A 230,686-nucleotide genomic window follows, 5' to 3' on the forward strand; every position below is an offset into this window, starting at 1 on the left:
AAAAGGGGAACTTCAAATCCGGCTATTGCCTGCTCAAAGACACCCGGATTGTGATTATCAATAAGTATTTCCCTTTGGAAGGAAAAATAAATGCCTTGATCGATATCCTTGGAGAGCTTCAATTTGACCCCAAAGATTTTAAAGACAAAAGCAGTCAGGATTTTCTGATTGAACTCCAACAAACTACACTCAAGTTTTGAAAATAACCTTTCTAGGAACAGGCACCTCCCAAGGCGTACCGGTGATTACCTGCGACTGTGCAGTGTGCACTTCCTTGGATTATAGAGATAAGCGTTTCAGAACCTCCCTCCATATTGAGCATCAGGGAACCTCCTTGGTGATCGACACTGGTCCGGATTTTCGGATGCAGATGATTCGGGAGGGGATCAAAAGTCTCGATGCGGTACTTTTCACCCACGAGCACAAGGACCATACGGCAGGATTGGATGATATTCGACCCTATAATTTCCGGCAAAAAAAGAGTATGCCTGTTTTTGGAAGAAAAGCTGTTTTGGAACAAATTCAAAGGGAATATTCCTACATCTTCAGCGCTCAAAAATATCCCGGGGTACCCCAAGTAGATTGTGTAGAAATCGATGAAAATCCTTTTCATTTCAACGGAACAGAAATCACCCCTATCCCCGTACTCCACTACAAATTACCTGTGTTGGGATTCCGCATCGGAGATTTCTCCTACATCACCGATGCGAATTTTATCCCGGAAAGCTCTTTTAAATTGTTGGAAGGCACAGAGATTCTTGTCCTTAATGCTCTCCAAAAAGAGTCACATATTTCCCATTTCACCTTGGATGAAGCCATAATTCACGCTCAAAGAATAGGTGCCAAAAACACCTATTTCACCCACATTTCCCATAAGCTTGGACTTCACGCTGAGATCAACCGGCAGCTACCGGAAGGAATCAAACTAGCATACGATGGATTGACACTAAATCTCTCTTGATGCATCTGAATTATCATTTTCTGAGATTTCTTTGCCCTGCCTTGGAAAAAGAATTCAAGGGAGGAATTATCACTTCCTGCTTTTCCCAAAGCAAGGATGAGCTGATTTTGGAAATATCCAATCAGGACGACATCCGATATGTCCAAGCCCATTTATTGCCACCGGATATTTATTTAAGCTTTCCAGTGCAGTTTCAGCGGGCAAAAAGGAACAGCATTGATCTGTTTTCGGAGTTATTGGGAGACCGGATTGAAGGCGTGAAGGTGATGGATTTCGAGAGAGCCTTTTATTTTCTGTTGGAATCCGGGAAAAAGTTGGTTTTCAAACTCCATGGCAATCGAAGTAATGTGCTTCTATATCATGAAAAAGTCGGCCCTCCCCAGCTTCTGTTCCGGAATGAGATTTCGGAAGACAAGGATTTAAGCTTCGAAGACCTATTCAATCCTTTGGATATCAGCTGGGAGCGATTTAAATCTATTGAAGGAAATGCGAGTCAATTTCTCCCCACTTTAGGCCCTGAGCCAAGAAGATGGCTCAAAGAAAAAGGCTATCCTGAATTGAGTCTGGAAGAAAAATGGAAATGGATGCTGGAAGTTTTGGACCTTTTGGACAGTCCTCTTTTTTGCTTGGTCGAGGAGCAAGACCAAGTCAAACTTACCCTATTGCCCACAGAAAACCCCTTAAAAACCTTCGCTGACCCAATTGAAGCAGTCAATGAGCTCTTTTATCTGGCACTAGTAAGAGGGAATTTCAATAAAGACAAAAATCGAATACTGAAGAATCTTCAGGAACAAATCAAAAGGACTGAAAACTACCTTCAGAAATCCCGTGAGAAACTAAGTGAGCTTGCAGGCTCTCCTCCTCCTTCCCAGCTGGCTGATGTCATCATGGCCAATCTACATCAGTTTTTCTCAGGGCAAACCGAGGCAGAACTGGATAATTTTTATACTGGTGAAAAAGTATGGGTAAAGCTCAAACCCAATCAAAAGCCCCAAGACCTGGCCGAATCACTCTACCGAAAATCGAAAAATCGCCAGCTGGAAATTGATCAAATCGAAAAAACCTTAGCAGCCAAGGAGAAGCAACTGGAGGAATTGACTCAAAAATGGGATGAATTGGAATCTATCGAGGAATTCAAAGGATTGAAATCCTACAAAAAGGAACTGAACAAATCCGAGCAATCCAACCCGAAAAATACCGGGTTTCCCTTCAAAATTTTTGAATTTGAAGGATATACTATTTGGGTGGGAAAATCAGCCAAGGACAATGATGAAATGCTTCGCGGGTACATCCACAAAGATGATTTGTGGCTTCATGCCAGACAAGCAGCAGGGTCCCATGTAATCATTAGAACCAAAGGGATGCCCAAAATCCCAAATCCTGTTTTGGAAAGAGCAGCAGGATTGGCAGCCTACTATTCTAAGCTAAAGAATGAAAGCTTAGCCCCTGTGATATATACTGAGGCCAAATTTGTAAGAAAAGTAAAGGGATCACCAGCGGGTGCTGTCATGGTGGACAAAGAAAAAGTCTTGATGGTAGCACCAAAGGGACCGGATGCAGATGTGGCAAAGGGAAATTGAGCTGAGCAAGACTAATTTCTGAGCAAAGGAGGGCCTAAACTGATTTTTTTGAATCCCTTAAAAAGAATTACAGTTCCGACTATTCCTGTAGCACCGCCAACATACAGTAGAGCTTCTCCTAACTCCGGCTCGGTTCCCAAAAGCTGTCCACCGATAATGGTCACAGTATATCCCAAAGTGGCTACCAAAATCCCTGTTTTAAGCTGACTCTGTGACTGATGTAGATTGAGCTGAACTTGATAGAGCTCTTGATCCATTTTGATCATGGCCTGCTTCAGTGAGTCATACGAGACTTGGTTCAATGTCTGGGAAAAAGTCGGATGGAAAAAAAAGAAACCAAGAATACCGATTAAAAAGAGTCGTTTTTTCATGGGTAATTATTGATTGATCCAGGATTTAAACTCATTCACCCGCTCACGGGCTACTACAATTGCGTCTTCAGACCTTGCTTTGAGAGAAAGGACTAATCTTCCATTTTGGTAAGGTTTCATTTCGATCAGATTGTCAAGGTTGATTATCATGGACCGGTTGATGCGATAGTATTTTTGTGGGTCAAGCAACTCATTTTCAAGCTCATTGAGTGAATAATCGACCACAAATTTTTGGGAAGTACCTGTCTCCACCAAAAATGTAACCCCACCGTCCGCATAGAAATAAGCTACCTCTTCGGAATTAACAAACACCAGCTTACTACGCAACTTGGTCAAGAAACGCTTCTTGTAGGTCTTTGGAGAATAATGCTCAATGAATTTATCAAAAAAGTTAGCGGGCAAGGCATTTGGTTCGCCTGAAATCACAAATTTTTCTGCTTTGTCAAAAGCCCTAAGCAAACGATCCTCCTGAATGGGTTTGAGGACATAATCGATGCAATTATGCTCAAATGACTGAAGCGCATATTCATCGTAGGCAGTGATAAAAATAATTGGAATGGAAATTTCTCTGTTTTGAAATGCAGTAAAACTCAATCCATCAGCTAAATGAATATCACAGAGGATCAAATCAAATTCCAAAGGACCCGCAAGAACCTGTTTAAGCTCCGCTACACTTTGCACAGCTTCTTGTATCTTCCAATCCGGCCTTTCCTTCTGAATTATTGAAACGATCCTAGCTTGGGCTAAGGGTTCGTCTTCTACGAGCAATATCTTTTTTGTCATCGATTAGAGGCAGTTCAACTTGAAAATAATCCGATTCATCCAAAATTTTGATTTCCTGATTTAGAAACCTATATCTGTCGGATATGTTTTGAAGTCCAATGCCTGTAGAGACCTCAACCGCCTTTTTGGGTTGTTTTTTGTTAAAAATTTTAAGAATTCCATCCTCACAAAACACCCTTACTTCCAAAGGCTCCTTTCTGGTAAAGTAATTGTGTTTCACGACGTTCTCTACTAAAAGTTGAAGTACCGCAGGAGGAATCATTGAATCCTTGCATTCTTTTTTGATTTCCAGAGAAAATTTTAGAGAATCTTCAAATCGAATACTTAGCAGCTCGAGATATTTCTCTAAAAATGAAATTTCTTCCTGAAGCGAAACCAATTCGCTGCTCCTATTTTTAAGGATGTATCGGTAGATTTCACTGAGTTTTTGCAAATACTGATCGGCAAGTTTTACATCCTGATGAATCAAAACCGAGAGGGCGCTAAGGTTATTAAAAAAGAAATGAGGATTGAGTTGAGAATTGACCGACTCATATCTTGCCTCCGAGTTTAAGGTCTTTAGCTTTTCGGACTCCACAGCTTTCTCCTTCAACTTTTCGCTGAAAAAATAAATTGCATTGAGGCAATTAAGAAAAAGATTGATCCTTGAACTGTAAGCCGCTGTCAAAAGGAAGTTTTGAAAGGAAAAGGAAAAAGGACCGCCCAGGATCAACCCAGAAATTTCAGAAGAAATCAAGGATAGGGCCAACACCAGCACCAATGAAAACAGAAACTGTACTATCAGCGGGTGTATTTTTTCAAACCGTTCTGAAAATTTACTTTGAACCCACCGATTGATCAACCAAACAGATAGGGTTAACGCAAGGATTAAAAGAAAAAGTGGAAGAGCGTCCAGTTTAGCTGCGTATAGTCGATCACCGTCGAGAAAATATATGTTCAGAAAGGAATAGATTCCTAACAAACTGGCAAACAAATAACTCAATCGGTGACTAAACATGGCTCTATCCCTTCTTTTCCTTGAGCACTTTATTTTTTGAAACAAGGGGACAGCAAACCTGTCCCCTTGTGAATTTATTTATTTATATGGATTTGCCTTACAAAGTTGGCAAGACGACTCCGTCGATCACGTGGACTACCCCGTTTTCGATGGCCACATCAGCTACTACCACATTGTAGGTATTTCCTGCTGCATCAGTTACAGTTACATTATTTCCTGTTCGGGTTACAGTCAGATTTTCACCTGCAAGGGTTGGAACTTGCTGAGCTCCTTGTGCCAAATCAAACGAGAAGGCAGTGGCAGGTACTACATGGAAGCCCAAAACTTTGGTCACAGCATCCGCACCCAATGTATTGATCAATTCCTGAAGTGAATTGAGATTCAATGCATCTAGCAAGTTCAAGAACGCCTGATTGGTTGGAGCAAACACGGTCATTGCTTCTTGACCTAGAAGGGTACCTCCAAGTCCGGCGGCAGTTACAGCATCCAACAATACAGTCAGGTTTGCAGCTTGAGCAGCCTCTACCACATTAGGGAGATCCAATTCAGGAAGCAATACACCATCAATCACATGAACGACTCCATTGGAGATGGCCACATCAGCAGCGACCACATTGACCGTATTGCCTGCTGCATCGGTAACAGTCACACCTGAAGAACCGCTTTCTACAGTCAACTCTTGGCCTGCAAGTGTAGTAAAGGTGTTGGTAGCTGCAAGATCAGTAGAGAAGGCAACAGCAGGTACTACATGGAAGCCCAATACTGTCTGAAGATTTTCGATACCTCCGATTCTTGCAACCAGCTGATTGAGGTCAGCAGCATTGAATGCCTGAAGAGCAGCTACAAAGGCGTCGTTTGTCGGGGCAAACACCGTGATTGCATCAGCGTTCAAAAGCGCTCCACCAAGGTCAGCAGCAGTCACTGCATCCAGAAGGACTGACAATCCAGCAGCTTGTGCGGCCTCTACAATGTTTGGCAACATCAAATCAGGCAGCATTACACCATTGATCACATGAACCACTCCGTTTGCAATTTCGACGTCTGCAGCTACTACTTGTGCAGTTCTTCCCAATTGATCGGTTACTGTTACAGTATTACCAGCACGCTCTACGGTGATTTCCTGTCCAGACAGCGTGGTAAATGTATTTGAAGCTGCGAGATCGCCAGAAAAAGCAACTGCAGGTACTACGTGGAAACCCAGCACTTTTTCCAAATTGTCCACGCCACCGATTTTAACCACCAATTCGTTCAAATCACTAGCTCCGAATACTTGCAATGCTGCAGCAAACGCTTCATTGGTTGGGGCAAATACAGTGATAGCTGGAGCAGAAAGGAGGGCATTGGCCAATCCATCCACTGCAGTGACAGCAGTCAATAAAGTAGTCAAACCAGCTTCAGTTGCAGCTTCTACCAGAGTCGGCTTAGGAAGGTCAATGTTCGGAATCAATACACGGTCGATCACATGGACCACCCCATTCTCGATTTCCACATCAGCCTGAACTACGGTAGCCACATTACCTGCAGCATCCGTTACGGTAACCAAGCCTGGAGTAGACCTTACTCTTAGAGTTTGACCGGCTAGGGTGGTGAAGGTATTATCTTCATTCAAGTTTCTGGAGAATGCCACGGCAGGCACCACATGAAAACCCAGAACGGTCTGAAGATTGGCTGGTCCTCCCAATTTGGCCACTAAATCGTTTAAGTCAGTAGCACCAAAAGCGGTTAAAGCATTGGCAAATGCGTCATTGGTAGGCGCAAATACAGTGATAGCCTGCTGATCTTGAAGAGTCGCTTCCAATCCGGGAATGGCTCGTACAGCAGCTACCAAGGTAGTTAAACCTGCATCATTCGCAGCTTCGATCAAGGTCGGATAAGGAATAGGACCTTGGTAGTCTTCACTACAGGAAAGGATCGTAAAAAAGAAAGATCCTACAAGGAGTAATCGCAAGAGTTTTGTCATAGGTAGTTAATTTTGTTTAGCCTATGAACAAAAAGATTAAACATTTGTCAGCCTGCTTCCTTCGAATTGTATAAAAAAAGGGGTGAATTGAATGATTCACCCCTTGACTTGCAGATTGAGACCCTTAGTCTACGACATGAATTTTTAGCATATTGGTTTTTCCCTTTTGCTTGAGTGGCATACTTGCCGTATTGATTATGAGATCTCCGGATTTTACATGACCGTCCTCTTTTAGGGTATTTTCTATATCCTCAAAAGTAGCGTCGGTAGAAATCTGACTGGTGTAATAGTAGGCCCTTACACCCCAAACCAAGGCCATTTGCGTGAGCAACTTTTCATTTCGAGTGAAAACAAAAATATTGGCATAGGGTCGATGAGATGCGATTTTAAATCCTGTAAAACCCGACGAGGTAATTCCCACGATGGCTTTTGCTTTAACATTACGGGAAAGTCTTGCAGCCATTAGGACCAAATTACTGCTTTGGAAAGTCGGATCTTCTTCCGGGATTTTATAGAGATTGTGATAGATCTCAGCATTCTGCTCCAAATAGGTAATAATACTGGTCATGGCCTTAACAGCATTGACTGGGTATTTCCCGGAGGCAGTCTCTGCAGAAAGCATCACCGCATCCGCTCCGTCCAACACTGCATTGGCCACATCGTTGGTTTCGGCGCGGGTCGGTCTTGGATTTTGGATCATGCTTTCCATCATTTGGGTAGCAATGATGACTGGCTTGCAGGCCAGTTTACATTTTTGAACCATTTTTTTCTGCCAAAGAGGAACAATTTCCATGGGCACTTCCACTCCCAAATCTCCCCTGGCTACCATGATGGCATCGGTAGCTTCGATAATAGCATCGATATTCTCCAGTGCCTCCGGCTTTTCGATTTTCGCCACAATCTTGCAGGATTTGCCTGCTTTTTGGATTCGCTGTCTTAGGTCTAGAATATCATCTGCAGATCGTACAAAGGATAGAGCAATCCAGTCCACATCTTGACCCAGACCAAACTCCATATCTTCGAGATCTTTTTCGGTCAATGAAGGTGCAGAAACTTTGGTATTAGGGAGATTAATGCCCTTTCTTGACTTGAGGATTCCCCCATGAACGACTGTACAATTGACATTTTTCCCGTCCGTACTGTTGACCAATACTTCAAGGTTTCCATCATCGATCAAAATCCGATCTCCGGGTACTACGTCCTGAGGGAGATTTTGGTAGACGGTCGATACTAGGGAAGAAGTACCGACTACAGGATCATTGGTAATGGTAATCTGCTCACCGGGTTTGATCTCTACACCATTGTTTTCAACCTCCCCTACCCGAATTTTGGGTCCTTGAAGATCTTGAAGGATGCCAAGGTGGCAATTGAGTTCTTTATTGACTCGGCGAATGATCTGAACGACCTCCTGATGGACTTCATGGCTTCCGTGAGAGAAATTGAGTCGAAAGACATTGGCACCGGCAGCAGCCAGGCTTTTGATCATTTCGTAATTATTGGAAGCGGGTCCTATGGTGGCTAGAATCTTTGTCTTTTTGAACGGAAGTGGGCTCATTGCGCTTTTTAATAAGTTAATAGGTTCTCTTTCGATTTAAGTTTGGACACATCAAGTTTGACTACACTTTGGATGAATGGGTTATCGGCAAGCTTTTTCAAATAATCTCCCAAATCAATCAGTCCTGTATCGTCCTGAATCAGCAGGAAATAATCCATATTTCTGAGTTCAGGGATCAAATATGCCAATTGCTGGGAAGAATTGAGCGATTTATTTTTCAAAAGTTGAATAAATCCATGAGGCAAAGAAAGAAAAAACTGAGAAATCTCCAGATTGGGATTACTTAAGAATTCTATCAGAAGATCATCAGATCTGACCAGATTGATTTGAAGGGTTCGATTGATCAGCCAGGCTAATTTATAGTCCTTTACAGGAGAGACAATCCCCAGTAAATTGAAGTCAAAAGTGGGTTCTATGAATAATTTGGCCTTCTTCATTCAGAAAAAAAACAGATCAAAGCAAAGTTAGGGATAAAAATCTAGAGCAAAGACCATGCATCAGACCATAAATTAACTTCAATCTTTTCTTTGTCAATTAGGCATTAAATATATTTCTTTGCGGAGTGTTATTAACTAAACTGATCACAAAATGTCTGAAATTGCACAAAAAGTAAAGGCCATCATTGTTGACAAACTTGGCGTAGAAGAGTCTGAAGTGACTATGGAAGCTAGCTTCACCAATGATTTGGGCGCTGATTCTCTGGACACTGTAGAATTGATCATGGAGTTTGAAAAGGAATTCAACATTTCTATTCCAGATGATCAAGCTGAGCAGATTGGCACAGTAGGCCAGGCTATCACTTACCTTGAGGCTAACGTAAAATAATTCAATCCAGTAAATTCAGCACATGAATTTAAGACGAGTTGTTGTAACGGGTATAGGTGCTCTCACACCAATAGGCAATACCAAAGATGAATTTTGGAAAGGCTTGTCTAGTGGTGTGAGTGGCGCTGCGCCTATAACCCGGTTCGACGCTTCACTTTTCAAGACCCAATTTGCCTGCGAAGTAAAAAATCTCAATATAGAGGACTTTATCGACAGGAAAGAGGCCCGAAAAATGGATCCCTTTACCCAATATGCCATGATCACGGTAGATGAAGCCATGGCAGATTCGGGCATCAATTTGGAAAGCATTGATAAAAGCCGTGCAGGCGTGATTTGGGGTTCCGGTATCGGAGGACTTCGAACCTTCCAGGAAGAAGTTACCGAGTTTGCCAAAGGAGACGGTACTCCAAGATTCAATCCCTTCTTTATTCCCAAAATGATCGCTGACATCGCGGCAGGCTTTATTTCCATTAAATATGGATTTAGAGGTCCCAATTTTGTCACGGTATCAGCATGTGCCTCTGCCACGAATGCTCTCATAGACGCTTTCAACTACATCCGGCTAGGAAAAGCCGACTTGTTTATCAGTGGAGGCTCTGAAGCTGCCGTGACAGAAGCTGGAATCGGAGGATTCAATGCCATGAAAGCACTATCTCAAAGAAACGAATCTCCAGAGACGGCTTCTCGTCCTTTTGACAAGGACCGTGATGGTTTTGTCCTAGGTGAAGGTGCAGGGGCATTGATCTTGGAAGAACTGGAGCATGCCAAAGCCAGAGGTGCAAAAATTTATGCAGAATTGGTAGGCGGCGGAATGACTGCTGATGCAAATCATATCACAGCGCCACATCCCGAAGGATTGGGAGCAAGCAGTGTAATGGAAATTGCTCTGGAGGATGCTGGTTTAAAGCCTGAACAGATTGACTACATCAACGTCCACGGCACATCTACTCCTCTTGGAGACGTGAGTGAAACCAAAGCCATTCAAAAGGTATTTGGTGACCATGCGTACAAACTAAACATCAGCAGTACCAAATCCATGACAGGCCACTTGCTCGGAGCTGCAGGTGCTATCGAAGCGATTGCCTCCATATTGGCAATTCAAAATAGCCTCGTACCTCCTACCATCAATCACTTCACTGATGATGAAGTTTTTGATCCAGGATTAAATTTGACTTTCAACAAAGCTCAGAAAAGAGATATCAATTTTGCCTTGAGCAACACCTTTGGATTCGGAGGTCACAACTGTTCTGTCATTTTCAAAAAATATAACTGAGCAGAGTGAAACTCTTTCAGAGACTCGGATTTCATACTCTTTTCTTCAATACTAAAGACAAAAGGCTTGCCTCCTCGATCAAAATGATCACTGGACGCAAGCCTTTGAATTTATCCCTTTTTCGACTTGCACTCACCCCAGCCGGACTCAATGAAGAAAGCTACAAAGGACTGAAGATATCCAATGAACGCCTGGAATTCCTCGGAGATGCAGTCTTGGGTGCAGTGATTGCAGAGTATTTATTTAAAAAATATCCTTTCCGGGATGAGGGCTTTCTTACTGAAACCCGCTCCAAGCTGGTCAATCGGGAAACTCTCAACTCAATCGGCATTAAAATTGGCCTCAAAAACACCTTGAATCTGGTGATCGACAGTCGGCAGTTTACAGGAAATAAATCCCTTTATGGTGACATACTCGAAGCTTTCCTTGGGGCTGTTTATTTGGACAGGGGTTATCGGTTTACCAAAAAGTTGATCCTTACCCGTATCCTTATTCACATGGATTTGGATGAGATGGTCAGTACCATTTACAATTACAAAAGCAAAATCATCGAATGGTCTCAAAAAGAGAACAAACAGGTAGATTTTGTGGTAATTCAAGTGAATGGCAACCAACAGTTCAAAGAGTTTGTTGTAGAACTTAAGGTAGAAAACAGCCAAGTCTTCCAAGGCAAAGGCGCTACAAAAAAGAAAGCCGAACAAGACGCCTCCCGGATAGCCTGTGAACAACTTGATCTGCTCAACCCCTAAATTCCGATTTTTCAAAAACCGAATGAATCCCTTAAAAATCGCCTGCGCCACGGTCAACCAAACCCCATTGGATTGGGAGGGCAACCTCAGTCGTATCCTGAAGGCCATAGCAACTGCCAAAGAACAGCGTGCAGATTTGATATGTTTTCCGGAATTGGCCATTACAGGATATGGCTCGGAGGATCTATTTTTAAGTTACTGGTACCCCCAGAAGGCACTTTCACAATTGGCGAAGTTGATTCCGTACTGTCAGGGAATTACCGCGGCTGTAGGCCTACCGGTGAGGATGGCTGACAAAGTCTATAATACCGTCGCCGTAATTGAAAATGGGATTTTAAAAGGTTTTGTCGCCAAGCAGTTTATGGCGATTGACGGGGTGCATTACGAGTTTCGATGGTTTACCCCTTGGCAAGCTCACGAAGTCATTCAATTGGAGTGGCAGGGAGAAGAAGTTCCTTTTGGAGATCTGACTTTCCATAAAAATGGATTCCATTTTGGCTTTGAAATCTGCGAAGATGCCTGGAGAGGACCTGTGCGTCCGGGTTATCGTCTAAAGGACAGAAAAGTTGACCTCATTTTCAATCCAAGCGCATCCCATTTTGCAATGGGAAAAACCTTGGAGCGAAAAGACTTAATTGAATTCAGCTCAAAGACTTTTGACTGCTATTATGCCTATGTCAATTTATTGGGCAATGAATCCGGCAGGATGATTTTTGATGGGGAAATCCTTCTGGCAAAGGATGGAGATATTCTAGGAAGAAATCAGCTGCTTTCTTTTCAGGACTTTCAGGTCCTGACATTCACCCTGGAAAATAAAGAACAAAATCCAGCCCCTATCCAAGCTAAGGAATGGGAATTTGTCCAGGCATCTTCTTTGGGACTTTTTGATTACCTGAGAAAAAGCAAAAGCAGAGGCTTTGTCCTTTCCCTTTCTGGAGGAGCAGACTCATCCACCATTGCTGTTTTGGTAGCAGAGATGGTCAAAAGAGGGATTGAAGAATTGGGCTTGGATACATTTCTTGAAAAGTTAAATCTCAAGTTTAGTCCAAAAACCTCCGATCCTGAAAAAGAGATTGTTGGAGAACTCCTGATCACTGCATATCAGGGCACCAAAAATTCTTCCGAGGACACTTTCCAATCTGCCAGAAAATTAGCGAAAAGCTTGGGAGCTAAATTCTATTCTTGGACCATTGACGAGGAAGTAAATTCCTATACCCAAAAAATTGAAAAAGCAATTGGAAGAAAACTGACTTGGGAGCAGGATGACATCACCCTGCAAAATATCCAAGCTAGGAGTAGATCCCCGATTATTTGGATGCTTGCCAATTTGAATAATGCTTTGTTATTGAGTACTTCCAACAGAAGTGAGGGTGACGTAGGCTATGCCACCATGGATGGGGATACCAGTGGAAGCATCTCGCCTATTGCGGCAGTGGACAAATATTTCATCATTCACTGGCTCAGATGGGCAGAAAAAGCATTGGACAGACCCGGACTAGCTGCGGTAAACAGCTTAACTCCAACAGCAGAGCTTCGCCCTTTAGAAAGAACCCAAACCGATGAAGAGGATTTGATGCCCTATTCCTTATTGGTCGAAATCGAGCGCATGGCCATACGTGACAGAAGATCTCCTATGGATATTTTCCTCCTCCTGAAAGAAGAAATTGAATTGAAGGAATCGGTTTTAAAAGAATACATTAAAAAATTCTTCCGACTTTGGGCCCGCAATCAATGGAAAAGAGAGAGATTGGCTCCGTCATTTCATTTGGATGAGTTCAATGTTGATCCCAAAACTTGGTATAGATTCCCGATTTTATCCGGTGGGTTTGAGGAAGAACTCCGTCAATTAGACCAACTTTAATAAAAATCTTATGCTTTCATTTATTCTTAGCTACATTGTATGGGACCCCAATCCGGCCGTTTTTTCAGGGTTTGAGAGGCTCAGATGGTATAGCCTTCTCTTTGCTTTGGGATTTATTATCTCGCAGCAATTCATGGTTTACTTTTTTAGAAAAGAAGGACAGGATGAAAGATTAGTCGACAAATTGACCATTTACATGGTTTTGGCAACTATCATTGGAGCTCGGTTGGGTCATGTGCTGTTCTATGAGCCAGACAAATATCTCAGCAATCCTCTTTCCATTCTGAAAGTTTGGGAAGGCGGTCTAGCCTCCCACGGAGCTGCTGTGGCCATTTTATTTGCCCTTTGGCTTTATGCCAAACGTACTCCCGGTCAAAGCTACCTGTGGGTAGTAGATCGAATTGTCATCGTGACGGCTATGACCGGTGCATTGATCCGAGTTGGAAATCTGATGAATTCGGAAATAGTAGGAAAAGACTCAGGCACCGATTCAGGATTTGTATTTGCAAGGGACACAGAGGAGATTCTGCAAAACCTCAAAGTGCCCATTGAATCGATTGATGCTTATAAACCCACTGATCGGGACTCCGAACTGACTGGAAACGGTATCGTACCTGTGAATTTTGACTTAGTGATTTCCAAAGGAAATTTCTCCCGAGAAGAGCTCAGTCAGATTCTGGAGCAAGACATCAAATATGCACTCACCCGCTTCAATTCCTCTCAGGAGTTTTTGGCGGAGCCTGCAGAAACTCCTCTGGATTATGAGATCAAAGAACAACCCGGAAATTATCTGGTGACCGTCCATACCTTCGGAAAGGCAAAATATCCAACCCAAATCTATGAGGCTGCATCCTATTTCCTGATTTTCCTCGTACTTCTTGCCATGTGGATCAAATACAAATCCAATCTTCCGGACGGCCTTTTGTTGGGTCTATTCCTGATTTCGGTGTTCGGCATGCGCTTCATCTGGGAGTTTTTCAAAGAAGTTCAAGTAGATTTCGAAAGCGGAATGCAGTTCAATATGGGCCAAATTCTAAGTGTACCTCTGGTTCTTTTGGGCTTTTTCCTGATTTTCAGAGCATTGAGATCCGGATTTAAAAAAGAGAAAATCTAGGGCACCGGATCGTGACCATGGCCTCCCCAAGGATGGCATCGTCCGATTCTTTTGAAACCCATCCAGCCTCCCTTAATAGGACCGTGCTTTAGAATAGCCTCTTTCATGTATTGGCTGCAGGTAGGAGTATAGCGGCAAGAGGCAGGAAAAAGTGGAGAAATAACATACTGATACACCAGCACTGGAAATATCGCTATCTTTCTGATGTAGGTTTTGATCATTTTCTCGCTGGCCTTTTATCTAACAGAAGGAAAACCAAAATTAAAGAAAGAGAATTCCATTGTCCGCTTTAGTAAAATATTTATTCATTCTCCTGGTATTGACTGGTAGTGGGATTCTAACTCCCATTTTGGCTCAGGATACTGCCTACGCCCCTGTCAATCCCGGAGCACCGGAGCGAGTCAAGGTGAATAATATTTTCATTATCGGAAATCAGAAAACCCAGAAAAGTATCATTCTCCGGGAGCTCGATTTTACCACGGATTACTATTACGACTGGGAGACTTTTGTAGGAATCATCCAAGCTGATCAGCAGAAAATCTATAACCTCAGACTATTTACTGAAGTAGAAATTACCCCCCTGTTTACCGGAGAAGAAGAAGTAGAAATCCTCATTTCAGTCAAAGAGCGTTGGTATATTCTTCCCTCCATCATCTTCCAACTCGCAGATCGAAACTTTGCAGAATGGTGGACCAACCAAGGTAGGGATTGGTCAAGGGTTAACTACGGATTGAGAGTCAGTCATTCGAATGTAGGTGGACGAAATGAAAAACTCCGGTTTTCTGGACAGTTAGGGTTTACCAAAGCATTGGATTTGCTGTATTCCAAACCTTACATTGATAAAAATCAAAAGCATGGACTCGCCTTTCAGTTGACCTATGCTGACCAAAAAACGATCCCCATCAAATCAGAATTTAACCGGCAGGTATTCTATACCAACGAAATGGAAGAGGTACTGAGGAAAAACTTCTCCACCGCCCTCAGATATACTTACAGAAGAACTTTCTATAATTTTCATTTTGTGACCCTCGGATACAACTATACTTGGATCAATCCCGAAGTGCTGACTGAAAATCCAAACTATTTTCAGCATGGCGAAAACAGACTTCGCTATGCCTATTTGCAATACTCTTTTCGGCATGATAAGCGGGATAATGTCGCCTATGCCACGGATGGGGAGTTATTGCAGATTTCGGCTACGAAATACGGAATATTCAATACCGAGGACATTGATGAAATAGAAATCAATATCAATGCGAATATTTACAAGCCGCTCACCGACAGAATACACTTTGCTGCTGGCCTTACAGGCGTTTGGTTTTTGAGTGATCAGCAGCCCTATACCCTAGTCAGAGGAATAGGATACAATCCCAATTTCATCCGAGGTTATGAATTGAATGTGATTGAAGGACAGCAGCTTTATGTCCAAAAAAACAGCTTGAGATATAAGTTTTTGGACTTTTCGATAGACATCTCTAGGTACCTTCCTGGGGATCAGTTCAATACCCTCCCCTTCAAAATGTATTTGAGCGGAAACTTTGACCATGGTTATGTCACTGACCGCAATGAAATTCCCGAAAATGCACGTCTGACCAATCAATACCTTTTTGGCTATGGAGCAGGAATTGATATTGTAGGCTTTTACGATGCAGTACTCCGCCTGGAATATTCTGTCAATAATCAGGGAGAGGGTAATATTTTCTTCAATTTTAGGGCACCATTCTAGGTCATCGACTTAATCCATTTATAGCCAAAGAATTACTCCCTGATTTCGGTTAAAATTTTTTTCTAGATAAAGAATACTTCCATTTACTTAATTAGTAAATTGAACCTATACTTTTATTCCTTCCATGAGGCAATTGATACTTTTATGCTTCTTGGGTCTTTTTACACATTTCGCTTTTTGTCAAACAGACCCACTTACCCAATCCTATGGTTCTAGAAGCCAAGGAATGGGTCAGCTTCGTTTGTTTACCAGAGATGCCTGGACCTTTTTCAATAATGTAGGAAATCTGGACCGGCTGGAAGAAAGTGAATTGGTGGCAGGATATGATTCCAGGTTTGGATTGAAAGAGCTGAGCACTTACAGCCTTGCCGGAGGAATTAAAAGCAAGGTGGGGACTTTTGGCTTGGGAGTCAGCAGTTTTGGGGATCAATTCTTCAATCAGCAAATTCTGGGAATTGGATTTTCCAATACCCTGGGCATTGTCTCCCTTGGGGTCAAGTTGGATTGGTTTCAAACCCAGATAGAAGGTTTTGGCAGCTCCCATTCATTTCTGATTTCACTCGGTGGTGTGGCAGAATTGGGGCCGAAGACATTTTTGGGTGCTTATTTTTCCAACCTCAATCAAGCTAAGTACAGTAAAAATTCCGAACAGCTTCTGCCTACCTTGATTCAGATGGGTATTTCCTATCTAGCCTCAACCAATTTGTCCCTTTCAGCTGAAATAGAAAAAGAAGTGGAAACGAACCCCATTTTTCGGGCTGGATTAGAATATAAGTTACAGGAATGGATCTATTTGAGGACAGGAGTAAGCAGTAATCCCTCAAGAATCAGCTTTGGATTAGGCTTGAGAAAAGACCGATTTGGTTTTGATTATGCCTTTGGAGAAAACACTGCTTTGGGAGTTTCGCATCATCTGAGTTTGGGATTTAAAGTGGGGAAATAATGAAACAGCTTTTCTGTCTGTTTTTTTTCTTGATCGGGAGCTTCTGTCTAGCCCAACAGAGGGGAAATCCAGCTGTAGATCTGGAAAGCTTCATCGAGAGGCTATTCCCTGTTCAGGATGAGGATATTGACTACGAAGCCATTTATGAAGCACTTTTCCAGCTTTATCAAAATCCCATTAATCTCAATCAGGCCAATTCTGAAGCGCTTCAGGCGAGCTATTTGCTTTCCCCTTTGCAGGTTGGGAATTTTCTACTTTATCGAGAAAGATTCGGACCTCTTATCTCTCTTTATGAACTCCAAGCCATTCCTGAATTTGACCTGCCCCTGATTGAAGCATTGATTCCATTTGTCACTTTAGGAGAATCAAACCGACGTTCGGTTCCGTTTTTGCAAAGATTAAAGCAGGAAGAAAACGCCTACTTGCTATTCAGGCACAGGAGAACCTGGGAAACTCGGAAAGGTTTCACTCCTGCAGATACGCTTTCCAATGGGAGGCTCAGCACTAGATATTTGGGCGATCCCAATGAACTCTACCTGCGATTCAGAATCCAGCATCCCCGGGATTTCAGTTTGGGGGTCACTTTGGAAAAAGATGCCGGAGAGCAGTTCACTTGGGATGGTCAGACTGCCCGCTATGGGTTTAACTTTTTCTCCTTTCACTTTACCCGGTATCAAGTCGGCAAATGGAGAACCATTGCTTTAGGGGATTTTCAGGCCAGTTTTGGACAAGGTTTGGTTTTTGGTGCAGGGTATACTTTAGGCAAAGGAGCAGAAACGGTCCCAACAGTGAGAAGAAGCAGTATTGGACTTTTACCCTACACAGCAGCTTTGGAGTTTGGATTTTTCAGAGGCTTGGGATTGACCCGACAATGGAAAAACTGGACAGTGACCGCCATTGCTTCCCATGCACCAAGAGATGGAAGAATCGCATCCGCTATCGACACTTTGGAAAATGTCGTGGAAACCATAAGCTCCCTTTCCCAAACCGGACTACATCGAACACTAAGTGAGATCAGTACCAAAAATCAAATCCGGGAATCCAATCTGGGTGGGAATATCCAATACGCCCACTCTTCAGGCCGATGGCAAGTAGGCGCCAATGCCTTGGCCTCTAGATTTGACAGACCTTGGGTCAGAAGTCCACGAATCTACAACAGCCGGGAATTTTCTGGCCAAACCAATGGGGTGACAAGCCTTTATTTTAACTACAATTGGAAAAATTTCTTCCTATTTGGAGAATCAGCCATTTCCCAAAGTAAAGGCACAGGGACTGTCCTGGGATTAGTCAGTAGCTTGAGCAAGGAGATTGACTTTTCGCTTCTTTGGAGGAGATATGATCCGGATTTTCATAGCTTTTATTCCTCGGGCTTTGCAGAAAGCACCCGGCCTATCAATGAACAGGGGCTTTACATGGGAATTCAAATCCGCCCTTCAAAGATTTGGAAAATCAACGCTTACTACGACTATTTCAAGTTTCCCTGGCTGAGGTATCGGGTGTATGCCCCGTCCAAGGGATATGAGTGGCTGGCTAGAGTCAGCTATCAACCTTCAAGAAACCTGATTGCTTTTGTACAACTCCGTCAGGAACAAAAGGACAGAAATTTGGCCAATTCAGGTGAAAATCAACTGCCTTATCTAGTTGAGCCAGTGATCAAGCAAAATGGGATGCTAAGCTTGGAAACCCACCTGAGCAAAGACTTATTTATCCGCTCAAGGGTACTTTGGAGTCAAGTGACTATCCAAGGTGAAAAAACGCAAGGATTTATGGCGCTGCAGGATATTCAGTATGGAAAAAGGGCTTGGAGACTGACCGGAAGGTGGGCAATTTTCGATGCAGAAACCTATGACAACAGGTTATACGCCTTCGAAAACAATGTGCTTTGGACCTTTTCTATTCCAGCCTTCTCCGGAAGAGGAATCCGATACTACCTTTTGGGTCAATATCAAATCAACCCCAAACTCACTGCCTATCTCAGAATATCCCAAACCCGCTTTTCGGACCGGGACGTGATCAGTTCAGGTCTGCAAACTATCGAGGGAGCAAGGCAAACTGATTCTGCCTTGATGATTCGCTACTTTTTGAAATGATTTTTCCATTGATGGTACAAAAAGTAAGGCAGTATTTGATAATTTGTCACAAAAGCAAAAAACACCCATGAAATCGACACGATTAAAATTATCATTAGCTTCATATGGCAATGATGATTTTAATCGTCAAAGATTCCATCTGACCAATAAAAATCAAAAAATATACAGATGAAAAAACTATACAGCCTAGTCGGATTTTTGACTCTCTTTTGGGTTTCCGGGTTTGGACAAAGTCCGGACTTTTCCAAAATGGTGAAAAAAGAAGGGTTTGTGTCCTTCTATCTCGATGAAGAAAAAGGAAAAATCTATCTGGAAGTCAAGTCCCTTGACACCGAGTTTCTCTATGTCAATTCCCTCACAGCCGGAATCGGATCCAATGATATCGGGCTGGATCGAGGTCAGCTAGGTGATACCCGGGTAGTAGAGTTTAGAAAATCCGGTAACAAACTCTTTCTGGTTCATAAAAATTACGGGTTCCGAGCCTACACTGACAATCCATCTGAAGCCAAATCAATTAAAGATGCCTTTGCGGAATCTACGCTTTGGGGATTTGAAATTACCAAGTCAGAGGGAGGGTCTCACTATGTGGAAGCCACCAAATTTTACCTCCAGGATGCCCATGGAGTCAGTGAGCGACTCAGCAGAGGCCGTCAGGGAAACTATCGGGTAGATGAAAGCCGCTCAGCTTTGTATTATCCCATGACAAAAAACTTCCCGAAAAATACAGAAGTCGAAGCTACGATTACCCTTACAGGAACAGGTGCTGGAGCTTACCTGCGATCAGTTACCCCCAGTCCTGAAGCAGTTACTGTCCGCATGAGGCATTCCTTTATCGAGCTTCCTGAGCCTTATGCTATGCGGAAGTTTGACCCCAGAGCTGGATTTTTCTTCATCAGCTATCAGGATTACACCACTCCGATCGATGAACCTCTCGTCAAACGGTTCATTTCCAGACACAGACTGGAGAAAAAAGACCCAACTGCGGCGGTGTCTGAAGTTGTAGAACCCATCGTGTATTATTTAGATAGAGGTACTCCAGAGCCTGTGGCTTCAGCCTTGATTGAAGGAGGAAATTGGTGGGCTCAAGCTTTTGAAGCGGCAGGTTTTAAAAATGCTTTTCGTGTGGAATTGGCTCCCGAGGGATTGGATTTGCTCGATGTTAGATACAATGTCATCCAATGGGTACATAGATCTACCAGAGGCTGGTCCTATGGATCAAGTGTGAGAGATCCACGCACCGGGGAAATCTTAAAAGGACATGTCTCCTTGGGTTCCCTTCGGGTCCGACAAGATTACCTCATAGCTCAAGGCTTGATCCAACCTTTTGAAGATGGGAAACCTGTGGATCCGAGAATGATGGAAATGGCCCTGACTCGACTTAAGCAGCTTTCGGCTCATGAAATTGGTCACACCATCGGACTGGCCCACAGCTACGCTACTTCATCTGAAGGAAGATCCTCTGTAATGGACTACCCCTATCCACTGATAAAAGAAAATGCCAATGGCGAGTTGGATTTTTCGGATTCCTACGATCTGAAAATCGGAGAATGGGACAAGTGGGCCATTACTTATGGATATGGCACACCGGCTTCCGGACAGTCTGAAGAGGAGTTTTTGAATAAAACACTATTGGACACCTACTCGGCAGGATTTGAATTCATCACGGACTCCGACTCCCGAGACCCAAGTGGGGCCCATCCCCGATCTCATCTTTGGGACAATGGATCCTCTGCTCCTGCAGAATACATGCGCTTACTCAAAGTGAGGGAAAACCGGATGAAAACCTTTGGCCTGAATGCTATCCGCAACGGAGAACCTTTAGCTACTTTGGAAGAGGTCTTCGTGCCAGTTTATCTTATGCATCGCTATCAGTTAGAAGCGACGAGCAAGTTGATTGGAGGCATGGATTACAATTATCAGGTGAAAGGCGACAATCAGCCCAATCAGAAGTGGATTCCGGCTTCTCTTCAAAAAGAAGCCTTGGATGCCTTGTTGACTGGGATTTCTCCAACCCAATTGGAGGTACCTGCTCATATTCTGGCTTTGATTCCTCCCCGTCCTTATGGATATGGTAAAAACAGAGAAACTTTCCCATCACGAACCGGGCCTGTATTTGACCCAATCGCTCCGGCAGAGAATGTAGTCGATGCGACATTTACCTTCCTCTTTGAGTCCGGACGGGCTAATCGAATTTACCTTCAAAACTTAGTCGACCCGAATCTACCCGGACTGGAAACTGTCTTGAATCAGGTTACTACTCAGGTATTCTCCAACTCCAATCCAGGAGGACTACAAAATGAGATCAAGTGGATGACCGAGTCAAAACTGGTCGATCACCTGATTAATCTTTCAAAAAATCCTGATGCCACACAAACTGTCCGGGCAATTGCGAGAATGCAGTTGGAAAAAATTGCGGATATGGAAGCTAGCAACGGGATTGCAAAAGCCCACCGGGAATTTCTCTCGGATAAAATTGAAACGTATCTGGAGCTTCCCGTAGAATTTCCAGCACAAGATATCTTGAGCATACCAGATGGAGCTCCAATCGGGATGGAAGAAATGAGTTGTGACTTTTAACCAAAAAAACCGGGCTTGACCCGGTTTTTTTGGTTTTCAAGAAAACTAGTTGACCGATTTCCCTTTGCCCGAAGTTCTGCTCCAAAAAGCCCGCTTGTCCAAATCAAGAAGGATTGCTTGATATTTTTCAAAGGAACCATCCATTTCCCAGTTTTTCTTTGCCATCCCTCCTACCAATGCCCCAAGCCCAGCCCCTACTCCTGCTCCAAATATTATGGATACCATTACTGAAGATGGCTGATCAATCATTTCAGAAAAAACCGGACCGACTATAGGGGCAGATTCTACTGAATTGCTCGTAGCGGCATTCATCGCTATTCCCATGGGGACTCCCAATATCCCTCCTATCAAAGCACCTTGCTTCCCAGGTGAGTTTCGCAGGGTCACCAAAGACTTGACATGAGAATAGTGGATGCTTTTGATTTCAGTTGGAATTGACTCAGAAGTCAGTTTTTTAGTTAAAGTCTCCACAAAAAACAGGGAATCTTTGGAAACTTTATACAACAAGGCCCGAGGATACTCTTTTCCCTGCATATCCATAATCCAAACCTGCCTACCTGCCGGATTGAAATACAGTCCATCTTTGACCAAGACTTGGGAAAATGCCGTGATCGCCCAAATCAACATTCCTATCAAAAGTCCGATTGTCTTTTTCATAGCTCTTCATTTTCCAAAAGTTAGCTTGAATTCGTTTGGAGCTTGAATTGAAAAATGCTGAACCGGAAAATTAAAAACGCATTTTCTGCCAGTTTTTAGCTAATCACTTCAAGACCTACCACTGATGAAAATGCTTGTGATAAGGTGACAGGGATAAAACAATTGGGTAAATTGCAAGTCATATCACCAGCAAGAAAAATAATATCTTATTGTCCAATGAATAACCCACTTTTGGCAGATTTTGCCACCCCTTTTGACACCCCTCCATTCCATCTGATCAATAACGAGCACTTCCTAGAGGCCATCAAAGAGTCCATAGTCCAAGCCAAAAAAGAAATCGATCAAATCAAAATTGAACCTGAAAGCACCTTTGAAAATACGATTGAGGCTCTTGACCGTTCAGGGAAAAAGCTTGGTGTGGTCTCAGCTATCTTTTTCAACCTCAATTCGGCAGAAACTAACGATGAAATCCAGCGATTGGCCCGTGAGATTTCTCCTTTGCTGACTGAGCATGCCAATGATATTCTTTTGGACCAAGACCTTTTCGGACGTGTGGCCAAGGTCTATGCCGATAAAGGGTCCTTAGATCTAAATCCTGAGCAAAACACCCTTCTCGAAAAGACATATAAATCTTTTGTCCGAAATGGGGCCAAGCTTAACACTGAAGAAGCTCAGAAACTCAGAAAAATCGACCAAGAGCTTTCCCAACTCAGCCTGAAATTTGGTGAGCATGTCTTGGCGGAGACCAATCGCTTTGTTCATTTTGTAGATCAGGAAGAAGATCTCGAAGGACTTCCGGAAGGAATCAAAGAAGCGGCTGCGCAGATAGCCGAAGAAAAAGGAAAAACCGGCACCTGGGCTTTCACCCTGGATTACCCAAGTTACATTCCGGCTATGACCTATGCCAAAAACAGGGGTTTGAGGCAAACTCTATTTTTGGCCTTCAATACCAAAGCTTCAAAAGGCGACGAGCTGGACAATCAACAAATCATCAAGGATATTCTTAGGCTACGCCACGACCGAGCCACACTTTTGGGGTATGCCAGTCATGCGGATTTTGTCTTGGAAGAAAGAATGGCAAAAAGCCCTCAAAAGGTGATGGGATTTTTGGAAAATCTTCTGGAAAAAGCCAAACCAAAAGCTGAAGCTGAAGTACAGGAGGTTTTGGAATTTGCCAAAAAGAAAGATGGGCTGATCGATTTGAAAAAGTGGGATTTTGCCTACTATTCCGAGCAGCTTAAAAAAGAGAAGTATTCTTTGGATGACGAGATTCTACGACCCTACTTTCAGCTGGAAAATGTAATTGAGGGTGTATTTCAGACTGCAAAGCGATTGTATGGATTGGACTTTGTGGAAAATAAAGAAATACCCGTTTATCACCCGGATGTGACCGCCTATGAGGTAAAGGACGAAAGCGGAAATCATGTCTCCGTTTTTTATGCAGACTTTTTCCCAAGGACCGGCAAGAGAAACGGTGCTTGGATGACCTCTTTCAAAGGCCAATATCAAACTGATGGGGTTGAAAGCAGGCCACATGTTTCCATCGTTTGCAATTTTACCAAACCAACCAAAAGCAAACCCAGTCTGCTTACTTTCAATGAGTTGACAACCCTTTTCCATGAGTTTGGGCACGCTCTCCATGGCATGCTGGCAAAAGGAACCTATGAAAGCCTTTCCGGTACGAGCGTGTATTGGGATTTTGTGGAATTGCCATCCCAAATCTTTGAAAACTGGTGCTATGAAAAAGAATGTTTGGACCTTTTTGCAAGGCACTACCAGACTGGTGAGGCTATACCTGAAGATTTGATCGAGCGAATTAAAAAAGCGGCTAATTTCCAGCAAGGATATCAGACATTGAGGCAATTGAGTTTCGGTCTTTTGGATATGGCCTACCACGGACAGTCACCTGAAGAGATTAAGGACATTCGGGCGTTTGAAGAAAAAATCATGAAAAAGACAGACCTACTTCCTAAAGTGAAAGGAACTATGGTCAGCACCAGCTTCTCACACATTTTCCAAGGAGGATATAGCTCGGGGTATTACAGCTATAAGTGGGCAGAAGTACTGGATGCGGATGCCTTTGAGCTCTTTCAGGAAAAAGGAGTATTCGATCCGGAGACGTCCCGGTCTTTCGCCAAAAACATACTCAGTGCCGGAGGGAGTGAGCACCCATCGATTCTTTACCGCAGATTTAGAGGAAGAGATCCGAAACCGGATGCATTAATGAAACGATCAGGATTAATTGCTGTCAAATAGGATTTCCAAATTGGATCAGCTAAATTTTCTCTTTCGATTTAAATCTCCACTTTTTACTTAAACAGTGGGAATTCTAAATTGGACTTGAACAAAGAAGAAATGCAAAAAAAACCTTTCCACCTACCTGCTTATTTGAAAGCACTATCAGTAATGGCTTTCATTATTGTTCTTGTCTTTTTTCTGATTGTAGGCAAGAGCCTATTGATTCCTTTATTTATGGGCGGGTTTTTTGCGATTCTTTTTACCCCTTTGAGTAATCTGATGGAAAAATATAAAATACCCAGAACGCTCTCTTGCGTCCTATCCTTGCTCATCATGGTAGCATTTGTAGCTGGTCTATTGGGTTTTATCATTGGTAATGTGGTCAGCTTTACCAAAGACTTTTCCAACACTTCAGATAGACTGGTGACAGTCGCCGAAGAGATTGATCAATGGACAAGCTCAACATTTGGCATACAGGAGAATTTATCTGAAAAAGTACAATCTGATGCCTTGATGCAATATGTCAATGAACATAGTAGCAGTATCACTTCGTTTGCATTGAATGCCATTGGCTCCATGTCAGGATTGATTTTGATCCCTGTTTTCATGTTTTTCTTTTTGCTATACAGGGAGCATCTGACCAAAATGATGGTGATGATTTATCGAAACCATGATCCAGCCTTGGTCAAAATGAGAATCACCAACCTCAGGAAAGTGATCCAAGGCTACATTGTGGGTGTAGGCAAAGTAATGCTGATTTTGGCAGTGCTGAATATCACGGCCTATTCTATCATCGGAGTGAAACATGCTATCTTTTTTGGCATTCTTGGAGCTTTTCTGAATATTATTCCTTATATCGGTCCGCTTATCGGGGTAACTCTTCCCATGGCCTATTCCTTTTTGACCATGGACGGCTTGATATATCCGGTTTTGGTCTTTGGAGCCTATCAGGTAATCCAATTAGTAGAAGGAAATTTCCTGACCCCAAAAATTGTCGGTGGAAATGTTAATTTGAATGCCTTTATCACATTCTTGGGTTTATTGGTAGGCGGATCAATTTGGGGGATTGCCGGAATGATCTTGGTGATTCCGACTTTGGCTATCCTTAGAGAAATATTTTCTTTATCTGAGGAAACCAAACCCTTTGCTTTACTATTAGGAGAAGAAAAAGACGATGACAATTACTTTACCGACAAAGAAGAAAGCTCCGAATAGACTTACTTTTCTTTTTGTTCTATTGATTCTCCTAGGTTCCTGTGATAGCCTGGAGGATAAGAAAGGTAGATTTCTGCTTAAGGGAAATGAAAAATTGGAGGAGAACGATCCCAAATCTGCGATTGGATTTTATAAGGAAGCTATTGCCTTGGACTCCACTTATTCGGATGCCTATTTCAATAAAGCCCTAGCTCACCTAAGGCTCAATCAGCTAGATGAGGCTATTCACGACTTCAGCAGCTCCATTGCTTACCAGTCGGATAATTTTGAGGCATTTTTTCAGCGGGGCTTGACCTATCTGGACAATGGAGAATTCTACAAAGCCCGTGAAGACGCCAACCGACTGATCTCCCTGAATGACAAGGATTGGAGGTCATATTTTCTGGAAGGACTTACCCAAGAAAAACTCAAAAACTTCCCAACCTCCTTGGAGGCATTTCAAAAAGCAACACAGCTGAACCCAGAAAATTCAGATCTATGGGTGAATCAGGCTACCATATTTTATTATCAGAAAGATTACTCAGAAGCCAAAAAAAAGCTTAATCAAGCAGAACAAATCAATCCCTCCGAATCCAATCTTCATAACCTTCGGTCTATGATTCTCTTTGATGAGAAAAGCTATGAACAAGCTTTGGAGTCTGTAGAAAAAGCCATCACTCTGGATAATCGACAGGCTTATTTCTACAATAATAAAGGGTTGTATTTATTGTTTTTGGATAGAAAAGAGGAGGGTCTGGACTGGATCAATCAAAGCATTCAGATGGACCCCAAAAATCCATTTGCTCTCAGAAATAAAGGGATCTATTATGTAATGAAAGGAGACAAAATTTCCGCTTTGCAATATCTTTCAGATCTGGAAAAAAGCTATCCGGAAATGGATATGGTTCAGGAATATTTCCAAAAAGCTCAAGCTCTCTGAGAGCTTACCAAAATCACTTCTTTTATTTTCTTAAGCAGTTCAGCTGCATCAATTGGTTTGGCTACGAATCCATCAAAACCGATTTCCTCAATTTTGCTCATGATTTCAAGCTTTGCTGCTGCGGTCAAAGCAATCACAGGTACTGTGGAAAAGGCTTTGATCTTCGCCGTAGCTTCAAAACCATCCATTTCCGGCATTTGAATATCCATCAAAATGCAATCGTAGGTTTCCTTTTGGGCAAATTCAACTGCTTCTAATCCATGGATAGCCCTATCATAGGTATAACCCCACTTTTTTATGATTTTCCCTAGTACCAAGGCATTGACATCATTATCTTCTGCCATCAAAAGATGAAGTTTGTCAAAACTTCTGGAATCACTCTTCGGAACTAGGTTATTGATGGATTCCTCCACAGCTTTTTCTAATTCCAATTCAAAGTAAAAGCGGCTCCCCTTCCCGACTTCAGATTCTAATTGAATCTTTCCTCCCATAAGGGTTAAAAGTTTCCGTGTAATGGAAAGGCCCAAGCCTGTACCACCATATTTGGTACTGAAGGTGGGCTTCACTTGGTCAAAGTCATTGAATATTTTCTCTTGGTTTTCTGGAGCAATCCCAATCCCGGTATCTTTTACTTCAAAGTAAACTCTCACCTTATTTCTAAGGGTTCCGACCAAATCAACATTGACATCAACCTTACCTTCATTGGTAAACTTCAATGCGTTGGTAATCAGATTATTAAGAACCTGAGAAAGTCTAGTTTTATCTCCTTTGACCTGAATGTCCAAACCATCCGAAAGATGAAGCTGAAGTTGGTTACTGCTGTCTCTAGCATGGAAAGTGAGGCCTTTGATTACCTGCTCCAAAAGGTCTTTGAGATGGAACGGATTGGACTCAATGGATAATTTCCCAGCTTCGATCTTCTGGAAATCCAAGAGATCATTGATCATGATAATCAGATTATCCACTGCAAAATTGATCGTATTCAGCGCATTTTTCTGGGACTCACTCGGATTCTCCTGGAACAAGGAATAGACCGATCCGGATATCGCGTTGAGTGGAGTTCTGAGCTCATGGGAAATCATCGAAAGGAAATCCGACTTAATCTGATTGGCTTTTTCTGCTGCTTTTCTAGCCTCATCCAATTTAGTTTCAAATTCCTTTTGCTTGGTAATATCAGTCAAATAGCCATACCAAACCATGTCTCCATTTGCCAAAGACTGTGGCCTTGCGGCTCCAAGTACCCATCGATAAGAGTCTGACTGAGGCTGTGTACGCACTCTGAACTGACATTGCCAAGGCTCCATTTTTCTAGCAGAAGCGACGGAACTCATGATTACCTGAGGCAAATCCTCGGGATGAACTTTGGTAATAGCTTTGGAAATATCTTTGAATTCCCCTAGTTCCTGACTTGACAATCCTAATACCGTGTGAATTCCTTTGGACAGAAATGAAAAATTCATCTGACCTTCACCATCGAGTACCAGTTGATATAATCCACCGGGTACCTGTTCGGTCAGATTCATCAAGAAATCACTACTTTCCTCCAGGGATTTCTCCAATTTGATTTTTTCAGAGATGTTTCTGAAGGAAATTAAAACATAAGACTGATCTCCTACTTCTGTTGGTTTAGTCGCTACTTCCAGTGTCAGCTGTTTACCTAGCTCATCAATCCATAGGGTAGAAAAACGATTCACAAATTGCCCATCAAAAGGCAATTTGATCCAATCCATCCAATTCTCTCCTTTTTCGAAAAATACATTCAGGTCCGACAAATGACTAGGAGCTTGGTTTTCCTTTCCCAAAAGTTTTTTTGCCTCCTCATTTAGAGAAATAATATTCCCCTCCGGATTGACTAGCATAATAGCCTCAGGGCTATCCTGCCATAAGGTTTGATGTAAAGCAAGGTCTAGCTTGAGCTTTTCCAGTTTGGAATTATCCCATATCACTCCTCGAATTACTTCCCTATCAAAGCTGGATCGGAAAAACCTCAATTCCAGAAGTTTGTCTCCCAATTTGATTTTTCCTTTTCCTTCCTGTTGATCTGGATTGGAAAGAACCACTCCTCCCTCTTTCTCCAGGGCCAGAATTAAATTCTCCTTTTCCGAAGAGGTCAAATTCAACACATTGGCAAAATCATCAAGAGATTTGCTTGATTCAATTCCGGATAGAGCCTTATATGACCATTTGGCAGAGATTCCGCTTTCATCCAAGGACAGAAGTTCTTCTTGTTTTTCTTGATCCTGTTGAATTGCTTTTATATCTGTAACATCTCTGGCAATGACAAAAAAGAGGTCAGGATCCATTTGAATAGAACATTCTAGCCAACGATAATCTCCGCTCTTTTTTTTGAAACGAAGGGTCTGGAAAGAATTACCAGGATTTTGTCGCAGTGTTTTCCAAAGTTTTTGGAGTTCGGATAAATCATCCGGATGGATCCACGGACATAAATTCGTGTTCAACAATTCCTCCGGTTGATAACCCAAGGCGGTAATTACGGATGGATTGACGAATGTCAAGTGATCATTTTTTCCCAGAGCTATTAGATCCAAAGAAGTTTTAAAAAACTGATAGGCTTCTTTTTTGGAAGGCAAACCATGGGTTTTAATTTCTTTTCCCTTGTAAAAGAGGTAGTAATTTGAACCTGTTTCGTGTGGAAGCTCTAACTGGAAGGAGTAGTCCTTTTCTTCAAAAGTAAGAACCAACTCTTCTTTGAAAATATAGGAGGTAATATCCAATCCAAGGCCTACTAAAGAGCGATCGGAAAGCCCTTCCCCTATCAGATTTTCAAAGGCCTCATTTCCATAAAATATGGAATACGGGTAAGTATCATCTGCCAGAAACACCATTTCGGAAGACTCATAAATAATCTTTTTGAATGTACTGTTGATGCCCCTTTCCTGCATTTACCTTGGACCGAAAATGGATATTGACTTGAGGTGATTGAATTCCAATGTTTCAGCGGTAAACATACATCAATTTGCATTTCATAGCAAATATTTTACATTTCAAAAAAATAAATTTCCATTAAAAATTATAGAAATAGCTGATTTTTGCCCACAATCGGGTGCGGAAGCCGTCCTGAAGGTATCCGTCTGTTCTATAATCTACTCCCCACTCCAGTTTTTCCTTGCTACTAAAAAATTTTCCAAGGGATACTGCAAGCCGATTTTCTATTTCAAATTCTCCTCCCTTATGGCTAAATATCGATTCAGCAGAACTCAACAAATAATGTTCTCCATGGTCCACCTCAGCTCCTTGAAGGGGTATCTCAACAGACATTCGATACCTAAACCTCAGCTCCAAAGCCTGATTTCGGGTAAAGGTCTGATCCGTTCTGAATCGATGATTGATCCGATAGCTTCGCGCTTTTTGCTGAATGGCCAGCTGTTGGATGATCCGATTTGCATCCTCTCCTTCCTGAAACCGATGAAAAACCCCTATAGCTACACTTACCCGATGTCTTAGTGACTGGTCGAAAAAAGCCATAACATCCGTTCTGTAATGTGAAAATTGAGGGTTTTCCGATGATGAGTCTCGATTATCAAAAACAATATGCTGATTCTCTACTTTGAAATTGAGTTTTTGAGTCTGAGAAAGCCGCTTGGTAAGGGAGGCCTCAGGGAAAAATCCCGTAAAGAAAGTCTGCTTTGTCTGTGATAACGCCTGTCCCACCAGCATACTACAAAAAAGAAAAATCCAAATCCGAAACATCAAAAAATCAGATTATCAACCGGTTTTACTTGAATGCGTACCAAAGTCAAAAAAGCACCTGACTCGTCAAACAATGCCTCCCAAAGCTGCCAATTTTCCTTTTTTCCTTCGAAAACTATTTCATACCTGATTTTAACTCCTTCGGTCTCATTCTCATCAAAATAATCCTCCACATCCCCTTCCTCCCCAATCAATTGTCTTTGGATTTTTTGAACAGCGAATTCCTCAAACTCCGATTCCAGATAGCTTTCAATAGCAAGCCACGATTCTTCTGGCATTTCTTTTTTCGTAATCTCGATTTCCACATCCACGAGGCGACCTAGTGAATCAAATTTCACACTATGAAAGTGCTTTTCCCTCCAAAACTTGGCTTCAAACGCCTTCCCTTCCAATGAAAATTCCAAATACCACTTTGGTCTTTTGATTTCTTCAAATGCGTCTTTCAGCCAGTCTTTGGCCGAAGAGGGAACTTCGGAAGCTTTCACTCTGACCTCTCGCTCTGATTTTTCCTGGGCAAAGGAAAATACAGAGGAAAAGGAAGAGAAAAGAAATAGTATAAGAAACCGGCTCATCATGATACAGAAATAAAAAAGCCGCGGACGAAAAGACCGCGGCTTGAATTGAATTGGAAATTTAATTGGCGGCAGCTTTTATTAGGTTCAATGCAGAGCCTGCTTTGAACCATTCGATCTGGCCTTCATTGTACGTATGATTGGCAAGAATGGTGTGGCTACTTCCATCTGCATGGTTCAAAACCAATTCCAATGGTTTACCAGGAGCAAATGAAGTTAAGCCATTGATATCAATTGAATCATCCTCCTGAACCAAATCATAATCTGAAGGATTCGCAAACGTAAGGGCTAGCATGCCTTGCTTTTTCAGGTTGGTTTCGTGGATTCTGGCGAAAGACTTCACCAAAATAGCTCTTACTCCCAAAAATCTCGGCTCCATCGCCGCATGCTCTCTGGAAGACCCTTCACCGTAATTTTCATCGCCTACCACGATTGATCCGATTCCTTTGGCCTTATATTGACGTTGAGTAGCAGGAACTTCTCCATATTCTCCCGTCAGTTGATTCTTAACCCGGTTTGTGGAGTCATTATAAGCGTTCACTGCACCAATTAGCATGTTGTTGGAAATATTATCCAAATGACCTCGGTATTTCAACCATGGGCCAGCCATGGAGATATGGTCCGTGGTACATTTGCCTTTGGCTTTGATAAGGAGCTTTAGTCCTTTCAGATCGGTACCTTCCCATGCCGGGAATGACTCCAATAGCTGTAGACGATCAGATTTAGGATCCACAATTACTTCCACCTTAGAACCATCCTCCGCAGGTGCCTGGTATCCGGCATCTTCTACAGCGAAGCCTTTGGTTGGAAGCTCTAATCCTCTAGGCTCTTCCAATTTCACCTGTTGTCCTTCAGAATTAGTCAAGGTGTCAGTTAAAGGATTGAAAGTCAAATCTCCTGCAATAGCTAGGGCAGTAACAATCTCAGGTGAAGCTACGAAAGCATGCGTATTAGGATTACCATCAGCGCGCTTTGCAAAATTCCGATTGAAAGAGGTTATGATTGAGTTTTTCTCTTGCTTCTCAGCCCCATGTCTAGCCCATTGACCGATACAAGGTCCGCAGGCATTTGCTAGAACTACTCCTCCCATCTTTCCGAAAGTATCCAAGAATCCGTCTCTCTCTACAGTAAATCGAACTTGTTCAGAACCTGGAGTGATCGTATACTCTGACTTGGCTGTCAACTTTTTATCGACTGCCTGCTGTGCCAAGGAAGCTGCACGGGAAATGTCCTCGTAGGAGGAATTGGTACAAGAACCAATTAATCCAACTTCCAATTTTGCAGGCCATCCGTTTTCTTTTACTGCGCTAGCAAACTTTGAAATAGGCCAAGCCAAATCCGGAGTGAACGGCCCGTTGACATGCGGTTCAAGCTCGGAAAGATTTATTTCAATTACTTGATCAAAATACTTTTCTGGATTTGCATAGACTTCATCATCGCCTGTCAAGTGCTCAGCTATTGAATTGGCCATTTCGGCAATGTCTGCTCTTCCGGTACCTTTGAGGTAAGCGGCAGATTTCTCGTCATAGCCAAAAATAGATGTAGTGGCTCCGATCTCCGCTCCCATGTTACAGATGGTTCCTTTTCCTGTAGCAGAAAGAGATCTTGCTCCTTCACCGAAGTATTCTACAATAGCTCCGGTCCCTCCTTTTACAGTGAGAATACCAGCCACTTTCAGAATGACATCTTTGGCAGCAGTCCAACCTGACATTTTACCGGAGAGCTTGACACCGATCAGCTTCGGGAATTTAAGCTCCCAAGGAAGGCCTGCCATTACATCGCAGGCATCTGCACCACCTACACCGATAGCTACCATTCCCAAACCACCTGCATTTGGAGTGTGAGAGTCAGTTCCTATCATCATACCTCCAGGGAAGGCATAGTTTTCCAAAACTACTTGGTGTATAATTCCTGCTCCCGGCTTCCAGAATCCGATTCCATATTTATTAGAAACAGAGGCAAGAAAATCATATACCTCACGGTTTTTGTCTTTGGCTTTATTAAGATCTTTTTCTGCACCCACTTCTGCCTGAATCAGGTGATCACAATGGACAGTCGAAGGTACTGCCACTTGGTCCTTACCCGCTTGCATAAATTGCAATAAAGCCATCTGAGCAGTGGCATCTTGCATGGCTACTCGGTCAGGCTGGAAGTCCACATAGGATTTGCCCCTTTCATAGGCCTGAGAAGCAGGTCCTTCAGTCAGGTGAGCATAAAGAATTTTTTCTGTCAATGTCAACGGTTTGCCTACAGCTTTTCGGGCTGCAGCTATCCGATCGGGAAATCGATCATAAACCGCTTTGATCATGTCTATATCAAAAGCCATTATTTAGGATATTTAGGTGGATAAAAGGTTCGAATTTTCGAATGCGAATATAGGTAAAACCCTTAAAATCTAACCTCAGATTTTGTCTAATGGTTTCCTGAATACCTATTTATTGGGATCAAATAGTCCACTTTCTAGACGATGAACCAGATCATGGCAAACAAATAGGCAAACCCGAAAACAAAAAACACAAGACAATACGGAAGGAGTTTTTTAACGGAAACTCCGGTGATTGACAATAATGGTAATGCCCAAAAAGGTTGTAACAGATTGCTAATTTCATCACCATAGGCAAATACTAGTGCCATTTTATTGAAGCCCACATCTAAAAATCTCGCAGACTCCATGATTAAAGGCCCCTGAATGGCCCACTGTCCTCCACCCGAAGGCACGAAAAAATTTACAATGGCCGCAGATACAAAAGTAAAGGCAGCCAAAGTCCTTGCTCCGGAAAGTGATGAAGTCCAAAGTGAAATTTCCATAAGAAGACCAGAGGCGGTAATCAATCCCATTATTCCACCATAAAAGGGGAATTGAATAAAAATATCCAAAGCACTGCCCAGACCTCGACTCACCGCTAGGTTAAATTTTTCCCAACTTCTATAGGCTAGCAGAACCAAGGCAAACAACAGAAAAATCACCCAATTGAGTGAAATAGAAGAAAGTCCTTGAAATTGACCGGAGATAATACCAAGGGCAAATGAAGAAACCAAAAGTATACCTGCTATCCAGGCCAAAGGATTTTGATGGCCTCTACTGATTGATTCCAAATTGCGTCCTGGTATGGTTTCCAGAGTTCCTTTTGACACCTTGGCCAAGAAAAAAGCAAGTATCAAAAAAAGAAAGACAAGCCCTCCGCTAATCATCAGGTTTAAAGAGGAAAATATTGTTTGCGAAGCAGGTATTATACCAATTGAATCTTCTAAAACATGACCAGACTCTGCTATGGCCAATAATGCAGAACCTGACAATCCACCATGCCATACCGAAGAGCTTAAATACCCACAGGCCGCGAGAAGTTCAAGCCGGGAAGGAATTCCTTTCTTCAACAAAGCTTCATGAACCATTTTGGAAAAAATTGCACCTAAAACCAGCCCAAACCCCCAATTGAGCAAACCCGCTCCCATAGTCAAGCCAGCTACCAGCAAGGAAGCCTTAGGAAGTGAACTGGGTATTTGGGCCCATCGAGATAGAAAAGCATGGATAGGCTGAAATATAGCCAAGGCATATCCAAATACTAAAACCATCATCATCTGCATGGTAAAGGCCAGGAGACTAAAAAATCCAGATTGCCAAAATTCAAATGATTTAGAAAAAGCAGAAATCCAACCTGACTCATTAGAAAGATTGTTATTAATTACTAAAAGAAATGTGAAAAATGTCAGCAAAAGAACCAAGCCAAAAGGCGAAGCCAAAAACGAATAGTCATTTTTTGTTTTTCTTTTTTCCAATCTTTTTTTAGTTAAACTTATTTCCTTAAACTAGAATCGTAAATCACCTTCTATCTGGATGAAGATTTCAAATTATGGAATTCCTTTCTAACCCTTTCGCAAGCTTTCTTCTTTTTTTTGGATTGGCTGGAGGAATATTGTCCTTGATTTTGGTCAAAAAACTTCAAGGCTCCATTCAATGGATGGCCTTGACTCTATTTGCGTTTTCATTTTGGGGTTTTTTTTACGGTATCGAACTGACTTGTAAAACAGTAGATGAAATGCTCATTTGGAGCAAAGTGCAATACTTGGGTCTTTTGCTTGCGCCTACTTTCTGGTTGATCTTTTCTCTCAAATACACTGATTTTGATCCTAAAAAGCTGAAATGGATAGTGCCTGCCTTATTTGTTATTCCCGGTATCACCTATCTCATAGTACTGACTAATTCTCTCCATCAATTACACTATAAATCCAATTGGTTAATCCAGTCGGGGGATTATTTTTTCCTAGGGATCGAAAAAGGTCCTTGGTATTATTTTCAGACAGTCTACGCATACCTGACCTACCTGCTTGGGACAGTAATTCTTTGGAAAAGATATCGATTTGCCAATAGGAGATTTAAACTTCAAACCAAGATTTTGATTGCGGGCGGAGTAATTCCCATTCTGGTAAATATCCTTTATCAAACCTCCGTTTTCAAACCTTATGAAGGGCTGGACCTCACTCCATTTGCTTTTTTGACCTGTTATTTGATTTTGGGATATTTTATTGCCCGATTCAATCTCCTCAGTGTACAGCCAATCGCGAGAGATCAGATTTTGGAGTTGGTCACTAGGGGCTTAATCGTCTTGGATTCCAATCAAAGAGTGGTGGATTTTAACAGCGCTGCTAAAATGCTTTGTACCCGACCTGAGGTATTCAAACTTGGTGCAAACGCCAATGAATTATTCTGGAATAGACCTGAAATTCTAAACCTAATCGAGGAGAATGAGCCCAAATCCATAGAAAGCAGTATGGAAATGGAAGGAAAAAAAATCATTCTTAAAATCGAATCTGTTCCCTTAAAAAACAAAAATCAACTTTACTCCGGTAACCTGCTTCTCTTTGAAGATATCACCGATTCTATACTGACAAAAGAAAAACTGGAAACTCAAGCAAGGGAACTCCAGCAGCTGAACGATTTGAAAGACAAATTCTTCGGAATTATTTCTCATGACCTGAAGGGACCCATTTTTGGCGTGAAAGAGCTTATTCATTTGACGCAAAACGGGCTGATTTCAGAAGAGGAGTTTATCGAAATGCTTCCTGAGGTTTCCAAAAACATGGAACATGTGGCAATACTTCTGGAGAATCTCCTAGCGTGGACCAGTTCCCAGTTGAGAGGAGAATACATAGAACCTCAAACTTTAAATATTTCTACTCTGGTAAAAAATCAGGCAAACCTGCTAAGCCGGATAGCAAAAGAAAAGAGAATAACCTTAGATCTGGACTTGGAAGATGAGGTTTTGGTCCATGCCGACAAAAATATGATGGAATTGATCCTCAGAAATCTCATTTCCAATGCTATAAAATTTTCGAACCAAGGAAATGAAGTAAAAATTTCTACCCAGCTAGAGGGAAGTTGGGTGACTATTTGCATACAGGACTATGGCATTGGTATTCCCAAGGAAAATTTGGAAAAATTAAATTCCGGTATTTCGTTTACTACACGTGGACAAAGCAATGAAAGTGGAACCGGCCTTGGGATGATTCTGGTCAAAGAATATGTGTTGAAAAACAAGGGACAACTTCAAATCGAATCGGAGTTGGGCAAAGGTTCTAAGTTCTGTTTTTCACTACCAATTGCTAAAATACCTCAACCTAAGGATTGATTCAATCCCAATAAAAACTGCAGGGTGTCCATGTGGTCTGCATATTCCCAAGGTTTCGGTTCTTGGGCCTTCCCAAAAGCAATACGATCCGGATGATTTGCCCGATCTCCCACCACACATTGGATTTTTTCTTTGATCTCTACCAACTTTTCATTCAACTCCTCCTCGCTGGAATAGATCTCATAGAAGAGTACAGCAATCGGAGAAACCAAAGCATCACTTGGTTTTACAAGTAGGAATCCATTATCCAAGTGGTCTTCTTTATTGACTAGGTAGATTGCTTTGGTGTATTCGTAATTATTCAAGTATTTGTGGTTTTCCATCACATACCGATAGCTTTCCAAATTATCCAGCAAGCGATGAAGGACCTGTTCATTAGGCACAAATACTTTGGAGACATTTCGACATCCTAAGCCAAAAAAAGAAAAGATATCCTTACCCAGTTCGGATAAATCCTGATCAGATTCTTTACCGGTTAGGACTGCTAAAGAAGTTCTATTAGCCCGGATGATATGGGGGTATTTTCCAAAGTAATAATGGAAATACCGGGAGGAGTTGTCACTTCCTGTAGCGATATAAGCATCCTTTCCTTTCAGCATTTCTTCGATTTGGATTTGGCTGGAAAATGCAGGTTCGATGGATACAAGCTGATCAATTAACCATTTTGAAAAAAAGGAATCTCCCGAACTCAATTTGACAGAAGCCTTATGCCCAGCAAGCAATACACATATCAGGTCATGAAATCCCACACCAGGAATATTTCCGGCCATAAGCAAGCCAATGGATTTAGGAGATTGAGGATTCGTCAATTTATAGCCGGCAAGCCAATTTCTCATGTTTGATTCCTCCAGCAAAACGTACAAACCATCTAAGGCCTGACGGATTGATCTTTCATCAAACCAATTGTTTTGGTTGTAGGCTCTTCTGAAAATTTCTGATTTTTCCTCCTCACGTAAATTGGACAATCGCTTGCCCAATTTTACAAAGCCGCTTATTCTGTCCGAGAAAGTCAATGTTTCCTTCATGGGACAAAGGTACCCAAAAGGAAAAAAAGGATGGAATAATTTTAAATTAATTAGTATGACAACTTTTTTGTTGCCTGTATGTTATACACATAGTATTTTTGAAAAGAAATAATTGAACCGACCATGGCAATAATGATTACAGACGAATGCATCAACTGCGGTGCATGCGAACCTGAATGTCCAAATACAGCAATTTATGAAGGTGGAGTCGAGTGGACTTGGGGAGGAGGAACTTCCCTAAAAGAAGTCACTTTAGAAGACGGATCAACAGTAAGCGGAACTGAGAAGCAAACCCCTGTCTCTGACGAATTCTATTACATTGTCACTGCTAAGTGTACTGAGTGCAATGGCTTTCATGAAGAACCTCAGTGCGCAGCGGTTTGTCCTGTAGATTGCTGTGTAGATGATCCTGATCACAGAGAAACTGAAGAAGAATTATTGGCCAAAAAGGCCTATCTCCATGGGGAATAAATCCTCATTAGGATTCAATAATCAAGACAGCAAACCCAAAACGTTTGCTGTTTTTTTTTAGGATTCAATGGTCAAAATGAGCAGATGACACCAAAATAAAGAAGTATTCAATCAGATAGCAATTCGATATTTATTTCTGATTTTTAACACTTTATACTCATTTTTTTACAGATTCTCAAAAAAAAACGAAGAGCTGGTTTGAAATCTAAATTGGTTTTCTTTTATCTTAGAACCTTAATTTAGAATGTTTTAAAACCCCAAAAGAAAGCACTGTGGAAGATAATAGAGGTTACGACAGAGAAGAAATATTCTCAAAAAAAGTAAAAGCAGGTAAACGTACTTACTTTTTTGACATCAAATCTACAAGAGGAAACGACTACTACCTAACCATTACTGAGAGTAAAAGACGAATGAATGGGGATAGCTTCAGCTATGAAAAACACAAGATCTTCCTTTACAAAGAAGACTTCTTCAAGTTTGTCAATGCATTGAACGAAGCTGTAGATCATGTTAAAAACGACCTTCTGCCCGACTTTGATTTTGAGCAGTATGAAAATGAAGATTCGGAAAGCGAAATGAATGACGAACTCAGATGGGAATGAGTCTATATCTGAAAGTTTTTCATTTCAAGTATATTTGAGGAGGCAATGCCTCCTTTTATTTTGCCCTTATGCAGCGATTTTTCCTTTACCTCATCTTATTCATAGCAGCCTTTTTGGTATTCGGCTGGTACTTTTCCAATATCACTTCCTATCTGGTGATATCCTTGATACTGGCAGCTCTAATGAGGCCAATGACCAATAGACTGCATGACATCCATCTTTTGGGCCAACATATTGCTCGATGGATGGCCATCCTTTTTTCATTTGCGGCCATTTTTCTATTGATGTTTTTGCTCAGCCTTTTATTTTTCCCTTTGATCAATGACCAGATTGGCATTTTGGTCAATCTGGATTTGGAGACGATCTATTCAAAAATTCAAGATCCTTTGGATAAAATTGAAAGATTTCTTCAAAGAAATAAGCTAATGGAAAACCAACCTGGCTACCTGCTAAATGAAATTAAAGTTGGAGTAATTGAAGCTGTAAAAAACATTGACCTAGGAGGATTCATCAGAGATTTTATTGGGTTGACTAGCGGAATATTTATAGGAATTATGGCAGTATTTTTCATTACTTTTTTCCTTTTGCTGGAAAACGGACTTCTCAGACGAAACTTGCTAAATCTAATTCCCAATTCTTACTTTGAGATCTCAGTGGCTACCTTTACCAAGGTCGAAAAACTCTTGTCTAATTATTTAACCGGACTTTTCATTCAGCTTTTATCGATCTTTTTTATAGCAAGTCTTGGACTATCCATTGTTGGAGTGGAGTACGCGCTTACTATTGCTCTTTTTGCAGCTGTAGCCAACCTGATTCCATACGCTGGCCCCCTACTCGGAACAGCATTTGGAATCATAGTTGGGCTTTCTACCGGCTTTTTCCCTACTGAACAGGACTACACCTACTTTTTCATCAAGATCATTTCGGTATTTGCTATAGTGCAAATCACTGATAATGTGCTTCTTCAACCCATGATCTTCTCCAAATCAGTAAAAGCTCATCCCCTTGAAATTTTTGTTGTTATCTTTGCCGGGGCAAAAATCGCCGGCATCCTTGGGATGATCTTTGCCATACCGGTTTATACCATTTTCAGAGTATCTGTGATGGAACTGTACTCCGGATACAAATCGTACCGAATTTTCAAAATCAAAGCATAAAATTAATGGCTTTACAATGTGGCATCGTAGGACTTCCAAATGTGGGCAAGTCCACCTTGTTTAATGCGCTTTCCAGTGCAAAAGCAGAAGCAGCAAACTTCCCTTTTTGTACCATAGAACCCAATGTGGGAGTAGTAACCGTTCCCGACCGAAGACTTCAGATTCTTGAGGGATTGGTAAACCCTCAACGGGTGGTTCCGACCATCATCGAATTTGTAGACATCGCCGGTCTGGTGAAGGGAGCTTCCAAGGGAGAAGGCCTTGGGAATAAGTTTTTGGCCAACATTCGGGAAGTAGATGCCATCATTCACGTAATCCGATGCTTTGAAGATGACAACATCGTTCATGTGGCCGGGAGTGTTGACCCTATTTTTGACAAGGAGGTCATTGATACAGAACTCCAGTTAAAAGATCTTGAATCAGTGGAGAAAAAAATCCAACGGATAGAAAAGATTGCCAAATCTGGGGATGCAAAAGCAAAGAAGGAGTTGGAGACGCTAAACCAATTCAAATCCGGCCTTCAGTCTGGGCTCAATGCGAGAGCCATTGAGGTAGAAAAAGAAGATTTGGAAGCGGTCAGAGATCTTCAACTTTTGACGATCAAGCCTGTGTTGTATGTAGCCAATGTGGACGAGGGAAGTATTCTCACCGGAAATAAATACGTGGATGCTCTTCGGGACAAGGTGAGAGAAGAGCATGCGGATGTAATTGTCCTCTGTGCTGCCATAGAATCTCAAATCGCGGAATTTGAAGACGCTGAAGAAAAAGCAATGTTTCTTTCCGAATATGGCTTGGAAGAAAGTGGACTTAATCGACTTATTTCAGGAGCATATGCCTTGCTGAATCTCATCACTTATTTCACTGCTGGAGTTCAAGAAGTAAGAGCTTGGACTATTCGCAAAGGCTGGAAAGCTCCACAGGCGGCTGGGGTAATTCACACGGATTTTGAGCGTGGATTTATCAAAGCAGAAGTAATCAAGCTTACGGATTATCAGCAGTACAAGACAGAAGCAGGATGTCGGGAGAACGGCAAAATATCAATTGAAGGCAAAGAATATGTCGTCCAAGACGGTGATATCATGCATTTTCGATTCAATGTTTGACTTTTTTTCAAATTTATTTGTACTTTTGGCATTGCTTATCCACCCAAAAAAATAAGTATTTTAATAACAATTGTCTCATTTTATTTTTAATACCCCGTGAGAGTTAGACTAATATTTTCACTAAAAAACAAGGGATCCTACCTTCCCTTTCATCACCAGTATATCCTGGCACAGTTCCTAAAGGGATTGATTGTAAAAGGTGGGCGCGAAGAGTTCTTCAATTACAATTACTTTAACTTTTCTGGCTTGAAAGGTCAGACAAAAGTAAGTAGAAGTGGCCTTCATTATTATTCAAGTTTGGTAACCTTAGTTCTCTCTTCACAAAGTGAAGAATTCATGGATTACCTTCTTGAGCAAGTGTTTGCTACTTCAAAGATTGAGTTGGGAAATCTGATTCTTTCTCCTGAATACACAGAGATAGAAACAGAACCAGAATTGGAAACCTCCAATAAGTTCGTCTGCATTTCTCCTCTTGTATTGATCACCCCTGCATTCAATGAGGAAGCTGGAAAGAGATTCATCAATCCTGACAGCGATGAATTTTCCGATCTTCTGTATGAGTCTACCTTGACAAGAATGGAAAGATCAGGATGGTACACTCCTGAACAAATGGAGTCTTTCTACAAATTCCAGGTAGTTCCTGACATGGTCTATGTAAACAAGCTGAAAGAACAGCAGAAGAAATTTGCTAGAATCTATGCAGTGTATGACATGGATGTGAAGTATGAGGTAAGAGGATATACCCTTCCTTTCACCCTTTACGCTGCTCCTGAAGTGCAAGATTTCGTTTTCAAATGCGGTCTAGGGGCATTTACCCACAAAGGATTTGGGATGCTGGATTTGGCCAACCATCCTTCAGGAAATCGCACTACTCCGTACAAATTCAAAAGAGAAGGTTTTGTTCCTTACAAACCAACAGAGAGAGTAAGGCAAAATGTAGCTCCAACGGATACAGAGGATGAATCCTCAGACGAAAATCAAGATTCTTAAACATCAAAATCCCCTTCTCCAAAGGGGATTTTTTTATAGCCTTCTTCGATTAGGTTGAAGGTAAACATACCCAACCAGCTGATCGTATCGGGAGCCTAAGCCCCTATAGTAGACCAGTACCTCATATTCATTTTCCGTTTCAAAATGACTTCCCTCCATTGGATCAGTATCTAAGCCTTCGGAAGTCATTTGTCCAAACTGATAATCATACCAACCTTGCTTCAAAAGCAAGGAGGTGGAATACACATTATTTTTGGGATCGTACTTCATGGCTGCTTCCGGAGAATTCCCCCATTGGGTGAGGGCTCCCAACATTTTGATCTCCCTTGCAGGATCAGCCTGGAAATAAAAAGTGGTATAGATGTACTCACTCTCCACTTCTGGATTTCCACCAGGTCTATCATTGGTAGCTACTACGTATTGTCCATTCAAATCCAAGTACTGCGAATATACTCCACCTGGACGGGGGGTACTCAACAAAGTCTCCGCAAAAACAATGGTCTCCTCCACTTGAACCGAGGCCACATTGACCCCTGTAGCTCTGATAAATCTCAAATCAACAAATCTAAATTCATTACCAGACCGGAAAGTGCTTGAGCCATCAAAAGGCTCGAACCGCATAGTTTTTGCACTCTGGTTTAAAAAAGTCGGCTTTGAAAGGTATTTCGCATTATCCCAACGCTGATTTTGGCGAATCAAAACCTTAATCTGCGTAGTAGGATCTACCACATCTACTTTTGAATAATTGACTACTGCATTGATCTGCTGCAAAGCTCTTCGGTCCTCAGTCTGTGTGGGTGGTACCACGGCCGCACCCACCGTGAAAAGCTCTTCAAACACCATGAATCTCCGGGTAAGAATCACTTCTTCCTCATTTCTGTTTCTATAGACTTGCAAAATGTAATTTCCGGACTTGGTTACTCTCGGAACCTCAAACCGATAATGAATGTAGGGAATTCTTGTATTGACTGAATATTCATAGTCATCGACATTAAACTGATTGAAATTGGGTGAAAAGTCCGTATCCCGTAATGAAGACTTCTGCCAGTCGGCATTGCAATGAATCAATTTTGCGGTATAAAGCTCTGGGTCATACGCCAAATCATCAAAGAACAAAACCAAAGGCCTCGAATCATTGATGCTCACTACAGGTGCATCCAGCATACTTTCCTGATTTAACCCCAAAGGAAAAAGACGAACAGACTGGATATGCTCAGAATAAACCCTATCCTCAATTACCTGTGAAAGAGAAGCTACGGGAAGAAGACAGATAAAAAGAATGAATATGTTTTTGTTCATCTCTAAAATTAAGATTTCTGGCCATAGACCTTTGGCTTAGCCAAGTTTTTCCTGCAAAGTAGAGACATGTTCTACAAGTTCCTCCCATTTAGAATTGGCTTCAGCCAGGTTTTTTTGGATATTTTCATAGCTCGCCTGGATTTTACGTGCCTTTTCTTCATCTGAATAGATTTCCGGATCGGCCAAGGATTCTTCCGTTTCAGCCTTCAACAGTTCCAAAGACTCGATTTCCTTCTCGATTTTTTCCACCTGCTCCTCCAGTTTTTTCAATTCACGCTTGGCCTGTTGCGTTTCCGGATCTTTCAGATTGGGAGTCGGCGAGTTAGCTTTGGTAGGTTTGGATTTGGTCTCTTGAGCAGGACTTTCTGTCTGCTGACTTCTCCAAAACTCATATTCTTCATACGTACCGGGATATTCCTTGATTTCGTGATTCTCTATATACCAAATTTTATTAGCTACCCCTTTGATAAAATGACGATCGTGGGACACGGTAATGAAAGTCCCCTCATACTGCTGGAGGGCCTGAATCAAAATATTAACTGACTGAAAATCAAGATGGTTAGTAGGCTCATCCAAAAGCAGAAAATTAGCCTCAGAAATCAGGGTTTTGGCTAAAGCCACTCTCGACTTTTCCCCTCCTGAGAGTACCTTGATTTTCTTAAATACCTCATCATTGGTGAAAAGAAAACATCCCAAGACGTTTCTAAGCTCAGTTTCGGTTTTTCCACTTCCAGCTTGGGACATCTCTTGGATAATTTCATTATCTAAGGTAAGGGCCTCCAACTGATGCTGAGCAAAAAAAGATTTGATCACATTGTGCCCCTCGGTACGTGTCCCCTCTATCTTTTCAGACCCGTCTATGATTCGAAGTAAAGTGGATTTTCCTTTTCCATTGGCTCCGATCAGCGCAATCTTATCCCCTCTTTCTATCCGAGCTGTGGTGTTTTTCAGGATTTGAAGGTCTCCATAAGCTTTGGAAACATGGTCCAAAACCACCACATCTCTGCCGGATTTCTGAGAAAATTTAAACTTGAAATTCACAAAAGCTTCATCATCCACCACCTCATGGACTCTATCCATTCTTTCCAGCGCTTTGATTCTGGACTGGACCTGATTGGATTTGGTAGCTTTAGCCCGAAACCTCTCAATAAACCGCTCCGTCTGCTTGATCATCTGCTGTTGATTCTCATAAGCGTTTTGCTGGAGCTCCATTCTGAGCTTTTTTTCTTCCTTATAAAAAGAATAATTGCCCGGATAGGTGGTCAGAGTCTGATTGGCCACTTCTACGGTTGTGCTGATGCAATTGTCCAAAAAGGTCTGATCGTGAGAGACCACTACCACAGCACCTTCATAATTCTTGAGGTAATTCTCCACCCATTGAATGGATGGTAAATCCAAGTGGTTGGTGGGTTCATCAAGCATCAAAAGAGAAGGCTTTTCCAAAAGCAGTTTGGCAAGCATGACCCGCATTCTCCAACCTCCTGAAAACTGACGTAATGGCTTGGAGAGATCGGCTGTCTTGAAACCGATACCTTCCAGTACTTCTTCTGCTTTAGCTTTGATGGTATATCCTTCGTTGCTTTCAAACCTGTCTTGAAGCTGGGCTAGCTTATTGATGATTTCATCCGAATAATCGGTCTCCATCTGCTTAAGGACCCGGTCGATTTCCTCCTGAAGTGCCAAAGTCTCTTTGAAAGCTTCCAAAGCCACATTGAGAATCGAGTCGTCTGACTGATAGGAAAGCAAATCCTGATTCAGAAAGCCAATCGTACAGTCTTTTGCTTTTTGTACCTCACCCGTGGTTGCTTGATAGTCTCCATTGATTATTTTGAGCAAAGTAGACTTACCGGTACCGTTTTGCCCTACAAGGCCTATTTTATCTTTGGGTTTGATATGTAAATTGGCATTTTCATAAAGCGCACGCCCGCCAATGAAATAGGAAAGATTACTAATCGATAACATGCCTCAAAAATAACCAAAGGCCCGTTTATACCGCTTTTCTGGGAAAACAATCTGAAAGGTTTTAGCTTAAATGCTGTAAATAATATCACCGATGAGACTACTTCGAATTTCAATCCTACTCTTTACCCTCACTCTAACTTCGCTTTCCGGAAGTTGCCAGGGAAAGCTTTCTGAGGTCAAAACCGCCAATAGCAGCAACAAAAGGGATATCCGATCAGCAAAAGCTGATGTCAAACTGGATCAAATCCGATTACTTCCCGGATTCAAAATTGAAGTTTGGGCTGCAGATGTCCCCAATGCCCGCTCCATGGCCATGTCCGAGGAGGGAATTGTTTTTGTCGGCAACAGACAAGGAGATAGCGTATTTGCACTGGTGGATGAGAATGCAGACGGAAAAGCGGATTCTAAATTCATTCTTGCAGAAGGACTGAGAATGCCCAATGGGGTAGCTTACAAAGACGGAGATCTCTATGTAGCCGAAGTCAGCAGAATCCTAAGATTCAAAGACATCAAAAACAACCTAAACAATCCAAAATACGAAGTCATTTACGATGGATACCCCACAGAAAGACATCATGGATGGAAGTTCATTGCCTTTGGTCCAGACGGGATGCTTTACGTGCCGGTGGGTGCTCCCTGCAATATCTGCAAATCAGACGATGAAATTTTTGCCAGTATTACCCGATTGGACGTTACCAAACCCGGAAGCAAACCGGAGGTATTTGCACACGGGGTGAGAAATACCGTCGGATTTGATTGGCATCCGGTAACCAAAGAACTTTGGTTTACCGATAATGGGCGAGATATGATGGGAGATGATATTCCCGACTGTGAATTGAACAGGGCCACGCAAAAAGGACAACATTTCGGCTATCCGTATTGGCATGCTGGAAATGTGAAAGATCCTGAATTTGGAGAAAAAGGAAAGGATGCCTCTGCCTACGTGGCACCTGTTGCCAAATTGGGTGCTCATACCGCCCCGCTTGGAATGCGGTTCTATGTGGGAGGTATGTTCCCAACGACATTTAAAAACAACGCAATTATTGCCAAGCACGGAAGCTGGAATCGCAGTAAAAAATCAGGATACGAAGTGGATTGGGTTCAGGTAAATAGCAACGGTCATGTTACGGAAAGAAAAACTTTTGCCTCGGGTTGGCTTGATGAGGCAAGTCAGGAAGTATGGGGACGCCCTGTAGATGTTCAGGAACTACCAGACGGAAGTATTCTGATCTCCGACGACATGGCAAATTGCATTTATAGAATCACTTACACCAAGCCATAAAAAAAAGGGAGAATCTATCTCCCTTTTTTATTTATTTCAGCCATTCCGGTTTCGTAGTAATTACCTCTGCTTGTAGCTGATTTAGTAAGTTGTACAAGCCAAAATAGGTTCTGTTGATATACAATCCGTGGCGAGAACCTCTCGCCTGCCGTGATTTCTTAAACATCTTGTCATTGGAAATACGATCTCCAAGCTGGAAGATTTGCTCAAAGTAGCTATCGTCTGAGAAATCGAATCGATCCACATGGAAAGGCTTACCCAAAAGAGAAATCATTTCCTTAAATACACCTTTGAAATAGGTCTTTTCTTCAGGGGTGTCCTTATCTGAGATAAAATCCAATGAATAGAATATCTTATTCAGTTCCTCTTCTTTGACAGCTAAGTCTTTCTTTATCAAAGAAAAATATCCTTGGTAGAAGTCTTCTGGTATGACTTTTACGCAACCAAAATCAATGATTCCCAGGACTCCATCCTCCTGTACAATGAAGTTACCGGGATGAGGATCAGCATGGACTTGCTTTAGATTATGAACCTGGTGATGATAAAAGTCCCACAAAGCTTGTCCGATTTGATTCTTTAATTCTTGAGAAGGATTGGTTTCCATCCACTCCTTTATATGCTTTCCGGCAATCCAATCCATGGTAATCACGCGCTCCGCACTGAACTCATGATAATATTTGGGAAATCGGAGATTGGGGATATGTGCACAGGCGGCAGAAATCTCCTGAGAACGCTCCACTTCCAAATGATAATCCGTCTCCTCCACTAATCGCTCCTCCACTTCCTCCATGTAGTGATCCAGCTCCTTCTCATTCATATTGAGCAGTCTCAGCGCAAACGGACGAACCAACTTAAGATCTGAACTTACCGAATCTGCCACTCCCGGGTATTGGATTTTTACTGCTAGGGTTTTTCCATTAAGGGTAGCCTGATGTACCTGCCCAATTGAAGCAGCATTTACTGCTGAGCGGGTAAACGTATCAAACATTTGCTCGGGAGTCTTTCCAAAATATCGCTGGAAAGTTTTCACCACCAAAGGATAAGATAAAGGAGGCGCAGAATACTGAGCCATAGTAAACTTATCCTGATAGGCTCTGGGCAACAGATTTTTGTCCATGGACATCATCTGAGCTACTTTGAGAGCAGACCCTTTAAGCTGACTTAGCGAATTGTAGATATCTTCTGCGTTACTTTGATGAAGCACTTCCTTGTCCAAAGATGGATTGACCATTTTCTTGGCGTAGTGCTTGACATAATTTCCACCGACTTTTGCTCCTGTGGAGATAAATTTGGCCGCCCGCTGCACCTTGGAAACCGGGATTGCTTCCTGCTCTTTTACTTTTCCAGCCATGATTTATTTGTTTTGATAGAGAAATTTGGCAAAATCCAAGAAGCTGTCTAGTGCACTCTTGCCCATCAGGTCAAAAGCCAAATTGACGGATTTTTCAATTGCAGCATCAGTCTTCTCGAATCGTGGACTTCGGTCATCCAGCCAGTATCTGAACACGAATAATACTTGAAGCCAAAGGGCTTCGTCATATTTGTCAGAAATAATCGGACGGCTGGCTATCTCCTGAGTTTCCTTTCCTTCCAAGACGATCTCGCCTGCAAAATCCTTAAACTTCTCTTTGAATTCACGGGCATCAGCAGGCAATCCTTTGAATGACTTGGACTTATCTTCGTACAAGCTGAGGAGATACGATCTGTTTTTCTTCAGTTCTTCAATCCAGGTGAAAAGGAAGGAAAGAAACTTCTCTCTGGCGCTGTATTCTTTAAATACTTCCTGACTCTCTACAGCCTGAAGGGTGGAATCATAAATCGAAACCCAAATAGCAGATTTTACAGACTCAAAAGAAGTGAAAAAGGTATAGAACTCTTCCTCTTTCATTTTGAGGTCTTTGGTAAACTTGAAGATGGATTTAGGCTCAGCCCCATGCTCTAAAACATAGGTTTTGAATCCATCCAAAATCAATTGCTTAGTGTCTTTCTTTGAAGTTTTTTTGACAGGTGTCTTTTCCATGAACTTATTGGTATTCTTGTCTATAACATGCAGTCCAGCCAACTGGTTTAGGGAAAAAGAAAAAAAGCCGGAAAAGAATTCCGGCTTCTGATTTACTTGAACTTGGAAAGTCAGGATTTTACTTTCTCTACGACCAAATTGTGATTGGTGTAAATGCAGACATCAGCTGCTATATGAAGACTCTCCCTGACCATTTCTTCCGCGCTTAGCTGAGGTGCAAATTTCTTCAAAGCTCGGGCAGCTGACTGCGCAAACATACTTCCGGAACCTATTGTAGCGATCTCCATATCCGGCTCAATCACATCTCCTGTACCGGAAATAATCAGGATATCGTCTTTGTCGGCCACAATCATCATGGCTTCGAGTCTGCTGAGCATCCGGTCCATTCTCCATTCTTTGGCCAATTCTACCGCGGCCCTTTTCATATTGTTGCCAAAGGAGTTGAGCTTTTCTTCAAATTTTTCCAAAAGGGTAAAAGCATCTGCTGTAGAACCGGCAAATCCGGTAATGATTTTTCCTCCTTGAAGTACACGAATCTTCTTTACTGAACTTTTGGCAACTGTATTTCCCAAAGTAGCCTGACCATCTGCTCCGATGACTACTTCACCGTTGTGCCGAATAGCCACTACTGTTGTTGATTTGATTTTTTCCATGAGGTAAAAGTTTTTGGATATTGGTTATTGAGTGATTGGCTATCAAAAATAAGACAAGGTCGATATTGATTACTCAATCAGAATTTTAAGAATTTACTTACCAATAACCGTTCTAAATGCAAAAAGTCCTGCAAAACCAGGACTTTTTGACAGCTATATTTATTATATCAATATTCTGACTGGATCTTCAAGCAAACTTTTCAGGGTCTGCAGGAATGCAGAACCTACCGCACCATCCACTACTCTATGATCGCAGGAAAGAGTCACTTTCATCACATTTCCAATCTTCATCTGACCGTCTTTGACTATGACGGTTTCTTTGATTCCGCCCACTGCCAAAATACAGGCATCCGGTGGATTGATGATCGCTGTGAATTCTTCGATTCCAAACATACCCAAATTGGAAATAGTGAACGTGTTTCCTTCCCAATCTTTAGGCTGCAATTCCTTGTTCTTTGCTTTTGCTCCCAGCGTCTTCGCCTGATTGGAGATTTGAGAAAGAGAAAGATTGTCAGCAAATCGAATCACAGGCACAAGAAGACCTTCTTCTACTGCTACCGCCATACCGATATGGATATGGTCGTTGTATCGGATTTTATCACCCAACCAGCTTGAATTCACTTTTGGATGCTGTCTCAATGCCGCAGCGGCAGCTTTGATGACCATATCATTAAAGGAAATCTTCACAGGAGAAATCTCGTTCATGCTCTTTCTCGCTTCCATGGCCTTATCCATATTGATTTCCATGGTCAGGTAGAAGTGAGGAGCGCCAAACTTGCTCTCAGCCAATCGCTTCGCAATGGTTTTTCTCATCTGAGAAACTTTCTCCTCTCTGTAGCTTTCTTGGCCGATTGCTGGTACAGAGGATGCTCCAGGTGCTTGGATCGCAGAAGGAGTTGCAGCCGTAGGAACAAAGTTTTCTACATCTTTTTTAACAATTCTTCCGCCTTCTCCGGATCCTGGAACTTGGCGTATATCAAAACCTTTTTCTTCAGCGATTTTTTTAGCCAATGGAGAGGCTTTTACACGTTCTCCCGAAGCGGTATGAACTGGTTGTGATGGAGTTGTAGCCTCCGCTTTGACCTCTTTCTTTGGTTCTTCTTTAGCCTCAGTCTTTGGCTCTTCTGAAGCTTCCTCAGCAGAACCACTCGCTTCATGGGCTTTGAGTAATGTTTGAAAATCTGCACCTTTTTCTCCGATGACTGCAATGACCCCGTCTACTGGGACGCTATTGCCAGCTTCCACCCCAATATATAATAGAACCCCATCTTCATAAGATTCAAGTTCCATGGTCGCTTTGTCGGTCTCTACTTCTGCGATGATTTCACCGGCCTTGACCGCATCACCCACCTTTTTCAACCAAGATGCAATCGTGCCTTCCTGCATGGTATCACTCATTTTAGGCATGGTGATTACGGTAGCATTGATATTGGAGGTATCGATTTTTTCGGCAGCTTTTTCAGATTTCTTAGGAGCCTCAGCTTTGGGTTCTTCTTTTTCCTCCTTTTTGGCAGGAGTCTCAGTAGATCCGTTTAGAAGATGTTGATAATCTTCCCCCTTTTCACCGATAATTGCGATAATCCCGTTGACAGGGACAGAATCTTTTTCTTTTACTCCTATAAATAAAAGTACACCTTCCTCATAGGATTCCAGCTCCATGGTTGCTTTGTCGGTCTCGACCTCAGCAAGGATATCTCCAGGTTTTACAGAATCTCCTACTTTTTTCAACCAAGAAGCGATCACCCCTTCTTCCATGGTGTCACTCATTTTTGGCATTCTGATTATTTCGGCCATAGGTAATTTTCGAGCTTGTTCGTTAATAAAGTGTCCAAAAATAGTTTTTAAAAACGCTTTATTCAAATTTATATCTTCTATTTTGAGCATGGTTTTTGGGTAGAAGGAGCAATGCCTGTCATCAGCAATTCACAGTTCGTGCGCCCTAAGTGGCTCTTCAATGGACACTTGGAGACCATTTATCCCGCATTTTTTAGAAAAGTCATCCCTCAAAAAGCCACGAAGGAAAAAATTAAAACTTCTGATGGAGACTTTCTGGAGCTGGATTGGTATTCACAGGGAAGTGAGCGATTGGTAATTGTCAGCCATGGATTGGAGGGCAACAGTACTCGTCCCTATATGTTGGGAATGGTTCGTGAGTTTACTCAAAAAGGGTTTGACGTACTCGCTTGGAATTACAGAGGATGCGGAACAGAGATGAATCAAAAGCCTATTTTTTACCACAGTGGCGCCACCTATGATCTGGATACAGTAATCGATCACGCAAGTAAAAAATATCAGGAAATCAACTTGATCGGCTTCAGCTTGGGGGGAAATTTGACATTAAAATATTTGGGAGAAAAAAGAACCAGAAGTAAAAAAATCAAAAAAGCAGTTGCGATTTCTGTTCCTGTAGATCTTGCTAAATCCTGTGATAAAATCTCTTCAGGAGAAAATATCATTTATTCCAAGCGGTTTCTATCTACGCTGAAAGAAAAGGTGCTTAGGAAATCCCAGTTGTTTCCCGGAGAGTTGCCAATCCAGAATTTATCCAAAGTGAAGACGCTCAGAGATTTTGACGATTATTTTACCGGCCCTTTGCATGGATTTCAAGACGCGGCAGAATATTATGAAGTCAATTCATCGCTTCAGTTTTTGACCGAAATCGAAGTCCCTACCCTTCTTCTTAATGCTCAAAATGATCCTTTTTTAAGTGAAACCTGCTTTCCCGTCAGAATATGTAGAAAATCCGAAACGGTACATCTTGAAATCCCAAAACATGGGGGGCATGTGGGCTTTACTCCAAGGCATGTGGAAAAAAGCCACTATTCAGAGCAGAGAGCTGTTGAATTTATTGCAAGTGATCTCTAACTTCCCCAAAATAACCAAGACACCCCGATCATGTGTGGAAGATATTCACTTAGCAAAAGCAAAATAGACCTCGAGGAAAGATTTCAAGCGGAAATGCTCTCCGACTTCAAGCCTAGGTATAATATTGCTCCCACTCAGCTAGTACCAGTTATCACTTCGGACAGCCCTAAAGGATTTTCCTTCTTTTACTGGGGAATCACACCTGACTTTGGCCAAAATAAACCCGTGGCCCAAAAACTGATTAATGCAAAAGCTGAAACAGTCCACGAAAAAGTTTCTTTTAAGTCGTCCTTTCAAAGTAGAAGATGTCTTGTTCCCGCCGACGGATTTTTTGAATGGAAAAGACTGGGCAAAAAAACCAAAATCCCCTATCGATTTACCCTTCGGGACGAATCTCTTTTTTCCTTTGCAGGAATCTGGGAGGAATACGAAGGACTCAATGGAGAAATTCAACATACTTTCTTGATTTTGACTACCACACCAAATTCGGTAGTAGAAGAAGTGCATGACCGGATGCCTGTGATTTTGTCTAGAGAGAATGAGAAAAAGTGGCTGGATAAATACAGCAATGAAACTGAGCTTTTGGCTTTACTGAAGCCAGCATCACCCGACCTGATGCAAAGCTACACCGTATCCCCATTAGTGAATTCAGTTCAAAATGATTCTCCTGGAATTATCCGAAGAACTTCTCCCATGGATCAACATGGGAATTATACGCTGTTTGGGTAAGTTCAATCCAATTTCATGTGGCTTTCATTTTTGCCGGAATGGCATCTAGTTCCGATATTGCCGGTCCTTTTTAATGTATTGGAAAAAATAAACCCAAATACCCATGAAAAAATCCAGAATCCTCGGAGCCGGACATTATGTGCCTGAGCGAATTGTGACCAATGAGGAACTTTCCCAAATGATGAATACCAGCAATGATTGGATTGTGGAAAGGACCGGGATTCAGGAACGTCGCTGGTTTACTCCTGGAGTAGACACCGTCACCAATATGTCTGCCAAAGCTGCAAAAATGGCTATGGACCGGGCTAAAGTGGACCCAAAAGAAATTGATTTTCTGGTATTTGCAACCATTACCTCAGACTACTTTCTTCCAGGCAATGGAGTCTTGCTTCAGCGAGAACTGGGCTTGAAAACCATCGGAGCATTGGATGTAAGAAATGCCTGCTCGGGCTTTATTTATGCCCTTTCCGTTGCAGACCAGTTTATCAAGACAGGGATGTATAAAAAGGTCCTGGTAGTTGGGGCAGAAATACAATCCTCTGCTTTGGACAAAAGTGATGAAGGCAGGTCCAGCGCGGTCATATTTGCAGATGGTGCAGGTGCCGTAGTATTGGGTGCTGTAGAAGAGGACCAGCCGGGAATCCTGAGTACGCACCTTCATTCGGACGGGAGTTTTGCAGAAGAACTCTATTGTATTGCACCAAGCTCCAGCGGAAAAGTAAGGATCTCACAGGAAATGATAGACCGGGGAGATTTTTTCCTGAAAATGAACGGTAATGCTGTATTCAAACACGCAGTGGTCCGTTTTGCAGAGGTAATTGAAGAAGCCTTGAACCACAATCAAATCAGTAAAGAAGAGATTGACCTACTCGTACCTCACCAAGCAAACCTCCGTATCAGCCAATACATCCAAAAGAAGCTTGAGCTTCCTGATGAGAAGGTTTTCAACAATATCATGTATTTGGGAAATACCACTGCAGGCACCATTCCTATTGCCCTTTCTCAGGCTTGGGAACAAGGTAGACTGAAAGAGAATGATTTGGTGTGTCTGGCTGCATTTGGGTCTGGCTTTGCCTGGGCCTCAGCACTTTTGAGATGGTAAAAGAAAACAACGAAATGCCCCAGCTTGATCTTGACCTTTGGTTGAATCAAGATCTTATCAAAAGACAAAACAGGCTTAAATCTGAGTTTTTATTTTTTCTGGAATCAATCGGGAATCACTTCGAAAATGAGTATTTAAAATCTGCACATCCTCTCTCCAAAGGAAAAAAAATATCCAAAGGAAATGATCTACTGGGTTTTCCCTATCAGGTCTTGGATCTGATAAGGGACTTTTCACCTGAATCAGGAGTAAATATTCGATGTCTGAATTGGTTTGGTCACGGATTTTTTCTTTTTCTGATCATTGGAAACAATTCCCCCCAAATAGATGAAAGCCTGATTGAAACAGGGTTTTCATTTTCCCTTTCCGAATCTCCTTGGGACTATCCAGAAATGATTCTGGAAAAAAAGAATACCAGAAAATTGGCAGAAATTCATTCCTCAGGATACAGTTCGAAAGTTTGGTTTAAGTCAATTCCTATAGAGAGGGACTTTCTGGTCAATTTGAATAATGTTAAATTGGAAATAAAAAAACTGGTAGAAATTCTGCTTTCTCTTCAAAAAACACAAAAGGAATAACTTAATTTCAAACAGGAATGAGTTTCCTCCGTTGAACGTGAAAGAGAAATAAGATTACGTTTTCCTTTAGTCCAACTACCCTTACAGAACCCTAGATAAATGAGACATTTCCTTTTGGTAGTTCTAATCCTGATCAGTTTTTCATCCTTTGCTCAAGAACCCCAGCTTGTGAGACAATACAACAGCGACTCTACTCTTATGGGTACAGGGGTAATTGACGGTAACCTCAGATCGGGTCTTTGGAAATTTTATAATCCCAAAACCAACACATTGCTTGTAGAAGGGACATTCAAGTCAGGACAGAGAGATGGCAGTTGGACTTCCTACTATCCCAATGGAAAAAGAAAGGAAAGCCTTGTCTACAGAGACGGAAAACCCTTTGGTCCGGGGAAATATTACGATGAAGAAGGTGCGCTCAAAAAAGAAGTTATTTTTCAGGATAGTGTTTTGGTAGGCAAATACACTGAATACTGGGGAAAAGCAAACATGCCGGATTACGTAAATCCCAAGCAAGTCCGAGTAGAAGGCCAATATGAAAATGGATTGAAAACAGGCCAATGGGTCACCTACTATGAATTTGGAGAATTGGCAATCAGCGAATTTTATGTCAATGGTTTTAAAGAAGGCCCATATCTGGAATATGACCCGGATGGAAATCTGATCACCGAAGCATTCAATGTCAAAGGAGAGTTTGATGGAGCTTTCAAGACTTATTCTTTGCCAAGGGTAATTCTGGAAGCTGGCACCTACAAAACCGGGAAGAAGATAGGAGAATGGAAGCGGTATTTTCCTGGAACAAAAACTTTGGAGGCTTTGGAGATTTATGATGAAAACGGAAACAGGAACGGTACTTGGACTTATTATTACCCAAGCGGAAGAATCGCCCGCATCGAAATCTACGAAAACAACATTGCCGTCGGGACTTGGGAGGAATATTTTGAAAATAAAAATCTGGCAAAAAGACAGACCTTTGAATTGGGAGTCCCTGTAGGAAAATACATCGAAAACCATGAATCCGGAGACGTTTCCGTTCAGGGTCAATACGAAAACGGAGCTAAAAACGGACTTTGGAAAAGCTATTTCCCTGACGGTGGACTATATTCTGTAGGAGAGTATAAAAATGATCTGAAAACCGGACTTTGGAAATATTTCAACAAAATCGGAATCCTAATAGCCGAGGGTGAATACATGCTCGGAATGGAAAACGGACAATGGTTTTACTATTACGATGGAGGGCAACTCAAATCCGTAGGAGCTTATAAGTTAGGATTTGAAGATGGAACTTGGGGACTCTTCTATGACAACAAAACCCTGACCCAAGAAGAGTTTTGGGAAAATGGAAGACTGATGAATGTAGGCCCTTACTTTTCCTACACTGGAGATAAAGAATATGATAAAGGAACTCTTTCTAACGGTAACGGAACAAGAATCACCTATTACGTATCAGGTCAAAAAGAGTCCCAAGGAACATACAAGTCTGGTAAGGCTGACGGCATTTGGATTTTTTATCATGAAAACGGAAGAAAAGCTTCAGAGGGGGCAATGCTAGATGGAAAAAAGGAGGGTCCTTGGAGGTACTACAATACTTCCGGCAGGCTGGAAGACCTGATTAATTTTAAACAGGATGAGATTGTAGTAAACAGTTCTGCCCCTCTGATTAGAAACTAAACAAAACTGCATCCTTGGGGTTAGAAAAAGAAAAAACCATGTTTGGACTGTTCAAAAAGAAAACCGAAAAAGAAAAACTGCAGGAAGCCTACAAAAAGCTTTTGAGTGATGCCCACAAACTGTCCCACTCCAACAGAACCGCCGCTGATAAAATGATGGCTGAAGCGGAGGAGATCGCAAAGAAAATTGAAAAACTATGAAAAATGTATTTCAGATATTGAAAACATATTTTTAAAGCTAAAAATTTGGATTTCAAAAAAATAGATGTAAATTTAAATACTGTTTAACCTCGTCCGCTAGACGAAATAGACGTAAAAGTTTATTTAAGGGTGATTGAGCTACGGACTCTATAACAATTTTTGAAAACCCGGGAATATGGATGACATCTCCCGGGTTTTTTTATGCTTTTAAATCAAACGTATCAAGGCCCAATAAGGCAGTCTCGTTGAATCAGGTAGTTGAAAAATATTCTTTTTCACAAATTATTCTCTTTACACCAACCTCAAAAATCATTTCTTCGACTAATCAAGCTTACATGATTTAATTAATTTGAATATTTCTATACAAAAAAGGTTTATTCTTTGATTTTTTAAAAAAAGTACTTTCAGGAAACATAAAATTTCGCTTATTTGAGTCAATTCTTTGACCTTATGAACCTAATCAATCCTAAAGAAACCATCTCCAAGATGGAAGGTGTGGTAGAAATCAAAAGCTACCTCAACAAAATCAAGATAATCAAGAATCTCTATACCAAGGGAGCGAATACAGCAAGCGAAATCTGCAATGAAGTTGGCATTTCTCTTCCTACTGTAAATGCCCTGCTCAACGACTTGATGAATTCCGGAGAGGTAATCAAGCAAGGTCGAGCTGAGTCCCAAGGAGGAAGAAAACCCGATCTCTATCGTTTGGCAGCTGATGCCTTTTATGTCTTGTCGGTAGACCTTTCTAAGTTTAATGTTTGCCTTGCTCTATATTCTTGCCAGCACGAACTAGCCCACGAAAAAGAATCTTTCAAAATCACCCTGAACAACGAAAAAGAGACCTTCGATGATTTGAGTGATAAAATCGAACATTACCTTTCCAAATCAGGAATTGATTCTCAAAAAATCATTGCAATTGGGGTCTCTATGCCGGGCTTGGTGGATTCAGTAGCTGGAATCAATTATACCTATCTCCGTTTTGGAAAAAAGACATTATTGGAAAACTTGGAATCAAGATTTCAGAAAAAAGTCTTTTTGGAAAATGACGCCCGTGCCATGACTTTGGCAGAGTTTAAATTCGGAGCAGAAAGTTCTCACAAAAATGTACTAGGCCTGTTCATTGGCTGGGGAATTGGATTGGGAATCATTATAGACGGTAAGATTTATCAAGGCTCCTCCGGCTTTGCAGGAGAATTTTCCCATTCTCCCATCTTCGAATCCCGGGATGTGATCTGTACTTGCGGGAAAAGAGGTTGCTTGGAGGCAGTGGCATCCGGTACTGCAATCGTGAGAATGGCAGAAGAAGCCCTTAAACTCGACAAAGACAGCATTTTGGCAAGAATTGTCAGAGACCATAGCGGAGAAATGGAGCCTGTATTAGTAGTAGAGGCTGCTTTGGCTGGGGATCAAAGGGCTATTACCATCCTTTCCGAAGCGGGTTTGGATCTGGGACGGGGAATATCCATCCTTATCCAACTACTCAATCCCGAACTGATCATTATCGGAGGCTCAGTTGCCGAAGCTGACCAATACTTGATTACCCCGATCCAACAGGCCCTCAATGTCTACAGCATGGCCAAATCCCGGGAAAAAACCCAACTTTCCCTTTATAAATTAGGAAAAGATGTAGGGCTTCTCGGAGGCGTTGCCGTGGTAAATGAGAAGCTGTTTGAAGATATTTTGAATTAAAAAAATGCTCTTCAATAGAGCATCTCATCATGAGTACCTTCTCAACATTCTCTCAATTAGGGTTTACCTTTTTCTTTCTTTTGTGCTTGGGAAGATCAGAAGGGTTCGCCCAGAAAACTCCCTCCAGATTTGAAAAAGTAAATCCCAAATCATCCGGAGTGACTTTTAAAAATCAACTCAAGGAAGATAGGGAAAACAACATCCTACGCTATGAGTATTTTTATAACGGGGCAGGTGTTGCTATTGGGGATTTAAACAATGATGGATTGGACGACCTGTTCTTCACAGGAAACATGGTCTCCAACCGCCTTTACAGGAATTTGGGTAAACTCAAATTTGAAGATGTCAGCAAGTCTTCAGGTACTCAGGGAAAGAGTTCATGGACAACGGGCGTATCCATGGCTGATGTAAATGGAGACGGATTGCTGGATATCTATGTGTGCTACTCCGGTAAAGGCCCAGACTCTTCCAGAAAAAATGAGCTTTGGATCAATAAGGGAAATTTCAAATTTGAAGAAAAAGCTGAAGAGTTTGGGATAGCTGATCCGTCAAATAGCACCCAAGCCTTGTTTTTTGATTATGACCTAGACGGAGATTTGGACCTTTTTCTTCTGAATCACAATATTCAGGTCATTAACGAAATGGAATTTGACGCGGCAAGAAGTGGAAGACACCCCACGGCCGGAGATAAACTCTACCGAAATGACGAAGGCAAATTCATCGATGTAAGCGAAGAAGCTGGAATTAAAGGGTATGCCTTAGGCTTTGGATTAGGAGTGGTAAGCTCAGATATCAATCAGGACGGTTGGCCAGACTTACTGGTGACGAATGATTACATCGAGCAGGACTATCTCTACATTAATCAGAGGGACGGAACCTTCAAAGATCTTCTTACCGACTACCTATCCCATATCTCCCATTTTTCCATGGGGGCAGATATCGCGGATATCACTAATGACGGGAGACAGGAAATCTTCACTCTGGATATGCTTCCGGAGGATAATGAGCGGCAAAAACTGCTCTACGGACCTGAGAACTACGAGCAGTACGATTTGATGATCCGACGCAAATTCCATCATCAACTGATGCGAAATATGCTTCATCTCAATTTGGGCGAGGGAAAGTTTGCCGAAGTAGGGCAATTGGCCGGGATCTCCAATACCGACTGGAGCTGGTCAGCCTTGTTTTTTGATGCAAATAATGACAGCAGAAAAGACTTGTTTGTGACTAATGGATATTATCGGGACTATACCAACCGAGACTTTTTAAAATACAAAGGGGATTATTACTTCAAACAAGCTGTAGCTAAAGAGAACGCAGATACGCTACACTTAGTCACTTCCATGACCTCTACCCCTATTCATAATTATTTCTTCGAAAATCAGGGAGATGTAACATTTTCAAACTTGTCCCTAGCCTCAGGATTAGGGGAAAAAGGCTTCTCTTCGGGAGCTGCATATGCCGATTTGGACGGAGATGGAGACTTGGACTTGGTAGTAAATCATATCAACGAAACCGCATCTATTTACGAAAACAAATCAAACGGTGGAAACTGGATCAAAATTTCCCTGAAAGGTCCTGAAAAGAATACCTTCGCCCTAGGCGCGCAAGTTTTGGCCTATGCATCAGGTAACACCTTCTTTTTGGAACAAAGCCCGGTCAGAGGATTCCAATCCTCGGTAAGTCCAGTTTTGCATTTAGGATTGGGAGAGATAGGGACTCTTGACAGTTTGAAAGTAATCTGGCCCAATAGCTCGGAAAGCGAATATTTCGACCTGGAAACCAACAAACTTTACACTTTTGGCTTGGATGAAACAAAGCAATTCTCCAAGACAAAAACAAAAAGTCCATTCGTAGAAGAGATACCTCAAACCCTGGATTTCAACCCATCTCTTTCCACCCTCAATGATTTCAAAAGGCAACCTCTGCTGCTGACTATGCCTAGTCATTTAGGCCCCATTTTAGCCTCAGGTGATTTGAATCAGGATGGGATTCCTGAGGTATTTATTGGGGGAAATAAAGGATCTGCAGGAAGGATTTTTTCTTTCATTCAGGGAAAATGGGAAGCCTATCGGGGCTTTCGGTCCTCGTCCGGCTTTGTAGACGGGGCAGTGCTAATGGAAGACTTCAATGGAGATGGATATTTAGACTTGTTCTTGGGTAGTGGCGGGTACCATGATTTCTTAAAAGAAGATGAAGGACTTAAAGACCGGCTTTTTCTCAATGATGGTCAGGGAGTATTGGTTCCCAGTGCTGACTTTCCATCCTATGCAATAAGTACAGGAGCAGCAACCACCCTCGATGCGAATCAGGATGGCATGCCGGACCTATTTGTTGGCGGTAGAATCGTACCGGGAAGATATCCGGAAATCCCCGAATCCAAGATTTTGGTCAATGACGGGAAAGGAGGCTTTTCTGACCAAAGCTCCAGCTATCTATCCGATTCCAAACTTGGGATGATCACCGGAGTGGCTGTTCAGGATCTGAATGGAGATGGCAAAGAGGACTTGATTTTGGTCGGGGAATGGATGTCTCCCAAGGCCTTGATCCAGGAAAACGGAGCATTCTCAGATCAAAGTGATGCTTTCTTCCCTCCGCACCTATCCGGGTGGTGGCATTCCTTGCACCAAGTGGATTGGGATGGAGACGGAGACTTGGATTTGATCTTGGGTAATTTTGGACTCAATTCACCACTGAAAGCCAATCCGGAGGCTCCTATGACCCTACACGCTCATGATTTTGATCAAAATGGAAGCATAGACCCCATCATTGAATGCCTAATTGGCGAGGGTTTTTATCCATTTCCAAGCCGGGACGAACTGCTGGATCAGATGGTAAGTATGCGTAGCAAATTCACCGATTATGCTTCCTACTCCAAAGCCGAAATGAAGGATTTGTTTTCACAGGAGCAATTGGATCAGGCACAAAAACTCCAAATTGAAACCTTGGAAACCCTTCTTTTGGAAAACACCCCCAATGGTTTTATCCCTAAGAAATTACCCAAATTAGCCCAATCCTTTCCGGTATTCGCTATTCACAGCATAGATATCAACAAGGATGGTCATTTGGACTTGATCTTAGGAGGAAATCAAAACCAAAGCAGAATCCGAATCGGAAGAATTGATGCAGGACATGGTTTGGTACTATTGGGCAATAGCAAAGGTGAATTTACATCTGCACTTCCAGAGGAGACTGGAATCGCCATCAGGGGAGATATCAGATCCATCCTTGAGGTCAAATCAGGAGAATCCAGCTATCTAATCTTTGGAATCAATCAACAGCCTGTCAAATCCTTTATTTTGAAATGAAAACCAGATTCGTTTTTCTGATCCTCTTTTTTATAACTTTGACCTCCTCAGCTCAGAAAAAAGCATTGGATTGGCCAAAAATCTATGCGGATCAACTTTTTAAAATTACCGAGGTCATGGTTACTGACGTGGCAAGCCCTCCCGTCGCTGCCCGAATTTACGCATATTCTACTTTGGCAAGTTATCTGGCTATCCGACAGTCGGATGCCGAATTTTCCAAACCTGACTTTCTTCCTTCCTCTCCCATTCAAACAGCTGGATTTAAACCCTCCACCTCCGGAATCAACAATTTTGAATTCCCGGCTATTTATGCAATGCTTTTGGTAGGAGAAAAAGTCATGCCCTCTGGCTACTTATTGAAAAAAGCACAGGAAGACTGGATTTCATGGGGCTTAAAAAACAAGGTGATTTCCAAAAAAGACCAGACAACGAATCTCGCCTTCGCTCAGGAAATTGCAGATTTTGTACTCTCTTATGCCCAAAAAGACGGGTACATCCAACTCACCGCTCTTCCCAGATATACCCCAAAAGAGGGCGAGGGCTACTGGTATCCAACTCCTCCAGCCTACATGGCTCCAGTGGAACCGGAATGGAAAACGATGAAGACTTTTTTCATCAAGAATCTTGAGGAGTTTGACCCAAAACCCATGGCTCCATTTGACCTGACGAAGGGAAGTTCCTTTCAGGTTCAATTGGAAGAAGTATACACCGTCACCCAAAATCTAACCGAAGAGCAAAAACTCATTGCCAACTTCTGGGATTGCAATCCATTCAAGGTAGAGTTTTCCGGACATATGGCTATTGGAGTTAAAAAAATATCTCCGGGAGGTCATTGGATCGGAATCACAGGAATAGCTGCTCAAATAGCCCAATTAAGCTTTGCTGAGACGGCCTACATCCACGCCTTGGTTGGGATGACCCTGCATGATGCTTTTGTCTCCTGTTGGAAAGCGAAATACGACACCAATCGGATCCGGCCTGAAACTGCCATCAACCAGAAAGTTGATCAGTCTTGGAGACCTTTGCTTCAGACTCCTCCTTTTCCTGAATACACCTCAGGACATTCAGTGATTTCCACAGCTTCGGCTGTGGTATTGACAGCATATTTTGGAGATAATTTCTCCTTTTTGGATACTTCTGAGGTTTACTTTGGCCTGCCGGAAAGACCCTTTGATTCTTTTCTCCAAGCATCTCAGGAAGCGGCCATCTCCAGGCTTTACGGAGGAATTCATTATCGGGATGCTATAGAATATGGAGTCGAGCAAGGAGACCGAATTGCGAAATACATTATTCAACAGACCCATCTGGAAAAATAAGGTAATAATTTTTTGAAAGTAGATCTTATCCTTCGGGGAAAATGATCACCACGTAAGACAAAAAACCTCGATTTTCGGCCAAGCCTTACCCTCGATTCATGTAACAAACTGAATTAATGAGAAAGCATAAAGTGGCTTAATCTCATTTAAAATCTCCTGACCAAGTCACTTCCTTTTCAAAAAACTTCAGGGTAGCATCCAAAAGCACCGAGGTTTCCAATCGAGTCAGAGGCTTTTCAGGGAGTAAACTATCCTTAAGGCCTGAGGATTGCCAAGCACTGCTCAGGTCACTTTCGGATAAGTTGGCATTGATCAATTTAAGGAAAACCAAAAGCCTGGAACCTGTGAGATAGTCACCGGATGCTCCCCAAAAATCTTTCAGTTGAGGATACAAAGGTCGCAGCCCATCCACAACTTCAAACTCAGTGGCCAATCGCTCAGGATAAAACCAGGTCTGATTTGCCCAAAGATAAGGCACTCCTTCCCCTTTGAAGATTCCGGCAGCTCCGGCTTTTTGCATGGAAGAAAAATGCGGCTGACTTGGATTCATATCCAAAAATGGCATAATAAAGGCCCCTTGTGCCAAAAGCTTTTGCTGAACACTACGGATTGAAACTTCCTGTAGGGGCTTTTTTTCCTGCAAGGCAACAGTCGCTAAAATCCCGGCAGCATGACCGATTCCCAAAACGACCGGCTGAAGACGGGAAGCCCCATTCACAATATTGGAAACAGAAATGCTTTTCTCCGCCAGAATCAAAGCAGGATGGTCTTTAGGTACCAAAGCGCCTAGAGGAACATTGTATGAAGGTACTCTGATTTTGATAAAATCAATTGCTGGAGCATCCAAGTTCTTTTTGTGATGATGGTCGATCGTATAGTCTCCCACTGCCACTCCTGTACGATAAAGTGGAGTCGGGGCAGAATAAGGAGTCCTGACATAAGGGAGGGTAAAGTCAACCATCCCCCGATATCGTCTTGACTCCCGATGATAGGGAATCATGGGAAGATCATCCTGAGTTGGATATTCCTCTTCCGCCAAGCCTAAATGGGAAAAGCCTAATTCATGCTGAATGAAATAGACAAATCGAAGGGTAGTTTGCTTGGCCTTTTCGATTTCAGCAGCCCTTTCTTCCGGGCTCAATTCAACCAGATTGACGTAGTGATCATTGCCGCAGTTGGGCCAGTTGATCATGTATTTCCCATTGGGAAGCTTGCCATAATCAAGCATTTTTCCGCAATCCAATGTAGGCGCATTGTCTGTAATCGGGTCTGCATGAGCGCAGGCACAGGCAAATTCCTGTGGGTCATAATTATCAGGCCGGGGAATAGTTTTATCTACTCCAGGCCCATAATCCTGAAGAGTAGCCACTAGGGTCAGGTCCTGCACAATGTCGTTTGCCATCTCAGGAGCAAACTCCTCTCCTATTTCAGCCCGAGCATCCATTCCTAGACGGTAAGGCAGGTTCTGTGATGCAGCCACATCACCCAATTCTGTCGCATCGATCAGCATGGGTGCAGTCACGGTGAATTTTTGACCATTCTGAGAAAAAACCACGGTCCAAATACCCTTCTCATAGTTGGCACTTTCCCATTCCGAATCAAAGGAAATTTTTAGCGCAGGTACTTCTGCGGTCATTTTCTGTAAGATTTCATTTCCTACTTTGGGTTCAAAAAGCGTATTGCTCACCCAGCCAGTGGAGAGTTTGTCCGGGCCACCATAATAGGCTTCCAGTCGGGATCTAAATTCGCCCCAGATTCCAGCAGGCAGCCGGTGATTTCCATCAATAGCTGAGACTCCTGCCGAAGTCAGCATCCCCCCCAGCCAGGGAGTAGATTCGATAATTAGCGTTTGGGTACCCAATCGGCCGGCGGCAATTCCTGCCGCAGTACCACTTGCTCCTCCTCCTACAATAATCAAATCGTAGCGCTGCTGCCCAAAAGAAATCCCTGCTGAAAGCAGGAAAAAGGCAAAGACAAAATATTTCTTCATTGGATTGGAATTTTTAGGAGGAATACTTGGATTTCCTTACTATCCTCAAATATTATTTAATTTCTCTCAAGAGCCAGATACAGGAGGTTGGTCTGCGACTGCAAAGTCTTTTCCTGGGTTCAAATTTTCATAAAGGGATTGGATCAAAAGCCAGGTATTGTCTTCTGAAAGCTCCCAAAACATGGCTCCTTTCAGCCCTTTTTTCCGGATGTATTCAGCTTTTTTGGCAATGGATTCAGGGTCTTCATAAGTGATCCAAGTAGAGTCCTGAGCTGAATGCAGATAGGGAGCCTGTGCTTTGTCATCCCAATACCGCTTGAATTTGGAATTCATGCCCAAAGCATAAATTTGATGAAAAGGCAGTCCCATCTTGAATTCTCCCTGTTGAAATAAACCGTTTTCCACAGGATTGACTTTTCCCCACATTCTCCCATAAAAAGGAACACCTAAGACCAGTTTTTCGGCTGGAACTCCAAATTCAATATGCTCCTCAACTGCAGTGGAAGCAGACCTTCCCTTTGCCCCATTGGGAAAAAGATTGGCATGGTGGCCAGTGGTCTTATCTCCTGCTGTGTAAAAATCATAAGCCATAATATTGATAAAGTCCAGGTACTTTTGAGCTTCTGCCAGATTATTTACCTCCAAGTATCTCCTGAATCCTCCAGAAGCGATGGTGCTCAAATAGTGCGTTTGATTTACTGCGCCCAATGAATCCAATGCCTCTCTAAAGCTTTTGAGCATCAGGACAAAATTCTCTCTGTCCTCAGGTCTCACAGGATTATTATCACCCTGCAAAGCCGGATATTCCCAGTCAAAATCCAATCCGTCGAGCTTGTGCTTGATGAGGTAATCAATACCGGATTGAGTAAGTTTTTTTCTCCCCTCTTCGGTCAAAACAGCATCAGAAAACCCCTTGCTATGGGTCCAGCCGCCTATTGAGACCAGAATTTTTAGATCAGGATTACGGCTTTTGAGAGAATGGAGTGCACGAAAATTAAGGCTATCCCGCGCTCCGTGCCCCTCTTCCATAGGTGCAATTAATCCTAGGCTGTCTACATGGGCAAAGGCATAATTGATATGGGTAACCCGCTCAGCTGGGATTCGCTTAGGGTCGACCTTCTTCCAGCCGGCCACATAGGCTACAATTACAGGCGAAGATGGTTCGGTTTTACATCCAAGTACTGTCACAAGTAGTGCTAAAGCAATAAGGCAGGTTCTTTTCATAGAATTTCTTTTGGCACAAAGTAAAAAAAGACAGAGGCCTTGGTCCAAGCCAAAACCTCTGTCCAATATAAGTTTAACTGAAAATTAATTTCCTCCGTCCCACCACATTTTGGTGGCAAAAAGGTCGCCTCCCATTCGGGAAATGGCAGCTTGGTAATTTTCAGGATTGGAGCCGATCTCTGACTCCCAGTATCTCAATCTTCTAGGAATGAAGTTACCTTCCTCAGCGTTTGGATCTTGTGTAGGAGTCAGAACAGGATATCCAGTTCTTCTCCAGTTGGCCCAAGACTCGATATCATTCAGATAGGTAGCTGCCCAATATTCCTCACCGATCAACCTCATCTTGTCTTCCGCAGATGCAGTCGCAAAACCACGACCCGCAATGTAATCGGAGATTTCTTCAGAAGTCACCGCAAATGAAGGATCAAAATAAGTCCAAGCATTGATAGCTGCTGCCACACCTGCATTGAAAAAACCTTCTGCGCTTCCGGAAATCCAGCCTTTCATGGCGGCCTCAGCCTTCATCAGTTCAACTTCAGCATAGGAGATCAGGAAATAAGGATCTTCCCAATCCAAATACTTAAGGTTGAGCATGGAGAAGTTTTGTTGAACGATAGTGAATCCATCCAGAGTACCTGGAGGTACCACTTCTCTGATATTGGTAGAATTGTATCCATTAGGCATTCCGATTTGCTTTTCGGGATCAGTGATCCAGGTAGAAGCATCCTCAGGATTACCCACTCCGCCAGTCACGATCATCTTTCTTGGGTCGTTATTGGTAGTCATCCAGTTCATGAACGTCTCAGAAATCTTGCAGTCTCTGGAGTATTTGTAGGTATTCCAATAACCGTCATTCAATCCGTTTCGGTTTACGCCCTGAGGTCCTGGGGAATAGTGGATAAATGCCACATCATCATTGCTTGTGAAGGCACCGCTATTGAAAGCTTCAGTGAATACTTCCTGCGCTTTGCCTGGATCAACATTGGAGATTCTCATTGCCAATCTCATCAAGAGCGAATTGGCAAATTTCTTCCATTTGGCAATATCTCCACCATACACAAAATCCTGCACTCCCAATGGTCTTGCAGATGCAGAGAATTTATCTCTTGCCGCCTTGAGGTCGTCAATCATTTTGTAGTAAACTTCCTTTTGAGGCTCATAGGCAGGGAACCAGTTTTGCTCCCCTTCCAACCCGTAGCCCGCCTGAGTATAAGGAATGTCCCCATACATATCAGTCATCCGGTGAAGATCGAATACCCGAAGAATAGTCGCTGCGGCATTCACATTAGCCTCCGCAGGATTGTCATTTGTTTTTCGGATTACTTCAGAAAACAAGCGAATGACATCTGTGAAGTGTCTTTCCATGTAGGCACCTGAATACTGTGCATTATAGAAATATTTGTCTCCGCTAAAGTATCCTGCAGTCGACGCAGTGTGCTGAATCATGGTCGCTGCATAGAGCATATTTGCCCGGGTATTTTCATACTCCCCACCGATTCTCAAGGTACCTAGGGAAAATAGGTACTGCATGTCGATATCTTCGACTGCGTTCTCGTTGATATTCAGGTCAAGTAGGTCTTGCTCGCTACAAGAAGTAGCAAAAAGCAAGGCAGCCAGCATCAAACCTGATATTTTATTGATAATTCTCATTTTCAAATAGTTTTAGGGTTAGACCTTCTTAGAAGTTGGCAGAAAGATTAAATCCAAAGCTTCTGTTTGCAGGAACCGAGAAAAACTCCAATCCTTGAGCATTTCCGGAAGTAGTATAGGCCGCTTCTGGATCGATATTTGGAGTTTTTGACCAAAGGATAGCCAGGTTACGACCAACCAAAGACAAAGAAAGAGACTGGAATGGCGTCTTTTGGATGAAAGAATTCGGGAAAGTATATCCGAAAGAGAATTCTCTCAATTTACCAAAGGAAGCATCGTAAACCACATATTCAGTCACTTGTGAATAGCGCTGCCAGTAGTTGTCGATTCTGTATTCGGTAGGATCTGCCGGGTTAGCTGGAATATTCCAAGTGTTTGGCGTTCCTTCCGGAGTCACACCAGATACAGTAAGACCTCCATCTCTGCCATTCAGTGTATTTTCATGCAATCCGAGCTGATAAGCGAAATAGTTAGTACCTGACATGACAGAACCACCTTGTCTAAAGTCGATCAAGGCCATCAATCGGAATCCTTTGTAGGAGAAGGTATTGGTCAGACCACCGGAAATCGGGTGACGTCCCTCAGCGATGGTTTCATATCCCGCAGTTGTCACGGGATAACCATTGGCATCATATACCTTTTGACCGTTGATTTGCTGATGCTTAAATCCTGCAATCATACCCAGTGGCTGTCCCACGATGTGTCTGATTCGCTCTCTTCTGGTTCTTGCTTCATCCAAGTTGATGAATTCAATAGGATCACCTGCAGCATTGGTACCTAAGCTCAACACTTCTGATTGATTATTGGCAAAGTTGAAGGAGATATCCCATCTAAATTCTCCTGCTAATGGAGTAGCATTGATCAATAATTCAATACCTCTGTTTTGCAATTCCCCGATATTGATGGTTGTGGCACCAAATCCAGAAGTGGCAGAAATACTTGTATTCAAGATATCGTCTGTAGTGGTTCTGTTATAGTAAGCCACATCAAATCCCAATCTGTTTTGGAAGAAGCGGATATCAGCACCGATTTCATACTCAGTTGATAAATACGGAGAAAGAGTAGAGTTAGGAATCGCCCCATTGTTGATTTGGCCTAGATTTCCTCCCAAGTGACCTGCTCCCACCAATCCATAAGTCAGGTTCAGAGCATAAGGATTTGGCGCTCCACCGCCTACTTGACCCCAGTTACCTCTAAGCTTGGCAAAAGTCACAAATTCAGGCATCTTGATCATATCAGAGATGACAGCAGAAAGACCCACGGATGGATAGAATAATTTGCTGTTTTCTGGCGCAAGGGTAGAGAACTGATCTTGTCTGCCCGTGAGGTTAAGAAAGATCATGTTTTTGTAGCCTACGTTCGCAGCTGCGAAATAGGAATTGATCCCCAATTCAGAGAATCCATATCCGAAGGTAGGTGCAGCCACATTGGTCACAGAGTGGAAGAAAGGTACAACCAAGTCGTTTCCTCCTCCTCTTTTTGATTCGATAGTTCTTCTCATGATGTTGGAACCCACGAATCCATCCACATCAAAATCTCCAAAAGTCTTCTCAAAGCCCAGCATGAAATCTGCATTGTTTTCCCTGATACTCTGAGTAGTTGTGTTGAAGCTTCCCCGTGGCTTGAAGGCTGTTCCATAAGCTTCAAAGGCATCATCAGTTCTTACTTGATAGTCCGTACCAAATCTACCTTGAGCATACAACCAATCCGTGAAATCATATCTCAAAGACATATTTCCCAGAATTCGGTCTGTCACGTCAGTTCTTCCCCACTGATATACCGCCCAATAAGGGTTGGTCTGAAACACGTTGGACTGATAGCGAAGCTCAGTTCCATCAGGTAATGCACCTGGCTTATTGGGATCGCCCTTGATCACATCCAAAGGAATATTTCCCGGCTTTACTACCATGGAGAAATTGGCATTGCCTGGAGAGTCAGAAAGTCTTGGTCTGTTGGTAGCTTCTTGCTTCGAATATTGGCCAGTTACCGCAAGGGTAAATTTACCCTGCTTACTGTTTACGCTGATATTGGCCACATTTCTGTCAAAACCAGCATTAGGCACTACATCTTCGTTTGTCAGATTGGAGAAAGAGAATCTGTAGTTGGTACTTTCATTTCCTCCAAAAAGGGCAATGGAATTATTCCAGGTATGTCCGGCGCTGTAGAAATCAGAAAAGTCTTCACCAAGATAAGAGTAAGGTCTTTGCTGTCCATCAAATTGGATAGCCGCGGCTCCGTCATAGCGAGCACCCCAACCATTGATGGCTGTATTAATTGCTTCATCCTGAGTTAAAGGTCTTCTTCCATCCTGACCTGGGCCGTAGATTCTCTGGAAATTGGTCTCATCTACCACATTTTCTACAGTAAAGTTAGAATTGAAAGAAACTCCAATTCCTTTTCGAGCCGATCCTCCTTTGGTGGTAATGATGATTACCCCATTAGCTGCACGAGCTCCATAGAGAGCCGCAGCGGTATTTCCTTTCAATACGGAAAGGGATTCAATGTCATCCGGGTTGATCGCAGAAAGCCCGTCACCGGCATCATTTCCACCCCAGAGTCCCGCAGAACCTAGGTTTCCGGATTCAATTGGAACACCGTTTACTACATACAAAGGCTGATCATTTCCGGTAAGTGAGGAACCTCCCCGAATGACCACACGGGTAGAACCGGCAGCACCAGTGGAAGGAGGGGTCACATTCACCCCAGCTACTTTACCTGTAAGGGCATTTCCCAAGTTGATTGCTCTGGATTCGGTAAACTTATCTCCGGAAAGCTGGGTCACAGAATATCCAAGGGACTTCTGATCTCTCTGCATACCGAAGGAAGTCACAACCACCTCCTGCAATTCGCTGGCATCTTCATCCAAAACTACATAGAGTTCGGACTGATTTCCGACAGTAAATTCTTTGGAGGTAAATCCGATAAAAGAAAATACCAAAACGGACTGATCCGTCACCGAAATGGAGTATTCCCCGTCCACATTGGTCGTGGTACCCCGCTGATTACTTTTGTCCAGGATCGTGACCCCGGGCATGGGAAGACCATCTGTCGAAGCAGTGACCACTCCCTTCAACACCCTCTCTTGGCTTTGCGCTGAGAATACCACCCCCAGCGTAAAAACCAACAGAAAAGCACTTGCTAGAAACTTTCTCATAGCTGGTAATTATAGGTTATAAATGATTGGATTGACTCTATCCGGTGATCCGGATGCTTTTTGGAGAAAAGATCAAGTAAACTGTTCACCATATATTTTATTTTAAAATGAAAACCAAACGGATAAAAAGTGTGACAAAATGAGATTCAGCCAAACATTCTGACAATGACCCAATTCACCACCATATTTTATTTATTAGCCTTAAAGCTAAATATTTCAAGCATTCAGACAAAAGAATTTCTAATTTTTTTTACACTTTCTCTGAATTCTTTTTTAATTTTTTTTTAAAAGTTGGAGTTGTGATATTTTTTTTTATTGAAAAGGAGGCTTTTTTTATCAATTAATCGACTTTTCTACGGACTTATCTTAAAAATGATCGTTTCGTCTAAATACTTTTAGAAATAATCCAATTTTCTATACAAAAATCAAAGCTTAGTCAAGAATAGTCTAAAAAAAAAGCCATCCCCTGAATCAAGGGATGGCTTCTATATTAAAGTATTTGCTCAGAATTATCTGATGAAAAGCATCTCGCGATACTTCACCAAAGGCCAGCTTTCATCATCTACCAAAAGCTCCAACTTATCTACTGCATATCTGATTTTGTCAAAATAAGCCTCTTTCACTTGCTTCTGATATCCTTTAGCACGCTTGATGATGTCATCTTCCTTATTCAACTGCTTTCTTGCTTCTACCATTTCGGTGACAGCAGTCTTGAGGTTGGCAATATGCTTGGAGACTTCTTTGATAGTCTCTACAGCAGCTGCATTATCCAGTCCCAAACCTTTCAGACCGTTCGCGTTTTCAATCAGCTTATTTTGATAAAGAATTGCAGTAGGAATGATATGATTTAGGGCCAAATCACCCATCACTCGGCTTTCGATCTGCACCTTTTTAATGAAGGCCTCCAATTCAATCTCATGACGGGCGTGGATTTCCACTCCATTAAGCACATTGTGACGCTCAAAAAGCTCCTTAGTCGCCTTCTTGGTGTACACATCCAATGCTTCAGGAGTAGACTTCAGATTGGACAAGCCTCTCTTCTCAGCCTCTTGTGCCCATTCGTCAGAGTATCCGTCTCCCTCAAATCTGATTTTCTTAGACTCCTTGATGTACTTTCTGAGCACATTGACGATGGCAATTTTCTTCTCTTTGCCTGCATTCATTTCCTTTTCGATGTCCTTGTAGAGTTGTTTCAAAACATCAGCTACAATCACATTCAAGGTAGTCATAGGACCGCCCACGTTGGCAGAAGAACCAACAGCTCGGAATTCAAACTTGTTTCCAGTGAAGGCAAATGGAGAAGTTCTGTTTCGGTCGGTATTATCCAGGATGATTTCTGGGATCTTGGAGATACCCAACTTCATGTACATGTTGTCTCCCTTCTCGATCTTCACGTTTCCGTTTTTCTCCAATTCATCCAACAATTCAGTCAGAGTAGCACCCAAGAAAACAGACATGATAGCAGGAGGTGCCTCATTGGCTCCCAAACGGAAATCATTGGAGGCAGAAGCAATACTTGCTCTCAGAAGGTCTGCATGATCATAAACAGCTTTCACAGTTGCCACCAAAAATGCAAGGAACTGCAAATTTTCTCTAGCTGAGTTGCTAGGCTGGAATAAGTTTACACCGGTATCTGTAATCAAAGACCAGTTGTTGTGCTTTCCGCTTCCGTTTACATTGGCAAAAGGCTTCTCGTGGAAAAGCACCTTGAAGCCATGCTTCTCCGCTACTTTGTCCATGATATCCATCAGCAACTGATTGTGGTCAGTAGCCTTATTGATTTCTTCAAATACCGGAGCTACCTCAAACTGACCAGGAGCCACCTCATTGTGACGGGTAGAAACCGGAATACCCAACTTGTGTGCTTCAATTTCGAAATCCATCATAAAGTCCTTCACCCGAGTAGGAATAGAACCAAAATAATGGTCTTCCAATTGCTGACCTCTTGCCGGAGTATGTCCGTAGACGGTTCTTCCAGCCATCACCAAGTCAGGTCTGGCAGCAAAAAGGGCTTTGTCCACGACAAAATATTCCTGCTCCACACCCAAGGATGGAGTCACTTTGCGTACGTTTCTGTCAAAAAGCTGGCAGATGGCTACTGCGGCATCGTTGACAGCCTCCATGGACTTCAACAAAGGTGTCTTGTAATCCAAAGCCTCTCCGGTGTAAGAAACGAAGATGGTAGGAATACAAAGAGTCTTTTCAAAAATGAAAATCGGAGAGGATGGATCCCAAGCAGTATAGCCACGGGCTTCAAAAGTAGATCGGATACCTCCATTCGGGAATGAAGAGGCATCAGGCTCCTGCTGCACCAAAGCAGAACCTTTGAATTTCTCCAAGCCGGCATGCGCGTCATAGAAGGAGTCGTGCTTCTCGGCAGTGGCGCCGGTCAAAGGCTGAAACCAGTGAGTGTAATGAGTCACTCCCTTGGACATAGCCCACACTTTGACAGCAGATGCGATTTCCTCAGCGGTAGCCGGATCGATTTTGGATCCTTTGTCGATCGCTTCCATCACCTTTTTGAAAACAGATGGAGCCAAAGACTGCTTCATCTGAGCTATTCCAAATACATTGGTGCCGAAGTAGTCTGAAATTTTAGAGGAGGGCGGGGTTACTGCTACCCGCTGTCTGGCCTGAACCATGGCCAAGGCTGATTGTCTTAGTGTTGCCATATCTACAAATTGTGGTTTAAGAATACACCCACAAAAATAGAAAAATATGCACTCGAAAATGAGATCGGCTATTTTTTGAGGTACTTTTTCAAAAAATTTCCACTTTTTTCAAAAAATATAGCTCAAAATAAGACCAAACCCCTGAAAAAAGTGTGTTTTGGACGGAGAATTAGGAAAATTGTAAAAAGCTGGGGATTACTTACCTTTGCGCATTCATTATCCAAAGGAGAAAATTGAAAAAAGTCGCCTTCTATACGCTCGGTTGCAAGCTGAATTTCTCAGAAACGTCTACTATTTCCAGACAATTTGAGGAAAAAGGCTTCCTGAAAGTCGATTTTCAGGAAAATCCCGACATTTTCATCATCAACACCTGCTCGGTCACCGAAAATGCCGACAAGAAGTGTAAAAAGATCGTAAAGGAGGCTAAAAAAATATCTCCTGATTCCTATGTGGCGATCATTGGCTGTTACGCTCAACTCAAACCTACCGAAATCTCCGAAATCGAGGGGGTAGACGCTGTTTTGGGAGCTGCAGAGAAATTCCGATTGCATGAGCTTTTGGGCGACTTCGCAAAAGAGCAGGAAGCCAAAGTCCTCGCCAGCGAGATTACCGAAGCACGCTCCTTTAATAATGCATACTCAATTAATGACCGTACCCGGACTTTCCTCAAAGTGCAGGATGGCTGCAATTATGGCTGTGCGTTTTGCACTATTCCCTTGGCGAGGGGAAAAAGCCGCAGCAATACCATCGAGTCAGTTTTGGCTTCTGCGCGGGAGATTGCCGCTACCGATGTAAAAGAAATCGTCCTTACCGGTGTCAATATTGGTGACTTTGGGATTGTAGACGGAAAAAGAAATGAGCGCTTTGCCGACTTGGTCTTTGCCTTGGACGAAGTGGAAGGGATTGATCGGTTTCGGATTTCCTCCATCGAGCCCAACCTACTGACCAACGAGATTATCGAATTTGCTTCTCAATCCAAGCGATTTGTCCCTCACTTTCATATTCCTCTACAGTCAGGTTCCAACACCATTTTAAGAAAGATGGGCCGTCGCTACCTCCGGGAGCTATATGAAGACCGGGTAAGCAAAATCAAAACCCTCATGCCTCATGCCTGCATCGGAGTGGACGTAATCGTGGGATTCCCCGGAGAGACGGACGAGTTATTTTTAGAGACCTACAATTTCCTCAACGAGCTAAACATCTCCTATCTCCACGTATTCACCTATTCAGAGCGGGCTAATACCCGGGCCGCCGAAATGGATGGCGTGGTTCCCATGAAAAAGAGAAACGAACGCTCCAAAATGCTTCGGATTCTCTCTGAGAAAAAGAGAAGGAAGTTTTACGAGGAAAATCTGGGCAAGACCTTCACGGTACTTTTCGAAGAGGATGTGGAAAATGGAAAAATGCACGGATTCACAGAAAACTACATCCGCGTAGCCGCAAAATATGACCCGATGCTAATCAATGAGCTGAAAGTCGTTCAGCTGGATCAAATCAACGAGGCCGGTAATGTGGAAGTGCTGGAGCCGGAGATGGTGTATGAGCGGCACTAAGTCAATTTAAAAAAACGAAAATCACCCCTGCGGGGCTCTAGGTAGTTTTTATATCCTTCAGACCCCGGCTCCCTACGGTCACCGAGGGTCTCGAAAAGTAACGATCCTTCGGATCTGATTTAGAAATTTCATGTTTTGAGCTTTTAAGAATACTCTTGTTATTAAACCCAGCTCCGAAGGAGCAAGACTCTTCATGACCGAGGGCGGCCGCCCGTGGAAACGAAAGACAGTTCATTTTTGAGCCCTGAAAGGGTGAAGCTTGTTTTTATTTTCATCCAACACTTTTAAATTCAACTCTATCAAAATCAATTTTTATGACCTCCTATCGCCAATTATTCTATCACATCGTTTTTCATACAAAAGGATCTGAAAAAACTATCAATGACTCCCATTGTAAAGACCTTTACAACTACATCTGGGGAATAGTTAAAAATAAAAACTCAAAGCTCTACCAAATCAACGGAATAGAAGATCACATTCATATGCTGGTCGACATCCATCCCACAATTCCTGTTTCTGATTTTGTTCGTGATGTTAAATCTTTTTCCAGTGGATGGATGAAACAGACGGGACATTTCCAAAATTCAAAGGCTGGGCTGATGGATATGGTGTTTTTTCAGTGTCGTATAGAGAAAAGGATATGATAATTGGATATATCAAAAAACAGAAAGAACATCACGAGAGGATTTCGTTTGAAAATGAGTATAGAAAATTACTCATTGAGGAAGGAGTCACCATTGATGAAAGGTATTTTTTAAAATAAAAACATCACCCCTTTGGGGCTCTTACCATCTTCAGTAAATTCTTTACCCTCGGCTCCCTGCGGTCACCCGAGGTCAAGAAAAGTCACGATCCTGCGGATCTTGTACAAAACCAAAGTGTAAATTCTTGAAGGTTTAATTTTGCAAAAGTCAGCTCTGAAGGAGCAAGACTCTTTATAACCGCAGGCGGCAGCCCGTGGTAGGGAAGTAATCATTTATTTGAGCCCCAAAGGGGTGAAACTCCTTTTCTTTCTTAAGAAAATCACCCCTGCAGGGCTCTAGGTAGTTTTTAAATCCTTCAGACCCCGGCTCCTTACAGTCACCGAGGGTCATGAAAAGTAACAATCCTTCGGATCTGATTTTCAGAGGTCAGAGCTACCTTTTTAAAAGTCTATTTTTTTGGAAAAGACAGCTCCGAAGGAGCCTAACCATTCATGACCGCGGGCGACAGCCCGTAGCAAGTAAACAACTTTTTATTTGAGCCCCGAAGGAGTGAAACTTTTTCCACCACACTTCCATTCCTCATTATTTTTCCTAATTTCATCTCAATCAAAATTCCTACTTTTTCGTGAGCCAAAAACCCTTACAAATCCTTACCGACGAAGCCTGGCTGGAACCTTTTGCCCAAGTCATCCAAAGCCGATACGAGCGCTATCAATCCGCCATTCAGGCCATCAATGACTTCTCCGGCAGCATTCTCGAATTTGCCCGGATGCATGAGTACTATGGCATACACTTCGACAAGTTCAGAAACGGATGGATCTACCGGGAATGGGCCCCTGCGGCCAAAGCCCTCTTTTTGATAGGAGACTTCAACTGGTGGGATCGCAATTCCCATCCCCTACGTCAAAATCATCGGGGCGACTGGGAGATTTTCCTCCCTTTTGAGCAATACCAGCATACCTTCGTTCACCAAAGCCGGATCAAAGTCCGCGTCATCGGTGCCAATGAAACTGATCTGGACCGCATTCCCGCCTACATCACCCGGGTGGTGCAGGATGAAAAAACCCATGACTTTGCAGGCCAACTGTGGTTTCCCGAGGAAAAATTCACCTGGACCGATCAGGATTTTTCCCTGAAACCGATCGCAGCCATGCCTTTGATCTACGAATGCCATGTGGGCATGGCTCAGGAAAAGCTCGGGGTCGGAACCTACCAAGAATTCGAGGAACTCATCCTCCCCCGCATCCAAGCCGGAGGCTACAATGCCATTCAGATGATGGCCGTGATGGAACACCCCTACTACGGTTCCTTTGGCTATCACGTCTCCAACTTCTTTGCCGCTTCTTCCCGATTTGGGACACCCGAAGAACTCAAGTCCCTGATCAATACTGCCCACAGGATGGGCATCGCCGTGATCATGGACATTGTCCATTCCCATGCTGTCAAAAACGTCAACGAAGGCCTCAATGAATTTGACGGGTCGGATGCACAGTACTTCCACCCCGGAGAGCGGGGCTATCACGAGGGCTGGGATTCCAAGCTTTTCGACTATGGCAAGTGGGAAGTGCAGCAGTTCCTCCTATCCAATATCCGCTATTGGCTGGAGGAGTTTCACTTTGACGGGTTCCGCTTCGATGGGGCTACCTCCATGCTTTACCATCACCATGGGCATACGTCCTTCGACTCCGCAGAGAAGTACTTCGATGCCGGAGTGGATGAGGATGCCCTGCTCTATTTTCAGCTCGCAAACACCCTGATTCATGGACTCAAGCCCCATGCCCTCTCCATAGCTGAAGAGGTCAGCGGGATGCCGGGCCTTTCCCGAAAAGTGGCCGATGGAGGAATCGGCTTCGACTTCCGACTCGCCATGGGAATCCCTGACTACTGGATCAAAACGCTAAAGCACAAACTCGACGAGCAGTGGGATCTCTTTGAGCTGTGGCATGAACTGACCAACCGGCCCCTGCGGGAAAAGTCCATCGCCTATGCCGAGAGCCACGATCAGGCGCTGGTCGGGGACAAAAGCATCGCCTTCTGGCTGATGGACAAGGAAATGTACTTCTCCATGTCTGTGCTGGAGCAAAACCTCGTCGTGGACCGAGGCATCGCCCTGCACAAGTTGATCCGTATGATTACAATCTCCCTCGGGGGAGAAGGTTATCTCAACTTTATCGGCAACGAGTTTGGGCATCCGGAGTGGGTGGACTTCCCCCGACTGGGCAACGACTGGAGCTATCAATACGCCCGCCGGCAGTGGTCACTCGTGGATACACCCCACCTGCGCTACCGGCAACTCGACGCATGGGATAAGGCCATGATCCAATTGGTCAAAGACCATAAGCTCCTCTCGGCCCCTCCTGCTGAGCAACTCTTCCTCGAACCCAACAAAAAAGTCCTCGCCTATGAGCGGGGAGGGCTGATTTTTGTGTTTTCCTTCCATCCTACCGAGTCCTTTTTCGGATTTCCAATCCGGATGAAAAAGAAAGGGACCTACCACATCCTGCTTAACTCCGACGACAAGGAATACGGCGGCTTCGAGCGACTCGATCAATCGATCACCTACCCCACGGACAAAGACCAACAGGTGCATTTGTATGTGCCGAATCGGGTGGTGATGGTGATGGGGAGGAAAAAATAAAGTATATAATAAGTACATATACACACCAATAATTTGGAAAATATGTGGACCAAAAATGTATCAATAAATAAGTTGGGCCCCCACTCGGCGTAGTCTCTTCTCAGCACCTTTGAAGTCCAATTTGGCGCTGGGTGAAGTTTTCCCACCCTGCAATCCGACCCAAGGCTAAAATCTTCTATAGGGAAGATTTCTTGACGCCTTGTCCTACCCTACTATCCTTTTGAATTTGCAATTCAACCCATTTCCAGTCCAAATCCCTACACCCCCCACTTCCGAACCGACTTGGCTCAGTTTGAAGCCTTCTCGAGTCATCTTTTTACTAAACCAGTTCAGTTCCGAACTAAGTCAGTTCACCTATTAACCAAACCTGTCTGATTCCGAGCTCAATAAGTTTACCTTTTAACCAAACCATTTCGATTCAGAATCGAATGAGTTTATCTTTTAGCTAAAAAAGTTTGATTCAGAATCGACTGAATTCATCTTTTAACCGAACTAATTCGATCCAGAAACGAGTATGTTCATCTTTTAAATGAACCAGTTTGATTTCGAGCTCAATAAGTTCAACTTTTAACTAAACCAGTTCGATTCGGAACTCACACGATTCATTTTAGAGTTGGGGAGGGGTACTTCCGAAGTACCCCCTCCCACTTCAGAGGTCCAAGCGAGGACCAAAAAGGTCCGACGTTCCACCTCTGAGGTCCAAGCGCAGAGCAAAAAGGTGCAAAGTTCCGCCTCTGAGGTCCAAACATCGAGTAAAAAGGTTCAACGATCCGCCTCTGAAGTCCAAGCGCCGAGCAAAAAGGTCCGACGTTCCGCCTCCGAGGTTCAAGCGTCGAGTAAAAAGGTTCAACGTTGCACCTCATCGGTCCAAGCGCCGAGCAAAAAGGTCCGACGTTCCACCTCTGAAGTCCAAGCGCTACTCTGAGCGCTGGGTGGGATTTGCAATTCAACCCAAATATCCTTTCGAATTTGCAATTCGGATAAACCTAAAATGAGAAACCTATTCAATAAATTTTTCCGTAAATTCAAATCAAACTTCACAGGCCATGACTACCCTAGACCTTAAAAAGCATCTGATTCAGCGAATCTCAGAAATCGAGGATATGGCCTTCTTGGAAGCCATCAAGACGATCTTGGACAGCAAATCAGAAAAACTCCACCTGACTGCTGAACAACGATCCGAAATCAAGCTATCGCAAGATCAGATCAACAAAGGGCTTTTTACCAGTCAGGAGCAATTGGATGAAGAATTTGAAAAATGGGCAAGCGAAAACTGATTTGGTCTCACTTAGCCAAAATCAAACTTTTTGAAGTTCTTGATTTTTATACCAATTCAAAATCCCCGAAAAATTAAAAATCAAGCGAACAGGAATTGAATAGATTTTAATTACTCCTATCCCCCCTCTGATTCCTTACACGACATGCTAAAACTCCTGCGCACCACTTCAGAAAATCCCGACTTCCGAATTCTGGTCTCCAAATTGGATCACTATCTAGCCATCCGAAATGGGGAAAGCAATGAATTTTATGCCCAGTTCAATAAAATTGACCTAATCCAACATGTAGTCGTCGCCTATAGGGATGAAATAGCCGTTGGCTGTGGCGCAATTAAGAAATTTGACGAATCCACCATGGAAGTCAAACGCATGTTTGTCCTTCCCGAAGTCCGGGGAAAAGGAGTAGCCGGAGCAGTTTTGCAGGAATTAGAAAACTGGGCTAAGGATTTGGGAATGGGAAAATGTGTCTTGGAAACAGGGGATGACATGACCGATGCGATCGGGCTTTATCAAAAATTCGGTTACACACCGACTCCGAAATACGGGCAATACCAAGGGGTAGAAGGAAGTGTATGCTTTGAAAAAGTCTTGGTTAAAAGTCCTTGAGATCTGCCAAAAGTGTAAAAAAGGGACCAGCCAAAACTCTACTTTCCCACCTAAGGTTTATCCAATTGGATAATAAGGGGATAGGATAAAATGACCACCGATTTAAAAAAGTCGTAACTTTAAGAAAGTTCTTAAAAAATGGAAACGATTAAAATTGACATATTGAATCCTAAAGCCAAGGACCTGTTGAAAGACCTGGCGAATTTGGATTTGATACGGATCAGGAAAGAGAACTCGGAGGAAACTTTTGCCGAGGTATTAAAAAAATTCAGGAGCAAGTCAGAAAAAGCCCCGAGTCTGGAAGAAATCACAAACGAGGTCGAAGCAGTCCGCAAAGCCCGGTATGAAAAATAGGAGGGTTATTCTGGATACCAACCTGTGGATAAGTTTTTTAATCTCTAATAGACTAAACGAATTGGATGTACTTCTTGAATCTGGAGCTGTGACACTGATTTTTTCTCAGGAATTACTAGAAGAGTTTTTAGAAGTTTCTGAAAGACCCAAATTCAAAAGATTTTTTAAAAAAACTGATATCAAAGCACTCCTTACCCTAATTGAAGATTTTGGAGAAATGATTGAAGTGAAATCAAAAATCAATGAATGCAGGGATCCAAAAGACAATTTCCTGTTAAGTCTATCGGTTGACGGGAAAGCAGATTTCTTAGTAACAGGAGATTCTGATTTATTAGAATTAAAGAAAATACAGAATACTAAAATCGTTTCTTGGGCTGAATTCATTTCCCAAGAATAGAAAATCCCCACACTCGGCGTAGTCTCTTCTCAGTACCTTTGAAATTCGATTTCAAAAAGGTAATTCCACTACTTACCCCCCCCTCTGGGTGTAGATTCTAACATGTGTCTTTGAAGTTCAAATCTGGGCTGAGCGTAGTTTGCAACTACGCTCTTCAATTACAAGCAATTTGTAATTGGGACATCAAAACCATCCACCATACAAATAATCAAATTTCAAATTTGTAGGTATATAAAGGTGTAGTTGCAAACTACACCTAGTCCCAACTATTTCCTCGTTCCAATTACGGCCGGTGCCTCTCTCGGAGTAGTCTCTATTTAGCACCTTTGAAGTTCAATTGGAGGCTGGGTGGAATTAGCAATTCGATCCAATTCCATGTCTAAATCCTATATTTACCATTTTCCAATCCGAACCCCCAAACCATGATTTTTCCCTATATTCAGATCCGTTTCCAAACTTTTCCCTTCTAATTACCGGCCTTTTTCAGCCCAAAAAAGAATTCATGAATAAATCTCTTTTTCTTCTCCTTTTTTCTCTGGCTTGGTTTCCCTCGGAGATTTTCGCTCAAACGCATTCCTTTTCCAGCAATCCACCCCAAACGGTCACGAAAGAAGTCAAAAACGCAGCAGGGCTAGCCTATGAACTGATCATCACCTTACCGCCCGACTATCAAGCCGAAAAGGAATACCCCGTCTTGTACTACCTGGATGCCTGGTGGCTGAGCGGGTTGGTTACCGGATGCTACCGCTTAAGCAGCTTGTCTAATAAAGCCCTGGCCAACAACATGCTTGATATCATCCTGGTCGGAATCTCTTCGGTGGGAAATGAGAAGGATTGGAACAGGCAGCGAAATTGGGACTACACCCCTACCAGGTACAATCAGAACATCGTTTTTAACAACGGGGCCGTCCCCTTAGACCAAACGACCACCGGTGGGGCAGAGGATTTTATCCGGTTTTTGCGGACGGTAGTATTCCCATCTGTTGAAGCAGAGTACAAGACAGACCCCACATCCCGAGGGATATTGGGGCATTCTTTAGGCGGATTGTTTGGAGCCTACGCCTATTTGCAGCATCCCGATCTGTTTTCGAATTATATTTTGCTTGCTCCATCCGTTTGGTGGAACAATTCTGAATTGCTGGTGGATAAGGAATTCTTTATCAGCGCCTCTCCGGCCAAAATGTACGTGGGGATGGGTTCCGATGAAATAAAAATGATGAAAGCACCGATGCCTACTTTTATTGAATACCTCAATCAGGAAGGAAACTCGAAGCTGAAAATGACTTTCCGGGAATTTGAAAATGAAAATCATCAGTCTGTATTGCCCAGAGGCATTTACGAGGCTTTAGTGTTTATTTATACCCAGGCTGATACGAATTGATAGCACAGGGATGACGGACGCGAAACAACTACTCAAAAAAATCGGATTGCCCCTACTTTCTCTGGTATTCCTACACAATATCTACAAGGTCTTGGTGCTTTTGCTAAAGATTCATCCCGAAGACCTCTCTTCCCTAGCCAGCTTCGTGGCTGCCTTTGCCTTAAACTTATTGACCACAGGAATGGTCGCTTTTGTGGGTTTTGCTTACCCGACAAGCCGACTTCTTCCCAATTCTTACTACCAAATCAAAAACGCCAAAAGGCTTAATCGCATTTATTCCCTGCTTGGTGTTCCCTTATTTCGGATATTTTTATTGAAAACATTTTACCGTACTGCCGATAACAAAAAGTATTTCAACGGGACCAAAACCGGGTTGAAACAGTTTGATTACCATACCAAGCAATCCGAATTCGGTCATTTGGTGGCATTTATTTTACTGTTTGGCATTTCCCTACTCTTAGGAATAAAAGGACATATTACGCTGTCACTGTGGACCTTGGGCATCAATATTTTATTCAATTTCTACCCCATAGTCCTCCAAAGAAAACACAGGATTGTGGTTCAGCGCTTGGTGAAATAAAAAATTCATTGAGTTCTTCTAAGCAAAGTCTCTACTCATGAGCTTTGAGGTACTATCTGCCCCGGGCTGTAATTTGCCCCTATTACCCTTTCGAATTTGGATTTCGATCCATTTAAATCCCCTGAGATCAGACCAATAAAAGGCAGAACTTAATCCTCCCTTTCCACCACCAATACCATCGAGGAGGACATATTGGGAAAGACTTTCCAGGAATTCTGCGCTCCATATTTGTAATAGTGGGTCTGAAATACTGCGGGCATGGAAATATTGAGTCCAAACGCGTTCCCTCGTTTGCTGGCCCCTACCCACTCGATACTGGCCACGATAGTACCGCTAAGCACCAGATTTTCATCTTCCAAGTCAAAAGTCACCCAGCCATTCTTATGGTTGGCTACTAGTCTCAGAATCGGCTTTGTGTTCAGCACATTAGTAGGTTTGCCGGATTCGAGTTCGTAGAAATTCACCCGGATCATCAGCGAATCAAAATTGTTGAATGCCACAAAGAATTTAAGGCTTGAGACATAGTTTGGCCCATCGCCCAGTCGGAATTTTCGACCGATCTCCGAACCAAGATTCATCCCGGGCTGGGTGCTGATCGCTAAATTGGTCTTTATAGCAGTTTTTTCATCCTCGTTTCCGTACGTTTTGGTATGCAGAGCGCCTGATTTGACCACCGCCTCCTGCAGCTGAATGAGGTTTTCCTTTAGCTGGAAGTGCATGAGCTCCCCAATACTTTCCTCGGTAAGCATCACCTCTATGGGCTCAAATCCCATACTGGAAATCCGCAGGGGAATGCTAAGATTAGGCATTTCGACAAAGTAGAGCCTAAACTCACCCTCCATCGATGACACCGTCCCAATAGAAGTACCCACAAAACCTACATTCACAAATGGAATCGGGCGATCCTGCTGGTCTGTTACTTTTCCGTAGATTAGATATTCAGCATGGACGAGAAAGGGAAGAAGGATGAGGCAGCAAGTAGGAAAGATTTTTTTCATGGCAAATAGAATCAGGGAGTTGAAAAACCAAAGTACCATTGAGTAAAGAGCCTAGATGATTGATTGGGGAATTGAAGCGACTTACGAATGGATTTTCAGTTTCTTCCTCCAATCTCTGGAAGCTTTGGAGATCAGAATGGAGCCTACCAAAGTAGGAGTAAGCCATACCACCCAACCCGGATTGATAGTTACATTCGTTACCAAAAAGGCAGTCAAGGTGGCGATGTAAGCTCCGCCGATCATCCCGATGTGCTTGATCAGCCAAGTCTTGTCATTGGGTAGAAATATCCGACTGTGCAAAATCTTACTTAGGTCCCGAAGCGCGGATATCAACAGAATAAGTCCAAAAACCCCCATCACAGAGACATAAAATGCTCCTTCATCAAGCATGGTTTTGATAGGCTGAATCACCATCCCGGCAGACACAATCAGAGCGATGCTGATCGGTAGTATATCCTTCCACCCGGTGGTGTAGTTTTCTTTGAGTCGAAAGTAAAAGATCGAGCGCTGACCGGTGTAGGTCAGATAGAGTGTGAAAACACCAACGGTGAAAAGGAAAGGATTGGATTTGAGTCCAGTCATCAGGATCGCAGAAAGCCCGACGACATACATCATGTACACGTACCACTTTCCGGATTTTAGGTGATTCTTTTGGCCTTTGGCAGAGCTCATGGCCATCGCTCCGGTGAGTAATGCCAAAAAGCCTGAGATGATGTGAAGGATAAGTAAGGATTGATAAAGCATAAGTCTTGTCGTTTTTTTGTCAAACTTATGCGCTCCCTCGGCCAGTAAAAAATAGTTGGGATACAGGGAAAGGTTTTGGGATAAATAGCACGAATTGGGCTGAAATGCACGATTTCTGGGCTAAAGAACACGATTTATTCCAGCAGCTTTTTGATTTTGGCCACCATATTCCGTGAAACAGGAATCTCATTTTGGCTGTGTTTCAGCCTGAGTTGCAGGCCTTGGGCATTGCCACGGAAGCTTTCCAAATAATCCAAATTGACCAAAAACGCCCTATGGCAACGGATAAGCCTAGGATAGCCTTCCACGTCATTTTCCAGTCTTCCCAAGGTACTTCTCACGAGTGATTTTTGGAGTTTGCCTTCGAGCAAATGATAGACTGCCACATAATTGTCAGCAGTCTCCGCATAGACTAGATCCGATGCGTAGATTTCCAAGTCATCTTTTTTGAGTTCAGAATGGATTTGGATTTTAGCATCTGAGGGTGAATTAGTGGTTTCCTTTGCTCTAGAAATACTACCTGAAAGATCGCTTGCGGATCGGGTATTTGCCCGAAGCAAATGGGTGTATTTGAGCATCATGAAAAAGAGGATAGGGAAAAACCCTACGCCCAAGGTATACAATTGGAAGTAAAGGAATCCCCTGAGCGTAAGCCCGATAGAAAACATGTAATCGGAATAGAGTGTGTTGAATACTCCAATAAGGAAAAAGTTTAGAAGGGTAATGAGGAGTTCCCTGCCAAAGACCCAATGATTCTCCTGAAAATACCCGGGAAATAGTCTCCGTATAGCAATCGTGCCAAGCACAATGGTAGCAAAAGTGATCAAGCCATACGAAGCGGTCACCTTCAGCAGTCCGTCCAGTGTCTCTGCTCCAAGGCCGAAAGGTTGGAAAAAGGACAAAAACAGAAAAACAAAAATTGCTACCAAGGCCCCAAACCAAGTCATCTTTCGGATCGAATTCAAAGGGTAGGGTTCTTTCAGCAATTGGATGACCCACATGGCAAAACAGTCATTTAGTACGTTCGAAATATACCCAAATGCATGGAATGAAAAGTATCATTGGCCTTGTCAACCTCTAAATGCCGAGCAAAAAGACCCGAAATTCAATCTCCCCCACTCGGCGTAGTCTCTTCTCAGTACCTTTGAAATTCGATTTCAAAAAGGTAATTCCACTACTTAACCCCAATCACTCCCAACCCAATTAATTTCTTTTTTTTGACTTTATCCATTGGAATTGATTTTCAAAGCTAGCGCCGAATCTCTATTTTGAAGGGGTAATCCAAACTTCGAATAGCTTGATCAAGAGCTTAACTTTTATTTAGAATTATTTTATGGATTGGTTAGCAACTCCGGGTTCTCTTACTTTTCTATTGATAGGGGCCTTTTTCCTTAGAAAACTTTGGCTTGGCGCCATATTGGCACTCGTCTTTCTGATTGGGCTAAAACTATTCTCCGGAGTAGACTTTGGCTATTTTATCAACCCCGCCATCAATGGTACAATGATCAGTATCGAGCTGGCCCTGTTACTTTTTGGGGCCTATCTCCTATTCCAACTTCTGCAATCAAACGATCACTTCAGCACCCTCAACCGAATTACTTCCGGATTTTCTTCCAAGCTGACGGTGATCATTCTTTTCAGCTACTTTTTGGGAAGCTTCATGGAGGGAGTCGCGGGTTTTGGCATTCCGGCTATGCTGATTACCCCGATGCTGCTGACCTTGGGATTTCGCCCGCAGACTTGCATTATCATTCCACTTGCAGCCAATACAACGGCAGTCACTTTTGGAGCTTTGGGCACTCCTTTGAAAATCGGACTGGGTATTTTTGAACCTGACGCAGCAGTCAGATTCACCGTTTTACTCAACGTTATTCCGGCGATTTTGCTTCCCTTTTTCCTCGCATTTCTCTTTGAAAAGATTGAGCAAGTCAAATTAAACTGGCCAAAAAATTTCAAAATGCTTTTAGGTGCTGGGGTGATTTATGGCGCTCTTTACCTTGCTTCCGGAATGTTGACGATCGAATACGCCTCGGTCATTTCGGGTATTGTAGGAATGTTACTGTACACATTCTTTTTTGTTTCCAAGGAAGAAAATCCCTCATTGCGATCCTGGCTTGATACCTTTTACCCCTATCTGATTTTCATCGTATTGCTTTTGATTGCCAAGTTTCTCCTTTCCGGGATATCTTGGACCATTGGCTCAGACACCCGTCCCATATCGCTCTATCAGCCTGGGGCGATTTTTATCCTGACTGGTCTGGTGTACCATCTAGATATCAAAACCAAAGTCAATACTGCTTTTTCCTTTAGCCATCACATGGAGCAGACCGGCAGTATTGTATCCAAAACTGTCCTGACCATCTTTCTTTTGGTCTGCTATGCCCAACTGATCCGAATCGACATCGCTTTACTTACCCAAACTAAGCTTTCGGATTTGAGCGATACTGCCAAATTGATCGTCAGTCCCGTATTGGGGATTTTGGGCAGTTTTTTGAGTGGCAGCGCTACGATGAGCAACCTTATTTTCGGAAACACCATACAATCGGCTGCATTTGCAGCTGCCCATGTGTTTGTCCTCTCTGCACTACTCAATACCGGAAGTGCGATCGGCAACTGCATATCCTTGCAAAATATCCTGATGGTCAAGTCAGTCATCAACGCACCCGAGGTAAGCTACTCGAAGATTATGAAATTAAATCTCATCTGGATTGTGTTTTACCTGTCGATTGTAATCGGAGTTTCTTTTGCACTGGTGGCTTGGACTTGATTTTCACAAGTACCTTGATCCCTTGAAATACAGTTTCTTAACATAAATTGTACTCAGTAAGGGTATTGTCTATTCAAACCACCAACAATCAAAGAATTTGGAAGTTACTTTTTCATCGGTTTTGCGATAAATTAATATCTTGACTTTCCGATGGCTAACCTTTTCTACTCCATGAAAAACGCGCTTTTGACTTGGGTCCTGTTTTTTGTTCTCAGTTCACTTCAGGCACAGAATTACAGCCTTTACTCCAATGAGCAGATTATCCTCGACTCCAAACACCTTCAGGAGACTATCACGGTCAATCTCCACCTACCCGAAACCCAACCTTACAGCGCCCCATCTACCAGCTATCCGATTACGGTAATTTTCGATAGTCAGCATGAGCGGACTTACCCTTTGATCATCAGTTCCATAGACCTGCTGACCAGCGAGACACAGATGCCAGAATCCATTATTCTCGGCATTCCTTTCAACTTCCAAAACCGTCGCTACTTTACTTCCAGCCAGAAAAAGATCAACGATACCCTCTCAGGCATAGAGCGGATGGAGCTTTTCCTTTTTGAAGAGCTCTTGCCCATGATCAAAACCCAGTACAAGGGCAATGACTACCTGACCCTCGTCGGCCACTCTCGGACGGGCTTTTTGGTTAACTATTTAGCCTTCCAAAGACCCAATCAAGTCAATAATGCAATCTCTCTGAGTGGTTTTTTTGACGATAAACCGCTCACAATCGACACCTTCTCCGGCCTGTTGACCGATGGAAGCAAGTTTCCTCATCGGTTCAACTACTACTTCACAGCGGGAACTACGCTGGAGGAATCCACCTATTTGACCGAGATGAAAAGCCTGGACAGCTTGCTGAAAACCCGCTCAATTCCTGATCATATCAAAATCGACCTACAGGAAACCCCCAATGCCAATCACATTTCCAACTATTGGGTATCCCTACCTTCTATTTTGATGGATGCTTTTTCCCCTTACAATTCCATTTTGGACCGGTGGTTTCATGAAGAAGGAAAGGCAGAAAATGCAAAACAGCCTATTCAGGAATTCAAGTTGGATTTGGCCAAAGCAGGTGCTGAAGTGGGCTTGGGCCTGAATCCCAGCGTCACCCATATCTTCTCCCTCGCCTCCCAGTTTGCAGGGGATCAGGATTACAAGACAGCAATGGATTTCTTTGAAATGGGTTTGGATTTCTATCCGGACTATCTGGATTTCCATATCGAACTGATCAGCTATGCCCAGGAGATCGGGGATCAGGAAAAGTTAGCCAGGTACAAGGCAGAACTTATGGAAAAGACCCAAGGCAGCACCCGACTAAGCGAAGCCGAAAAAGAGGAGATCTACAAGTACCTCAACGGAGACAGGGACTAAACTTCCTCACGTCACATTAATCTACTACAGACCTTACGATCCAGAATCGAAAAATCCACACCATCATGACCAGAGAAGAACTTAATGTACTGAGCAACGAAGAACTTTTGGCCGAGAAAAAGAAGCTGAAAAACTCCAAAATCTTCCATGCGACGCTGATCGGTTTTCTTATCGGAATTCTCCTATTTGGATTTGGGGCTTGGATCCTTTCTCCTGAGAAGCAAGCAGGATTCCTTATTCCTATGATTTTTCCGATTTGGTTTGTTTACAAAATGCTGAAAAATCCAAAAAAGGATTCGGATCTGGAGGAGGTACTCAAGGAACGGGGATTGGATTGAGTTTTGCCTCGTTTAGCAATTACTCAATCCTTGCCATTCATTTTAGATTTCGAATGAAATCGGGCAATACTAGAAACAGCATTAAGTTCTTATTATTTAACTCTGTCAAAATAATCTAATTTGGACTATGTTTTATTCAAGTCATCGATTTGATCAATCGTTCATTTAACCTAAATTTAACTTATGACGGACACTAAATTGAAATTGGAAATCAATTCTTTACCCAAGAAAATGAGGGAGGAAGTCGCTGATTTTGTAGAGTTCCTAAAAGCAAAATCCAAAACAAAACCCTACCCTAAAGAGCGTGAGTTTGGGTTTGCCAAAGGGAAAATCAAGCATAAACCTGATTTTGACGAACCTCTGAACGAATTCAAAGAATACATGTGATGGCCTATTTTCTGGATACTCATACCTTGCTTTGGTTCGTATCAGGTGATAAACTCTTACCGGAATCATCCAAAAAAATCATAAAAAACATCAATGAATCCTGCTTTTTAAGTGCAGTAAGTCTCTGGGAAATCACTATTAAACATCAATTAAAAAAACTTGAACTAGGTCTATCCCTTGAAGAGCTTTTTGAATATGTAGATAGAAATCAGATTGAAATCATTCCTATAAACTACCTTCACCTTATTCAACTTTCTAAATTACCTTCTCATCATGGGGATCCTTTTGACCGATTGATTATTTCTCAGGCCATCTCTGAAAATCTCACATTGACCTCTAAGGACAGTATTTTCAAAGAATACGAGGTTAAGGTAATTTGGGACTAAGGTCCACCAATTGATCAAAAACTAAGCCCTACATAGTAAAATATACTAGGTTTTTGAAATAAGGGTATCCACTAAGTTTACTTGTGATATCAGCACCTTTGATTTTCTTGATTTCCAAAAGATATTTTCACAAAATCCACCAATCAATATTACCTAACTCTTTTTCGCTATGTCCAATATCCAATTGATCATCGAAGAGCGAGCTGCCGATATCGGCAAGTTTCTCGTAGGCAGGCTTCTCCCCTTTCGTCAAAAGCGCATGATCGGCCCCTTCATCTACCTAGATCATATGGGTCCGGTGAAGCTCAATGCCCGGGAGCAGATGGATATCCTTCCCCATCCACACATTGGGCTTTCTACCTTGACTTTTCTTTTCGAAGGAAGCATTATGCATCGGGATACCTTGGGAAATGCCGTGGAAATCCGCCCCGGAGCGGTCAATTGGATGACGGCAGGCAAAGGAATCGTGCACTCCGAACGTACGCCTGACCACCTGAGAGATTCGGAATTGACCATGCATGGGCTTCAGATTTGGGTGGCTTTGCCCAAGGAGTTGGAGCAGATGAAACCCGAATTTTTCCATATCGAAGCCCACCAACTTCCGGCTTGGGAAGAGGAAGGACTCCAATGGAAGCTGGTCGCTGGAGAAGTATTAGGCCATCGCTCTCCAGTGCCGGTGTATAGCCCGCTGTATATGCTGGAGATCAAAAGCTCCAAAAGGCAAACTATAAATCTGGAAGGAAAGCTATTCGGAGAAAGCGGCCTATATATTCTGAAAGGAGGGATAGAAAGTGAAGGAAACCGGTTTGGTCCCAAGCAGATTTTGGTCGCCAAAGAGGCTTCCTTGTGTGAATTCATCATCGAAGCAGACAGTACGATTTATATTTTTGGAGGAGAGCCTTTTCCTGAAGAAAGATTTATTGACTGGAATTTTGTGGCTACAGATAAGGAATTGATCCAAAAAGCCAAGGAAAAATGGGCAGCTCAGGAATTTGAAAAAATACCCGGCGACGAAGAGGAGTATGTGCCTTATCCCAGTTTTAGGAAAAAGTGATTTTGGTTAAAAGTCAAAGCTAAAGCTGATTTTGGCCACTGGAAGGTTATTGAATAGGGATATTCTCTTTATTGTCGGTCAAAGAATAACCTATAGAAATAAACTCAATAGGGAGTACTTAAGACTTTTGTCTTTGGCTCTTAGACTATTATCCTTAACAATTACACCTAGAATTTTCCCTACTGATATGTCTTCGGATTATCACAAAATATTAAATTCAATAATATTTCAAACATGTAAAAATGGAACCTATTCTAGATCCATCTCAATACATTAAAAACAGGCTAGATCAATACCAAGGATGGTATGATAAAAAAGCTGTACTTATGAAGAAGAGTTACCTTAGAGGTAGAGTTTTGTCTGCAATTGGAGCTGTTCTAGTTCCGATCATTACCAATGTTTCTCTTCCTGAATTAAAAATCACTAACGATTTAATCCTGGATTTTCCAAAAATAATTGCAACAATTCTTTCTACAGCAGTTGCTCTTTTTATTGCTTTGGAAGGGGTTCTTCATTATAGAGAGCAATGGAAAAATTATAGGACTACGGAGCAATATTTGACTGCTCAAAAAAATCTCTTTTTAAATAAGGTGGGAGATTATTCAAATCTTAGTGAAAATGAAGCATTCAGACTTCTGGTAAACAGAGTTGAAACTGCCATTTCCGAAGAAAATTCGATTACCTTAAACGTCCTAACAAAAATCGATAATGGAAAAAATCCTTCTTAAATAAACTACAAAAGAAAATCATATTCCTCCCTATGAAACTCTTCCTCCTGATAAATGGCGGGAATTCTCCCAAAGGTAAATTGATCCAAGACCTTACCATCGCCTTTTCTTCCTATGATTTGGAAAGGGTCTCACCCCATTTGGTAGATGACATCACCTGGACTCTTGTGGGAGAGCAACCGGTAAAAGGAAAGGCTAATTTTCTGGCCGCACTGGGAGAAATGATGGGTAATCCTGCCTCTGAGCTGCATATTTCCCAAATCCTGACCCATGGAAAAGAAGCGGCGGTGCATGGAGAAATGGTCATGGAAAATGGAGATCGATTCGCATTTGCAGACTTTTATGTGTTTAGCAGTGCAGGTTCTGAAAAAGTAAAATCCATCACCAGTTTTGTCATCCAGAAATAGATGTGGAAATCAATGGCATTGCCCTGAAGGCAGAGGAAAATATCTTTTTCTTTTGGTGATTGGCAAAAAGTGAAAGAGGAAGACTCCCGAAAAGAATATTTTTTTTATTTTTATTGAATTTCAAAATTTTAAATAGGATAAATGCAGCTATGAAAAAATATCAATTGTTTTTGACTCTTTCACTTTTCCTTGTATGGGTTGGTTGTGAAAGCCCAATTACTGAGCCTAATACCACCATGTATTTTGGAGGGGATATCTTAACCATGGTAGGTGACGCTCCGGAATATGCAGAGGCATTGGTGGAAAAGGAAGGGAAGATTCTCTTTGTCGGCTCCATGGAAGAGGCTATGGCAAAAGCCGGAAAAGGACATCAAATGATAGACTTACAAGGCAAAACCTTGGTTCCCGGATTTATCGATGGACATGCACATTTTGGAGCTTTTGGAGCGCAAGCGATAACAGCCAATTTATTGGCTGCCCCAGATGGGAATTGTAATAGTATAGACGAACTCATTGCTGAACTTAAGAGGTGGCATAATGAAAATGGCATTGAAAAGACTCAAGGCTGGATTATTGGGATGGGCTTTGATGATGCCGTTTTGGCTGAAAAGAGATTTCCGACCCGACACGATTTGGATCAAGTATCTACAGAGGTTCCTGTGATGACGGTCCATATTTCAGGGCATTTCACATCAGTCAATACCAAAGGCCTTGAAGTTTTGGGAATTACTGCTGATACTCCTAATCCAAATGGAGGCCTAATCCGTCGAGAACAAGACGGAAAAACTCCTAACGGGGTCTTGGAAGAATTAGCAGCAATTCCCGGAATGATCAAGGCAATCACTCCTGGCACTCCTGAATTAAATGACTTGTATTTGGACGCCGGCCAAAAAATGGCAGCTTCTTTCGGCTACACCACTGCACAAGAAGGTCGAGCTATGACAAATCATGAGCAATTGGCGGATTATGCTGAGAGAGGCAAATTTTATCTTGATGTCAATTCTTATATCGATTATTCTTTTCCTCAATATCTCAGAAGCAAATGGTATAGCCGACAATACACCAATCATTATCGGATTGCAGGATTGAAATTAACCCTTGACGGCTCACCTCAAGGAAGGACAGCTTGGAGAACCACTCCTTATCTTTTACCTCCTGATGGACAAGAAAAAGGATATAGCGGATATCCTGCTATTGCTGATGATGAAGAGGTGAGAAGTATCGTAGATAGTGCTTTTGCCAATAACTGGCAACTTCTCACGCACTGCAACGGGGATGCCGCCGCTGATCAATTATTTCGTGCTCTCAATTCTGCAGCAGAAAAGTACGGGAATGAGGATAGGAGAAACGTTCTGATCCATGGTCAGTTGATTCGAATGGATCAATTGGATAGTCTCAAAAAATATGAAGTAGTAGCCTCGCTATTCCCGATGCATACTTTCTATTGGGGTGATTGGTACAAGGAAATCATCGGACCCGAAAAAGCAAACCAAATAAGCCCAATCAAATCGGCTTTAAGTAAAGGGATTCATGTCACTAGCCATACCGATGCTCCTGTTGCCTTCCCTAATCTGATGATGATTCTTCACACTTCTGTAAATCGGGTCAGCCGAAGTGGTTCAGTTATGGGCGAATCAGAAAGGCTCACCCCATATGAAGCAATGAAAGCCATCACCATCTGGGGAGCTTGGCAACATTTTGAAGAGGATTCTAAAGGCACGCTCGAGGAAGGAAAACTTGCGGATTTGGTTATACTGGAGAGAAATCCGTTAAAGGTAGACCCAATGACCTTGAAGGATATCCGAGTCTTAGAAACAATCAAAGAGGGTAAATCTATCTATAAGCGGGAATAGAAATTTTGTTTACTTTTCTACAAAATTGCTTCTATGCCAGTATGCGCTTTTCTCTCCATTTCGAATACCGAGGGTTGGTTTATCGATGATGATTTGGTTCACCCTTATTTGGAAGAATTTGGCTGGACGGTTCAAAATATTCCATGGGATCAGGAGACCGATTGGAACCGATTTGATCTAGTAGTCATCCGTAGCCCTTGGGACTATCAAGATCACCTCACGGAGTTTCTGCGAGTGCTTTACAAAATCAATCAATCCAAGGCCATCCTGTTAAACTCCCTGGAATTGGTGCATTGGAATGTTAACAAAAGCTACCTTTTCGAATTGGAGTCCAAGGGCGTGGAATTGGTCCCCACGATCAAACCCACCATACTCCAGCTGGCAGATATTCGGAATGCTTTTGAAGTTTTTCAAACTGATGAGTTAATCGTAAAGCCTCAGATTGGTGCCAATGCAGATGATACTTTTAGGCTAAAAAAATCCGATGAAGCATCTTGGAATACAGTCCTTCCCTATTTCAAGAATAAGGTAGGCATGCTCCAACCCTTCATGAACAGTGTCATTGAGGAAGGTGAGTTTTCTCTGATGTATTTTAAGGGAAAACTCAGTCATACCATTCTAAAAACGGTTGGAAAAGGAGATTTCAGGGTTCAGGAGGAGCATGGAGGAGGAGTCATTCCTATCTCATCTCCTGAGACCAAACTCATAGAAGCAGCTCAAAAAGCTTTAGCAGCACTTCCATTGGAACCATTTTATGCCCGTGTGGACTTGGTCAGAACCCCTGAGAACACCTTTGCGCTGATGGAATTGGAGCTGATTGAACCTTGCCTTTATTTTCGGTTTGACCCCAATTCTCCTCGGGTTTTTGCAGAACTTTTGGATGAGTTTTGGAAGAATTCCCAAGTGATTACTACCTCCACCACTTCCTAAAACCATGCTTGCAGAAATCCATCCTAAACTTCCCATGAGGGACAAAGCCAAAACTGAAAAATTCTATTTGGATTTGTTAGGCTTTAAACTCCTTGGAAGCACCTCCTTTCCTGAATACCTGATGGTAAAAAAGGATAAAATCGAACTGCATTTTTTTCTTTTTCCCGGGCTAAATCCTCTGGAAAACTACGGGCAAGTCTACATCCGTGTGGAAAATATAGAAAAAGTATATCAGGATTTCTTGGAGAGAAAAGTGCCTTTTCATCCCAACGGCCCTCTTCAGAGCAAGCCTTGGGGGCAGATCGAGTTTTCCATTTTGGATCCGGATCACAACTTGCTGACTTTCGGACAAAGCCTCTGATCAAAATCCAAAACTGAGGTTACCACCCTTTCGAAATGCTTTCAGATTAAACTCAGGCAAGGTTTTGCCTTGGAAATATTTCTTTTTGGAATGTTTATAGAGCTGATGGATACTTTCCGCAAGAACTCCCTCCCCTTTCATTCGCCGGCCAAACTGATTGTCCTGGACTTTTCCTCCATGAAGTCCCGCGATTTGGTTCATCACTTTGTGAAATCGATCGGGAAAGTTTTTGTGCAACCAATCAGAGAAGATCTCCTCCAACTTACCATTGAGCCGGACTACAGTCATTCCAGCTCCTTTAGCACCATGGTCAGCAGCAGCTTTTAAAATTGCAGGGATTTCATGGTGATTCAGACCGGGAATGATCGGTGCACTCATCACGGCAGCCGGAATGCCCGCCTTGTCCAAATCCTCCAATATTTTCAGCCTTTTGATCGCACTGGCAGTTCTGGGCTCCATTTTTCTCCTGAGATCTTCATTCAAAGTAGTGATTGATATATAGACCTGTACCAAATTATCATAAGCCAAATCCTGCAGCAAATCCAAATCCCGAAGGATCAGATTGTTTTTGGTAATCAGTCCGACGGGATGCCGATAGTGCACAAAAACCTTGAGCAATTCACGGGTGATTTTCATCTCCTTTTCCAAAGGCTGGTAGCAATCCGTATTTCCTGAAAGAGAAATGGGGGTTACTTTCCAGTTTTTCGAAAGGAGTTTTTTCTCTAAAAGCCGGGGTGCATCCGGCTTGGCCATCAGCTTGGTCTCAAAGTCCAAACCTGCCGTGTAGCCATAGTATTCGTGGGAATTTCGGGCATAGCAATAGATGCATCCATGCTCGCAACCTTGGTAGGGATTGAGGGAAAAACTCAATCCAATGTCAGGACTGGAAATGGGATTGACAATGGTCTTGGGATGCTCGATTCTTACTTCTGTCTTGGGAGAAAGCAAAAGCGGCTCGTCGATGCCCTCCATGTGCTCTGCTACTATTCTATTGGCTAAAAATCGGTTGCCCGACTGAATCTGTGCCCCTCTTCCTTTGAAATATTCGCTTTCTCTGTCAATCATTTTGTCAAAATCAGGTAGCTTATTTTAACCCTATTTTGAGAAAAGAAAAGAGAATTGACTGGAAATGTCGGCTAATTTGGGATTTACGAATTACGATTTACGAGGGTATGGATAGGATTCCGGCTTTGGATTCTAGGAAACCTTACAACGTTAAAACCTTACAACCTTTCAACTCTAATCTTCCAATCTTTCAATTTTTAAAAAGGAAAAATCAAAAGGGCATGCTGACTCACAGTATTAAAATCCCTCCAAACCCGATTCAATTCAGTGTGGGTTTTGGCAGCTTCCAGTCCTGCAAAAGGGTACATTTTGGAATTGAGTTCGCGGCAGGTAGCTGTTAGTTTACGGCTGATTTTGCTTACCGATTTCAGGTTCTTTTTGGATATCTTCCCTTCATTTTGAAGTTCTTTCCAGGATTCTGATACTTGAGCATAAAAGTCATTCCTGACTTTGTCCAGTTTTTCCTGGGTCTTCTTTTCCTGCTTGCGAAAGTACTTGAGATGCTTAGAATCATACTTTCGGATTTCATTTCTTTTCCAAAAAGTCTTAGAAATCAATTCCAATAAATGGCTAGAAATCCCAAGGATGTTAACTGCCAAAGTAGCCTCGGCAAATTGCAAAAAGGGATATTGATAAATGGGACTCTTCAGCTTGGTATGCGAGGGAAGAATTTCAAAGCATCGATTGAAAGGAACTTTGATATTTTCAGCTTTGAAGGCGTGACTTCCGGTAGCAATCATCCCCATGTAACTCCAACCATCCAGTATTTCCACCTCTTCTTTTTTCAGAATAAAGGCCCTGACCACAGGATTTCCCTTTTTATCCAAAAGCGGTTTGCCGTTTTCCAGAATCTCACAATTTGCCGTAAAATGGCTGGCATGCAAAGCTCCTGAAGCGTAAGTCCATTGACCGGAAATCAGGTACTCTTCCCCTATCAGGTCTGCTTTTCCACCCACAAATCCGCTTCCGGCCAGACAGACCTTGGGATCTGCAAAAACCTCTCGTGCCAACTCTTGATCCAAAAATCCCACAAACCAAGTCGCTCCTGCACATAAGGTCACTGTCCATCCCAAACTGCCGTCCTGTCTGGCAAGCTTTTCTTCAATTTTTAAGCCTTCAATCAAATCCAAACCCAAACCACCTAATTCCTTTGGAACAAATAGTTTGAACCATTTTTCTTGGTAAATCAAATCAAGCATTTCTGTAGTCAGGCAACCCTGGTTTTCGGCTTTCGATGCCCAATCAGTGTTGATCAATGCGGGTAAATTCATAAGGCAAGTTTACGAATAAATAGACCTAAAGGCTGTCCTCCTTCTCCAGAGGCAGAGCAAAAACAAAAAATGAATCAAAAAAAATCCTGCTTTTGGGAAAGCAGGATATCAAAGTATAAAATCCAACTTTTCCAAAGTTTAGAACTTTGGAAAAGTTATTTTGAATCGGATTACTTCTTCTTCCGCTGGGCAGCCACCCACTCCATAATGGTAACCGGCTTTCCATCCACCATCACAGGCTTACCGTCCAGATCCAACCTGGCGGTATTGGCATGGGAATAGACCCAAGACCAATGCCCATTATATCGGAAATCCTCCCCTCCATATAAGCCAGTCACATCTGTGACATTGTCATAATAGGAGAAATGCACATTCTTTGCGCCCGCTTTCTTCAATCGATCAAAAAGCGGGACTACGGTCTCATCAGGTTTGGTAGTCATGTCATCCTTGGCATGGACAAACCAAATTGGTACATTCTTGATCTTTTGGACCATCTGATCGGTGACAAATTCATTGTTGAAAGCCAGAGCACTGATATAACCAGCAGCAAAGTAATCCGGATGCTCAAAGATCAATTTCAAAGAAATATAGCCTCCATTGGAGCAGCCCCCCACGTAAATTCTTGTGGGATCGATACCCGGATTCTTAGCAACAAAATCCTGAATTAAGGCAAAAACAGCTTCATTATAAATATCATTCACCTGACCTCTAGTCATTCCCTGTCCTGAGTCCATCCAGAAAGTAGGAGTCTGTGGAACCAAGACATAAGCTCCGCCAAAAAGCACCTGAATTTCAGGAGAAGCATAGTTGAAAGCCTTATTTCCCAAAAGGGCTATACTTGGGTCAGTACCTCCCTCTCCTCCACCATGTAGCCAAATGATCAAGGGAGCTTTGCCGGCCACATTTTTTGGAGCAAAAGCGCCGTAGGTTAAAGTGGTATTCTGATGGGTAAACTTTCCGCTAAGGTCAAATTCCTTTAAGTCTTCCTGCAAAATCCCATTGGATTGGTTCCAGACCAGTCCTGATTTGGCATGAAGCACCGTGACTTGATAGTCAATCCAGACATTGGAGGCCCGATTGCCCATTCTGAGGTATTGCATGGAGGACATGATGGGATTATTAGGACTGACAGCCAAAACCAAGGTTAAAAACTTGCCTTCTTCGGATCTGTTTCCTTCTGCATCCGAAGGATAGGTGGTCACTACAGAGCGCTTGCCGTTTCTTGCCGGTTCGGGGATTTCGCCTAGAGATGAAGATCTGGAAATGAAGATTTCAAAATCCGCCGCCTTTGGATCTTCTAAGGGCTGTTCCATGCTCAGCACCAGCCTACTGACTGCAGGACCCCAGTCAAAGCCCTCGACGATGAGTTTATAGGTACCGGGATTGGGGTTTGTTTGGTTTTTTGCACACACCATTAATGGCAAGGCAAAAAGCACCAAAAGAAATGATAGATTTTTTTTCATGAATTGGATGATTTTGGGTTTGAAAGGTTAGGCAAGGAAATTCTGCAATAGTTGAGAAAGACCCAATAAAAATTACTCAAAAGGCGAGGAAATTGGGAGGTATGGGAGTAAAGGGATTAGGATTTTATGAAACATTAGGGCTTGGAGGTAAGGATGCGAGGGGTTACTTCCTCGCGTCCCTGCTCCTCAACTTCCTTGCTCTCTTACTTAATATTCCCCTTCTTCAATTCTTTTACTGCATAATCTACCGCCCGGGCGGTGAGGGCCATATAGGTGATGGATGGATTTTGGGTACCGGTAGAGGTCATGGCTGCTCCATCAGTCACAAAGACATTGGGGGCCAAGTGCATTTGGTTGAATCCATTCAAAAGGGAGGTTTTGGGATCTCTTCCCATGCGCACACCGCCCATTTCATGAATATCCAATCCCGGAGACTGCTTACTATCCGATTTTCTGATATTAATGCAGCCTGCTTTGGTCAGCATTTCTTCTCCCTGCTGGAGAAAATCTGCCAAGAGCTTTTCGTCATTTTCATCGTAGGCCACATCAATTTCCAGCTGAGGAATCCCCCAAGCATCTTTTTGGTCAGCACTCAATCGGACTTGGTTGCTTTCCTTGGGGATGGTCTCCCCCTGCATCATCATAAATACCGACCAAGGTCCGGGAACGGAATTCGCTTCCTTGAATTCTGCCCCAAAAGGCAAGTCTCTAGCTCCTCCCCATCCCGACCTTCCGGCCGAATAAAAGGTCATATACCCCCTTAAAAAATCAGTATCCTGCTTTTTCACATTTCTAAAATTGGGAAGCATGACAGCGGTAGGTCTCCGGCCATAGTAGTATCCGTCCTCAAAACCTTCGAAACCAGCACTCAAAGTGCCCCGATAATTATGGAAAGCAATGTATTTCCCAAGTAAACCGGAATCATTCCCGAGTCCATTGGGAAAGCGATTGGACTGAGAATTCATCAGAATCAAGTTGGTATTCAAGCAGGCTGCGTTGAGAAAAATTACATTGGCAAAGTACTCTTTGGCCTCCTGAGTCACCCGATCGATGACACGTACTCCGGTGACCTTGTTTTTTTCTTCATCCCAAATCAAGGAATGAACGACTGAGTCTGGCCTCAGAGTCAGATTGCCTGTTTTGGCTGCTGTGGGCAAAGTGGAAGAATTGCTGCTAAAATATCCACCAAAAGGACATCCCCTATAGCACTGATTCCTCGCCATGCATTGTCCTCTGCCCTGAGCGAGATGAACTTCCTTAGGCTGCGTCAGATGGGCACATCGCCCGATGACAAACTTTCGATCTCCATAGGCATCCAAGATCCGCTTTTGAATTTCTTTTTCCACACAGTTCATCTCCCATGCAGGCAAAAACTCCCCATCAGGCAAGGTATCCAAGCCATCGTAGTTCCCGCTGATACCTACAAACCGCTCCACATAACTGTACCAAGGTGCTATGTCCTCATAGCGAATCGGCCAATCTACGGCGAATCCATCCCTGGCAGGTCCTTCAAAATCGTATTTGCTCCAACGCTGTGTCTGTCGTGCCCAAATCAGGGATTTGCCTCCGACCTGATAGCCCCGCACCCAATCGAAAGGCTTGGTCTGCACATAAGGATGCTCGGAATCCTTAACAAAAAAATGCTGGGTATCTTCCTTGTAAGCATAGCAGCGGTTGACTACAGGATTCTCCCTTTTGTCTTCCAAAGGAATCTGATTGCGATGAGGCATGTCCCAGGGGGCTGAGGTCATGGTGGGATAGTCTTTTAGGTGCTCCACCTGCCGACCTCTTTCCAAGACCAGGGTTTTCAGTCCTTTTTCGCATAGCTCCTTGGCTGCCCAACCTCCGGAGATCCCCGAGCCGACTACAATTGCATCAAATTGATTGGAATTCATTTGGGAAAAATAAAAGAAAAGAAGAATACTTTTTTAAAAAATTTAAAAAAGTTTAGAGTTAAGTCTCCTTTCCTCTTACTACCAAATACCAGTCATTTTCCAGTTCCAGATACCCATAATCGTAGCAATAATGATAAAGATTGCCTTTTTTGTTTTGATAAGTATGGGTAAAAAAGCGGAAATTAAATCCTTGTATTTGGAGCTTTTCTTTAGGCACTTTTGCCAGAACTTCTCCTGAAGGAATACAACTTTCCAAAATATTGCGGTTTTTCTTCAGCGAATGATTGATATTCCGGATTAGATTGGTGGAAATTGCATTTTGTGAATAATTGTAAGTATTGCGGCAAGAATCATCGCAAAATTTCTTATCCAATCGACCCTGAATGGGTTTCCCGCAGTGTAAACATTGTTTTTGTTCAGCAAGCATAACCAAAAAGTTTTTTGAATTTAGGGAATTAGTTTAAAAAAACAACTGACAGGGCATCATCTCTTTTTTGCAATTATTCTTACCACTGCAGACTGACCAGAATGAAATTCCCCTTCCTCCAATTCTGTCTCCAGCTCCTCATAAATAAGAAAATCCATTCCTTCAAAGTCCTTTTTCAATTCCTCCAAACTGAATAGCATGGATTCGTCTTTTGGACCTCCGGCCTTTTCATTGACCATATTGAATGATAGGTGAGCTTTGGAAAAGCCCTCCAAAATCAAAATTCCACCCGGCTGAAGAAACTGTATGAGTTTTTGATGGAAGCTTCTTCTTTTTCCCTCAGGGAAATGGGCAAAAATCAAGACCAAAAGATCGAAGGATTCTGACTGTGAGGAAAACTCCTCCAATGAAGCTACTTGATAATCCAAAATTACCTTTGCTTCCTTAGCCAGCCTTTCGGCCTTTTTCTTTGCCTCTTCGGAAAAATCAAATGCCGTGACTTGCCATCCCAGTTTGGCAGCAAAAACCGCATTTCTCCCCTCTCCCTCAGCAGCAAAGAGAGCCTTACCGGGAATCAGCTTTGGCAACTCCTGAGCAAGAAATCGATTGGGCTCTTTTCCATAGGCATAGACATCGGCCTGATATCGTGTATTCCAAAATTCTTTCATCAATAAGCAGTAAAACCTTGGCGAAATAAAGGATAAAAACTTCTGAAAGCTGTAAATTATATCACATAATCCAGCACCCTATGTCTCTCCACGTCCTCCTCGGCGCCAATGGCAACATTGGCAATGCGATTTCCCAAGAGTTATTTTCCAAGGGAATTCCTGTTCGTCAAGTCAGCCGAAACCCCAAAAAGGTGAATGAAAACGATCAACTGGCACAAGCTGATCTGCTTAATGCCCAGCAGGTAGCCCAAGCCGTAAAAGGGGCTGAAGTAGTCTACCTCTGTGCCGGCATCACCTATTCGGCCAAAATATGGGAAAGAGACTGGCCGGTTATCATGAGAAATACGTTGGATGCCTGCATCTCAGAAAAATGCCGATTCATCTTTTTTGACAACATGTATGCCTTGGATCCCAATCAAGTGGGCCACCTTACAGAAGAGACTCCGATGAATCCACAAAGCAGGAAGGGAAAAGTCCGAAAGCAAATTCTTGAAATGCTCTGGAAAGAAGTGGGGGAAAAAAGGCTCCAAGCGATGGTGGTTCGAGCAGGAGACTTTTATGGTCCAGAGGCCAAAAACAGCTTTTTGCACGAACTGGTCATCAATCGGGTGAAAGCCGGGAAAAATCCCCAATGGACCTATGCGGGAGACAAAAGGCATGCATTCACCTACATCCCAGATGCCGGAAAAGCCACTGCATTTCTTGCCCAACAGGAAAGTGCATGGAATCAAACTTGGAATCTCCCAACCGACCCCAGCTACCCAAGTGCCCAAGAAGTCACCCAAATGCTCAACGACAGATTGGGAAAAAACACCAAACTTAGCGTCATGCCCGGATTTTTGGTCTGGTTGCTGGGTTGGTTTATCCCTCCTCTTAAAGAAGTGCGTGAGCTCAAATACCAAACGGCTGAGGATTACCGTCTGGACTCCTCCAAACTGGAAAAAGCTTTTGGAATCAAACCAACCCCCTTTGCTGAGGGGCTGGAGTCCTGTCTTTAATCCACTTTTAATTTCATTCGGTAAAGGACCAAACCCTCCTCTTCTGTGGAAGAGAGACTGGGATTTTTCATACCCACAAGCTGTCCCTGTTTATTGACCACCAATTGGCCATTTACTCCTTTGGGCAGCTCGATTCCTTTAGTCAGTACTTTTAAATTCTGATCCAACACAGCCAGCAAGGGTGGGTTGAGCTGGTAGATTTTTTCGGGATCCATTCTTCCGGATTCGTTTTTTGCTTGAGGAAAAACATCCTCAGCAATCCCATTTTGATATTGAACCAAAAAATACTCTCCTATCGAAATAAAATCTCTCACCGTTCCGGGCATTTTCTTTCCATAGCTTTCGTAAAAAGAGGAGGCCTGATTCATTGGGACAGGATCATATCCTACCCAGCTTTCCAAAGGCAGATTAATGGTGCGCTGATAGACAAACTCCCCTTCTTCATCCTTGTAGTGCAAAATCTCCGGCCTAATCCAGTCCAGAAGATAAAAATCATTCCCATTTAGATAAGGGACCAGAACCAGGCTTCCATGGAATTGTCCGTCGAGAAACTGAGCCTCTTTCGGAAGAGACACCATAAACCGAATGGAGTCTCCCTCCTTTTGGAAGGCGAAAAGAGGATCTGAATAAGTTTTGCTGTAAAACTCCTCGGTAAAACCTCCTTCAAGCTCACTTTCCGCCATAAAGCGGGGATAGAGATAACCTCCATTCCAAGGCAGAAGAGATAATTTGGGAAGAAAATTAAAGGAAGTGTAGGGATAAGGAATGGTCAATTGATCGACTGGATTCCCATTTTCATAAAATAAAAATCCTTTGGAATCAGTAGCCAAAGCCACTTTCCCTTTGGCATAGCCCATTCCCAAAATCATCGAAACCGCATTAGGACCATCCCAAGGAATACTGTCCCTTCCGAGGATTTTGCCTGATTCATCCACTTCCAAATAATGGAAATACGAATCACTAGTCAGCAAATATTTTTCTTTTGCCGGATCATAATCCACCAAGTATCGGGGCTCCAATTGGTCAATCATCAGGGAGTCTTCCAATTCCAGGGAAAATGAAATAGGTTTTTCAGTAGAAGCCTTGTCACAGGAGTAAAGAAAAAAAGCAAAGGCCAATAGGCTTAGAAAATGTTTTTTCATAAAGAGGTAAAGTAAGAAAATGAATTTCTTAAAATTAGAATAAAAACCGATGAATCAAATCCTGAAGTTCGGGAATTACCCTTTCTTCAAACCAAGGATTTCTCCTCATCCAAAGGCGGTTTCTTGGAGAAGGATGCACCAATGGAAAAAATTCGGGCAAATACTCCTCAAAAGCTCTGACCGTCTCTGTTAAATTGTTTTTCCTCCGATCTTTTAAATAGTAGGCTTGAGCATAGCTACCAATCAAAAGTGTAAGTCGAATTTCTGGCATTTGCTGTTTTAGACCTTGATGCCAATTTGGGGCACATTCCGGCCTTGGTGGAAGATCTCCTCCTTTTCCCCTACCCGGATAACAAAATCCCATAGGCATAATCCCGAAAATTTCCGGATTGTAGAACGTGTCCCTGTCCACATTGAGCCAGCGACGAAGTTCTTCCCCACTTGGATCATTCCAAGGAATTCCGGTCGCATGGACCTTGGTTCCAGGAGCCTGACCGATAATCAAAATTTTACTACTTGGGTGAATGCTAAAAACAGGACGGGGTCCTAAAGGTAGCTTTCCCTCGCAAATGCGACAGGATTTGACTTGATCTAAAATAGATGATTTGAAAACTGAAGTCATGCTGAATCTTAAGCTTGGAAATTAATCTAGGTCCCATTCATTTCCTTGTGGTTTCCAAATTTTTCATGGCTTGAGGAAGGTAATTCAAGTCTTTCAGCTTACAATTCACCTGTTTTTTCCATGTCCGGAAGAAAATAAATAGACTTTTCCGTAAGAATTATTTAAATTTTCATAGTTGCTACTGTACTGATTGAGAGTCATTTGACAAACAAAAAGTTGGGCATCAAGTTATTTAGCCAAAGAATTTTCCAATCAGCCAACCTTAGATAGATCAATATGAATTACCGAACTCTACTCTCCGTTTTGATCCTTACTTTTTGTGCTTCCTGCTTTTCTTCCAAAGACTACGTGACGGATTATGATTATAACTATACCGGCTCTTTCAAAAAGTATAAAACCTTTGCTTTCGTTCAGGCAGAGGACATCGATACCACAGTGATTGCCCCAGTGCTTAATGCTACTATCGGAGCGAGATTGGGTTCCCAAGGCTTCCGGGAGGAAGATTCCAAGGCGGATATGCTGGTGAGCTATAAGATTTTCACTGATTCGGTAAGATACAGAGGCTATGTGCAGCCTGAGTTTGACTATTGGCTCAACCGGACCGGGATGACCTACCGAAACGATGAAGGGGAAATCGAAAGAGAACAGGAAAAAGACGAGACCTATAACATGGTCAAATATGCCGAAAACAACGGAATGCTCGTCATCTATGTGATCGACAGCAAAAAAGGCAATACCATTTGGCAGGGCTATACCGCGGCAAATTTCGACTTTGAATCTCCCACTTTTGCGTCGGATATCACCAGGGCAGCTTATCGTGTGATGAATGAATTTAAGATTTTGAAAAGAGGGGATTGACCCCTCTTTTTTTATATCTCAAAGTTTAGCGTGCCCAAGGCATACCGCATCAATACATCCTGAAAAAACATCGTGTACATAGCTTGAGCCTGATCGGCCTGTGCCCTGACCAGTTGCTGATTGGCCGTAGCCAAATCCACAAAAGTGGATAATCCCAGCCTAAATCGCTCCTGAACGGCCTTGTACGCCTCCTCGGCGGCCTGTACTTGTACTTGTGTATTTCTTTCTTTCCGGACCGCTGCCTGATAGTTTTGATGGGAAAGCTTCACATCCTGATAGATTTTGCGATCGGTGGCTTTTTCTCTCAAGACCTGATTTTGGTAGGCTACTTTACTTCTGGCGACATCCAGTCTGCTTTGGAAATTTGAGAAAATTGGGATGATGAGGTTGAAGCCCAGAGTGTTTTGGGGATAGATTTTCAGGAATTGTTCCTGAAGAGATCGGCCATCCAGAGAAGTAAAGAATGTGTTGTAATTGTAAAAAGCATTGATCCTTGGGTAATACATAGCTTTGGTGGCCTTTAGATCTTTTTGAAAGGAATCTTTAAGCAAGCTCTGCTGTGCCTTGTCAGCGCGATTTTGAACAGCCAAATCATACAATTCCTTTACTCCATATTCCTGAAATTCCCTCAAGGCCTGAGCGGGATCCACTGCTTCCAAAGACGGCACCACTCCTGGTTCCAATTGCAAATATTCTGTAAATGCCCAAAGGTCATTTTCCAGAGCAATCTCTGCATCCACCTCGACAGATTCTACCCTAGCAACTTCGGATTGCTGATTATACAAGTCAGAAACCGTGCGAAGACCTGCATCCACAAAGCCCTCAATCTGCCTGAGAATTTCCTTTTGGTTGGCGGTATTCTGTCGGGCAATTCTCAACAACTCCAAGTCCAACAAGACCTGCAGATACCGTCCCGCCACATCAAAGGTAATCTGCTGCTTGGCCCGCTCCAGCCCTTTTTCACCGGCTTCATAGGCAAGTTTGGCTGATTGGGTATCCAAAATTCTCCTGCCAGAATTGAATACGGGAAGGTTTGCATTGAGATTGCCGCTGATAATATCGTTGGTCACATTGGTCACGACAATTTCTCCTTCTACTTGCTGAAACTGCTGACCCGATTGACGAAGGAAATTGGTATTGACACCCACTGAGGGCAAATGCGAAAGCGCAGCCACTTGCTTCTCTTTTTGGAGCACCTCCATCTGATTGACCTGAATCTGATAGTCCAAGTTTTTTTCCAAAGCCAAAATCACTGCATCCCGAAAATTAAGCTGCAGTGTATCTTGTGCATTAACCTGAGAAAAGCTGCCCAAGGCAAACAGGATTGGGAGTATATTTTTAGCTAATTTTTTCATCACTCTCTATTCTTCCATCTACTAAATGAATCAATCGGGTACCAAAATCAGCATTTTCCCGGGCATGGGTAGCCTGAATGATCGTGGTCCCTTCCTTGTGCAAATCCTGAAATACCTCCATGATTTCTTTGGCCTGAGCCGAGTGAAGATTCCCGGTGGGTTCGTCTGCCAAAAGAACTCTAGGCCGGCCTGCTATAGCTCGGGCTATGCCGACCAACTGCTGCTGACCTCCGGAAAGCTGGGCTGGAAAAAGATCCTTTTTTGCTACCATATTGAAGCGGTCCAAGAGTTCCGCAATGATGCTTTTCCGCTCAGATGAAGATACTTTTCTGTAGAGTAGCGGAGTCTCAATGTTTTCGTATACAGTGAGTTCATCGATTAGGTGATAGGCTTGAAAGATGTAGCCAAACTCGCTCTTGTGAAGACTGGAGCGCTCCTTTTCCTTCATTTGACGGATGTTTTTTTCTCCGAAAAGAAAATCTCCGCTGTAGTCCTCGTCCAAAAGTCCAAGGATATTTAGTAATGTGGATTTTCCTGCTCCGGATGGTCCCATCAGGGTGACAAATTCTCCTTCCTGAATGGTCAGATTGATTCCTTTCAGGAGAAAAATCCGCTGGAATCGGGATTCTATGAATTTGTCTATGTTTTTTAGTTCGATCATGAATTATGAAATAAGTCTATTCGGATTTTAAAGTATTTGAGGGGTTTAAGCGATATACTTCCCAGGTTCTATAGAAAATAGTAAGCAGAGCTAGAGCAAAGACTAGAGCGATGGAAAATACATAAGGCATCCAACCGACAGTCGTTTGATTAGCGAAGTCCTGAAGCCAGTTTTTGGAAAACCAAAGACCAAATGTGATGGCCAAAAGAGAAGAAATCCCCAAAAGCTTCATGAAATCCACGGCCAAAACACTGAGCACATCTACCGGAGTGGCACCCAATACTTTCCGGATACTGATCTCCCGGGTACGACGCAGCGCCACATAGGACACCAAGCCAAATAAGCCGATGCAAGCAATAAAGACTGCAATTCCCGCAAAAAGGGTAAATACCATGCTTGCTCGCTCCTCTGAAGCATACAAATTGGCGTAGGCTTGATCCACAAACTGAGGATTGAAGGGGCGATCAGGTACTTGGTCTTTCCAGATTTTCTCCAAAGCTGCCAAATGGTTAGCAGGATCTCCGGCAGGAAGCTTGATCAAAAGGACATTGGCCTCCATTGGGTCATGAAAAATGACTAACGGACCTACTTTCTGATGCAGTGAATTGAAATAAAAGTCCCCGACAACACCTTTGATCACCGAATTGCTCATGTAGCCCAAGTTGATTCGCTTACCCACAGCCTCTTCTGCTGTCCAACCCATTTCCCTCACAGCCGACTCATTGAGCAAAACGGAAAATTCTTCACTTCCATCTTCCAGTTGATTCCTCTGAATATCAAACTCAGTGAAATTCTCTCCAGCAAGGAGTTGAAGATCTAACGTATTTACCAAATCTGGATCCACCGCATAACCGGTGATCATCAACTCTCGCTGATTGTCTCCTCCTGGGAAGATTTTGTACCCTGCCTTGATATGAATCGGCATATCAGCCGCTTGGGCAATAGAAACTGCCGCTCCAGTTCGTTTCATTTCTTCCTTGATGGTCGGCATCTTGGCTCTCGCCTGATAGGGATAGCTTAGGGAAATAAGCTGTTCCTTCTCATAGCCCAAAGTCACCTCACGCATGAAATCCAATTGGCTTTTGACTACGAAGGTGGAAATCAATAGCCCCATGGACACGAAAAACTGGAATACAACCAGAGATTTTCTGACCCAGGCACCTCCGCCCAACTTTATTTTGTTTCCTAAAGCCCGAATTGGTTCCATTTTGGCCAAAATCAAAGAAGGGTAAGCCCCCGAAAAAAACCCTACTGCCAATAAAACCCCGCCAAGAAAAATCAGTCCAAAAGGAGAAACAAGCAAGTCAAGCTGTAGAGGAACTTGCACCCAATCCGATAAAACGGGAACAAGAATGTAAAGAACGAGTAGACTGATCAGAAGTCCTCCAAAAGTCAAAATCATGGACTCAGATACAAACTGTCCAAAAAGTTGGGATTGAGTGGCTCCCATGACTTTTCTGAGTCCAACTTCCTTATTCCGCTCAGTAGCCTCTGCCGTCGCAAGATTGACGTAATTGATCACACCGATAATCATCAAAAGAAGAGCAACTATTGCGAAGATGTACAGGTATTTAAGATTGACTCCCGGTTTAATGGAGGATAAATTGGGGTCTCCAGTATGGATAGCAGTGACAGGTTGGGTATAAAAATCCGTCTGAAAACCATACTCTTCCTGATCACTTCCCAAGTATCGATCCACCATTTGAGCAAGATTTTTCTCAAAATCGGAAACCTTGACTCCGGGTTTCAATTTCACATAATTGTAGTAATTGCTTGGAGACCATTGGGGTTCTTTTCCATGACGATGGGTCTTGAATGAAGCCAAAAAATCAAATTCCAAATGAGAATTGCTTGGGAAGTCTTCCATGACTCCTTTAATCTCATATTCTTGTCCATCTACTTTCAGAGATTTCCCTTGGGCACTTTGTACGTTCCCAAAGAGTCGCTCGGCAGTGCTTTGAGTCAAGACCATTTCATTGGGATTTTGCAAAAGATTTGACTTTTGTCCCGACAAAAGCGAAAAATCAAATACCTCAAAGAAAAACTCGTCTACAAAGGCAAATTTGGATTCCTCCTGATTTCCTGCCCCTGCATCGACCATAACAGTGGAAAAAATCCCCAAATCAAACACCAAGGTGGCCTTTTCAACCTCCGAAAATTCCTCTCTTAATACTACAGGAAGCATGGATGGTGACGTTCCTACCAATTGCTTCTCGCCTCCTGAAATAAACTCTTGATTTAATTTAAGGATACGGTCTGCATCTTTATACATCCGATCGTAGCTCCACTCATGGTAGATATAGAGGGAAATGGCAAAAAAGCTCACCAAGGCAATAGTCAGCCCAAGCAAATTGATCCCGGTATACAGCTTCCTTTTTTGAAGGTTCCGAAAAGATATTTTAAAGTAGTTTTTCCACATAGAGTCGGAAGAATTTAAAATGGAAACATGGAAAGATTCAGCCCTATCAATGATTAATCCTTAGTCTAGTTGGTTTTCCGGCAATAGGTCTATACTTATTTTCTGGAAAATGCAACTGAACATATTCACCTTTTCCACTACTATGCCATAAAAAAAGCCCCTGAATTCCCTTCAGAGGCTGTTTTTTGTAAATTAGAACTCAATTATCTCGAACATTTTTGTCCGCCAGCGAACAAATCAGTAGGCAGTTTGCAGTAGGCAGTGTATTGAGGAAAGTTCACAGAATTTTCGCCGTCTCCATTTACAGATGTTTTATTAACTATCTGCTGTGCTCTTGCTTCTTGCGTCTTGAATCTAGATACTAGGTACTAATTACTTCCTTAAAACTTCCTATACTTTCCACCCAAAAACTTATTGGCTTCTTTTTCGGCAAATTTGGCCTTTTTACTGTCCCAATGTAGGGTTTGGTTAGGGAATCGACCGGCAATCACGCCCAGCAAAATAGTCTCGGTTAATCGTGCAGAGTATTCGAAAGGAGCCGAACATTCGCCTTTGCCAAGGCAAGCATCTACAAACTGATGGTAGTGCTTCTTGCTTTCCCCTGCATAGTCCTTGACAGGTGCACCCAAATTGAATGGAGTCACGTCAAATTCCTTGTATTGCCCATCCACGATCAGACGGGGAAGTTGCTGGAAATGAGGAAGGAGCAATCGGCCCTTTTCGCCCATAAACATTGCGCCTTGATCCGGCAGCTCATCTCCGTTTGGAAGTTTCAAATCCTCATGATCTGCAGGTGCTCCCGGGCCATCATACCATACCCACTTCAGGGTCTCTGCTGTATAAGGAGTGGCTGGAAATTCATAAGTCACGATGTTATTTTCCGGAAATCCATATCCGGTGGGCTGACGACATTCATTGGTGATGGTCATCGGCACATCGAGCTGAAGGGCATTGTATGGCGTGTCAAAAATATGTACGCCCATATCACCCAATGTCCCACAGCCAAAATCCAACACTTTTCTCCAATTGCCGGGATGGTATTCATTTTCCTTAAAAGGTCGCTCAGGAGCTGTTCCTAGCCAAAGATTCCAGTCCAGATTTGCCGGAATAGGATCGCTGCCTGTTGGGGTAGGCTGATCAGTACCCCAGTTTTTGGGTGACCAAGCCCTCACAGTGTGGACCTTTCCGATGATTCCCGATTGGATCAGTAGCGTAGCCAACTTGTAGTCGTAGAAGGAATGAACCTGAATCCCCATCTGAGTGACCAGATTTTTCTTTTCGGCCAATTTCTTCATCGCCCGGGCCTCTGTGACATGGTGGGTCAAAGGCTTTTGGCAATAGACCGGCTTGTCCATTTTCATAGCCATCAAGGAGGCAGGTGCATGGGTATGGTCAGGAGTAGAGACAATCACTGCATCGATCTCATCTTCCATTTCCTTGAGCAAAATGCGGTAGTCCGCATAGGTTTTGGCATTAGGATAAAGAGAAGTTGCATTTACGAGGGCATTTTTATCCACATCGCACAGGGCTACTACCTCCACCAGCTCGTGAGAAGCGATAGCTTTCAGGTCTTCCATTCCCATGGCTCCCAGTCCGATATGTGCGGTTCTCAGTTTACCTGCCTCTTGAGCTTTGGCCAATAGGCTGGGAGCCAATGCCAAACCCATTGCACCAAGGGCGGATCTTTTGAGGAAGTCACGCCGATCGATTACTTGGAATTTCTTAGTCATTTGTTAAGGTTTATGCTAAAGGTTAATTCAATTCTTTGATTCTGATATTTCGAAAGTGAACCACATCACCATGGCCCAAAAAGCCGATATGTCCTGAAGATCTTTGCAATCCGGGATGATCCCTACCATCCAAAGTTCCGTTTTTGCTGGCTTCCAGATAATCCCCTTCCAGGATGGTTTCTCCGTTGAGGATGATTTTAATCTTAGGATGCTCCACGATGACCTCCTGCTGATTCCATTCTCCCACTGGCTTTAAAAAGCCCTTTTTCCCAGGAATTACTCCATAGACCGATCCATGAAACTGATACTCTTTCAAGTTTTCGTATTTCTTGGCTGTATTGTCCAAAATCTGGAGCTCTTTACCTACATAGGCCGCATCCCCTTCCAAAGGAGCATGAATCCCAAGACCATTATTCGCTCCCGGAGTAAGTTGAAATTCGAAACGGAGAATAAAATTCCCATATTCTTTTTCAGTGAATAAATTACCTCCTCCTCCGCCTTTCGGATCGATGATAATCATACCGTTTTCGGCTCGGTAGGAAGTTTTATTTCCCACCCATCCGTCCAGATTTTGACCATTGAAAAGAGACACAAACTCAGGCTCTGAAATCTGCTGGGCTATACCTTCAGCATAACCAAAGTGTAAAATCAGAATTAGACCAAGGAGGATTTTTTTCATAGGAAAAGCAGGGATATCCCAAAGAAGTGGAAAGTCCTGTAAGATAATCGACTGCTTCCGTTTTTTGCAACCCGACTAAATAAAAAAAAGAGAAAGTAGGGAAAACTTATTTAAAATTTTCAAAAAAGATCAAAACAGACCTGCCTCAACAGATCGGAGAGGCAGGTATTTAGCTTTATTCATCTTTGAGAACTTGGGCTGGGTTGGTTTGGGCAGCGAGATAGGAATGGATGCCGACAATCATCAGGCATAGGGATAGCAAAGCCAATCCTCCCAAGCCAAATTGAAGGTAAGGCATATCAATTCTGTAGGTGTAGCTTTGTAAAAACGTCTTTGCGAGCCAATACGTAGGAAATGCCGCCAATCCAATGGAAATTAAGATAAGAACGAGATAATCACGGCTGATCAATGCCAAAATTTGAGTAACGCTGGCTCCTAGAATTTTACGAAGGGAGATTTCTTTCATTCGCTGAGAAATCGTAAAGGACGAAAGCCCAAAAAGTCCCATCCCGGAAATCAGCATGGCAATAACACTGGCAAAACCCAAAATATTTCTGATCCTCAGATCCTCTTCATAAAAGCGCTCGATCTCCTCATCCAGAAATTTAAAATCAATTTCTTCGTAAGGATAAACCTCCGAAAAAGCTTCTTTAAGACTCGTCAATCCATTCGACAGGTTAATTCCTTTTCCTAGTTTTATGGAAATTACATTGTAATAATCAGGAGCCTGAAAAAAGATCATCGGCATGATTTCCTCCTTCAAAGACCTGGAGTTGAAGTCTTTCATCACTCCAACAATAATGCTGGACTCCTGACGGAAAGCGATTGAACTGCCCAAAGCCTCTTGGGGGCTTTTATAGCCGGCATCTCTCAAGAATTGCTCATTGACCAAGACTTCATTTGGATTTTGTCTCAAATTCCTACCTGCAAGCAAAGTCACTCCATTCACCTGAACAAATGAAGAATCCACATTTTTGACTTGGGTGAAAAACTCCACCTCAGCCGAATCTATCGGCACCCTGACATCATATGTCCAAATTCCTGCGGAAGAAATTGCATCTCCACCCAAACTCGCCCCCTCCACAAAACTCATTTGGCTGCTTCTTTCCCGAAACAAGGAAGCCTTCTCTATCCCTGCCATAAAAGGAAGATGGGCGTAGACTACTGCATCTTTTTCAAAACCTACCGGCTGACTGCTTACATATTTCATCTGGGAAGAAATCACCATAACCATGACCAAGAAAACCATCGAAGCAGTAAACTGTAAAACGGTCAGGTTTTTTCGTAAGAATACCCCAAAGGAAAACTTTCCGGAACCTTGCTTTTCGCCTTTCAATGCCCGCTGAGGCTGATAGTTAGCTAAAATCAAGGCCGGGTAGATTCCAGAAACCAAGGTCAATACCAAGCTGAAAACGATGAGAAAAGCCAGATTCACCGCAGAAAAATAAGTGATCGTGAAGCCCTCAGGAAGGTAGGACTGGAAAGCTTTGAGAATCAAGTCGGAAAAAATCAATCCAACCAAGGAGGCAAACAGTACCATCAGGTGGGTCTCGGATAGAAATTGAAAAACAAGTTGGTTTTTTCCACCGCCCAAGGTTTTTCTGATTCCCACCTCTTTTGCCCTTCCTATAGCCTGCGCTGTTTCTAAATTGATAAAATTGAGACAAGCCAAAATAAGAATGATTCCCCCAATGATCAAAAGACCTTGAATGAGCGTCTTGGAAGCGCCTTCATTGTCAAAAGGATAGGAGAAATGCAGTTCGGACAATGATTCAAACCCAAAAGTGGTTTTCCCATCTTCTTCATCTGCATAGTATTTTTGAGTGATTTTGTCCAAACCACTTTGGATTTCCTCCAGCCTGTAGTTTGATTGAGTCTTAAAAAAGAGCTGATTACTGGAATTTATATTGGTCCAGGAATGCACTCCATACCAATCTTCTTTCTCATTTTCCTTGATTGTAGAATAGGAGATAAAATCCTGAAAAATAAAGTCTGAATTCTCCTTATAATCTTCTACCACACCCACTATCGTGGTAAAAATGGAGTCAGTATCCACATACAAAATCTCCTTTCCCAAAATTCCATCCAAAGACTCTCCAGGAAAATAGGTCTCTGCACTCTTTTGGGAAATAATCACCTGATTGGGGGCAGTTAAAGCAGTATTCGGATTACCTGCCAACCATTTTCTCTGGAAAAGTCTAAAAAAACCTGGATCAGCAAAGGTGATATAGTCTTTTCTGCCAAAGTTCTTTTGAAGAGCTGGTAAGCTTGCATGAGTATTAGGAATAGTGTACAACTTTCCGGCTACTTCCACTCCTGAAAGCTCTTGCGAAAGCACATCTCCCAAGGGTCCCGGAGCGGCCGGATAGCTGTATTTCATTTCTCCATGATCGTTCTCCGTGACAATTCGATAGATCCGATCACCATCCGGGTGGAAATTATCAAAACTGTAAGCATACCAAACGATATTGAAGATCAAAAAACAAATGGCGATCCCCAATGAAAGCCCAAGGATATGAATTCCCGTTCTCACCTTGTTCCGGAGTAGATTTCTCCAGGCGATTTTAAAGTAGTTTTTCAGCATTTCTTTGGAATTGAAAGATTGAAATATTTTAAAATTGGAAGATTAGAGTTGAAAGGTTGTAAAGTTTTAAGGTTGTAAGGTTGTTAGGTTTCCTGGAATCTGAGGCCGGAATCCTATCCACACCCTCGTAAATCGTAATTCGTAAATCCTTTTTTCTTTAAGCCCTATTCATCCTTTAAGGTATTTACCGGATTAGAAGTGGCCGCATTCCAGGACTGCCAGGTTACAGTAATCCAAGCCACCAACAAAGAAATCAGAGCTGTACCGAAGAAAAACGAGCCTGAGATTGTTACTTTGGCTGCAAACTGCTCGAGCCATTGATTCATAAAATAAAACCCAAGAGGAAATGCAATCAACAAGGCCAAAATCACAGGGTATAAGAATTCCTTAGACAACTGCGAAATAATCCCTGCAACCGAAGCCCCCAATACCTTTCGGATACCGATCTCTTTTCGTTTGGATTCCGCGGTGAAGATCGAAAGCCCTAATAGGCCAAGACAAGAAATCAACAAAGTTAAAATGGCAAATACTCCAAGTAAATTGCCCACGCGCGCTTCTTGCGCATAACTTTGGACAATTCGATCATCCAAAAAGGCATAGTCGAATGGGATACCGGGGATGATTTGATTCCAGGCTGTTTTTAGTTGTAGTAGTTGAGATTCTCCAAAACCCTCTCCCGTACGAATAAGCAAAATCGAACTTCCATCGAATGCTGCATTTTTGGCAGGCAAAAACACAGTCGGCTTGATGGTCGTTTTCAAATCCTGTGTATGGTAGTCCCTGACTACGCCGATGATCCTGCCATTGTAATCGGAAAATAAATTCCCATTTTCCTCGGTGTATACGCGCACCCCATTTCCCAATTCGGGTTGTCCTGACTGTGCTAAGATTTTTGCAGCAGATTCATTGACAACAATGCCGAGGTTTTCCATTTTGGGAAATTGTCCCCTCATCATTTCTGTCACCTCTCCCCCATCTTGAAATTCCGAAGAAAACTCCCTTCCACTTACTAAGTCCACACCCAAATTTTTGAAATAATCGGCATCTACATACTGAACATAAGTAGCGAATTCCTCAGCATTCTGAACCCCTTCAAACGAAACCGGTGGATTCCACCCACCTTCCAATCCAGGAGCATTGGAAATGGCATTGACAGACTGAATTCCCGATTGTTGCTCCAAAGCAGCTATAATCGGACTAAGTTGGGCTTTGGCTGCATTTCCGAGTTTTACAGTCATCAGCCCACGATGATCAAAGCCCATGTCGGATGTTCGAAGAAATGTGTGCTGCATGTAGGCCACTCCGGCACAAAAAACCAATAAAGAAGAAAGCGCAAATTGAAATACAACCAAGGACTTTCTAAGCCAAGCCTTTCCTCCAGTGAGAGGAGAATTTTTAAGGATAACCTCCGGTTTGAGCCCACTGAGATAAAAGGCCGGAAAAACACCCGCCAATAGGGAAGAAATCACCCAAACTCCTAGAATAATTCCAAGAAGTATGGAATCAGAAAATAAGCTGAATTCCAATGAAAGCCCCAATAATTCAGCAAAGAATGGCTGAGCAAGACCGACCATTAGCAAGCCAAAAATCAGCGCAATTCCATTAATCAAAAAGGCCTCTGCCAAAAACTGCAGCATTAATTCCCCTCGTCTGGCACCGTTTACTTTCCGGACTCCGATTTCTTTCATTCGTCGAATCGCTCGGGCTGTTGCCAAATTGATAAAATTGATGCAGGCGAGTAAAAGGACAAATCCTCCAATTGATAAGAAAATCAACAGGGTTTTTTGGTTCACCCCTGCGGTCCATTCCCCACCAAAACCGGGCTGCAAATGAATAGATTGAATGGGTTGCAAGAAGTATCGGTAATTTTTTGCTTCCTCCGGATTTCGGTAATTCCCGTTGATTTCAGGGATTCGGTTGCTGATCGCTTCGGCATTTCGTCCTTCTTTGACTTTCACATAGGTAAATGTCTGAGGCCACCAAAAGCTTCCAAAATCAGCACTTTCAGGGAAATTATTTAGATTTTTGAAGGTGGCTACGGAGGACAAAAAGTCAAATTTCATGTGCGTATTGGCCGGAAGATCCTCAATGACGGCTTTCACTTCAAAAGCCACATCTCCGGTAGCCAAAAGAACTTTTCCAAGTGGATTTTCATCACCGAAATAGTGCTTGGCCTTGGATTGAGTCAATACCAACGAAAAAGGTTCGTCAAAAACTCCTTTCAAACTTCCCTTAATTACTTTTAGTCCGGCTATTTTTTCAAAGCCCGGCTCTGCGTAAAAGAAAAAATCTTCCCGGAAACTTTCCTCAGGACTAATCCCATCAGGTGATTTGAGGTAAGTATTGATCTGAATGATACTGGTAATTTCTTCAAGCTGATCTCCAAACTCTTTCCGAAGCATAGGTGCCACAGCTCCACCGGCCCAAGCGGAATTTCCAGATTCCCGAACTTCTTGGGATACTCTGAAAATTCGTTCTGAGTCCTCTTGAAAGGTATCATAGGATCGCTCAAATTTCACATAAGAAACCAACAGTAGAAAACAGGCAAGTCCAATCGACAAACCCAAAACATTGATTAGGGAAAAAACCCGCTGACGAATCAGGTTTCTCCAGGCAATTTTAAAATAGTTTTTGAGCATGGTTTGAGTTAGTTTAAGGATGGTTTGAAGCGTACTGAGCCATTAACTGAATGATTCCTTCCCGAAGATTTTCTGGATCTCCAAATGAATCTGGATTGAATTGGTCATTATTGCTCAGAATGATGAGGGTTTGATTGCTGTCTAAAAAGCGCACCAAAACACTATTTGAACCTAAAATCCCACCTCTTCGCTCCATAATAAGAGGGTTTCCTTTTGCATAGGGGTAGGAGTATGTCCAAACTCCATATCCTGTATAATTATATTCTGGATAGGAGGTATAAAACTTTTTCTTAGACTCATCAGACAAAAGTTTCGCTCCATAAAGCGCCTGATCCAACTTAAGTAAATCAGATACAGTAGAATACATTGAGCCTGCTGCATAGAAGTTTTCGATGTAGAAATCCGGATCAGCAATCCGCTTCCCGCCTTTAGCTATCGAAAAAGTATGAGCAAAATTCTCTGGCAAGTCTCCCTTTTTCAAAAATCCAGTCTCATTCATTCCCAAGGGTTTCAAAACCCTTTCATCCACTAATTTTTGCCAAGTTTGTCCTTCAATTTTTTCAGCAATCAAGCCCAGCAGTACAAAATCAAGGTTGGCATAATTAAACTTTTCAAAACCGCGGGATTTGCTGCCATTTTTCAAAGTTTCTGCGACAAATTCATTCGGAGACAAAACCCGATTGTAAGCTTGATCTTTTTCGTTCGGTAAACCTGATATATGGAGCAAAAGGTGATGGACCGTGATATTTTTTGCACCCGGAATTTCCATCTCCGGCAATAACTCATTCAGACTTTGATCCAATTGAAGTTTCCCTTCCTGATTCAGCTGCAAAATCAAAATAGAGGTAATCATTTTGGTGATAGAGGCTATCCCAAACCTGGTTTCAGAATCAATAGGTTGAGATTGTGCTTCGTCTTTGAAACCATGGCTTTTTTGATAAATAATCTCCCCCTGTTCGGCAACGCATACTGTTCCTTCAAAAGATTTTAATTCTACATGGAATCCGATCAAGCTATCCAATTCCATGGTTATATTTTGTCCAAAAGTCAACAGATGAATTCCTGACAAACAAATACATAGCGCAATATTTTGAATCCAAGTCCTCATTTCATTCGGATTTTAGGATTTTCGCAGGATTGACAAAAACGGTTCGAATCGTCAAAACCAGCGCAGTACTAAAGAAAATGAGCAAAATAGACAGTACCGGCAGGGTGTAAAACCACCAGCCTAATTCGATTCTTACCGGAAACTCCTGCAACCATTCTGAGAAAAGGAAATAGGATAACGGAATACCTCCCACGAAACAGGCACCTAACCAATAAACGTAGTCCTTTGAGATCATCACTAAAATGGAGGAAGAGGATGCTCCCAGAATTTTTCGGATACTGACCTCCTTCAGCCGGCTTAGCAAAACCTGAGAAGTCACTCCGAATATTCCCATGACAGCAATGAAAATGGCTACCAAGGAGGCTAAAGCAAAGAGTTTCTGAAACTGAATTTCTGCCTTGTATTGCTTGTCAAAGAACTCATCAAGAAAAAAGTACTCAAAAGGCGATTGAGGGAAGTTTTTCTCAAAGGAGTTCTCTATTTTTTGTAAAAGACTTCCGATTTCAGTTAGGGAGCTAAGCTTGAGAACATAGTAATTCAGATCTCCAGGAGAATAATTAAGTACTATTGGATCCAAAGGGGAATTGACGGCCTCCTGATAGAAATCCTCCACCACTCCCACGATTCTTGCGTCGCCTCTACCGGAAATCAACTTTTTTCCCAATGCCTCTTCCGGCTTAGAAAGCCCTAAACCAGCGAGTGCCCTTTGATTGATAATCGCTTCCTCTCCCTCACCTACCGGATTAAACTGTCTGCCTGCTAGGATATCTAGGTCAAAGAGTTCGAAATATTCTTCTCCCACACTCAACATGCTAAACATGACCCCACTTTTTTCCTTTCCCTCCAAATGAAAGTCCTCTGTCTTCCAGTAGATTTCATTTCCGGGAATCTCGTTTGCTGCCGCAATAGATTGGACTTCTGACAAGGCTCCTAAGGTGGCTTTCATTTTTTCCTGATAGTTGCCACTTCCATCCACAAACAGCATGGGGGATCGAACGACAATTCGACCTTTCAGCTCCAAGCCCAAATCTCTGCTTCGCATGAATTCTATCTGCTTGTAGGTAGTCAGAATCCCTGCTAAAATAACCAAGCAAAAGATCAATTGAACGACCAAAAGTGGACTACCGAATGCCTGTCGGAAAGTCAGAATACTATCTCCTTTGATGGCTTTTTGTGGAGAAAAAGAGGTCAAAAGCAAAGCAGGATAAATTCCTGAAATGAAAGAACCCAGAATCCAAAAGGAAGCTATCCAGCCCAAATAACGACTTAGCTGAAGGTTTTCGGTAGGTAAACCCAATCCCAAAACCTGATTGATCCAATCTCCAAAGCCAAAAATCAAAAAACAGGCAATTCCAATGGCGATAAAATGTGTCAAGAAAGACTCCGTGAGAAACAGTCTAATCAATTGAATCCTAGAACTACCCGATACTTTTCTGACTCCTATTTCTTTACTTCTATTTTGACCTTTGGAAGTAGCTATATTGATGGAATTCAAATAAACCATCATCAGTACAAAAAAGCCTATCCAAACAAAATATGTAAGCTTTTTCCCATCCACCCCTTGGTTGTACTCCCCGGAATAGGCAAGACTGTTATGGATATCCCCTACGGAAATTAAATCAACATCCCATTCCGAACCGCTGGCTTGTAACTGTTCCCCATGGTGGGTCTGAAGACTTGCATTTAATTGATCAGTAAGACTCTCCACGTTCGCCCCCGGTGCCAACTTCAAATAGGTATACTGATTGAGCCAGTCATAAGAGTTGTCGATGCCGGGACCCAGAAAGTGATGAAGTGTGGCATAGGATATCAAAACCTCCGGTCTGAGGTGCCGGTTGGCAGGTAAATCCTGGTAAACCCCGGCTACCTCAAATTCAACTGTCCCATCGAAATTTGTACTATTGATGTCTAAATTTTGCCCCAAAGGATCTTTATCCCCAAAGATCTTCTCGGATATACTCTTGGAGAGATAGACTTGCAATGGCTGAGTAATCTCTTCTTTACTTCCTTGGGTCAGTTGTATATCGAAAAAATCAAAATATGCTTCATCAGCTATAAAAACCTGATCCTCCCTCACAAAGGAATCAGCTTGCCCAGCGATCACTTCTCCCATGATAATTACCCTGGAAAACTCCTCCACTTCTGCCAAATCTTCTTTGAAAATCATCCCCATTACTGGAGCCGTACGAGCGCTTTTATCCATCTCCTTTCCAGAAACCTGTGAGTTTAAATTGACTCGAAATAATTGGTCTGTCAGGGTCAGGTCTTTATCATAACTCCTTGAGAAATTTACATACAGAGCAATCAAGAACACCGCAAAAAAACCGATCGTTAGCCCTCCTACATTTATCAGAGAATCCAACCTGTTTTTCAACAGATTTCTCCAGGCAATTTTTATATCATTTTTCCACATAGTTTTTGAATTTGAAGAATTCAGAAAGGAAAGTGTGAAAGTAACAAGGGGATCAAGTCACCTGATCTCTGCTGCATTTCCTTCTAGCCTTTTATTTTTTGGCTCTTGTTTCTTACTTCTCGATACTAGAACTATATACTAGCATCCTGCTTCTCTATTCATCCTTCAGGGTATTTACCGGATTACTCAGACTGGCCTTCAGCGATTGGGCATAGACTAATGCCAGCGTAAATGCTATTCCTCCAATTGCCAGCATTGCAAAGCTGATCCAGGAAGGCCATCCTTTTACGGCAAATTGATCCAGCCAGCCTTGCATCAGATAGATGCTCAATGGAAGCGCTACGACTACTCCGATGAGGGTGGTGACCATAAACTCTTTTCCAAAAAGCCAGGAAATACTCCAGCTGGAGGCTCCCAGTACTTTTCGGATTCCGATTTCTTTGGTACGGCCGGCTATCGACAAGGCCACCATGGCAAACAATCCCATGGCTGCGATCAAAATAGCCAGAGATGCAGCGATAAACACCATTTTACCCAATCTACGGTCAGATTGATACTGGGCTTCCACTGTTTCATCCAAGAAAGAAATATCCAAGGGAAGACCCGCAAACTGCTTTTCCCATTCGGCTTCAATCACACTTCGAACCTGATTGACATCCCCGCCTGCAGCTCTGACCAACAGCTTGGGATTGGTACTTGAGTTGATCATCAGATTGGTAATCCCGCTGAACACAGCCATGGGAGATTTGGCAATCATTACTGGCTCTATGGGTTGATATAGAGAGGCATGATGGAAATCCTTCACGACTCCAACAATCTGATGGGGTTCAAAATCAGTTCTTGGAAGCAACTCTCCGGTGGGATCCTCCCAGTCAAATGCGCGGGCAAATGCCTCATTGATCATCAAAGCACTGCTGTCGGATCCTACTGCAGGATTTATACTTCTTCCCTCTAGGACTTCCATGCCCAAGGTCTGCAGATAATCTCCTGCCACGAAATTGACTTTAAACGAAAACATCGTCCCATCCTCTAAAGGGAAAGCAACCTGCCAAAAGGCATCATCCCCATAGGTGGCCACAGTCAACGCCGTCGAGGCAATTTCAGTCCGTGAGGCCAAAGTCTGCCGAAAGCTTTCCGCAGTTCTGAAGCTTTCTTTCAAAGAGGTGACAAAATTCTGGGAAGGATAATCCGGCATATCCACGATCAAAATTTGATCTTGATCAAAGCCCAGATCATAATCCCGAATCGCATTCATCTGATTGACCATGATCAAGGTCGAAGCAATGAGTAGGAAAGAGATGAAAAACTGAAAAGTAATCAACCCTTTCCTGAGGCCCTGCTTCCCAAAATGGATGGAAAGATTGCCTTTTAATACCTTGATAGGTCGAAGTCCGGATAGAAAAAAGGCAGGATAGGCTCCGGCCAAACCTGAAATTATCACAATCAGTCCGACCAAAATCCCAAACTGTGCAGGACCATAGACGATATCCAGTTCCTTTTGAAATAGATCATTGAATGTGGGCAATAATAACTCCGCGAGCACCACACCCAGCACGGAGGCCATCAAAGTCGTCAAAAAGGCCTCAGTCATAAATTGATTGATCAACTGACTGAAGCTGGCTCCCATGGTCTTTCGCACCCCGACTTCTTTGGCCCTGGAGGTGGCCCTCCCGATAGCCATGGTGGTGAAATTGATACAGGCAATCAGCAAAACCAGGAAGGCGATTCCGGACAAAATCCAAAGCAGTGATTTCTGCGTAGTCTCCACTGCCCCATTTCCTGCACCTTCATCAAAGTGCATATCTGCCAAAGGAGTAAGCGTAAAATATAGACCACCTTCTTCGTAATCCTCTCCCAAGGACTTTTTCATAAAGGCCTCCATACTTTGATGAATAGATGCGACTTGCTCCGGGGAATTCAGCTTGACCAGATTAAATCCCCAGACATTATACCAAGAAGCTAAGCTCTCTTCATCTGCAAAGAAATCCATGTTTGCGATAGGCATCAGGACTTCAAAAGGGATGGAATTATTCGCAGGAGGGTTTTTCAATAATCCTGTAACCCGGTAATCCACAAAGTCCTCTCCCATTTTCAGCTGGAGGGATTGTCCGATTGGGTCAGTAGCGCCAAAGTATCGATTGGCCGCTTCTTCGGTGATTACCACTGAATATTTGTCTACTAGCTGGGTAGAGAGATCACCTTTGATCAAAGGAAAATTAAGCATTTTCAAAAAGTCGGAGTGCACCAGACGAATCCGTTGATTTTGTGTACTCTGATCCGGCAAGGTGGCCTGCACGTCTGCATTGGTGACTCCGGAAATGGCTTCGATCTGAGGGAATTCCGCTCGAAAAGCGGACTCCAGAACTACCGGAGAAGAGTAGGATTCCTTGAGTTCCCCGTCGATACGTTCATAGGTTTTGACTCGGTAGATCCGATCCAGATCCTGATGAAAAGCATCAAAGCTCAGTTCAAACTGAACAAAGAAAAAAATCAATATGCTAACTCCCAGCCCCAAGGACAAACCGATCAGGTTGATCCCGGTATGGAGCTTGTGCTTGAGTAGGTTTCTGACTGCTATTTTAAAGTAGTTCTTCCACATGATATTCTAGGTAATTATACTATTCCTTTTTCCACTTCTATGCCAGAACCAATCCAGCAAAAACGCCTTAAAATGGCGCATTTTAGGTATTTTTCGCTTTCTGCTCGGACGTTTTTGTCCGCTAACGGGCAATGATGTTAAAAGAGATTTTATTCACTTTTCAGCGTTTTGGCCGGATTGACCAGTGCTGCTTTGATCGCCTGAGAACTGACGGTCAGCAAAGCAATCAGCAATGTCAAACCACCTGTCCAAATAAAGATACTCCAGTCCAAAACCGTCCGGTAATTGAATGTTTCCAGCCAATCACTCATGACATACCAGGTTATTGGCACACCGATCAAGATGGCTATACCGACCAAGCGGGCGAATTCAGATGAAATAAGCCCAATCAAGCTGCTCACGGTAGCTCCCAGTACTTTTCGTACCGAAATTTCTTTTTTCTTCCGCTCTACAATAAATGCTGCCAGCCCAAACAAGCCCATGCAGGATATGAAAATGGACAAAGCCGTGAAAATGGAGGTAAGCTTGGCTGTCCTTTCTTGTGAAATGAATTTTTGATCATTTTCCTGGTCTACAAATCGATATTCAAATGGGGCATCTGGATTGAATTTCCCAATGGTATTTTGGATCTGAGCCATAGCCTCGGACAAATTGACTTGCTCATTCAACCTCAAATGGATAAAATTCAACTCCCGGAAAGGTCCAAAAACCGCAATAGGCTTTACCTCATCAAATGGGGACTCCATGATGAAGTCTTTAACCACCCCTACAATCGTGTAGTCTTTTTCGTCATCTCTGATCACCTGACCCAAGGGATCTTCAAAACCCAGCAGCGCAGCCAATTTCTCATTGATCATCATAGAGCTACTGTCACTGGGGAAGGTATAGACATCAATCTCTCGTCCTGAAATCAATTCCTTCCCAGCCGTAGCAATTAAGCCGGCATCAGTCCCCATTCTACTGATGTTGGGCTTGAAATCGGGATCTTTTCCCTGCCACTGCATCGCATCTGTGTCGCTGTAGATATCGGTCAATGGAGAAAAGGTATAGCTCACCGAAGAAATCCCCGGAAGACTGCTCAGTTCATTTCTCAGTGCTGATTTGTTTTCCCTCATTTTGGAGGTTACGGGATGAAAAATCAGCCGGTCTTCATTGATGCCGAGGTCTCTGTTTTGGACAAATCTCATCTGATCCCGGACTATCCAAGTGGAGGAAATCAGAATGACCACTACCGCAAACTGGAAAATCACCAATACCTCCCGGGGCTTGATCCCCAGGTTTTTTCGCTGATCCATTTTCGATTTCAAAGCCAAAATCGGCCTATAAGAACTCATCAAAAAAGCAGGATAGCTACCCGCCAAAAGCCCGATGATCAATACATAAGCTGCAGAAATGATCCAGAAAAACGGCTGACTCAAAGGTGATTGCAACTCCTGACCGATCAAATCCCTAAATGAAGAAAACGTGAGCGAGACCAAAACCAAGGCGATGAGGTATGCCGAAAGAGCCACCATAGTAGATTCAGCCAAAAACTGCCCGATCAGCATTTCTTTTTGGGCACCGGATATCTTCCGGATTCCTACTTCTTTGGATCTTCGGTCACTTTGAGCTGTACTTAGATTGACAAAATTGATTCCGGCTATGATCAGGACAATAAAAGACACAATGGAAAACATCCTGATCAGTTCGATTTTTCCTCCTACAGATTGTCCATTTTCAAACTTGGACTTGAGATGCAAATCCCTGAAAGGAAAAAGAAAATCAGAAATATCATCGTACTCTGTGTTGTCAGCAGTAAAGGACTTGAATTTTGCATTGAATGATTCCAAAGAGGTGCCGGCCCGTAGCATAGCAAAACTTCGGTAGGAATTATTACCCCAAAAATCATCCACCCAGCCCATTTGCTCCAGTTTGCCGAAAGGCAAAAAGCCGGTGAATTGCAAAGTGGAATTTCCCGGAAAATCGGCTACCACAGCCCGAACTTCAAAATCAAGCTGTTTTTCTATAGTTACTGTTTTCCCCAGGACAGAGGTAGTCCCGAAAAGCTTTTGCGCCAAAGACTCCGTCAAAACAATACTTTCAGGCTGCTCCATAGCAGCTATCGGGTCTCCTTCCAAGACCTCAAACCTGAACATCTTGAAAAATCCCGGCTCAGTAAAAGTAAGCTTCTCATAAAAACTATTTGCCTCGAAGCTGATCAGCATAGGATCCCACTCAGTGATTCGTGTGGCTTCTTCCACTTCGGGATATTGCTCCTTCAAGGCTGGCACATAGGGGGCCGGAGTGTAATCCCAAGAATTGACTTCCCCATTCGCATGGTTGTTTCTCCAAACTGCATAAATCCGATCAGAATGCTCATGATATCGATCCACTGAGAGTTCAAACTGCACCCAAATCAGAATAAGGATAGAGGCCGCCATTCCTATACCCAAACCTACCACAGTGATAAAAGTGTAGCCCTTATTTCTTTGGATATTTCTCCATGCGATTTTTAAATAATTTTTAAGCATGATTCGAATAATCTAAGGGTTTGGACCAGTGAGAAAAGCCAAAAAATAATTTTGACCACATCGAATTATTCATGGATTATGCCAAGCAAAACCTGCATTACGTGTCTAATTTGACACATTTTTGACTTTTGGATTTTTTGCTTCGAACAAAATTGTCCGTCAGCGATCAATTCTGATTTTTTTGGGAAAAGGGATTTTGAATAGAAATCTGTAGCTTAAAAAAAATCTCAGCCCATGTACGTCAAAAGAAACTATAGCCTCTGGATGACCGTCCGCTGGTCCAAAAAATCCCTGATCAATGGATTGATCTATTCTGCAGTGATTGTCATTTTGTATGAGATTTCTCATATCCCCTTTTCTCTCCCCTGGCAGCCTATTTCGGTCATTGGCGTAGCGGTAGCTTTCTTTCTGGGTTTCAAAAACAACTCTTCCTATGACAGAGCTTGGGAGGCAAGGAAAATCTGGGGAGCTATTGTCAATGACAGCAGGACTTTTGCCACAGCTATTCTTTCCTTACCTGGGAGTGAAGTGACTTTTTCCTGGAAAAAGGAGATGATTTTTAGGCATCTAGCTTGGCTGGTAGCACTGAAACATGCGCTCAGAAAAGGAAAATCCTGGGAGCATAATTTACCGATAGAAAACATGGTTTTTACCCCTTCATTCAAAGAAGAAATCAAAGAGGGCCTGAATCCCGAAATCAAAAAATACCTCTCCACCGAAGAATGGGAACAGCTTCAGACCTTTTCTAACTTTCCAACCCACCTGCTGAAGAGGCAAAGTCTGGAATTGGAAAAAATTCATCAGACCGGAAATCTGGACTCCTACAAACAGGTGTGGTTGCACCAATTGATCAGCCGATTTTACGATACGCAAGGAATGAGCGAACGAATCAAAAATTTTCCATTTCCGCGACAATATGCCTCCACAGGACTTTGGATTACCTATATTTTTTGTGCACTGATCCCTTTTGGACTTTTGGATATTTTTGAACAATCCCCCGCCATGCATTACTGGTTGACAGTCCCCTTCTCAGGAATTATTATTTGGATATTTTTCCTGGTAGATCGTATTGGGGATTATTCCGAAAATCCCTTTGAGGCCGGATACAATGATGTTCCTATTTCCTCCATCACCAGAGTAATAGAAATCGATTTGCTGGAAATGCTGGGCGAAAAGGATATTCCAGAATCTTATCCGGTCGAAAATGGATTTTTGATGTAAGAAAAGCTGGAAGATGGGAGCAGGAAGACCGAAGTATGTTTCCGTCTTCGGTCTTCCTACTTAATAACTCCCCTACTCATTCTTGATACTCTTCACCGGATTGGCCCAGGCGGCTTTGATCGTTTGAGAGACCACTGTGGCTGCGGCAATCACTCCTGCTCCCAATCCCGCCCAAAGAAACACCGTCCAATGTACGCCTATGCTGTAAGCAAAATCTTCCAGCCAGCTGTTCATTCCAAACCAGGAAATCGGAATTGCAATCAAAAAACCAATTCCCACCAGTTTCAAAAAGTCTTTTCCAAGAAGCAAGAGAATATTACCTGTCTCAGCTCCCATCACTTTTCGGATGCCAATTTCCCGTGTTCTCTGCTCGGTAGCGAAGGTCACCAATCCCAAGAGACCCAAAATGGAAATCAAGACTGCCAAAGCAGAAAAGAAGGTGAAAATGGTTTTTACCCGATCTTCGGCCTCATACTGTCTGTTGAAGCCCTCATCCACAAAGGTCGGCTCAAAAGGAAAATCAGGACGCAACTGAGCCCATTCTGCTTCCAGATAAGCCAATACCTGCTCCCGCTGATCGGTTTGAATCTTGAAGCTGACCGGATTTTTCCGGTCTGTAGCGATCAAAAACACAATCGGAACTATCGGCTGATGCAAGCTTTCAAAGTGGAAATCCTGCATCACTCCGGTAACAAAACCCCGTCGTCCACCATAAAGAAATTGTTTTCCCACGGCTTCCTCCGGACTGGACCAGCCGATCTCCCGGACAGCCGTCTCGTTGAGAATAAAGGCTTCCGTCGAATCACTCGCCAAATCGTAATTAAAGTTTCTTCCGGCAACCGTGTTGATACCGTACGTGTCCAGAAAATTGTGCGCCACATGAATGTCTGCAATCCGGATATTCAACTGGCTCATTTCTCCGTTGACCTCGGCTGTGGCCCCTTGGGAATCCAACAGTCTTCCGGAGGGCACACGGCTGGAAATAGTCACAGACTGGATTCCGGGATGATTTTCCCATCGGTCTTTGAGAATGAGGTAGTTATTCTGAATCTCATCATTGGAAGGCAGGTAGACCACATCTTCTTTTTCAAAGCCCAAATCCTTGCCTACCATAAAGTTTAACTGCCCTACGACCACCAAAACGGCAACGATCAATACCACGGATATCGCAAACTGACCTACCACCAAGACGGACCGAAAACGCTCATGTATTTTACCTGCCTTGAAGGCTCCTTTGAGTACTCTGGCAGGCATAAAGCCCGATAAAAACAAAGCGGGATAACTTCCTGAAATCAAGCCCACAAAGACCATGATTCCCAAAATACCCAATAGATAGAGCGGATTTTGGAAAAAATTCAAGTTTAAAGGCCGCTCAGAGAAGTCTGCAAAGCTGGGCAAAAACAAAAACACTAAGATCAAAGCTAACATCATAGCCATGGCAGTCATGACGAAAGATTCCCCCAAAAACTGTCTCACCAGCAAGCCTCGGTCCGCACCCATGACTTTGCGAAGCCCCACTTCCATGGACCGCAGAGAAGAACGTGCCGTAGAAAGGTTCATGAAATTGATACAGGCAATGAGTAGAATAAAAAAGGCAACGGCTAAGTAGATGTAGACATAGTCAATATTCCCGTTTGCCTCTATCTCGGAATCTAGATTGCTGTACAAATGGATATCCTGAATGGGCCAAAGAAACAATTGTGTCCCTTTGGACATGGGGATTCCGGATTGGGTCTCTCCCATATGCCGATCGATCAAACTGGGAAGTTTGGCTTCAAAGTCCTTGTAATCGAGTCCTTCCCGAAGCTTGATGTAGGTAGAGAAATTATTCGAGCCAAAATTGGACATGAAAGGCTCCAAGCCTCCGTAAAACTGCACCACAGGCACCATGGAAGCCAAAAAGTCTACATGAAAATGGGAATTTTCAGGCATGTCTTTCATCACCCCGCGGACTTGGAAGGTCACTTCCTGTCCATTAAGCAAGGCTAAAAGCTCTTTTCCTACCGCCGGAGAATCCCCAAAATAGCGCTTGGCGGTGGATTCGGTCAGCACCAAGCCATCCGCTTGGTCCAAGGCTGTCTTCCCCTCTCCTGCCACTACTTCCCAACCAAAGACATCAAAAGCTTCTTGGTCAGCAAAGAAAAACCGCTCTTCTTCAAAGGCATTCCCTCCGGATTTGATCAAAGGATTAAAATTGAAAAGCCGGGCAGAAACCTCCACGTCTTCCGGAAAATCGGATTTAATCAAAGGACCAAACGGAGGGGCCGTATGCCCCAAATGAAGGCTGATTTGTCCGTCGGGATTGAACCATGCACGGGAAACCCGATACAGTCGATCCCCATCAGGATGGTAATTATCATAACTCAGCTCAAACTGCACATAGAGCAAAATGATAATACTCACCGCCATCCCAATCGCCAACCCGATCAAGTTGATCAGCACATACATGGGATGCTTTTTGGCGTTACGGAAGACGATTTTGAAGTAGTTTTTAAACATATCTTTTCTTGTTTAGGAAGAAAAAATGCCGATAAAGCAGCACTCTACCGGCATTTTATTCATTATTGGGCTGGGTGGTTATTATTTCTTGATCACACGGGATGAACCGGACACTCCGATGCTTTGCTTCTCCGGATTTCCTCGGTAGTATACATTGCCGGAGCCGGAAGACCCAACGATTAAGGAATCATTGACTCCAATGGAGGTATTTCCAGAACCGGACTTTCCGATATCTACCACATCGGCAGTAAAGTCCAACGCATCCAAGTCTCCGGAACCAGACTGTCCCACAGAAGCTTTTTCTGCAGAGCCTCCCTGAATTTCAATTCTTCCGGATCCGCTCATTCCGATGTTGATTTTTCCCACATTCAGGTTTTTGGCTAGGATATTTCCGGAACCTGAAAGACCCATGTTGAATGAATCAGAACCAAAGTCAGATTCCAGATACATATTTCCAGAGCCGCCATTTCCGACCGAGGTCAATTCCCGGACCGTCACGTAGACGGTCAAATCCACATTTCTCCAGTTGCCTTTTTCCAATCGGATTTTCAATTGCCCATTTTCAACCTTGGTAATGACTTTACTCAGATCAAAGGACCTGGATTCCAGGCGGACCTCATCCTTTGAGCCTTCTGTGATGTAAATATCCCAGCTGCCCGAGTTTTCCACTTGGGTAAATGGTCCTGGAGTCCTGGTTTCAGAATTTTGGGCAAGGGTAAGTACACTCCCCATCAGGAAGAATACAAAAGCGAGCAGTGATTTTTGAAGATTCATAGTTTTTAAGATTTGGGTTGGTTTAGTGATAATTTATTTTTCAGGAATTATGCCAAGGCAGATTTTGTCTTTAGCTGCTTTAAAGCCACTTTTTTTAAAATCTCTTGTCCGTTGCCAACACTTTTTGCCCGTGAGCGGACGATTTGACTTGACTTAGATTTTAAGGAAAAACTGAGGTCATTCATTCTTCAAATAATCAACCGGGTTAGAAGCTGCCGTTTTGAAACTCTGGTAACTGACCGTCAGCCAAGCTATGAAAATCGATATCAGACCGGCCCCCAAAATCATCCACCAGCCGATCTCGGTCCGATAGGCAAAGTTTTGCAGCCAGTATTTTTCCAGAAAATAATAGCTGATCGGTCCTCCGAGTACAAAAGCAATCAAGACCAATAGCGTAAAATCCTTGCTCAATATCGTCACCAGATTGAGCATGGAAGCGCCCAAAGCTCCGGATGCTGATTTCTTTGGATCGTTGCTCAGTAGTGTATGCTGCCAGTCCAAACAAGCCCAAACAGGCGATTCCAATCGCCAAAACTGTGAAGATGAGGATGATATTACCCATCTTTTGCTCCTTTTGAAAGAGCAGATTAAAGTCTGCATCCAGAAAGGAGTACTCGAACGGAGCACCTCCGGAGTGCTTTTTCCAAATTTCTTCCAAGAGCTTGATCTGATCTGCATAATTACCGGGACTTAAGCGAATTGCCATTTCATTGAAATCATTTCGGCTTCCCAGCATCATCACCAAGGGGCGGACATTTTGCCTTAAGCTCTCGTAATTGTAATCTTCCAGTACGCCTACCACTTTTCGGTAAGTGACTGAGCCATCCTCACTCCAAAACCCACCGACTTCCTGTGTGCCATCCAATTCGGTCCAGCCCATTTGAGCCATGGCAGCCTGATTGATTAGGATTGAGCCAGTGTCTGCGGTAATTTCTCTGGAGAAAAACCGACCTGAAGCCAACTTGAGTCCTAATGTCTCCAAGTGATCTTCGTCTACCACATTGATATTGCACAGGATATCCTGCTGTTTGTCTTTGGTTCGCATTACAGAATTCCAGTCCAGCATAGGAGGTAAACTATTGGCAAAACTCGCCTCCAAAAAGCCTGACTGATTGAGTAAATCCCGCTTGAAGGCCTCCTGATTAGTTCCCAAAGCGCGAACATGAAGAAGCGAAAGCACATTTTCCTTGTCAAAGCCCAAGTTTTTGGCCTGCATAAATCCCAGCTGCTTATAGACTACCATGCTGGAGATGATCAAAATGGTGGAGATAAAAAACTGAAAAACCACCAATCCACTTCTCAGCCCGGAGCGCTTGACTCCGCTTCTCAATTTCCCTTTTAATACGGTAACAGGAGAAAAAGAGGTCAGGTAAAATGCTGGGTAGGAGCCTGCAATCAAGCCTACCACCAAAAGGGACAAAATAAAGGCCAGCAAAAATTGAGGCTGAATCAAAAACCCGAACCCGAGCTCTTTTCCTGCCAAGGCATTGAAAGGTTTTAGCAAAACCAAGATGATAGCCAAAGCCAAGAATCCTGCAAAAACACAGTACATAAATGATTCAGCCAGGAATTGACCGACCAATCGTCCTTTGTTTGCCCCAATGGATTTTCGGACACCGACTTCTTTGGCCCGGTTGGCAGAGCGGGCTGTGGCTAGATTCATGAAATTGATACAGGCAATCAATAGGATGAAAATGGCAATAGCAGTAAAAAGAATCAGATATTGCTCATTGCCAGGAGCTTTGATTTCGTCATTGGTGGCAGACTTGAGGTAGATATCCTGCAGCGCCATGGTTTGAATTCCATAATCATTGCCCTGCTCCTGGAAAGTTTTCAGAGGAATCCCCAAAAATGCCAATATTTCCTCTCCCACGTATTTTTCCACAAATCCATTGATCGCTTGCTGGATTTGCTGGGGATCGGTACCCTCCACCAATCGATAATAGGTGTAGATGTTATTGCTGGTCCAGTTTTCTTGCTCGAAGTACCAAAAGTTTTCTCCGGAAATTACCGCATCAAAAGCCAAATGAGAATTGACAGGAAAGTCAGCAACCACTCCGGTCACTTCCAGTGGTTTATTTTCAGAGCCACTGAAAATGGATTTCCCAAGAGGATCTTCCGTACCAAAATATTTTTCGGCTACACTTTGAGTCAGCACAACCCGATCGGGACCCACCAAAGCTGTTTTTGGATCTCCCTTGAGCATTTGCAAACCAAAGAAATCAATGAAATTAGGGTCAGCAGCCAAGACGATAGGCTCTGTAAAAGCTTTTTCCTCCAGGCGGAAAGGAAAGGTGCGCATCAATCCAAAACGAACTGCATCCTCCACTTGGGGAAGTTCATTGAGCATGGTGGGAGCCATGGGAGTAGCTGAGGTAGAGGAAGTGAACTCATTTCCGTTCATTTTCCCGCTGACATTGGCCCGGTAGATTCGGTGTCCATTAGGAATAAACTGATCGTAGCTCAGCTCATCAAGCACAAAGAGCGCGATCAAGATACTGGCGGCCATGCCCAGACCCAGTCCGATGATGTTGATAGCGGAGTAGATTTTGTTGCGTTTTAAATTACGCAGGGCTACAGTGAAGTAATTTTTCCACATGGCTTGATATACTAGTTGGTTTAGTTTTCAGAAAAAGTGTTGGTTTAGTTTTCAATTAATCAGATGCAGCTTTTGAGTTAAAGGTTGCAAAGAGAGTTCATGAAATATTCCAAAAAGAAAAAGGCCTTTCTGATTATCAGAAAGGCCTTTTTGGAAATAAAACTGTTCGTAGAGTATCCAATTTGTCCGCTCTAGGGCAAACTCATTCATTTCGGATAGACTCAACTGGATTGGACCAAGCTGCTTTAAAAGCTACTATAGAAACCAAAGTAAATAACAAACAAAAGACAAATGCCCCCACCGAAGCGAAAAGTCCCCAAGGCATAGAAATTTTAAAAGCAAAACCTTCCAGCCAATTGGAAGACAAGTAAAATGCAGGTAAAAGGGCTATCAAAAAAGCAATAAAAATCATGCTATAATATTCCTCGAAAGAGGAATGGATAATAGAGGAAATATTTGCTCCCAAAATTTTTCGAATTCCAAATTCCTTTTTCCTGGATTGAGTAAGAAAAACTGTAAGCCCAATTATCCCAAGCGAAGCCAAAAAGATCGCCACTCCTGTGAAATAACTCAATAAACTTGCAATCCTTTCATCAGACTCATAAAGCGAGTCAATCTGATTTTCGAGAAATTGATAGTCAATAGGTCGAATTGGGTCAATTTTCGCATACGCTTTTTTTACCTCATCTAAAATTTCCCCATCATCTTTTCCCTCAAAAGCGACAATACTTCTTCCTTCCATGGTTACTCTTGGACTTACTGTCAAAAAATAGGGTTCTACTTTTTCATGAAGGGAAAAGAGGTTTATGTCTTCAAATATCTCCGCTATGGTAAAGGGAAACCCAATTTGCCCAGTCTCTTCATTTTGATATTCGGGCTCTGTCACAATAGTCTTCCCGATCAATTCTTCAGGAGCTATAGACAGGATTTGCGCAAATCGATTAGCTGCAGTTCGATTGATAAAGGTTTGATTCCCTTCTTCCACTAGTGGTGAGGCAAATTGAAGCCCATAAGCCTTTACTCCTTCATAATCCAAATAGAGCTGATTGGCATCATCATACACCTGCTCGGTTCCTTCGATCGAATAGGTCGTTTGATTGTAAGGATTGATGGCAAAGGAAGAACCGTTGCCTACGTGCTTGACTCCTGGGATACTTTTCAAGCTTTCCTGAAACACCTTGAGATTTTCCTCATCCGTGTAGGTGAATAGGATTTGATCTTTGGTGTAGCCCAGATCCTTTTTTGAGACAAAATCCAGTTGTTTTTGTACAACCAAGGCAACACAGGCAATGATGATCAAAACTACCAATTGGCTGATGACCAGGTATTTTCTTACGGGAAAAGCTTGTCTTGGGGAGTGTTGGATCTTATTTTTAAACAAACCCAGAATACTTTTTGGAATCAGTAAGGCAGAGGGAAAAATTGCAGCCACAAAAGCTATCAACCCAAAACTGAGAAGAATTAAGCCGATTTTGGAGCCTTCAAATAAATAGCTAAGCGGAATCTCAACTCCCATCAGTTGATTGAAAAAGGGGGTTAAAACCTGAAAGAGCACCAAAAATATGGGAAGCAATACAATCAAAGGTAGAAAAGCTTCCAGCATGAATTGACCTAATAAATGGGTGGAACTAGCCCCCATAGTTTTTTTAATAGCCAGAGAAATTCCTTGCTTCGATTTGATTGCCAGGTTGAGGTTGGTGTAGTTAAACAGGATAATCAGCAAAATGAAAAACCCAAAAAATCCTACCAGAAAAAGGTAAAGCTTATTTCCCGGAGCCTTGGATTCATATAGCACATTGGAGTCCAAATGGATGGATGGGATAGGCTGAAGATAATGGGCTTGATACAATTCATCCTGGGCTAATCTCGGATTTGATAGCTTGATGGATTCATTAATCGCGTCGGTCAGCTCTTGTTGATCTGTTCCCTCTTTTCGCTGAACGTAGGTTCTACTTCCCCAATAGTCGATTCTATCTTTTGAAAAAACTACTTCAAAGTCAAAATGTGAGTTGGAAGGAACATCCTGAATGATTGCGGAAATTGCATAGTCCACCCCTCCCAGCTCCACCGGCTCTCCAATTAATTTTCCCAAACTTTCGCCTTCTTGCAAAAGCTGCTTGGCAAACCTCTCAGTGATCATCACTTTGCCATTTCCGATGGCAAAATCATTCAAACTGCCGGCGACCGCCTTCCAGGTAAAAATAGAGCTAAACGCTTCAGGTGAATTCGTTTCAATTGCTTTGTCGGTTTTAAGGAGCTTAGATTGAAAAGTAATCCCTTGTCCATTGGGCAATTCCATAAACTGAACCACTTCTTGGACTCCATTAGCATTTTTCAAACTTTGAATTTGTACCTGCTGGACCTCAGAACCACTATCATTCCAAGAAGGAAATCCTATGACAGAATAGTCTTGAGAACGATAGGTTTGGATAAGCCTGAAAACACTCTCCTTGTTTTCATGGAAACTCTCATAAGTAGTCTCAAATGAAATGTAAACCAGTGCAAAGCCAATCACCAAAAAACCGATCAAAAGGCTGAGTAAATTTAAAAGTGTATAAAAAGGATTGCTTACTGCAGTTCGGTAGGCAATCTTAAGGTTAGTTTTTATCATCATCATATGATCTTATTCATTTCGGATAGACTCAACTGGATTGGACCAAGCTGCTTTTAAAGCCTGGAATCCCACTGTCAACATAGCAATTCCCATTGAGCCTAGTCCAGCCCAAACAAATGTCATCCAAGAAAGCCCAGCCCTATATGGAAAATCCGCTTGCCAGCTTTGCATGGCATACCAAGCTAGCGGGAATGCAAACACCATCGCAATCCCAACTAGGATCAGAAAATCCTTACTGATCAGGTTCAGTAAACTTTGGGTACTTGCACCAAGCACTTTTCGGATGCCTATTTCCTTTGTTCTCTGCTGAACAGAATAGGCCGCCAATCCAAACAATCCCAGACAAGAAATCAAAATCGCCAATGCTCCGGCAATGCTAAATGCCCTGCTGAGTTGCTGTTCAGCTTGGTATTGCCTTCCGTAGATTTCATCTAGGAAGGAATAGGTGAATGGATTTCCCGGAAAAATCTCCTGATAAATAGATTGAACCTGGGCAAGATTCCCTTGCATCTCTTGGGTATCCATGATCAAAGTAAAATAACCGGAAGCTTGTGCTGCCAGAAGTATCATGGGGCTGATTTCCTCCCGAAGAGACATGTGGTGGTAATCAGCAATCACACCAACCACCTCATAAGGCTTACCCCAAAGGATGGATTGCCCAACGGCCGATTCGGGATTTTCAAAGCCCAATTGACGAGCTGCTTTTGCATTGAGCATGACTTTGGGAAGATTATTCCAATTGGCATCCGCCTCCTCAAAGGTGAAATTTCTTCCGGCCACCACATCTATTCCAAAAGTTGGAATAAACTCATTGTCGATGATAAACATGGAGTAGCTGTAATCCTTATCCTCAGGCCTTGGAACCAAAGGAGTAATTCCTCCTGCGGAAAAATTATAACTATACCCCGGCAAAGAATTTGAACCGGCAGTTCCTTGAATAAAGCTTTGGGAGGAAAGCTTCTCTTTAAAGGCATTCATTTTCCCCTTTCTGTCTCCTTTGAAATCTTCAGGCCCTTCTACCACAACACGCTGGTTCAAATTCATCCCCAAAGGCTGCTGCTGCATAAAAGATAGCTGATCCCGAATGACCAAAGTACAAACGATGATTCCGATAGAAATCACAAATTGAAAAACAACCAGAGCCTTTCTTCCCCATTGCCCCTCAGAAGCGATAAATTTAAGCTTGGATTTTTTCTCAAATTGACCGGAAAGGAAAACCACATAAAGCCCAGAGAATAAAGCAGCAAATCCCAAAATTCCACAAATCACGAAAACTGTGATTGGCTCCAGCAATACGCCAGCCCAAACTGGCTTCCCTAAAATCTCAAAAAATAGAGGATCCAATAAATTGAATAAGCCTAGGGCTAAAATCAATGCAAGTCCCATCAGCAAGAAAGTCTCCACCATAAATTGCTGAGCCAATTGCCAGGAATAGGCTCCCAATACCTTCCTCATTCGGATTTCCTTTATTCGAGTCAAAAGGTTTGCAGAGGAAAGATTGACGTAATTGACAAAGGCAATAAATAGAATTAATACGGCCATGGCTAAAAACACCAAAACGCTTCCCATTGAACTCACCTTAGGCATAGGGTCTGCAATGGAACTGCCCAAATGAATTTCATCCAAGGGTTGAAGCAATACATTCGCTACTTTAGAATCAGGGTCTTGGTTGACAAAATCAGTCAGCAAACCGGGAAGCTCACTCACATCTTCTCCTTCTTTGGCGACCAAAAACAAATTCACAAAGCCTGACTCCAATCCATTGGGATCAGCCCAACCGTTATCCCTTCGATATTCAGGTCTTTCCAAAGTGTGGATGGATAGAAAAATATCAGATTGAAGATCTGAAAGTTCAGGTATTGGTTGCAATACACCTGTTATCGTAAAATCCGCCTTTCCAAATTGATTGCTCAGAGAAATGCTTTTCCCAATTGCATCAGCCTCACCAAAATACTTTTCAGCCAATTGCTCGGTAATCACAACTGAATATGGCTTCGAAAGGTCAGCGGTACCACGCTCAATCGGAAAAGAGAAGTTTTGAAAAAAATCTCCTTCCACAAATCCGACTTCGTTTTCCTTAAACGCCAAATCGGTATCAGGAATCGCAACCAAGCCACTTCCAATATAACCTGCAACTCTTTCTACGGATTGTACCGAGGAAAAATTACTGGTAATAATGCCTGCATATCCCGGAGGAAGGTAGGTTTCATAGGTGCCATTTCTCTCTTCAATTACCACCCGAAAAATTCGGTCCTTATTTGCATGAAAATCATTGTAGGAAAACTCAGTGATCACAAAAGCATACAAAACCAAAAAAGTCAGTAATCCCAAAACGAGTCCCAGAATATTGATCAAGGAGAAAAGCCTTCTTTTGAAGAGGCTACGAAGGGCGATTTTGAAGTAATTCTTGAGCATAGGTTAGAGAAGCTAAGAATATGATCAGATAGGCCAGTTTTTGTGCCATAAAAAAACTCCCCAAAAACCTGAATTTCAGTCTTTTTTAGGGAGTCAATTCTAAAACAGCGAACAAAAACGCCCGATTTCGACCAGAATTTATTCCGTCTTAATGGCCTGAACGGGATTACTTCTTACAGCCCGAATGGATTGAAGGCTGACCGTAATCAGCGCGATTCCCAGAATCAGAACCCCAGCCAGTGGGATAAACCACCATTCAAAATCAATCCGATAAGCATAGCCCTCCAGCCAATCCTTCATAAACCAATAGGCCAATGCCGATCCAATCAAAATCGAAACCATGACCACTAGGATAAACTCTCTGTTGATCACCTGCAAAATGTGGAACGTGGAAGCCCCTAATACCTTTCGGATGCCGATCTCCTTGGTCTTTTGCTCAGCAACGTGGGCTGAAAGGCCCAACAATCCCAGGCAGGAAATCAGAATAGTCAAGATGCTGAAATACTGAGCCAAATCTCTCAAGCGTACATCGTCCTGATACATCCGGGCGTAATTTTCATCCATAAACTGATAGGAAAATGGAAATACCGGATTCAACTCCTCAGCTAGGGATTGTATCGCGGCCAGAGTTTCCTCCATTTCACCTGCTTTAATGCGGATGAACGCATTGGAGGCATAGCTTGGGTCCAGAATAATAAAAGCGGGCTCCATGACCTGATGAAAACTCTGGAAGTGGAAATTTTCCACTACCCCACCTACCTGCCTGGTTTCCCCATTGATGGTGAGCATCCTGGTTTCCGGATTATTTTGGGTAATCAGCTCAAATGCTTTTCTATTGAGAATGACCGATTGGGTAGAATCTGACCCCTTTTCTCTGGAAAAGTCCTCCCCATCAATCAGCTTCATTCCCATCGTACTCAAGAAGTCATAATCCACCAAAATCCGCTCAAAAAGCGCGGTAAAATCCGGGTCTTTTCCTTCCCATTCTACCCCGCCGGTATTTGAACTTCTACCCATCAAGGAATGAGTGGTCCGGGTGACGGATTCGATGTTGGGGTTATTTTCCAATTGGGTTTTGAAGATCTCATACTTTCCGAAAAGTTCTCCCTCCAAAGGCACTAGGACTAGCTGATCCTTTTCATATCCGATACTTTGCTTTAGCGCATAATTGATCTGCTGAAAAACCACCACCGTGGATACAATGAGTGCGGTTGCCAAAATAAACTGAAAGAGAACCAGCCCTTTTCGTGCCCAAACTACCCGCTTGCTTCCTTGAATATGATTTTTGAAAACGGACACCACCTTGGTAGCAGAAAGGTAAAAGGCCGGATAACTCCCCGAAACCAATCCTGTAACCAAAAGAATTGCCCCAAACTGAACCCAGAATAGACCTTCGCCTAATGGTAAATGCATGTCTTTTCCGGTAAGAATATTGAAGATCGGAAGAGCAATCTGAACCAAAAGCAAAGCCAGAATTCCTGAAAAAAGAGTAATTAGGATAGATTCACTAAGGAATTGATAGACCAATGATGCTTTGTCCGCCCCGGAGACTTTTCTCACTCCCACTTCTTTCGCACGTTTTTGGGATTTGGCAGTGGACAGATTCATGAAATTGATGCAAGCGATCAGCAGGATGAACACTCCGATCATCGCAAACAGCTTAACGGTTTTGATTCTTCCTTCTTGAAGCTTGCCGTCTTTCCAGGAACCATGGAGGTAAAGATCCGATTGGGGATAGGCGAAAAGCTTGACGTTGCTGCCCTCGTTGCGCTCCGCGATGAAGTTTTCGATGGAATTGGAGAATTTTTCACCATCTGTACCGGCACGCAATTTCAAAATGGTACTTGGACCATTATTTCCCCAGTAGGTAAGCCATTCATTGTAGGGCTTATCAAACATGACCTGATAAGGCAGGATATACTCAAATCTTGAACTCGCCTTATTGCCCAAGCTTTGCAATACTCCCTGTACCACATAGAGTTCCTCCCCTTCATTGCTCACCAGCTGTACGGATTCTCCGATAACATCAGAAGTACCAAAAAGCTTGACAGCGGCCTCTTCCGTCAGTACAATGTGGGACTTATCCGTCAGTGCTAGCTGTTTGTTTCCATGGAGAAAAGGATACTGCATGATATGGAGGTATTCCTTTCCGGCAAAAAATCCGGTGAGTTTGACCCGATTTTCTCCGTTGACAAAGAGATGCTCCTCATTCCAAGAGTAAGTGGCTGCCTTTTCCACTTCGGCAAGATTTTCCTTCATCGCTTCCGCCAAAATCCCCGGTGTGGATGTAGTGGTGAAGATGTCAGCACCATAAGACTGATGCTCCATGACCCGATAGACCTGATCGGATTCGGCAAGTCCTTTTCCCACTTCATATTCACTCTTGATCCACAAGCCGATCAGAATAGCCGCCCAAAGACCAAGGGAAAGTCCGAGGGTATTGATGAAGAAGGTAAGCTTGTGCTTGGCAAAGCCGCGCAAAGCGATTTTTAGGTAGTTGGATAGCATGGGAGTTAGGACGTTTAGGGGTATGGGAGTTGGGAAGTATAGGAGTCGGGAAGTTTGTTGAACAGAATTTGGGAGAGATGTTTTAAAATACTTCTCTTTTCAATAATTTGATTTTCAATCTTTTAACCTCATTTAATCCAGTCAATCATGGAAACTTTCAAATTTGAAAAACTAAGAATCTGGCACACAGCGATGGATTTTGGGGAGTTGATTTTTGATGCCTCAGGCCAATTTCCGATCGAGGAGAAATACAATTTGATATCCCAAATTCGCAGAGCAGCTGATTCCATAGCTCTAAATATCGCCGAAGGTTCCACAGGCCAATCGAACAAGGAATTCCGAAAATTCATAGGTTATTCGTTACGATCATTAGCTGAGGTGGTCACCTGTTTGTACAAGGCAAGAAGAAGGAAGTACCTATCTGAAACTGATTTTTCCAACTTTTATACTCAAGCCTATGCTTTGATGAACAGTATGGGGGCTTTTCGGGCTACTTTGAAAACCAAAAAGCCAACTGATCGCGGAAGTGCAAACTCAGGAGGAAAATGACCTCCTGACTTCCTTACTCCCATTCTTCCCTGCATCATACATGAAACTGCTCCCGGATATTCTCGGTCACCACTTTTCCGTCAAAGAGATTGATCACACGGTGAGCGTAGTTGGCATCGTGAGGAGAGTGAGTTACCATGACGATAGTGGTTCCCTCATTATTCAGTTCTTCCAAAAGTCTCATAACCTCTTCCCCGTTTTTGGAATCCAAGTTACCGGTAGGTTCATCGGCGAGTATTACGGATGGTTTGGCTACAATTGCACGCGCAATCGCCACACGCTGCTGCTGACCACCGGAAAGCTGCTGAGGGAAGTGATTCCTTCTGTGCATGATATTCATCCGGGTCAAGACCTCTTCTACCCTTTTCTTTCGCTCATCGGCTGGGGTTTTCAGGTAAAGCAAAGGCAGCTCCACATTTTCAAAAACCGTCAATTCATCAATCAAATTGAAGCTTTGGAATACGAACCCAATATTCCCTTTTCTCAAAGAAGATCGCTGTCTCTCCGAAAATTTGGCTACTTCCTGATCGAGGAAATGATACTCGCCGCTGTCCGGATTGTCCAGAAGGCCGATGATATTTAGTAAAGTGGATTTACCGCATCCGGAAGGCCCCATAATTGCGACAAACTCTCCTTTTTTGATTTCGATTTGGATTCCATCCAATGCAGTAGTTTCTACTTCCTCCGTGGTGTAAAGTTTTCGGAGATTGACGGTTTTGATTACGTTTTCCATAGTGATGATTTTTGACCGATGTCCGATGTCGGGTGTCCGATGTAGCCGAACTGGTGGTTTTGATTAATTATTTAATTTTTGATTTAAATGACTGAAGCATATTCATTAGATGAAAAGCTTCTTGATATAGTTGCTTGAAAACTTCAGAATTGATGTAATTTCTTCTTCTTGCTTTATACAAACAGGTTACTACTTCAGCTAATGACCTTATAGCATAATTGATGAATTTGATAAACTCAGGATTAGACTGAGAGATTGACCCTTCAGCAATATTCAGAGCTATCGAGTCGGCGGCTCTTCTGGCTTGAGAAATTAGATTATAGGTCTCTTCTTTTGGGAAATTTCTTGATTCATCAAAAATCATTTCTCCAAAATCCATTGCCTTTTGCCAAATCTTAAGGTTTTCAAATTTGAAATGCGGTTGATATTCTTCCATGACAAGTGTTATTTAACTATTGAAAGTCAATTATTCGCAGTTCAAAATAATTTGAATATCATAAGACTCAAATACGCATCGGGCATCCGACATCCAACATCGGACTTTCATACTATTTCAACTCAAGCACCTCATTATCCCCAAAATTCTCGTATCCGCTGATGATGACTTTTTCACCTTCAACCAGGCCTTCCAGAACTTCATAGAATTCGGGATTTTTTCTACCCAATCGGATATTCCGCTTTTCTGCATTGCCCGTTGAGTTCAGTACAAAAACCCAGTTGCCTCCCGTGTCTTTGAAGAATCCACCGGTTGGCAAAAGCAGACTTTGTTCACTTTGTCCAAGCTCAAGCCGGATTCTCACACTTTGACCTCGACGAATTCCCTCCGGTCTTTCTCCCGTGAAAATCATATCCACCTCAAATCGCCCATTGGTGATCGTAGGATAGATTTTGTTGATTTCAAGTTCGTATTCGCTTCCGCTTAGGGAAAATTTCCCTCTCAGTCCAGTGCTGATTCTGGGAAGGTAAAGCTCATCCACTGGCACTCGCACCTTGAATTCATCCAAAATATCAATCTGTCCATACCGCTGTCCAGGATTGATCGCCTGTCCGATCTCCAACTGCTGCGGGGTAGCTAATTGTCCGGCAATAGGCGCGGTAATGATCAGGTTGTCCAGGATGTTACCCACACCTGTCAAGGAAGCTTGCATCCGATTTTCGGACATCCTCAGCTGATTGAGCTGAATGGATCGGGCGACGGAATCGTTTCGGTAAGAGGCATAAGTGAGTTTGCGACGCTTGACGTTGTATTCGTACTGCTCCTTGACCTCTTCAAACTCCCGGTCGGAGACCAGCTTTTTTTCATGAAGCTCTTTGAATCGCTGATACTGAGGCTCAAGCAGGCTGATTTGGTAATCGATTTCGGCCAATTGTCCCTGCTGATTGAGGTCGTTTTGATCCAGAAGAAGCCGGGTTTGACGAAGATTGTTGATTTGCTCGTAGAGCATGGTTTCCCGCTGCATCACATCAAGCTGCAGATTGGAGTTGTTCAGGATCAAAATGGTATCTCCTCTTTTGACTAGGGCACCGGACTCTCGGATTACCCGATTGACCACCCCTCCTTCGATTGCATCGAGGAAGACGGTTCTTGCCGGCTCGATTTGTCCGGAGACTAAAATATAATCGGTGAATTCCCCTGTTCGGACCGTCCCGATACTCAGTCGGTCTTTCTCCACATTCATAGTAGAGCGGTGGTCGGCAAATCCAATCTGATAAATAATTCCCGCCAATAGAACCACGCCACCTAATACGGCTGCAATTCTTCGGGGGGTCCATGTCTTTTTTTCCAGTTTTCTGTCCATGTATTCGAGTGCCTTTTCTTGGCTGTATTCCTTTTGCCAATTGCTGTGCCATCCAAAAAGGGCTATTTCAGGCTGATAATGGACTTTTTTTTGAAAGGCCTGAGCACTGACTCGAACATTTTCGTCCGCCAGCGAACAAAACCCGCTTCAGGACTTTTCTTTTTCAGAAGGAAAATCGGGAATCTTATTCTTTAAAAACGGCCAAAATTGTCCGGAAATGGCACTTTTTGAAAAAAAACTTGCGTAATTGATTTTCGGCAGACTTTTAGAATACTTGGTACACACCTTTATTACCAAACAGAAAGCACCGTAGGATATGAATGAGCAAAGAATAGGTAAAATCCTGATCGTGGATGACAACGAGGACCTGCTGAAGGCCGCAAAAATTTTTCTCAAAAGGCATTTTGCCCAAGTGGATACCGAGACCAATCCCGACCTCTTGCCCATTTTGACGCACAATGAAAACTATGATGTGATCCTCCTTGACATGAACTTCACCAAAGATGTCAGTTCCGGTCAGGAGGGATTTTATTGGCTGGACCGGATCTTGGAACTTGATCCATCGGCTGTGGTCGTGTTAATCACCGCCTATGGAGATGTCAACTTGGCCGTCAGGGCGATCAAAGAAGGCGCCACGGACTTCGTACTCAAGCCTTGGGAAAACGAGCGACTTCTGGCCACACTCAATTCTGCTCTCCAACTCCGTCAGAAAAAACTGGAAGTCAATCTGCTCAAAGACCAAAAACAAACCCTTCAGCAGGACATCGACAATAAATTCAAGGACATCATCGGTCAAAGCCCGGCTATGCAAAAGGTCTTTGAAACCATCGAACGGGTAGCTGCCACCGATGCCAATGTGTTGATTTTGGGTGAAAACGGGACAGGAAAAGAACTGATCGCAAGGGCCATTCACCGAAATTCCAGAAGAAGCAGAGAGGCTTTCGTGGGGGTGGATTTAGGCTCAATCACCAACACGCTATTCGAATCCGAACTCTTTGGCCATAAAAAAGGATCTTTTACCGATGCCAAAGAAGACCGAGCAGGCCGATTTGAGCAAGCCCACAAGGGAACGCTCTTTCTGGACGAAATCGGAAACCTTCCGTTACCCTTGCAAGCCAAGCTTTTGGCAGCCCTACAAAATCGCCAAGTCACCCGAGTAGGTGCCAACCGGCCCGTTGATGTCAATATCCGATTGATCTCTGCGACCAATATGCCGGTGTACAACATGGTCTATGACAATACCTTCCGACAGGATTTGCTCTACAGAATCAATACCATTGAGATCACTCTGCCCCCACTTCGCGAACGGGTAGAGGATATTCCGCTACTTGCGGACCATTTTATCGGATACTATTCCAAAAAATACAACAAGGATATCCGAAAGGCATCTGAGCCACTAATCAAACGCATGACCAAGTACCATTGGCCCGGAAATATCCGCGAGCTGCAGCACAGTATCGAGCGGGCGGTGATCATGAGCAATCACAATGTCCTGCAGCCGGAGGATCTTTTCCTGCAAAAGATGGGGCAACCTGAAAAATCAGAGGAAAATGTCAGCTTGGAACACCTCAATATCGAGGACGTAGAGCGCATTTTGATCCGAAAAGCACTCCAAAAGCACAATGGCCACATCACCCGGGCAGCGGAGGAACTGGGGCTTACCCGTTCTTCGCTCTACAGAAGGCTGGAAAAATATGGTTTATAAGAAATTTTCTTTTGGCATCTCTATCCGAATCGTTGGGATAGTTTTGGCTTTATTTCTGGCCATTTGGCTGTATTTGAGTCAAAACTTACTCTTGGCTCCTTTTCTTTTGGTTTTGGTAGCGGCTCTGCTGACCGGAGAGATGGTCTATTTTGTCAATTCCATCAACCAAAAGCTAGCAAGATTCCTTGACTCAATCCGCTTTGCTGATTTTTCCTCTTCTTTCACCACTGACAGCAAGATGGGAGCTTCCTTTCGGGAGGTGAATACGGCATTTAATGAGGTCATGGAGGTTTTTAAGCAGACCCGGGCCGAAAAGGAGGAGCAGATGCTTTTTCTTCAAGTGATAATTCAGCATATCAACACCGGGATCATTTCCTTCAATGCAGAAGGCAATATCGGCGTGATCAACAATGCCGCCAAGCACCTGCTTCAAATCCCCCAATTTCGAAATATCAGTGACTTGGGAAGACTTTCTCCACAGCTTCTCGATGAGGTCATGGGGATCAAACCCGGGCAACGGCTTTCTTTTCGGGTCAATCCGTCCATTCATCTCATCATTCAGTCTACCTCGATCAAGATGGGAGGTCAAAGCTGGACTTTGCTTTCCTTCCAAAACATCAATGCCGAACTCCAATCCAATGAACTGGAAGCCTGGCAAAACCTCACCAAGGTACTTCGGCATGAAATCATGAATTCGATCACGCCGATTTCCAGTCTGGTCGAATCCCTCCGAACCATCCTCGACGAGGACAGCTATGTGCAAAAGGAAGGCATGCTGATCAAAAAAGACGGTTTTCAGGACATTCAGGAAGGATTGGACACGATCGCCAACCGAAGCAAGGGCTTGGTCAACTTTGTCAATGCGTACCGTGACTACACCAATATTCCTGCTCCCAAAAAGGAACAAGTCTCGGTCAAAGGACTATTTGAAACGGTGTTGGGACTGATGAAGGAAGATCTCAAAGGTCTGCATGTGGAGGTCCAAACCCAAGTAATTCCCGAGGATTTGACGGTGCTCTGCGATCCTGATTTGATCTCGATGATTTTGATCAATTTGGTAAAAAATGCAGCCGAATCCCTTCAGACTCAAGCCGACCGTCAGGTATGTTTGAGAGCGGTAGGTCAGGGAGATTTGGGAATTCAGATCCAGGTGGAAGATCATGGCCCGGGCATCGTTCCCGAAGCTTTGGAGCGGATTTTTGTCCCTTTCTACACTACCAAAAAAACCGGTTCGGGGATCGGATTGGCCATTTCCAGACAGATAATGAACCTGCATCGAGGCAGCTTATCGGTAGAATCTATTCCGGGAGAAAAGACGGTATTTAGTTTGAATTTTAGGTGAAATTCAGGTTCCCAACCTGATTTCAAGATATCAAAGCCCCCTTCAATCGCTCCACATCCTTCTCCTCATTGAAGACATTGACCGAAACCCGAAGGGAAGTTCCCCGCACGGAGACATAGACCTTGGCCTGTTCCAATTGCCTTTTTACTTCCTGAGGGTCAGTCCCATGAGGAAGAGTCAAAGCAAATAAATGATCCGCATGGTAGCGATCCATTGACAAATGGAGTCCCCGCTCCTGCTGGAATTCTGCCAGCCTTTTCTTGAGTTCACGGGCATAGACTACCATGGCTTCCGGAGTCCATTCCAAAATCTGAAGCAGTGACTGCTCCAAGATCGGGAGGGTGAGGAAATGGCTCGTCTCCCCCACGTCATATCTAGCAGCACCGGGAAGATAGGTTTCCTGATAGTCAGTCAGGCCTGAAAAATTACGGGAGTTGGTTCGGTTCATCCAAGATTCCTCGAGTGGTTTTCCCGAATTGAGGCGCTCCCCAAAATAGGCTAAAGCCAAGGAATAAGGACCCAAGAGCCATTTGTAGGTCGCACAAATCAAGGCATCGATCCCGAAACGCTTCACATCCATGGGCAGAATTCCTACCGATTGGGTACCGTCCACGATGAATACAGTTCCTGTTTCTTTACACTTTTTCCCTATCGATTCCATATCAAAAGCTACCCCATTCATCCAATGAACCGATGAAATCAAGACCACGGCAGTGTCCTCATCTATGGATTGTAGGACTCGTTCATTCCAGTCTACACCAAGGGTTTCGGCATTGGAATCCGGATGGATTACGACCAGTTCCCCTTTGTTTTCTTCGGTCCATTTTTTCAGGGAAAAATACCCGCTTGGAAACTCGTCGCTGACGGCGATGGCTTTTTTGCGGGAGCAATTATCCAGATTGTTCAAGGCCACGGCAAAACCATAGGAAGTACTAGGGACGATCGCAACCTGTTGCCTTTGCCCATGGATTAGGTTTGCAAAAAGACCTTTGACTCGATCTACACCCGAAAAAAAATCCTCAGGCTGAACCAGATAGGGCTTTCTCATCCCTTCCAAGTCTCGAAGCGCAGCCTCTTCTGACTTTTTCAAGATCGGGCCGCGATAGGCATTATTGAGATAGGAAACTTCTGAATCGAGGGAGAAAAGGCTTTTCTGGCAGGGAAGAGTCATCGGGGAGCAATTGAACGGTTTGGTTGAGTGAAAACTTAAATCCACCTAACCACTTAATGGAAAGAGGATTTTCATTTAATCCAAATTTAATTTAAAAATTCCCGCAAAGGGCCTTATCTTAAGTAGTGATTTATTTTTCAATACAAACCCAAAACCCATGAACCTGAACGACAAAGAAACCCAAAAAGCAGCTTATCAACTGGCAGGACTGATCTATGGCGTTTCCCTCGATGGAGTAGTCAACAAAAATGAGTACGAGGCCCTAAAAAACTGGTGCAGCACCAATGAGCCTCTTTGCGAAAACGAGAACTTCCAGAGTCTATATGAAAAAATCCGTCCTATCGTGGAAGATGGAAAAGTCAATAATGAAGAACTGGAAGAAATGAAAAATATCCTTCGGGAGTTTGTAGGAGATGTAGGCTCGGAGAAACTGGAAAAACCCAATCTCTACTTCCTCAGCGGGATTTTTCAGGGTATTTTGGCAAGCGGAGATGTCAATACTTATGAAATCTACCGGCTCAACCAATGGATGGAGAAAAACACCCACCTGCAGGAACACGCTCCTTTCGACGAGCTTTTCCCTTTAGTCAAATCCGTATTGGAGGACAAAAAGGTGGACAATGAGGAGGCAATGCGGCTCAAAGAATTCTTTGCTTCACATTTGGAATAAGGAAAAGAAAGATTAAAAACCCCAATCATAAAAAGATCTCAGCCTTTATGGACTGAGATCTTTTTTTGATTTCTATCACCTAACAAACCTGATTGTATTCATATTGAAGGTATTCCAAATGGAGACATCTCCCTCAGGAACAAACACGAAATAGAGGTCATGGAATCCCTCCTTTTTCTTCAGCGAAACGCTGACCGGAAAGAAAGGATTTTCTTGGCCTTTTGGTCGGTCTTCTCTGGAGAGCATACTGGTTTCTCCCAAAAGCTCTCCGGATGGACCTCCTATTTTGACTTGGATTTTTCCTCTGGTATTCCCTGGGTTCAGGGTCAGCTCCAGAGAAGAGATTTCTGTTAAGTCAATTTGTTCGTACTTGATCCAAGCCTCAGCAGCGGTGTAGCGCACAAACTGGTATTGAGGTCCATTGGCTTTGGCTACTCCTTCCAGTTGATCAGCCAGTGCCGCTCGTTGAAGGGAGTTTCGAAGGATAATCTGATCGGTGGATTGCAAAGGAGGAATCCCATTGGCTCCCCTATCCTGATAGCTAGCTTGAACGATATAGTAGCCCTCCTGGAGATCTACCCTGTCTATTTGATACGATCCAGCAAGAGGAAGCTTTCTTTGACCTGCATTGGGATCGGCTAATGCCAAAATGTAATCCACCATGACCTCTACCTGCTCGGCTGGAAGATGGGTATGACCGGGCATCACCCGCTCGCCCCATACTCCTCCTCCTCCATTGACAATCCTGCCGATAAGGTATTCCTTGGCGTCCGGCTGATTCAGATATTTCTTTGAAACTGAAGTATAATCCGGTCCGATGGACTTGTCCTCGATCGCATGGCAAGCCTTGCAGCCGGATTGGGTAATGTAATTTTCTCCCGGACTAAAGACCTCCTCCTGATGTCCCACCTCTACCCGGTCAAATCCTCCCTCGAGGTAATCAATGGAAAAAGCAATTTTTGAGGAAACCACAGCCCCATCTTCCCTGTCTGTCACCGATACCTGATAAGGAATCGACTCCTTGCCAAAGTAGAAACTTCTGTTTCCCGACCAATCCAACTTGACTTGTGGGGCCTCATTCCCAGCCAAAATCATCACTTGGGCTTGCGACTCAGCTCCCATTTTATCTTTGACAGTAAGAGTAACTGCATACTCCCCAGCTTTTTCAAAAGTGAAATTTGGGTTTGCTTCAGTAGAAGTCTGTCCATTTCCAAAATCCCAAATAAAATCCAAAGCATCCCCTTCATCTGCATCTCGGCTTCCAGCTGATGAAAATTGCACCTGAAGAGGCAGAGCACCGGTCAGTTGGTCGGCAGTGGCATTGGCCTCGGGTTTCCGGTTGCCGGAGGCAAATTCAATCCGGTAAATCCCCGAATCGTCATTTTGTGCACTCCAGAAGGTGCCGTATTCCAAAATGTAAAGTGAGCCATCTTTGGCAAACTGCATATCCACCGGCTTGTCAAAAACTGTGGAAGGCATAAATCGCTCCATGGTATCATACTCGAAATTTTCCGTCAGCTTCACCGTGAAAATCCAATTTCTCATCCAGTCATAGAAGAATACCTTCCCGTCAAAGTATCCCGGAAACCGTACCTCAGACTTTTCGTAATCTTCCCGGTAATACACCGGTCCGGCCATGGCATTTCTTCCGCCTGTTCCCACCATGGGAAACTCTTCCGATTCATCGTAGGGATACCAAATCAAAGCCGGTGTAGCCGGAGGAAGAATCTCAATTCCCGTAGAATTAGGTGAGGTGTTTTTGGGTGCTTGAGGGTCAAACTCAAAGAGACTTTCCTGCTTTGCAAAATCATATTTCCAATAGGGCTTATTATTTCCCACAAAATACGGCCAGCCAAAAAAACCGGGCTTGGTCGCCAAATTAAACTCATCATGCCCTTTAGGGCCACGCTTCAGGCTGTCAACGGAAGCGTCGGGACCCACCTCTCCCCAAAACAGGTTTCCGTTTCGCTGATCTACCGAAATGCGGAAGGGGTTTCGGTTGCCCATCACGTAGATTTCAGGTCGGGTGTTGGGGGTACCGGGAGGAAAAAGGTTTCCTTCAGGTATGGTATACGAACCATCCGGCTGAGGGGTGATTCGAATTATCGAGCCCCGCAGGTCGTTGCTGTTTCCGGAAGTTTTTTGGGCATCGACATTGCTTGGGCGACCAGACCTTTCATCGATAGGGTTGTAATTATCCGACTCAAAAGGAGTGGTATCATCTCCCATGCTCAAAAACAAATTGCCTTTGGAATCAAATTCAAGTGATCCACCGGAATGGCAACAACCTCTGAAGACAGGCACCTCAAGCATGATTTTTTCGGTAGACTTATCCAGCAGACCTTCGGCCAATGTAAATCGGGAAAGGCGATTGATTTCCGCCTCTCCTGCCGGGGCGTAATACAGATAAATCCATTGGTTTTTGTCAAAGTTTGGGTCTTTGGCCAAACCCAATAGGCCATCCTCCCCATTGATATTGACTGCAAGTTCTCCGATTTCCTGGATCGTACCTTGTGCTGCCACATACTTGCGGAGTTTCCCACCCCGCTCGATAAACAGGACGTCCAGATTGTCCAAAACCTCCAGTTCCATCGGTTCATTGAGCCGCTCCACCAAGGTGATTTTGGTAAATCGGCTTTCCTCCGGCTGGACGGTAGCAAAAGGATCTTCCTCTTTTTTGGCACATCCCCACACGATCCATCCCAGCATGACCCATGCCATTAGTCTTTTTTCCATTTCCAAGCATTTTTAGGTTGCTGAAAATAAGGAAATCAAAAAGCAAAACAGAGGAAAATTTAAGGAGTGGATTTATTTTGAGTTTTTGGTAGGAATCATAAAGGACAAACCAAGAATTAGCTGTTGATTTTTAAATTCTTCTTTGCCCAATACATTGTCCAAAGTGTATCGGCGTTCATTGAGCTCCCGCTCAAATCTCAAATCAAGTCCCACCGGGCCAATGTTAACGCCTAGGCCCAATTGAAAGCCCAGTGAAAATGGATCGGTCGCTTCAAATAACTCCGGTGCAGAAAACTCCTCATCGAAGGTGTAGTGAAAAGATGGTCCAATGGAAAAACCGATAATCTGAAACAACCTTAGCTTCACTAAAACCGGCATATCAATTTTTTGATATTGAGCCAATCCCAAATCCGTGTTGAATTCGGTTTTGGTATAGATCAACTCTGGTCGAAGAGAAATGTCGTAACTGGTCAGCTGATAAAATACCCCTAAATGATAGCCCATGTTCTGGCTGGGTTGGGAAAAAATATCTCCTGCATCCTTGAAATACTTCCCGCTGGTATTAAAGTTGAGACCTCCTTTGACCCCAAATCCGCTTCCCTGCTGAGCAATAAGCGGAGCTTGGATAAGAATAAAACCGAATAGACAAAGAATAATGGATTTGCTCATAGCTTTTTTCTTTTAGTCCCAATCAAGTCTCATTTTGTAATCCAGGCGACCATCCAAATGCTGTTCAATTCCGTATTTGAGACCTTGGACATTAACATTAATTTGGAAGCTCCGCGAAACACAAAAGCGATTGGATTGGTTTTCTTTCAAAAACCGACCCAATTTTAACCTTAAGGAAAAGTAAATTCACCCATGAACAAATCATTTCAATTGCACCTTCCCATGTTGGGGCTTTTTCTATCCCTATTTATGGCCTGCGGCAACTCTCCCGCTGTAAAGGAAGAAATCAGTGAAGCCCAGAATTCAGAAACCGAAGAAGAAGTAACCGTCGTCTCCTCAAAAACCCAGCTTGCCACCTTTGCAGGTGGTTGTTTCTGGTGTGTTGAGGCTCCTTTCGAAGGATTGGACGGAGTGATATCAGTAGTATCAGGCTATTCGGGAGGAAAAGAGAAGAATCCCACTTACGGAGAAGTCTCTTCAGGTAAAACCTCCCATCGGGAATCTGTACAAATCACCTTTGACCCGGAGGTAATCAGCTATTCTGAGCTGGTGGATATTTTTTGGCAAACCTTTGACCCTACCGATGTCGGCGGATCATTCTATGACAGAGGAACTCAATATGAATCTGCCATCTTTTTCCATGATGCAGAACAGAAGAAGGTAGCCGAAGAATCCAAAGCCAGATTAGACAAGTCAGGCAGATTTCAGAAGCCCATCGCCACCCCGATCATCAAATACACCAATTTCTATGCAGCTGAGGACTACCATCAGGACTACTACAAAAAGAACCCCAAGGAATACTATGCCTACCGAAACGGCTCGGGAAGAGATGCCTTTATCAAGGCACATTGGCCTGAGTTAAGTGAAAAGAAATATCAGGCAACCCCTAAGTCTGAGCTTAAAAAAACCCTGACTCCACTCCAATACGAAGTGACTATGGAAGATGCCACAGAGTATGCATTCCAAAACGAATACAATGGCAATAAAGAGGAAGGGATCTACGTGTGCATTGTCTCCGGCGCTCCCCTCTTCAGCTCCAAAGACAAGTACGAATCAGGATCAGGATGGCCAAGTTTCACCAAACCTATTGATGCCAGAATCATCGAAAAGCCGATCGACACCGCCTATGGTTGGAACCGTGTAGAGGTAAGAAGCAAGCTTGGCGGAAGTCATCTTGGCCATGTATTCTATGACGGGCCAGAACCTACCAATTTGAGATATTGCATGAATTCGGCAGCCATGAAGTTTATTCCCAAGTCAGAGATGGAAGCTCAGGGCTATGGAGAATTCCTTTGGCTGGTAGATTGATACGATACTTACCTGAATCACTTACAACATCAGCTTTCTAAACGTTAGGTTGATCCTAGATTGATTGACTCTTTTCGTTTTGGGAAGCTGATGTTCCCAATAATGCTGACTTGCTCCCCTCATTACAAGTAGGCTACCATGCGTAAGCTGAATGTCAATTTTTGGCTTTTTTTCGGTATAAGGCCTAGTTTGAAAAACTCTTTCAGCACCAAAGGTTACAGAGGCAATTGTTGGATTTTCCCCCAATACTTTTTCATTGTCCCGGTGCCAGCCCATACTGTCATTACCATCTCGGTAGTAATTACAAAGCACATGAGTGAATTCCGCTTGGGTAAAGTCCTGAATTGAATCCAAAATCTTTCTTAATTCCGGCGTCCATTCGGAAGGAATCATCTGAATCCCGGAATAGCCATAGGGTTTACCTCTGTCCCCATAAAGAGCTGTCAAGCGGGGCTGCATTACTTTTTTTCCAAACATCCAGATTGGTTCTTGTCTCCACTCCAAACCAGCTTTGAGTTGAGCAAAAAAGTGATCAGCCTTTACTTTTGAAAAGAACTCAGGGAAAAAGTAGGTTTCTCCCCGAAATGGAAGGAGATTTTCAGTTTGATTAGGGAAAAGGGAAGCTTGCATATAGGATAAACCCTAGATTTTTTTCGAAGTTTAAAAATTCCAGCCTCTAGTGAATTTTAAAATCCTGAGTATATTTCGAAAACTTCATTTAGCCTTACTATGAAAAAATTTGCTTGGATTTCAGGTTTGATTCTGATTTTCGTACTCGGAATCTTTTTTTGGTGGAAATTTTATTTTGTTTTCGGCGAAGGAGTAAAAGCCGGTAGCCTCAACTACTTTGTGAAAAAAGGAGTCGTTTTTAAAACCTATGAAGGTAGAATGGTGCAGGAAGGCTTCCAAAGCCCTACTTCAGGAGCGCTTCAGAGCAATGAATTCAGATTCAGCGTGACGGATCCTGAAGTGGCTGCACAATTGGAGAGAAACTCCGGCAAGCATCTCGAGTTGCGATACAAGGAATATAACGGAATGCTGCCCTGGAGAGGCACCAGTGTATATGTAGTGACCGAGGTGATCAATACTCAGGAGAGTGCCAAAACTGATGGTGGCACCCTCCCGGTAGACCGATAATCAAGGCTTAGTCCAATAATCGAGCACCGTCACTTTTTCCAAATGAGGTCCTAATACGGCGCCAAATTCCTTATGTGCAGGATGAGGAAGATAGGCATCTCGGTCTGCATCTGAATAGAAAGTCAGGGTAAAAGCATGGGTTAATCCCTGATTCAAACCCTCCGGACTGGAATTGATTCCCCATTCGAAACCTTTGATTTCAGAAATTTGAGAAGGTAGGGCTTTGAATGCATCAATGACAGTCTGGATATCCTCCTCACTGGATGTCTGCTTGAATCCAAAAAGAACTACATGACGGAGAACTGAATCTGGCATGGGGATTTCTACGATTTTTGTTTCTGGTGGCATAGAATCTTCTACGATAGGTTGTTTTTCGGCAGGTCCGCATGCTAGTGCGGTCAAAAGGAAAAGGAAAATCAGGTAAAATGGCTTTTTCATCGGGTTTCGGTTATTTTTAAGCTGACTTGATACTTATACAATACTAAATCAAACTCCTGTGAAAATCGCTTTTTTCAGTACCAAATCCTATGACCGGGAAAGCTTTTTAAAGCATGCAACAGATTTCGGTCATGAATTCAGCTTCCTAGAACCTCAGCTCAACCGACAAACTGTTGCTCTCGCCGAGGGGCATCAGGCCATTTGTTCTTTTGTGAATGATCCTCTGGATGCACCAAACTTGAAGAAACTTGGGGAAATGGGCATCCAACTGATTGCCCTCAGATGTGCCGGATACAACCAAGTGGATTTGGAAGCGGCTAAAAAATTGGGAATCCGAATCGTACGTGTACCCGCATACAGCCCAGAGGCTGTTGCAGAGCATGCTTTTGCTTTGATTTTGACGCTTTCCCGCAAAACCCACAAAGCCTACAACCGTGTTCGGGAAAACAACTTCTCTCTGGAGGGGCTGACAGGGGTGAACATATTCGGGAAAATGATTGGAGTAATCGGTACAGGAGCCATTGGGAGAGCATTTTGCCGGATTGCGTTGGGATTCGGGTGCAAGGTACTCGCCTACGACGTGGTCGAAAATGAAGAAATGAAACAGTTGGGTGTAAATTACATTTCCCTGCAGGAAGTACTCTCCCAGAGTCACATTATTTCCCTGCACTGCCCACTTACTCCAGAAACAAAGCATATCATCAACAAGGAAACCCTATCCCAAATGCAGGATGGGATAGCCTTAATCAATACCAGTAGGGGTGCACTGATCGATACTAAAGCTGTAATCAAGGCCTTAAAAACAAAAAAACTAGGATACTTGGGTATTGATGTATACGAACAAGAAGAGCATATTTTTTTCAAAAACCTATCTGAAGAAATTCTTGAAGATGAGCAAATTTCTAGGCTGATGACTTTTCCCAACGTGTTGATCACAGGACATCAGGCATTTCTGACACGGGAAGCTCTCGATCAGATTGCACTTACCACCCTCAGAAATATTACTGAATTCGAAAAGAGAAAGCCCCTCAGCAACGAGGTTGCCTTTTCATAAAAAAAAGCCCGACTTGGAATAAACCAAGCCGGGCCTTTAGATCAAATCCAAGATTTGGATTATCGGACTACTTTTACGTTGACCGCGTTGACACCTTTTTTACCTTGTACTTTGTCAAAAGTAACACGGTCGTTTTCACGGATTTCGTGTACCAAACCGCTGTGATGTACGAATACATCTTCAGTATTGTCAGCTGGTGTGATAAATCCAAAACCTTTGGTGGTGTTAAAGAATTTTACTGTTCCTTCATTCATGATTTCTGTAATTTTGATTTGTTTTTACTCTGTTTTGATTGGATTGATTTGAATTTGTTTTTTTCTCGATCGGCGGAGCCGGAGGAGTATCTGAGATGTTTCCGAACTCGTCCACGTAAGCGATCATGTTGTCCAGACTACCGTCTTTGGGCTGTGCTTTTCGCTCCATTTTCTTTTCGAATTTCTCTTTTTGCTTTCTCCTTTTGAGCTCAGCTTTTTGTTTTTTGATGAATGTGTTTTGATTTTTTGACATGCAGTGGGGTTAGTTTACAAATGTGATGGCATGGCCAACCTTGCCGGCCCTGCCCGTCCTGCCTATACGATGGATATATGCATCCATGGTCATCGGGCGCTGATAATTGATCACATGACTCACATCAGCGACATCGATCCCTCTGGCGGCCACGTCAGTAGCAACCAGCACTCGGATAGCCCCGGACTTGAATTCGTCAATCATTCGATTCCGGAAATTCTGGGACTTATCCCCATGAATCTGTCCGGCTTGAATTCCAGACTGATTCAGTTTTTTTGCCAGCCTGTCGGCCAGCCTTTTTGTTTCTGTAAATAGAATTACCTTTTCCATTTCTGGATTGAGGAAAAGCTCAGCCAAAACCTCAAACTTATCCTTGCCTTCAGGGACTCGGATGGTTTGTTGTTCGATATTTTCATTGGTTCCGGATCCGCTATCGACTTTGACTTCCACCGGATTGTTGAGCAGTCCATCGATGAGTTTTTTCTGGTTGGGCTCCAAAGTGGCGGAAAAAAGCAGGGTTTGGTCACGAGAACCTATCCGATTGACCAGCTTGTTGACATCATTGACAAATCCCATATCAAGCATTCGGTCAAATTCATCCAGCACCAGGGTATTGACTTTTCTCAGATCCAATACTTTTCGGTCGCTTAGGTCAAGAAGTCTTCCGGGAGTTCCCACGATGACCTGCAGCTTTCGGCTCAGTTTGGCTGGATCTGAGTTGATATTTGTACCCCCGATAAAGGTGGCCGAATATAACTGAAGGCCGGGAGTCAAGCTTTTGAACTCCTCTTCAATCTGTAAAGCAAGCTCTCGGGTAGGCGTCACTACCAAGGCTGTATAATTTCTTGGGTCTTTTAGTGCATGCTCAATGATAGGAATCAAAAAAGCAGCTGTTTTACCTGAACCTGTTTTGGAAATGGCCATCATATCTCTTCCTTCCAAAAGAGGCAAAATGGACTGCTCCTGAATCGTGGTCAAGGTCTGATATCCTTTTTCCTGAATATTGTTAAGTACTTTTGGACTTAAGGGAAGATCCTCAAAGGACTTTTCAGTCCGAAACCCTTCTTGTCCACTTGGCTTGGCTTTTTTCTCAAAAAGCTTAGGATCCAAAGTAGATTCTTTCTTCTTTTTTTCCCGACGATCTACATTCCCTCCACGGGGTGCAGCTGTAGGTTTGTTAGTATTTCTTTTTCTTGTGTTCATGAGTTTTGAATTAAGCCTTGACAGGTTCCAGCTTAGCATTACCTAAGAAGTAAAGCATCTGGAAATGGGCCTTCAAGGCATCAAAAAATGTCTTTTTTGAATAATAAGGAATATTAAACTCGGCAGCGGTAGCCTTTACGATCGGTGCGATTTCCCTATAGTGTACATGACAGATATCCGGAAAAAGATGATGCTCCACCTGATAATTCAACCCGCCAATCATCCAGGAGAAAATCCTGCTTTTTTCTGAGTAGTTTGAAGTGGTGGCCAATTGATGAAGCATTCTCTCCCCTTCTACCATTCCATGTTCATCCGCTTGCGGAAAAGCCATATCCGGCATCACATGGGCTGTTTGAAAAACCAAGGTGATACTCAAACCGGTCACGAAATGTTGGAGTAGAAAAGCCAGAAAAATTTCTCCAGGACCAAATGGTGAAATCAGAATAGGTAATCCTAAAGCAAGGCAAAGATATACCACTTTCCAGGCAGCCACTTTCAGAATTGACAAGTGATAATTTTTCTTTGACTTCAACAGACCAAGACTGTAATACCTCTTCAATCGGATAAAATCCTTGGAAACTACCCAAGAAAGTGTGGAAAGCCCGTAGAAAAACCAAGCGTACCAATGCTGATAGGCATGCAGTCCGTTTTGTTCTGCATTGGGAGAAAATCTCAGGAAAAACGGAGCATTGATATCATCATCTCCTTCATGGATATTGGTATAGGAATGATGCAACACATTGTGCTGGATTCTCCATACTGTCGCATTGGCCCCAACAAGATTCAATGTATAGCCAAGCAGCTTATTGATGAGTGGGTTTTTGGAGTAGGACCCATGGATCGCATCATGCATGACACCCATCCCTATTCCTGCCATTCCGAGCCCACTGATAACAAAACATACAAACAGCTGCCAAGTCTGGTCTACCGCGCTTGCAATTACAAGAATCAGAGGTACAAAATAGACCAACATCATCACAATGGTTTTAAAAACCATCTCGCGATTAGCATACTTGGTCTTTTGTGCGGTCTTGAAATAGGTATTTACGCGATTGCGCAAAGTAACTGAGAAATCAGAAAGAGCTGATTCCGAAAATCGAATGGTCTTAATTGGAAATCGAAATTTTGATGATAAATGGTACTCTAGGTTCTCGTAATGATTGTAAACTGCAGGTTTTAATTCTGAAAAAGATCTGGATCCATTTCGAATCAAAAAAGTAGAAGAAGAAGAATAAAACCTGTGTTGGAGAACTCTTGATTTGCTACTTGTGGCAGGTGAATCGCCGATGCTATAACTTGTTGCCAAGTGCCGAAAACATCTTTTCGACATTACAAAGGTGAGGCGAACATTCGGCAATTCCTAATTTCCTAGGAAAATATCCGAATATCTCTCCAAAATAGTCCCCTACACTGTTTTAAGATTTTGGTCAATTCCACCTCCAGTTGATAATACCGTTTAAATGAAGCAACTCCACTTTATTGTATATCTGATTATTGGTCAACCCAACGGACTCCAAGGGCTGCTTGGTCATCATAATCAGGTGAAAATCTAGGTTTTTAGCCTTTTTTGCTTGGTATTTCAATCCCAAATTCATTTGGAAATAGCTTGGGAAATTATACTTATTTCCTGCCGTATCCTTCACATCTTCCAGCCAATGAATACCTGCATGAGCATAAATCTGCAGGGGAATTTTCTCCATTCTATATTCTCCGTACCCCACCAAAGCTTGGACTGAAGAAAATCCCTCATTCCGCTCTCTGGGAATAAAGGTATACCAAGCATCCTTTCCCCATTCCCTGGGACTGAGCCATCTGCCTTTGCCTCCTACTTGAGTGAGGCTGAGATGGGTCAACCACCGGGAGGTACTCCAACCCAATCTTCCGGAAAGGGCATAATTCAGATCCTCAGGATTCTTGTAGCTTAATTCGAGGTCAGGATTCCCTCCATTTCCCAAGCCATGCTGTAGGCCTGCCTGGACTCCGTAAAAAAGATTTCCTTTCTCCTTTTTTAGGTTCTTTTCGAAAGCCAGCCAATACGTGGAAAACAGATTTTGAGCCACTGTGGTAGAAAAATGAAGTTTTGATCCCGCCTTCTGGATATGGTCCGCTTCCAGAATCATCACAGTTCCACTATTCGTATTTTGGAAATAATCGGCTGGCCTTCCACTTTCAGTTCTTCCCTGTGGAAAAATCCCTAAAGTTCCCCCTGGATTCAGCCAGTCCTTACTTCCACGGATATTCATTCTCCCGATCCCCCAAATTCCGAATTTCCAACGCTTATCGGGTTGAAACCAAGCATATCCTCCCTCCACAGCTGTTGGGGCAAGTCTGCCATCCTGAGCATTCACCCAATCCGAATTGATTCCCATTCGGCCGATTTTAAGGCCAAATTTTTCTTGAGAATATTCCAGAGAGAGTGTTTCCAGACGGCCAAAAAAACGGTCATTTGGATTCAAAAGATCAAATAAGCCTGTCTCGTAGCGATTACTCTGGGAAGAAATAGGATCCGGATCCCATATCTGTGAACTCCAAACATTGGCAAACATCCGATAGCCTGCATGGAAAGTCCAATTTTCTTTGTATTTGATTTTTCCTCCCAAATTAAGACTCATTCCGAGGGCATAATCCTCCTTAAAATCCAATCCGGGGTAGGAAGTACTCATCCAAAAAGTTCGAAAGTGAAGGTCTGGACTCATTTCGAGCTTTTTTTTCTCTTCCTGAGCCCATACCATACCCACCCCTATCAAAAGGAGAAGGATTAAAAGAAATGAAAATCTCATTACTTGCTTGCTTTTTGTTTGGCCTCCTGAATGGGCTTGAAGGGACCAAACTTATGCTGCTCCTCTGTGAAGTCATCAGAGAAGGGACCAAATGGATGGTCCATCGGTTTTTTGGAGATATCCGGCCAATCACCTGCAAGATCTTTTGAGGGTCTTTCCAGACTGTTGACATATGCTGCCACATCCCAGGCTTCCTCGTCTGTGAGCATGGGATTCTGGTAAGTTGCGCCAAGAGGCATATTGGCTTTGACATAACCTGCAAACCGAGACAATCGGAAAAGTCCTGCACCTTGATTGTAGCTATGCTCACCCCACAGAGGTGGATAAATATAGCCCAAACCATCCTGTCGAGGCATTCCCTGTCCATCTGCTTGATGACAACTTGCACATTGATTATCGTAGACTAATTTTCCTTTGAGCGGATCAGCAGCTCTATCCAACAAGGGAACCTCATATATTCCAACTCCCTTAGGTTTTTCGCCCTTTGGTACTTCTTTTCCGAGCCACTCCATATAGGCTACCATGGCAATCATTTCTTTAGAATCTCTAGCCAAAGGCTTACCGTTAAGGCTTCGCTCAAAGCAGTCATTAATCCGCTTGGGAATATCCTCAGATTGTCCGGAGCGAGCACGAACTTTAGGATAGGTGGATGCAACTGCTCCATAGTTATTTCCCAGAGGAGCTGTTCCAGCCTGAAGGTGACAGTTTTGACAATTCAGACCATTGGAAATCGCTCTTACTTTCCCGTTTGGTCCAAGATACTCAGCAGTATTGGCAATAAGATCGCGTCCGTATTTGATTTTCTCTGCCTCAGGGTCTCCATCCAAAGTAGACAGGTCTGGGGCTATCCACATCCCTTCAGGTTCCATCAGTGCCTTCACAGCCGGAATTTCTGCAGCTGCCTGAGCCACAGATACAGGGCTTGAAGAAAGAGGAGGAAGCTGTACACCTGAAAAGGAAAGGAACACCACAAACCCAACCACTCCTACCAAAGCTGTAGCCAAGCCCAGCAAGGCTACCAAAAGGGTGATCAACTTGACAAATGGCTGCATCATAGTAATCTGAGTAAGTTTCTAAGATACAAAAATGGAAAGGATTGAGGCAGGAATGATGTGATCAACATCACAAAAGCCAAAGGCATAGGCTATCTAATTTTCCAAAAGACCCACAATAAAAAATAAAATCAAAAAACGATCCGACGGGTCTTTTGACTTCTTTTATCAGAGGTCAAAAGGATGTTTTATACCTGTGCCAGAAATACAATTTTCTCAGACGAGGTACCCGAGATCAAATATCTGTCACCGAACTGAAATAAACTTAAATTCACCAAGTCACCTGCCAAACATTCGGATAGGTAGTTGATTTTGATCTGCTTAGGGAAAAAGGAAAGCTCGGCCAGGAGATTTTCTACCCAGCGGATGTAGCTCGTATTATTGACGTGCTGGTATAAGTCCAAATCTGAATTTTGAACCCGTATGGTTTCCTCATTAATTTTTTCTCCTGCCAGCTCCAGTTTCTGAGGTATCCAAGTAGGCTTTTTGTTTGGATCGAAGAGTTCAGCAGGCAAAACCGATTCAGGACGCTGAATCCGTTTGGTTTCGGAATTCAGTAAAAGCCAAGATGACATAGCCCGGGCTATCGGTCTTTGGTTTTTATCCCAAACCAAAAACTCCCTAAAAGCAAACAGCTTCTCAGCCCCTCTTCCTCCAGTAAAAATCTGTAGCTGATCTCCCCACTTGGGAGGTTCAATCATGTTGATTTCCAGTCGGGAAAGCACCCACATTTGTTGATTGGCCAGAAGATTTCTTCCGAAATCTCCGGAATCCGCGTGTCTCCAAGCAATCTCCTGAAGCAAATCCGCCAAAGAGCTCAGTCGTATAGCCCCATGTGGATGGACTTGGTAGGAACCGACTTCAAAATTTTTTGCAAACTGAAAATCTTCGGGATAGCTCATGCCTGGGCTGGTTTTTGGTCAGTGAAAAAGACCTGCTTCCGAATACTGCTTAGCAGGACAATCCCCAAACCATTGACAGCAATAAGCGCAAAAGAAAACTTCAAATTGAATAAATCTGCCACAAAACCAATCAAGGGCGGACCCAATAAAAAGCCAAAGAAGGAAATCGTGGATACAAGTGCCAAGGCTACACTAGGCGGATACAACTTGGATCTACCTGCAATCCCATAAGATACAGGAATGATCGATGCTACTCCAAAGCCCACCAAAAGAAACCCGACAGCTGCTACCCAAAGCATCGGGAAAGCAACAGAAAGTAACAATCCGATGAATATCATCAATCCGCTCAACCTTAAAACGGGCACTCTTCCAAATCGGGCAGTAGCCTTGTCAGTCAAAAACCTTCCGGATGCCATGGCCCCCATAAAGCAAACATATCCCAAAGCCACCCACTCCGGCTGAGCAAGTACAATCTTTTTAAAATAAACGCCGCTCCAGTCAAACATGCACCCCTCAGTCATCATTCCCAAGAATGCGATAAGTCCTATTCTGAGCAAAAGGTTGTCAGGACGCTTAAGCACCAACCCACTCCCGTCTTCCGAGTCGGTTTTGTCATTGAGAACAAATTTCTGAGCGAAAAGAACAATAACGATGGAGATCAAAGTCACTATAGCATAGTGAGCTGCAGGACTAAATTTTAAAAAAATCATCGCAGCACCAATACCTGCCCCGGTAAATCCGGCCAGACTCCACAATCCGTGAAAAGAAGCCAGAATGCTTTTCCCAATCTGATCTTCCAAACCCAATGCCTGAGTATTCAGTGAAATATTCATGATATTTCCCAGCATCCCAAAAATAATCAACACCGGTACGATCACCCAAGTGGTAGTTGCTAGACCTATCAAGGGAAGTGTAAGGGCGTAAATAAAGCTCCCGATTAGAATCACAATTCGGCTTCCATATCGATGCACTGACCAGCCGGCAATAGGAAGGCCTATCATCGAGCCCATGGGTAAGCAGAGTAAAATGGTACCCAACTGTCCTTCTGACAACTGAAATTTTGTTTGAATATCGGGAATCCTTGCCGCCCAAGAGGCAAAACATAACCCAATGAAAAAGAACATCGACCCAAGGGCAATTCTTCTTTTTGAAAGGTAATTCATGAAGATAGGTAAGGTAGAAAGCACACAAAGTTAATCAGATTGCCTGTAATTCCTTTCTATTCAGATATTCGGAAAGTTTGCACTGGATTACCTTTGGATTTCGAAAGAAGCTTTGAACACTAAGAAAAAAGCCTGCCTAAAGTTCTTTTTAATTTTGCCCAAAATGAATAAAGGAAGAAGATCTTTCAACGAAACAAAAAACCATTCTTCTTCACAGAGAGTTTTCAAAAAAAAACACCGCCATGGAATTTGTCATCGTAGGAGGGATTGTCCTCACCATCATTTTTCTGATCCGCTTTATTATCAAAAAAGTATTTCAATAAAAAAAGCCGTCCATTTTGTGGGACGGCTCTTCATTTGTAGTATTTCTATCAGTTAGGAAGCTTATTTGCAAACTTTCCATAGACCCAAGTACCAGCCAATGCTGATATCAATGTCACCAAAACTACAGTGTAGCCACTACCGATTTGAGCAAAAAGCGGTCCTGGACAAGCGCCTGTAATCGCCCAACCCAAACCAAAGATAAACCCTCCGATCACCTGACCTTTTCTGAATTCCTTATTTGGTATGACAATGTCTTCTCCATGAATGGTCTTCAAATTGAATCGTTTGATCACCTGAATAGAGATGATTCCTGTCACTACAGCCGAACCAATTACCCCATACATGTGGAAAGACTGAAGTCTGAACATTTCCTGAATTCTAAACCAAGAGATGATTTCAGCTTTGACAAATACGATCCCGAATACAACTCCGATAATCAGGTATTTCAGAAGCTCAAGACCTTTATCATGATCTTGTCGGAGATTTGGCGCTGCACAATGTGGATCACCGGTTTGTTTTTTCTTTTCAAGTACTTTTGACATGATTATTTATTTTTAGAATCCGACAAGTTTCATCAAAGGCCCCAAGAGCACATGGGTCATGAAAAATCCTCCAATCATGAAGAATATTGTGGCTACTACTGACTGCCACTGCAGTGAGCTTATACCCATGATGGCATGACCTGAAGTACAACCTCCGGCATATCGGGTACCAAATCCCACCAAAAAGCCTCCAAACACAAAGAACAAAAGTCCCTTTGCTGTGAAGATGGTCTCCCAGCTAAAGATATCTGAGGGCATTAGATCTGAGAAATTGGTGATTCCCAAAGCCGCCAAGTCTGCCTGAGTGGCTTCGGAGATTACGATAGTGTTAGGATTTGCTAAGAAATTGGTTGCCAAAAAGCCACCAATTGCTACCCCAAGCACAAAGAGGAGATTCCAAACTTCTTTTTTCCAGTTGTAAGTGAAAAAAGGAATTCCAGCCGGCACGCAAGCCGCACAGATATGACGCAGAGAGGAAGAAATTCCAAACGTCTTATTTCCCACAATCAACAAGGCCGGGACAGTAAGCCCGATCATTGGTCCTGCTACATACCAGGGCCAAGGTTGACTAATCCATTCAATAAATTGATCCATTTTTTTTGTTATTAATTAAAATCTATAGTCCAGAATAATATTCATGTTGGTCATATTGACCCGATTGATCACATACTCCTGACCCAGCTTCTGATCGGTATCCTCTCTTTTGTGAGCCACCAAAAACTGCAAGTCTAAGCCTTTGAAGAATCCATCAAATCGATAATCAATCAAACCGGTGAAGTGATAATAATGCGGGAGTCCATACTTATTAAGTTGGATTTCCTCCAGATTGGGAGTAGTCACATGTCCGGCCCCCAAAGACACTTTCAGCTTGTCATGGATGAAGGTTTTATCATAGAGCAAAGTAATTGCATTCACTCCACCCATTCCTTCAAAACGCTCCCTCCTCAAGGTGACAAAGAACTGCTCTCTTCCCCATTCTCTTGGAAACAGGAACCTTCCCTGATCCGAAATTCCGAGATAGTTTAGGCTTAACATATTATGCCCCCATTGAATTCCCGATCTGAGCCCAACCCCGTGAGTTTTTTCTCCCGGAAGAGTGTAAGCCTTATTCGGGTCCGGATTCCCTCCGTCACCCAAAGCAGATTGGTAAAAGCCCTGCACTCCATAATGGAATTGGCCTGATTTTCCCAGCTCTGTTGACCCTGTCACTTCTCCGAATGTCGTGGCAAATACTCCCTCTGCCCAATAATTCCAGGATCGGATTTTTCCTTTGGGAAGGAAATACTCGACACCTAAGACCCCCACTCCTTTTGAGTGTACATGATGCTTGTACGAATCCTCCGATCCCGTCGGATTTCTTCCTGTGGAATAAAAGCCAAAAGACTCGTCAATGGACACCCATTCCAAAGACCCTCTGGATATGACATGATTAAACCAAGCTCCTGTAAGATTAAATCTTCCCGGCAGGTAGTTTACCGTCACTCCACTGAATAGGTTGGGCCTCATTCTGTTGTCAGATCCATTAAGCAAGGGACTTTCGAAATGATGACGTCCAAACCAGGTAGAGAATTTATCCTTCTCGTAAGAGATATAAAATTCCTCCAGACGATCCATATCATGGTAGTTTTCGGGATGATGGACATCGTACAAGGTAAGCTCATATCGATTGGCCAAGCCCGTAGCAGGATCCAACTTGGTAATGTTGTTTTCAAAAAATCTGAAAACAAAAAAACCACTAAATCCCACACCAAACCCTTTCCATCTTGGACTGAAATAACCCAATCCCGCACCGGTTCCCCAAGTGGAGTAGTCGAGCAAGCCTGGCTGATTTTCAGTATGCATGAAATAGGACCTCAGGTGAAATTCAAACTGTCCAGTTTTCAATTTTTCCCCAAACAACTTTTCGTTTGAGCTTGTATCCCTACTTGCTTCATGATGCTGGGCATTAGCCTTTGGCATCAACACCAAGGAAACTACCAAGGCACAGAGGAAAACAACTGACGCAAATTTCTTCATAAAAGGACTTGGAAATTGGTGACTTTGATCACATCTCCTATCATTAAACTAAAAATGGCAGACACTCAGGTCTGCCATTTAGGTGATGCAACTTCTCTTGCGTATTCTTATAATAGGGTAGTAGGACACACATAGTCCGAAACTTTGAATTTGCCAGACTCTTTGATAGCCTTGAATCCACCTGCAATATCGATCAGGTTGTCATACCCTCTAGCTCTGAGAATGGAATTGAATACCATAGATCGGTATCCACCTGCACAATGCACGTAGTAGGTTTGATCCTTTTTCACCTTGAGCATGCTCTCATTGATGTAGTCAAGAGGAGCATTTTCTGCATCGATTACATGCTCGGACATGAACTCGGAGTTTTTCCTTACATCAAGAATATGAATGGAAGAATCTCCCTCTTTGATTTTCGCCAATTCATCAACAGTGATGGAAGTAATGGAATCCACTTCGTGACCGGAATCTTTCCAAGCCTTAAAGCCACCTTTCAGGTAACCTATGGCAAAATCATATCCCACTCTGGCTAATCTGGTGATGACTTCCTCTTCTCTTCCTTCGTCTGCCACTACCAGAATTTCCTGCTTCAAGTCCGGAATCATAGCTCCAACCCATACGGCAAAGCTTCCGTCAATCCCGATATTGATAGAATTAGGAATGAATCCTTTGGTAAAGGTCTGAGCCTCCCGGGTGTCCAAAATCAAGGCTCCGGTTTCGTTGGCAGCAGCTTCAAATTCGGCAGGGCTCAAAGGTCTGATACCTCTCTCCAATACCTCATCGATGCTGTCATATCCTTGGATATTCATCAGCACGTTTTGTGGGAAATAAGCCGGAGGAGGAGTCAAGCCTGTCAACACTTCCTTGACAAACTCTTCTCTGCTCATAGGCTGAAGAGCGTAATTGGTCTTTTTCTGATTGCCCAGGGTATCGGAAGTTTCCTTGCTCATGTTTTTGCCGCAGGCAGAACCTGCACCATGAGCCGGATAGACGATCAAATCGTCAGAAAGAGGCATAATCTTGTTTCTCAGCGAATCATAAAGATGACTGGCGAGCTTTTCCTGAGTCAGGTCTTTGATTACTTTTTGTGCCAAATCAGGTCGCCCAACGTCTCCGATGAATAATGTATCCCCGGTAAACAAGGCTTCTTCTTTTCCTTCCTCGTTGATCAAAAGGTAACAAACTGACTCCATGGTATGACCTGGAGTATGGATTACTCTGATTTTGGCTTTGCCTAGAGTAAATTCCTGATTGTCTTCTGCTACGATGGCATCAAAGCCCATTTTCATACCGGTAGGTCCGTAGACAATCTTGGCTCCTGTCTTGGCAGCCAAATCTTTGTGCCCAGACACGAAATCAGCATGAAAGTGAGTCTCAAATACGTATTTGATCTTGGCGTTTCTTCGCTCAGCCTTTTCGATGTAAGGCTGCACCTCTCTGAGAGGGTCAATGACTGCTGCTTCTCCTTCTGATTCGATGTAGTAGGCACCTTGTGCCAGACATCCGGTATAAATCTGTTCTATTTTCATAGCCTTGCTGTGTTTGTTTTTTCTAAAAGGTAGTGTAAAGTTATTTTTCTGATTCTAGGGCTAAAATGACTTTTGTCACATGGACATCAAGCATTTGCCAGCAAATTGGTCTCGAGGATTTGGACTAACTGATGGGCAGGGACTACCCCAGATTGTCTCCAAACGACTTTCCCCTTATGGAATAAGATCAAAGTCGGCACCCCTCTAACCTGAAACTTGCTCGCTGCAAGAGGATTCCTGTCCACGTCTACTTTGACTATTTTCACCTTATCTCCCAACTGTCGGGCTGTATCTTCAAGAATGGGTTGCATCATTTTGCAAGGACCACACCATACGGCAAAGAAATCTACCAATACCGGAGTATCTCCATCGATCAGTTCCTGAAATGTCTTAGGTTGTGTACTCATAATTACTAGTGTTTGAAATGATGAAACAAAACTACATCCAAAAGTCCCGCTCCGACAGTAATTTTTGTCACATCCAAATTCTAACTGCCACCCTACCCCTTAAAAAGTCCTAAAATCCCCTGAATTGGAGTAAAATTTTATATTTTCGCCCGTCTAATTTTCCGATTTAATGCTCAATTACAAGCAGACCAATAATCTAACCGGGTGGATCATTTTTGCTGTTTCCACTTTGGTCTATATCCTCACTGTCGAACAAACCGCCAGTTTCTGGGATCCGGGAGAGTTTATCGCAGTTTCCTATAAGCTTCAGGTCCCTCATCCTCCAGGGGCTCCTTTCATGCTTTTGGTTTATCGCATGTTTGGCTTTTTGGCTATGGGAGACGGACTTCAAGTAGCCTATTGGATGAATATTGGAAGTGCCCTGTTCTCAGGATTTACTATTTTATTCCTGTTTTGGTCAATCACCCTATTCGGCAGAAAAATCTTTGGAATCCAAGACGGACAGGAGTCCAAAGGACAGGTCATCGCCTTGATGGGAGCAGGAATCGTAGGTTCTTTGATTTACACCTTTTCCGATTCTTTCTGGTTTTCTGCGGTGGAATCAGAGGTATATGCCATGTCTTCCTTTTTTACGGCTATTGTAATTTGGGCCTTTTTGAAGTGGGATGTGATCAAAGATCCAAAAGAAGAAAACCGCTGGTTGATTTTCATTGCCTACCTAGTCGGTCTTTCTATAGGCGTACACTTGCTCAATTTGGTCACGCTACCGGCATTGGCGCTGATATATTATTTCAAAAAATACCCCAGCCCGACTCTCAAAGGAGCGTTTTATGCCATGTTTTTGGGAGGAGTAGCGCTGATTATAATCAATAATCTGATCATTCCCGGCCTTCCCTCCTTGGCTGGATCGATGGAGATTTTCTTTGTCAACAGTCTGGGATTGCCTTTTGGGTCTGGAATCGTAGTTTTCATCGCTTTATTTTTGGGGGCTTTGATTTTTGGGATTCGATATTCGATCCAAAAGGCCAAAGTCACCCTGAATACTATTTTACTTTCCTTGGTCTTTATTCTTATCGGATACGGGAGCTACACCTTGATCATCGTGCGGGCCAATCAGGATCCCATCATCAATGAAAACGCTCCCAAAGACATCATCAGCTTTGTCTCTTATCTGAAGCGTGAACAGTATGGGTATCGTCCCCTGCTTCATGGACAATATTTTACTGCTCAGTTGATTGCTCAGGAAGAAGGTGCTCCTATCTACATGAAAGGAAAAGACAAGTATGAGATCGTGGATTATGAACTGAAAAACACCTACGATCCAGAAAAGACGACCATCCTTCCCCGAATCTATTCCACACAGGAAAACCACAAGCGAATCTATCGCTCCAAGCTGGGACTAAGAGAGGGACAAGAACCGACTTTTGGAGACAATATCTATTTCATGCTCAGCCATCAGCTAGGGCATATGTATTGGAGGTATTTCATGTGGAATTTCTCCGGACGAGAAAGCGACTTCACCGATGCTCCCTGGATCAGTCTTTCAGATTCTTTCTCTGACAAATACCCAGATTATATTACCGAAAACAAAGGACACAACAACTATTTCATGCTGCCTCTGATCCTGGGACTGATCGGTCTCTTTTTTCAAGCCAAAAAAGACCCGAGGTTCTTCTACGTAAACCTAATGCTCTTCCTGATGATGGGAGTGGTATTGGTCCTTTACCTGAATTCCCCACCTGTGGAGCCTCGAGAGCGGGATTACATCTACGTTGGTAGCTTCTATGCCTTCGCCATTTGGGCAGGCTTAGGCGTGCTTGGTCTGGCTCATACTTTTGCCAAAATGACCAAAAATCTGGGAATAGGTGGAATCATTGCTACACTACTCACACTACCGGTAGCAGGACTGATGGGTGCCCAAAACTGGGATGATCACAACAGAAAAGGACGTTATTTCTCAGTCGATTCAGCCAGAAATTTCCTTGCCTCCTGCGCACCGAATGCCATCCTCTTCACCGGTGGAGACAATGACACCTTCCCGCTTTGGTATGTGCAGGAAGTAGAAGGATTCCGAACCGATGTTAGGGTGATTGTATTGAGCTATTTTGATACGGACTGGTATGTGGAGCAGATGACCAAAAAAGCCGATGAGTCAGCACCCTTACCATTCTCTCTTTCTCCTGAGCGCTATCAGAAAGGCACCAATGATGTCCTGTATGTCATGGAGCGGGAAAATCTAAATGCCATCTCAGCCCGAGAATATTTGAAGTTGCTGAATTCAGGTTCGGATCTCCTTAAAATGCAAACTGGAGGCAAAAGTGTGGTCAATATGGTTCCTTCCAGAAATCTGATTATGGAAGTGGACAGCAGTTTCTTATGGAACGACGAAATCGTACCGCCTCAGTTCAAGGAACTGTTTGCTCCGCAAATCAACCTTCAAGTCAAAGGCAACTACCTCACCAAGGGAAATATGATGCTGATCGATCTTATCGTCAGCAACAACTGGGAAAGGCCGATTTACTTCAACAATACCTCTCTTTCTACTATCTCGCTGAATATTTCAGATCATGTAGTCATGGAAGGAATGGCATATCGTCTTCTCCCTGTAAGAAAGCCAGAGTACATTAGGGAGGAGTTGGTCAACACGGACATCGCCTATGAGAATTTCATGGAAAAATTCGCTTTCCGAGGCATGAACGACCCCAATGCCTATCTTGATGAAGAATACCGACGATTCGCTTCCAATCACAGAAGTGTAGCGAATAGCATTGCCATGGCTTTACTTGATGAGGACAAGATGGAGGAAGCCGCAGAGGTTCTCAATCGCAATTTGGAGGTCATGCCAAACGAAGCCATTCCATACGATCTGAGTAGCGGACAATCAGTTCCCCTTTTCTTTGAAGTGGGTGAAGACGAAAAGGCTTTGGATATCGTGGAAAAAATATCCAAAAAATCTCTGGACATGATCGAGTTCTACACCACAGAAGATAGGACTTATGATCGGGAAATGATGATCTCCATCGAAATGGTCAAATACTTTATTCCATTGCTTGAGGAAAGAGGCTACCAAGAAGAAGCTCAGAATCTCAAGCTGAGACTGGAAAGCCTGATCGGCACTGAAAGCTCACAACCGGGAATTTTGGAAAGAAGGTAAACAAAAAAGAGTCGGGGTTTTCCCGACTCTTTTTGCTTTTATCATTCTTCTTTTTTCCAGAGGATATAAAACAAGTCCAACCCTTTTTCCGGATTGTCTACAAGTGGATAGTCCTCGTGGGAAATACTCACTACAGAATCCCCTTGCTGCCGATGCAATCTATTTCTATTGAAACGATTAAGAATCTCATACGGCATTCTCAATACCCATGCAGGGAGTCGATGCTGTAAATCCAATACGTCAAAGCGCATGATTTTTTGAACGGATTTTCGATTGGCTTCATGATAATCCCACACTTTTTGATTTCCCCCTATCCCATTGGCCTCTACCCGGTCAAATACTCCGGAAGATAAATCGATTAGTTCCTGAGGTAGATACTCTCTCACATGCCAGGGATTTCGCGAAAGCGTATGGGTATTGTTTGGGGTAGAAATAATCGCCTTTCCTCCCGGTTTCAGCATCCGGTAGATTTCTTCAAGAAAAAGCCGGTCATCCTCAATGTGCTCGATGACCTGAAAACTCACAATAGTATCATAGCTTTCGTCCTTAAATCCTTTGAAAGGCGGAATCACTGCCTGCCTGAAGTCCACCCCGGGATATTTGCCCTGCAGCATGGTGATCACTTCTCCGATTTTGTCCAGACCCAAATAGCTTTTGGCCAGTGGAAGTAATTCATCCACGCCCCTGCCCTCTCCGCAGCCGATTTCCAGCAAGTCCCCACTGATCCATGGCTTGGCTGCAAGGTAGGCTTTCAATAAGCGTTGATGAATAGGGTTATCGCTTATCAACTTATCCGATGCTATTTCCGTTGTGTAGGTAGCCATTTGAAAATTTAGTATTTTGGCAAAAGTAAGGCTAATTTTTAAAACCTGAACTTGTACCCAATGAATCGAAAACCCCTCTTATTCATCCTTATCCTATTTATTTTTTCACCGTTTATAGCTACAGCACAGAAAACCCTATCGACTCTTGACCAGTCCTTGAGGTATTCTCTTTATTCCCGATTGGGCCTGAAGATCCTTCCAGTCCAAGTCTCCGACACCACGTTTAAGGTTCAGTTTGTAATCGAAAAGATTGAGGAAAATCCGGATTTCAATGCTTTCAGCTTCAGCTACTCCCTTTTGAACTCCTACGATGAAGAAATCACTCCTGAAAAAATCAACCTGCTTACCGACGGGGATTTGGTGACAGATACGGATAGGCATTGGTTCTTTGAAAAAACAGTAACCATCAACCCCTCCTCTCAGGTAGCTGTAGTGCTGCTATCTGCTTTGGACACCCGGCAAGGAGATGAATATGTGTACCATACCGATCTGAAAAGTCCATTTGTATCGTCAATTCCTGACTTTGGAATTTACTTTTCCAATGAAGTCCCCTTCGACCAGAATTACATCAATGTGAATGAATCCATTCTGTTCAAATCAGTGAGACGCCCAAGCATTCACAGCTTTTACTATCCGATCAAATTTGATGTACCTTTTCCTCCCATGGAAACCCGTCCTGCGGATGTACCCAAAGAACTGGAAGTGATCAATCAGGGTGATTTTTTTGCCAACACTCCGAGAGAAATCAGGGAAGAAGGCTACTTCTTCTTCCAGACAGATACTCTGGCGCCTACCGGCATTCTTATGAAATCCTCCCACGATGCCTTCCCGAAAGTCAAAGACTGGGACGAAATGATCCAGATGGTCACCTATATTTCCACCCGAAAAGAACATGAAACCCTTCTCCTTGCATCAGATAAGAAAAAAGCATTGGATGAATATTGGATCACGCTTACCCGAAATCCGGAAACAGCCAAGGAGCTGATTCGCAATTACTTCCGAATGGTCGAGTTTGCAAATATTCTGTTTACCGATTTTAAGGAAGGCTGGAAAACCGACCGAGGAATGGTTTATATCGTCATGGGACCACCACAAGAAGTCAACTTTTCCATAGATAGGGAGGTTTGGACATACGCCGGCATGGATGCTTCCTCGAAAATTAAGTTTACTTTTGTCCGGTCAAAAACTCTTTTGACCCCACATTTCTACACCTTGAACCGATCCAGAGCTTACCAGCCGATTTGGTTCAAAAACATTTCCCAATGGAGAAGCGGAAGGATGGCTTTCTGATAGACAAAGGAGCCCACGACAAGGATTTTATTTTTGGAACCCGAGCCGTCATGGAGGCCATCCATGCAGGTAAGGAAATCGATAAGGCGCTTGTCCAAAAAGAACTCAACAACGATCTGATCAAGGAATTGCTTCAGCTCTGTAAAAGCGCAGGCATTCCTGTGGTCCGTGTGCCTGAAGCCAAGCTGAACCGTATCACCCGCAAAAATCATCAGGGGGTCATAGCCCAGATGTCTGCCATCGAATATGCTTCCTTGGATCATGTCATCGACTCATGCTATGCTGAAGGTAAAGCACCTTTCATTCTGGTTTTGGATCATATCACTGACGTGAGAAACTTCGGAGCCATTGCTAGAACAGCCGAGTGTGCCGGAGTAGATGCGATTGTGATTCCAGAGAGAGGAAGTGCCCAGATCAACTCCGATGCAGTGAAGACATCTGCGGGAGCACTGAATTTCCTGCCAGTCGCCAGAGTAAAAAACCTGTTTTATGCTTGTCGGGATCTTCAGAAAATGGGATTGGCCTTGGTCGCGGTCACAGAGAAAACTGATCAAATCATGTATGAAGCCGACTTGTCCTCCCCTGTTGCCCTAGTCTTGGGATCCGAGGAAGATGGTATCTCCCAAGAAATCATGGGAATTGTGGACCAAAAAGTAAAGATTCCTATGGCGGGAAAAATAGAAAGCCTCAATGTCTCTGTTTCGGCTGGAGTGGCGATCTATGAAGTCATCCGGCAGAGAAAAAAGTAATTGGCTCAAAGCCATTTGGAAAGCAAATCCTAATTTTTCCAACTTCCTAATCCTGAATCAATCCTGTCTTTTTACGTAGACCTATCAAAAGAGAGGATTTGTCTATATTTTTTGTTTTTCAGCTGGGTTTATTCTTCTGGTATTATTTCAAGTAAAACTTGTTCTGCTTTCAATTTTGGCTATTTTTCGGGGATAATAACTGCTCTAAACCATGTTGACTACCCTATTTTGGATTGTTTTCACTTTTCTCCAACAACCCCTAGAAAAAGCGAAAGAACTCTATCAACAGCGAAAATATGATAGCGTAATCCAGGTAGCCAGCTCCATTCGGGAAGATTCATATGATAAGCTCAATCTTATCGGAAGCAGCCATTTTATTTTGGGACAGTATGATAGTTCCATTTATTATTTCCAGGAAGTATTAAATATGGAAGACATTTCCATACCCGACCAGGTTAACTCTCTAAATCGACTGGGGCAATCTTACCAACGCTTGGGGGAATTCGATGTATGCCTTGAATATCTTTTCGAAGCCTTGAGAATTCAGGAAGCTGAAGTCTCAAAGGAAAAAAATGAAGACAACCTAATCCTCCTGTCCAGAATTCAGCTTTCGATCGGAACCGTATTGGACGAAATCGGTGACTCTGACCGTGCAATCAGCTATTACAAAAACACCCTTGCAACCCGAAAAGAACTTCAGGATTCCTTGGGCATGGCAAGGGTTTTCAATAATCTCGGGATCGTTTACAAAAATGCCCTGAAGTATGACTCCGCCCTGATCCACTATAAGCAAGGGCTGGAATTACTCCCCAATTCCAATCCCAACCTGACTGTACAGTGGCAACTGATCACCAATTTGGGAAATCTGTATAAGCGGATGGAGAAAAACGAAGATGCCAAAACCGCCCTCACTCAGGCAGTAAGGCTCTCCGAAAAACTGAATAACTCCACCATTCAAAGTGACAGTCACTTGAATTTGGCATCTTTTTGGCAATCGGTTGGCAATTTCAGAGAATCAGAAAAAAACCTCTTGCAGGCTTTGGATCTCTCTTCCGAAACAGGAAATACCTATGAGCTCTATGATATCAGGAAAAATTTAGCCGATTTGTATGAAAGCTGGGACAAAAAGGCCCTAGCATACGATCAGTTGGTTCTAGCCAATCAGTATCGGGACAGCCTATTTCAGGAGGAAAAAGAAAAAGCTATTGCAGAAACATTGATCCAATACGAAACCGAAAAAAAGGAACAGCAAATCGCCTTGCAAAACGCCCAACTTGCCCAGCAAGAGGTGATCAATCAGCGAAATTACCTGATCATCTTTGCCTTGGTAATTTTTGTATTGCTGCTCGTTTACTTAGGCATTTTGATCCGCAACAGAGCGACAAAGCAGCAGGAGATCTTAAAGAAAGAAGCTGAAATTCAGCTGCAAGAAGCCGAATTGAAGGCCACAGTTCAGTCTCAGGAGCAGGAAAGGAAGCGCTTTGCGCAGGATCTTCACGATGGGCTCGGACAGATGATCACCGTGCTCCTGCTCAATATCAAGTCGTTGGAAGCGAGAATATTGGACGAAAACAATATTTTCCAGTCCTCGACTCAAATCTTAGAGGGAATGTATGATGAGTTGAAGGCGATATGTTTCAATCTAATGCCGGACACCCTGATTCGATTTGGGATAGAAGCAGGAATCCGTGAATTTGCCCAGAAAATCAATGATACAGGAAAAGTCAGCATTCAAGTCAAAACAGCCGGCTTAAGCGAAAGATTGGGCGATATTCAAGAGGTTTCTCTCTACCGATTGGCTCAGGAGTGGATCAATAATATCATCAAATATTCTGATGCAGACCAAATCGAGGTGGTGTTGGAAAAAGACTGGGACAGGCTACTGTTCCAAATCAGGGATAACGGATCAGGATTTGACCTGAATCAACTCAAAAAAGGAAAAGGCAACGGGTGGAGAAACATGAATTCCAGAGCGAAAATTCTAAAAGGAGATTTACAAATTTTCAGCTCACCTAATAAGCGGGGCACCGTCTTGAAACTAGAATCAATCCTGGAAGATAACTTGATATTGGAACCTCAGTATTAGGTCAGTAATCTACTTATAGCCCAAAATAATCAGACGAAATCCTCTCCCCTTTTGCGGGCATTACTGACAAACTCCCTGAACTTTTTCTCAGAATCAAGTTTGCAGATCAAAAGCACGTTCTCCGTATCATTGATGAGGTAGTTTTCCAAGCCTTGGACAACCACCAATTTTTCCGAATCGGATTTGATATAGGAATGATGGGTGTCAAAGAGCATTCCATTGGCTTCCACGACATTGTCGTGTTCATCTTTCTCCCGGATCTCATGGAGACTTCTCCAGGAGCCCAAATCAGACCAGCCAAAATCCCCCAAGACCACATAGACCTGATTTGATTTTTCGAGGATTCCATAGTCAATAGAGATGTTTTTTACCAGAGTGTATGCACGATTCAAAAATTCCTCTTCCGAAGCTTTACCAAAGTGATCCATCCCTTCTTCAAAAACCTCAGCCACATCAGGCATATGAACTTTGAAGGCATCAATGAGACTTTTCACCTTCCAGACAAACATCCCTGAGTTCCAGACAAAATCCCCACTTTCAAAAAAGGCTTTGGCAAGCTTGGAATTAGGCTTCTCGGTGAAAGTTTTCACCTTCTGAGCTGGGCCTTGCTGAATATCCTCATGGTATTGAATGTAGCCATACCCCGTTTCAGGCCGATTGGGCTTTATGCCGATCGTAATTAAATGCCCCTCTTCCTGTGCGGCATCAAGGGCTTTTTTGATGGATTCCAGAAATCTGTTTTCTCGAAGAATCAAGTGATCTGCAGGAGTCACAATCAAAGTAGCCTCAGGATCCAAGGCATGGATTTTATAGGCAGAATAGGCGATGCAATTCGCCGTGTTTTTCTGAAGAGGTTCACACAGGATTTGATCCGATTTCAATTCAGGAAGTTGGTCAAGGACTAAATTGAAGTAGTTTTTGTGTGTCACAATCAGAAATCGCTCTGGATCCGCTACTTCGCGGAAGCGATCATAGGTCATTTGCAAAAGCGTCCTACCCGTGCCGAGGATATCCAAAAACTGCTTGGGTTTGCTTTTTCTACTGTAAGGCCAAAATCGGGTCCCGATTCCCCCGGCCATGATTACGATATAGGGCTTTTGCTTCATGCTTGGATTAAACAATTCCTTCTTTCATAAGATCATGAATATGGATAAATCCTGCGATTTTACCCTGATCCAAAGCAACCAATTGCGTGATATTGTGATTACGCATCAAATTAAGCGCTCGAATGGCAAACTCATCCGCATCAATGGTTTTTGGGTTGACGGTCATGATATCCCGGGCTTTAAGATTGGCAATGTCCAGACTTTTCTGAAGCATTCTCCTCAAATCTCCGTCAGTGATTATGCCTTTGAGATTTCCCGCAATATCCAATACGGCAGTGGCGCCTAAACGTTTACCGGATATTTCGACAATCACTTTGGCAAGTCCGGCATCTTCAGATACAACGGGTATTTGGGCTTTGGACAAAAGATCGCTCACTTTGAGGTAAAGCTGCTTGCCCAAAGATCCTCCGGGATGATATTTGGCAAAATCATCTGAGGTAAACCCTCTGGCTTCCAATAAGCATACAGCCAAGGCATCGCCTAAGGCTAAATGAACAGTAGTACTCGTAGTCGGAGCCAGGTTGTGCGGACAAGCCTCCTCTCCTATGGTGGCATTAAGTACAAAATCCGCCTGATCTGCCAGATAAGAATCTATATTGGAGACCAAAGCAACCAGAACAGAACCCAATTTCTTGAGTAAGGGAACAAGTACTTTTATTTCTGGTGTATTTCCGGATTTGGAGATACAAATGACCACGTCATCCTGCTGCACCATCCCCAAATCACCATGGATGGCATCGGCAGCATGCATAAAAAGGGCAGGTGTGCCGGTTGAGTTTAGCGTAGCCACAATTTTATTGGCAATGATGGCACTTTTACCTACACCGGTCACCACTACGCGTCCTTTTGTGGCTAAAATCCGCTCCACGCATGCTTCAAAATCACCATTCAAAAAATCTACTACACCCAAAATCGCATTTGCCTCATTTTGCAAAACCCGGGAGGCAGTATTTCTAATATTTTTAGCTAAATTCAATTTTACCTGCGTTTATCATTAATTTTGTACAAAGGTAAAAAACTAATCAATCAATCCTGTTTACTGGGATTATAACCTTACTAGCCCTTTCTTCAAGTGGAGGAAAAAGTCAAAGCAGACCTTAAGAAAATCTTCGGATTCAGTCAGTTTCGTGGGAATCAAGAGCCCATTGTGGACAATCTCCTGAATCGGAGAAACACCTTTGTCATAATGCCTACCGGGGCAGGAAAGTCCCTTTGCTACCAGCTTCCTGCAGTGGTCAATGAGGGTACGGCCATCGTGATTTCTCCTTTGATTGCCTTGATGAAAAATCAGGTGGATCAATTGAATGCAGTAGGGGTAAATGCCCACTTTCTCAACTCCACGCTGACCAAAGCTGAGGCGACTAAAGTCAAAAACGAGGTATTGAAAGGGAAAACCAAGCTGCTCTATGTGGCTCCAGAATCCCTGACCAAAGAAGAAAATATTGCCTTTCTGAAGTCAGCAAAGCTGAGCTTTGTAGCCATTGATGAGGCTCATTGTATTTCTGAATGGGGCCATGATTTCAGACCGGAATACCGAAAGATCAAATCGATCGTAGCGCAGATTGCTCCCAATCTTCCGATTATCGCACTCACTGCCACAGCCACTCCAAAGGTACAGCAGGATATTCAGAGGAATCTTCAGATGGAAGAGGCGGATGTATTCAAGTCTTCCTTCAATCGGACCAATCTCTTCTATGAGGTTCGCCCCAAAGTGAAGAATGAAAGCAAAAAGGCGCTGATCAAATTCATCAAGCAGCACAAGGGGAAATCCGGAATCATTTATTGCCTCAGTAGAAAAAAAGTAGAGGAAATTGCTGAGCTACTGAAAGTCAACCAAGTCAATGCTGCACCTTACCATGCGGGGCTTGACTCAGCTGTCCGGATCAAAACTCAGGATGATTTCCTAAACGAAGAACTCGATGTCATCGTAGCCACCATCGCTTTTGGGATGGGGATTGATAAGCCTGACGTCCGATACGTGATCCACTACGATGTTCCAAAATCTCTCGAAGGCTATTATCAGGAGACTGGAAGAGCAGGTCGTGACGGGCTTGAAGGACACTGTCTGATGTTTTACCGCTTTGAGGACATCATCAAGCTGGACAAATTCAATAAAGACAAAGCAGTAACCGAACGGGAAAACGCCAAATTGCTCCTTCAGGAGATGGCTGCTTATGCAGAGACAGGCGTCTGCAGAAGAAAATTTATTCTCAATTATTTCGGGGAAATGATGGAGGAAGATTGCGGATTCTGTGACAACTGCAAAAGAGAAAGAGAAACCTTCGAGGGAATGGAGTTTTTGCTTAAAGCCCTTCAAGCAGTGCAGCAGACCAAGGAGCGATTTAACCTTACCCATTTGGTTAAAGTCATTCGTGGAGAAATGGACGAATATGTGTCCAGCTATAAGCATGACCTCCTGCCTGTTTTTGGTCAGGGCAAGGAAGAAGAGGAAAAACATTGGATATCCATTATCAGACAGGCCATGATTTTGGCTTTCTTGGAAAAAGATATTGAAAACTATGGTGTCCTCAAATTAACCCAAAAGGGTCAGGAATACATGGATTCTCCGTTTTCGGTGGACCTCTACAAGGATCATGATTTTGAAAAGCTAACTGAGGAAGAAACTCAGGAAGTCACCGTATCTACGGGTCCGGCGTACGATGAAAAGCTTTTCGAATTGCTCAAAGCAGAGCGAAAAAAAGTAGCCCGGGCAAAAGGGCTTCCTCCATACGTCATCTTTCAGGACCCCTCTTTGGAAGAAATGGCAACTGTCTACCCCACCACACGTGAGGAACTCGCCCAGATCAATGGAGTGGGCATGGGAAAAGTGGCAAAATTTGGAGCATCTTTCCTCAAAGTAATTGCAAACTATGTAGAGGAAAACGAGATCGAAACCGCATCTGATGTCGTAGTAAAAACATCCGGCAATAGATCCAAAGTAAAAATCTCCATTATCCAGCAGATTGACCGCAAAATCGACCTGGATGAGATTGCCGAAAATCTCAATATTTCCATGGATGAACTACTCCAAGAAGTGGAGCAGATTATCTACAGCGGTACCAAACTCAACATCGATTACTACATTCACCACATCATGGATGAGGAGCGAGAGGAGATTCTCCATGACTACTTTATGAATGCAGAAACCGATCACATCAAAACGGCACTGGAAGAACTGAGTGACGAAGACTTCGCTGAAGACGAGTTGAGAGTCTATCGGATCAAGTTTATTTCCCAGCATGCAAATTAAATAACCGAAACGATTAAATGAATATACTCTTATTGGGTAGCGGAGGACGAGAGCATGCCTTCGCTTGGAAAATGGCACAAAGTCCCCAATGCTCCAGACTTTTTGTGGCACCAGGCAATGCAGGTACAGCAGAGATTGCTGAAAATGTAGCTATTTCTGCCACAGACTTCCCAGCCTTGCACCAATTCATATTAAATGAAAAGATAGACCTTGTTGTCGTAGGCCCGGAAGAGCCTTTGGTCAAAGGATTGGTGGACTATCTTCGATCACAGCCCGATACGTCTAAGCTTCCAGTGGTCGGTCCCTGCAGCTTGGGAGCGACATTGGAGGGCAGTAAAGACTTCTCCAAGCGATTCATGCTCAGAAACGGTGTCCCCACGGCCGCCTATGAAACTTTCACCCCAGACCAAATCGAAAGCGGTCTTGCCTATCTGGAAAATCAATCTCTTCCTATTGTACTCAAAGCCGATGGATTGGCAGCTGGAAAAGGGGTGTTGATCTGTCAGACTCTGGAAGAAGCCAAATCTTCCCTGAAGGAAATGCTTTTGGAGGCGAAGTTTGGTGAGGCCTCTTCCAAAGTGGTCGTTGAAGAATTTCTGACAGGAATAGAACTATCCGTATTTGTTGCCACCGATGGCAAAAGCTATAAAATTCTGCCGGAAGCCAAGGATTACAAAAGAATCGGTGAGGGGGATACTGGATTGAATACCGGAGGAATGGGTGCAGTGAGTCCTGTGATTTTTGCGGACGAAGCCTTCATGAAAAAAGTAGAAGAGCGCATCGTAAAACCGACCATCGACGGATTAGCCAAGGAAAATATCGATTACAAAGGCTTTCTTTTCATCGGTTTGATGAATAAAAACGGAGATCCTTATGTGATTGAATACAACGTGAGAATGGGAGACCCCGAAACCGAAGCTGTTCTTCCCAGAATCGAGAGCGATTTCCTTGAAATGCTCCATGCAATGGGCCAAGGAAATCTTGATCAATACCAATTGGAAATTTCTCCGGATTATTCCACCACAGTGGTCATGGTCTCCGGAGGTTACCCCGGTTCATATTCAAAAGGATTCCCCATTTCTATTCCAGAGGGAGAGACAAAAGGGATTATTTTCCATGCAGGTACAGCAAGGAATTCGGAAGGAAAGCTTACCAATCAAGGTGGCCGTGTCCTTGCTGTGACGGGAAAAGGCAATACCTTGGAAGAGGCTTTAAATAATGCCTACTCCACCACCCAATCCATTTCCTGGAACCAAGTCTACTTCAGAAAAGACATCGGTCAGGATATTTTGAAATTGATAAAATAAACCCAAAACTAAACGAGGCAAAAGCCCTGAATATAAATTATGTCTGGATGCAGTACTTGCTCTACCTCATCAGGAGGGACTGGAGGATGCCAAAACAATGGCACCTGCGGCACAAGCGATTGTAATAAAATGAATTCTTTCGACTGGCTTTCCCATCTGGGAATACCCCAGGTCGATAATTTTGATATTGTTGAGGTGAAATTCAAAGGAGGAAGAAAGGAATACTTCCGAAACGTAGATTACCTCTCTCTCAATACCGGTGACCCGGTTGTAGTGGATGTGCCAAGCGGTCATCATATTGGCTATGTATCCCTTCAGGGAGAATTGGTCCGCCTACAGATGCAAAAAAGGAAAATTCGAAATGATGACAACATCACAAGGATTTACCGGTTGGCCAATGAAAAAGACATCGAAAAATGGGAAGAAGCCAAAAACCGGGAAATTCCCACACTCTATCGATGCAAGCAAATCGTAGATGAGCTTGGTTTGCAAATGAAAATGTCTGATGTGGAGTACCAAGCCGACAATTCAAAGGCTACTTTTTACTATTCCGCAGAAGACCGGGTGGATTTCAGAGAATTGATCAAAGTATTGGCCGGAGAGTTTAAGATCCGTGTAGAAATGAGACAAATCAGTCTCAGACAAGAGGCCGGGAGACTTGGAGGAATCGGTGTCTGCGGACGGGAACTTTGCTGTTCCACCTGGCTGGTCGATTTCAAAAATGTCACTACTTCCGCTGCCCGATATCAAAACCTGTCCTTAAACCCAAGCAAGCTAAGCGGACAATGCGGAAGATTGAAATGCTGCCTCAACTATGAGCTGGACACCTACATGGATGCGATCAAAGATATTCCATCCATTGATCGTCCTCTACAGACTGAACAGGGCCCTGCCAAACTCCAAAAAACAGACATCTTCAGAAAATTGATGTGGTTTAGCTACAATAATGACAACGATTGGCACAGCATCACCTGTGAACGGGTTAAGGAGATTCAGGCAATCAACGAAAAGGGGTTGAAGGTATTCAACCTGCAAGTAGACAAGGCAGATGAATTGGAAGACCTTGCTGCCCAGTCTACTCGGGAATTGGAATTGTTGGACAAAAAATTCGCAAAAAAGAAAAAGAAGAAAAAGAAACGGAGCAAGGACACCCGACCTTCAGAAGCAGAACAAAAACCCGTTTCTCAACAGGGACAAGGATCCAAATCCAATCGTCCTAATGAAGAATCGAATCCTTCTGATATTTCAAGACGCCCTAGGGCAGATTTTCAGGAGAAAAACCCATCTTCAAATCCACAGCCTAACAGGGAAAACCGTAGGAAAAAGAAGCCCAGAAGCAGGCCCAATCCCAATCAAAAGCCTAATAACTTCAACCAGCAGGGGGCAGAACCAAAAAACACTCCTTCCGCTCAAGGGGAGAATCCTCAGGAGCAGAAAAAAAGGAAATTTCCCCCAAGGAGAAACCAAAATCCAAATAAAGGTAGTAATGAATAAGTATTTGTGGTCAGGTTTGATTTCCTTGACTATTCTGCTTTCCTCTTGTGGAGGAGATCGCCTATATGAAGAATTTCAATCTATTGAAGGAAGTTCTTGGCAAGTCACCGATACGCTTTCCTATGAGATTGGCTCACTAGGTACCGAGAAAAGAACTGATTTGATTGCAGTCAGATATTCTGATTCCTATCCATTCTCTAATCTTTATGTTCGTCTTCTCATGGAGGACTCCTCCATGAGCATTCTAACAAACAAACTGATCAATATCCCTCTTTTTGACAGCAAAAGCGGCAAACCTTTGGGGAGAGGCTTTGGGAATACCTACACTAAATATGACACGCTTCCACTTTCGTTTCCCGAAGAAACTGTTCGGGTGAAACTTGTCCAATACATGAGAAAAGAAGACGTGAAAGGAATCGAAGCTTTAGGAATTAAGATTTTAAAAAATTAAGCCCACCAAAATTTAAAGATTACTGGTCTTTTTTGCGTGCTCCCTGATTTTTTGGTCCAAATCCTCAGCCAATGGCTTTAAATAGCTAATCAATTTCTTATTCTCCTCATTGAGGGACTGAAAATCAATTAAATCCAATATTCCAAGCATGCTCGATAGAGGCCCTCGAAGTATGTGAGAGGGCTGCAAAGCAAGTTTTCTTAATTTTTCATTTTCCTGATTAAGTCTCAAAACCTGATTTTGGAAGGTGGAATTATTCCAAATGTGAATAAATACCCCTTGAATCTCCCCATCAGTTTCAAAAACCGGGTTGACCGTCACATCCCAAAACAACGCTTCGTTCTTGGATGAAAATCTCCTTATTTCAAATAAAGAAGGTTTTCCCGCTAAAGATTCTTTGATCGCACGCTTGAGCTTTAATCCATCACTTGAACTGCCCAGCCATCCAAAATCTCCTTCTTCAATCCAAGAATTGCCAAAAAGGAGCTCAGACAATTCCGAAGCAGAGCGATTTTGTTGGATCAATGAGGAATCCTTATCTAAAATAAAGACTGCTCCTGGAATCAAATTAATTTCCTTTTCTGAAAAGACACGTTTAGAAAAACCCTCAACAGGTTTCTTTTCTTTTGGTCCCATGAAAAAGTGAAACTCCGAACCTGATTTGGATAGTAATCCTGCAAATTCTTTCTGGTTCCCAATAAAGGTAAAGAAGACTGGGTTTTCTCCTTCAAGCAATTTTTGAAGGCTACAGAACAAATTTGGATCATCTCCAAATTCCATAGTTTGCAAAATATCTTTATTCCTCCAGTTCATTCCAGCCTTGCAAAACCAAGTTTCTACTCTAGCATCCCAAGATGTAATTCTAAGCCTACTATCCAAAACTACTTTCCCGAATCCCAAAACATCCACCAAATTGTCCCAAGGCATTTCATCTTCCAAAAGCTGAAGACCAACTCCAATCCCAATAACTGATGAAATATCACCTTCCGGAGTCGTCACAACTGAAAATTCCCACCAGATTTGGGAAAAGGAGTTTTGATTTCCATGGGGATGTTCAAGCATTAGGTGACGTCGGATTTTTGGAGCCCCTAGCATTAGCTCCAGAGAATAGCAAAATTCTTCGGCTGTGTCTAAGGACAAAAAATTCCAAAACTCCTTATTTGTAGAATTTGGAGCTATTTTTTCATAAAGCCCATTCGATTTCAAGACTTTTCCCTCTACGTCCATAATGACGAAAAAGAAATGTCCGGAATTCATAAGGGATTCAGGAATGAGATTTTCTATGTTCTCAGTACAAATCAAGGCAATAAATCAGGGTGACGGACGAAATATGGCTAAAAAAATTTTAATAATAAAAAGCAATTATTCTAAAAATATTATATCATTTTTTGCCTCAAATCAAAATTATATTTTACAATCGAAAAAAAGTCGTTTTGTAGATGAAAAATGTTTTTGATCAAAAACAAGGGATAAAAACGCGGAAAAATAATTTTTTGAGAAAATCGAAAATTTACGAGAGGTGTGTGACTGCCTGAAGATTATCTGGTGTCAGAGGAAAATTGGAATAGTCTACTTCCTTAACCAAGAGGATCAAAGTGTGGGCAAAATCCTGCTTGCAGGTTTTAGTCAAAAAGGGCATATCACTGAAAGTCAGAGAATGGTGCACGGATGAGCCGAAGAGACGTTGAAGCTGCTCGGCATTGTCAGAGTAAACCATAAGACATCCATCACAATCTGATGAAGATTCAATTAAAAATTTGGCACTCAAAGTTTGAATAATCATAATAAAACTGGTTTATGCAATAAAAGTAGAACAGATAGCGGATAAAAAAATACCCACTACTGGGTATTTTAATTTTTTCAAAAAAATTTCTCTTGATTTTCAAGGCTTTAAACTTGCCATGGGTAAAGATATCTCCAATTTTTTAGAGCTCTTGTTTAAATCTTCTCAATTGGCTTATATTTGCATCACTTTGGCGAAAGGCCAATGGGAAAGAGAGTTGGGTGAGTGGCTTAAACCAGCAGTTTGCTAAACTGTCGTACGGGTCAAACCGTACCGGGGGTTCGAATCCCCCACTCTCTGCAATGAATTTGGATTCCAAAACGATTCCGAAAAAATTACCGCCTGAGGCATATGGCCTTAATCCAAAAGATTTATTAAAGTTCGGGGTGTAGCGTAGCCCGGTATCGCGCCACATTTGGGATGTGGAGGTCGTAGGTTCGAATCCTGCCACCCCGACTTAGTTTTATTTACACTTGCGCATGTGGCGAAATTGGTAGACGCACTGTCTTCAGGCGGCAGCGCCTTCGGGTGTGGAAGTTCGAATCTTCTCATGCGCACGTAACACCTCTCAGGAACTCTGGGAGGTTTTTTTATGCCCAAATCCGATTTTTATCAGTTACTTGATTTTACGTCCAATTTTAATTTCACTTTTGACGTCTGAGCTTCCTTGAAAGAATTTTCACAAAGTTCTCGCTTTCTTCTGTGACTGGAATCTCATCCCCAAGTAGATAGGCAAACGGTCGAAGATTCTCACTTCGGCTTAAGGTAATTTTCAAAACCCCTACCAAGGGAATAAACAAAACCATTCCGGATACTCCCCAAAGCCACCCACCTAAAAGAATAGCCAAAATCACCGCCAGTGCATTTACTTGAACCTTTGCCCCGACCACCAGAGGGGTGATTATATTGTTTTCAAATAGCTGAATTCCCCAAAGCACAAAAAAGGTAATCAGGGGATAAAAAAGCGTATCACTGTTTAAAAACACATACAGAATCGCAAAAAAGGAAGAAACCACCACTCCCACATAGGGAATAAGATTCATGATTGCAATGAATGCAGCGAACAGTAAAAAGTATTGGACACCGATCAAATAGAAGAATATTCCGGAAAGAAATGCCACAATAAATGTAACCCGGATCATCCCGATAAGATAGGATTGGATGACTATACCGGAATCCCGTATCCATGCCATCACTTCCTCTTTTCTATCCTTGGAAATCCTCACCAAAAACTCAGCAAAAAAATCCTTGTAGTACAATAGCAGGAAAATATAGAGAGGAATAATACCTGCAAGTGTCAACGACTTACCGGTTGTAAACAGCGTTTGATTGAAGTTTTCAGGCTTAAGGATCGACCAAAACTCGGATTTATGGTCAGGATCATTAAATCCCTCTCCCAGAATCAATGAAATTTCATCCGAGTATCGCTCTATTTTTAGCTGAAGATTCTCCCCTATCTCGGGGATTTCACGAATTAGTCCGATCATTTGATTGAGCAAAAGGTAAAAAACACCCAGCACCACAGCGCTGATCAGCAAAATCGCCAAAAGAATTGCCATCCCTCTGGGAATGGACTTTTTCTCAAACCATACTGCCAAGGGATTGAGTGAAAAAGCAAAAAAAACACCCCAAACCAAAGGAACGAGAATAAATGAACCCTCTTTCAACAATAAAGCTCCGAATACAACGATGATCAGGACATAGGCTACTGCCTGGAGATTTCTCATATTTCCTACGTTTCGTGCGAGAAGATACAAAACCACCCAAGTTTGATTCCTGATTTAGGTCAGGTTTGGAATCAAAATCTCAAATCTTTTCAAAAAATCCTCAAGATATTCAATAAATACAATCATGAAGCCCTTCTCTTTAGGCTTACCTTTTAACTAAATACATTTCGAGAATTGCCCAAAATTCTGCTTTTTGCAGATCGATTTTCACCCCACCTATGTCAAAGTTCGATCCAATAAGGCCTTTTTACGATGCAGAAGTCAATAAAGCCATCCGAGAGATCATCGATGATCCCATGCTGGAGGCTATCATGAATTTTGCTTTTCCAGATCAGCCTACCTCCTATTGGAAAAGCATGATGCTTCAGACCTATTCGCTGAGGGACTTCCAGATCAAGTTCATTTACCCAGCCTTGATGAAGGTCCTGGAAAAAAGTTCAGATGGACTAAGTACCTCAGGTTTTGAAAATCTCAGCCCCAATACCTCTTATTTGTTTATTTCCAATCACCGAGACATCATTTTAGACACCTCCCTGCTCAACGCATGTCTATATGAAAACGGACTGGTCATGACCACTTCGGCTATCGGAGACAATCTGATCAAAAAACCTTTCTTACATACCCTCTCACGCTTAAATCGGAATTTCGCAATCCAACGTGGCTTGAGCGGAAAAGCTCTTTTTGAAAGTTCAGTCTTGGTCTCTGAGTTCATCAAGAAATCTCTATTGACTGAAAATAGGTCAGTTTGGACAGCCCAAAGGGAAGGTAGAACCAAAGACGGCAACGATATTACCCAGAAAAGTGTACTCAAAATGCTAACCTTGGCTGAGGAAAGCTCCGACTCTTTTTCCTATTTCCAAAAAATTCGTTTGGTACCCGTTTCTATCTCTTACGAATATGATCCTACAGATGTCCTGAAAATGCCCGAGCTCTTGGCTAAATCAAGGCAGGAAAAGTACATTAAAAGTGAAAATGAGGACTTTGTCAATCTGCTGAGAGGATTGATCGGAACAAAAAAAAGAATTCACATATCGGTCAATGGAGAACTCAATGAAGAAATCAAGGAGATTGCAGCCATGGGCATTTCTCAAAATGACAAACTGATGCATCTGGCAGGATTGATCGATGAAAAGATCTGGAAAGGGTATAAACTCTGGCCCAGCAACTACATCGCTCATGATCTTTTGAATCAGACCGACATCTATCAAAACGAGTATACTCCAAAAGAGAAAGAAGACTTCGAAAAGAGATTAAAGGAAAAAGTAAAGCTGGAAAACGAGTTTATGGTTAAAAGTTTTTTGTCCATGTACGCACACCCTGTGGAGAATTCGATTAAAAACAAATCACTTATAACACCTTAAAGTAAACTTTGATTGAGGTACCAATTCCTGGTTTGCTGGTAATGGACATTTTTCCTTCCTGCTGCTCTAACAAAGACTGGACTAGCATCAGACCTAAACCAAACCCTTCCTCTCCCTGCGAACCCAATTCGCTTTTTGTTCGCATTTGTTCTATTACGAGAATCTTATCAGGAGACATACCCAGTCCGGTATCTGTGACTACAGCTTGAAGGACCAATTCCTCCTCTTCTTTCTGCAAGTCCATATCCACTGTTACTTTTCCATCCTTGGGTGTAAACTTTATCGCATTTGAAATCAGATTTCCCAAAACCTGCAATGCATGGATTTTCGGGAATGATAATTGGGTCTCCACATCCACAGACACCTATATAGAAATCTCCTTAACTAGAGCCTGAGGCTGAAAAAGCTGGATCAATCTTTCCTTCAGACTTACCAAACTCGTCATTTCAGAAGATTCCGAAATACCTTTGTCCACAGCCAAGGTAGACTTTAGAAGACTACCGACAAGATCAAGGAGCTCTTGACCACCCTTAACCATCAGACCTAAATATTCCTGGTCTTCTTCTGGAGAGTTTTCACCAGATTGAATCAGCTCTCCAAGTCCAACTATACCAATTAAAGGCCCTCTGATATCATGCGCCAACTTATGGTTCGTTTTTTTGCTTCCGACAAGCTTTTGATTCAATTCCAAAATCAAACGGTTGATTCTAAGCCGGTCTACAATCTGACTTGCAATTTTTCGAAGTAATTCTTCTTGGTTGGGAGAAAGCTCCTTGGTTTCTTTATCTAAAACGCAGAGTGCTCCTATCGAAAACCCTTCATTGGTTTTGAGAGGGATTCCCCAGTAATATTTAAGCTGGAGACTTCCGGACACATAATTTTTATCCTTGAATCGGTTGTCTCGGCTCAAATCTTTGATTTCAAAGTTATCACCTAAGTCCACATCCATGGTGTATTGGCAAACCGAATCTTCCTTAGCCATTTGTCCCCGGTCAATCCCTACTGAGGCTACCGTCCATTGGGTATAGGAGTCAATCAGGTTGATCATAGACACATTCATACCAGAAACCTTGGCGGCAATTTCCACCAGATTATCCAATCCTTTATTGGGCTCAAAATAATCTATCCCCAAATTGCTTAGGGCCAGTACTCGGTTAAGTTCAGATTTGTTGATTTTATTCACGATTCGGGAAAGTTGCTTGTATGAGTCACGGGTAAAGAAAGAGCATAATTTTTAATTCATGAAGGATTTTAAGGGAGATTTGATAAGAGGAGAAATCATGTAAATTCAAAAATCGATTTTCCCGGAAAGCCTATCCGGGGCATTTCCTTTATCTTAGAAATCAAGTATCTCACAAAACCATGCTCCAATTTATTTTCACCTTGTTTTCCGTTATTCTGATGATTGGGACACCCAATTTGGATAAAATTCCGGTTGGAAAAATTAGTACTTCCTTGGGGGAAATCTACCTCCAACTGGACGACAGGACTCCCAAGCATCAACAAAGTTTTATTCAATTGGCAGAAGCCGGGTATTGGGATAGCCTAAGCTTCAACCGGGTGATTCCCAATTTTGTAGCCCAAGGTGGATGCCCGGATACTCCGGAGGGGTTTAGTGACGCGGAATACCTGCTCGAGCCTGAATTTCATCCTGAACTTACCCATACCTATGGGGCCTTGGGAGCCGGCCGGGATGACAATCCCGGAAAGCTTTCAGCCCGCTGTCAGTTTTATATAGTTCAAAATAAGGAAGGGTTAAGTAGACTGGATGGGAATTATACCATTTTCGGAAAAGTGATAAAAGGAATGGAAATCGTTGATCAAATTGTCTCAGTCAAACGAGATGAAAATGACCAACCACTAAACACAATCACTTTGGATATTGACATCATTTATCTTTCAAAAAAGGAATTTAATAAGCTTATTGAGGAATAAACCCAACCCAGCCTAATGAACCAAAAAATCAAAATCCTGGTAGTCGGATGCGGAAATATGGGAGCCTCCCATGCTACAGCCTACCACCACATGCCAGAATTTGAAATCTGTGGATTAGTAGCCCGAGGAGAGAGCAAAGTCCGGCTAAACCAAAAGCTAAACACTGACTATCCCCTTTTCGAAGACTACGAGCAGGCTCTGCAGCAGACCAATCCCGACGCAGTGTGTATTTCGACCTACCCAGATACTCACGAGGAATTTGCCTTGAGGGCTTTGGAGGCAGGATGTCATATTTTCATCGAAAAACCACTAGCTGATACTGTTTTAGGCTGCGAAAGGATCATTGCCAAAGCCAAGGAAAAAAATAAAAAAGTAGTTGTAGGCTATATTTTGAGGCATCATCCCTCTTGGATTCGCTTTATCGAAGAGGCTCAAAAGTTGGGAAAACCTCTGGTCATGCGAATGAATCTCAATCAGCAAAGTCATGGATTCATGTGGGACGTACATCGAAATTTGATGAAATCCCTAAGTCCAATCGTAGACTGTGGAGTCCACTACATCGATGTCATGTGTCAGATGACCCGTTCAAAACCCGTTTGGGTATCTGCAATTGGTGCTAGGTTGACTGAAGACATCGCTGAGGATAATTACAATTACGGTCAACTTCAAATTCGTTTTGAAGATGGCTCAGTTGGCTGGTATGAGGCCGGTTGGGGACCGATGGTTTCTGAAACTGCCTTTTTTGTCAAAGATGTTTTCGGCCCCAAAGGAGCTGTATCCATTGTGGCAAAGGAGGCTGGAAAATCAGGTAAATCCGATGACGTGGATTCCCATACCAAAACTGAATCCATCCGTGTTCACCATGCGGATTTAGATGATAAAAACCATTTCACTAAATCTGATGAATGGATCGACATGAAAGATGAGCCCAACCATCAGGAACTTTGTAACCGGGAGCAGGCCTATTTTCTCAAGGCTATACAAGAAAACCTCGATTTAACCGACCACTTAGACGATGCGCTGAACAGTCTGAAGATTGCCTTTGCCTGTGATGAATCTGTGAAAACAGGGGAAGTGGTTCGTTTATAAGCTTATTAACCTATGAAACACCAAACTGTCGTAATTACTGGAGGTGCAAGCGGAATTGGCCTCGCCATGGTCAAAAAGTTCGCCTCCGAAGGAGCTAACGTTTTCTTCATCGATACCAACCATCAAGAAGGGACCAAACTTCAGCTGGAGGAACATGAAAAAGGCTACCCGGTAAAATTCCTAGAAATCAATCTAACCGATTACGAAGCCGTAAGACATGGGATCAATTCCATTCCGGGAAAAATAGATGTCTTAATCAATAATGCCGGGATTTCCCATATCGGAAAGGTAGAAAACACCACCGACGAAGACTTTGACAGATTATATTCGGTCAATATCAAAGGAGTATTTCACTCGATAAAAGCCGCTTTGCCCAAATTGATTGAAAATGGAGGAGGATCCATTCTCAACCTTTGCTCTGTGGCAGCCACAATTGGGATTCCGGACCGTTTTGCCTACAGCATGACCAAAGGAGCCGTGCTCTCCATGACACTAAGCGTTGCGAGGGACTACGTGGATCAGGGGATACGCTGCAACTGCCTATCCCCCGGAAGGGTACACACCCCTTTTGTGGATGGATTTTTGGCCAAAAACTACCCGGGTCAGGAAAAAGAAATGTATGCCAAGCTCGCTGCAACACAGCCCATAGGAAGAATGGGGACTCCGGAAGAAATCGCTGAATTGGCGTATTTCATCAGTTCGGACGCAGGTGGGTTCATCACAGGAGCTAATTTTAATATTGACGGAGGATTTATGGGCCTCAAAATGTAGCCTTACCTCTATTCTCAAACCAATAAACCTAAACTTATCTCATGAAACTCATACGATTTGGAGAAAAAGGGAAAGAGCTTCCCGGCATTCAGACTTCAGAAGGAAAATATTTGGACTGCTCAGGATTTGGGGAAGACTGGAACGAAGCTTTTTTTGATTCCAATGGATTGGATCGGCTCTCCGATTGGCTTAAGTCAAACCAAGACAAACTAAAGGAAATCCTAACGGGTGCGAGATTGGGTTCACCGATCGCCCGCCCCTCCAAGATCATCTGCATCGGTCTCAATTACCGCAAGCATGCAGAGGAAGCAGGAATGGCCGTACCCGAAGTGCCAATCATTTTCATGAAAGCCACCTCTTCCCTTTGCGGTCCTTTTGATCCTATCCTTATTCCCAAAAACTCTGTAAAAACTGACTGGGAAGTGGAGTTAGCGGTAGTGATCGGAAAAAAAGCCAAATACGTAAAAAAAGAGAACGCATACGATTACATCGCAGGCTACTGCCTTCACAATGACGTCAGCGAACGGGATTTTCAGTTGCACCACGGAGGCCAATGGGTCAAAGGAAAAAGTGCCGATCACTTTGCTCCCTTGGGACCTGTATTGGTTACCCGAGACGAAATCAAAGATCCTCATAACTTGCGACTTTGGCTCAAACTCAACGGAAAAACGCTGCAGCACAGCTCCACTTCAGACCTGATATTTGACATTCCCACACTCATTGCCCACCTATCTCAATACATGACTTTACTCCCTGGGGATGTCATCTCTACAGGAACCCCAGCAGGAGTAGGAATGGGACTAAAACCCGAACCCCAATACCTAAAGGAAGGAGATGTGGTAGAGTTGGGTATTGAGGGACTCGGTATTTCTAAACAGGTGGCCATCAACGACCCGGAAGCATGAAAGTCGACTCCCATCAGCATTTTTGGGAGTATGATCCCAATAGACAGGACTGGATCACTGATGACATGAAAAGGATCCGGAGAAATTTCCTTCCCGGTGATCTATTTCCTTTGCTCCAAGACGCTAAAATCGATGGATGCATTGCCGTGCAGGCAGAGGAAAGCCTACGCGAAACGGATTTTCTCATTGACCTTGCTCAGCAGCACGAGTGGATTCTGGGAGTGGTAGGCTGGGCAGATTTGGGAAGTGACGGATTGGAAGAAGTGCTGGAAAACTACTCGGAAAATGAGCATCTAGTCGGTTTTCGGGAAGTATTGCAGAGTAAAGATCCCCGATACATGCTCCGGGAAGAGTTTATCCGAGGTATCCATAAACTAGGCGAAAAAGGCTATTGCTACGATCTCCTGACGTTTCCCCAGCATCTTGAGGCAACTTTGGAATTGGTAAAAAAATGCCCCGATCAGCGATTTGTGATTGATCATCTCTCAAAGCCGGGGATCAAATCAGGAGCCTGGAAGGAATGGAAAAAACTCATCTCTCCTTTGGCTGAGCGGGAGTTGGTTTGGTGCAAACTTTCCGGCATGGTCACCGAGGCAGATTGGCAAAAATGGACCTATGAGGACCTCTTTCCTTTTTTGGAAATCAGCATGGAATTATTCGGCCCTAAGCGGTTGATGTTTGGATCAGATTGGCCTGTCTGTTTGGTGGCTGGAGAGTACGAGCAGGTTTTCCGGGTGATTGAGGAATTCAGTTCACAGCTATCCACCTCCGAGCAGGACAGAATTTGGGGAGAAACTGCTTTGGAATTTTACCAAATATCCTGAGCCATGAATCTAAATTTAGAAAGTAAAGTCATTCTTGTTTCGGGAGGTGCCAAAGGTATCGGAGGAGCTATTTCCAGAGGGCTCATAGAGGAAGGAGCCTGCCCAGTGATCATTGATCCTTCGGAAAAAGAAGGAAAAGATTTAGTTGATTTTGCTGGGGGGAATGCATTACATCTTCCCATTAGACTTTTTTCAGCCGATCAGGCAAAAGAGGTATTGTCCCAGGCTATTGAGAGATTTGGGAGAATCGACGGCTTGGTCAACAATGCAGGAGCCAATGACGGAGTTGGTTTGGAAAATGGAAGCCCGGAAGCATTTGCTCAATCCCTCTCCAACAACCTATTTCATTACTACCATTTGGCACATTATTCACTTCCCTATCTGAAAAAAAGTAAAGGTTCTATCGTGAATATTTCTTCCAAAACTGCCGTCACTGGTCAGGGTGGGACCTCAGGCTATGTAGCTGCCAAAGGTGCACAATTGGCGCTCACCCGGGAATGGGCCGTAGAACTCCTTCCCTACCAAATCCGAGTCAATGCCATATTACCCGCTGAGGTTTACACTCCGATGTATGATTCCTGGATTCAGTCCTTCTCCAACCCTCAAAAAAAACTGGAGGAAATCAACCAAAAAATCCCTTTGGGCAGGCGAATGACCACTCCGGAAGAAATTGCTGCGATGGCTATTTTCCTTCTTTCTGAAAAAGCCTCACACATCACTGGACAGCATCTCTATGTGGACGGGGGTTATACCCATCTTGACCGATCTTTATGAACCGAAAATCTCCTGTAGTACCAAAAGAACTCCTTCTCCCCTTCATTCTGATCACCTCCCTTTTTGCTCTTTGGGGATTTGCAAATGACATCACCAATCCCATGGTGGCAGCATTTAAGCGGGTTTTGGAACTGAACAATACCCAAGCCTCATGGGTACAACTCGCCTTTTATGGAGGATACTTTACCATGGCTTTACCAGCCGCATTTTTTATCAAAAAGTATAGCTACAAAACTGGCGTTCTTTTGGGTTTGGGCCTTTATGCCTTGGGGGCACTTTTGTTTTATCCGGCAGCATCTTGGGAAAGCTATGGCTTCTTTTTGGCTGCCTTGTACATTTTGACTTTTGGTTTGGCCTTTTTGGAAACTACTGCTAACCCTTACATCCTCTCCATGGGGCCCGAAGCTACTGCCACTCAGCGGCTGAATTTAGCTCAAGCTTTCAACCCTATGGGGGCTTTGGCAGGGCTTTTTGTAGCCAAAACATTCATCCTCAACTCCCTCCAATCCAACAATCTGGATGAAAATGGTAATCTGATTTATGACACTTTGGACGCTGCATCAAAGGCAGTAGTAAGGACCAATGATCTTCTGGTCATCCGAGATCCTTATGTGATGTTGGGCTTGGTAGTATTAGGAATTTTGGTCGTGATTGCCTTGGCCAAAATGCCCGAAAACAAGGATTCTCATGGGAAAATCAACTTTGGGCCTACCATGAAAAGGTTGTTGAAAAACAGAAACTTTGTGGAAGGAACCTTGGCCCAGATGTTTTATGTGGGAGCCCAAATCATGGTCTGGACGTATATCTACCAGTATGCAGAATCGATCGGCATTTCTACCTATGATGCAGTCAATTATGCCTACGCTTCTTTGGGAGTATTTTTGGTAGGACGATGGATTTGCACCGCTTTGCTCCGCATCATTTCCCCTCCAAAATTATTGGCTTCCTTTTCCATTCTGGCCATGATTTTCACCTTAGGCGCTATTTTTCTGGAAGGAATGAGTGGGCTTTATTCTCTGGTAGGAATCAGCTTTGCCATGTCATTGATGTTTCCCACGATTTATGGAATCGCTTTGGAAGGATTGGGAGAGGATTCCAAGTTTGCAGCGGCTTATTTGGTCATGGCGATTGTCGGGGGTGCGATCATGCCAACCTTGCAGGGGATGATTTTGGATTTGGGAGGAAAGGGCTACACGGATACCCAAATTTTGGGAGTTCCTGAGGTAAACTTTTCTTTCTTCCTTCCCTTTGCCTGTTTCCTGATGGTTTGGCTGTTTAGTGTTCGGGTAAGAAAAGGCTGATTCAGACTGATTTCCAATTACCTCATTTAAAAAATTAAGGAATCCAAAGATAAGGAAGCAAGAATTACACTTTTTGAAGCAAATCTGGTTCACTATTTATAAAGGCTTTAGCTATGGAGATGGGCATCATTTCCAAGATTTTATACGTACATTAGAGCATTCATGCGTATACGATGAAAAAGAAACTCAACCTTACAATTGACGAAAATCTCCTAGAAAAAATAAAGGCCTACGCCGAGTCAAAAGACAGGAGTGTCTCAGACTTAGTTCAGGAGCATTTTGAAACCTTAGTCAAGCCTCGCCCAACATTGCCTAATGGGATGACTTTGGTAGAATACATGAAGTCCTTACCGAAATCTAAGATCGAATTTCCTGAAGGAATGGATTGGAAAGATGAATACTACCGGGCAAAGGCAAAGAAATGGGGCTATGAAGATCTTCTTTGATGTAAATGTGATCTTGGATTTTTTTCTGGAAAGAAGTCCCAATCAAGATCTGTTGAACGAACTATTTCAAAAACTCGAAGAAGGAAAAATTCAAGGTTTTATTTCCATTTCAGTTCTACAGACCTGTTGCAATTACCTCGAGCTTGCAAAAGGCTTGAAAGTAACCAAACAAATCGCCGGGGTAATTGCCAGAAGGTTTGATTTCTTGGATGGTTCCAAATACGAAGTTTTGAGTGCTATTGAATCAGAATTTGAGGATATCGAGGATGCTATACACTATTTTATTTGCAGTAATTCTGATATGGAAGGAATCGTGACCAACGATCAGAAATTTTTAAAACATTCCAAGCCGCATCTTCCCATTTTGACACCCATTCAGCTTTTGGAAAGGCTGTAAAAGCAAAAATCCTGCTTCCGGAGAAGCAGGATAGCGAGGGCTACAAAACCTTCGATCCCGAAGGTTCGGGATCAAAGGTTAAGCGCCTCCCAAAGAATCTCCACCGGATGCTTGGCTTTTCGACCAGTACCATCCGCAATTTGGTGACGACAGGAGGTTCCAGGGGCTGCAATCAGTGTTTCAGAATCAGCTTTCCTTACAGCAGGAAATAAAACCAATTCCCCAACTTGTTGGGAAATCTCGTAGTGCTCTGCCTCATAGCCAAAGCTTCCTGCCATCCCACAGCAACCACTTGGGATGATTTCTACAGAATAGTTTCCAGGAAGGGAAAGTATCTTCTGCGTCCAGGTCATCGAAGAAAGTGCTTTCTGATGGCAATGCCCATGTAGCTTGATCTTTTGGGATTTGGAGGTGAATGACTCCGGTTTGATGTTTCCGGCAGCCACTTCCTGTCCGAGAAACTCGTCGATCAACTTGACATGAAACTTGAGCTTCTTTGCCGCAGGCACCAACTCAGGGCTTACAATCCGTGGATATTCATCCCGGAAACTTAAAATAGCCGATGGCTCTAAACCGATCAACGGGGTATTTCCATCAATCAAATCTGCAAAAATCCTCACATTGGCCTCTGCATGTTTTTTGGCTTTGAGCAACAATCCTTTGGAAAGTGCGGAACGACCGCTTTCCTCATGATCGATCACCTTGACTTCGTAGCCCAGTTTTTTCAAAAGGTAAATCGCCTTTATCCCGATTTGGGTATCGTTGTGATTGGTAAACTCATCGACGAAAAAGTACACGGACTTGATCGGCTTTGCAGGTCCAGCAAGGGAAGCATAATTCTTTTTGTACCACTTTCGGAGACTGATTGAACTAATCTCCGGCAAATTTCTCTCAGGAGCCACTCCTAAGACCGATTTCATCAATCCCCCGGTTAGAGAATTACTCAAGAAGAAATTGGCAATTCCTGGCACGATAGAGCCCAGTCCATTCAGTTCATTGATATAGGCAAAAGCCTTGGATCGAAGCGGTACTCCGTTCGTTTTTTGGTATTGGTAGAGAAATTCAGCCTTCATGCTCGCCATGTCCACATTGGAGGGACACTCGGCGGTACAGCCTTTGCAGCTTAAGCATAGGTCTAGGGCCTCTTTGATCTCGGGATGGTCGAAGGCATTTTCCTTTTTGTCTAAAGTCAAAAACTCACGCAAAGTATTAGCCCGACCACGGACCGTGTCACGTTCATTTCGGGTAGCCATATAAGATGGGCACATCGTACCCCCAGAACCCGGAAGTTTTCGACAGTCGCCCGACCCATTGCACTTTTCGGCCAGACGAAGAATTCCCCCCACATTGGAAAAATCCATGACCGTCTGATGCTCCGGAGTTTTCATTCCGGGTTCGTAACGGAGAAATTGATTCATGGGAGCCGCATCCACGATTTTGCCTGGATTGAAAATGTTTTTCGGATCCCAGGTGTATTTGATTCGACGGAAAAGCTCATAGTTCTTTTCTCCTACCATCAGCGGAATAAAAGCCGCTCGCACCCGCCCGTCTCCATGTTCACCGGAAAGCGAACCTTGGTATTTTTTAACCAATTTGGCTGAGGCCAAGGAAATCTGGTAAAACTCCTCCACGTCCTCAGCTTTCTTCAAATCCAAAATCGGCCGAAGGTGAATCTCACCTGCACCCGCATGGGCATAGTGAACCGGCTTTTGGTTAAAACCTTCCATCATCGCATCGACTTCATCGATGTAGTCCGCCAAGTCTTCAATATCTACGGCCGTGTCTTCAATACAAGCTACGGCTTTAGGATCTCCAGGAATATTCCCCAAAAGTCCCAAGCCAGCTGCCCGAAGTGCCCAAGCAGACGAGACTTTGGTTGGTTCTATAATTGGATAGGCATACCCATAGCCACCTGCTTTCAGATCAGCCACGAGTGACTCTCCTTTGGCCATGGCCTCATCAAGTGTTTTTCCGCGAAACTCAATCATCAAAATCGCCTCGGGATCGCCCTCCACGAAGTATCTGTTTTTGGAATATTCAATGCTTTCCTTGGTGCAGTCCAAGATGATTTTATCCATCAGTTCCACAGCAGTTGCCGGATGCTTCATGGCCACCTGAGCAGATTTCATACTCTGATGTATGCTTTCAAAATGGGCTGCAACTACTATTTCCACCGGGTCAGGAAGTGGGTCTAGGCTGATTTTAATTTCAGTGGTAAAAGCCAAAGTCCCCTCCGAACCTGTCAACAATTTACAGAAGTTGAATTTTTCCTGGCCTTCGAAAAGCTCAGCCTTTAGCAGTTCATCGACCGCATATCCCGTATTTCGTCTGTGAATAGACTTTTTGGGGAATTGGGCATGGATTTCCTCCCTGATTTCAGGGTTATTGAGTTCGTCGAAAATCTGCCTGTAAATAGTTCCTTCCAAGTCTTTTTGTCCACACTTTCTATCAAAGTCGTCCTGCGAAATCTCTCCGAAAACCACCTTTTTTCCATCACTGAGAATGGTATTCAGGGAAATCACCTTGTCCCGAGTCACCCCATACACAATCGAAGTGGTCCCTGATGAATTATTCCCAACCATTCCTCCAATCATCGCCCTGTTGGCAGTGGAAGTGATCGGGCTGAAAAATAGACCGTGTGGCTTTAGGAAGCGGTTAAGTTCGTCGCGAACGACGCCGGGTTGAACCCGTACCCAACGTTCTTCTTTGTTGAATTCCAGGATTTGGGTAAAATGCTTGGACACATCGACCACGATGCCATTTCCAACGCATTGTCCAGCGAGGGAAGTACCCGCAGTTCGAGGAATCAACGACGTGCCATGCTCGGTAGCAAATTGAATCAATTTTTGGATATCCGACTCAGACTTGGGAAATGCCACTGCCAAAGGCATCTCCCGATAGACAGAAGCATCGGTGGCATACAAGGTCCGGGTGAGTCGGTCAAACTGCAAACTACCCTCCAATTGGGTAGCTAGTTTTTCTAAATGAGGTACTAGGTTAGGTTGGTCTGAAAGCATGGAGTAAAAATACAGATCGGAAATAAATTAATTGCGGAAAAAATAGATTAGTGAAAAACTTGTTATTAAATGCTCTTCAACTATTTTAATGGACAATTAAACATACACCCGTAACCGCGCAAACCATGGGAGCAATAATCTCTGGAGTCATTTTTTTGGCAGTCGGACTTACTGTTCGAGTTTATCCGAATATCCTTGCCGGATACAATAGTCTATCTCAAAAAGAGCAAGAAAATGCTGAGAAAAATAGGCTGCCATTTTTCGGCTTTATCTTATTTACAGCTATGGGGGCAATTTGCTTGGTTTCTTCAATTCTGTCTATTTTGCTTGAGGACCCAAAATTGGGTTCAAACATTACCCTAATTCTCACTTTTACAGGATTAATTATTGCTGTGGTTGGGGGAATTTTTTGATAAATCATAAAATAAACTAAGCTAAATCTTGATTTTCTGCTGAGAGGCAGAATAAAGCATCTTTCCAACTCTTTGAATGTGTTCTTTAAGGTTTTCATTTTTGATATCCTTCCAAACCTGAAGATCGACTGTCAAGGGAAAATCACTCGAATTGACCTCCATCCAGATTTCACCCAAGGTCTTTCGATCTATCTCATCAAGAATCACCAAATCCAAATCACTGCGCTCGGTGTAGGTTCCTTTGGCACGCGAACCATAGACTTTTACCTCAGAAACAGCAGGGTAATTCCTAAAAATATCGAGAAGGATTTGGAGGGATTTATTGTTTAGGCCAAAGGTTTCCATTAGTGAATTTCTGAAAGTTTTTTTGCCAGTGAGGCTAACAAAGGTGTATAAATAGTCTGAATATCAGGAATAACCGATTCAAAGGTTTCCAAATCATAACTATGACTGAGCAAGTTCCGATCATTGATCATTTCCAGCCAAACCTCAATTTGATCGATGTACTTAGCTTGAAAGGCTTCCTTTACGACCACTTTGGGAGAAATACGATCCAAAATCAAGCCATCAGACTCCATTTTATCTTTCAGCGTCTTCCAACCTAACTCTAACGTATATTCAAACCGCTGAACAATCCCTTCCTTTTCTAATTGAGAAAGTACGTCCAAATCCAAAGATTCTATTTCCACAAGGAGATTTACCGCCCTGAGAAAATTATCCAAACGCTGAATCCAACGAATATCCTTTTCCATAAACTCTTGAATTGATTGTTCAATTTACCACAATTACTTTGAGAGAAAAATCGATGACCAAACGGCCAACGCTATTAAGGAATGACCAATTATCAATGACCAAACGGCCAACGCTATTAAGGAATGACCAATTATCAATGACCAAACTCAATGAACAATTATCAAGTATTCCAAACCCTTGATAATTGATCATTGAAAATTGAGTTTGAAAATTGATCATTTAACACCTTTTTTGTCGATAAAACAAACCAACTTCATGTTCTTCTACCTCTCCCAGTTTTTGAGTTTTTTGGCGATGCCGCTCACGATTGTATTGATCCTTATTCTATCAGGGACAATTTTTTTAAAGCGAAAATGGGGTAAAAAGTTGCTGTGGGCAGGAGTTGGACTTCTATTTTTTTTCACCAATCCATTTCTTTCCAATTTGGCTTTATTGGCTTGGGAACCTGATTTCAAGTCTTTCGAAGAAATAGAAAATCATGAAATCGGAATTGTTCTCACTGGAGTTACCAACCTGAGCAAAACCGCCTATGACCGCACCTTTTTCAACAAAGGAGCAGACCGCATCACCCATGCCCTCCAACTTTATCGGATGGGTAAAATCAAAAAAATTCTAATCACAGGAGGTACAGGTTTAAATCCGGTCAATCCCCAATCGGAAGCGGAATTACTCAAGCGATTTTTAATCATGACCGGGATGCCCGAATCGGACATCCTAATCGAGGATCAAAGTAAAAACACAGCCCAAAACGCACAGTTTACCAAAGCTTTTTTAGAGAAAAACGGAATATCCACCGATCAGGAATTTGTGCTTATTACCTCTGCTTTTCATATGACTCGGGCCAAAGGATGCTTTGATAAAGTGGGGTTGAAAACAGTTACTTTTCCCGTAGATTATTATTCCCATGAGGTCAAATACGATATTCCAGCCTTGATTTTCCCGGATGCAGATTCTATTTCTTATTGGCATAAACTAGTCAAAGAATGGATTGGAATTACGGTGTATAGCTTGGTGGGATACATGTAGTTTTAGCGGGTTTTTACAGATACTTTTCACTTTCTACCCCTAGATAGGAGAAAAGTAAACAATGATGAACCGAGCCATTATTAGCCTGATTTTCCTTCTGACTTTTCAGTTTGCTCAAGCACAGGTACCCCAAGGCCTTAAAGAGAAGTCCGATAAAGACAAGTTTCAATTATTGGAAACTTCGCTTAAGTCGCCTTTTACCTTGGATCAGGAGTTTTTCTTCAATAAAAAGTTCTACTTCACAGCCAAATCATCTGAAGTACAGATCAATTCCTACTTTTTCTTAAATACTAAAAACGGGCAATTTGCGGTGGATAAGGATGTGGCAGAGCATTTGAAGCGACAAAAAGGATCTGAGATTTTCAATGAATTGGATTTTTCAATCCACTTGGAATCGGGCGAATATTTCACCTACACCACCCGTCAGCGCACTGGAGACAAAATCGCCTCAATCACCCAAGAGTTGTTTTCTTTTTTGCCTGATTATTTGGAGGATGTGGAGGCACCGGAATTTTTCAAAGACTTCATGGAGCGGGATGGAAACAAAACCTATGTGGGTGATAAGTCACAGTTTCCCTCGGAAAGTTTTCAGGGGGTGGATTTGGAAGGAGGAGGTCATACGCTGGCTTGGTTTTCGAAAAACACCGACTTCCAAATGAATCCTGCTAATCGAAAACTAATCATAAGTCCCTTTGGAATTGGCTATGTCTTTTTCGAAAATCAAACGTACCTCGTCACCGGCTGGGAAAGCGAGGATTATGTCACCCGTCTGGAGAAAATTGAAGATGTAAATGTCACCTTCAACGGCAAAGAGTATACCCCACTGCAGCAAAAAATCGAAGAAAAAATAGTCGAAACCGGTGAAAAAATGGACGCTTCGCGAGCAAAAGAAGCCGATGCGCTTGCCCGACAGGAAGCCGCCGCAAGGCAGCGACTCGAGACAGCTTCACCGGAAGGAAACAGTGTCCGAAGAGCCCAAATCGACGTGGAGATCGTGGAGATTAAAAAGCAGATTCTGGAGAAACGAAAAATAATGGAGTCCAAAGCAATCAGCAAAGCCAAAGAATTCAGCAAAAAACAAGGCTCTTTAGAATCGGCAAAGGAATCCATGGAAGCTATGTTTGAAGGAAATGAATTTGTGGAGCTTCAAAAACTGGAGCTTAAAGAGGATATTCTCAAAAATGAAAAGGCCCTGCTAAGCAATTCCCTGGACGCGAAAGAAAGAGATACCAAGCAAAAAGCTATGGATTGCCAAAAGCGCTTACTGACCATTTTTGAGGGTATTTATGATAAATTCACTGAAATTGACCGACAGTATGGAGCTGATCAACAGCAGGTTTTTCTCAAAAAAATGAATGTTTACAATCAGGAATTGACTCCGATTATGGCCAATCCCTGCGGAAACTAAATTCCGGTCCATTTTTTAGATTTTTATTCAACAACCTATTGATTTTCAAAGGTATATTGTGTAAATACGATTGGATATTGTTTTGATTTTTCATTTTAAAACTCAGACTTATGGATTTTGCCTCCATTTTAAATCTCGTCATTGGCCTTATCTTTATTTACTTTCTGATTGCCTTAGCCTGCTCGACTATTCAGGAGCTGATTGCTCACTACTTGGATTTAAGGGCGGAGAACTTGGAAAAATGGCTTAAGGACACCTTTAGAGAAAATAATCTGGGGGAAAAGTTTCTTAACCACCGATTGATTGACGGGCTTACAGCTCAGGGAAGACGAGCAAGCTACATTCCCTCCAAGGTCTTTTCGGGAGTTTTACTTGATTTGGTGAATAAATCGGATATGCCTTATGATTTGTCTTCTCTCAAGGAATCATTAAAGACTTCTGACCTGCCGGAGGATTTAAAAAGAAGACTCCTCCAAAGTATTTCTGAAGCAAAAAACGGTTTGGAAGATGTCAAAAGGGATATTGAAGGCTGGTTCAATGACTGCATGGATCGAATATCCGGTACTTACAAGAAGAAAGCCCAATACTTCATCGTCATCATTTCTACGGCGGTGGTCATTTTTCTCAATGTGGACACCATAAATATCATTCAATACCTCTACAACCACCCTGCAGAATCAGCGGCATTGGCAGATAAGATCAGTGAAAACATTCAAACCCTCGATATTGAAAAACAAGCCGTGCTCCCCGACACCTTAGGAACAGAAGCCAAAATTGACCTCAAAATCAAAGAACTAAAACAGATTCAGGCTTCTTTGGATGCGACAAAGCTTCCCTTTGGATGGCAAAAAGTAGATGGGGAATTCAGTTTTAGAGAGTTGACCAATAAACTCCTTGGATTGATCTTCTCCATTATTGCAGGGATAGTGGGAGCCCCTTTCTGGTTCCAAACCCTTAACAAACTGGTCAATCTCAGAGGAGCGGGGGCAAAACCTCAAGATTAGGCAAGCATAGTTTCCTGTATTGAATCCCTGAGTTTGGGCTCCACCTGGACTTCCTCTGCAAATTCATTCCATCGCAAGACTGATTTCCGTACTCGATCGATCTTTTCTTCCGGCTTTTTGATATTCATCTTACGGGCTACTTCTAAAAAATCGGCATCAGAGATTCGTTCTCGCTTTCCATTCACCTGAAGGGATTGACTGCTTACCCAAAGACTACCTGGTCGGTAGGCATGGCAAATGTCATAGGCAGGCGAAAGCCTCCACTTTCCACTTTGATCCATCAGAAAGGCAAAGTTTTTGGTATGATCATCACAATTACGGGCAAGCACATTGAAGACCATTCGGATAAACATTTGTTCCGCTTCCGGATACGATAATCTCAACATCCGCATTGTCTCAAACACTTGCTCGTAACTATATACGCCTACCTGATTGAAATCAAAATGACGCATTCCGCAGAGACTTTGCATGTGGATTTTGTCACCGGCATCTGTACGGTCAAAGCGCTTAGTCATAAAGTGCGCCCGGCCATTTTCCTCCAAAATCCGGGATTCATTCATCTCAATCCCCGCCTCAAGTGCCATCAGGTAATAGGCCATTTCCACCCGGCCGTAGCCCGCAGTCGCTCCAAACTGAGCATCATGAACCCCGTCAAACTTGATCAGCCAGTAAGAAAAACCTGTAGGAGCCTTGACCTGACCGCTTTTTACTTCTCCGGTTTCGGGGTTAAAAGCGATCACTGCTTTAGCCCGAGCACCACCTGCGGAAGTTCCGATCTTAAGAATGTCGGCCAAGGCCTCTTCCTCCTCCTGAGAAAGTTTGGATTGAAAACTTTCACGACTGTTTAGGATTTTGTTGGCGATGGATACGAGACTATCCAGTTCCAGATTACTCGAAGCACTTCTTTCTGATCGAAGTGAAGGCTTGATCTCAAGTGCCCCTACTCCCCGCTTTCCAATAAAACAAAGCAATTCCACAGGGTTGAGACTGTCGGTTGGCCGGCCGTTTTGCACCAGCCAGGCATTGATGAGCTGATTGCCGTATTTGTCGGGAAGCATATCGGCTAAAAGTCCTGGAAGGCCTTTGAAGGTGTCAAAAGCATCATTTCGCCCTCGCCTGATTTCCGGAAAAGAATACAACCGCTTCCCTTGTCTCAGCGGCATTGTGACTGGCGCTATATCCCATCCCAACCGCAAAAAGCCCTGATCAAACTCAAAGCTTGCCAACTGCTGTGCCTCATCCCACAAGATCGCTCCAGCCAGTCGATCCCAAAGCCAAACTTCTGCTGCTACTACCATTCTGAAGGACGATCCTCCTCAGCAGCGATACCCGAATGCCTTACCCGTTGCCGCTGATATTTCTTTTGGAGCTTGATGTACTCTAAGGGACTGATCTGCTGATGGGCCTCAAAAGCCTCCAACAGCTGCAGCTCGTCCAAAACACGAAGCGCCTGAATCAAGGTGAGCAAATGGACCTTTTCGCCACGCTCAAGCAGACTGAGGGTAGATCGGCTCATCCCCGCCTCCGTGGCCAACTCGTCCTGAGTCTTATTGAGGGCCATCCGCTTCTTTTTGATGAAGTCACCGATCATCCGGAGAATGGCCATATCTGAAAGCTGTGCGATATCCATGCATTAAATATCATACATAAAAATCATTTTTACAAGTTAATAAATGAAAAATCAATCAAAAATATGAATAAAGATGATAGACGTAAGACGCTAGACATAAGCGAGACTTCTAGAATTTCAAAATTATTTTATAAATCAATATTCATTCATTAAATCAAAAAATATATTATAGGGCATGATAAATCACTCTCTATAAAATAATCAGTAAAAGATAGTCGCGATTTGCTTTATGCTTTTTCAATGGTTAATCCAGCCCCTTAATAATTTAAACTTCTCTCTCGACATAAATTCAGAACTTCGAAACTGCTTATTCTTATCAGTTTTCTAATTTAAGCCATCAGCCTTCCAAAATCTGCCTACTGAGACTGCCTCCTGCTAACTTTCTTCAGATTTCTGACTTCATCTTTCTGCCTTCCAGAATCTGCTCCAAATCCACTCCCATTTCCAGCCTTTTTTTTCCAGTAAAATCGGATGGTACGCCATCGCAGCTTTGGCTGAAGGTGCATCAAAAAATCGCTGATCATCAGTCAAAATCGCCATCTGATTCCCTTTCTGATCAGTCCAGGTCAAATCCATCACCGCAGAAGGAATCTCTTTGGAATAACCTTTTTCAGACTTCAAAAGCTGATTTTTTAGACTCCAATCCAACTCAAAACCAAGCACTTTTACTTCGGGCGAGGGAATTTCCCCGGCTTTACTCTGCGCTTTTACCCAAGCCAAAAACTCCCGAAGCAAAACCAAACCCGGATTACCAAGCTGACCGGGGCGGAAGTCCTCCGGTTCGAAGGAAGAAATCACATGCAGCATTTTTCTGGCCCGGGTGATCGCCACATTCAGCCGGTTTTCGGATCCGGATTTACCCAAAAGACCAAAATTCGTCACCAATTTCCCTTCCCGATTTGGAGCATAGCCCAAGGACAAAATCACCTGATCAAACTCATCTCCCTGCACATTTTCAATATTCCGGACTTTGATCGAAGCATCTTGAAAGCCAGCTTTCCAAAGCAATTCCCTGATCAACTCCATTTGAAAATAATTGCCTGTCACTATCCCGATGGAATCCTGAGGAGCTTCTTTTAGAATGCGCTGAACCCGATTTAAGACCGACTCTGCCTCCATTCGGTTGATCTGATTTTCCCAAATTCCTTCGACTTTTTCCCAAGAAAAAGGAGTTTTTCCGGCTTTGACCGTCGAATAATCCGGCAAAGTTTCCAGTCGATTTCCATAAAAATGCGAATTGGAAAAATGGATTAATCCCGGATCAGCGGAACGGTAATGTCCTCTCAATTGGAGGTTTTCAAAAAAATGTGCCACCAACTCTAACAGCGATTTGGCTTCGTATTCCATTCCCTCTTCCTCACTTTCCCATCTCACCTGATAAAAATCCGAAGGCCGAAGTTGCTTGGAATCTCCGGCTATCACCACCTGCTTTCCTCTGAGCATGGCAGGCAAACCCCGCTCCACAGGACATTGGGAAGCCTCATCAAAAATCACCAAATCAAACACCTGATCCGTCGGAAAAACTGCCGAAACCGTCTCCGGACTACCCAACCAGCAGGGAAGAACACGAAAAACTTCCTCACCCAATTCCTCGACCAACTTCCGAATGGACCATTTTTGGCGCTTTTTGCTCACCTGATGAAGCAAATCCCGATAGGTCAGGCGATTGCCCAAGCGATTATATTCCAAATGTTCAGCCACCTGCTCACGAAGCCTGAGCAAGGCAAGATGCCGAGCATTTTTTCGTTTCCCCAAAATAGCATTTTTAAGTTCCTCCATTTCATGATGAAGTCGCAAAGACCCGATTTCAGGCAACAATGGATTCTGTCGCTCGATCTCCCCGATCCAGGCCAATCTCCAACCATTCCAAAAAGCTTCAATAAGTTGATTCAAATTCAATTCGGAAAAATCCTCAAATAAACGTTCGCCCAAATCCCGGAATTTCCACCCCTCCAGAAACTGATCAAATCCCTTCAACTCGGTAAAAACGGAAGGCCAGTTGAGTGGATTTTCCGGAAAAATGCTTTCCAATCCTTTCTCCATCAGTTCAAAAAACTGCGCTTCACTTAACCAAATTCGAAAGGAAACCAAATCGGAAGACAATCCTTCAATCCAAACTTGAATCTGATCCAGCGTCTCCACAAATTCCGAATAGGAAAGCTTTTTCCAGTCTACTAATTCCTGAATTTCCGGAACTGCCTCCCACCTTTCTTTCCAAGTCAAAAACTTATCGACTTGGATTAATTCATCGGCAAATTGTCCGCTAATCTTGAAACAGGAAGAAGCTGGTAATTGCTCCAATTCTGCCTGAAGTTGAAGTTTTGACCTACATTCTAGCTGAAGATCAAGCAGATTTTGGGTAGAAAAAGCCAAGCCATTTTGACCCAAAGCCTGAAAGGCCATGGGAAATTTGGAATTGGAAAACTTGGCCTGAATCTTTCCAAAAAAGCTTTGTGATCGCGGAATCAATGCATCCAAGTCCTTGCTCAATCCAAGCAAATCCGAACCCAGTTCAAACCTCCAGCCTTCAGATGTCTCGATAGCCTGAATCAGAAACTTTCGGATCTTGGTAAGCGCTTTTTGTTCTTTGGATTGAAATATGAAGGTATAATCTTTCTCAGGATTGGATAGTTTCGAAAGGGAAAATTGAAGGCTTTTAACTTTCTCCAAATACTCCCGATCAGACCAAAGTGCTTTCAAAAACGGTCTTCCTTTTTCATAAAAAAGTACCTCAGGAAGCTGTATTCGATGATTTTCCAAACCAATTAAAGATCCAGAAATCAGTGTAAAATCCGAGGGCTGAACCCCAGAAAATGATACTCGTTTTTCCCAAAAGCCTCCAACAAACCTGTTCCGATACCCTGAAAAAATGGTCAAATCCTGCTCAAACCCTTTGGCTTGCTCAACATCCAACTGGATCAATTTTGGGTTTGAGAAAGCAGGTCGATTCAAATCCGCTTGGAGATATAGTGCTTTGATCGGAATTCCTGCAGGCTTTTCATCGAAGAGAGCCGCTCGCAGTTCCTCAAACTTTCCCGAAAGTCTGGAAATAGTCTTGGAAAGCTGACTGAGCTCCCGCTCCAACTGAATTGCGTCGATGCCTCGATTTTGACTTTGGTACTCCTCGACCGATTCAATTTGGCTTTTGATTTTTTCAAAAAGGGCTTTTTGATCTGCCCGAAAATCATGAACTAAACCCAAAAATTGACCAAAACCCGCTTTTTCCAATCGCTCAAATACCACGTCCAAGGCAGCACGCTTCTGAGAAACCACCAGCACTTTTTTGCCACGGGCGATATAATCCGAAACCAGATTGGAGATCAATTGAGACTTGCCTGTGCCGGGAGGGCCTTGGATGACCATGCTTTTTCCTTGACGAACTTTGATCAGCCCACTTTCCTGCGAAGCATCAAGGGGAAAAACTGGAAACAGGTTCTCCTCCTGAATCGGTGTTTCATTTCTCTCCGAAAGGAAAAGGTGCTGAAACAAATCTTCCAGTGAACTTTCGGAATGATCCTGAATCAATTGCTCATAATCAGAAAACAAAAAGCTCCCTTTTTGGGCAAATTGACCTAAAACTGCGTAGGGCTTTAGGCTGACTTTTCCTTCGGAAAATCGCTCCTGATCGAAAGAAATCTGAGAATTGGGAAATGGCAGAATCTGATCCTCCAGCAGGTTGGATTGAACCTGAATGGAAAAATAGTTGGGAATTAGTTTGGCTAAAACCGTACGAAACTCAAGCGAATCTTTGGGGAGACTTTCCAGAAGTTCATCGGAAAAGGATTCTGGGAGAGCCTGACCTGTGGCATGCCCCCACGCCAACAAAAAAGCCGGATTCCATTGCCAATTTTCCTCCGAAACCAAGATCCAAACCCCATTTTCCTTGTGGAGTTGAACTGGTTTTAAAATCAGTGGACTACGAATCAGCTGACCATTGTTCAGCTTGCCTTCGGCAAAAAGCCAAGCCAAATACAGACTTTGTTCCCCCGTTTCCTCCTGAGTCAACTGATCCCGAGAAGCCATTCGGGAAAGTGCTTTCGAAACCTGATTGGCATCGCCTGACCTTGGGTCGAGATCGGGGGAGAGAATGATTTTCTTATTGCCTTCGATTGTCTTTCGAAGAATTTCGAAGGCAGGTTCTCCGTTCAAAAAATCAAAATCCCGGACATCCATTATTCCCATTCCCTCCAGCTTCGGCAGATACAAGGACCTGTTTTTGGTGGACAGGTCAGTAAGCCGATTAAGGTAGGTTTGGAAGATGGATTCGGGCATTTATTTAAAAGGCGAGTCTTTTTCTTTGGCCATCTGATTATAGACAATTCCGTCGAGAATTCCCGGCATCCATTTATTCAGAAACACCGCCAATTTCCCCTGAGTGGTCAAGACAATATCCCGCTTTCGTTTCAGCGTGGCTTTCAAAATATGCTCTGCAACCTCCTCCGATGTCATCATTTTCGATTCATCGCGTGGAGATTCGCCTTGAGATGAACCATCGGCCGTAAGGGCAGTATTTCGAATGTTAGAGGAGGTGAAACCTGGAGCAACTACCAAAACATGAACTCCCTTTTTCATAACTTCCGTTCGAAGAGACTCAAAAAAGCCATTCATCGCATACTTGCTCGCTGTATAAGCCGTTCGGGCAGGGGTGCCCCGATAGCCATTGATTGAGGAAATGCCAATGATGGAACCTTTGGATTCTAAAATCGCTGGAAGACAAAATTTGGTCGCATAGACCGTCCCCCAGAAATTAGTATCCATGACCTTGCGGAAAACCTCCAAATCCAAGTCTTGGAATAGTGCCCGCATGGAAATCCCGGCATTGTTGATCAGGATATCGATCCGACCGTAATGAGCAAGAGTTTTGGTGGCCATCCGTTGGTTATCCGCTTCCGAACCCGCATCAGCGAGAATGGAAAGCACTTCAATATTTTTTGACCGGAGTTTAAGTGCAGTTTGCGCCAGCTTTTGGGGGTTGCGTCCGGTGATGGCGATTTTGGCACCTTCCCGACCAAATACCTCTGCACAAGCTTCGCCAATTCCAGAGGTAGCACCGGTGATGATGACGACTTTGTCTTTAAAATTCATGGGTAAAATTTGAGAGCAAAGATAGGCATTAGCCAGGAATCGAAAATTCCTACCTACTAAAAGACCTTCGTGGTTTTAAAAACTTCAAAGGTCTTCTCCCCCATTTTCCCTAATTTTGCGCCCATGTCGAGAAAAATGAAAAATAAGGTCATCACCAATCTGCAGATTGAGCGCATTGCCTCTGAGGGCAAATGTGTAGGACATCATGAGGGAAAGGTGGTGTTTGTCTCCAATGTAGCGCCGGGAGATGTGGTGGATGTGCGGATTACAAAGGGTAAAAGTTCTTTCATGGAGGGTGAGGCCATCCGATTCCACGAATATTCCAAAGACAGGATCGAGCCTTTTTGCTCCCATTTTGGCACCTGCGGAGGCTGCAAGTGGCAGCACATCAACTACGACCTGCAGAAAACCTACAAGCGGCAGCAGGTTTTGGATCAATTTCAGCGGATCGCCAAAGTGCCAATTCCTGAAGTGGCTCCGATATTGGGATCGGTACAAACCCAATACTACCGCAACAAACTCGACTTCACCTTTTCAAATAAAAAGTGGTTGACTCTGGATCAAATCCGTTCCGGAGAGGAATTTGACCGAAATGCGCTGGGATTCCATATCCCTAAGATGTTTGACAAAATCATCGACATAGAGCATTGCTACCTGCAAGGCGGAATTTCCAATGACGTCCGAAATTCCTTGAGAGAATTTGCGCTTGAAAACAAACTCAGCTTCTACGACATCAGGGAGCAAGTGGGCCTTTTGAGAAACTTAATCATCCGGACTACCAGCACGGGGCAAACCATGGTGATTGTTCAGTTTGGAGAAAATGACCCTGAGTCAATTCAATTGGTAATGGAGTTTTTGAACGGCCGTTTCTCTGCAATCACCTCCTTACTTTACGTCATCAACACCAAGGGAAATGAGACTTTTCATGATTTGGAATTGATCACCTTTGCAGGGCTTCCCTATATCGAGGAGGAAATGGAAGGATTGAAGTTCCGAATCGGACCAAAGTCCTTCTATCAAACCAACTCCAAGCAGGCCTACGAACTCTACAAAGTGGCTCGTGATTTTGCCCAGCTAAACGGGGATGATGTAGTTTATGATCTTTACACCGGAACAGGGACAATTGCCAATTTTGTGGCCAATCAAGCCAAGCAGGTGATCGGGGTGGAATACGTCGAAGCAGCCATTGAAGATGCCAAGCTTAACTCCCAAATCAATGGCATTGAAAACACCCTTTTCTACGCTGGTGACATGAAGGATATTCTCAATGAGGAATTCATTTCCCATCATGCCAAACCGGACGTGATAATCACCGATCCACCCCGCGCCGGGATGGATGAAAAGGTGGTTCAAATGCTACTGAGACTTGAGGCTCCGACCATCGTCTACGTCTCCTGCAACCCGGCAACTCAGGCAAGAGATTTGGCTCTTTTGGGAGAGAAATATCAAGTCGAAAAAGTCCAGCCTGTGGACATGTTTCCACAGACCTATCATGTAGAAAATGTCGTACGCTTAACCCTCAAATCATGATCTCAGATTTCAACGATCCCGAACTCAGCGGCAAGTATCTCGGCACGATCACGAGTGACTTTGTCAAGATCTGTGATGTACTCAAAGAGGCCTCTTATCAGGTACGCTCTAGGGGATTTTCTGACTATCCGATTTTCCCAATTTCAAAGGACATGCAACCTATTGGGAAGATCTTTATTGGGAAGGCTGAAAAGAATCTCGACTGGAATTATTTCATCACTTACGTGGACGAATTTGTCCAGCGGAAACTCATCGCTGAGGATGCTTTGGAAGAGTTTAAAAAAGCCTACAAAGACCCGGATGAATTCTGCTGTCTCTTTGTAATCGATGGGGCATTTACCAGTTTTGTATATATCCCTTATCCAAACGACTGAGTTCAAAAAAGGCTTTAGCATCAAATTAGCTAAAGCTTTTTATTTTAATGTAAATCAATAATTTAAATACTTTTACCTTTAGATCTATTTGAAGCAAGAACTCCTTCTTTTTCATTATCAATTCAAAAGCATTACTTTGGGAGAGTATCTTAAAATCTTAAATCCTTGACTCCCAAAACTCTTCTTCAAATCGAAAATGCCCGGGTGAATTATCTGGGAAAAGCCAGCTTTGAAGATCTCAATTTCACTTGGAGAGAAGGAGAACATTGGGCCATCACGGGGGATTCAGGAAGAGAGTTGACCGCATTTTTGGAGACGTTAAGAGGGACAACTCACCTGCCCGAGGGGAAGATTGAAAGACCTTTTGCAGACCAATACATTATCCAAAAAACCGAAGAAGGGATAGTCCACAGCTTCCGGGATTTGATCGCTTATGTCTCCCAACTGTACCGATTCCGAAACAAATCCAACCTCCAAAACTTCTACTTTCAGCAACGATTCAACAGTTCTGAGGCGGATGAAGCTGCCACTGTCAAAGAGTATCTGATCCAAAATTCCACCCCAACTCCAGGCCCGTGGAGCTTGGAAGTGGTAGCTGATTTACTACGCCTATCTCCCCTTTTGGACTCTTCGATTCTGAAGCTTTCCAATGGAGAAACAAGACGCCTGGCCTTGGCTTTGGGACTACTTCTTCAACCCAAAATCTACCTCATGGATCAACCGATGACAGGCTTGGACCAAGAAAGTCGGGCTGCCTTTGGTGACTTTCTTCAGGCAATCATTTCAAAAGGAATCCATGTATTGATTACCTCCTCTTCTTCCGAAATTCCCGATGGAATTACGCATGTGGGGAAGCTAAAATCCAATAGAAAAGTGGAGGTTTGGGAACGGGAAAACTACCACTTGAACAAAAGTCAATCCTTGGATTTACCTCGGAATCTCGAGCAATTGAAAGCACTTCTGGAGGAATTTCCTACGGTGGAAAATGAGGTAATCCGACTCGAAAATGTAAGCATCCGATATGGGGCAAAGACCATTCTTAACCAAGTCAATTGGCAGGTAAATGCTGGTGAACGATGGCAACTCAAAGGAAAAAACGGGTCTGGAAAATCAACTTTAATCAGCCTTCTGATCGGAGAAAATCCCCAAGCCTATTCTCAAAATTTTTGGCTTTTCGGGCGAAAAAGAGGAAGTGGGGAAAGTATTTGGGATGTCAAGCGACCCATTGGATTTGTAGCTCCGGAGCTGGTTCGTTTTTTTCCTTCCAATCAAACCGTAAGAAAAGTAATTCTATCCGGCTTTTTTGATACAATGGGTTTATTCAAGAAAACCACTTCTGAACAAGAGTCAAAAATGAATCGGTGGCTTCAACTTTTTAATTTGGAGACATTTGCAAATCTTCCCATCCAGCGTATTCCATTGGAACAGCAGCGCTGGACCTTATTGGCTAGAGCACTGATCAAATTTCCCAAACTGCTGATTTTGGATGAAGCCTCCCAAGGAATGGATGAGCGGCAACGGGTGATTTTCCGGGAAACCGTCCAGAAGATCCTCGAGCTCACGCCCATCACCCTCATCTATGTGAGTCACTATCAGGAGGATATTCCGGACAAAGTGGATAAGATTTTCACCTTGGAATAGTCACTTCTTAGGCTTTTTTCTCTCAGCTCTGAACTTGGCTTCCTCCAGCCTGAAGATTGCAATCTCCTTAATCAAATCCACCGGCAGTGGCTGGTTGTAAGGAAACTGAATAGCACCCTTTGAAGTCACGTAGCCTTCGAGTTCCTTTTTGAATTCTACAATGGGAGTATTGGTTGGATAAAAGCCCAAGTGATTCTTTGCTCCGGCGAAATAGACCAACACTTCAGATGTGCGATAGGCAGGCATGTGATAGCTAATCACCTCTTTTGCCTCAGGCAAAACTTCCTTCAACAACGTCCTGATTTGATCCAGTTTTTCGCGAATGGGTCCTTGATACCAGCTCAAATACTCTTCAACAGATTGGGGTTTGGGATTCATCATAGCTTACTGGAATTAAGGATTAAATATCTGATTATTGACCGAAGTTCGAATCCGAAAGTCCAAAAATTTTGAATTTTTGGATGGATGGAGGGAAAAGTAGGTGTAGATTTTATAGCTTATTAAAAAGAATTATTGGCAATATGAATCAGCGTCGCACTTTTCTACAAAAGCTTGGTTTAGGTCTTGTCCTTCCTGGAATTTCAGAAATATCCCCACCTCTTTCAGAGTTTCTATCTCCAAAGTCTGACCTACCTCCATCCGAGTATTGGAATCAAATTCGAGACGCCTTTCCCCTGTCCAAAAGCCGGGTTTATTTCAACAATGGGACTTTTGGTCCTGCACCCTATCCTGTTTTGAAGAAACTGGAAGAGATCAATCTTTCGGTTTCCAGTACCGGAGAATATGGAAATTCGGATAAAGAACGAGCTGAACTAGCCAGTTTTCTAAATGTAGAAAAAGAAGAATTAAGCCTTACACACAATACAACCGAAGGGATCAATATTATGGCTTGGGGGTTACCCCTAGTAGCCGGAGATGAAGTGATACTGACCACACATGACCACGCCGGAAATGCCCTTCCCTGGCTCAATCGGGCCAAATTGCATGGAATCGTCCTGAAGACCTTCAGTCCAAAAAATACCCAGGAAGAAAACTTGGACTTGATCAAATCACTTTGCGGTCCCAAGACCAAAGTGATTGCCATCCCCCATATTACCTGTACAACCGGATTAGTTTTTCCCATTCGGGAGATCAGTGAATTTGCCCTAAGCAAGGGAATTTTCACAGCAATTGATGGAGCACATGGAGCGGGCACCCTTGATCTGAATCTCTCCAAATTGGGATGTGACTTTTACGCAGGCTGCTTTCATAAATGGATGTTGGGACCTAGCGGTACAGGTTTTCTATATGTGAGAAAGGAAAAGCTCAACGACCTACAGGCCATACAGATTGGCGGCTACTCTGATACAGGATGGGATATGCTCAGTACTCCTCCAGTATTGAAGGGATATGTAGACACAGCCCATCGCTTCGACTATGGGACCCAAAGCAAGGCACTTTTTGCTGGGGTCAAAACTGCGGCGGATTTTCACCTTGAAATAGGGAAGGCAAAAGTAGAACAACGAATTCGACAATTATCGGATTTGCTATATGACGGACTGGGTTCCTTGGGTAAAAAGGTAGAAATCCTCACCCCAGAAGAACCTACCTCCCGGATTTCGATGGTGACCTTCCGATCAAACCTCCTGAATTCAGAGGAACTAAATAGCCAACTGGGCCGAGGCGGATTCAGAGTCAGACTGATTCATGAAGCCAACTTGAATGCCATCCGAGTCTCTACCCATATTTATAACTCGGAAGAAGAGGTACAGAAATTCATCCATTTCTTGGCAAATACCCTTTAAAAGAAAAAAATCAGCAGATAGCAGCCAATCTAACAGTAATCAAACCTTAAAACGAAAGGCTTTGATGTTTTTCAAATCCCTTTCCACTAAATTCGAAGCAATTTTAATTTATATCCAGTTTATTTTATGAAAACACTAAACCGATTACTCTTCCTTTTGGTCCTAGGGCTACTTGGAAGCTGCTATCCGGGTGGAGTCCAGTTTTACGAAGACACCGACATTGTCTACACGACCAGGAAGGATGATTTTGACTTTAACAGCAAGTCAACATTTGCTATGCCTGACAAAATAGTGATCGATGTGGAGATCAAAAATGGGGACACTACCTACATCTACATGGAGGATAGATTTGCCCAACCCATTTTGCAAAACATCCAAACCAATATGCAGAACTTTGGATGGACTAGAGTGGAAATTTCCCAAAATCCAAACATGCTGCTTACTCCTTCAGCCACCAAATCAACCTCTGTTTATTATTCCTACTGGTATGACTGGTGGTATGGCGGATTTTATCCGGGTTGGGGCTGGTATTACCCTCCTTATTTCACAGTCTCTACCATAACAACAGGTACAGTCATTATCACTTTAAGCGATCCAAATGGAACGAATATCGTGGGAGAATCAGAAACTGCCTGGTTGATGGTCGGAAATGGTCTGCTTTCAGGATCAAACAATGTGGACCGAGTAAATAAAGCGGTCGATCAAGCCTTTGAACAATCCACTTACCTTGACCTTAACTAATCAGAAAGATGAAAAAAACACTAATTATCGCCGCTTTTGTGATGGCCTGCGTGTGGAATAATCTTTCTGCACAAAGCCTCAGCACCACTTCTTATTCCATAGGAATTCCTACAGGGGATTTGGGTGAATACATCTCCTCAGCCAGCTTTAGAGGAATTGCCTTTGATTATCGAAAATTGGTAAAGCCCAATTTGGGAGTTGGTTTTTATGCTAGCTGGAATGTTTTCTATGAGGAAAAGCCCTACGATACCTACACCTTAAGAAACAACTCCATCAGTGGAAAGCAATACCGGTACACCAATAGCGCTCCTTTAATGTTTGCCACAGATTATTACCTAAAGCCTGGCAATGATTTCAATCCTTTTATAGGAGCGGCAGTTGGTGGGGTATATACCCAAAGAGCAACAGATATGGGCCTTTACCGATGGGAGGAAGACGCCTTCAGTTTCGGATTGACTCCTCAAATTGGCTTCCTTTACAAAGTGAGTACCTTCTCTGCTATTTCGATCGCCGCCAAATACAATATGGCCTTCGGTGCGGGAGATTTAGATGCTTCCCAAAACTATGTTTCGATTAATTTGGGATATGTATTTATGGGGAATTAACTAGTTTCCTTTTATCTTCAAAAGCTCAGGGAACATCCTTCTCTGGGCTTTTATTTTGATCTCATGAAAAATTCAATTTTCTCCTTTATCCTGATCTCTTTCGTTTGGATTGGCTTGGTCAGTTGCTCGAGTTTTACGACAAATTCCTATAAAGCAAAAGGTGCGGACCTTGATCAATACCAAACTTACGCTTGGGTCAACCTGAAGCATTTTGTAAGTGAGGATCAGGAAAACGAGAAACGATATGCACGCTTCATTTTGGAGCATGCGGACGCCGAAATCCGAGCCAGAGGCTTTCAACTCGATACAATCAATCCACAGGTAGTTTTCCAGTTTGACACGAAAATAGAGCACAAAATCTCCTACAATAGAACTCCTACAGTTAGCATGGGGATCGGATTTGGTGGACCCGGCTATTACGTCGGAGGAGCTGTACCTGTATCCGGTGGTCAAATGGTCACCAAAGAATACGATGAAGGCATTCTGACCATAGAAATGCTGGAAACGCAGACAGGAAGACTATTATGGAGAGGCTGGGCACAGGAAAAGTTAGGATTTGAAACGGACTTAGAAGCCGATTTGCAAAAGGCAATTCCTCAGATTTTCATGCGGCTTCCGGTGAAGAATAAGAAAAAATAAACTATTTAAAAAAGGTGTAATTGAAGCTTTAGGCCTTTGATTTTAATTTTTTCAACTTCCAAAATAAGTTGGACTCATCCTTTGCTAAACTTCCATCTGAATTCCGGTAAAGGGCAGTTCTATTACAGGGACTTACCAAAAGCCTTTCACCGTCTGATTTTGCAAAAAGAATCCACTCCTCTCCTTTCTTCATTCCAAAGTCACAGGAAGACCCGTAACCAAACTCTCTTCTTCCTCCATGTATTTTGATTTTGGAAATTGAATTTCCTTTAAAAATTGCTTTTTCTTCAATTTCGGCCCAAAAGAAAAGCTCTTCCCTTTTTCTTAAGGAATCTGTTCTTCCATTAGGTGAAAAATCCAATAGTCTGACCAAAGCCACATAATCGAAGCTCTCAACTTCTTTTGTGTTAAATTCGCCTAAATAAGCACATTTGCAGGCCACCCCCTGAAAGGATACCATCAAAAGCAAAAGGAAGATTGTTTTATTCATCCTCCTAATTTTAGAAAAATTATCCTAAACACCTAGTCAAAATTCCCATGAACCAAGATATCACCCTCTCAGAAGCCCAAAAACTGGTAGACCAATGGATCAAATCAGTCGGCGTTCGTTATTTCAATGAACTGACAAACATGACCATCTTGATGGAAGAGGTAGGGGAACTGGCCCGAATCATGGCCCGAACTTACGGTGAGCAATCTTTCAAAGAATCTGATAAAGGAAAAGACCTCGGAGATGAAATGGCAGATGTGCTTTGGGTATTGATCTGTCTAGCCAATCAAACCGGGGTGGATTTGACTCAGGCACTGCAAAAGAATTTTGAGAAGAAAAATGTCCGGGATCTGGAAAGGCATAAGAATAATGAGAAGCTGAAATAGAATTTCGGATTTCAGATTCGGGATTTCGGATAGCTTTGAATCGAATGCCCCCATGAATCAGATGTATGGTAATACTTTCCAACGGAGCTATGAGCCTGTCCTGATGAATTCCAAGAGAATTCGAAAAAGCCTAAAATTTGCAGTTTCAGGCTCTTCTTTTCTCAATCTTAAAAATCAGAGGAGCTCCTTATCCACCTTACGCTTAAATCCGGGTCAGCCATGTCCTTATCCAAAGGAAACATCGGTCGATTGATCCGATTATAGCCCAATCGCTCCAAATCCTGATCCACTCCTCCCGGGGTCAAGGCCATCACCCAATCACCACGCAAGTCATAGAGTTCGGGTACCAAATACCCAATTTTTACCACCAAAATATCTGTTTCTCTTGGTTTCAACCCTAAGTCTGTAAAATCCTTTTCATAGTGATAGGGCTTTCTTCGCTTAGTGACAATGACTTTGACAGAGCCGACTTTCACTACCACCTCCACATCAGCATCCTTATCCCCTTCTTTGATGGATTCCACTTTTCCTTTAAGTAAAACAGGAGGAGCAAATCGATCATCTACCATTGCTCCCACTTTACCCTCCACGGGATTGCCCACTCCTGCCTTCAAGGCATTTTCTATCAAATCCGGTCCAGGGATCGAAGCATAGATCAACTCAGGTCCATTTTCCGATTTAAATTCAGGCCTTTTCAAAATCTCATTCAAGGTCCAAGTCACGTCTCCAGCTCCACCGGCTGTGGGATTATCTCCCATGTCGGAAATAACAAAGGGCTTCTTTCCGCTTTTTAAAGCCATCTCCAGACTTTCATCCAAATAGGCCACGGGAGCCACAAACTCAAACTCATTTCTCACCTCCCAAAAGCTCTTTGCCAAGTATTCGGCACTTTCCTTCACCTGATGTTCATCATCGCCTGTGACCATCACCACGGCATGATTTCTGGGTTCGTCAGCCCAGGCATACCCAATCCAGATCGCTGCATCAATGACGCCTTCTTTTTTGGTTTCTGGATCGACCTTGGCATAAAGCCCCTTCCCAGGTTCGATGCGGGTACTTGTCTTTTCTCCCGGAAGCAAAATCGGCACGGGAATCCAAGCCTTGTATTTGGGTTTTCCTTTACCGCTTTCCAGCCGCTCCAACAAATTGTCCACCGCCCTTTTTTTGGACTCCAAAGCATCCTCATGAGGAGCCATCCGGTAGCAGGTAATGAGGTCCGACTGCTCCGCCAATCTCTGCGACACATTTCCGTGCAAATCCATGGATGTAGAAATCAGGGTCTCTGGTCCGACTATTTCACGCACTTTGAGAATGAAATCTCCTTCCGGATCATCCAGACCCTCCACGCTCATCGCTCCATGAATGTCAAAAAACAAACCATCATAGGGGAGATTCTGCCGGAGCATTTCCAGCGTGACTCCGACCAAGGAATCATAGGCTTCCCGGGTCACCATTCCCCCAGGTATCGCATGTCCTCTTAGAGTTGGAAACCACTGAGCCCGCTTTCGATTGGCGGAATCCAGCTCCATAAAGGGGTAGTAAGAAAAAATCTCCTCCCCCGTTCGGACCCGAAATGCCTGAGCCGTGGATCTTGCTGGTGAAAAAGTGCTAGACTCAATCGCCAATCCTGCAATCGCGATTCTTGGCAGGTCTTTTTGAGTTTCTTTTCCCCCGCAGGAGAAAAGTAAAATCAGTCCCAAAAGCATCAAAAAGGTGTTTTTCATAGTTTCGGATTCAATGTATTGAATCGGAATATAACACACCAAACTACTATTTGAAGAAAAATCGGGCAGGAGGTATCAAAAAAGCCAGAAAAGAAATGGATAAAAAAGAAAAGTCCGGCTAACCGGACTCTCTTTCAATTTTCTTTGAGAAACTTATAAATCTCATCCTTCAAATGAAGTCTTTTGATCCGAAGCTGATTGGCTGTCTCGTCAGAGGCGGGTTCAGCATCGGATTCGATCCGGTAGATCTCATGATCGACTTCGTCATAGGCCTCATAAAGGTTTTTGAAATGCTCATTATCAACCTTTAATTCAAGGATTTTGTCTTCAAATTCAGGAAATTCTTCGGAGAGGGGATGCTTTCTGATCATAATTTCTGGGTTTTGTTCTTTTGACAATACTAAACCAAAATCCAATGGCAATTCATGACAAAGGTCACCTTAAGACAGAATTCTTTTCGGTTTTTGAATACGTTTCAAAGTTGCTAAACACCCGATTCCCCATCAAGTACCAATCATACCAACCTTCCACCTGAAGAACTCCATTTTTTTCAAGCACCTGAAGATGATTCCATTTCAAACCCAAAACCAATCCATGAAGACGGGATGAAGAAAATTCCTGGTTGATTTCACCTGTTTCAATATCTTGGATTAGATTCAAAGTTAAACCAGTACTTAACCCATCTTTCACAAGGAGCACACTCATTTTAGACGGTCTTTGGTTTATTTTGGCCTTTACTTCCCCTCTTTTATTTGCAGAATTCAAAAATCCAATAGATCCAAAAATCAGGACGAGGATTACAAAAGGCCTCGAATAAGACTTTAAATATTTCCTGCCCTTGACTATCAAGGTGATTGCGAAAAAGAAAAAAGAAAGAATAAGAAATAGATTGAGTAAGCTCCAAATCATATAAACCATGGCCTAATTTTTCTTCACAATCTAGAAAAAAAATTGGTGTTTTAAAATTTAGTTGAGGAATATCTAATGCTTACCAAGAACCCATTTTGATCCACTTTGACCACCAAATCATACAAATCAAAGGTCAGACAAAACTCGATATCCTTCTCTATCCCGTGGTTTTGAAGTCTTTTGGCATGGGAAGCCTGAGAAAGATACTCTTTCAGACGATGCCCTTCCCGCTCAAAAAGTGATTTCATGGCCAAGGCTCCATCTTCATCGGCGCTGTGAGAAGATTCTAGAGATTTCACCAAAGCTCCGGCATACAGCGAATCTTCCAGATTGAACCGGCCTTTCCAGCCTGCGCAATGGATCAATACATCTTTTTGCTGAGCTTGGATATAGGCTACTGTGGCTTGAAGATTAGGAAATGCTCCAATTAGGATCTCTGCAGCTCCTTTTGACTTCTCGATTGCCTGAGTTCCATTGGTCGTGGTCATCGCCAATTGGATTCCAGCATAGGCATCATTTAAAAAGGCAACGGGGGAATTTCCCAATTCAAAACCCGGTGCTGTATGTCCGTTTCTTTCTCCGGCAATTCGGTAACCATGATCCTGCATGACTCGGCAAGACTCCAAATCCGCAAAAGGAAGAATTCTCTTCACTCCATTGGCGAGGGCAGCCACCATCGTAGAAGTAGCCCGAAAAATATCGACTACCACTACGGTTTTGCCTTCCAACTCATAATGCTGAATCAGGTCGGGACTGAAACAGATTTCGACCTGATTCATTAACCTTTGAAAAGAGGTAATTTTTCTACCTGAGCTTTCAGGTTTTTATTTCTAACTTGGATAAAAATCTCAGTTCCAGGCTTGCTGAATTCAGTTTTAACGTAACCCAAGCCAATTCCCACTCCCATACTTGGAGATTGAGTACCGGAAGTGACTTCGCCGATTACTTCACCGGCCGCATCCACAATCGGATAGTGACCTCTCGGGATTCCTCTTTCCTGCATGATAAAGCCCACCAGTTTTCGCTCGACGCCGGCTTCTTTCTGAGCTTTTAAAGCTTCTGAATTGGTAAAATCCTTGGTGAATTTGGTAATCCAACCCAAACCTGCTTCAATCGGAGAAGTGGTATCGGTGATGTCATTTCCATACAGGCAATAGCCCATTTCCAGTCTTAGGGTATCTCTTGCTCCTAGACCGATCGGCTTGATATCAAAGGCCTTCCCAGCTTCAAAAATGGCATTCCAAACGTGTTCTGCATCTTCATTTTTTACATATATCTCAAATCCACCTGCACCGGTATAGCCAGTGCCGGAGATGATGACGTCTTGGACACCAGCAAATTCCCCCACCGTAAAATGGTAGAATTTCACCTCAAAAAGATTTACAGGAGTCAAGGATTGGACTGCCTCGATGGCCTTTGGCCCCTGAACTGCAAAAAGTGAATATTGGTCAGAAACATTGGTCAGGTGGGCTCCCATGGTGTTGTATTTATTCACCCAAGCCCAGTCTTTATCGATATTGGAAGCGTTGACCACCAACATGTATTTCTCATCAGAAAACTTGTAGACAATCAAATCATCCACGATTCCACCAGTTTCATTGGGAAAGCAAGAATATTGAGCTTGACCCACGACTAGTTTGGAAGCGTCATTTGACGTCACGTTTTGGATCAAATCCAAAGCCTTTGGCCCTTCCACCAAAAATTCCCCCATATGGGACACATCAAAAACCCCTACTCCATTTCTCACACATAGATGCTCTTCATTATCTGAGCTGTAGCGTACCGGCATATTGAAACCGGCAAAAGGAACCATTTTGCCACCAAGGGCTACATGCAGATCATTCAGGGCTATTTTTTTGACTTGTTCTTCCATATTTGGGTCGTTTTTTATCATGGGCAAAGGTAAGGATTGAGGACAATTCAGCCTCGGTGAATTTTAATTTTTACCAAGGATAAAAAGAAAAAGGCAGCTTTTGTTTGAGCTGCCTTCTCTAGAGTTAGTAAAATGGATGAATATCAGACGGAAAAGCTTTCCCCACATCCGCAGGTACGACTTGCATTCGGGTTGATAAACTGGAAACCTTTTCCATTCAATCCATCGGAAAATTCCAGGGTAGTTCCTGCCAAGTAAAGGAGACTTTTTCTATCGACAACAATTTTCACTCCTTTGTCCTCGAAAACATGGTCGGTATCGATGATTTGAGCATCAAAACCCAAATCATACATCAATCCAGAACAGCCTCCACCTTTCACAGAAACCCGAATATTTTCATTTTCTGTACGGCCTTCTTCTCTTTTTAATTCAAGAATTCGATCCTTTGCTTTATCTGAAACGATGATCATAGCTTTTATACTTTACCTTTGATAGTACTTTCGAACGATGGGAAAACATGCACTTTCCCAAAAAGATTCAGTTACAAAGATACAAATTATGAACTTTCGGAAAATCGAACACATCGGAATTGCCGTAGCGGATTTGGAAAAATCTAATCTACTTTTCAAAAAACTGCTTGGTAAAGAACACTTTAAGACCGAATTGGTGGATGGAGAGGGAGTGGAAACCAGCTTTTTTCAGGTGGGAGGAACCAAGGTGGAATTGCTTCAGGCTACCCGTCCTGACAGCCCGATAGCCAAGTATTTGGAGAAAAAGTCAGAGGGAGTTCATCACATCGCCTTTGACGTAGAAGACATCTATGCTGAAGTGGCCCGGCTCAATGGGGAAGGCTTTGAAATCCTGAATGAAACTCCCAAAGAAGGCGCCGACAATAAATTAGTGGTATTTTTGCATCCTCGAAGTACTAATGGGGTGCTGGTGGAGCTATGCCAGGAAAAGAAATAGACAGTCTTAGTTGGCAGAAATTCTGAAAGTCAGAAAGATGAATTCAGAAGTCTGAAAAGGAGGCAAAAGAGTTAGAAAAAATCTGCGAAAATCTGTGTCTTTTTCTGTGCAAATCTGCGGGAAATAAAAGGTAAAATAAATCGTAAATCCGAATGTCGAATAAGAGAACAGAAATTAGTGAATTGGGCGAATTTGGCCTGATTGATCATTTGAATCAGCGAGTAAAAATCAAAAACACCTCCAGCCTCAAAGGGATAGGAGACGATGCAGCGGTGATAGATGCAGTAGATCATGTTAAGGTCGTTTCGACAGACTTACTTTTGGAAGGAGTTCATTTTGACTTGGCCTATGCCCCCCTTCCCCATGTTGGTTTCAAGGCGGTAGCTGTAAATGTCTCCGACATTGCAGCGATGAATGCCATTCCCAAGCAAATCACGGTAAGCATTGCGCTATCCAACCGCTTTTCGGTAGAAGCAGTAGATGCCTTGTATTCCGGGATCAATGCCGCATGCGAACATTATGGAGTGGATTTGGTGGGCGGTGATACGACTGCTTCCCGAAGTGGCTTGGTCATTTCCGTTACCGTGATTGGCGAAGCCAAAAAGGAGGAACTCAGCTATCGTTCAGGTGCTCAAGTCAATGATATTCTTTGCGTGACGGGAGATTTGGGAGCGGCTTTGGTAGGCTTACAGATTCTGGAAAGAGAAAAACAGGTCTTCCTTTCCAATCCTGACATGAAACCTGAATTGGAAAAATACACTATCGTAACAGGCCGACAGCTCAAGCCAGATGCAAGAATGGACATCATTCATGAATTGAGAGAACTGGGTGTTGTACCTACCTCCATGATGGATATTTCGGACGGCTTAGCTTCTGAGATTTTCCATATCTGCAAAGCTTCCGGAGTGGGTGCCACTATCTATGAAGATAAGCTTCCTATTGACAAGCAGACCTTTGATACCGCAGTAGAACTAAATCTGGATCCGATTACCTGCGTATTGAATGGTGGTGAAGATTACGAATTGCTTTTCACGATCGATCAAAAAGACTTTGCGAAGCTGGAAAAGCATCCGGATATCCACTTTATCGGCCATATCACCAAAGCTGAGGAAGGCAAATATTTAGTAACTAAAAGCGGAACGGCTGTTCAGATCAAAGCCCAAGGCTGGAAGCATTTCTGATTTAAGGTAGCCTGTTGATCTCCAAATAATTGGAGGCACGAATGCTATCATTTCGATCGTAGAGGTAATTCCACCGGGTCATGTAGTCATCAGCGGAGAGAAATTCATCTTTTCTTTCCGCCAATTTTTTCATTAGCAATTTTTCCATCTGCCCCTGAAGTTCTTGGTATTCGGGTTTCCCTGCAAGATTATTCATTTGGTAGGGATCTGTTTCATTGTCATACAAAAGCCAAGGGCCCTTTAAATCTTTTGCGTAAGTGTATCTTTCGGTTCTGATTCCTCGGTATTCTCTACCCCCATTTCCAAATCTCCACTCATGAAAAGGTACCGGAAGCATAATTAAGGCCCCATCCGAAGAAATATCTTTTCCTGAAAGTAATTCCTCTGAAAAATCCCTACCCTCCACCGATTCAGGAATTTTTACGCCACTCAAACCAAGAAGAGTAGGCAAAAGATCCGGAGTTCCAATTGGATTTTTGATTCTTCGGGAGCGATTTGCCAATTTTTCAGGATACCGGATAAGCATGGGGACTTTGATGGATTCATCCCAGGGTCTTTGCTTTTTTAAGACGCCTTTGGACATAAGCATATCCCCATGCTCGGAAGTGAATAAAATCAAGGTTTGATCCGAAATCCCCAAACTATCCAAAGATCGAATCAGCTTGCCAAAAGCATAGTCGATTGCTGTGGCATGAGCATAATAACCCGCCAAAACCCTTCTTGCACTATCCTGAAACTCCTCTGGCACATTAGGCCGGAGCTGGAGTTTGGAAGCATCATATAATTTCTGAAACTCCTCAGGGGCCGAAAAATAGGGATCATGAGGGGGGCCGTAAGAAAGCATCAAGACAAAGGGATTCTTCTTGTTTTTGGAGATAAAACTGATCGCACTGTCCGTTTGGGGAAAGACATCATAGCCCGGCCAAGTATGTTTTTCATCCTTTTCATCAAAATAGAAGCTGTTATTATAGTTGTGGGTCACTTCCCGAACCTTCCAATAATCCCAGCCTTGCCTGCGATCTGCTGGCACAGGTTTGTCCCGGCCACTAAAAGGCTCCTCTCCTCTTTGATGCCCATTCAGATGCCATTTGCCAATGTACCCAGTCTGATATCCTTCCACTTTTAAAATCTCAGCCAAGGTCAGAGCTTCATTGGGGAGCGGTTTATCATTGTAAAAAATCCCATGGGTCAAAGGATACTGCCCGGTAAGAAAACTCGCCCGCCAAGGCGCACAAACCGGAAGTGTGGCCACTGCATTTTCAAAATTCAGGCTTTGGCTGGCAAATCGATCCAAATTGGGAGTGATAATTTGCTTTTGCCCTTCATAGCCCATTTCCTGAGCACGCCATTGGTCGGCTAGGACGATGATTAGATTTGGAGAGTCTCTCTTGTCTGAAAGGATATAATTTGATCCTTGAATCAGAAGAAAGGATAGGAAGAAGAAGTAGGGAAGGTTCATATGCCAGTAGGAGGTTAAAAAAATCGAAAAAAAACATATTGACCATCCTGCACTATCATTTGCCTCAAATAAGGTATAAACAACTCAATTTCCTGCATTTATTGGATTTATAATAAATAAAGGAAAAAAGATAACAATTTCTTTACTTTTTAATTTGTGATATTAATGAGTAGATTAATTCTTTAAATTTTATGTTTAACCAAATCTTATTTGTATGCACAAAAAAACTACTGTCCTTAAATTCGGGGACTTTTCTTGGAAGGGCTTGCTATCTGCGGGCCTTGTTTTAGGCATCTTTGCCAGTTGTACTGAAGAGACTGTAGCTCCGGCCGTCATTCAGGATGTAGATCAGCAAGTAGAAAAATTAACACTTTGGAAACCTGAATCCGGCTCGTTCAACATTATAGCAAAGTACGATGACGACTCCGCCCCTATGGTCAACGACCGAAGAGCAACCACTGCCGGTGGTCCTGACCGGGGTAGATTTAACATCACGCTGAAATTTCTCACTCCGGTGACGGAAAGGCAGTTTCAGGTATTTGATGATGCTGCGGGAAGATGGGAAAGTATCATCATAGGAGATGTTCCTTCAATTACCGGAACTTTACCCTCAGCCTTTCTTGGTGTTCCTCCAGTGGCTGACAACGAAACTATTGATGATTTAATAATTGAAGTAGCTCTATTTGACATCGATGGTCCTGGCGGAACACTAGGAGCTGCCGGTCCCAGATTTGTCAGAAATGTTGACAACCTTCCAGTGACAGGGGTTATGTTTTTTGATACCTCCGATTTGGCCTTCTTGGATTTTTTCGACCTCTTTGAAGAGGTAATTGTCCATGAAATGGGACATGTTTTGGGAGTAGGAACACTTTGGAATGTTCCTGGAGCACGAGAATTGAGAAAATTCAATCCCGAAGGATTCCCTTATTTCGATGGAAAAATGGCGAATACCTTCTGGAATTCCGAAGGAGGTTTGGATTTCTTACCTATCGAGGATGAATTCGGACAGGGAACTCGTTTTAGCCACTGGGATGAAGCCATCCTTGGCAATGAATTGATGACCGGGTTTTTAAATCTTGGCCCAAATCCTTTAAGTCGCATTACCGCAGGGTCGGTGAGAGACTTAGGCTATGTCAGTGCCAGCAGAGGCGAACGCTATGATTTGCCAAGAGGAACACCAGGAATCACTGCCAGAACATCAGGAGAAGGTATCAATATCGCAGAAGGAGAGATCCTTCTAGCTCCGATAGGAGTGGTATCCAACGAGCAATAACAGAATAAAATTCATAGAAAAGTCCCAAATTTGAATTTGGGACTTTTTTTATACCCTGTTTTTTGAGTCAATCACAATGGTCACCGGGCCATCATTAATCAGGCTGACTTTCATATCGGCGCCAAATTCCCCCGTACCGATTTTTCTTCCAAGATCGGTTTCGAGAGCCCCAATCATTTTTTCATACATAGGTATAGCAAAATCTGGCTTGGCAGCTTTAATGTAAGAAGGCCGATTTCCTTTTTTGGTACTGGCATGAAGGGTAAACTGGGAGATCAGCAAAATCTCTCCATTGACATCCAAAAGACTTCGATTCATCACTTCGTTCTCATCAGGGAAAATCCGGAGATTGACAATTTTTTTGGAAAGCCAATCAATGTCCTCTTGGGAATCGGCATCTTCTATTCCCAAAAGCACCATCAGACCCAAGCCAATCTCTGCTTTAATTTTTCCTTCAATTTTTACTGAGGATTCACTGACTCTTTGGATGACTGCTATCATTGGCTAAGGTCTTGCATTTGGCCGGAAGTAATGATTTCAACCGGGTTTGAGGATGTAGAAAGGGCTGTTTTCACCATAGCTTTGGCTACCTGATAGTCATAAATCGGACGGATATTTTTGGCCAATTTCAACCAAACCAAGGGTTTCATCAAAACCGAAGCTACTTGTTCACCTAGTCGAAACTCAGACCGATTTCCCAATAATAAGGACGGCCGAAAAAGACCTAAAAAGGCAAACTGAAAGGCTCTCAGATCTTCTTCCGTTTCTCCTTTTACCTTATTGTAGAAAATTGAAGAAGTGGCATCTGCACCCATTGCCGAAACATAAAGAAATCTGGAAGCTCCCAGCTTTTTGGCCCATGCAGCAAAACCGATTACCAAATCATGGTCTATAGCATAAAATTTTTCTTTTGAACCGGCCACTTTTATAGTTGTTCCCAAGCTTGAAAAAGCATGAATCTCCGCTGATTTTGCCTTTATGGCATCAATTAATCCATTGTAAGCTCCTCCAAGAGATTCGGCACGAACTTTCTCGTCCCAGTCCCAGGAAGAAAGAGAAAAAAGATCACCTTCTATCTGGACGAGCTTTTCGTGTTTCAAAGCCATTTTTCTCCGACCTACGCTAAGAATAAAATCATATTGACTGCTTTTCATCAGCTGATGAAGGAGCTGCATTCCTACCAGTCCGGATGTGCCGGACATTAGAGCAATTTTCATAAAACCAAAGTATTTGTGATCAAAGGAAGAAGCTCAGCTTCCAGCTCCTGATTTTTATTTCTTGCATACCAAAGATGCAAAGTTTCCGAAAACTCCTTGTAGCTCATCCCTTTGGAGTCCCGCTTATACTCCAAGACCAATTCATGAGCACTTGCCGGCCTTGGCCCCCAAGTAAACAGCTCACAACTCAAGTCTGCAGTCATTCCGACCACTTTGGGAATAGATCGTGTAC

At 43.2% G+C, this 230,686-nt stretch carries 193 protein-coding genes, 3 tRNA genes and 1 pseudogene (2 of these 197 only partly in view); 96 read left to right on the forward strand and 101 right to left on the reverse strand.

Annotated elements, in window-relative coordinates; all coding sequences use genetic code 11:
• The 3 genes in view from AAA942_RS04525 to AAA942_RS04535 are tightly spaced (each overlapping or abutting the next) and all read left to right on the forward strand, a layout consistent with a single transcriptional unit that may run on beyond the window.
• Positions 1 to 200: the 3' portion of a hypothetical protein gene (locus tag AAA942_RS04525; RefSeq protein ID WP_338219044.1), read on the forward strand. Its footprint begins 79 nt before the window's first position; 200 of the gene's 279 nt are visible here — the last part of the coding sequence; its start codon lies off the left edge, out of view; the stop codon is at positions 198 to 200.
• Positions 197 to 961: an MBL fold metallo-hydrolase gene (locus tag AAA942_RS04530; protein ID WP_338219045.1), complete on the forward strand. Its 765-nt coding sequence runs from the start codon at positions 197 to 199 to the stop codon at positions 959 to 961. Before AAA942_RS04525 ends, AAA942_RS04530 begins: the two co-directional genes overlap by 4 nt.
• Positions 961 to 2,541, forward strand: a complete 1,581-nt coding sequence (locus tag AAA942_RS04535; RefSeq protein WP_338219046.1) for an NFACT RNA binding domain-containing protein — start codon at positions 961 to 963, stop codon at positions 2,539 to 2,541. Before AAA942_RS04530 ends, AAA942_RS04535 begins: the two co-directional genes overlap by 1 nt.
• An 11-nt stretch (positions 2,542 to 2,552) precedes the next feature.
• Here AAA942_RS04535 and AAA942_RS04540 read toward each other — a convergent pair whose 3' ends face one another.
• The 6 genes from AAA942_RS04540 to AAA942_RS04565 form a co-directional block, all read right to left on the reverse strand.
• Entirely contained in the window at positions 2,553 to 2,912 is a 360-nt protein-coding gene (locus AAA942_RS04540; protein ID WP_338219047.1) for a hypothetical protein, read from the reverse strand.
• A 6-nt stretch (positions 2,913 to 2,918) separates the two neighbouring features.
• Positions 2,919 to 3,695 (reverse strand): LytR/AlgR family response regulator transcription factor, encoded by a 777-nt coding sequence (locus AAA942_RS04545; RefSeq protein ID WP_338219048.1) that lies wholly within the window; start codon positions 3,693 to 3,695, stop codon positions 2,919 to 2,921.
• Positions 3,646 to 4,692, reverse strand: a complete 1,047-nt coding sequence (locus AAA942_RS04550; RefSeq protein WP_338219049.1) for a sensor histidine kinase — start codon at positions 4,690 to 4,692, stop codon at positions 3,646 to 3,648. Before AAA942_RS04550 ends, AAA942_RS04545 begins: the two co-directional genes overlap by 50 nt.
• A 97-nt stretch (positions 4,693 to 4,789) precedes the next feature.
• A complete protein-coding gene (locus AAA942_RS04555) occupies positions 4,790 to 6,652 on the reverse strand; it encodes a fasciclin domain-containing protein (protein WP_338219050.1) in 1,863 nt (620 codons plus the stop codon).
• A 124-nt stretch (positions 6,653 to 6,776) separates the two neighbouring features.
• On the reverse strand, positions 6,777 to 8,207 hold the full coding sequence (pyk, locus tag AAA942_RS04560) for a pyruvate kinase (protein ID WP_338219051.1): 1,431 nt from the start codon (positions 8,205 to 8,207) through the stop codon (positions 6,777 to 6,779).
• Positions 8,208 to 8,215: 8 nt separating this feature from the next.
• Positions 8,216 to 8,644 carry an IPExxxVDY family protein gene (locus AAA942_RS04565; protein WP_338219052.1) on the reverse strand — a complete coding sequence of 143 codons (429 nt, stop codon included), beginning with the start codon at positions 8,642 to 8,644 and terminating at the stop codon, positions 8,216 to 8,218.
• Between the two features lie 151 nt (positions 8,645 to 8,795).
• Here AAA942_RS04565 and AAA942_RS04570 point away from each other — a divergent pair, with 151 nt between their 5' ends.
• From AAA942_RS04570 to AAA942_RS04590, 5 genes are read left to right on the forward strand one after another with little or no spacing between them, the layout of a single operon-like run.
• Positions 8,796 to 9,032, forward strand: a complete 237-nt coding sequence (locus AAA942_RS04570) for an acyl carrier protein (RefSeq protein WP_026950184.1) — start codon at positions 8,796 to 8,798, stop codon at positions 9,030 to 9,032.
• Between the two features lie 22 nt (positions 9,033 to 9,054).
• A complete protein-coding gene (gene fabF / locus AAA942_RS04575; protein WP_338219053.1) occupies positions 9,055 to 10,305 on the forward strand; it encodes a beta-ketoacyl-ACP synthase II in 1,251 nt (416 codons plus the stop codon).
• Between the two features lie 5 nt (positions 10,306 to 10,310).
• Entirely contained in the window at positions 10,311 to 11,054 is a 744-nt protein-coding gene (gene rnc, locus AAA942_RS04580) for a ribonuclease III (protein ID WP_338219054.1), read from the forward strand.
• A 22-nt stretch (positions 11,055 to 11,076) separates the two neighbouring features.
• Positions 11,077 to 12,915: an NAD(+) synthase gene (gene nadE / locus AAA942_RS04585; RefSeq protein ID WP_338219055.1), complete on the forward strand. Its 1,839-nt coding sequence runs from the start codon at positions 11,077 to 11,079 to the stop codon at positions 12,913 to 12,915.
• Positions 12,916 to 12,925: 10 nt separating this feature from the next.
• A complete protein-coding gene (locus AAA942_RS04590; protein WP_338219056.1) occupies positions 12,926 to 14,029 on the forward strand; it encodes a prolipoprotein diacylglyceryl transferase in 1,104 nt (367 codons plus the stop codon).
• On the opposite strand, the gene yidD is transcribed toward AAA942_RS04590, so the two are convergent.
• Positions 14,026 to 14,250, reverse strand: coding sequence for a membrane protein insertion efficiency factor YidD (gene yidD, locus AAA942_RS04595; RefSeq protein WP_338219057.1), 225 nt, complete (start codon positions 14,248 to 14,250; stop codon positions 14,026 to 14,028). The genes AAA942_RS04590 and yidD overlap by 4 nt on opposite strands.
• A 59-nt stretch (positions 14,251 to 14,309) precedes the next feature.
• On the opposite strand from yidD, the gene AAA942_RS04600 reads away from it, so the two are divergent.
• The 4 genes from AAA942_RS04600 (at position 14,310) to AAA942_RS04615 (ending at position 21,365) form a co-directional block, all read left to right on the forward strand.
• The gene (locus AAA942_RS04600; protein WP_338219058.1) at positions 14,310 to 15,755 is read left to right on the forward strand and encodes a BamA/TamA family outer membrane protein; all 1,446 of its coding nucleotides are present in this window, start codon (positions 14,310 to 14,312) and stop codon (positions 15,753 to 15,755) included.
• Positions 15,756 to 15,879: 124 nt separating this feature from the next.
• The gene (locus tag AAA942_RS04605) at positions 15,880 to 16,698 is read left to right on the forward strand and encodes a hypothetical protein (protein ID WP_338219059.1); all 819 of its coding nucleotides are present in this window, start codon (positions 15,880 to 15,882) and stop codon (positions 16,696 to 16,698) included.
• A complete protein-coding gene (locus AAA942_RS04610; RefSeq protein WP_338219060.1) occupies positions 16,698 to 18,788 on the forward strand; it encodes a ComEA family DNA-binding protein in 2,091 nt (696 codons plus the stop codon). The genes AAA942_RS04605 and AAA942_RS04610 overlap by 1 nt, the downstream gene beginning before the upstream one ends.
• Positions 18,789 to 18,956: 168 nt before the next feature.
• Positions 18,957 to 21,365 (forward strand): zinc-dependent metalloprotease, encoded by a 2,409-nt coding sequence (locus AAA942_RS04615; RefSeq protein WP_338219061.1) that lies wholly within the window; start codon positions 18,957 to 18,959, stop codon positions 21,363 to 21,365.
• Between the two features lie 45 nt (positions 21,366 to 21,410).
• On the opposite strand, the gene AAA942_RS04620 is transcribed toward AAA942_RS04615, so the two are convergent.
• Positions 21,411 to 22,022 (reverse strand): hypothetical protein, encoded by a 612-nt coding sequence (locus AAA942_RS04620; protein WP_338219062.1) that lies wholly within the window; start codon positions 22,020 to 22,022, stop codon positions 21,411 to 21,413.
• 216 nt (positions 22,023 to 22,238) lie between these two features.
• On the opposite strand from AAA942_RS04620, the gene AAA942_RS04625 reads away from it, so the two are divergent.
• The 3 genes from AAA942_RS04625 to AAA942_RS04635 all read left to right on the forward strand — a co-directional run bounded on the left by AAA942_RS04625 (position 22,239) and on the right by AAA942_RS04635 (position 26,394).
• Positions 22,239 to 24,278, forward strand: a complete 2,040-nt coding sequence (locus AAA942_RS04625; protein WP_338219063.1) for a M3 family metallopeptidase — start codon at positions 22,239 to 22,241, stop codon at positions 24,276 to 24,278.
• A 150-nt stretch (positions 24,279 to 24,428) separates the two neighbouring features.
• Positions 24,429 to 25,475 (forward strand): AI-2E family transporter, encoded by a 1,047-nt coding sequence (locus tag AAA942_RS04630; RefSeq protein ID WP_338219064.1) that lies wholly within the window; start codon positions 24,429 to 24,431, stop codon positions 25,473 to 25,475.
• Entirely contained in the window at positions 25,435 to 26,394 is a 960-nt protein-coding gene (locus tag AAA942_RS04635) for a tetratricopeptide repeat protein (protein WP_338219065.1), read from the forward strand. Before AAA942_RS04630 ends, AAA942_RS04635 begins: the two co-directional genes overlap by 41 nt.
• Here AAA942_RS04635 and AAA942_RS04640 read toward each other — a convergent pair.
• From AAA942_RS04640 to AAA942_RS04660, 5 genes are all read right to left on the reverse strand, one after another.
• Positions 26,382 to 29,297: an ATP-binding protein gene (locus AAA942_RS04640; RefSeq protein ID WP_338219066.1), complete on the reverse strand. Its 2,916-nt coding sequence runs from the start codon at positions 29,295 to 29,297 to the stop codon at positions 26,382 to 26,384. The two genes, AAA942_RS04635 and AAA942_RS04640, sit on opposite strands and share 13 nt — an antisense overlap.
• Before the next feature lie 121 nt (positions 29,298 to 29,418).
• Positions 29,419 to 30,105 (reverse strand): DUF2490 domain-containing protein, encoded by a 687-nt coding sequence (locus tag AAA942_RS04645; protein ID WP_338219067.1) that lies wholly within the window; start codon positions 30,103 to 30,105, stop codon positions 29,419 to 29,421.
• Positions 30,105 to 30,677 carry a hypothetical protein gene (locus AAA942_RS04650; protein ID WP_338219068.1) on the reverse strand — a complete coding sequence of 191 codons (573 nt, stop codon included), beginning with the start codon at positions 30,675 to 30,677 and terminating at the stop codon, positions 30,105 to 30,107. Before AAA942_RS04650 ends, AAA942_RS04645 begins: the two co-directional genes overlap by 1 nt.
• A gap of 61 nt (positions 30,678 to 30,738) precedes the next feature.
• Positions 30,739 to 33,003: an aconitate hydratase gene (locus AAA942_RS04655; protein ID WP_338219069.1), complete on the reverse strand. Its 2,265-nt coding sequence runs from the start codon at positions 33,001 to 33,003 to the stop codon at positions 30,739 to 30,741.
• A gap of 134 nt (positions 33,004 to 33,137) precedes the next feature.
• Complete coding sequence (locus AAA942_RS04660; RefSeq protein WP_338219070.1) at positions 33,138 to 34,454, reverse strand: TIGR00366 family protein; 1,317 nt, start codon at positions 34,452 to 34,454, stop codon at positions 33,138 to 33,140.
• 74 nt (positions 34,455 to 34,528) lie between these two features.
• On the opposite strand from AAA942_RS04660, the gene AAA942_RS04665 reads away from it, so the two are divergent.
• Entirely contained in the window at positions 34,529 to 36,304 is a 1,776-nt protein-coding gene (locus AAA942_RS04665; protein WP_338219071.1) for a sensor histidine kinase, read from the forward strand.
• On the opposite strand, the gene AAA942_RS04670 is transcribed toward AAA942_RS04665, so the two are convergent.
• Positions 36,289 to 37,329, reverse strand: a complete 1,041-nt coding sequence (locus AAA942_RS04670) for an acyl-CoA reductase (protein ID WP_338219072.1) — start codon at positions 37,327 to 37,329, stop codon at positions 36,289 to 36,291. The genes AAA942_RS04665 and AAA942_RS04670 overlap by 16 nt on opposite strands.
• Before the next feature lie 123 nt (positions 37,330 to 37,452).
• Here AAA942_RS04670 and AAA942_RS04675 point away from each other — a divergent pair, with 123 nt between their 5' ends.
• The 5 genes from AAA942_RS04675 to cas6 all read left to right on the forward strand — a co-directional run bounded on the left by AAA942_RS04675 (position 37,453) and on the right by cas6 (position 41,652).
• Positions 37,453 to 37,800 carry a 4Fe-4S binding protein gene (locus AAA942_RS04675; protein ID WP_338219073.1) on the forward strand — a complete coding sequence of 116 codons (348 nt, stop codon included), beginning with the start codon at positions 37,453 to 37,455 and terminating at the stop codon, positions 37,798 to 37,800.
• A 272-nt stretch (positions 37,801 to 38,072) separates the two neighbouring features.
• Positions 38,073 to 38,402: a DUF3276 family protein gene (locus AAA942_RS04680; protein ID WP_338219074.1), complete on the forward strand. Its 330-nt coding sequence runs from the start codon at positions 38,073 to 38,075 to the stop codon at positions 38,400 to 38,402.
• A gap of 68 nt (positions 38,403 to 38,470) precedes the next feature.
• Complete coding sequence (locus AAA942_RS04685; RefSeq protein WP_338219075.1) at positions 38,471 to 39,559, forward strand: AI-2E family transporter; 1,089 nt, start codon at positions 38,471 to 38,473, stop codon at positions 39,557 to 39,559.
• Between the two features lie 5 nt (positions 39,560 to 39,564).
• Positions 39,565 to 40,662, forward strand: a complete 1,098-nt coding sequence (gene ychF / locus AAA942_RS04690) for a redox-regulated ATPase YchF (protein WP_338219076.1) — start codon at positions 39,565 to 39,567, stop codon at positions 40,660 to 40,662.
• Positions 40,663 to 40,758: 96 nt separating this feature from the next.
• Entirely contained in the window at positions 40,759 to 41,652 is an 894-nt protein-coding gene (gene cas6 / locus AAA942_RS04695) for a CRISPR-associated endoribonuclease Cas6 (RefSeq protein ID WP_338219077.1), read from the forward strand.
• A gap of 33 nt (positions 41,653 to 41,685) precedes the next feature.
• Here the strand turns inward: cas6 and AAA942_RS04700 are convergent, their stop codons facing one another.
• Both AAA942_RS04700 and abc-f read right to left on the reverse strand, forming a co-directional pair.
• Positions 41,686 to 42,951 (reverse strand): type IX secretion system plug protein, encoded by a 1,266-nt coding sequence (locus AAA942_RS04700; RefSeq protein ID WP_338219078.1) that lies wholly within the window; start codon positions 42,949 to 42,951, stop codon positions 41,686 to 41,688.
• 36 nt (positions 42,952 to 42,987) lie between these two features.
• Positions 42,988 to 44,913, reverse strand: coding sequence for a ribosomal protection-like ABC-F family protein (abc-f, locus tag AAA942_RS04705; RefSeq protein ID WP_338219079.1), 1,926 nt, complete (start codon positions 44,911 to 44,913; stop codon positions 42,988 to 42,990).
• Between the two features lie 91 nt (positions 44,914 to 45,004).
• On the opposite strand from abc-f, the gene AAA942_RS04710 reads away from it, so the two are divergent.
• The gene (locus AAA942_RS04710) at positions 45,005 to 46,195 is read left to right on the forward strand and encodes a PQQ-dependent sugar dehydrogenase (protein ID WP_338219080.1); all 1,191 of its coding nucleotides are present in this window, start codon (positions 45,005 to 45,007) and stop codon (positions 46,193 to 46,195) included.
• A gap of 31 nt (positions 46,196 to 46,226) precedes the next feature.
• Here AAA942_RS04710 and AAA942_RS04715 read toward each other — a convergent pair whose 3' ends face one another.
• From AAA942_RS04715 to AAA942_RS04730, 4 genes are all read right to left on the reverse strand, one after another.
• Entirely contained in the window at positions 46,227 to 47,546 is a 1,320-nt protein-coding gene (locus AAA942_RS04715) for an ABC1 kinase family protein (RefSeq protein WP_338219081.1), read from the reverse strand.
• A gap of 3 nt (positions 47,547 to 47,549) precedes the next feature.
• Positions 47,550 to 48,215 carry a TetR family transcriptional regulator C-terminal domain-containing protein gene (locus AAA942_RS04720; protein WP_338219082.1) on the reverse strand — a complete coding sequence of 222 codons (666 nt, stop codon included), beginning with the start codon at positions 48,213 to 48,215 and terminating at the stop codon, positions 47,550 to 47,552.
• 110 nt (positions 48,216 to 48,325) lie between these two features.
• Complete coding sequence (hslV, locus tag AAA942_RS04725) at positions 48,326 to 48,868, reverse strand: ATP-dependent protease subunit HslV (protein ID WP_338219083.1); 543 nt, start codon at positions 48,866 to 48,868, stop codon at positions 48,326 to 48,328.
• A gap of 162 nt (positions 48,869 to 49,030) precedes the next feature.
• A complete protein-coding gene (locus tag AAA942_RS04730; protein ID WP_338219084.1) occupies positions 49,031 to 50,662 on the reverse strand; it encodes a pyruvate dehydrogenase complex dihydrolipoamide acetyltransferase in 1,632 nt (543 codons plus the stop codon).
• A 111-nt stretch (positions 50,663 to 50,773) separates the two neighbouring features.
• On the opposite strand from AAA942_RS04730, the gene AAA942_RS04735 reads away from it, so the two are divergent.
• The 8 genes from AAA942_RS04735 to AAA942_RS04770 all read left to right on the forward strand — a co-directional run bounded on the left by AAA942_RS04735 (position 50,774) and on the right by AAA942_RS04770 (position 62,323).
• On the forward strand, positions 50,774 to 51,733 hold the full coding sequence (locus tag AAA942_RS04735; RefSeq protein ID WP_338219085.1) for a YheT family hydrolase: 960 nt from the start codon (positions 50,774 to 50,776) through the stop codon (positions 51,731 to 51,733).
• A 30-nt stretch (positions 51,734 to 51,763) separates the two neighbouring features.
• Positions 51,764 to 52,462 (forward strand): SOS response-associated peptidase, encoded by a 699-nt coding sequence (locus tag AAA942_RS04740; RefSeq protein WP_338219086.1) that lies wholly within the window; start codon positions 51,764 to 51,766, stop codon positions 52,460 to 52,462.
• Between the two features lie 103 nt (positions 52,463 to 52,565).
• On the forward strand, positions 52,566 to 53,564 hold the full coding sequence (locus AAA942_RS04745; RefSeq protein ID WP_338219087.1) for a 3-oxoacyl-ACP synthase III family protein: 999 nt from the start codon (positions 52,566 to 52,568) through the stop codon (positions 53,562 to 53,564).
• A 677-nt stretch (positions 53,565 to 54,241) separates the two neighbouring features.
• A complete protein-coding gene (locus AAA942_RS04750) occupies positions 54,242 to 55,810 on the forward strand; it encodes a toxin-antitoxin system YwqK family antitoxin (RefSeq protein ID WP_338219088.1) in 1,569 nt (522 codons plus the stop codon).
• A 38-nt stretch (positions 55,811 to 55,848) separates the two neighbouring features.
• Positions 55,849 to 56,010, forward strand: a complete 162-nt coding sequence (locus AAA942_RS04755; protein WP_338219089.1) for a Lacal_2735 family protein — start codon at positions 55,849 to 55,851, stop codon at positions 56,008 to 56,010.
• Between the two features lie 450 nt (positions 56,011 to 56,460).
• Entirely contained in the window at positions 56,461 to 57,699 is a 1,239-nt protein-coding gene (locus AAA942_RS04760; protein WP_338219090.1) for an ROK family transcriptional regulator, read from the forward strand.
• A 29-nt stretch (positions 57,700 to 57,728) separates the two neighbouring features.
• Positions 57,729 to 61,007, forward strand: coding sequence for a VCBS repeat-containing protein (locus AAA942_RS04765; RefSeq protein ID WP_338219091.1), 3,279 nt, complete (start codon positions 57,729 to 57,731; stop codon positions 61,005 to 61,007).
• A complete protein-coding gene (locus tag AAA942_RS04770) occupies positions 61,004 to 62,323 on the forward strand; it encodes a vanadium-dependent haloperoxidase (RefSeq protein ID WP_338219092.1) in 1,320 nt (439 codons plus the stop codon). Before AAA942_RS04765 ends, AAA942_RS04770 begins: the two co-directional genes overlap by 4 nt.
• A 142-nt stretch (positions 62,324 to 62,465) precedes the next feature.
• Here AAA942_RS04770 and AAA942_RS04775 read toward each other — a convergent pair whose 3' ends face one another.
• The 5 genes from AAA942_RS04775 to AAA942_RS04795 form a co-directional block, all read right to left on the reverse strand.
• Positions 62,466 to 64,313, reverse strand: a complete 1,848-nt coding sequence (locus AAA942_RS04775) for an FAD-dependent oxidoreductase (RefSeq protein WP_338219093.1) — start codon at positions 64,311 to 64,313, stop codon at positions 62,466 to 62,468.
• 66 nt (positions 64,314 to 64,379) lie between these two features.
• Complete coding sequence (locus tag AAA942_RS04780; protein ID WP_338219094.1) at positions 64,380 to 65,537, reverse strand: glycoside hydrolase family 18 protein; 1,158 nt, start codon at positions 65,535 to 65,537, stop codon at positions 64,380 to 64,382.
• Between the two features lie 84 nt (positions 65,538 to 65,621).
• Positions 65,622 to 67,187, reverse strand: a complete 1,566-nt coding sequence (locus tag AAA942_RS04785) for a SusD/RagB family nutrient-binding outer membrane lipoprotein (RefSeq protein WP_338219095.1) — start codon at positions 67,185 to 67,187, stop codon at positions 65,622 to 65,624.
• A gap of 28 nt (positions 67,188 to 67,215) precedes the next feature.
• A complete protein-coding gene (locus AAA942_RS04790; protein WP_338219096.1) occupies positions 67,216 to 70,341 on the reverse strand; it encodes a SusC/RagA family TonB-linked outer membrane protein in 3,126 nt (1,041 codons plus the stop codon).
• Positions 70,342 to 70,850: 509 nt separating this feature from the next.
• Entirely contained in the window at positions 70,851 to 73,013 is a 2,163-nt protein-coding gene (locus tag AAA942_RS04795) for a glutamine synthetase III family protein (RefSeq protein ID WP_338219097.1), read from the reverse strand.
• 233 nt (positions 73,014 to 73,246) lie between these two features.
• Between AAA942_RS04795 and mtaB the strand changes: the two genes are divergently transcribed.
• The 9 genes and pseudogenes from mtaB to AAA942_RS04840 all read left to right on the forward strand — a co-directional run bounded on the left by mtaB (position 73,247) and on the right by AAA942_RS04840 (position 82,503).
• A complete protein-coding gene (gene mtaB, locus AAA942_RS04800; protein WP_338219098.1) occupies positions 73,247 to 74,566 on the forward strand; it encodes a tRNA (N(6)-L-threonylcarbamoyladenosine(37)-C(2))-methylthiotransferase MtaB in 1,320 nt (439 codons plus the stop codon).
• Positions 74,567 to 74,880: 314 nt separating this feature from the next.
• Positions 74,881 to 75,329: pseudogene (gene tnpA / locus AAA942_RS04805) on the forward strand (IS200/IS605 family transposase).
• 566 nt (positions 75,330 to 75,895) lie between these two features.
• A complete protein-coding gene (locus AAA942_RS04810; protein ID WP_338219100.1) occupies positions 75,896 to 77,908 on the forward strand; it encodes an alpha amylase C-terminal domain-containing protein in 2,013 nt (670 codons plus the stop codon).
• 1,046 nt (positions 77,909 to 78,954) lie between these two features.
• On the forward strand, positions 78,955 to 79,185 hold the full coding sequence (locus tag AAA942_RS04815) for a hypothetical protein (RefSeq protein ID WP_338219101.1): 231 nt from the start codon (positions 78,955 to 78,957) through the stop codon (positions 79,183 to 79,185).
• 144 nt (positions 79,186 to 79,329) lie between these two features.
• Positions 79,330 to 79,791, forward strand: coding sequence for a GNAT family N-acetyltransferase (locus AAA942_RS04820; protein ID WP_338219102.1), 462 nt, complete (start codon positions 79,330 to 79,332; stop codon positions 79,789 to 79,791).
• A gap of 138 nt (positions 79,792 to 79,929) precedes the next feature.
• Positions 79,930 to 80,145 (forward strand): hypothetical protein, encoded by a 216-nt coding sequence (locus AAA942_RS04825; RefSeq protein ID WP_338219103.1) that lies wholly within the window; start codon positions 79,930 to 79,932, stop codon positions 80,143 to 80,145.
• Entirely contained in the window at positions 80,135 to 80,542 is a 408-nt protein-coding gene (locus tag AAA942_RS04830) for a putative toxin-antitoxin system toxin component, PIN family (protein ID WP_338219104.1), read from the forward strand. Before AAA942_RS04825 ends, AAA942_RS04830 begins: the two co-directional genes overlap by 11 nt.
• A gap of 502 nt (positions 80,543 to 81,044) precedes the next feature.
• The gene (locus AAA942_RS04835) at positions 81,045 to 81,923 is read left to right on the forward strand and encodes an alpha/beta hydrolase (protein WP_338219106.1); all 879 of its coding nucleotides are present in this window, start codon (positions 81,045 to 81,047) and stop codon (positions 81,921 to 81,923) included.
• 10 nt (positions 81,924 to 81,933) lie between these two features.
• Positions 81,934 to 82,503 (forward strand): glycosyl-4,4'-diaponeurosporenoate acyltransferase CrtO family protein, encoded by a 570-nt coding sequence (locus tag AAA942_RS04840; RefSeq protein ID WP_338219107.1) that lies wholly within the window; start codon positions 81,934 to 81,936, stop codon positions 82,501 to 82,503.
• Between the two features lie 149 nt (positions 82,504 to 82,652).
• On the opposite strand, the gene AAA942_RS04845 is transcribed toward AAA942_RS04840, so the two are convergent.
• The 3 genes from AAA942_RS04845 to AAA942_RS04855 form a co-directional block, all read right to left on the reverse strand.
• Positions 82,653 to 83,501 (reverse strand): carboxypeptidase-like regulatory domain-containing protein, encoded by an 849-nt coding sequence (locus AAA942_RS04845; RefSeq protein WP_338219108.1) that lies wholly within the window; start codon positions 83,499 to 83,501, stop codon positions 82,653 to 82,655.
• Positions 83,502 to 83,582: 81 nt separating this feature from the next.
• Positions 83,583 to 84,245 carry a hypothetical protein gene (locus AAA942_RS04850; protein WP_338219109.1) on the reverse strand — a complete coding sequence of 221 codons (663 nt, stop codon included), beginning with the start codon at positions 84,243 to 84,245 and terminating at the stop codon, positions 83,583 to 83,585.
• Between the two features lie 134 nt (positions 84,246 to 84,379).
• Entirely contained in the window at positions 84,380 to 85,246 is an 867-nt protein-coding gene (locus AAA942_RS04855; RefSeq protein WP_338219110.1) for a LytR/AlgR family response regulator transcription factor, read from the reverse strand.
• Between the two features lie 332 nt (positions 85,247 to 85,578).
• Here AAA942_RS04855 and AAA942_RS04860 point away from each other — a divergent pair, with 332 nt between their 5' ends.
• The 11 genes from AAA942_RS04860 (at position 85,579) to AAA942_RS04910 (ending at position 94,830) form a co-directional block, all read left to right on the forward strand.
• Positions 85,579 to 87,012 (forward strand): L-lactate permease, encoded by a 1,434-nt coding sequence (locus tag AAA942_RS04860; protein WP_338219111.1) that lies wholly within the window; start codon positions 85,579 to 85,581, stop codon positions 87,010 to 87,012.
• 171 nt (positions 87,013 to 87,183) lie between these two features.
• Positions 87,184 to 88,386: an alpha/beta hydrolase-fold protein gene (locus tag AAA942_RS04865; RefSeq protein WP_338219112.1), complete on the forward strand. Its 1,203-nt coding sequence runs from the start codon at positions 87,184 to 87,186 to the stop codon at positions 88,384 to 88,386.
• Between the two features lie 65 nt (positions 88,387 to 88,451).
• The gene (locus AAA942_RS04870; protein ID WP_338219113.1) at positions 88,452 to 88,724 is read left to right on the forward strand and encodes a hypothetical protein; all 273 of its coding nucleotides are present in this window, start codon (positions 88,452 to 88,454) and stop codon (positions 88,722 to 88,724) included.
• A 183-nt stretch (positions 88,725 to 88,907) separates the two neighbouring features.
• Complete coding sequence (gene vapB / locus AAA942_RS04875) at positions 88,908 to 89,111, forward strand: type II toxin-antitoxin system VapB family antitoxin (RefSeq protein ID WP_338219114.1); 204 nt, start codon at positions 88,908 to 88,910, stop codon at positions 89,109 to 89,111.
• Positions 89,111 to 89,497 carry a type II toxin-antitoxin system VapC family toxin gene (locus tag AAA942_RS04880; RefSeq protein ID WP_338219115.1) on the forward strand — a complete coding sequence of 129 codons (387 nt, stop codon included), beginning with the start codon at positions 89,111 to 89,113 and terminating at the stop codon, positions 89,495 to 89,497. Before vapB ends, AAA942_RS04880 begins: the two co-directional genes overlap by 1 nt.
• 169 nt (positions 89,498 to 89,666) lie before the next feature.
• Positions 89,667 to 90,551 carry a pirin family protein gene (locus AAA942_RS04885; RefSeq protein ID WP_338219116.1) on the forward strand — a complete coding sequence of 295 codons (885 nt, stop codon included), beginning with the start codon at positions 89,667 to 89,669 and terminating at the stop codon, positions 90,549 to 90,551.
• A gap of 242 nt (positions 90,552 to 90,793) precedes the next feature.
• Positions 90,794 to 91,279 carry a DUF4231 domain-containing protein gene (locus AAA942_RS04890; RefSeq protein ID WP_338219117.1) on the forward strand — a complete coding sequence of 162 codons (486 nt, stop codon included), beginning with the start codon at positions 90,794 to 90,796 and terminating at the stop codon, positions 91,277 to 91,279.
• 32 nt (positions 91,280 to 91,311) lie between these two features.
• Positions 91,312 to 91,686, forward strand: a complete 375-nt coding sequence (locus AAA942_RS04895) for a nuclear transport factor 2 family protein (protein WP_338219118.1) — start codon at positions 91,312 to 91,314, stop codon at positions 91,684 to 91,686.
• A 149-nt stretch (positions 91,687 to 91,835) separates the two neighbouring features.
• The gene (locus AAA942_RS04900) at positions 91,836 to 93,539 is read left to right on the forward strand and encodes an amidohydrolase (RefSeq protein ID WP_338219119.1); all 1,704 of its coding nucleotides are present in this window, start codon (positions 91,836 to 91,838) and stop codon (positions 93,537 to 93,539) included.
• 33 nt (positions 93,540 to 93,572) lie between these two features.
• Positions 93,573 to 94,469, forward strand: a complete 897-nt coding sequence (locus AAA942_RS04905) for an ATP-grasp domain-containing protein (RefSeq protein ID WP_338219120.1) — start codon at positions 93,573 to 93,575, stop codon at positions 94,467 to 94,469.
• Between the two features lie 4 nt (positions 94,470 to 94,473).
• Positions 94,474 to 94,830: a bleomycin resistance protein gene (locus AAA942_RS04910; RefSeq protein ID WP_338219121.1), complete on the forward strand. Its 357-nt coding sequence runs from the start codon at positions 94,474 to 94,476 to the stop codon at positions 94,828 to 94,830.
• On the opposite strand, the gene AAA942_RS04915 is transcribed toward AAA942_RS04910, so the two are convergent.
• From AAA942_RS04915 to AAA942_RS04940, 6 genes are all read right to left on the reverse strand, one after another.
• The gene (locus tag AAA942_RS04915) at positions 94,831 to 95,895 is read right to left on the reverse strand and encodes a PA0069 family radical SAM protein (RefSeq protein ID WP_338219122.1); all 1,065 of its coding nucleotides are present in this window, start codon (positions 95,893 to 95,895) and stop codon (positions 94,831 to 94,833) included.
• 197 nt (positions 95,896 to 96,092) lie between these two features.
• Positions 96,093 to 97,166 (reverse strand): acyl-CoA dehydrogenase, encoded by a 1,074-nt coding sequence (locus AAA942_RS04920; protein WP_338219123.1) that lies wholly within the window; start codon positions 97,164 to 97,166, stop codon positions 96,093 to 96,095.
• Between the two features lie 170 nt (positions 97,167 to 97,336).
• On the reverse strand, positions 97,337 to 98,629 hold the full coding sequence (locus AAA942_RS04925) for a prolyl oligopeptidase family serine peptidase (RefSeq protein ID WP_338219124.1): 1,293 nt from the start codon (positions 98,627 to 98,629) through the stop codon (positions 97,337 to 97,339).
• A 203-nt stretch (positions 98,630 to 98,832) separates the two neighbouring features.
• On the reverse strand, positions 98,833 to 100,524 hold the full coding sequence (locus AAA942_RS04930; protein WP_338219125.1) for a GMC family oxidoreductase: 1,692 nt from the start codon (positions 100,522 to 100,524) through the stop codon (positions 98,833 to 98,835).
• Positions 100,525 to 100,582: 58 nt separating this feature from the next.
• Positions 100,583 to 100,951: a DUF2116 family Zn-ribbon domain-containing protein gene (locus AAA942_RS04935; protein ID WP_338219126.1), complete on the reverse strand. Its 369-nt coding sequence runs from the start codon at positions 100,949 to 100,951 to the stop codon at positions 100,583 to 100,585.
• A gap of 56 nt (positions 100,952 to 101,007) precedes the next feature.
• Complete coding sequence (locus AAA942_RS04940; protein ID WP_338219127.1) at positions 101,008 to 101,619, reverse strand: class I SAM-dependent methyltransferase; 612 nt, start codon at positions 101,617 to 101,619, stop codon at positions 101,008 to 101,010.
• Between the two features lie 80 nt (positions 101,620 to 101,699).
• Between AAA942_RS04940 and AAA942_RS04945 the strand changes: the two genes are divergently transcribed.
• Entirely contained in the window at positions 101,700 to 102,617 is a 918-nt protein-coding gene (locus AAA942_RS04945; RefSeq protein ID WP_338219128.1) for an NAD-dependent epimerase/dehydratase family protein, read from the forward strand.
• Here AAA942_RS04945 and AAA942_RS04950 read toward each other — a convergent pair.
• Complete coding sequence (locus AAA942_RS04950) at positions 102,614 to 103,759, reverse strand: hypothetical protein (RefSeq protein ID WP_338219129.1); 1,146 nt, start codon at positions 103,757 to 103,759, stop codon at positions 102,614 to 102,616. The genes AAA942_RS04945 and AAA942_RS04950 overlap by 4 nt on opposite strands.
• Positions 103,760 to 103,793: 34 nt before the next feature.
• The gene (locus AAA942_RS04955; RefSeq protein ID WP_338219130.1) at positions 103,794 to 104,381 is read right to left on the reverse strand and encodes a uracil-DNA glycosylase family protein; all 588 of its coding nucleotides are present in this window, start codon (positions 104,379 to 104,381) and stop codon (positions 103,794 to 103,796) included.
• A 276-nt stretch (positions 104,382 to 104,657) separates the two neighbouring features.
• On the opposite strand from AAA942_RS04955, the gene AAA942_RS04960 reads away from it, so the two are divergent.
• Positions 104,658 to 105,239: a DUF4136 domain-containing protein gene (locus tag AAA942_RS04960; RefSeq protein WP_338219131.1), complete on the forward strand. Its 582-nt coding sequence runs from the start codon at positions 104,658 to 104,660 to the stop codon at positions 105,237 to 105,239.
• A gap of 11 nt (positions 105,240 to 105,250) precedes the next feature.
• Here the strand turns inward: AAA942_RS04960 and AAA942_RS04965 are convergent, their stop codons facing one another.
• From AAA942_RS04965 to AAA942_RS05015, 11 genes are all read right to left on the reverse strand, one after another.
• On the reverse strand, positions 105,251 to 106,594 hold the full coding sequence (locus AAA942_RS04965) for a TolC family protein (protein WP_338219132.1): 1,344 nt from the start codon (positions 106,592 to 106,594) through the stop codon (positions 105,251 to 105,253).
• Entirely contained in the window at positions 106,578 to 107,255 is a 678-nt protein-coding gene (locus tag AAA942_RS04970) for an ABC transporter ATP-binding protein (RefSeq protein WP_338219133.1), read from the reverse strand. The genes AAA942_RS04965 and AAA942_RS04970 overlap by 17 nt, the downstream gene beginning before the upstream one ends.
• A gap of 16 nt (positions 107,256 to 107,271) precedes the next feature.
• Positions 107,272 to 109,674 carry an ABC transporter permease gene (locus AAA942_RS04975; RefSeq protein ID WP_338219134.1) on the reverse strand — a complete coding sequence of 801 codons (2,403 nt, stop codon included), beginning with the start codon at positions 109,672 to 109,674 and terminating at the stop codon, positions 107,272 to 107,274.
• Positions 109,675 to 110,054: 380 nt separating this feature from the next.
• Positions 110,055 to 111,404, reverse strand: coding sequence for a Gfo/Idh/MocA family protein (locus AAA942_RS04980; protein ID WP_338219135.1), 1,350 nt, complete (start codon positions 111,402 to 111,404; stop codon positions 110,055 to 110,057).
• A gap of 22 nt (positions 111,405 to 111,426) precedes the next feature.
• A complete protein-coding gene (locus tag AAA942_RS04985) occupies positions 111,427 to 112,083 on the reverse strand; it encodes a 3-keto-disaccharide hydrolase (protein WP_338219136.1) in 657 nt (218 codons plus the stop codon).
• Positions 112,084 to 112,258: 175 nt separating this feature from the next.
• Positions 112,259 to 114,667 carry an ABC transporter permease gene (locus AAA942_RS04990; protein ID WP_338219137.1) on the reverse strand — a complete coding sequence of 803 codons (2,409 nt, stop codon included), beginning with the start codon at positions 114,665 to 114,667 and terminating at the stop codon, positions 112,259 to 112,261.
• A gap of 164 nt (positions 114,668 to 114,831) precedes the next feature.
• Positions 114,832 to 117,306: an ABC transporter permease gene (locus AAA942_RS04995; protein ID WP_338219138.1), complete on the reverse strand. Its 2,475-nt coding sequence runs from the start codon at positions 117,304 to 117,306 to the stop codon at positions 114,832 to 114,834.
• Between the two features lie 13 nt (positions 117,307 to 117,319).
• The gene (locus AAA942_RS05000; RefSeq protein ID WP_338219139.1) at positions 117,320 to 118,333 is read right to left on the reverse strand and encodes a serine hydrolase domain-containing protein; all 1,014 of its coding nucleotides are present in this window, start codon (positions 118,331 to 118,333) and stop codon (positions 117,320 to 117,322) included.
• Between the two features lie 82 nt (positions 118,334 to 118,415).
• Entirely contained in the window at positions 118,416 to 120,827 is a 2,412-nt protein-coding gene (locus AAA942_RS05005) for an ABC transporter permease (protein WP_338219140.1), read from the reverse strand.
• A gap of 154 nt (positions 120,828 to 120,981) precedes the next feature.
• Positions 120,982 to 123,426: an ABC transporter permease gene (locus AAA942_RS05010; protein ID WP_338219141.1), complete on the reverse strand. Its 2,445-nt coding sequence runs from the start codon at positions 123,424 to 123,426 to the stop codon at positions 120,982 to 120,984.
• A gap of 149 nt (positions 123,427 to 123,575) precedes the next feature.
• The gene (locus AAA942_RS05015; protein WP_338219142.1) at positions 123,576 to 125,936 is read right to left on the reverse strand and encodes an ABC transporter permease; all 2,361 of its coding nucleotides are present in this window, start codon (positions 125,934 to 125,936) and stop codon (positions 123,576 to 123,578) included.
• A gap of 234 nt (positions 125,937 to 126,170) precedes the next feature.
• On the opposite strand from AAA942_RS05015, the gene AAA942_RS05020 reads away from it, so the two are divergent.
• Positions 126,171 to 127,157: a bestrophin family protein gene (locus AAA942_RS05020; protein ID WP_338219143.1), complete on the forward strand. Its 987-nt coding sequence runs from the start codon at positions 126,171 to 126,173 to the stop codon at positions 127,155 to 127,157.
• Positions 127,158 to 127,229: 72 nt separating this feature from the next.
• Here AAA942_RS05020 and AAA942_RS05025 read toward each other — a convergent pair whose 3' ends face one another.
• The 6 genes from AAA942_RS05025 to AAA942_RS05050 all read right to left on the reverse strand — a co-directional run bounded on the left by AAA942_RS05025 (position 127,230) and on the right by AAA942_RS05050 (position 140,566).
• The gene (locus AAA942_RS05025; RefSeq protein WP_338219144.1) at positions 127,230 to 129,656 is read right to left on the reverse strand and encodes an ABC transporter permease; all 2,427 of its coding nucleotides are present in this window, start codon (positions 129,654 to 129,656) and stop codon (positions 127,230 to 127,232) included.
• A gap of 81 nt (positions 129,657 to 129,737) precedes the next feature.
• A complete protein-coding gene (locus tag AAA942_RS05030) occupies positions 129,738 to 130,430 on the reverse strand; it encodes a head GIN domain-containing protein (protein WP_338219145.1) in 693 nt (230 codons plus the stop codon).
• Positions 130,431 to 130,635: 205 nt separating this feature from the next.
• Entirely contained in the window at positions 130,636 to 133,029 is a 2,394-nt protein-coding gene (locus AAA942_RS05035) for an ABC transporter permease (RefSeq protein ID WP_338219146.1), read from the reverse strand.
• Between the two features lie 202 nt (positions 133,030 to 133,231).
• A complete protein-coding gene (locus tag AAA942_RS05040; RefSeq protein ID WP_338219147.1) occupies positions 133,232 to 135,640 on the reverse strand; it encodes an FtsX-like permease family protein in 2,409 nt (802 codons plus the stop codon).
• 12 nt (positions 135,641 to 135,652) lie between these two features.
• Positions 135,653 to 138,058, reverse strand: a complete 2,406-nt coding sequence (locus AAA942_RS05045) for an ABC transporter permease (RefSeq protein WP_338219148.1) — start codon at positions 138,056 to 138,058, stop codon at positions 135,653 to 135,655.
• A gap of 138 nt (positions 138,059 to 138,196) precedes the next feature.
• Positions 138,197 to 140,566: an ABC transporter permease gene (locus AAA942_RS05050; RefSeq protein ID WP_338219149.1), complete on the reverse strand. Its 2,370-nt coding sequence runs from the start codon at positions 140,564 to 140,566 to the stop codon at positions 138,197 to 138,199.
• Between the two features lie 147 nt (positions 140,567 to 140,713).
• On the opposite strand from AAA942_RS05050, the gene AAA942_RS05055 reads away from it, so the two are divergent.
• Positions 140,714 to 141,115 (forward strand): four helix bundle protein, encoded by a 402-nt coding sequence (locus tag AAA942_RS05055; protein ID WP_338219150.1) that lies wholly within the window; start codon positions 140,714 to 140,716, stop codon positions 141,113 to 141,115.
• 34 nt (positions 141,116 to 141,149) lie between these two features.
• On the opposite strand, the gene AAA942_RS05060 is transcribed toward AAA942_RS05055, so the two are convergent.
• The 3 genes from AAA942_RS05060 to AAA942_RS05070 form a co-directional block, all read right to left on the reverse strand.
• Positions 141,150 to 141,848: an ABC transporter ATP-binding protein gene (locus AAA942_RS05060; RefSeq protein ID WP_338219151.1), complete on the reverse strand. Its 699-nt coding sequence runs from the start codon at positions 141,846 to 141,848 to the stop codon at positions 141,150 to 141,152.
• Positions 141,849 to 141,915: 67 nt separating this feature from the next.
• A complete protein-coding gene (locus AAA942_RS05065) occupies positions 141,916 to 142,284 on the reverse strand; it encodes a four helix bundle protein (protein WP_338219152.1) in 369 nt (122 codons plus the stop codon).
• A 112-nt stretch (positions 142,285 to 142,396) separates the two neighbouring features.
• Positions 142,397 to 143,647: an efflux RND transporter periplasmic adaptor subunit gene (locus AAA942_RS05070; RefSeq protein ID WP_338219153.1), complete on the reverse strand. Its 1,251-nt coding sequence runs from the start codon at positions 143,645 to 143,647 to the stop codon at positions 142,397 to 142,399.
• A 316-nt stretch (positions 143,648 to 143,963) separates the two neighbouring features.
• Between AAA942_RS05070 and AAA942_RS05075 the strand changes: the two genes are divergently transcribed.
• Positions 143,964 to 145,352 carry a sigma-54-dependent transcriptional regulator gene (locus tag AAA942_RS05075; protein ID WP_338219154.1) on the forward strand — a complete coding sequence of 463 codons (1,389 nt, stop codon included), beginning with the start codon at positions 143,964 to 143,966 and terminating at the stop codon, positions 145,350 to 145,352.
• Entirely contained in the window at positions 145,270 to 146,694 is a 1,425-nt protein-coding gene (locus AAA942_RS05080; RefSeq protein WP_338219155.1) for a sensor histidine kinase, read from the forward strand. The genes AAA942_RS05075 and AAA942_RS05080 overlap by 83 nt, the downstream gene beginning before the upstream one ends.
• A gap of 22 nt (positions 146,695 to 146,716) precedes the next feature.
• On the opposite strand, the gene AAA942_RS05085 is transcribed toward AAA942_RS05080, so the two are convergent.
• Positions 146,717 to 147,865 carry an aminotransferase class V-fold PLP-dependent enzyme gene (locus AAA942_RS05085; RefSeq protein WP_338219156.1) on the reverse strand — a complete coding sequence of 383 codons (1,149 nt, stop codon included), beginning with the start codon at positions 147,863 to 147,865 and terminating at the stop codon, positions 146,717 to 146,719.
• A 157-nt stretch (positions 147,866 to 148,022) separates the two neighbouring features.
• Here AAA942_RS05085 and AAA942_RS05090 point away from each other — a divergent pair, with 157 nt between their 5' ends.
• Complete coding sequence (locus AAA942_RS05090) at positions 148,023 to 148,535, forward strand: hypothetical protein (RefSeq protein WP_338219157.1); 513 nt, start codon at positions 148,023 to 148,025, stop codon at positions 148,533 to 148,535.
• A 75-nt stretch (positions 148,536 to 148,610) separates the two neighbouring features.
• Here the strand turns inward: AAA942_RS05090 and AAA942_RS05095 are convergent, their stop codons facing one another.
• On the reverse strand, positions 148,611 to 151,271 hold the full coding sequence (locus tag AAA942_RS05095; RefSeq protein WP_338219158.1) for a PQQ-dependent sugar dehydrogenase: 2,661 nt from the start codon (positions 151,269 to 151,271) through the stop codon (positions 148,611 to 148,613).
• Between the two features lie 72 nt (positions 151,272 to 151,343).
• A complete protein-coding gene (locus AAA942_RS05100; RefSeq protein ID WP_338219159.1) occupies positions 151,344 to 151,940 on the reverse strand; it encodes an outer membrane beta-barrel protein in 597 nt (198 codons plus the stop codon).
• Positions 151,941 to 152,132: 192 nt separating this feature from the next.
• Between AAA942_RS05100 and msrA the strand changes: the two genes are divergently transcribed.
• A complete protein-coding gene (msrA, locus tag AAA942_RS05105; RefSeq protein WP_338219160.1) occupies positions 152,133 to 153,248 on the forward strand; it encodes a peptide-methionine (S)-S-oxide reductase MsrA in 1,116 nt (371 codons plus the stop codon).
• Positions 153,249 to 153,269: 21 nt separating this feature from the next.
• On the opposite strand, the gene AAA942_RS05110 is transcribed toward msrA, so the two are convergent.
• On the reverse strand, positions 153,270 to 153,878 hold the full coding sequence (locus tag AAA942_RS05110; protein WP_338219162.1) for an alpha-ketoglutarate-dependent dioxygenase AlkB family protein: 609 nt from the start codon (positions 153,876 to 153,878) through the stop codon (positions 153,270 to 153,272).
• A 99-nt stretch (positions 153,879 to 153,977) separates the two neighbouring features.
• Between AAA942_RS05110 and AAA942_RS05115 the strand changes: the two genes are divergently transcribed.
• Entirely contained in the window at positions 153,978 to 154,385 is a 408-nt protein-coding gene (locus AAA942_RS05115) for a hypothetical protein (RefSeq protein WP_338219163.1), read from the forward strand.
• Here the strand turns inward: AAA942_RS05115 and AAA942_RS05120 are convergent, their stop codons facing one another.
• Entirely contained in the window at positions 154,386 to 154,823 is a 438-nt protein-coding gene (locus AAA942_RS05120; protein WP_338219164.1) for a Dabb family protein, read from the reverse strand. It lies immediately after the preceding gene.
• 58 nt (positions 154,824 to 154,881) lie between these two features.
• On the opposite strand from AAA942_RS05120, the gene AAA942_RS05125 reads away from it, so the two are divergent.
• On the forward strand, positions 154,882 to 155,877 hold the full coding sequence (locus AAA942_RS05125; RefSeq protein ID WP_338219165.1) for a 2-hydroxyacid dehydrogenase: 996 nt from the start codon (positions 154,882 to 154,884) through the stop codon (positions 155,875 to 155,877).
• A gap of 59 nt (positions 155,878 to 155,936) precedes the next feature.
• Here AAA942_RS05125 and AAA942_RS05130 read toward each other — a convergent pair whose 3' ends face one another.
• The 13 genes from AAA942_RS05130 to trxA all read right to left on the reverse strand — a co-directional run bounded on the left by AAA942_RS05130 (position 155,937) and on the right by trxA (position 168,302).
• Positions 155,937 to 156,131, reverse strand: coding sequence for a cold-shock protein (locus AAA942_RS05130; protein WP_338219166.1), 195 nt, complete (start codon positions 156,129 to 156,131; stop codon positions 155,937 to 155,939).
• On the reverse strand, positions 156,124 to 156,384 hold the full coding sequence (locus AAA942_RS05135; RefSeq protein ID WP_338219167.1) for a cold-shock protein: 261 nt from the start codon (positions 156,382 to 156,384) through the stop codon (positions 156,124 to 156,126). The genes AAA942_RS05130 and AAA942_RS05135 overlap by 8 nt, the downstream gene beginning before the upstream one ends.
• Positions 156,385 to 156,393: 9 nt before the next feature.
• The gene (locus AAA942_RS05140) at positions 156,394 to 157,587 is read right to left on the reverse strand and encodes a DEAD/DEAH box helicase (protein WP_338219168.1); all 1,194 of its coding nucleotides are present in this window, start codon (positions 157,585 to 157,587) and stop codon (positions 156,394 to 156,396) included.
• A 10-nt stretch (positions 157,588 to 157,597) separates the two neighbouring features.
• Positions 157,598 to 158,647 carry a fatty acid desaturase family protein gene (locus AAA942_RS05145; protein WP_338219169.1) on the reverse strand — a complete coding sequence of 350 codons (1,050 nt, stop codon included), beginning with the start codon at positions 158,645 to 158,647 and terminating at the stop codon, positions 157,598 to 157,600.
• A 367-nt stretch (positions 158,648 to 159,014) separates the two neighbouring features.
• Complete coding sequence (locus AAA942_RS05150; protein WP_338219170.1) at positions 159,015 to 160,367, reverse strand: hypothetical protein; 1,353 nt, start codon at positions 160,365 to 160,367, stop codon at positions 159,015 to 159,017.
• Complete coding sequence (locus AAA942_RS05155; protein ID WP_338219171.1) at positions 160,367 to 161,419, reverse strand: c-type cytochrome; 1,053 nt, start codon at positions 161,417 to 161,419, stop codon at positions 160,367 to 160,369. The genes AAA942_RS05150 and AAA942_RS05155 overlap by 1 nt, the downstream gene beginning before the upstream one ends.
• Before the next feature lie 188 nt (positions 161,420 to 161,607).
• Positions 161,608 to 162,321, reverse strand: coding sequence for an acyl-[acyl-carrier-protein] thioesterase (locus tag AAA942_RS05160; RefSeq protein WP_338219172.1), 714 nt, complete (start codon positions 162,319 to 162,321; stop codon positions 161,608 to 161,610).
• Positions 162,318 to 163,484: an MFS transporter gene (locus tag AAA942_RS05165; protein WP_338219173.1), complete on the reverse strand. Its 1,167-nt coding sequence runs from the start codon at positions 163,482 to 163,484 to the stop codon at positions 162,318 to 162,320. Before AAA942_RS05165 ends, AAA942_RS05160 begins: the two co-directional genes overlap by 4 nt.
• A 371-nt stretch (positions 163,485 to 163,855) precedes the next feature.
• The gene (locus tag AAA942_RS05170) at positions 163,856 to 164,350 is read right to left on the reverse strand and encodes a DUF6691 family protein (RefSeq protein ID WP_338219174.1); all 495 of its coding nucleotides are present in this window, start codon (positions 164,348 to 164,350) and stop codon (positions 163,856 to 163,858) included.
• A 12-nt stretch (positions 164,351 to 164,362) separates the two neighbouring features.
• Positions 164,363 to 164,944 (reverse strand): YeeE/YedE family protein, encoded by a 582-nt coding sequence (locus AAA942_RS05175; protein ID WP_338219175.1) that lies wholly within the window; start codon positions 164,942 to 164,944, stop codon positions 164,363 to 164,365.
• A gap of 15 nt (positions 164,945 to 164,959) precedes the next feature.
• Positions 164,960 to 166,366, reverse strand: a complete 1,407-nt coding sequence (locus tag AAA942_RS05180; protein ID WP_338219176.1) for a hypothetical protein — start codon at positions 166,364 to 166,366, stop codon at positions 164,960 to 164,962.
• A gap of 107 nt (positions 166,367 to 166,473) precedes the next feature.
• Positions 166,474 to 167,895, reverse strand: coding sequence for an MBL fold metallo-hydrolase (locus AAA942_RS05185; protein WP_338219177.1), 1,422 nt, complete (start codon positions 167,893 to 167,895; stop codon positions 166,474 to 166,476).
• An 86-nt stretch (positions 167,896 to 167,981) separates the two neighbouring features.
• Positions 167,982 to 168,302 (reverse strand): thioredoxin, encoded by a 321-nt coding sequence (trxA, locus tag AAA942_RS05190; RefSeq protein ID WP_338219178.1) that lies wholly within the window; start codon positions 168,300 to 168,302, stop codon positions 167,982 to 167,984.
• A 169-nt stretch (positions 168,303 to 168,471) separates the two neighbouring features.
• Between trxA and AAA942_RS05195 the strand changes: the two genes are divergently transcribed.
• The gene (locus AAA942_RS05195) at positions 168,472 to 171,456 is read left to right on the forward strand and encodes a glycosyltransferase family 117 protein (protein WP_338219179.1); all 2,985 of its coding nucleotides are present in this window, start codon (positions 168,472 to 168,474) and stop codon (positions 171,454 to 171,456) included.
• Positions 171,457 to 171,497: 41 nt separating this feature from the next.
• Here AAA942_RS05195 and AAA942_RS05200 read toward each other — a convergent pair whose 3' ends face one another.
• Positions 171,498 to 172,280, reverse strand: coding sequence for a class I SAM-dependent methyltransferase (locus tag AAA942_RS05200; RefSeq protein ID WP_338219180.1), 783 nt, complete (start codon positions 172,278 to 172,280; stop codon positions 171,498 to 171,500).
• A gap of 60 nt (positions 172,281 to 172,340) precedes the next feature.
• Between AAA942_RS05200 and AAA942_RS05205 the strand changes: the two genes are divergently transcribed.
• The 3 genes from AAA942_RS05205 to AAA942_RS05215 all read left to right on the forward strand — a co-directional run bounded on the left by AAA942_RS05205 (position 172,341) and on the right by AAA942_RS05215 (position 176,405).
• Positions 172,341 to 173,570, forward strand: coding sequence for a GWxTD domain-containing protein (locus AAA942_RS05205; protein WP_338219181.1), 1,230 nt, complete (start codon positions 172,341 to 172,343; stop codon positions 173,568 to 173,570).
• A complete protein-coding gene (gene rlmB, locus AAA942_RS05210) occupies positions 173,543 to 174,319 on the forward strand; it encodes a 23S rRNA (guanosine(2251)-2'-O)-methyltransferase RlmB (protein WP_338219182.1) in 777 nt (258 codons plus the stop codon). Before AAA942_RS05205 ends, rlmB begins: the two co-directional genes overlap by 28 nt.
• Before the next feature lie 211 nt (positions 174,320 to 174,530).
• Entirely contained in the window at positions 174,531 to 176,405 is a 1,875-nt protein-coding gene (locus AAA942_RS05215) for a tetratricopeptide repeat-containing sensor histidine kinase (protein ID WP_338219183.1), read from the forward strand.
• A gap of 29 nt (positions 176,406 to 176,434) precedes the next feature.
• Here AAA942_RS05215 and AAA942_RS05220 read toward each other — a convergent pair whose 3' ends face one another.
• Together AAA942_RS05220 and AAA942_RS05225 are read right to left on the reverse strand one after the other, a co-directional pair.
• Positions 176,435 to 177,511, reverse strand: coding sequence for a mannose-1-phosphate guanylyltransferase (locus AAA942_RS05220; protein WP_338219184.1), 1,077 nt, complete (start codon positions 177,509 to 177,511; stop codon positions 176,435 to 176,437).
• Positions 177,512 to 177,518: 7 nt separating this feature from the next.
• The gene (locus tag AAA942_RS05225; RefSeq protein WP_338219185.1) at positions 177,519 to 178,487 is read right to left on the reverse strand and encodes a KpsF/GutQ family sugar-phosphate isomerase; all 969 of its coding nucleotides are present in this window, start codon (positions 178,485 to 178,487) and stop codon (positions 177,519 to 177,521) included.
• Between the two features lie 96 nt (positions 178,488 to 178,583).
• On the opposite strand from AAA942_RS05225, the gene recQ reads away from it, so the two are divergent.
• From recQ to AAA942_RS05245, 4 genes are all read left to right on the forward strand, one after another.
• A complete protein-coding gene (recQ, locus tag AAA942_RS05230; protein ID WP_338219186.1) occupies positions 178,584 to 180,761 on the forward strand; it encodes a DNA helicase RecQ in 2,178 nt (725 codons plus the stop codon).
• Positions 180,762 to 180,778: 17 nt separating this feature from the next.
• Positions 180,779 to 182,068 carry a phosphoribosylamine--glycine ligase gene (gene purD / locus AAA942_RS05235; RefSeq protein ID WP_338219187.1) on the forward strand — a complete coding sequence of 430 codons (1,290 nt, stop codon included), beginning with the start codon at positions 180,779 to 180,781 and terminating at the stop codon, positions 182,066 to 182,068.
• 129 nt (positions 182,069 to 182,197) lie between these two features.
• Positions 182,198 to 183,562: a regulatory iron-sulfur-containing complex subunit RicT gene (ricT, locus tag AAA942_RS05240; protein WP_338220023.1), complete on the forward strand. Its 1,365-nt coding sequence runs from the start codon at positions 182,198 to 182,200 to the stop codon at positions 183,560 to 183,562.
• Positions 183,555 to 184,013: a gliding motility lipoprotein GldH gene (locus AAA942_RS05245; RefSeq protein ID WP_338219188.1), complete on the forward strand. Its 459-nt coding sequence runs from the start codon at positions 183,555 to 183,557 to the stop codon at positions 184,011 to 184,013. Before ricT ends, AAA942_RS05245 begins: the two co-directional genes overlap by 8 nt.
• 12 nt (positions 184,014 to 184,025) lie before the next feature.
• Here AAA942_RS05245 and AAA942_RS05250 read toward each other — a convergent pair whose 3' ends face one another.
• On the reverse strand, positions 184,026 to 185,270 hold the full coding sequence (locus tag AAA942_RS05250) for a PAS domain-containing protein (RefSeq protein WP_338219189.1): 1,245 nt from the start codon (positions 185,268 to 185,270) through the stop codon (positions 184,026 to 184,028).
• 253 nt (positions 185,271 to 185,523) lie between these two features.
• Positions 185,524 to 185,796 carry a hypothetical protein gene (locus AAA942_RS05255; protein WP_338219190.1) on the reverse strand — a complete coding sequence of 91 codons (273 nt, stop codon included), beginning with the start codon at positions 185,794 to 185,796 and terminating at the stop codon, positions 185,524 to 185,526.
• Between the two features lie 211 nt (positions 185,797 to 186,007).
• Here AAA942_RS05255 and AAA942_RS05260 point away from each other — a divergent pair.
• From AAA942_RS05260 to AAA942_RS05270, 3 genes are all read left to right on the forward strand, one after another.
• Positions 186,008 to 186,096: transfer RNA gene (locus tag AAA942_RS05260), tRNA-Ser, on the forward strand.
• Positions 186,097 to 186,178: 82 nt separating this feature from the next.
• A tRNA-Pro gene (locus tag AAA942_RS05265) sits at positions 186,179 to 186,252 on the forward strand.
• Positions 186,253 to 186,271: 19 nt separating this feature from the next.
• Positions 186,272 to 186,353: transfer RNA gene (locus AAA942_RS05270), tRNA-Leu, on the forward strand.
• Between the two features lie 87 nt (positions 186,354 to 186,440).
• Here AAA942_RS05270 and AAA942_RS05275 read toward each other — a convergent pair.
• Positions 186,441 to 187,523 carry an AI-2E family transporter gene (locus tag AAA942_RS05275; RefSeq protein WP_338219191.1) on the reverse strand — a complete coding sequence of 361 codons (1,083 nt, stop codon included), beginning with the start codon at positions 187,521 to 187,523 and terminating at the stop codon, positions 186,441 to 186,443.
• A 218-nt stretch (positions 187,524 to 187,741) separates the two neighbouring features.
• Here AAA942_RS05275 and AAA942_RS05280 point away from each other — a divergent pair, with 218 nt between their 5' ends.
• On the forward strand, positions 187,742 to 188,884 hold the full coding sequence (locus AAA942_RS05280) for a 1-acyl-sn-glycerol-3-phosphate acyltransferase (RefSeq protein ID WP_338219192.1): 1,143 nt from the start codon (positions 187,742 to 187,744) through the stop codon (positions 188,882 to 188,884).
• Here the strand turns inward: AAA942_RS05280 and AAA942_RS05285 are convergent.
• Together AAA942_RS05285 and AAA942_RS05290 are read right to left on the reverse strand one after the other, a co-directional pair.
• On the reverse strand, positions 188,871 to 189,236 hold the full coding sequence (locus AAA942_RS05285; RefSeq protein ID WP_338219193.1) for an ATP-binding protein: 366 nt from the start codon (positions 189,234 to 189,236) through the stop codon (positions 188,871 to 188,873). The two genes, AAA942_RS05280 and AAA942_RS05285, sit on opposite strands and share 14 nt — an antisense overlap.
• Before the next feature lie 12 nt (positions 189,237 to 189,248).
• Complete coding sequence (locus AAA942_RS05290; protein WP_338219194.1) at positions 189,249 to 190,067, reverse strand: GAF domain-containing sensor histidine kinase; 819 nt, start codon at positions 190,065 to 190,067, stop codon at positions 189,249 to 189,251.
• A 179-nt stretch (positions 190,068 to 190,246) separates the two neighbouring features.
• Here AAA942_RS05290 and AAA942_RS05295 point away from each other — a divergent pair, with 179 nt between their 5' ends.
• The 9 genes from AAA942_RS05295 (at position 190,247) to AAA942_RS05335 (ending at position 197,326) form a co-directional block, all read left to right on the forward strand.
• On the forward strand, positions 190,247 to 190,819 hold the full coding sequence (locus AAA942_RS05295) for a peptidylprolyl isomerase (protein ID WP_445083319.1): 573 nt from the start codon (positions 190,247 to 190,249) through the stop codon (positions 190,817 to 190,819).
• A gap of 15 nt (positions 190,820 to 190,834) precedes the next feature.
• A complete protein-coding gene (locus AAA942_RS05300; RefSeq protein ID WP_338219195.1) occupies positions 190,835 to 191,908 on the forward strand; it encodes a Gfo/Idh/MocA family protein in 1,074 nt (357 codons plus the stop codon).
• Between the two features lie 12 nt (positions 191,909 to 191,920).
• On the forward strand, positions 191,921 to 192,679 hold the full coding sequence (locus tag AAA942_RS05305; protein WP_338219196.1) for an SDR family NAD(P)-dependent oxidoreductase: 759 nt from the start codon (positions 191,921 to 191,923) through the stop codon (positions 192,677 to 192,679).
• 41 nt (positions 192,680 to 192,720) lie between these two features.
• The gene (locus tag AAA942_RS05310; protein ID WP_338219197.1) at positions 192,721 to 193,584 is read left to right on the forward strand and encodes a fumarylacetoacetate hydrolase family protein; all 864 of its coding nucleotides are present in this window, start codon (positions 192,721 to 192,723) and stop codon (positions 193,582 to 193,584) included.
• On the forward strand, positions 193,581 to 194,408 hold the full coding sequence (locus AAA942_RS05315; protein ID WP_338219198.1) for an amidohydrolase family protein: 828 nt from the start codon (positions 193,581 to 193,583) through the stop codon (positions 194,406 to 194,408). The genes AAA942_RS05310 and AAA942_RS05315 overlap by 4 nt, the downstream gene beginning before the upstream one ends.
• Positions 194,409 to 194,411: 3 nt before the next feature.
• Positions 194,412 to 195,182: an SDR family oxidoreductase gene (locus AAA942_RS05320; protein ID WP_338219199.1), complete on the forward strand. Its 771-nt coding sequence runs from the start codon at positions 194,412 to 194,414 to the stop codon at positions 195,180 to 195,182.
• Entirely contained in the window at positions 195,179 to 196,483 is a 1,305-nt protein-coding gene (fucP, locus tag AAA942_RS05325) for an L-fucose:H+ symporter permease (protein ID WP_338219200.1), read from the forward strand. The genes AAA942_RS05320 and fucP overlap by 4 nt, the downstream gene beginning before the upstream one ends.
• A gap of 173 nt (positions 196,484 to 196,656) precedes the next feature.
• The gene (locus AAA942_RS05330) at positions 196,657 to 196,929 is read left to right on the forward strand and encodes a DUF6364 family protein (protein WP_338219201.1); all 273 of its coding nucleotides are present in this window, start codon (positions 196,657 to 196,659) and stop codon (positions 196,927 to 196,929) included.
• Entirely contained in the window at positions 196,913 to 197,326 is a 414-nt protein-coding gene (locus tag AAA942_RS05335; protein ID WP_338219202.1) for a type II toxin-antitoxin system VapC family toxin, read from the forward strand. Before AAA942_RS05330 ends, AAA942_RS05335 begins: the two co-directional genes overlap by 17 nt.
• Before the next feature lie 71 nt (positions 197,327 to 197,397).
• On the opposite strand, the gene AAA942_RS05340 is transcribed toward AAA942_RS05335, so the two are convergent.
• Complete coding sequence (locus AAA942_RS05340) at positions 197,398 to 200,343, reverse strand: FAD-binding and (Fe-S)-binding domain-containing protein (protein ID WP_338219203.1); 2,946 nt, start codon at positions 200,341 to 200,343, stop codon at positions 197,398 to 197,400.
• Between the two features lie 125 nt (positions 200,344 to 200,468).
• On the opposite strand from AAA942_RS05340, the gene AAA942_RS05345 reads away from it, so the two are divergent.
• The gene (locus tag AAA942_RS05345) at positions 200,469 to 200,756 is read left to right on the forward strand and encodes a DUF3784 domain-containing protein (RefSeq protein WP_338219204.1); all 288 of its coding nucleotides are present in this window, start codon (positions 200,469 to 200,471) and stop codon (positions 200,754 to 200,756) included.
• A gap of 21 nt (positions 200,757 to 200,777) precedes the next feature.
• Here AAA942_RS05345 and AAA942_RS05350 read toward each other — a convergent pair whose 3' ends face one another.
• Both AAA942_RS05350 and AAA942_RS05355 read right to left on the reverse strand, forming a co-directional pair.
• Positions 200,778 to 201,101, reverse strand: coding sequence for a nucleotidyltransferase family protein (locus AAA942_RS05350; protein ID WP_338219205.1), 324 nt, complete (start codon positions 201,099 to 201,101; stop codon positions 200,778 to 200,780).
• Positions 201,101 to 201,508 (reverse strand): nucleotidyltransferase substrate binding protein, encoded by a 408-nt coding sequence (locus tag AAA942_RS05355; protein ID WP_338219206.1) that lies wholly within the window; start codon positions 201,506 to 201,508, stop codon positions 201,101 to 201,103. The genes AAA942_RS05350 and AAA942_RS05355 overlap by 1 nt, the downstream gene beginning before the upstream one ends.
• A 256-nt stretch (positions 201,509 to 201,764) precedes the next feature.
• Between AAA942_RS05355 and AAA942_RS05360 the strand changes: the two genes are divergently transcribed.
• The 3 genes from AAA942_RS05360 (at position 201,765) to AAA942_RS05370 (ending at position 204,947) form a co-directional block, all read left to right on the forward strand.
• Positions 201,765 to 202,535 carry a YdcF family protein gene (locus AAA942_RS05360; protein ID WP_338219207.1) on the forward strand — a complete coding sequence of 257 codons (771 nt, stop codon included), beginning with the start codon at positions 201,765 to 201,767 and terminating at the stop codon, positions 202,533 to 202,535.
• A gap of 64 nt (positions 202,536 to 202,599) precedes the next feature.
• On the forward strand, positions 202,600 to 203,943 hold the full coding sequence (locus tag AAA942_RS05365) for a hypothetical protein (RefSeq protein ID WP_338219208.1): 1,344 nt from the start codon (positions 202,600 to 202,602) through the stop codon (positions 203,941 to 203,943).
• A gap of 110 nt (positions 203,944 to 204,053) precedes the next feature.
• On the forward strand, positions 204,054 to 204,947 hold the full coding sequence (locus AAA942_RS05370; protein ID WP_338219209.1) for a hypothetical protein: 894 nt from the start codon (positions 204,054 to 204,056) through the stop codon (positions 204,945 to 204,947).
• Here AAA942_RS05370 and AAA942_RS05375 read toward each other — a convergent pair.
• The 4 genes from AAA942_RS05375 to AAA942_RS05390 all read right to left on the reverse strand — a co-directional run bounded on the left by AAA942_RS05375 (position 204,944) and on the right by AAA942_RS05390 (position 211,662).
• The gene (locus AAA942_RS05375; protein ID WP_338219210.1) at positions 204,944 to 206,245 is read right to left on the reverse strand and encodes a type II toxin-antitoxin system HipA family toxin; all 1,302 of its coding nucleotides are present in this window, start codon (positions 206,243 to 206,245) and stop codon (positions 204,944 to 204,946) included. The two genes, AAA942_RS05370 and AAA942_RS05375, sit on opposite strands and share 4 nt — an antisense overlap.
• Positions 206,239 to 206,577, reverse strand: coding sequence for a helix-turn-helix domain-containing protein (locus AAA942_RS05380; protein WP_338219211.1), 339 nt, complete (start codon positions 206,575 to 206,577; stop codon positions 206,239 to 206,241). The genes AAA942_RS05375 and AAA942_RS05380 overlap by 7 nt, the downstream gene beginning before the upstream one ends.
• 399 nt (positions 206,578 to 206,976) lie before the next feature.
• On the reverse strand, positions 206,977 to 210,849 hold the full coding sequence (locus tag AAA942_RS05385) for an AAA domain-containing protein (RefSeq protein WP_338219212.1): 3,873 nt from the start codon (positions 210,847 to 210,849) through the stop codon (positions 206,977 to 206,979).
• Positions 210,850 to 211,662: an SDR family oxidoreductase gene (locus tag AAA942_RS05390; protein ID WP_338219213.1), complete on the reverse strand. Its 813-nt coding sequence runs from the start codon at positions 211,660 to 211,662 to the stop codon at positions 210,850 to 210,852. It abuts the gene before it with no gap.
• A 123-nt stretch (positions 211,663 to 211,785) separates the two neighbouring features.
• On the opposite strand from AAA942_RS05390, the gene rlmD reads away from it, so the two are divergent.
• From rlmD to AAA942_RS05405, 3 genes are all read left to right on the forward strand, one after another.
• Positions 211,786 to 213,192 (forward strand): 23S rRNA (uracil(1939)-C(5))-methyltransferase RlmD, encoded by a 1,407-nt coding sequence (gene rlmD / locus AAA942_RS05395; protein WP_338219214.1) that lies wholly within the window; start codon positions 211,786 to 211,788, stop codon positions 213,190 to 213,192.
• Entirely contained in the window at positions 213,189 to 213,566 is a 378-nt protein-coding gene (locus AAA942_RS05400) for a hypothetical protein (RefSeq protein WP_338219215.1), read from the forward strand. Before rlmD ends, AAA942_RS05400 begins: the two co-directional genes overlap by 4 nt.
• Before the next feature lie 165 nt (positions 213,567 to 213,731).
• Entirely contained in the window at positions 213,732 to 215,207 is a 1,476-nt protein-coding gene (locus AAA942_RS05405; RefSeq protein WP_338219216.1) for an ATP-binding cassette domain-containing protein, read from the forward strand.
• On the opposite strand, the gene AAA942_RS05410 is transcribed toward AAA942_RS05405, so the two are convergent.
• Positions 215,208 to 215,585, reverse strand: coding sequence for an iron chaperone (locus AAA942_RS05410; RefSeq protein ID WP_338219217.1), 378 nt, complete (start codon positions 215,583 to 215,585; stop codon positions 215,208 to 215,210).
• Between the two features lie 143 nt (positions 215,586 to 215,728).
• Between AAA942_RS05410 and AAA942_RS05415 the strand changes: the two genes are divergently transcribed.
• The 4 genes from AAA942_RS05415 (at position 215,729) to AAA942_RS05430 (ending at position 218,976) form a co-directional block, all read left to right on the forward strand.
• A complete protein-coding gene (locus AAA942_RS05415; RefSeq protein WP_338219218.1) occupies positions 215,729 to 216,991 on the forward strand; it encodes an aminotransferase class V-fold PLP-dependent enzyme in 1,263 nt (420 codons plus the stop codon).
• Between the two features lie 126 nt (positions 216,992 to 217,117).
• Complete coding sequence (locus AAA942_RS05420; RefSeq protein ID WP_338219219.1) at positions 217,118 to 217,732, forward strand: DUF4136 domain-containing protein; 615 nt, start codon at positions 217,118 to 217,120, stop codon at positions 217,730 to 217,732.
• Positions 217,733 to 217,740: 8 nt separating this feature from the next.
• Positions 217,741 to 218,337, forward strand: a complete 597-nt coding sequence (locus tag AAA942_RS05425) for an OmpW family protein (protein ID WP_338219220.1) — start codon at positions 217,741 to 217,743, stop codon at positions 218,335 to 218,337.
• A gap of 63 nt (positions 218,338 to 218,400) precedes the next feature.
• A complete protein-coding gene (locus tag AAA942_RS05430; protein ID WP_338219221.1) occupies positions 218,401 to 218,976 on the forward strand; it encodes a DUF4136 domain-containing protein in 576 nt (191 codons plus the stop codon).
• A gap of 28 nt (positions 218,977 to 219,004) precedes the next feature.
• Here AAA942_RS05430 and AAA942_RS05435 read toward each other — a convergent pair whose 3' ends face one another.
• Positions 219,005 to 219,466 (reverse strand): hypothetical protein, encoded by a 462-nt coding sequence (locus tag AAA942_RS05435; protein ID WP_338219222.1) that lies wholly within the window; start codon positions 219,464 to 219,466, stop codon positions 219,005 to 219,007.
• Between the two features lie 47 nt (positions 219,467 to 219,513).
• Here AAA942_RS05435 and AAA942_RS05440 point away from each other — a divergent pair, with 47 nt between their 5' ends.
• Positions 219,514 to 219,852, forward strand: coding sequence for a nucleotide pyrophosphohydrolase (locus AAA942_RS05440; protein WP_338219223.1), 339 nt, complete (start codon positions 219,514 to 219,516; stop codon positions 219,850 to 219,852).
• Between the two features lie 167 nt (positions 219,853 to 220,019).
• On the opposite strand, the gene AAA942_RS05445 is transcribed toward AAA942_RS05440, so the two are convergent.
• From AAA942_RS05445 to AAA942_RS05470, 6 genes are all read right to left on the reverse strand, one after another.
• Entirely contained in the window at positions 220,020 to 221,576 is a 1,557-nt protein-coding gene (locus AAA942_RS05445; RefSeq protein ID WP_338219224.1) for a M81 family metallopeptidase, read from the reverse strand.
• A gap of 134 nt (positions 221,577 to 221,710) precedes the next feature.
• Positions 221,711 to 221,947, reverse strand: coding sequence for a YdcH family protein (locus AAA942_RS05450; RefSeq protein WP_338219225.1), 237 nt, complete (start codon positions 221,945 to 221,947; stop codon positions 221,711 to 221,713).
• Positions 221,948 to 222,011: 64 nt separating this feature from the next.
• Positions 222,012 to 222,281 carry a hypothetical protein gene (locus AAA942_RS05455; RefSeq protein ID WP_338219226.1) on the reverse strand — a complete coding sequence of 90 codons (270 nt, stop codon included), beginning with the start codon at positions 222,279 to 222,281 and terminating at the stop codon, positions 222,012 to 222,014.
• Between the two features lie 254 nt (positions 222,282 to 222,535).
• Positions 222,536 to 223,264: a 2-phosphosulfolactate phosphatase gene (locus AAA942_RS05460; protein ID WP_338219227.1), complete on the reverse strand. Its 729-nt coding sequence runs from the start codon at positions 223,262 to 223,264 to the stop codon at positions 222,536 to 222,538.
• Positions 223,264 to 224,358: a glycine cleavage system aminomethyltransferase GcvT gene (gene gcvT / locus AAA942_RS05465; RefSeq protein WP_338220025.1), complete on the reverse strand. Its 1,095-nt coding sequence runs from the start codon at positions 224,356 to 224,358 to the stop codon at positions 223,264 to 223,266. Before gcvT ends, AAA942_RS05460 begins: the two co-directional genes overlap by 1 nt.
• A gap of 143 nt (positions 224,359 to 224,501) precedes the next feature.
• A complete protein-coding gene (locus AAA942_RS05470; RefSeq protein ID WP_338219228.1) occupies positions 224,502 to 224,828 on the reverse strand; it encodes a HesB/IscA family protein in 327 nt (108 codons plus the stop codon).
• A gap of 88 nt (positions 224,829 to 224,916) precedes the next feature.
• Between AAA942_RS05470 and mce the strand changes: the two genes are divergently transcribed.
• Together mce and thiL are read left to right on the forward strand one after the other, a co-directional pair.
• Positions 224,917 to 225,324, forward strand: a complete 408-nt coding sequence (mce, locus tag AAA942_RS05475) for a methylmalonyl-CoA epimerase (RefSeq protein ID WP_338219229.1) — start codon at positions 224,917 to 224,919, stop codon at positions 225,322 to 225,324.
• Between the two features lie 152 nt (positions 225,325 to 225,476).
• Positions 225,477 to 226,505, forward strand: coding sequence for a thiamine-phosphate kinase (gene thiL, locus AAA942_RS05480; protein ID WP_338219230.1), 1,029 nt, complete (start codon positions 225,477 to 225,479; stop codon positions 226,503 to 226,505).
• Between the two features lies 1 nt (position 226,506).
• Here the strand turns inward: thiL and AAA942_RS05485 are convergent, their stop codons facing one another.
• Complete coding sequence (locus tag AAA942_RS05485) at positions 226,507 to 227,964, reverse strand: sulfatase family protein (protein WP_338219231.1); 1,458 nt, start codon at positions 227,962 to 227,964, stop codon at positions 226,507 to 226,509.
• A 214-nt stretch (positions 227,965 to 228,178) separates the two neighbouring features.
• Between AAA942_RS05485 and AAA942_RS05490 the strand changes: the two genes are divergently transcribed.
• Positions 228,179 to 229,237, forward strand: a complete 1,059-nt coding sequence (locus tag AAA942_RS05490) for a leishmanolysin-related zinc metalloendopeptidase (RefSeq protein ID WP_338219232.1) — start codon at positions 228,179 to 228,181, stop codon at positions 229,235 to 229,237.
• A gap of 48 nt (positions 229,238 to 229,285) precedes the next feature.
• Here the strand turns inward: AAA942_RS05490 and dtd are convergent, their stop codons facing one another.
• The 3 genes in view from dtd to AAA942_RS05505 are tightly spaced (each overlapping or abutting the next) and all read right to left on the reverse strand, a layout consistent with a single transcriptional unit that may run on beyond the window.
• Positions 229,286 to 229,738 (reverse strand): D-aminoacyl-tRNA deacylase, encoded by a 453-nt coding sequence (gene dtd / locus AAA942_RS05495; RefSeq protein ID WP_338219233.1) that lies wholly within the window; start codon positions 229,736 to 229,738, stop codon positions 229,286 to 229,288.
• Entirely contained in the window at positions 229,735 to 230,454 is a 720-nt protein-coding gene (locus AAA942_RS05500) for an oxidoreductase (RefSeq protein ID WP_338219234.1), read from the reverse strand. Before AAA942_RS05500 ends, dtd begins: the two co-directional genes overlap by 4 nt.
• Positions 230,451 to 230,686: the 3' end of a thioredoxin family protein gene (locus AAA942_RS05505; protein ID WP_338219235.1), read on the reverse strand. It continues 388 nt past the right edge of the window; the window shows 236 of its 624 coding nt (coding positions 389-624); its start codon lies off the right edge, out of view — the gene reads right to left on this strand; its stop codon occupies positions 230,451 to 230,453. Before AAA942_RS05505 ends, AAA942_RS05500 begins: the two co-directional genes overlap by 4 nt.

The organism is Algoriphagus sp. oki45, from assembly GCF_036245605.1.
In the GTDB taxonomy this organism is placed as follows: domain Bacteria; phylum Bacteroidota; class Bacteroidia; order Cytophagales; family Cyclobacteriaceae; genus Algoriphagus.

Excerpts from the sequence above, each read along its gene's own strand:
- AAA942_RS04720 (WP_338219082.1), bottom strand. The coding sequence starts at position 48,215 with ATGGAAAAGACACCTGTCAAAAAAACTTCAAAGAAAGACACTAAGCAA.
- AAA942_RS04770 (WP_338219092.1), top strand. The coding sequence starts at position 61,004 with ATGAAAACCAGATTCGTTTTTCTGATCCTCTTTTTTATAACTTTGACC.
- AAA942_RS04755 (WP_338219089.1), top strand. The coding sequence starts at position 55,849 with ATGTTTGGACTGTTCAAAAAGAAAACCGAAAAAGAAAAACTGCAGGAA.
- AAA942_RS05120 (WP_338219164.1), bottom strand. The coding sequence starts at position 154,823 with ATGAAAAAGCCATTTTACCTGATTTTCCTTTTCCTTTTGACCGCACTA.
- AAA942_RS04685 (WP_338219075.1), top strand. The coding sequence starts at position 38,471 with ATGCAGCGATTTTTCCTTTACCTCATCTTATTCATAGCAGCCTTTTTG.
- AAA942_RS05370 (WP_338219209.1), top strand. The coding sequence starts at position 204,054 with ATGGATTTTGCCTCCATTTTAAATCTCGTCATTGGCCTTATCTTTATT.
- AAA942_RS05430 (WP_338219221.1), top strand. The coding sequence starts at position 218,401 with ATGAAAAATTCAATTTTCTCCTTTATCCTGATCTCTTTCGTTTGGATT.
- AAA942_RS05455 (WP_338219226.1), bottom strand. The coding sequence starts at position 222,281 with ATGAGTGTGCTCCTTGTGAAAGATGGGTTAAGTACTGGTTTAACTTTG.
- AAA942_RS04605 (WP_338219059.1), top strand. The coding sequence starts at position 15,880 with ATGAGGCAATTGATACTTTTATGCTTCTTGGGTCTTTTTACACATTTC.
- AAA942_RS05150 (WP_338219170.1), bottom strand. The coding sequence starts at position 160,367 with ATGAGATTTTCATTTCTTTTAATCCTTCTCCTTTTGATAGGGGTGGGT.
- AAA942_RS05400 (WP_338219215.1), top strand. The coding sequence starts at position 213,189 with ATGATCTCAGATTTCAACGATCCCGAACTCAGCGGCAAGTATCTCGGC.
- hslV (WP_338219083.1), bottom strand. The coding sequence starts at position 48,868 with ATGGAAAAAATCAAATCAACAACAGTAGTGGCTATTCGGCACAACGGT.
- AAA942_RS05100 (WP_338219159.1), bottom strand. The coding sequence starts at position 151,940 with ATGAGCAAATCCATTATTCTTTGTCTATTCGGTTTTATTCTTATCCAA.
- AAA942_RS05485 (WP_338219231.1), bottom strand. The coding sequence starts at position 227,964 with ATGAACCTTCCCTACTTCTTCTTCCTATCCTTTCTTCTGATTCAAGGA.
- AAA942_RS04630 (WP_338219064.1), top strand. The coding sequence starts at position 24,429 with ATGGCTTTCATTATTGTTCTTGTCTTTTTTCTGATTGTAGGCAAGAGC.
- AAA942_RS05030 (WP_338219145.1), bottom strand. The coding sequence starts at position 130,430 with ATGAATCTTCAAAAATCACTGCTCGCTTTTGTATTCTTCCTGATGGGG.
- AAA942_RS05320 (WP_338219199.1), top strand. The coding sequence starts at position 194,412 with ATGAATCTAAATTTAGAAAGTAAAGTCATTCTTGTTTCGGGAGGTGCC.
- AAA942_RS04540 (WP_338219047.1), bottom strand. The coding sequence starts at position 2,912 with ATGAAAAAACGACTCTTTTTAATCGGTATTCTTGGTTTCTTTTTTTTC.
- AAA942_RS04890 (WP_338219117.1), top strand. The coding sequence starts at position 90,794 with ATGGAACCTATTCTAGATCCATCTCAATACATTAAAAACAGGCTAGAT.
- AAA942_RS04740 (WP_338219086.1), top strand. The coding sequence starts at position 51,764 with ATGTGTGGAAGATATTCACTTAGCAAAAGCAAAATAGACCTCGAGGAA.
- AAA942_RS05425 (WP_338219220.1), top strand. The coding sequence starts at position 217,741 with ATGAAAAAAACACTAATTATCGCCGCTTTTGTGATGGCCTGCGTGTGG.
- AAA942_RS04735 (WP_338219085.1), top strand. The coding sequence starts at position 50,774 with ATGCCTGTCATCAGCAATTCACAGTTCGTGCGCCCTAAGTGGCTCTTC.
- AAA942_RS04985 (WP_338219136.1), bottom strand. The coding sequence starts at position 112,083 with ATGAAAAAAATCCTCCTTGGTCTAATTCTGATTTTACACTTTGGTTAT.
- AAA942_RS04990 (WP_338219137.1), bottom strand. The coding sequence starts at position 114,667 with ATGCTGAAAAACTACTTTAAAATCGCCTGGAGAAATCTACTCCGGAAC.
- AAA942_RS04915 (WP_338219122.1), bottom strand. The coding sequence starts at position 95,895 with ATGATTGACAGAGAAAGCGAATATTTCAAAGGAAGAGGGGCACAGATT.
- AAA942_RS04840 (WP_338219107.1), top strand. The coding sequence starts at position 81,934 with ATGACGGACGCGAAACAACTACTCAAAAAAATCGGATTGCCCCTACTT.
- trxA (WP_338219178.1), bottom strand. The coding sequence starts at position 168,302 with ATGAGTACACAACCTAAGACATTTCAGGAACTGATCGATGGAGATACT.
- AAA942_RS04760 (WP_338219090.1), top strand. The coding sequence starts at position 56,461 with ATGAACCTAATCAATCCTAAAGAAACCATCTCCAAGATGGAAGGTGTG.
- AAA942_RS04795 (WP_338219097.1), bottom strand. The coding sequence starts at position 73,013 with ATGGCAACACTAAGACAATCAGCCTTGGCCATGGTTCAGGCCAGACAG.
- AAA942_RS04925 (WP_338219124.1), bottom strand. The coding sequence starts at position 98,629 with ATGAAAAAAAATCTATCATTTCTTTTGGTGCTTTTTGCCTTGCCATTA.
- AAA942_RS04750 (WP_338219088.1), top strand. The coding sequence starts at position 54,242 with ATGAGACATTTCCTTTTGGTAGTTCTAATCCTGATCAGTTTTTCATCC.
- AAA942_RS05490 (WP_338219232.1), top strand. The coding sequence starts at position 228,179 with ATGCACAAAAAAACTACTGTCCTTAAATTCGGGGACTTTTCTTGGAAG.
- AAA942_RS04955 (WP_338219130.1), bottom strand. The coding sequence starts at position 104,381 with ATGACTTCAGTTTTCAAATCATCTATTTTAGATCAAGTCAAATCCTGT.
- AAA942_RS04900 (WP_338219119.1), top strand. The coding sequence starts at position 91,836 with ATGAAAAAATATCAATTGTTTTTGACTCTTTCACTTTTCCTTGTATGG.
- AAA942_RS05010 (WP_338219141.1), bottom strand. The coding sequence starts at position 123,426 with ATGTGGAAGAACTACTTTAAAATAGCAGTCAGAAACCTACTCAAGCAC.
- AAA942_RS05075 (WP_338219154.1), top strand. The coding sequence starts at position 143,964 with ATGAATGAGCAAAGAATAGGTAAAATCCTGATCGTGGATGACAACGAG.
- AAA942_RS04650 (WP_338219068.1), bottom strand. The coding sequence starts at position 30,677 with ATGAGCCGGTTTCTTATACTATTTCTTTTCTCTTCCTTTTCCTCTGTA.
- AAA942_RS05090 (WP_338219157.1), top strand. The coding sequence starts at position 148,023 with ATGAACCTGAACGACAAAGAAACCCAAAAAGCAGCTTATCAACTGGCA.
- AAA942_RS04730 (WP_338219084.1), bottom strand. The coding sequence starts at position 50,662 with ATGGCCGAAATAATCAGAATGCCAAAAATGAGTGACACCATGGAAGAA.
- AAA942_RS04860 (WP_338219111.1), top strand. The coding sequence starts at position 85,579 with ATGGATTGGTTAGCAACTCCGGGTTCTCTTACTTTTCTATTGATAGGG.
- AAA942_RS04895 (WP_338219118.1), top strand. The coding sequence starts at position 91,312 with ATGAAACTCTTCCTCCTGATAAATGGCGGGAATTCTCCCAAAGGTAAA.
- AAA942_RS05460 (WP_338219227.1), bottom strand. The coding sequence starts at position 223,264 with ATGAATCAGGTCGAAATCTGTTTCAGTCCCGACCTGATTCAGCATTAT.
- AAA942_RS05180 (WP_338219176.1), bottom strand. The coding sequence starts at position 166,366 with ATGAAGAAATTTGCGTCAGTTGTTTTCCTCTGTGCCTTGGTAGTTTCC.
- AAA942_RS05220 (WP_338219184.1), bottom strand. The coding sequence starts at position 177,511 with ATGAAGCAAAAGCCCTATATCGTAATCATGGCCGGGGGAATCGGGACC.
- AAA942_RS05445 (WP_338219224.1), bottom strand. The coding sequence starts at position 221,576 with ATGAAAAACACCTTTTTGATGCTTTTGGGACTGATTTTACTTTTCTCC.
- AAA942_RS04625 (WP_338219063.1), top strand. The coding sequence starts at position 22,239 with ATGAATAACCCACTTTTGGCAGATTTTGCCACCCCTTTTGACACCCCT.
- AAA942_RS05040 (WP_338219147.1), bottom strand. The coding sequence starts at position 135,640 with ATGATAAAAACTAACCTTAAGATTGCCTACCGAACTGCAGTAAGCAAT.
- AAA942_RS05350 (WP_338219205.1), bottom strand. The coding sequence starts at position 201,101 with ATGGAAACCTTTGGCCTAAACAATAAATCCCTCCAAATCCTTCTCGAT.
- AAA942_RS04885 (WP_338219116.1), top strand. The coding sequence starts at position 89,667 with ATGTCCAATATCCAATTGATCATCGAAGAGCGAGCTGCCGATATCGGC.
- AAA942_RS04780 (WP_338219094.1), bottom strand. The coding sequence starts at position 65,537 with ATGAAAAGAACCTGCCTTATTGCTTTAGCACTACTTGTGACAGTACTT.
- AAA942_RS05440 (WP_338219223.1), top strand. The coding sequence starts at position 219,514 with ATGAACCAAGATATCACCCTCTCAGAAGCCCAAAAACTGGTAGACCAA.
- AAA942_RS05450 (WP_338219225.1), bottom strand. The coding sequence starts at position 221,947 with ATGATCAGAAAGCATCCCCTCTCCGAAGAATTTCCTGAATTTGAAGAC.
- AAA942_RS05185 (WP_338219177.1), bottom strand. The coding sequence starts at position 167,895 with ATGAAAATAGAACAGATTTATACCGGATGTCTGGCACAAGGTGCCTAC.
- AAA942_RS05095 (WP_338219158.1), bottom strand. The coding sequence starts at position 151,271 with ATGGAAAAAAGACTAATGGCATGGGTCATGCTGGGATGGATCGTGTGG.
- AAA942_RS05045 (WP_338219148.1), bottom strand. The coding sequence starts at position 138,058 with ATGCTCAAGAATTACTTCAAAATCGCCCTTCGTAGCCTCTTCAAAAGA.
- AAA942_RS04940 (WP_338219127.1), bottom strand. The coding sequence starts at position 101,619 with ATGAAAGAATTTTGGAATACACGATATCAGGCCGATGTCTATGCCTAT.
- gcvT (WP_338220025.1), bottom strand. The coding sequence starts at position 224,358 with ATGGAAGAACAAGTCAAAAAAATAGCCCTGAATGATCTGCATGTAGCC.
- AAA942_RS04640 (WP_338219066.1), bottom strand. The coding sequence starts at position 29,297 with ATGCAGGAAAGGGGCATCAACAGTACATTCAAAAAGATTATTTATGAG.
- AAA942_RS04825 (WP_338219103.1), top strand. The coding sequence starts at position 79,930 with ATGGAAACGATTAAAATTGACATATTGAATCCTAAAGCCAAGGACCTG.
- AAA942_RS05070 (WP_338219153.1), bottom strand. The coding sequence starts at position 143,647 with ATGGACAGAAAACTGGAAAAAAAGACATGGACCCCCCGAAGAATTGCA.
- dtd (WP_338219233.1), bottom strand. The coding sequence starts at position 229,738 with ATGATAGCAGTCATCCAAAGAGTCAGTGAATCCTCAGTAAAAATTGAA.
- AAA942_RS04935 (WP_338219126.1), bottom strand. The coding sequence starts at position 100,951 with ATGCTTGCTGAACAAAAACAATGTTTACACTGCGGGAAACCCATTCAG.
- fucP (WP_338219200.1), top strand. The coding sequence starts at position 195,179 with ATGAACCGAAAATCTCCTGTAGTACCAAAAGAACTCCTTCTCCCCTTC.
- msrA (WP_338219160.1), top strand. The coding sequence starts at position 152,133 with ATGAACAAATCATTTCAATTGCACCTTCCCATGTTGGGGCTTTTTCTA.
- AAA942_RS05065 (WP_338219152.1), bottom strand. The coding sequence starts at position 142,284 with ATGGAAGAATATCAACCGCATTTCAAATTTGAAAACCTTAAGATTTGG.
- AAA942_RS04975 (WP_338219134.1), bottom strand. The coding sequence starts at position 109,674 with ATGTGGAAAAACTACTTTAAAATATCTTTTCGGAACCTTCAAAAAAGG.
- AAA942_RS04790 (WP_338219096.1), bottom strand. The coding sequence starts at position 70,341 with ATGAGAAAGTTTCTAGCAAGTGCTTTTCTGTTGGTTTTTACGCTGGGG.
- AAA942_RS04545 (WP_338219048.1), bottom strand. The coding sequence starts at position 3,695 with ATGACAAAAAAGATATTGCTCGTAGAAGACGAACCCTTAGCCCAAGCT.
- AAA942_RS04775 (WP_338219093.1), bottom strand. The coding sequence starts at position 64,313 with ATGAAGAAATATTTTGTCTTTGCCTTTTTCCTGCTTTCAGCAGGGATT.
- AAA942_RS04665 (WP_338219071.1), top strand. The coding sequence starts at position 34,529 with ATGGAATTCCTTTCTAACCCTTTCGCAAGCTTTCTTCTTTTTTTTGGA.
- AAA942_RS05205 (WP_338219181.1), top strand. The coding sequence starts at position 172,341 with ATGAATCGAAAACCCCTCTTATTCATCCTTATCCTATTTATTTTTTCA.
- AAA942_RS04830 (WP_338219104.1), top strand. The coding sequence starts at position 80,135 with ATGAAAAATAGGAGGGTTATTCTGGATACCAACCTGTGGATAAGTTTT.
- nadE (WP_338219055.1), top strand. The coding sequence starts at position 11,077 with ATGAATCCCTTAAAAATCGCCTGCGCCACGGTCAACCAAACCCCATTG.
- AAA942_RS05300 (WP_338219195.1), top strand. The coding sequence starts at position 190,835 with ATGAACCAAAAAATCAAAATCCTGGTAGTCGGATGCGGAAATATGGGA.
- mce (WP_338219229.1), top strand. The coding sequence starts at position 224,917 with ATGAACTTTCGGAAAATCGAACACATCGGAATTGCCGTAGCGGATTTG.
- AAA942_RS04950 (WP_338219129.1), bottom strand. The coding sequence starts at position 103,759 with ATGAAAAAACATTTTCTAAGCCTATTGGCCTTTGCTTTTTTTCTTTAC.
- AAA942_RS05250 (WP_338219189.1), bottom strand. The coding sequence starts at position 185,270 with ATGAATTCCGGACATTTCTTTTTCGTCATTATGGACGTAGAGGGAAAA.
- AAA942_RS05360 (WP_338219207.1), top strand. The coding sequence starts at position 201,765 with ATGTTCTTCTACCTCTCCCAGTTTTTGAGTTTTTTGGCGATGCCGCTC.
- AAA942_RS05310 (WP_338219197.1), top strand. The coding sequence starts at position 192,721 with ATGAAACTCATACGATTTGGAGAAAAAGGGAAAGAGCTTCCCGGCATT.
- AAA942_RS04645 (WP_338219067.1), bottom strand. The coding sequence starts at position 30,105 with ATGTTTCGGATTTGGATTTTTCTTTTTTGTAGTATGCTGGTGGGACAG.
- AAA942_RS05305 (WP_338219196.1), top strand. The coding sequence starts at position 191,921 with ATGAAACACCAAACTGTCGTAATTACTGGAGGTGCAAGCGGAATTGGC.
- AAA942_RS05135 (WP_338219167.1), bottom strand. The coding sequence starts at position 156,384 with ATGTCAAAAAATCAAAACACATTCATCAAAAAACAAAAAGCTGAGCTC.
- AAA942_RS05085 (WP_338219156.1), bottom strand. The coding sequence starts at position 147,865 with ATGACTCTTCCCTGCCAGAAAAGCCTTTTCTCCCTCGATTCAGAAGTT.
- AAA942_RS05215 (WP_338219183.1), top strand. The coding sequence starts at position 174,531 with ATGTTGACTACCCTATTTTGGATTGTTTTCACTTTTCTCCAACAACCC.
- AAA942_RS05255 (WP_338219190.1), bottom strand. The coding sequence starts at position 185,796 with ATGATTATTCAAACTTTGAGTGCCAAATTTTTAATTGAATCTTCATCA.
- AAA942_RS05385 (WP_338219212.1), bottom strand. The coding sequence starts at position 210,849 with ATGCCCGAATCCATCTTCCAAACCTACCTTAATCGGCTTACTGACCTG.
- AAA942_RS05160 (WP_338219172.1), bottom strand. The coding sequence starts at position 162,321 with ATGAGCTATCCCGAAGATTTTCAGTTTGCAAAAAATTTTGAAGTCGGT.
- AAA942_RS04980 (WP_338219135.1), bottom strand. The coding sequence starts at position 111,404 with ATGACTAAGAAATTCCAAGTAATCGATCGGCGTGACTTCCTCAAAAGA.
- AAA942_RS04635 (WP_338219065.1), top strand. The coding sequence starts at position 25,435 with ATGACAATTACTTTACCGACAAAGAAGAAAGCTCCGAATAGACTTACT.
- AAA942_RS04765 (WP_338219091.1), top strand. The coding sequence starts at position 57,729 with ATGAGTACCTTCTCAACATTCTCTCAATTAGGGTTTACCTTTTTCTTT.
- AAA942_RS04620 (WP_338219062.1), bottom strand. The coding sequence starts at position 22,022 with ATGAAAAAGACAATCGGACTTTTGATAGGAATGTTGATTTGGGCGATC.
- AAA942_RS04865 (WP_338219112.1), top strand. The coding sequence starts at position 87,184 with ATGAAAAACGCGCTTTTGACTTGGGTCCTGTTTTTTGTTCTCAGTTCA.
- AAA942_RS05410 (WP_338219217.1), bottom strand. The coding sequence starts at position 215,585 with ATGAATCCCAAACCCCAATCTGTTGAAGAGTATTTGAGCTGGTATCAA.
- vapB (WP_338219114.1), top strand. The coding sequence starts at position 88,908 with ATGACGGACACTAAATTGAAATTGGAAATCAATTCTTTACCCAAGAAA.
- pyk (WP_338219051.1), bottom strand. The coding sequence starts at position 8,207 with ATGAGCCCACTTCCGTTCAAAAAGACAAAGATTCTAGCCACCATAGGA.
- AAA942_RS04615 (WP_338219061.1), top strand. The coding sequence starts at position 18,957 with ATGAAAAAACTATACAGCCTAGTCGGATTTTTGACTCTCTTTTGGGTT.
- AAA942_RS04715 (WP_338219081.1), bottom strand. The coding sequence starts at position 47,546 with ATGGCTGGAAAAGTAAAAGAGCAGGAAGCAATCCCGGTTTCCAAGGTG.
- AAA942_RS04970 (WP_338219133.1), bottom strand. The coding sequence starts at position 107,255 with ATGATCGAACTAAAAAACATAGACAAATTCATAGAATCCCGATTCCAG.
- AAA942_RS04535 (WP_338219046.1), top strand. The coding sequence starts at position 961 with ATGCATCTGAATTATCATTTTCTGAGATTTCTTTGCCCTGCCTTGGAA.
- AAA942_RS05170 (WP_338219174.1), bottom strand. The coding sequence starts at position 164,350 with ATGTCAAAAGTACTTGAAAAGAAAAAACAAACCGGTGATCCACATTGT.
- AAA942_RS05375 (WP_338219210.1), bottom strand. The coding sequence starts at position 206,245 with ATGGTAGTAGCAGCAGAAGTTTGGCTTTGGGATCGACTGGCTGGAGCG.
- AAA942_RS05140 (WP_338219168.1), bottom strand. The coding sequence starts at position 157,587 with ATGAACACAAGAAAAAGAAATACTAACAAACCTACAGCTGCACCCCGT.
- AAA942_RS05020 (WP_338219143.1), top strand. The coding sequence starts at position 126,171 with ATGTACGTCAAAAGAAACTATAGCCTCTGGATGACCGTCCGCTGGTCC.
- AAA942_RS05115 (WP_338219163.1), top strand. The coding sequence starts at position 153,978 with ATGAAAAAATTTGCTTGGATTTCAGGTTTGATTCTGATTTTCGTACTC.
- AAA942_RS05415 (WP_338219218.1), top strand. The coding sequence starts at position 215,729 with ATGAATCAGCGTCGCACTTTTCTACAAAAGCTTGGTTTAGGTCTTGTC.
- abc-f (WP_338219079.1), bottom strand. The coding sequence starts at position 44,913 with ATGTTATCGATTAGTAATCTTTCCTATTTCATTGGCGGGCGTGCGCTT.
- AAA942_RS04785 (WP_338219095.1), bottom strand. The coding sequence starts at position 67,187 with ATGAGAATTATCAATAAAATATCAGGTTTGATGCTGGCTGCCTTGCTT.
- AAA942_RS04945 (WP_338219128.1), top strand. The coding sequence starts at position 101,700 with ATGTCTCTCCACGTCCTCCTCGGCGCCAATGGCAACATTGGCAATGCG.
- AAA942_RS05390 (WP_338219213.1), bottom strand. The coding sequence starts at position 211,662 with ATGAATTTTAAAGACAAAGTCGTCATCATCACCGGTGCTACCTCTGGA.
- thiL (WP_338219230.1), top strand. The coding sequence starts at position 225,477 with ATGTCGAATAAGAGAACAGAAATTAGTGAATTGGGCGAATTTGGCCTG.
- AAA942_RS05275 (WP_338219191.1), bottom strand. The coding sequence starts at position 187,523 with ATGAGAAATCTCCAGGCAGTAGCCTATGTCCTGATCATCGTTGTATTC.
- AAA942_RS04710 (WP_338219080.1), top strand. The coding sequence starts at position 45,005 with ATGAGACTACTTCGAATTTCAATCCTACTCTTTACCCTCACTCTAACT.
- yidD (WP_338219057.1), bottom strand. The coding sequence starts at position 14,250 with ATGATCAAAACCTACATCAGAAAGATAGCGATATTTCCAGTGCTGGTG.
- AAA942_RS05470 (WP_338219228.1), bottom strand. The coding sequence starts at position 224,828 with ATGATCATCGTTTCAGATAAAGCAAAGGATCGAATTCTTGAATTAAAA.
- AAA942_RS04850 (WP_338219109.1), bottom strand. The coding sequence starts at position 84,245 with ATGCTTTATCAATCCTTACTTATCCTTCACATCATCTCAGGCTTTTTG.
- purD (WP_338219187.1), top strand. The coding sequence starts at position 180,779 with ATGAATATACTCTTATTGGGTAGCGGAGGACGAGAGCATGCCTTCGCT.
- AAA942_RS05050 (WP_338219149.1), bottom strand. The coding sequence starts at position 140,566 with ATGCTATCCAACTACCTAAAAATCGCTTTGCGCGGCTTTGCCAAGCAC.
- AAA942_RS05195 (WP_338219179.1), top strand. The coding sequence starts at position 168,472 with ATGCTCAATTACAAGCAGACCAATAATCTAACCGGGTGGATCATTTTT.
- AAA942_RS05000 (WP_338219139.1), bottom strand. The coding sequence starts at position 118,333 with ATGGAATTGGATAGCTTGATCGGATTCCATGTAGAATTAAAATCTTTT.
- AAA942_RS05025 (WP_338219144.1), bottom strand. The coding sequence starts at position 129,656 with ATGTTTAAAAACTACTTCAAAATCGTCTTCCGTAACGCCAAAAAGCAT.
- AAA942_RS04845 (WP_338219108.1), bottom strand. The coding sequence starts at position 83,501 with ATGAAAAAAATCTTTCCTACTTGCTGCCTCATCCTTCTTCCCTTTCTC.
- AAA942_RS04965 (WP_338219132.1), bottom strand. The coding sequence starts at position 106,594 with ATGAAAAAATTAGCTAAAAATATACTCCCAATCCTGTTTGCCTTGGGC.
- ychF (WP_338219076.1), top strand. The coding sequence starts at position 39,565 with ATGGCTTTACAATGTGGCATCGTAGGACTTCCAAATGTGGGCAAGTCC.
- AAA942_RS04835 (WP_338219106.1), top strand. The coding sequence starts at position 81,045 with ATGAATAAATCTCTTTTTCTTCTCCTTTTTTCTCTGGCTTGGTTTCCC.
- AAA942_RS05200 (WP_338219180.1), bottom strand. The coding sequence starts at position 172,280 with ATGGCTACCTACACAACGGAAATAGCATCGGATAAGTTGATAAGCGAT.
- AAA942_RS05035 (WP_338219146.1), bottom strand. The coding sequence starts at position 133,029 with ATGTGGAAAAATTACTTCACTGTAGCCCTGCGTAATTTAAAACGCAAC.
- AAA942_RS05110 (WP_338219162.1), bottom strand. The coding sequence starts at position 153,878 with ATGCAAGCTTCCCTTTTCCCTAATCAAACTGAAAATCTCCTTCCATTT.
- AAA942_RS05015 (WP_338219142.1), bottom strand. The coding sequence starts at position 125,936 with ATGCTTAAAAATTATTTAAAAATCGCATGGAGAAATATCCAAAGAAAT.
- ricT (WP_338220023.1), top strand. The coding sequence starts at position 182,198 with ATGAATTCTTTCGACTGGCTTTCCCATCTGGGAATACCCCAGGTCGAT.
- AAA942_RS05155 (WP_338219171.1), bottom strand. The coding sequence starts at position 161,419 with ATGCAGCCATTTGTCAAGTTGATCACCCTTTTGGTAGCCTTGCTGGGC.
- AAA942_RS04855 (WP_338219110.1), bottom strand. The coding sequence starts at position 85,246 with ATGTGGGTCATCCAATTGCTGAAAGAACCCTACCCTTTGAATTCGATC.
- AAA942_RS05055 (WP_338219150.1), top strand. The coding sequence starts at position 140,714 with ATGGAAACTTTCAAATTTGAAAAACTAAGAATCTGGCACACAGCGATG.
- AAA942_RS05245 (WP_338219188.1), top strand. The coding sequence starts at position 183,555 with ATGAATAAGTATTTGTGGTCAGGTTTGATTTCCTTGACTATTCTGCTT.
- AAA942_RS04565 (WP_338219052.1), bottom strand. The coding sequence starts at position 8,644 with ATGAAGAAGGCCAAATTATTCATAGAACCCACTTTTGACTTCAATTTA.
- AAA942_RS05175 (WP_338219175.1), bottom strand. The coding sequence starts at position 164,944 with ATGGATCAATTTATTGAATGGATTAGTCAACCTTGGCCCTGGTATGTA.
- AAA942_RS05500 (WP_338219234.1), bottom strand. The coding sequence starts at position 230,454 with ATGAAAATTGCTCTAATGTCCGGCACATCCGGACTGGTAGGAATGCAG.
- AAA942_RS04930 (WP_338219125.1), bottom strand. The coding sequence starts at position 100,524 with ATGAATTCCAATCAATTTGATGCAATTGTAGTCGGCTCGGGGATCTCC.
- AAA942_RS05380 (WP_338219211.1), bottom strand. The coding sequence starts at position 206,577 with ATGGATATCGCACAGCTTTCAGATATGGCCATTCTCCGGATGATCGGT.
- AAA942_RS05005 (WP_338219140.1), bottom strand. The coding sequence starts at position 120,827 with ATGTGGAAAAATGATATAAAAATTGCCTGGAGAAATCTGTTGAAAAAC.
- AAA942_RS05345 (WP_338219204.1), top strand. The coding sequence starts at position 200,469 with ATGGGAGCAATAATCTCTGGAGTCATTTTTTTGGCAGTCGGACTTACT.
- AAA942_RS04960 (WP_338219131.1), top strand. The coding sequence starts at position 104,658 with ATGAATTACCGAACTCTACTCTCCGTTTTGATCCTTACTTTTTGTGCT.
- AAA942_RS05330 (WP_338219201.1), top strand. The coding sequence starts at position 196,657 with ATGAAAAAGAAACTCAACCTTACAATTGACGAAAATCTCCTAGAAAAA.
- rlmD (WP_338219214.1), top strand. The coding sequence starts at position 211,786 with ATGTCGAGAAAAATGAAAAATAAGGTCATCACCAATCTGCAGATTGAG.
- AAA942_RS04670 (WP_338219072.1), bottom strand. The coding sequence starts at position 37,329 with ATGAAGGAAACATTGACTTTCTCGGACAGAATAAGCGGCTTTGTAAAA.
- AAA942_RS04610 (WP_338219060.1), top strand. The coding sequence starts at position 16,698 with ATGAAACAGCTTTTCTGTCTGTTTTTTTTCTTGATCGGGAGCTTCTGT.
- AAA942_RS04655 (WP_338219069.1), bottom strand. The coding sequence starts at position 33,003 with ATGGCTTTTGATATAGACATGATCAAAGCGGTTTATGATCGATTTCCC.
- AAA942_RS04745 (WP_338219087.1), top strand. The coding sequence starts at position 52,566 with ATGAAAAAATCCAGAATCCTCGGAGCCGGACATTATGTGCCTGAGCGA.
- fabF (WP_338219053.1), top strand. The coding sequence starts at position 9,055 with ATGAATTTAAGACGAGTTGTTGTAACGGGTATAGGTGCTCTCACACCA.
- rlmB (WP_338219182.1), top strand. The coding sequence starts at position 173,543 with ATGGAGAAGCGGAAGGATGGCTTTCTGATAGACAAAGGAGCCCACGAC.
- AAA942_RS04555 (WP_338219050.1), bottom strand. The coding sequence starts at position 6,652 with ATGACAAAACTCTTGCGATTACTCCTTGTAGGATCTTTCTTTTTTACG.
- AAA942_RS04880 (WP_338219115.1), top strand. The coding sequence starts at position 89,111 with ATGGCCTATTTTCTGGATACTCATACCTTGCTTTGGTTCGTATCAGGT.
- AAA942_RS04905 (WP_338219120.1), top strand. The coding sequence starts at position 93,573 with ATGCCAGTATGCGCTTTTCTCTCCATTTCGAATACCGAGGGTTGGTTT.
- AAA942_RS04820 (WP_338219102.1), top strand. The coding sequence starts at position 79,330 with ATGCTAAAACTCCTGCGCACCACTTCAGAAAATCCCGACTTCCGAATT.
- AAA942_RS05130 (WP_338219166.1), bottom strand. The coding sequence starts at position 156,131 with ATGAATGAAGGAACAGTAAAATTCTTTAACACCACCAAAGGTTTTGGA.
- AAA942_RS04550 (WP_338219049.1), bottom strand. The coding sequence starts at position 4,692 with ATGTTTAGTCACCGATTGAGTTATTTGTTTGCCAGTTTGTTAGGAATC.
- AAA942_RS05420 (WP_338219219.1), top strand. The coding sequence starts at position 217,118 with ATGAAAACACTAAACCGATTACTCTTCCTTTTGGTCCTAGGGCTACTT.
- AAA942_RS05435 (WP_338219222.1), bottom strand. The coding sequence starts at position 219,466 with ATGAATAAAACAATCTTCCTTTTGCTTTTGATGGTATCCTTTCAGGGG.
- AAA942_RS05060 (WP_338219151.1), bottom strand. The coding sequence starts at position 141,848 with ATGGAAAACGTAATCAAAACCGTCAATCTCCGAAAACTTTACACCACG.
- AAA942_RS04675 (WP_338219073.1), top strand. The coding sequence starts at position 37,453 with ATGGCAATAATGATTACAGACGAATGCATCAACTGCGGTGCATGCGAA.
- AAA942_RS04700 (WP_338219078.1), bottom strand. The coding sequence starts at position 42,951 with ATGAACAAAAACATATTCATTCTTTTTATCTGTCTTCTTCCCGTAGCT.
- AAA942_RS04570 (WP_026950184.1), top strand. The coding sequence starts at position 8,796 with ATGTCTGAAATTGCACAAAAAGTAAAGGCCATCATTGTTGACAAACTT.
- AAA942_RS05165 (WP_338219173.1), bottom strand. The coding sequence starts at position 163,484 with ATGAATTACCTTTCAAAAAGAAGAATTGCCCTTGGGTCGATGTTCTTT.
- AAA942_RS05315 (WP_338219198.1), top strand. The coding sequence starts at position 193,581 with ATGAAAGTCGACTCCCATCAGCATTTTTGGGAGTATGATCCCAATAGA.
- AAA942_RS04995 (WP_338219138.1), bottom strand. The coding sequence starts at position 117,306 with ATGCTCAAAAACTATTTTAAAATTGCCTGGAGAAACCTGATTCGTCAG.
- AAA942_RS05335 (WP_338219202.1), top strand. The coding sequence starts at position 196,913 with ATGAAGATCTTCTTTGATGTAAATGTGATCTTGGATTTTTTTCTGGAA.
- AAA942_RS04815 (WP_338219101.1), top strand. The coding sequence starts at position 78,955 with ATGACTACCCTAGACCTTAAAAAGCATCTGATTCAGCGAATCTCAGAA.
- AAA942_RS04590 (WP_338219056.1), top strand. The coding sequence starts at position 12,926 with ATGCTTTCATTTATTCTTAGCTACATTGTATGGGACCCCAATCCGGCC.
- AAA942_RS05340 (WP_338219203.1), bottom strand. The coding sequence starts at position 200,343 with ATGCTTTCAGACCAACCTAACCTAGTACCTCATTTAGAAAAACTAGCT.
- AAA942_RS05295 (WP_445083319.1), top strand. The coding sequence starts at position 190,247 with ATGCTCCAATTTATTTTCACCTTGTTTTCCGTTATTCTGATGATTGGG.
- AAA942_RS05080 (WP_338219155.1), top strand. The coding sequence starts at position 145,270 with ATGGCCACATCACCCGGGCAGCGGAGGAACTGGGGCTTACCCGTTCTT.
- AAA942_RS05365 (WP_338219208.1), top strand. The coding sequence starts at position 202,600 with ATGAACCGAGCCATTATTAGCCTGATTTTCCTTCTGACTTTTCAGTTT.
- AAA942_RS04910 (WP_338219121.1), top strand. The coding sequence starts at position 94,474 with ATGCTTGCAGAAATCCATCCTAAACTTCCCATGAGGGACAAAGCCAAA.
- AAA942_RS04870 (WP_338219113.1), top strand. The coding sequence starts at position 88,452 with ATGACCAGAGAAGAACTTAATGTACTGAGCAACGAAGAACTTTTGGCC.
- AAA942_RS05280 (WP_338219192.1), top strand. The coding sequence starts at position 187,742 with ATGTCAAAGTTCGATCCAATAAGGCCTTTTTACGATGCAGAAGTCAAT.
- AAA942_RS04920 (WP_338219123.1), bottom strand. The coding sequence starts at position 97,166 with ATGAATTTACCCGCATTGATCAACACTGATTGGGCATCGAAAGCCGAA.
- AAA942_RS05355 (WP_338219206.1), bottom strand. The coding sequence starts at position 201,508 with ATGGAAAAGGATATTCGTTGGATTCAGCGTTTGGATAATTTTCTCAGG.